The organism is Bacteroides sp. A1C1 (assembly GCF_004328515.1).
Lineage (GTDB): Bacteria > Bacteroidota > Bacteroidia > Bacteroidales > Bacteroidaceae > Bacteroides > Bacteroides uniformis.
This window is the reverse complement of record NZ_CP036491.1, coordinates 865071-1095756: the sequence shown is the minus strand read 5'-3', so window position 1 is coordinate 1095756 and position 230686 is coordinate 865071. Positions and strand designations below refer to the sequence as shown.

Below are 230686 nucleotides of genomic sequence, written 5' to 3'. Positions count from 1 at the left end.
TGAAGGCGCTGGACGAGGTGGAAGGCATTGAGCGTTACCGCATATCCTCCATCGAGCCGAATCTGCTGACAGATGAAATCATAGAATACGTGTCCCGTTCCCGGCATTTCATGCCTCATTTCCATATACCGCTGCAGTCGGGCAGTGACGAGGTGCTGAAGCTGATGCGACGCCGTTACGATACCGCCTTGTTTGCCTCGAAGATAAAGAAGATAAAGGAAGTGATGCCCGATTCCTTTATAGGGGTAGACGTGATTGTGGGTACCCGTGGAGAGACGGAGGAGTATTTCGGGCAGGCTTATGAGTTCATCAAGAGCCTGGACGTGACGCAGCTCCATGTCTTCAGCTATTCGGAGCGTCCCGGCACGCAGGCCTTAAAGATAGACCACGTGGTGGCACCCGAAGAAAAGCACCGCAGGAGCCAGCAGTTGCTGGAGCTTTCGGACGAAAAGACCCGTGCTTTTTATGCGCGCCATATCGGGCAGACGATGCCGGTGTTGCTGGAACGTCCCAAACCCGGACTGCCGATGCACGGCTTCACTCCCAATTATATCCGTGTGGAAGTCCCTCATGATGCTGCCTTGGACAACCAGCTCGTGTCTGTGCGCCTGGGCGATTTCAATGCCGACGGCACCGCACTCTTGGGAGCAATGGAATGAGGAATGCCGCCTTTGCAACAAATAACTCATAACTTATAACTCATAACTGACGAAGTGAAATCAAAAATTGTCTATTGGCTGACTTATGCGGGCATGTGGCTTGTGGCACTTCTGCCTTTCCGGGTGCTTTATGCGTTGTCTGACGGGCTGTACTTCCTGATGCGCCACGTCGTGCATTATCGGAAGAAAGTCGTTCGCCGCAACCTTCGCAATTCCTTTCCGGAGAAGTCGGAAACCGAATTGATGGAGATAGAGCGCAAATTCTATCATTATATCTGCGATTATATGCTGGAAGAGGTGAAGATGCTGCGCATGTCTTTCGAGGAGCTCTGCCGCCGGATGAAGTATGATAATAAGGAAGAATACCTTGCCATGATAGAGAAGCATGGAGGCATTGTACTGCTGATTCCCCATTATGCCAATTTTGAGTGGATTATAGGCATGGGGGCCATCATGCATCCGGGCGACATCCCGGTGCAGGTGTACAAACCGCTAAGCAATAAGTATCTGGACGAGATGTTCAAGCATATCCGCGCCCGGTTCGGAGGATATAATGTGGCGAAACATTCCACGGCACGCGAAGTGATAAAGCTTCGCCGTGAAGGCAGGCGGATAGCCATCGGCCTGATTACGGACCAGTCGCCCAACCGCAGCGAGGCCCATTATTGGACTACTTTCTTGAATCAGGACACCGTGTTCATGGATGGCGCCGAGCGCATTGCCAAGCTGATGGACTTCCCCGTTTTTTATTGTGAATTGGAACGGACATCCAGAGGATATTGCAAAGTGCTTTTCGACTTGGTTACCGAAACTCCCAAGCAGACGGCGGATGGCGAGATAACCGAGTGCTTCGCCCGTCGTCTGGAGCAGACCATCCGGCGTGAACCGGCTTATTGGTTCTGGTCTCATAAACGTTGGAAAAAGAAACGAAAAGAATCTGTGCAACATGGATAAGATTGCTGTTGTCATATTGAATTGGAACGGATGTGATATGCTCCGTTCCTTCCTTCCCTCTGTTGTGCATTTTTCGGAGGCGGATGGTGCTGTGGTGTATGTGGCAGACAATGGCTCTACGGATGCCTCCGTGGCAATGCTCCGTCGTGAGTATCCTTCTGTGCACTTGATTCTGCTGGAAGAGAACCACGGTTTTGCCGACGGATACAATCTGGCATTGAAGCAGGTGGAGGCAGAATATGTAGTGCTGCTCAACTCCGATGTAGAGGTCACCGAGCACTGGCTTGTCCCGTTGGCAGAGTATATGGATGCCCATCTGGAGACGGCCGCTTGCCAGCCGAAGATACGCAGTTGGCGTAACAAGGGGCAGTTTGAATATGCCGGAGCTGCGGGAGGTTTCATCGACCGCTATGGCTATCCCTTCTGCCGCGGCCGTATTATGGGCGTGGTAGAAGAGGACAAGGGGCAATACGACACGGTGATACCCATTTTCTGGGCTACGGGGGCGGCTCTGTTCATCCGTCTGGCGGATTACCGGGAAGCGGGTGGGCTGGACGGACGTTTTTTTGCCCACATGGAGGAGATAGATTTATGTTGGCGGCTTCGTGCCCGTGGCAGACAGTTGGCATGTATACCGCAGAGTGTGGTATTTCATGTGGGAGGGGCCACTTTGAAGAAGGAGAATCCGCGCAAGACCTTCCTCAATTTTCGTAATAACCTTGTCATGCTTTATAAGAATCTGCCGCAGGAGGACTTGGCGTCCGTGATGCGTGTACGTGTGGTGCTCGATTATGTGGCTGCGTTCAGTTTCATGCTGAAAGGCCAGTTTCCCAATGCTTTGGCCGTATTCCGTGCGCGCCGTGCCTACCACTCCTTCCGCGCTTCATTGGCAGCGTCCCGCAAAGAGAATCTGAAAAAAACTACGCTTGCCGTAATACCGGAACGGACAAAAAGCAGTATATTGGCGCAGTTTTATCTGCATGGAAAGAAATTCTTTTCCCAATTGTAGGAACTGTTGCCTTTTATAATTGTTCAATCTATTAAAGGTTTTGAATTATGGAAAAACTAATTAGAAAAATCGGATTAGTGGCACACGACGCCATGAAGAAAGACCTCATCGAGTGGGTACTGTGGAACTCGGAATTGCTGATGGGGCATAAATTCTATTGTACGGGCACCACGGGTACCCTTATCCTCGAAGCCCTCCGGGAGAAACATCCTGATGTGGAGTGGGATTTCACTATCCTTAAATCCGGTCCTTTGGGCGGTGACCAGCAGATGGGCTCGCGCATTGTGGACGGAGAGATTGACTATCTTTTCTTTTTCACCGACCCCATGACCCTTCAGCCGCACGATACGGATGTGAAGGCGTTGACTCGCCTTGCCGGTGTGGAGAACATCGTGTTCTGCTGCAACCGCAGTACGGCAGACCATATCATTTCCAGCCCGTTGTTTGTCGACCCGACGTATGAACGCACTGTTCCCGATTATAGCAACTACACCAAGCGGTTTGCAAATAAGCCGGTGGTGGCCGAAGCGGTGGAATCGGCAAAGAAGCGGAAACGGAAGAAGTAGGCATTTTATTGTGCTTTATAACCTTCACCTTTACAAAGAAGTAGTTGATTGACAGTGCTTTCTGGTGAAAGATGTTTGAACGAAAAACAGATAAGGTGAATGATGCTGAAGCTGATAAATTTAAACCGATTATAAAAGTTGCACATCCCTTGTGTCGGGTATGTGCAACTTTCTTATAGACTTTAGTTTTTGTATCAGAATTGATAGCCTACGCTGAGCTGATAACCATAGTTGCGTAGGTTACATTGTTTCTGTACTTTCTTTATGGATTCGTAGTATTGGAGTGAAACGGTGTATCTGCCTGCTATTACTGCTTTCATGCCTCCCACCGCACCATAATTCCAACGGCGGAAAGCGTCTATGGTAGCTTCATATTCATACGGGATGTCTGCTTCTGTCGGCACGATGTATGAATACCCGTCCATAGGTTTCCAATGATTGGTTTCTCCTGTATAATAAGGGTTCTTTACGTCGCATTTACCTGCATTGAAGTTGATGGAGCCGTAGACACCGATGTAGGGTATCAGGCTGAGGCTTTTGTTGATACGGATGTTGTAGCCTATTTTTATGGGGATGTTCAAGTGGTTCATCTTTATTTCCGTATCGGGGAAGTAAGGCACGCTGGCATTGAACAGCTCCATACTGCTTCGGGTTTGCATCCAGGTAAGTCCCGACATCAACATCCAATGGTGCTTGAACTCATAGTCCACGGTTCCGCCCAGTTGGAAACCGCCTCCCATGCTTCCCACTTGTTCGGTTTTCGATTTATCGTTTTTGTAGTGCGACCAGTTGCCGCCGGCTTCAACGCCGAATTTGACTTGTTGGGCAGAGGCTTGCATACAACAGAAGACTCCTCCTAAGATAAAAGTTATGATTGCTTTCATTGATTATGTAAATCGGTAATTATAGTTGGTTTATAGCACTTACTATCTGTCATTCTGTATAAAGAAGAATGGCAGATAGTGTAAGATAAAATTAAGTATCGATGTCTTTTTTGACTTAGTTTGTTTTTACAATATAAAAGTCTCCCCCATAAGATTCACTATTGTTAAGTTTGGGAAGTTTGAATTTTCCCAGCTTATTTTCATAGAGTGCATACACGTTGTTATATTCTACAGAATCTTTGACATTACTAACAGAGTTGTCAGTCCAAACTCGTAACGTTCCAGAAAGATATTTTCCTCCGGGCTGTAAGCTGCCAACAGTTACATGCTTGTCGCCATCATTATGGTAAGCAAAGTATTGTATGTTATTGGTGTAAAGTTCTTGTCCATAAGGATCTATATATCTATATGCCATAGGACTTGCAGCGACTTGATAATAGATATCTCTATTGTCGTCTCTTTTCCATCCGTACCACATTTTCTTTTGACAGCCTACATGTACATTGATGTATGCTCTGCTGTCAATTTCTATATTTCCGGTTGTTTTCTTTTTACCTACTGTTTCTTTGAAATCAAATCTGTTGGTTGCACCGGCTCTCGTATCAGCAGCAAATACTGCTTTCTCAGAACTACTCATGTCATTGTTTAGTGAAATTTCTTTGACTTCATTGCCTATCACTACTTTTTTGTTTTCATTGATAAGGTAGGTAGAGAGGTTGTCGCCATCGGGAACGTACAGTGTCAAGTCTTCTACATCATATTTGTTCGTAATCAGTTTTTCACTGTACTTTTCTACGTATTGGGCATATCTCTTTCTGAAGTCGGCTTCGCTGGTTGCTACCGCGTCTATTTCATCTAATTCCATGTCTGCTTCGTTGGCAAGTTTCTGCAGAGAGATAAAGTTGTCTACGTATTCCAATCTTTCTTTAGCAGTCATGTGGCTGATTTCTGTTATAGTCGATTGGTAATCGGACTCGGAAATGAATCGTAGTGCAAGTTCTCCTTCTACAGAACTTCTGGTTGTAGTTCCATTGATTGGAATAATTTCCCCTTGGTTGGTGATTTGCACAATTTGAAGGTTTTTAGATTGGGGTACAGAAGGCTCGATTTGTGTGTTGATTTCTTCCTCTTGGCATGAAATATTAGCCAATAGGATGGTTGCAAGAAATAAAATTTTCTTCATGATTAATTGTTTAAAATGTAAATAATATGTTGGTTAATCCTCTTCCTCTAATGTGATTTCTCCCGTGATGTCTACAGCAGGGGAGGTTATTTCTATTGTATAAGGATAATCTTCAGGCGTATAGATATACAATGCTTTACTTTCGTAAATGGAGGTTTGTTGTTCGTTGATTACGATGTTCCCATTTTTATCTGCTACGGTGATGTCGGATTCATGCAATGGAAACTGAAATAGTATTTGCAGACAGTTATCGTTATTGCTTACATCTATAGTATAGTCTATAGGGATGCGTGGAAGCACATTTTTGCGTGTTTCATGTTTCCTCAAAAGGACTGGGCGTTTTCTTGGCTTATTAACTGCTCCACTTATCGGTACAATAAAGAGTACCACTAAAAGAATCATAAATAACTTTGCTTTCATTATTCGTTGTTTTATCGATTTATGGCGGCAAAGTTAGAGGGAAAAACTAAAATGGAAGCATGAAATCAATCACACTTGTTTTTTGTAAGGTGTTGATTTGTAGATGTATTGTGTTTAGAAAAATCACACTTACTTATTCTTTAGCTACATCCGTTCCTTTTTCATGCGGTATTTTCGTTGGGCAAGGACATGTGTGTCGATATTGCCAAAACAAAGGGATATTGTTTGAGAAGAGAACCCAATTTCATCTAAGCAGAGAAACAATAAGTCTTCATCTGTCAATTTGGGATATTGGACTTTTATGCCAGCTATGTAATCAGTATAAATATCCAATACGGTTTCCTTTAGTTTTTTCAGTTCTGCATCTGTCAGTACACTTCGTTCTTTTTTACTTGACACGTTTTGTTTGGAGAGTTTTATTATCTTCTTGTATATGTCGCTTTGTTTGAACAGCCAGTTGCGCAAAGCCAGTTTTTCTTCTTTCAATTTCTTTATTTGGTTTTCCCGCTCTTGTATTTCTTGATTGTTTTTTTCTTTTTCTTGTATTAATGTAGAATGCTCCCTCTGCAATAGAACTACAATGCGGTGACTCTCTTCGATGGTGGTTTCCAAAGAAGTGAGCTTTTCTTGGGCTTGTTTCAGGTTTTGCTCATTGATGAGTTGCAGCCTTTTTCTTTTGTTTATGCGATGTTGATAGAAGAGGGCAATGAGGAAGCAGCAGAATGTGAAACATGCGATCGCTGTCCTTAGTTTTTTTTGTCCTTTAAACTGTTCTTCCTTTACTTTTGTTTGGGAGTCATACTTATGGATAAGTTGCTGTATCTTATTGGATTGCTCGGTGAAATATATTGAGTCAATGATGTCTACAAACTGATATAGTAATTCTGTGGTTGCTTGATAATCCCCTTGCTCTTCTTTTATATAAGATAAGTTTAATAGAGCATTTGCCCGTCCTTTTATATTTGTGCTATCTTCTATTTTTTTGTTTATATAATATATGGCAGAATCTCTTTCTTCTTTATCCAAGAATATATTGCCAATATTGGCGTGATAATCACTTCTATTTTTGTTTCCGGGAAGCCATTGTAAGGACATTCGCGCATAATATAAGGCTGTATCATTCGCTTCTTTACTGGAATATTCTACACTGAGATTAAGGGCTATTGTTGCAATCATGGCAGAATCTTTCGATATTTGGGCGTATTCCAAAGCCTTGCATTGAAGTATAAGTGCAGAGTCTTCTTTTTCTGTTACAGCATAAAAAGAGGCAAGGCTGTTCAATGCTATCGACTTGTCTTTATCCGTGGTGCAACATTTGTAAAGTTCTTGATACGCCTTTCCTGCTTTCTCGTACAGCCGTGCATCAAAGTATTCGTTTCCCAATGAGCTGAATAGATATTTTCTGGTTTCAATATCTTGGGGGAATTTCTTTATGATTTCCAGTCCTTCTAGCAAGAAGCCGATGGCCCGTTCGCTTTGTTCCATTTCCACTTCCAGTCTTCCTTTATAGAGAAGTGCCACGGCTCGTTCGCGCTCGTCATCGTCATAATAATCCAGTGCCACGTCCAGTAGCGAGTCGCAGGGTAGCAGAGGTTTTTCGCATTTGTCTGTGGCTTGTGCCAGCAGCAGGGCGTATCGGGCAGACTCCCGACGTGTAAGTTCGGTGGTTGCGGGCAGTGCCTCCAGCAGTCGCAGAGCACTGTCCGGATTTGCTGTCAGCAATGAGTCGGCGTTGTTCAATAAAGCTTCTGCCCGTCCGTCCGTCCGGTGGCAAGCGGCCGGTAGCAGGAAGAGAGCGACGATGGGGAGTAATGCCAGTCGTTGTATAGCGTTTCTCATTGACTTTTTGTTGATGATGGGGCAAAGGTACGGAATATTGGTATCAATGGTGGTATTCTACGGCAGAAAAGTTGCTGCATGCTCACTGCAGAACTTCTGTATACATTTTGCAGTGCTACTGCATATCTGTTGCAGCGTCACTGCAAAGCTGTTGCAGTACTACTGCAAATATATGTGCAGTGTTACTGCAAACCGTTTGCAGCGCCATTGCAAAAAGCATGCAGTGTCTTTGCAGTGGGAAGTGTCTGTGTATCAATAGTGAATGGGGTGATTCGGCAATCTGTCATTCTCCGCGGCGTTGGCATATTTCCACTCCTGCAGCCTCTATATCCGCGCCCATCGGTGGATTGCGCTTTGCTAGCTTGAGCGTTATCTCTTCTATCTGTGGGAAGTCGCGGAACAATCGGTTTATAATTCGCCCGCATACATGTTCCAATAGTTTGGAAGGAATGTCCATCTCTGCCTTCACAGCTGTATGTACATCGGCATAGCTCACGGTGTCGGCTACGTCGTCCGTTTCTGCCGCACGCCGGATATCAACTTGCAGGCGCAGGCTGACGGTAAACTCATTGCCTACCACGGTTTCTTGTTCGCCCACGCCGTGATGGGCGAAGAAGCGAAGGGTGTCAAGGAAAATATAACTGGTCATTACTTGTAGATTGTTTTCTGCAAACTTACTGATATTTTGTGGTACGGGCAAATCGGTATCTGGTTATTACGATTCAGGTTGCGGATTGTATTCTGTAAAATATAAAAATAGCGCGAAATTGTTTTTTATAGAATACAATTATGTGAGGGTCGGAATAAACTTATCGAATTATTTTAGGCACGGAATTATACGGGTTATCACGGTTGCTTTCAATATTATCCGTGATTGTCCATGTAATCCGTGCCTAAAATAATGCTTTGCTAAGAATCCTTTCTTATCTTCCGGTGCTTTCTATCATGCTCCTTATTTTCTCGTTCAGGCTTTCTGCCTTCATCAGTTGTTCCAGTGTCAGGTGCATGCGCCAGCGCCAGTAGTGCCGCGGGTTGGCAGGAATATTGATACGTTCTTCCTGTACGTTCGGGTTGCGCCATTTGCCGTCCATGGACATCCAGTCTTGCAGGGAGAGGATGCAGAGGATGGAGTTGCTATGGAGGTGATTGCGAACCACTTCTTCGCAGAGCTCCGGCGTGGCCGTTGCCGGTGCGGCACCGTAGTGCCCGAGCATGGTGTTGTAGTAACGCTGCGTCTGTTGGAAGTCTTCTTCCCACCAGCCGCGCAGGGTAGACATGTCGTGCGTGGAGATGGTGCAGACCGAACGGTACGGATACCAGTCAGTGTGGCCGAATTCTTGTTTCGGGTCTTTCGGCATACGTTGTATCTCCAGGGAAAGGATACGCAGGTCGTTCATCACCCATGCCACGCAATCGGGAATCATGCCTAAGTCCTCACCGCATACCAGCATGCGCGTGGACTGTGTCAGTTGCGGTAGTTTCTTCATGGCTTGCTGTCCCCAGAAGTCATTGTGGCGGTGATAGTAGTACTGGTCATACAGCCGGTTGAAGGCAGCCTTTTCCCAATCGTTCAGTGCGCGGTAGATGTAGTCGTGCTGCACGCCGATGCGCGGATGGTATTCGTGCGGATTGTTGCGGTCGGGCACGAACAGCACATCGCTGATAAGGGCGTAAAGCCCGTCACGAATCCAGATGCTGTCATCGTCCGTCTTTCCGGCAAAGTAGGCTTCCACCTTGCGCTGGGTGTCGAACTCGGGACGCATGCGGTAAACCTCCCACGTGTCTGTCGGCTCTATGAAGGTCTGCTTCACATAGTCTGTATGCGGGCCGAAGATTTGTCCGAGGAAGTACTCATGGATATAGGGCTTCAGGAAGAAGTCTTCGCGGAATGCCAGCCCGTAGCTTTCTATCTCCTCGCGCGTCATGGGCAGGGCGGGGACGAATTGTCCCAACAGCCCGTGTACGGCGTGCATCGGTATCTCCCAAATGCGGAAGAAGCCAAGGATGTGGTCTATGCGGTAGGCATCGAAGTATTCTGCCATTTTGTGGAAACGCTTCATCCACCAGGCATAGCCGTCTTTCTCCATGACATCCCAGTTGTAGGTGGGAAAGCCCCAGTTCTGCCCGTTCACGGAGAAATCATCGGGCGGTGCGCCGGCTTGGCCGTTCAAGTTGAAGTAGTGGGCTTCCTTCCAGGCTTCCACACTGTTGCGGCTGATGCCGATGGGGATGTCGCCTTTCAGCACTACGCCGTTGGCGCGCGCATGCTCGGTGGCGGCAAGCAGTTGCAGGTGCAGATTGAACTGGATGTAGTAGTAGATGGCGATATGCGGATAGTCGGCAGAGTCCGGCCGGCACAATGTTTCTATCTCCTTGGCATCGTAGGTGGCATACTTGGGCCACTCGCGGAAATTCGGGGTCTTGTAGGCATCACGCAGGTAGCTGAAGACGGCATATGGCTGCAACCATTCCTTGTTGGCTTCGTAGAAATTACGGAAAGCATCCGAGGCCAGCACCTTTTCCCCTTCCTGCTTGAAGATGAGATGGAAGTATTCCCACTTTGTCTTGTTCACAGCTTCGTAGTCCACGGCGGGCAGGGCATTCAGTTCCTTCTGGCGTTTGTTGAATTCGGCCATCACCTTCTTGTCCTTCAAGCTGCCCAACTGCTTCAGGTCGGTGTACATGGGATGGAAGGCATAGATGGAGATGCTACTGTAAGGGTAGGAGTCTGTCCAGGTATGCGTCATGGTAGTGTCGTTGATGGGCAGAATCTGCACCGCCTTCTGATTGGTGGCAACTGCCCAGTCAATCATGCGCTTCAAGTCGCCGAAATCGCCTACACCGAAGCTTTTCTCGGAGCGTAGGGAGAATACGGGTACGGCTACTCCGGAACCTTTCCATGCAGGAAGATTGAAGTATACATAACGGTCGCCGACAGCCAGCGTTTCGTTGGCGGCTATCTGCGGGTCGGCCATATAGCGGTTGGGATTGTTCTCCCAGGCCACGGCACGGCGCTCTTTCTTGTTGTAAAGGACGAATTTATACTCCAGCGGGAAGCTGATTTTACCGGCATCCACTTCTACCTGCCATTCGGGGAAGTCGATGTCGTTCATAAGGGCAGCTTTGTCCGGGTTCCAGTCACCCAGCGCCTTCTGGTTTCCGCAGAGTGCCAGGCAATGGTCACTGTCTATGCAGGGGGCGTACGCCTTTATCAGCAACCCCTTTTTGTAGCTTTTCGGGGTGGCACTGCGTTCGCGATGCGCCAGCAGGGATTCTGTGAAAGCGGATGTATAAAAATACTGCTGTTCGGGCAGATTCTTCCAACAATCTTCTATGCGGTAAACTTTCTTCGGATTGTCTGCAACGTGCAGGATGCGCGGCAGGCTGTTCCACTCTGTCCGTATGGTTCTGCCATCTCGATAGATGTGGTAACTGTATTCGACGTTTCCATTGCAGGGAATCTGGATATCCACTTCCGCGGTCCAGTGAATGCCGTCTACAGTGTGCAGGGGGGTGGCTTTGTCGGGCTGGTTGTTGCCAAGTTCCGGGATGGAACCCAGGACTTTGACTTCTTCACCCCAGCTGGTGCGATACTCGATATTGAATATTAGTGTCATATTATATTAGATTTAGAAATAGCAATAGCTGCAATGATTATGCAAGTATAGAAATTATTCCTCATAATCATGCAGCTACCGTTATCTAAGTCATTTAAATTCCTATGCAAACGTTTGTGCTTGCCGTGGGATTATCCACAGCGGGAAGCTCCGCACGTCTTGCAGATGAGGCAACCTTCTTGGTAAACCAGTGTTTCGTTGCCGCAGTTGGGGCATTTCTTGCCTTTGGCTTCCGTGCCGTCCTGGATGTATTTCTTCAGGGCGCGTTCCACACCGTTCTTCCAGGTGTTGATGTTTTCGCTGTCCAGTTGCAGTGAACCTACCAGCTTGATGACCTGCTCGATAGGCATGCGGTAGCGCAATACACCGGAAATCAGCTTGGCATAGTTCCAATACTCTTTGTTGAACTTCTCGGACAGACCCTCGATGGTAACTTTGTATCCGCGCTTGTTCTCGAACTGGAAGTCGTAACGCTTGTTTCCGTGCTCATCCACATTCTTGATGATGTGGCCCGACACCACATTCTTCGGCAGGATGATGCCTTCGTCATCGTCCAGCACACCGGTGAATATCTCGTAGGGATGATTGTCCAGCAAGCCGACGAATGCCACCCATTTCTCCTTGTTGTTCTGGAAGCGGACAACGTCTGCATCCAATATTCTGGGACGTGTTTCAACGACCGTAGGCGGTTTGCACGGGGGAAGCTCAGACTTTTTGTCGCTCTTGGTAGAGATGAGTACACCGGAACGCGAACCGTCGCGGTAAACCGTACAGCCCTTGCAGCCGGATTTCCATGCTTCTACATACAGACGGTTCACGAGGTCTTCGTCTACGTTATTCGGCAGGTTGATGGTTACGCTGATAGAGTGATCCACCCATTTTTGGATACGTCCCTGCATCTTGACTTTCATCAGCCAGTCCACGTCGTTGGAGGTTGCTTTATAATAAGGTGATTTCTCTACCAGGGCATCCACTTCTTCCTGCGTGTAGCGTTTGGCGGGGTTGTATCCTTGTGCTTCCATCCAAGTCACGAACTTGGGGTGGAACACGATATATTCTTCAAAGGCATCCCCGGTTTCGTCGATGAAGTCCACATGGACGTTCGTATCGTTGGGATTCACTTTGCGGCGGCGCTTGTACACGGGCAGGAATACGGGCTCGATACCGGAGGTGGTTTGGGTCATCAGGCTGGTGGTTCCGGTCGGGGCGATGGTCAGACAGGCAATGTTGCGGCGTCCGTACTTCTTCATCTCCTCGTACATTTCCGGGTCGGCTTCGCGCAGGCGGTTGATGAACGGATTGTTCTTTTCGCGTTCTGTATCGTATACCTCGAATGCGCCGCGTTCTTTGGCCATTTCTATGGATGAGCGATAGGCGTTGAGTGCCACCGTCTTGTGTACTTTCTCCGAAAACTCGGTTGCTTCTTCAGTACCATAACGCAATCCCAGGGCGGCAAGCATGTCGCCTTCTGCCGTGATGCCTACACCGGTACGGCGGCCTTGGGCGCTTTTCTTGTAAATCTTCTGCCACAAAACGCGTTCTGTATGTTTCACGTCTTCACTTTCGGGGTCGGCATCTATCTTGCTCATGATGCGTTCTATCTTTTCCAGCTCAAGGTCGATGATGTCGTCCATGATGCGTTGGGCCAAAGCTACATGCTTCTTGAATAGCTCAAAGTCAAAGTAGGCGTCCGGCTTGAACGGATTGACCACGTATGAGTAAAGGTTGATGGCGAGCAGACGGCAGGAGTCGTACGGGCACAGTGGAATTTCGCCGCATGGATTGGTGGATACGGTACGGTAGCCCAGGTCTGCATAGCAGTCGGGCACGGATTCCTTTAATATGGTATCCCAGAACAATACACCGGGTTCTGCCGATTTCCATGCATTGTGCACAATCTTTTTCCATAATGCGGATGCGTCAATGTCTTTTTGAAATGCCGGCTCTGTGGCATCAATCGGATATTGCTGTGTATATGGTTTGCCTTCGATGGCGGCCTGCATGAAGTCGTCGGTCAGTTTTACGGAAACGTTGGCTCCGGTCACTTTGCCCTCAGTCATCTTGGCATCGATGAAGGCTTCCGAGTCGGGGTGTTTGATGGATACGCTGAGCATCAGTGCGCCGCGGCGTCCATCTTGAGCCACTTCGCGTGTAGAGTTTGAATAGCGTTCCATGAAGGGGACCAAGCCAGTGGAGGTCAGTGCCGAGTTCTTTACCGGTGAACCTTTCGGACGGATATGGGATAAGTCGTGTCCCACGCCGCCACGGCGTTTCATCAGCTGTACTTGTTCTTCGTCTATCTTGAAGATGGCACCATAAGAATCCGCTTCGCCGTCCACACCGATAACAAAGCAGTTGGACAGAGAGGCTACCTGATAGTTGTTCCCGATTCCGGTCATCGGGCTTCCTTGCGGAACAATGTACTTGAAGTGGTCGAGTAAGCCGAAAAGTTCCTCTGAACTTAATGGATTGGGGTACTTGGCCTCAATGCGGGCTATCTCATTGGCTATTCGCCAATGCATGTCTTCCGGAGACTTTTCGTAAATATTTCCGAAAGAATCTTTGACTGCATATTTGTTTACCCAAACTCTGGCAGCCAACTCGTCGCCTTGGAAGTATTTTAAAGATTCTCCGTAGGCTTCGTCATAAGAATAATTTTTCTTTTCCACAGTGTTGTATCTCTTAGGATTAGTTACAAATAAGTAAAATTGTAGAAGTTGTACTTACTTGTTAACAAACGCATTTGCAAAGCTATGAATGTTTTTCAATTTGGCAAAATTAAAATGAATATTTTTATTAACCGGTGGATAGTTTTCTGTTGATTGGTGTTAATTTGTTGGTTTATAATGTTTTAATGCTTTGAGTAAACGAATAAGTTTTCCAAAATGGAATTTATTAACAACTTGTTGGGCTGAAAGGTTCTCGGTTTAGTCGAACATAAGGTTACTTTTATCTGCTCGTAAAGATAATAATTGTTCATTTCTTGTTGAAAAGATGTATTTTATTCCGGATATATGATGATGAAAAAAGTGTGAACTCTTGAATGAATTTTTCGTGGATTACATTATCTTTGCAAAAAAAGAAAGAATGGAAAGCTTGAAACAAAGGAGAACAATCCGAAAATACCAGCAGAAGGATATTTCTGCTGATTTGTTAAATGATTTGCTTGAAACCTCTTTCCGGGCTTCTACAGTCGGAAACATGCAGGTTTATAGTGTGATTGTGACGCGTGATGCAGAGCGTAAAGCCAAACTGGCGCCTGCACATTTCAATCAGCCGATGGTTCAGACGGCGCCGGTAGTGCTTACTTTCTGCATAGATTTGTGCCGTTTCAGCAAGTGGTGTGAGCAACGTAAGGCTGAGCCGGGATACAACAACTTTGAGTGGTTTGTGACGGGGGCTGTCGATACCTTGCTGGTGGCACAGACTTTTTGCGTGGCTGCCGAGAAGAAGGGGTTGGGCATTTGCTATCTGGGAACTACCACTTACAACCCTCAGATGATTGTCGAAGCGTTGAAGTTACCGGAATTGGTGTTTCCCATCACGACAGTCACAGTGGGATGGCCTGCCGAACAGCCGGAACAAGTGGACCGTTTACCGCTGGAGGCCATTGTACACGAAGAGTTTTATCATGATTATACTCCTCAGGACATTGACCGGTTGTATGCCTATAAAGAATCGCTTCCTGAGAACAAGCAGTTCATCTTGGAGAACAATAAGGAAACGCTGGCGCAGGTTTTTACAGATGTGCGTTATACGAAGAAAGACAGTGAGACAATGTCGGAGAATCTTTGGAAGATAATGAAAAAGCAGGGATTTTGAAAATTAAGGATTAGGGAAGATTAGGGATAAGGGGTTAAGCTAATGCATACTTAGCTGCATTTAATCCTTTATCCTTAATCCCTAATCCTTTATTCTTATCCTTTTTTCAGTGCGGCTTGAATCTCGTCGATTTCCGCACGGAATGATTTGTCTACCTCTTTCAGCTCTTTGATGGTTTTGCATGCATGCAATACAGTGGCATGGTCTTTATGTCCAATTAGCGCACCAATTTTTGCAGTAGAGAACTCTGTATAGTTTTTGGCTAAATACATGGCTATTTGTCGTGCTTGCACCACTTCCCGCTTTCTGGATTTTGTGTGGATGGTGGCTGTTTCCAATCCGAAATGCTTGCATACGGTGTTGATGATTTCATCGACAGTTACTGCTTTGCTTTCACTGTTCACCACCTTGCGTACGATACGTTGCGTCAGTTCCAGGTCTATTTCTTTATTGTATATGGTGGAATGTGCCATAATGGAAATGACGATGCCCTCCAGGTCACGTACACTGTCGCCCACGTTTTCTGCAATATAGTCAATCACTTCTTGGGGGAACTGCAGGCCGTCACGGTGTATTTTGTTGCGCAGAATGTTCTTGCGGAGCTCTACGGTAGGTTTCTCCAGCTCAGCTACCATTCCCCATTTAAAACGTGTGATCAGACGCTCTTCCATGCCTTGTAGCAATACCGGTGCACGGTCGGAGGTAAGGATAAGCTGCTTGCCGTTTTGATGCAGATGGTTGAAGATATGGAAGAATGTATTCTGCGTTTTGGTTACGCCGGCAAATTCCTGAATATCATCAATGATTAGAACATCAATGGTCTGGTAGAAGTTGATGAAGTCGTTAGTCGTATTGTTACGTACGGAATCGGTGTATTGCACTTGGAATAGGTGTGCAGATACATACAATACCCTTTTCTCCGGGTATAGTTCCTTGATTTTGGTTCCGATAGCATTGGCAAGATGGGTTTTGCCTACACCTGATGCTCCGTATAGGAACAGCGGATTGAAGATTGTTTTAGCCGGATTGAGAGCGACAGCTTCTGCAACGCTGCGCGACAGCTTGTTGCTGTAGCCTTCGATGAAGGTTTCAAAGTTGTATTCTGGATTAAGGTGCGGGTCAAGTTCGGGGACGGGAATCTGTGGGATCCTTTTGTCCATCACTTGTTTTTGCGGTATGATGGTACGTTGTGTAGACTCCAGGTCGACGGTTTTCCGCGAACTCTTGTCTACCATTACGTTATACATCAATTTAGTTCCCTCACCAATGACCTTATAGAGAGTCTTGCGCAACAAATCAACAAATTTGTCCTCCAAAAACTCATAGAAGAACTGGCTGGGCACTTGTACGACCAGCGTTTTGTCTTCATATTTTAAAGGTATGATGGGAAGAAACCATGTTTTGTATGTCTGCTCCGGAACATTGTCTCTGATGATTTCAAGACAGCGGTTCCACAGCCCGACATGATCTATTTCACTCATAACGGCTATAAATACATTTATTAATTAAGCATAACTTCTACGATTGCAAAATTGGCAATCTTATTCGAGAAAAACAAATCCTTTTTTTCTTGCGTTTTTAGGGAAAGTAATAAGCTCTTTACTTTCAGCTACTTATCGGTTACTATGAGTATACTCCTTATATAAGGTGTGTTGCATTTATCTAATACTTTGTCATATAGTGGTTTATGTAGCTTTGCGTCTCTTGTTTTCTTTCTGTGCCCAGAGCAGGAAAAAGCCCTTTTTCGCTCCTTGTATAGAGCAAATGAGGGCTTTCCTTTTAATTCCTTTATAGACTTATTATTTAGACAAAATCTATATAACGTCCATCTTTTACTTATCTTTCTTGCCGAATAGGGAGAAATGGACGTATCGTTTCGGATGCGATTTCAAGTCTTCCAATAAACTTGCTGCGTTGGCAGTGGTGGCGTTCAGATTATTATATAGAGAAGGGTCGTTTAGCAAAAGTCCGACGGTATTGTCTTTCTGGTTCAATTTGTCTGTAATCATTTTTACATTGTTCAAAGTTGCGTCTACCTTTTGCATGGCGGCAGCATAATCTATCTCCTTTAAGTTGTTGGAAATGAGTGCAAAGTTGTCTCCAATGGTATTGAGCTTGCCGGTCAGTTGTGGAATATCATCCTTCATTAGAGTTTGCAACTGGCGGCTTGTGACGGCCATACTTGCTGTTAAATCTTGTACGTTATGCAAGGTTGCAGGGATGGCGGGGTCGGCTAGTATGACATTTAAGGATGCGAGAATGGAATCCAGCTTGGGCAGCATCTTCTCTACTTGCGGCATCATGGTGGCAACTTTTTCCATCATTCCGTTGTTCAGCACGCCGGGGATTGTGTCTCCAATCTGGTATTTCTCCCGTGGGTTATTGGCAAGCAGCAGGTTCATCTTTACGCCGCCAAGCATTTCGGCTGCCAGTTCTGCCGTACTTCCTTTGGGAATGCGCAGCTCTGGGTCAACATCTATTTCGGCAACGACTTTGCCCGGTTGGGTATAGTCGTAGTACAAGTCGCGGACAATACCCACGCGGAAGCCGTCGGCAAAGACCGGGCTGGATTTTGTCAGCCCATTGACATTCTGGAATTTCACGTAGAAATAGCTGGAGGGCTTGAACATATTTATCCCTTTCAGGTAGTTGATGCCGTATACCAATATGCAAAGTGCAGCTATGCCTGCTATTCCTATTCTAACTTCTTTTGTAATATACTTCATGATGTATCTTTTGTTATTTATTTCTGTTCTTTTTAAATTCGCTGATGGCTGTGTTGACGTTTATCTTTTCTCCATTCTTGAACGCAATGATGAATGCGTCCTTGAATTTGTCCGTAATGCTACGTTTGCTGCGCAGCACCTTGTTGTAATCGGGTGATGCGCCGTACGTATATTTGTAGATTCCGCCTTCTTTATAATAATCCACGTCTTTCAGTCCTTTCAGTCTTTTGTCATTCTTGGCCAGAGGACGTGAAGAAGTGAGTATCTGTATCTTAAACACGATGCCGCTCTGTTCTGTTTGGGAAACGGCTGCATTTTCTGACCTTTGCGGGCGTTGGGCAGCTTGGTTACTCTCCGCTTGAGGTGCATTTTTCTTTTCCGGTGTCGCTGTAGCTGCGTTGCCTTCTTCTTGAACGGGCTCGGGTACATCCTCCGGAAGAATGGTATTGCTGCTTCCGTTCAACCGGATTTCCTGCTCGCGCTTATAGGTGAGGAAAGCGCGGAAGATACCGTTGGCAAGTGAGGTGGTTCCTGCTTCAGTGTTCAGGTACCGTTCCTCTTCCGGTGTGGAGATGAATCCGAGTTCCACCAGTATGCTTGGCATGGCACTGGCCTTCAATACCAGAAAACCTGCCTGGTGCACGCCCCGATCTGTACGTTTGCAGGTTTGGCGGAAATGCTTTTGTACGAGGGAGGCGAGGTGCACACTCTGTGACATGTATTTGTCTTGCATGAATTCGAAGATGATGTAGGACTCTGCCGAGTTGGGATTGAAGCCGGCATACCGCGTCTTGTAGTCGCTTTCGTAGAGGATAACGGCATTTTCGCGCTTGGCTACTTCCAGATTGGCATCCGATTTTGCCAGACCCAGTGTCCAGGTGGAGGCTCCTTTGGCCGTCCGGTTTTTGGCCAGGGCATTGGTATGTATGGAGATGAACAAATCAGCTTTGGCGTTATTGGCAATTTCAGCGCGCCGGTCCAGGGGGATGAATATGTCCCGGTCCCGCGTATAGATAACTTTTACATCAGGGCAGTTCTTCTTGATTTGTTTGCCAAGTTTGAGTGCTACATTCAGGTTGATATTCTTCTCTTTGGAAATTTTTCCCACTGCACCCGGGTCGTGTCCACCGTGTCCGGGGTCTATAACGACAACAAAGTCTTTCGCTTCAGCGCTGCCACTGCAAAAGGGGGAGATAAGCAGCCCTAAGCATATACTTATATATAATATGTATCGTCTGTATAGTTTCATATAATTGTAGCAAAGACAATGCTTCCTTTTCGCTTGGCAAATGTAGTGGAAATTTATAGAAAACTAATGGATTATGTTCAGTTTTATTGTTCTTCTTCTCATTTTTAGTGTAATTAATGTCTGTGTTTGAGTAATTAGTGGCTCAATGTATTGATAATATGCGTAACTTTGCGGCAGATAATTAAAATAGCAAATCAAGTATGCTGGTTCGTTTTATAAAGAACTGGACGTTGCCTTTGGCAATGCTTGCCGGTACTTTGGGATATTTCTTTTTTGCAGACATTCCTTTTGTGGCGCCTGCCAAACCTTATGTGAATGTGTTAGTGGCTTTCCTGACTCCACTTTTGATTTTTTCCCAACTTCTGCTCACTTTCTGTAAGGTGGAGGTGCATGAACTGAAACCCAAATCGTGGCATGGATGGTTACTGCTGTTCCAGACGGTTTCTTGCTTGATTGTTGCGGTATTGTTGGTGTGTTGCCCTATGGAGGAGGTCTACCGGGAAGTGTTTGAAGGTGCAATGGTCTGTCTCATTTGTCCCACTGCAACCGCTGCGGCTGTCATTACCGGTAAACTGGGTGGAAGCGCATCCAGCCTGACGACCTATACGTTGTTGTCCAATCTTCTGGCGGCTGTGGCTGTTCCTTTGGTTTTCCCGTTGGTGGAGCCTCATGCTGACATTACTTTTTTTGTTGCATTCCTGAAAATTCTGAGTAAAGTCTTTCCATTGCTGCTTTGTCCTTTCTTGCTGGCATGGTTTCTGCGTGCGTTTGTGCCGAAGGTGCATCATTTTCTGTTGGGTTTCCATGATGCAGCCTTCTATTTGTGGGCGGTAGCTCTTGCCATTGTCTCAGGGCAGACGGTACGTTCATTGGTCAATAGTGATGCACCGGTATTTGTTGAACTGCTGATAGCCCTGGCGGGACTGATAACCTGCTGTATACAATTCTATTTAGGAAAGAGAATCGGCGGCCATTATGGTGAGCGCATCAGCGGAGGGCAGGCGCTGGGGCAAAAGAATACGGTGCTTGCCATCTGGATGGCATATACTTATCTTAATCCGTTATCTTCCGTCGGTCCGGGATCGTATGTGCTGTGGCAGAATATAATCAATAGTTATCAGCTGTGGAAGAAAAGGAAAAATGAGACGGAATAACTACTGAGTATTTTACATCTTATTTGCTTTATGAACATAGAGGGTGGTTGCAACAATTATCAGTACAAATGCCATAATGAGGAATATTATCCGGATAAGACGATGTTTTGAAAATAGGTTGGCCATGCAGGCAGAAGCCACGCTGAAACGGGCTATTATAGAATCAATTGTGACGTTTTCGAAAAAGACTGATGCAATACTCCATAGTGCAATAATGGTTAATATTGCATTGGCTGATAAACAAAGAATTTTATCAAGTGGCATTCTAAATACTTTTCTTGTTCTCATATATAGGACTCTATGTTTTAACTCCTTTCATTCTTGCCTTTCGCTGAATCAGCCAAAGGATAGGGCAAAGATAAAAGAGAACTTCCTAACAGAATCAATATTGTCTTGGAATATTGTTAAATGATTGAATTTCTAAACCTATGTTTATTCTTTGCTGTCAAAACTCTGTTTGTGTCTGATGCGGCTCATGTGAATAGGGGTTATTTTCAAGTAAGACGCAATTTCTTTTAGGGGTACCATTTGTAGGATTTCTGGACATTTTTTAAGAAGTTGGAGATAGCGTTCTTCCGATGTAAATCTGAACAAATCCAAGTAACGTGAATACGACTGAAAAAATAATTGTTCGGCTGCAATGCGGGCTATTCGTTGATTTTCTTTGTTCTCTTCAAATTCTTGTAGAAGTAATTCGGAAGAACAGATGTAGATTCTACATGGGGTTATTGCTTGTATATTCAATTCAGATTTTATGTCGTATAAACAATTGGGATAATCAGAGATAAATTCATTGGCAAAAGAAAAACCTACATTATATGTTTTGTTTTCAGTTTGGTTGATGCAGGTATATTTGATTACACCGGATACAATAAACCCGAAGAAAGAACCGACTTCTCCCTCTCGGAGGATAAACTCATTTCTTTTATAATACCGTAGTTCTCCGTTTCTTAAACACAGTTCCCTAAAAAAGTCAGTGTCTATATTGCCCATGTATGAATTAAAATCTGTCATTTACAACACATGTTTTTCGAAAGGTACAAAATTATTGTTTTATTCCTGATTTTCTGTCATTGTTGGTAAGCTGGTCGTGGACTCTCTCATTATAATACTTTAAAAATTTAACTTCACCTACGTTTTTTAAAAGCTTTTGGTTTTCAATGAAGTTTTGTCCGTATTTTAGCCAACGTTTGGTAAATCTTTTGAATTTAGTACATGGGAAATCAGAACATTGGAAACAATGTGTTATTCTTTTTTCCAAGCAACATAAATGGAATGTTTTACATTTTTCACAGCGAGAACCATTCTGTTCTGCTCCTTTGCAGGGACTTTTTTCTCTTGTGTATATGGGACAACCACCACAAAAGACACCACAAGCAGGAATACGTCCGTTATACGATTTCATTCAGCCAGCCTTTTCGCCATCCAAAAATTGGTGAGATAAAGTTGGTTGGCTTTGCGTTTCTGTTCCACTTCTACTATATAGCCTCTTTTCTCAAAGAATGGACGGGCTGTCAGGCTTACTTCTGATGTAATTCGCATGATTCCTCTTGCGGTTGCATACCGTTCTATCTCATTTAGAAGTATGGTAGCAATGCCTTTACCTTGAAAATCTTTATGAACAAACATAGAATGCAAATATCCTTGGTGGGTAATGGATGAAAAGCCGACAATCTGTGACTGTTGATTGGTTGCCACAATAAAATAATGTGTCTTAATCATGTCTTTTATGCGGGAGAGGTCGTTTCCGCACGATGCCCAATCTGCCACTTCTGCTTCTGAATAGTCACGTTTGTTTATATGGAGGACTGTCTCTTGAAACAAACTCATAAGTTCAAGGGCATCAGGCTGTTGGGCAATTCTAATTGTAAAATCTGTATTCATGTTTTTAAGTGCTAAAATGTATGCTTTTAGATGTTCCATGTTCTAACAGAAAGTCTTTCAATGTATTTATTGTGTTTGCAAAGATAATCTTTTCATTTCTAATTTATTGGTTTAGGAAAATCAAGTTGTTGATTCTTTGCTTCGAATATAAAAAGTATGCGAATTTTTATGAAGCATGGGAATCTGCTTTCAATCGCCAGCCAATGGCTGATGAATTTAACCGGGTAGATTTCTTGCCAATTGGTTTCAGACCTGCTTATAAGAACAATTTATAACAAAGTACTCCCAATAAAAGCAAGACTAAAGCACATGCTGCAAGAATCGTCTTTGCCCTGAATAGATGTTCTTTATCTGACAATTCCTTTTCAGTAGTATTTCTTCGGATTTTTTCTATTTCCTCAATGGTTACATCGGCTCTCTCAGGACCTTTCCTTTCTACAAGGTATTTGTAGTGCTCCCGCATCCGTCCTCTGCTCAACTTGCGGAGAGCACGGTTCTCTTTATCCCTTTGTAGCATGTCATTGATGCAGCCTAATGTTCCCATAAGCAGATTTTTATCATGTGTAAGCAAAATGGTTTGCTTGCACGTGTACTAAGATACGGCATTTATGTCGCTTTCGCAAGCGATTTTGTGTTTTTTGATATAAACTGATGTGACGATACGATTTTGATAGTTATGTTAACTCATTGTCTGCCAGAGAGTAATTTTGCCAACCCATTGTCATGCTTTTGGCAAACTTTTGCCATGCCTATGGCAAAGTCTTGCCAATAGGGTGGCAAAATCTTGCCAACTTGTCGGCAAGAAAGACACACACTGTTCCCTATACCTTTATTATAGTGTGATAGCGTGACAAGTGTTTTTCCTTTTTAAAACTTTTGTGTAGAATGATGATGGGCTTCTTTTATTCTGTTTTGCCGGACGGCATCAGCAGTTCTTCTTCATTGTAGCGCGGTCGGTCCTTCACCTCAATGTATATTTTGCCGATGTATTCGCCTACAATCCCCAGCGACACAAGTATCACACCTCCTACCAGCCAGACGGAAATCATCAGTGATGACCATCCGGGGACGGCGTTATGCTGTGTGTAAGAGTGAAGTGTCCATCCGGTGACACACAGTGCCACAAGAATAAAGATGCAGCCTATCCAAAAAATCATACGGACCGGTTTGACGGAAAAGGAAGTGATACCGTCGATGGCAAAATTAAGCATCTTCCGGAAAGGATACTTTGATTCTCCGGCAAAACGCTTGTCACGATTGTAGTACACGCTGTCCGTCTGGTAGCCGATGAGGGGAACCAGCCCCCGAAGAAAAAGGTTGCGCTCGCGGAAGCGGCATAGGTGTTGTATAGCCCGCTGGCTCATCAGGCGGTAGTCGGCATGGTTGTAGACGGATTTTACCCCCATTGCCTTCATCAGCCGATAAAAGACCAAAGCGGTGTTGCGTTTGAAGAAAGTGTCGGTCTTCCGTTCTTTACGTACGCCATAAACGATGTCATTGCCCGCTTTATAGCTGTTTATCATGTCCGGAATCACCTGGATGTCATCTTGCAAGTCTGCATCAATGGAGATGGCTATCTCGCAACGCTCTTTTACTGCATTGAGTCCTGCTAGCAGGGCATTCTGGTGTCCTACGTTTCCTGCCAGGTTCAGTCCGCAGGCATAGGCCGTATTTTGGTGCAGTTCTTTGATGATAGCCCATGTCTGGTCGGTGCTTCCGTCGTTTACATATAATATATAGCTTTCCGGGGAAATTTGCCGGGCTTGTATCAGCCGGTCGAATAATTGGCTCAATCGTTTATGGGTTTCATGCAGCACTGCCTCTTCTTTGTAGCAAGGTACGACAACGGCGAGTATGGGAGAGTTTTCCATCATAGAACAAATCTTTTTGCAATATTCGTAAGAAATCGGGAGAAAAACAAATTATCACTCTTTTCTTTTGAAAACGAAACGTACGAGTAAGAAGTTGACCGGAATGGCGATGGCGAAAACCGGAATGGGGGCCAGAGGTTTGGAGATGCCCATCCAGAGAGAGAGGTTCAGCAACCCCATGTGTAGCAGATAGCTGCATAAGTGTGCCCCTCCAAATCCGAAGGCTTTTCTCCATGAGGGCTTCCGGCCGAAGGTAAAGTAAGCAGTCAGATAGAAATTGGCGATGAAGCTGAGAGCATATCCCAGTGTATAGGCTATGTTTACATTGATAACCCGTTGTAATACAAAATACAATCCGTAGTGCAGAGCTGTCGCAAAGATGCCCACCATTACGAAGCGTACAAATTCCGGTAGTTGTTTCAGCCGCTTCATCTTAACATTAAATATCTACTCTCTGTTGCCATTATCATTGGGGCGGCAAAGTTAGGCATTGTTTCAGAATTATTTGTAATTTTGCTTTGCGAAATTAAGCTGCATCTCAGCAAATTGCAAATAAATTTGCATCTGCTTTCGGTTTGCGCTATCTTTGCGTCCAGAAAACATAAAAAACAAATAAGGTATGTCGGACAGAAAGAAGGCGTTCTGGTTTATTGCGCTGCTGAGTGTGCTTGTGGTTGTTCCCTTTCTGGGAGAAACCATTTTTTATTCCAAGGGGGAACCGCGGGAGGCGATTGTTGCCCTTTCTATGCTGGAAAGTGGAAACTGGATACTTCCGGTGAACTATGGTACTGATATTGCTTATAAACCCCCTTTCTTCTACTGGTCAATAGCCGCCGTCTCTTCCCTTTTTGGAGAGGTGACGGAGTTTTCCGCCCGTTTCCCGTCTGCATTGGCTTTTTTAGCCATGCAGTTGATGTTCTTTGCCTTTGTGGCAAAACGTAAAAACGTTCAAACGGCGTTTCTGGCCTCTATTCTTCTTTTGTCTTCTTTCGAGGTGCATCGGGCGGCTGTCGCTTGTCGGGTCGATATGGTTCAGGTTGCCTTTATCGTTATTTCCCTTTGTCTGCTGTTCCGCTGGGATGAGAAGGGATGCCGCGGAGTGCCCTGGCTTGCGGTGTTGCTGATGGGATGTGCCACGTTGACCAAAGGGCCGGTAGGCTCCATATTCCCTTGCGCGTGTATCGGTGTGTATCAGTTGTTGCGCGGACGTTCTTTCTGGAAAGCGTTTTTCTCGTTGGTAGGTATCGGCTTGCTTTCTTTTGTTCCTTATTTAGCTTGGGTATACGTAGCTTACAGACAAGGTGGACAACCGTTCCTCGATTTGGTTCTGGAGGAGAATACCGGGCGGTTTATGGGCAAAATGTCCTACGAGTCCCATGAAAATCCTATATGGTATAATTTCCTGACTTTGATTTGGGGATGGATTCCCTGGACGTTGGTTCTGGTAATTTCCTTGTTTGGCTTGAAGTGGAAAAACATGCGTTGTCTGCCGGAAGGGGAGACCCTGCTGTTGCGGTTGAAGAAGGGCTGGACTGCTTTCCGCAACCAGTCTCCGGTACAATTGTTCACGTGGCTGGTCATTCTGATAATCTTTGTCTTCTACTGCATCCCCAAGAGTAAGCGGAGCGTTTATCTGCTTCCCATCTATCCGTTTATGGCAGTGCTGATAGCTGAGTATCTGTTGGCTTTGGTACAAAAGGGGGCACGAGTTTTCAGGATTTGTGCAATCATCTTTGCTTCTTTGGGCTTGTTGCTTACGCTTGTTTTTGTCGTAGTTCGTCTCGGCCTGGTTCCCGACAGCGTTTTTGGAAGCGGACGCCATGCCGCTGAGAATGTAGCCTTTATGCATGCGTTGGAGGATGTGGCTTTGTCTGTTCCCAAGTGGCTCCTGGTAGCGCTTCCCGTAGTAGCCGCTGTCTGCACATTACGCATGGTGATAAAGCGTGCGGATAGCCGGTCATTATTATATGGCATAGCAGGATGTATACTCTGCCTTTTCGTATCATTGGATTCGGTTTATCAGCCCACGGTGCTGGCTGTGAAATCAGATAAACATTTGGCTGAAAGGGTCAATACGTATGTTCCGGAAGGTGTGGTCTATTCTTACTCGAAAATGAGTTTCTATGGTGTTAACTTCTATCTGAAAGACCGCATGCGGCACATTGAAAAGGAACGTCCGTCCAGCGGGGAGGGCTATTTGTTGGTTCCCGTAAAGGAGGAGGAGAATATGTTGGGAGAGCTGGAACAGACGTATCATCTGGAAAAGATATTCCGTACAGACAGACGCAGTTGTGATATGCGTAATGAAATCTGTATGTATAAATTCAGGGTGATTGACAATTCATAACCCATAACTTATAACTCATAACTCATAACTTAAAATGAATCCGATAGATATCATTAACAAATATTATCCGGAAGAGAATGAGTTGCGGCATATACTGTTGACGCACAGCCGTTCCGTAGCCGACAAGTCGTTATGGATTGCCGACCGCCATCCGGAACTTTCATTGGATAAGGATTTTCTGTACGAGGCTGCCATGCTGCACGATATAGGCATTTTTCTTACAGATGCGGCAGGTATCCATTGTTTTGGTGACAAGCCTTATATCTGTCACGGTTATTTGGGAGCCGACTTGATGCGTGGCGAAGGATATCCCCGCCATGCTTTGGTTTGTGAACGCCATACGGGTGCCGGACTTTCATTGAAGGAAATCATTGCGCAGGATTTGCCTGTGCCTCATCGTGAAATGGTTCCGGTCAGCTTGGAAGAACAAGTTATCTGTTTTGCCGATAAGTTTTATTCAAAAACTCATTTGGAAAAGGAGAAAAGTGTAAAAAAAGCCCGTAAAAGTTTGGAACGTTATGGTGAAGAAGGGGTACGGCGCTTTGATAATTGGTGCGAACAGTTCTTGTAGCAATCTAAATTTCTTTAAAAAGGGAGATTATCCGTATAAATTATGTACTTTTGCCCCTCCAAGCGTAAACTATTAGTTAATGACGCCATTGAAAGCAAATACATTCATATCATTCATACTACTATTCGTCTTGCTTCTTCTCTCTGGTGGAGCTGCTTCTCAGCATCGTAGAGGGAAGGTTGTACCTCCGGATACCCAACGGACGGATTCATTGCAACGTGGCGACACCTTGCAGGTGGGAGACACTTTACAACATGGGGCGGGATTGCCCAATGACTCGTTGCGACAAGATACGATAGCTCCCCCTCCTCCCAAGAAGGATGCGCTGGATGCTCCCGTCGCTTATGAAGCCAATGACTCCATTGTGTTTACACAGAGTGGTTTTGCTCATCTTTACGGTCAAGGGAAAGTGAGTTATCCAGGAGCTGATTTGGAAGCTGAGATTATTTCTATGGATATGGATAATAGCACGGTTTTTGCTCGTGGTGTAGTCGATTCTGTAGGGACAGCTAAAGGACGTCCGGTTTTTAAAGATGGAGACACCTCTTACGAAACTGACACTATCCGTTATAACTTCAAGAGTAAAAGAGGGCTTATCAGTAATGTTGTTAGCCAGCAGGGTGAAGGGTATGTGACTGGTAACAATGCAAAAAAAGGAAATAATGATGAGCTTTATATGAAAAGTGGGCGTTACACGACTTGTGATCATCATGATCATCCTCACTTTTATATGCAGATGACCTATGCCAAAGTGCGTCCGAAAAAGAATGTAGTGACGGGACCTGCCTATCTGGTTGTAGAGGATGTACCGCTCCCTCTTGCCGTTCCGTTTTTCTTTTTTCCGTTCTCAAGCAGTTACCAGTCTGGTTTTCTGATGCCTACCTATATGGATGACTCTAATCGTGGTTTTGGTCTTACTGACGGTGGATACTATTTTGCCATCAGTGATCAAATGGATTTGAAGCTGAGGGCGGATATCTTTACGAAAGGCTCTTGGGCGCTTAATATGGAGTCGAACTATGTGAAGCGTTATAAATATTCCGGTTTGCTTCAGGCGAGCTATCAGGTGACTAAGACCGGTGACAAAGGCTTGCCCGACTACTCAGTTGCCAAAGACTTCAAAGTGGTGTGGTCTCATCGGCAGGATCCTAAAGCAAATCCTAATTCTACTTTTTCTGCCAGTGTGAACTTTGCTACTAGTAGTTATGAGCGTACCAATATTGACAATATGTACAATTCGCAGGCTATGTCTCAGAATACCAAGACTTCCAGTGTCAGCTATTCGCGCAACTTTCCTGATCAGCATTTGAATATTTCCATGTCAAGTAATATTGCACAAAGTATGAAAGACTCTTCTATTGCTGTGACTTTGCCTGACATGACCATTTCCTTGAGTACTATTTTCCCTTTTAAACGTAAACATGCTGTTGGAGATGAAAGGTGGTATGAGAAGATTTCAGTACGTTATACCGGTCGTCTGAAGAACAGCATCAAGACGAAAGACAATCTGTTGTTCAAAAAGAACTTGATACGCGATTGGGAGAACGGTATGCAGCATGAGATTCCTGTAAGTGCCACGTTTACTTTATTCAAATACTTCAATGTTACACCTTCTGTGAATTATACAGAGCGTTGGTACACCCGCAAGGTGAAGAAGGACTGGGATGATGAGCAAGGCAAGGAGGTAAACGATACGACTTACGGTTTTCACCGTGTGTATGACTACAGTGCCAGTTTGGGTATCAACACTAAACTTTATGGCATGTACAAGCCGCTGTTCATGAAGAAGAAGGAGATACAGATCCGTCATGTCATCACCCCCTCTATCAGTTTCAGCGCTGCGCCCGATTTTACTTCATACCGTTATGGCTATTACGATTCTTATATAAAGGATCAGAATGGTGTCCGTGATACTGTGCAGTATTCTTATTATGCCGGTCAGGTATTCACTCCGCCAAGTGGGGGAAAGCAGGGACTTATCAGTTTCAATATCTCTAACAACCTTGAAATGAAGTTCAAGGATAAGAATGACTCTATCCGCAAGGTGAGCCTGATTGACGATTTGACTATGGGTATCAGTTACAACACAGCTGCCCAGGTGCGTCCTTGGAGTGACTTGACCTTTAATCTTCGTCTGAAGTTGAGTAAGAGTTATACTTTGAGTATGAACTCTACCTTTGCCACTTATGCCTACGAGTTTGACGAGAACGGAAGGGTGGTGCCCGGTAACCGTACAGAATGGTCTTATGGTCGTTTTGGCCGTTGGTCTGGATATGGTACATCCTTCAGTTGGACTGTGAACAATGATTCGTGGAAGAAGATAAGGAACTTCTTCACCGGTCAGAAGGATGATGAGGAGCAGGACCAGGATCAGAATGCTTCGACGGAGGAAGACGGTGATATGGAGGGGGAAGCCACCGAGGGTGGTACTCCGAAGAAGAAGACTGAAAAGGCTGCTGCCGACGCTGACGGTTATCAGGTATTCAAGATGCCTTGGTCCATCAACTTCAGTACCGGTTTCAATATTACGGAAGACACCAGTAAGCCCATTAATCGTAAGAACATGCGCTATCCGTACAAATTCAGCCTGAATTCCCTTAATATAAACGGTAACGTCAAGCTTACCAATAAATGGGCTGTCAGCTTCAATTCCGGTTATGACTTCAATGCGAAGGAGATAACGCAGACCGCTTTTAACATCACACGTGACCTACACTGTTTCAGCATGACGGCTGCCATATCACCTTTCGGACGATGGAAATACTATAACTTTACCATTCGTGCCAATGCAAGTATCCTGCAGGACTTGAAATGGGAACAGAGAAGCCAGACTCAGAGTAATATTCAGTGGTATTGATGTTTACCAAACGATTTCCTTTTCCCCGTGCTCTCTCAGGTAATCATTCGTTTTGCTGAAATGCTTGTTCCCGAAGAAGCCGTTATAGGCGGATAGGGGAGATGGATGTGCCGAGGTAAGTACTAAATGTCGGTTACGGTCGATGAATGCCCCTTTGCGTTGGGCATAGGCTCCCCAAAGAATAAATACAAGATGCTCTTTTTCTTCGGCGAGAATGCGGATGGCCGCATCTGTAAATGTTTCCCAACCGCGGTTTTGGTGAGAACCGGCTTGGTGTGCACGTACGGTGAGGGTAGCATTGAGCAGCAATATGCCTTGCTCTGCCCAGCGTGTCAGATTTCCGGTAGTGGGGGCATCAGTGCCAATGTCATTTTTTATTTCCTTGAAAATATTAAGTAGGGAAGGAGGGAAGGGAACACCATCATTTACGGAGAAGCAAAGTCCGTGTGCTTGTCCCGGACCATGATAGGGGTCTTGACCGATTATCACGACTTTTACTTTGTCAAAAGGGCATAGGTTGAATGCATTGAATATCAGCTTTCCCGGAGGATATATGGCATATTTCCCATATTCGTCCCGTACAAAATCAGTCAATGTACGGAAATAATCTTTCTCAAATTCAGGTTGCAGATGTGCTTTCCAGCTTTCTTCTATTTGAACATTCATAATTGGATCTGTTAGTAGTTTCGGATGCTAAAGTACAAAATAAAAAATAAAGTCCAACCTTTTGAGGGTTGAACTTTATATTATATGACGGGATAAACGTATATCAAATCAGGTGTATATTGTGTTCCTTACACTCTTTGCGCATATCTTCTGGCCAGATACTGGCTTGTATCTCACCGATATGCGCCTTGCGCAGATAGAACATACAGAGACGGGACTGTCCTATACCGCCGCCGATGGAAAGCGGCAGTGTATCATTCATCAAGCGTTTGTGGAAGTAAAGTTCCAGACGTTCCTCTTCGCCTTCCTCTTTGAGCTGGTGAAGCAGGGCTTCCTTGTCTACACGGATACCCATGGAGGAAAGTTCGATGCTGCGTTGCAGGATGTGGTCCCATAGCAAGAGGTCACCGTTCAGTCCGGGGAGGTCGTTCAGTCCTTTGCTGGTATAGTCATCATAGTCCGGAGCACGTCCGTCATGTTTCTTTCCGTCGCTCAGCTTGCATCCGATACCGATGATGAACACCGCACCGTATTTCTTGCAAATGGCATGTTCGCGGCATTTGGGTTCCAAGTCCGGATATAGTTGGCGCAATTCTTCGGCATGAATAAAGTGAAGTTTCTGGGGCAGGCAAGGCTTGATTTGCGGATACATCTCATATACCATATATTCTGTGCGCACCATGGCTGCATAGATACGGGTTACTATCTCCTTGAGGAATTCCACATTGCGGTCTTCGGCAGTAATGACGCGTTCCCAGTCCCACTGGTCTACATAAAGGGAATGCAGATTACCCAGCTCTTCATCGGCACGGATGGCATTCATGTCTGTGTAGATGCCATATCCTGGTTCGATATGATATTCGGCAAGCGTGAGGCGTTTCCATTTGGCGAGGGAGTGTACCACTTCAGCTTTGGCGTCACCCAAATCTTTGATAGGGAAAGTCACGGCACGTTCCACTCCATTGAGGTCGTCATTGATACCCATTCCTTTCAATACGAACAGTGGAGCTGTCACACGTCGCAGGCGCAGTTCGGAAGAGAGGTTTAATTGGAAAAACTCTTTAATTTGTTTAATCCCTAATTCAGTCTGTTTTAGGTCCAATAAAGGTTTGTAACCTTCAGGTGTTATCAGGTAGCTCATAAATCTATTCAGTATAACTTCTGTTAAATTGTTCGGCAAAGATAGGAATAATATTAATACTTGCTTCTATTTTGTGAAAAAAAATAGCAAAATGTTTGTGTAATTGCGGTTGTTCTTCTCAAAGTAATAATAAAAATATTCCTCGGTTTGATATAAAAAGCGTTTGAATGTTAGGAATCTGCTAATTTTTTTATACTTTTGCATCCACATTTGGCTCCGTAGCTTAGTGAATAGAGCGTCAGATTCCGGTTCTGAAGGTCGTGCGTTTGAATCGCACCGGGGTCACAAAGAAAGGAACTCCCTTTGCATGAATACTTTGCAAAGGGAGTCCTTTTTTATACAATACATCCAGAAAAGTCAACCATACGGTTCTCTTTCTTGTTATAATTTCCATAGAGGCAGAGGTATGAAACAAATAATATTTATTTTTGCAATGTTAATGATTGGTCTGTCCTATGCCGGTAAGCCGGAAGGACGGTCAGAAAGGAGAACAGACATGAAACCAATGAAAGAGATTTATCTGGCAGGAGGATGTTTTTGGGGTACCGAACATTTCCTGAAACAAATAGAAGGTGTGGAGGCTACCCAGGTGGGATATGCCAATGGAAATATAGCCAATCCTACCTATCGGCAGGTATGTACCGGCACCACGGACTTTGCCGAAACCGTAAAAGTACAGTATGACGCCGATAAGGTGGACTTGCCTTTCCTTATCGACCTTTATTTCAAAACGATTGACCCTACCAGCCTCAATAAGCAAGGAGGTGATAGAGGTATACAATATCGCACGGGTATCTATTATACGGATACCGCCGACCTGCCCGTTATTCGTGAAACTGTTGACCGGCTGGCTGCCAACTACTCCCGTCCGTTGGTGGTAGAGATAGAGCCTTTGAAGAACTTCTATCCTGCCGAAGATTATCATCAAGACTATCTGGACAAAAATCCGGGTGGATATTGCCACATTAACCCCGCCTTGTTCGACTTGGCGCGTAAAGCGAAGATGAAGAAAGAAGGAGATGGCGAGTATTTAAATCTGGAAAAGTAACGGACAATGGATATACTGTTAATAAGTAATGAAGATACGTGCCGCAGCCGTATCGCGCAGGAACTCCTGCATGCATTTGGCAGGGGAATGAATATCTCTACGGCAGGTATTATGGAGGGGAACTGCGTTCCCGATGCCGTGTGCAATGTGATGGAACAGAATGGTTTCAGCGTGTCTCGCAAGAAACCCTCTGGTGTCGGGGCCTATACGCATCGGTCATGGGACTACGTGATTACCCTGTGTAAAGAAGCCGGAGAAGAACTGAAATTTATCACTCTGGATGCCAAGCAGCAGGCGCATTTTGATTTTGAAGATCCCTTTAAAAATCGTTTTCAAAATGAAAGTGAGCAGGAGCAACAAGTTGCCGCACTCTATGAAATCATGTACCGGCAGCTGTATGAATTTTACCGTAATGAACTGAGCGAGCAGCTGTTGCCTCGTTGTACGTGCGGTGCAAATACCTATTGCCGTTGCGAATAGTGAAATATGTGTTTTTTTTTTGAAGCAATCTCTTGACTCGTACCTAAGGGCAGGACCTATCTTTGCATCATAAACAAAATGCGCATGAGTTTATGAAGAATAAAATGAAGTTTAAAATCGGAGAGTTTTCCAAACTTTGCCAAGTGACCGTTAAGACGCTTCGTCATTATGAAGAGATAGGATTGATGATACCCGTTGAAGTGGATGAGTGGACGGGGTATCGCTATTACGACATCAGCCAGCTCCGGTGTATGAGCCGTATTGTTTACCTCAAGCAATTAGGGTTCAGCCTCGAAGAGATATCCGAGTTGTTTGCCGATGGCAAGGAATTTCCGGATGCTGAATTGTTGAAGGTTAAAATAGAACGTTGCAAAAACGAGATTGAACACTTGATATGGCGGCAGACCGAACTTGCCAAATTGGAAAATTTACTCCATAAACAAGAGAATGTTATGGAAAAAGTGTTTAAGAAATCCCTCCCTTCAAGAATTTTTGCTACCCATCGCCGTAAAATAGACTCTTATCAGGAGCTGTTCAATCTTTGTCCGAATATCATCGGGCCTGAAATGTACCGTTTGGGTTGTGAATGTCCTGCCCCGGAATATTGTTTCACGGTGGAATATAATGAGGAATATGGGGTTGATATTGATATCGAGTTTTTTGAAGCGGTGGCTGAACGCAAGGAAGATTCGGAGCTGATTAAATTCAAGGAACTTCCGGAAGTACCGGTTGCGCTCTGTGTCAACCATTACGGTGCTTATGAGCATATGCCCGAAACTTTCGCCGAGCTTTTTGCGTATGCCGAGGCAAATGGATACGAGGTTATTGACCGTCCCCGGTTTTGCCATATTGACGGCATTTGGAACAAAGAAACGGTGGATGAATGGATGACGGAAATTCAGTTGCCCATCAAACCTTCTTAATCAGCCTTTGATTTCTGCGGAAAGCTTTCAACCGTGAGAATACCTAAAAATAGGGATAGGTAGTCAACTTATTTTCTGCGAACTTTGCAGACTGAAAAAAGAATTGAAATGAGAAGCCTGCATATTCTGTTCATATTGGTAGTTGTCACTTGGCTCGGTTTTCCGCTGAGAGCGCAAGAAGCTATTTCTATCGGGACTCGCCACACTTTGTTTTCGCATGTCTTGAATGAGGTTAGGGAGTATTGGGTGTATGTACCTGCAATCCGCCCTGGTGAAAAAGAGGAAAGTTATCCGGTTCTTTATTTGCTGGACGGTGATTCTTTTTTTCATTCGGTGGTAGGTTTTACTCGCTTGTTTTCCACCTCCAAAGTTTCTTCCTTACCGCCCTGTATCGTTGTGGCTGTCCTGAATACAGACAGGACCAGAGACTTTACGCCAACCTGTTCCGCTGCCCGGCGTGACGGAACTGTCCGTCCGGGCGATAAACCGGAAGGGGGTGGGGCAGGACAATTTTGCCGTTTTCTGACGGAGGAGCTACGCCCCGCAGTAGAACAAGACTTGCCGGTGAATGGACAACACTTGTTGGCCGGACATTCTTATGCCGGGTTGTTCACGCTGCATGTTTTGCTGAATTATCCCGGTGCATTTGATACATACATCGCCATAGACCCCAGTTTATGGTGGGATAAAGGATATTTTCAGAAACAGGTAGAACGGCAGGTAGATAAGGTTGACTTTTCAGGAAAGCAACTGTATGTTGCGTTTGCCACTCAGCCGCGTCCTGATAGGAAGCTGATCCACTTTCCCCTGACAGATGATTTTATAGGGAGTGCAGTTCCTCGTATGGAGAAGCGGCATTTGCGGGTGGTATTAAAAAAATTCCCGGAAGAGACGCATGGAACGGTTGCTCTTCCAGGATTTTATGACGGACTGAAAACGTTGTTCTTCCGTTCTGTGGTTGGAATTTCTCTGCCGAACAAACCTCTCTGAAAAAAACTCTATTTTTCAGTAAGCTGAATGATATGGCCATTGTACTAAGGGGACTACCTATACCATGGTGAGGTCTGCCAAAATCCTGAAAGCGTCATAGCCTGAGTTGCCTTCCGGCAGAAAGCGCCGAGAAGCGCCGTTTCCTTATAAATCAGTATTTTCAGCTCCGGAGAAGGTTGAGTGTCCTTCTCCGGACACACTGATTAAAAAACTGCAAAAGTGCAGCCGGGGCTTCGTTGACTCCGGGCAATTGGAATAGTAGTACAACCACTGTTGTACAATGAGCGCAGCACCATATGCCCTGCTACCGTACGGAAGTGCATAAAAAAACAGTTGCCTGGAGAAACCCTCTCCAAGCAACTCTTTTCAGCTTCTTGATACTTTATAAAAATCTTTCTTGTCATCAATCGTCAATGTCAATCACCCTCATTTTAGAGTCAAATGTAATTTCCCAACGATTAGACAACTTTATCTCATACTCATTGTCATCGTACTCAATCTGAAGAATTCTTGCATCCGGATAATTGGTCTTTACATAGTTACGTATCGCTTCCGGTACAATCTGTGCAGGAACTTCACTTTGTCTGCATCGTACTTCCTTCCATTCTCCCGATTTATCAAATTCTACCTTCTCCCCATTCGTGAACACCACATCATAGCTTTTATAAAACATTCCCGACTCTAATTTAGCCATTGCCACCTTATGGTCTTTAAAGTAAGTCTTGATAAATGTCTGCGCCTTCGCGGGCAACTGGCTCACCTCTATCGGCTTATCATTATCCGCCATTACCATTGTATGCACTGCAAACATACAAACCAACATCATAACTAACTTTTTCATACTTCTCTATTTTTTAATAATTAATACTTTATTTGTTTTTTGTATTGCAAAGATGAGAAGGAAATCTGGAAAGAATTGGGAAAAAACTCTATTTTTGGAAATGAAAAAAAATCTATTTTGAAAATGGGTGTTGTGGCTCTTCACCTATGAATTTTTGTTTGCAATGAATATTATTTAAAGACACAATAGACTATTATGGCTATGAAAATATTAAATCAGTTTATCGATGATTTTGTAGGTGTTTTCCAATATCGGTTTATGGATACCTTTCAATATTTTAAAGAAAGGAAGAAAAGTAAATATTTGGGAGATAGATTTGAGGAATGGGTTGTGAAGAACTCTAATATTAGTAAAGAGGGTTATCCGGACCTTTGTGACAAGAAAATATTTTGGCGGCTTTTAGATTGGAGAGGTGATAAATACGTTGAGGGTTATAGACCTCTGTCTTCATCATCTCCGGATTTGTTGATGGAGTGTGTTACCACTACGAGTACCATTCATGAAGTTGGAGATATTATAGCTGTAGAATGTAAATGGCGAAGTAAGATAGGTTTTTATCTCGATATAAAAGACATTGAAAAGTACGAAAGGTATATGAACTCTAATCTGTTGAACCGTCCGATAAAAAACTTGTTTTATGTTTTTGGCTTTGGATGGTGTGGTGACGGTCCGGAATCTGTTTATGTAGTTCCTGCCAGAGAATTGTACGATTATGATAAAGATACTCGTAGGATAACGTTCCCTATTAAAGAAACCGAGAAGGAGAAAATGAGTAGATTGGAGCGTTTTAAGAAGAAAGACAATAGATGCCTTCTGTACATCAAGTAATGACATTTAGAGCGATACGGCAGAATGTTAGATATTGATTAAACTATAAAAATCAGTAAAGTACTACTGTATACCGATAAAGTATGCAGTAGTACTTTGTTATATAAACTGAATCAACTGTTATTGTTTGGGTCGCCGTCAATCTTTGTGGCGAAGGCTATTACTGGCATCTAATGCGGTTTGCAACCTTTCCCAGTCCTCACAAAGCGCCTGCATGGAAGGAAACAATAAATCAGCTCCGGCATCCAGTAATACCTGCTTGTCCAGTGGACCTGTATTGACTGCTACAGTGAATATGCCTGCTGCTGTTCCGGCTTGTACTCCGATAGGTGCATTTTCTACAACTATAGCTTCATTGGCTTGTACTCCGGCTTTTTCCAGTCCCATCAAATAAGGCTCAGGATGGGGCTTCCCGTATTTCACATCAAAGGCGGTCACCATGTGGTCGCGCTGAAACATACCGGGGAAGTTATGGGCAAGGCGGTTCAGCAGGGAGTGTTGGCCCGAACCGGTGACAAGTACCGGAGTAAGTCCTGCCGCTTTTACCTTTTGCAGTACTTCCCAAGCACCCGGCATACGTTCCGGTTCCGGGTGGGTACTGAATTCGGCACTTTTCTCTGCATAGATGCTTTCTATCATCTCGGGAGTGGCATCCTTGCCATACTGGCGTTGATAAACGATATTGATGGTGGAGGCTCCGGTACGTCCCTCGTGCATGTATGCCTCTTCACGGCTCAAGTGCAGGCCATGGCGTTTCATTACTTTATGCCAGGCATCGGCATGGTAGGGCATGGAGTTGAACAGTACGCCGTCCATGTCAAAAAGAACTGCTTTCAATTGGATGTTGGAATGCCCGTGCTTTTCCAGATAACGGGCGATAGAGTTTTCGAACACTTGGTAGATTGAGGATTAAAAATTAAGAAATGCAGGGTAAATAAATTGAGAGTTGAAAATCGGGAAACGGCTTTTCATTGCGCTTATTGCACAGTCATTTCTCAATTCTCAACTCTCAATTCCTGATTTATCAAAGTCTTGCCTGGATGGCTTTGGACTCTTCTTCGTAGCCCGGCTTGTTCAGCAGTGCAAACATATTCTTCTTGTATGCTTCCACACCCGGTTGGTTGAATGGATTGACTCCCAGAATGTAACCGCTGATGCCGCAAGCTATTTCAAAGAAGTAGAGCAGACCTCCGATGCTTTCTTCATTCAGTGCAGGGATAACGATGCGCATGTTGGGTACGCCGCCGTCAACGTGGGCAAGCTGTGTTCCCAATTCGGCCATCTTGTTCACTTCGTCCACGTGCTTGCCTGCCAGGAAGTTCAGTCCGTCGAGATTCGCTTCGTCCGAAGGTACCTGCAGGGAGTGCTGTGTCTTTTCCACGGAGATGACAGTTTCGTAGATGGTACGTTCGCCTTCCTGAATCCATTGTCCCATGGAGTGCAGGTCGGTGGAGAAATCTACGGCAGCAGGGAAGATACCCTTGTTTTCCTTACCTTCGGATTCACCATAAAGCTGTTTCCACCATTCGCTTACGTAGTGCAGTTTGGGATTGTAGTTTACGAGGATTTCAATCTTCTTGCCGTTCTTGTAGAGCTCGTTACGTGTAGCTGCATAGATGGCAGCGGGATTTTCTGCAAACGGAACATCTTTTCCACAAGCCTTTTCCATGGCAACTGCACCTGCAACCAGTTTCTCAATGTCGAAACCTGCTATTGCGATGGGCAGCAAGCCTACCGGAGTCAATACAGAGAAACGTCCGCCTACGTTATCGGGGATGATAAAGGACTTGTATCCTTCCTTGTCGGCCGTTACGCGGGCAGCGCCTTTCTTGGCATCGGTGATGGCAACGATAACCTTCTTTGCCATATCCTTGCCGCGTTGGTCTTCGCATTGCTTTTTCAGCAGACGGAACGCCAGGGCTGTTTCAGTAGTAGTACCGGATTTGGAGATGTTGATAACACCGAATTTCTTGTCTTTCAAGTATTCGGTAAGCTCATATAGATAATCTTCACCGATATTGTGTCCTGCATACAGAATGACCGGAGCCGTTTTCTTGTCTTGCAACCAGGTGAAGCTGTTTGACAAAGCCTCTATCACCGCACGTGCACCGAGATAACTTCCGCCAATACCGGCAACTACTACTACTTCGCAGTTGTCACGCAACGTCTGTGCGGTAGCCTTTAGGTCAGCCAGGTGCTCTTTAGTGATGGAAGAGGGGAGGTGCAGCCAGCCTAAGAAGTCGTTGCCCTTACCGGTACCATTCTCTAATGCTTCCTGTGCAGCCTTTACTTGGGCTTCATAGGCGAAAACGTTTTCTTTGGAGATGAATCCAAGAGTCTTTTCAATGTTCAAACTAATCATAATATTCTAGGTTTTAAATTCAGTATTTCGTTTTATCTTTTTTCGCGCTTACCGGAATGAATCGGTAAGCAGCTTGATTTCAATCGTCGGCGAGATACGCTCATACAGAATGTTGTATACTGCATCTACAATAGGCATGTTGACATGATAATGCTTGTTGATTTCCTTGATACATTTTGTACCGTAATATCCTTCAGCAATCATTTCCATCTCAATCTGCGCGCTTTTCACGGAGTATCCCTTGCCAATCATCGTGCCGAATGTGCGGTTACGGCTGAAATTGGAATATCCCGTCACCAGCAGGTCACCTAAATAAACGGAATCATTTACGTTTCTGTTCAGTGGATGTACCGTTTGCAGGAATCTGTTCATTTCCTGTATGGCATTGGACATAAGCACAGCCTGAAAGTTGTCGCCATATTTCAGACCGCTGCAAATACCGGCTGCAATGGCATATACATTTTTCAGCACCGAACTGTATTCAATGCCGGCAACGTCATTACTGACAGAGGTCTTGATGAATGAACTGGCCAGTTTGCGGGCAATGGTGCAAGCCTTGTCGGTGTCGGGACAAGCAATGGTCAAGTAAGAAAGGCGTTCCAGAGCCACTTCTTCCGCATGGCAGGGACCTGCCAATACAGCAATATTCTCAGCCGGGACGCCATATTCCTTAGTGAAATATTCCGAGACAATCAAGTTGTCATCGGGTACAATACCTTTGATGGCAGTTATGATGAATTTATCCTTAATCTTAGTCTTCAGTTTCTTCAAGTGAACCTTCAGATAAGGGGAAGGTGTAACGAAGATGAGCGTATCAGATTCTTTCACGACATCATTGATGTTGGAGTTGAAGTTGATACGCTTGGTATCAAACTTGACGCCCGTCAGGTAGGCAGGGTTATGGCCAAGCCGTTTGAAGTCGGCAATACGGTCGTCTCGCCGCATATACCAGTTTATCGACTCCGCTTGGGCCAGTACCATTTTGGCAATGGCAGTTGCCCAACTTCCTCCGCCCATGATGGCTATCTTACCGGGTAGTTTCATATCGAAATTAATAATTAAAAACTAAAAATTAAAAGGGGGTGAAGGAGCGCGCCTTCACCTTCCTCCTATCTTTAATTTTGCCTATTTAATTCTTTAATTTTTAATTCTTAATTCTTCCGACCCAGTCAGCAACTTCGTTTACGGTCGGGTTTGCCAGTTCCAATTTATATTTCTTGTTGATACCGCAAATGTCCATGTGGAGTTTTTGCGGATTCACATCTTTCATGTCACTCACCAGGTTGTAGCCGGCCTTCTGGATTACAGCCACCCAATCTTCGGGGATGCCCAGTTCCGTGTATCGTGCAGGAGCATCTTTGGGGACAACCTTTTCCGGACGCATCTGCGGGAAGAAAAGCACTTCCTGGATGAAGGATTCGCCCGTCATCAACATTGTCAGACGATCGATACCAATACCGATGCCCGATGTGGGAGGCATACCATATTGCAATGCTTTCAGGAAGTCCTGGTCGATGAACATCGCTTCGTCGTCTCCCTTTTCGCTCAAGCGAAGCTGGTCTTTGAAGCGTTCTTCCTGGTCTATCGGGTCGTTCAGCTCGCTGTAAGCGTTGGCAAGTTCCTTGCCGTTCACCATCAGTTCGAAGCGTTCGGTCAGTCCCGGCTTGCTGCGGTGCATCTTGGTCAGCGGGCTCATCTCTACGGGATAGTCGGTGATGAAAGTGGGCTGTATGAAAGTTCCTTCGCAGAATTCTCCGAAGATTTCATCAATCAGCTTACCCTTGCCCATGGTGTCGTCAATCTCCATATTCAGTTCCTTGCACACCTGGCGGATTTCGTCCTCGCTCTTGCCCTCCAGGTCGTATCCGGTCTTTTCCTTGATGGCTTCCAGGATGGGCAGACGGCGGTAGGGAGCTTTGAAACTGATGGCCTTGCCGTCTATTTCGGTTTCTGTGCAGCCATTTACGGCGATACAGATGCGTTCCAGCAATTTCTCCGTAAAGCTCATCATCCAGTTGTAGTCCTTGTACTGCACGTACAGCTCCATACAAGTGAATTCCGGGTTATGGTTCTTGTCCATACCCTCGTTACGGAAGTTCTTGCCTATTTCATATACACCTTCAAATCCGCCCACAATCAGTCGCTTCAAGTAAAGCTCGGTGGCGATACGCAGGTAGAGGTCCATATCCAGAGAGTTATGGTGGGTGATGAACGGACGGGCGCTTGCTCCACCGGGGATGGATTGAAGAATCGGCGTCTCCACTTCCGTGTAGCCGGCTTCATCCAGCACGGCACGCATGGTCTTGATGACGGTGGCGCGCTTCAGGAATTTTTCTTTCACGCCGTCGTTCACGATAAGGTCTACATAACGCTGGCGGTAGCGGAGTTCGGGGTCTTCGAAAGAGTCGTAAGCCACGCCGTCCTTATATTTCACGATAGGCAGGGGCTTGATGCTCTTTGCAAGTACGGTCAGCTTCTTGGCATGGATGCTGATTTCGCCCATCTGAGTACGGAATACGAATCCTTCGATGCCGATGAAGTCGCCTAAATCGAGCAAACGTTTGAACACGGTGTTGTACATCTCCTTGTCCTCGTCCGGGCAGATGTCATCGCGGGTGATATATACCTGGATGCGTCCTTTGGAGTCCTGCAATTCGATGAAAGATGCTTTACCCATGATACGGCGGCTCATGATACGTCCGGCAACGGACACTTGGCGAGGCTCTGCATCGTCGTTGAATTCAGCTTTAATATCGGTAGAGAAAGCATTTGTTACATACTCTGCTGCGGGATAAGGCTCGATGCCCATCGCGCGAAGTTCATTCATGCTGTTGCGACGAATGATTTCTTGTTCACTTAGTTCTAATACGTTCATTTCGCTATATTTCACTCAATTTGGGTACAAAAGTACGAAACATTTTTCAGATAGAGAACCTTTTTCCTTGAAATATAGGGAACGGGGGTGACATTAACCCTCTCCTTCGGCATCCACCCATTCGATGTGCGGGGAGAGGAGGGTGCGTTCCGTCACTTGTCCGCATTGCCCGCGGTAGTATTCGGGGATGAAGCGTATCTGCACCGCAGTGATTTGCGCCGGACTCACTTCTTCTGGGGTGTCTACCCCGGTGCCTTCCGAACGGCAGGTGTAGTAGAACGTCCCGATGCCCTTGAGCTTTACGGAGTGTCCCGAGCTCATCAGCTTGCCCAGCACTTCACCAAGGTTCATTAATACTGCATAGGTATCTCCCGGGGTTACCGTAGACATTTCCGACAATAATCGGGCTATTTCATCCGTTGTATAGGGATGTCCTTTGGTGACGGCTCTTGGGTGCCATTTGTCGTCGCCTTTCTGTTTTACTTTCTTATAGAATGCCATGGGGGCTTGTTGTTATTATGTGTCCGGCTCAACCGGTAGGTCAGGCATGGTTCATACGGTATGAATGTGCCAATCATACGGTATGATTATATCAATCATACGGTATGATTATGGTAATCATATCTTATGATTTATCATTGAATCGCAAAGATAGCATAAATCATCCGCATAGTGTGCAGGTTTAAGGTGTTTTTTCTGCTGTTCTGTTTTAAAAAAAGAGTACCTTTGCACCCGCTAAAAAGAAATAGGTATATAATATGGCAGGACAAAAGACTCCCACGGCGTTGGGAACGGAAAGTATAGGTAAACTCTTGATGCAATATGCCGTTCCGGCAATCATCGCAATGACGGCATCCTCTTTATATAATATGGTAGACAGTATCTTCATCGGTCACGGCGTTGGGACGATGGCTATTTCGGGATTGGCGTTGACTTTCCCGTTGATGAATCTGGCTGCGGCGTTCGGTTCGTTGGTAGGAGTGGGGGCTTCTACACTGATTTCCGTCAAGCTGGGGCAGAAGGATTATGACACGGCACAGTGTGTGCTGGGCAATGTTTTTGTGCTGAACATGGTACTGGGAATTGCCTTTACCATCATTGTCATGCTCTTTCTCGACCCGATTCTCTATTTCTTCGGAGGCAGTGACCAGACGGTGGGCTACGCGAGGGATTATATGCAGATTATCCTTTTGGGAAATGCCGTTACGCACCTCTATCTGGGGCTGAATGCAGTGCTGCGCTCTTCAGGGCATCCACAGAAGGCGATGTACGCCACTATAGCCACGGTGGTTATCAATACCATACTCGACCCGGTGTTTATCTATGGTTTTGGCTGGGGCATACGTGGTGCTGCCGTCGCTACCATTGTGGCGCAAATCATCTCTTTGACGTGGCAGTTCAAGCTTTTCAGCAATAAGGATGAGCTGTTGCATTTCCACCGGGGGATATTCCGTCTGAAACGTAAGATTGTATTCGATTCGCTCGCTATCGGCATGTCTCCTTTCCTGATGAACCTGGCAGCCTGCTTCATCGTTATCATTATCAATCAGGGGTTGAAGAAGTATGGCGGCGACTTGGCTATTGGGGCTTTCGGCATCGTGAATCGTCTGGTTTTCATTGTAGTGATGATTGTGATGGGGCTGAATCAGGGTATGCAGCCTATTGCCGGATATAACTTCGGGGCGAAGCTGTACGGACGGGTGAACAAGGTGCTGAAACTGACGATAATCTATGCCACGGCAGTGACCACTTTCGGCTTTTTGGTCGGTATGCTGGTGCCGGACCTGGTAGTGGGCATCTTTACATCGGATGCGGAACTGACAGAGCTTTCGGTCACGGGACTGCGCATTACGGTAATGTTCTTCCCGATTATCGGTTTCCAGATGGTGACTTCCAACTTTTTCCAGAGCATAGGCATGGCAGGCAAAGCGATATTCCTTTCCCTTACCCGACAGATGCTGATTCTGCTTCCTTGCCTGCTTATCCTGCCGCAGTTCTTCGGAGTGGCAGGAGTGTGGTACAGCATGCCGGTATCCGATTTGCTTGCAAGTTTGATAGCATTGGTGATGTTGGTTTGTCAATTCCGCAAATTCAGAACCTCTCCCTTGTAGGGATAGGTCGGGGAGAGGCTCTGAATTTTTCTTCCTACTTTCTGCAGATATTCCGTAAGAATATTTATATTTGCTATCTGCAAACCAATAGATGAATAAGCGTATGGGCAATAATTTTATAATCAATATAGGCCGTCAACTGGGCAGTGGCGGACGGGAGATAGGCGAGAAACTGGCTGCCCGTCTGGGTATTGACTTTTATGATAAGGAACTGATTAGGTTGGCTTCTGAAGAGAGTGGACTGTGTTGTGAGTTCTTTGAGAAAGCTGATGAGAAAGCTTCACAAGGTATTATTGGAGGGCTCTTCGGCATGCGTTTCCCTTTTGTCAGTGACGGGGCTATTCCGGCCACGAATTGCCTGAGTAATGATGCTCTGTTCAAAGTGCAGAGTGACGTGATACGCAGATTGGCGGAGGAGAAGTCCTGCTTGTTTGTGGGGCGTTGTGCCGATTACATTCTGCGAGAACATCCACGCTGTGCCAATGTCTTCATTTCCTGCTCCAATGAGGAGCGCATCAAGCGTATTTGCCGAATGTATTCCATTTCTGAGCGTGAAGCGGAGGAGATGATGAACAAAGCGGACAAGAAGCGTGCCGAATACTATAACTACTACAGCTACAAAAAATGGGGAGCTGCCGAAACATACCACTTGTGTATCGATTCTTCCGTATTAGGTATTGAGGCTACGGTGGACTTTATAGAAGAGTTCGTCAAGAAGAAGCTAAGACTTTAAGGAATTAAAATTAAAGGCTGCGTAGTTGGGTTAAACCAACATTGCGCAGCCTTTAATTTTAATTCCTTAATTTCCTCCTACATCATTGTCAGCAGTATCATCTGTCCCGCCAGAATTCGCAGGAACATTGTCAATGGATATACCGTGGAGTAACCTACTGCCGGAGCATCATTGCCTGATGTCTGATTGGCGTATGCCAATGCAGGAGGGTCTGTGTTGCTACCTGCTATTAAACCCATCAGGGTGAAGTAGTTCACTTTGCAATAGAAACGGGCTATCATGCCGATTATCAACAAAGGGATGACGGTTATCAGGAATCCATAGCCTACATACAGTAATCCGCTGCCTTCTACTACTGTTTGTACAAAATGCTCACCGGCTTCTATACCTACACTGGCAAGGAAGAGTACAATACCGATTTCACGCAACATCAAGTTAGCGCTCATGGTGGTGTACGTCACAAGATGCATTTTGTGACCAAAACGTCCGATAAGGATTGCCACTACCAGCGGACCACCTGCGAGACCTAACTTAACCGGTGTCGGCATACCCGGGAATGCGATGGGGAGGCTTCCCAGCAGGATTCCTAGGAAGATTCCCACGAAAATAGTAACGATATTCGGAGTGTCCAAACGTTTCAACTGGTTGCCCAATACACCGGCTACACGCTCTACGGCATCTTGCTGGCCAACCACCATTACGCGGTCACCTACTTGAAGTACCAGATTGGGATCAGCAAACAAGTCCATACCTGAGCGGTTGATACGGGTTACATTTACACCGTACATACTGCGGAAGTGGAGGCTTCCCAGCTTCTTACCGTTGATTTCGGACTTAGTGACGAGGATACGACGGGAAACCATTGGGGTGTCCTGCTTTTCCCAGTCTACATGTATTTCTTTTCCGATAAAGGCAGCTACCGCTTCGGCATCTTCTTCGGAGCATACGATGAAGAGCTGGTCTCCTACGTGGAATACCGTTTCATGGTTGGGGATACTGACGTGCCCCTCATGGCGTATGCGTGAACAGACAAACGGACGTCCCAGGAAATCCTTTATCTGGAGCAGGGTCTTTCCGGAAATTGATTCGTTGCGTACTTCGAGGTGAAGCATGTGCGGCTGATGCTTTACATCTGCTTCCTGCGTATTGAGTTCCTGTTCCTCTTTCTTGAGGTTCACCCGGCAGATATAACGGATGGCTATGATGGAACCTATGATACCTACCACACCAAGCGGATAGGCACAGGCATATCCCAATGCGATGGGGTCTCCCGTATAGTTTATTTGGTTCAGGGCTTCTTGTGCGGCACCCAGACCCGGAGTATTGGTTACGGCACCATAGAGAATACCTACTATCATTGGCAAGTCTATCCCTCCGTCAATGAAGTAGATGCTCAATGCTACTGCGATATTCAGCAACACGATACCGACAGCAAGCATGTTCAGCCGCATCCCCCCTTTCTTAAAGGAAGAGAAGAAGGAAGGCCCGACTTGCAGACCGATACAGAATACAAATAAAATCAAACCGAATTCGCGGATGAAATGCAAAATGTGTGTTTCGCCCGTGAAGCCAAAATGCCCCATCAGGATACCCGCAAAGAGGACGAATGTAACCCCCAACGATACCCCGAAAATCTTAATCTTACCCAGCAATACGCCCACAGATATTACGAATGCATACAAACAAACGATGTGAGCGACAGATGAAGGGTCCCATAACAAGCTTTCTAACCAATTCATAGTACCTTTTAATATGTCGTTTTTTAAAATTTCGCGCAAAATTACTTAATAAAAAGGAGGTGACAAAAGCTTTGTGGTACTTTTTGCTATATCAACTTTGCAAAAATAGGGTGTGTTTCCGGTGAATACGCTGAATCCGTATGGATGCGGAGTCATCTGTAAGTGCAATTTTCTCTAAAAAAAGATTTTGTTCTAAGTATTTCCTTATATTTGCAAGTCTCTTGATGACAAAAATGAATAGTATTCATCTATTTTAATTTTAAATAAACTATGGCAGACAGTAAAGAAAAACTCTTCTCCGACTTCTCTCCCGTTTCCACTGAGCAGTGGATGGAGAAAGTTACCGCAGACCTGAAAGGGGCGGATTTCGAGAAGAAACTCGTTTGGAAGACAAACGAAGGATTTAAAGTGAAACCTTTCTACCGTATGGAGGACCTGGAAGGTTTGAAGACGACAGATGCTCTTCCCGGCGAGTTCCCTTATCTCAGAGGTACCAAGAAAGATAACAATGAATGGCTTGTGCGTCAGGAAATCAAAGTGGAATGCCCCAAAGAGGCCAATGCCAAGGCGTTGGATATCTTGAATAAAGGTGTAGATTCACTCTCTTTCCATGTAAAGGCCAAGGAATTGAACGCAGAGTATATTGAAACTTTGTTGAAAGATATCTGCGCAGAATGTGTTGAGTTGAATTTCTCTACCTGCCAAGGGCATGTGGTGGAACTTGCGGAACTTCTTGTCGCTTATTTCCAGAAAAAGGATTATGATTTGACGAAGTTGCAGGGTTCCATCAACTATGACTACTTCAACAAGATGCTGGCCAAAGGTAAAGAAAAAGGTGATATGGTGGCAACAGCCAAGGCACTGCTCGAGGCTACCGCTTCCCTTCCGAAATACCGTGTGTTGAATGTGAATGCGTTGACATTAAACAATGCAGGTTCTTATATTTTCCAGGAGTTGGGTTACGCTTTGGCTTGGGGTAATGAATATATGAATCAGTTGGTTGATGCCGGTCTGCCGGCTGCAATGGTAGCCAAGAAGATTAAGTTTAATTTCGGTATCAGTTCCAACTACTTCCTTGAAATAGCCAAATTCCGCGCTGCACGTATGCTGTGGGCTAATATTGTGGCTTCTTACAGTCCTGAGTGTCTGCGCGACTGCGAAAACAAGGGTAAGGATAACGAGTGTCGCTGTGCAGCCAAGATGAAGATTCATGCGGAAACTTCTTCATTCAACCTGACTTTGTTTGATGCACACGTAAACTTGTTGCGTACGCAGACTGAGGCGATGAGTGCCGCCCTTGCCGGTGTTGACTCAATGACGGTTACTCCGTTCGACAAGACTTATGATGCTCCTAACGAATTCTCTGAGCGTATGGCGCGTAACCAACAATTGCTGTTGAAAGAAGAATCGCACTTCGATAAGGTTATAGACCCGGCTGCAGGTTCTTACTATATCGAGAACTTGACCGTCTCTATTGCCAAGCAGGCTTGGGACCTCTTCCTCGCTGTAGAAGAAGACGGTGGTTTCTATGCTTCCGTGAAAGCCGGAAAAGTGCAGGCTGCCGTAAACGAGAGCAACAAGGCACGTCATGCTGCAGTCGCCAAGCGTAAGGAAGTGTTGCTGGGCACCAACCAGTTCCCCAACTTCAATGAAAAGGCCGGGGATAAGAAACCGGTTGAGGCTACTTGCTGTTGCGGCGGCGGACATACGTGCGAGAAAGATGTTCCGACACTGAACTTTGACCGTGCTGCCAGTGAATTTGAAGCGTTGCGTCTCGAAACAGAGGCTTCCGGCAAACGTCCGAAAGCGTTTATGCTGACTATCGGTAATTTGGCCATGCGCCAAGCACGTGCACAGTACTCTTGCAATTTCTTGGCTTGTGCCGGATATGAAGTTGTAGACAACCTCGGTTTCTCCACCGTAGAAGAAGGTATAGAAGCTGCAATGGCTGCCAAGGCCGACATCGTGGTATTGTGTTCAAGTGATGATGAATATGCAGAATATGCTGTTCCCGCCTTCAAGGCTCTGAATGGCCGTGCCATGTTTATCGTAGCCGGTGCTCCTGCTTGCATGGACGACTTGAAGGCTGCCGGTATCGAGAACTTTATCCATGTCCGTGTCAACGTGCTGGAAACATTAAAGGAATACAACGCTAAACTTTTGAAGTAAGATGAGAAAAGATTTTAAAAACTTAGATATATATGCCGCTTTTCAACCCGTCAATGGTGCTGAGTGGCAAAAGGCTAACGGCATCCATGCTGATTGGAAAACGCCGGAACACATTGAGGTGAAGCCTGTTTATACAAAAGAAGACCTTGAGGGAATGGAACATTTGGGTTATGCTGCCGGACTTCCTCCTTATTTGCGTGGTCCGTACTCTGTAATGTATACATTGCGTCCCTGGACTATCCGTCAGTATGCAGGTTTTTCTACAGCGGAAGAGTCAAATGCCTTTTACCGTCGTAATTTGGCTTCCGGACAGAAAGGTCTGTCCGTAGCTTTCGACTTGGCCACTCACCGTGGCTACGACCCCGACCACGAACGTGTAGTGGGTGACGTAGGTAAGGCAGGTGTGTCTATCTGTTCCTTGGAGAATATGAAGGTGCTGTTCGATGGAATTCCTTTGAACAAGATGTCCGTCTCCATGACCATGAACGGTGCCGTACTTCCTGTTATGGCATTCTACATCAACGCAGGTCTGGAGCAGGGTGCCAAGTTAGAAGAAATGGCTGGTACTATCCAAAATGATATCTTGAAGGAATTCATGGTGCGTAATACCTATATTTATCCGCCTGCATTCTCTATGAAGATTATCTCCGACATCTTTGAATATACTTCCCAAAAGATGCCTAAGTTTAACTCTATCTCCATCTCCGGCTACCACATGCAGGAAGCGGGTGCTACGGCAGACATCGAGTTGGCTTACACCCTGGCAGACGGTTTGGAATATCTGCGTGCCGGAACGGCTGCGGGTATTGACATCGATGCTTTCGCACCGCGTCTCTCTTTCTTCTGGGCCATCGGAACGAACCACTTTATGGAAATTGCCAAAATGCGTGCCGCACGTATGTTGTGGGCAAAGATTGTGAAGCAGTTCAACCCGAAGAATCCGAAGTCGCTGGCTTTGCGTACGCACTCTCAGACTTCCGGCTGGTCGCTGACAGAGCAAGACCCGTTCAACAATGTGGGCCGTACTTGTATTGAGGCGATGGCTGCTGCATTGGGACATACTCAGTCACTGCATACCAATGCTCTTGACGAGGCTATTGCCTTGCCGACGGATTTCTCTGCACGTATTGCACGTAATACGCAGATTTATATTCAGGAAGAAACTTACATTTGCAAGAATGTAGACCCATGGGGTGGCTCTTATTATGTGGAAAGTTTGACCAATGAGTTGGCTCACAAGGCTTGGGAATTGATTCAGGAAGTAGAGAAGCTGGGCGGTATGGCAAAAGCCATCGAAACCGGTATTCCCAAGATGCGTATCGAAGAGGCTGCTGCACGTACACAAGCCCGTATTGATAGCGGTTCACAGACCATTGTCGGCGTGAACAAGTATCGTCTGGAGAAAGAAGCTCCGATTGATATTCTTGAAATCGACAATACGGCTGTCCGTCAGGAACAGATTGAAAACTTGAAGCGTCTGAAGGAAGGACGTAACCAGGCAGAAGTGGACAAGGCTTTGGAGGCTATTACTGAATGTGTGAAGACAGGTAAGGACAACTTGCTGGAACTGGCAGTCGAGGCAGCCCGTGTCCGTGCCACTTTGGGGGAAATCTCTTATGCTTGCGAAAAGATTGTAGGACGTTATAAAGCAGTAATTAGAACTATATCAGGCGTGTATTCATCAGAAAGTAAGAATGACAGCGACTTCCACCGTGCTTGTGAATTAGCTGAGAAGTTTGCGAAGAAAGAGGGACGTCAGCCTCGTATCATGGTAGCAAAGATGGGGCAGGACGGTCACGACCGCGGTGCCAAAGTTGTTGCAACCGGATATGCCGACTGTGGCTTCGATGTGGACATGGGACCCTTGTTCCAAACACCGGCCGAGGCTGCCCGCGAAGCAGTTGAGAACGACGTTCATGTAGTGGGGGTTTCTTCATTGGCTGCCGGACACAAGACATTGGTTCCGCAGATTATCGAAGAACTCAAGAAGTTGGGACGTGAGGACATCGTAGTGATTGCCGGTGGTGTAATCCCCGCACAAGACTATGACTTCCTTTACAAGGCAGGCGTAGCTGCCATCTTCGGCCCCGGTACTCCGGTTGCCAAGGCTGCTTGCCAGATATTGGAAATCTTGTTGGATGAAGAATAATCCGACACGTTAAATGTTAAAAAAGGACGGTGTGCGTTTGCATATCCGTCCTTTTTTCTTAATCTGTGTTATAGAACATACTTTTTTAGTTGGATAATTTGCAGATTTATCAGAAGTACGTATCTTTGCAATGTGTTTTTCATAGTATTAGATTTAAGGTTAACAAAGGTTGGAGTACGGCGGTACTCCTTTTTTTATGTTCATATGTCAGCTTTTGGGGAGAAAAAATTACCAGGTCTATGTTATCGTTCCTTGCTTATCGTTTCGTTCTTGCCCCCTTTTTATTACCTTTGTCCCACTAAATAAAATAGCGAATGATAGTTTGTATTGCCGAAAAGCCCTCTGTGGCGCGTGACATAGCCGATGTATTGGGAGCGAGAGAAAAGAAAGACGGATACATCGAAGGAAATGGATACCAGGTGACCTGGACATTCGGTCATCTTTGTACGCTGAAAGAGCCGCATGAATATACTCCTAATTGGAAGTCATGGAGCTTGGGAAGCCTGCCCATGATACCTCCCCGTTTCGGCATTAAGCTGATTAGTAATCCCACATACGAGCGCCAGTTCCATACGATAGAGAACCTCATGCAACATGCCGATATGATTATAAACTGCGGTGATGCCGGGCAGGAGGGAGAATTGATACAGCGTTGGGTGATGCAGAAGGCCGGGGCACGTTGTCCGGTGAAACGTCTTTGGATATCTTCATTGACAGAGGAAGCTATTCGTGAGGGGTTTGCCAAGCTGCGTGATGCGTCGGATTTCCAGCCTTTGTACGAAGCAGGCTTGTCGCGTGCCATTGGCGACTGGCTGCTCGGGATGAATGCCACCCGCCTCTACACCATGAAGTATGGGCAGAACCGGCAGGTACTTTCTATCGGCCGTGTGCAGACGCCGACACTGGCGTTGATTGTAAACCGTCAGTTGGAAATACAGAATTTTGTTCCCAAGCAATACTGGGAGCTGAAGACCGTCTATCGTGATACCACTTTTTCCGCCATCCTCCGGAAAAGTGAGGAGGAACTGATACTGGAAGCCGGGAAGCAGAAAGAGGCCATAGCTGCTGGGAAGAAACCTAAAAAAGAAGAAGAGAATCGAGGTATCGACCCCATTACCGACCGCGAACGTGGGCTTGCTCTATTGGATCAGATTAAGAATTTTCCTTTTACTGTGACGGATGTCACTAAGAAAGAGGGGAGGGAGGCGCCACTTCGCTTGTTTGACTTGACTTCTTTGCAAGTGGAATGCAACAAGAAGTTTGCCTATTCCGCTGATGAGACACTGAAAATTATCCAGTCTTTGTATGAGAAGAAAGTGGCTACCTATCCACGTGTAGACACTACCTATTTGAGTGATGACATCTATCCCAAATGCCCCGGCATCTTGAAAGGTCTGCGTGATTACGAGACATTTACAGCCCCTTTGACAGGAACTGCATTGTTGAAATCCAAAAAGGTTTTCGATAACTCGAAGGTAACAGACCACCATGCCATTATTCCTACCGGCCAGCATCCGCAGAATCTGACGGATATGGAACGTCGCGTATTCGATTTGATAGCACGCCGTTTCATTGCTGTATTCTATCCTGATTGTAAGTTTGCCACTACCACCGTATTGGGCGAGGTAGAGAGCATAGAGTTCAAGGCCACCGGCAAGCAGATTCTGGAACCGGGTTGGCGTGTTATCTTCGGCACCCCCTCGGTACAATCGCAGGAGGAGAAAGAGGAGAAGGGAGAAGAGGAGAATGTGCTTCCGGCTTTTGTGAAAGGAGAAAGCGGGCCACACGTCCCCGATTTATACGAGAAGTGGACGCAACCGCCCCGGCCTTATACGGAAGCCACCCTGCTGCGTGCTATGGAAACGGCGGGCAAGCTGGTGGATAACGACGAACTGCGTGATGCGCTGAAGGAAAACGGCATCGGTCGTCCGTCTACCCGTGCAGCCATCATCGAGACGCTGTTCAAGCGGAATTATATCCGCAAGGAAAAGAAGAATCTGATAGCCACTCCTACCGGTGTGGAGCTGATACAGATTATTCATGAGGAGCTGTTGAAGTCGGCGGAATTGACCGGTATTTGGGAGAAAAAACTACGTGAGATAGAAAGGCGGACATATAATGCCGGACAATTCTTGGAAGAATTGAAGCAGATGGTATCGGAAATCGTGATGAGTGTACTTTCTGATAACAGCAACCGCCACATCACCATCCAAGCGTCTGCTCCCGAAAAGGGCAGTAAGGCTTCTGCCAAGACAGAGGCTGCCGATAAGCCGAAAAAGGAGCCGAAGAAAAGAGCACCGAGAAAGTCTGCCGCCGCAGGTAAAAAGACGGAACAGGCTTTGGGCGCTGTGGCAGCTTCAAGTGTGGAGGTTCCCGTACAAGCTGACGATTTCGTCGGTCAGTCTTGTCCGCTTTGCGGAAAAGGTACCGTTATCAAGGGGAAAACAGCTTACGGTTGTTCTGAATGGAAATCCGGATGCACATTCCGCAAGCCGTTTGAATAAGGGTAATCACATTAAATAATTCTCTCCGCCATGTATTTCCAGAGGGGAGCAGCCATCAGCGCCTGGCGGATGCTTCCTTGCTGCAGCAATTCCTTGACCTCTTGCAAGGAAAGCAGGTGTACGGTCAGGTTTTCTGTATCTTCCAACTGTTGCTCGGAGATTTTCTCCACGTCCGTAGCCAGGAAACAGTAGGTAATGTTGGTGTGGGTACTTGGATTGGGAGAGATTTGCATGAACTCTTTCCATACTCCGTTTCCATAGCCGGTTTCTTCCAAAAGTTCCCGTTGTGCGGAAACCATCGGAGAGCCGTCCTCTTCTTCGCATACCCCTGCACAGAGCTCATAGGACGTTTCTTGTATGCCATGCCGGTATTGGCGGATAAAGACAAATTGTCCATCACGGGTGATGGCAATGGTATTCACCCAGTTGGGATATTCCAATATATAATAGGAGGGGATGTGGTTGCCGTTGGGTAGCACTACATGGTCCTTACGCACAGTGAGCCACGGGGCCCGATGAAGGTATTCGCTGGATAAGACGGTCCAGGTGTCTTTTGATTTTTCCATAATGGTAGAATTGACTATATTTTAAACAGCATCCCTCCGATATTATCTGCCGTGGCTCCCGTCACCGAGGCGAGGCATCCGGGTGTGTCCGCCATATAGAGGGCACCCAAGAAAGCAAAGATTAGGGCTTCCTTGTACTCTATGATTTGCCGGCTGGGAATCACGATTTCACACGGACACAAGGCGTCGATACGTTCTATGAGGAACTTGTTGAATGCACCTCCACCGGTAATCAGTAGCTTTCCATTGCCATCGGGCAAGGGGTGGGCGGTGATGATGCGTGATATTTGCCAGGCGGCATGCTCGTAAAAGGTACGTAGCATATTCTCCATACTCAAGCCATAACGCTCGAGCATGGGATATACCAGCGTTTCCACCCACTCCCGTCCCAATGATTTCGGTCCGGACTGATGGTAGAAATCCATTCCGTTCAGTTCGTCCAGCAGTTCTTGGCAAATGTTGCCTTGCCGTGCTATCTCGCCGTCACGGTCAAATTCCAATCCTATTTGACGGCAGTAATGGTTGATGACGTAATTCACCGGACTGATGTCAAAAGCGATGCGCCGCCCGTCCTGCTCGAATGAGATGTTGGAGAAGCCGCCGATATTCAAACAGAAGTCGTAGTCAGCAAAAAGCAACCGGTCGCCAATAGGTACGAGTGGAGCGCCCTGCCCACCTAGCATGATGTCCAGCCGCCGGAAATCCGAAACGGTAGGTATATGGGTTTCAGCGGCAATGGCGGCTCCATCACCTATTTGGTACATGATTCTCTTTTGAGGCTCATGGAAGATAGTATGCCCGTGGGAGGCGATAATATCGGGGTGGACTCCAAATTCTTGCATGAACTCGTTGACACGTTCACCGAGAAACTTTCCATAGGAGCTGTGGAAAGTGATGAACCATTGTCTGTGCACCGGTACCCAATATCTGCTTCATGGCGTCGGGGTAGCTATAGCCTTTCGCACAGGCTATGTGGAAAGACCATTTTCCAGCTTGTCGTCGGAAAGTGCAACAACATACGTCCAGTCCGTCAAGAGAGGTGCCGGACATCAGGCCGATGGCTTGAATTTGGAAGTCTTTCATCCTGATTTTCTTGTTTTATTTATAATTGAGGTAGAATTCGACAACGGCTTCTATTCCTTTACGGAAGATGTCCAATGGTATATTCTCATTAGGTGAGTGGATGGCGTTGGATTCGAGCCCGAAGCCCATCAATACGGTTTTGATACCCAGCACTTGCTCGAAGGTGGAAATGATGGGGATACTTCCACCTCGACGCACTGCCAGCGGTTTCTTTCCGAATGCTTTTTCAAAACCTTTTTCGGCGGCTTGATAGGCGGGCAGGCTGATGGGGCATACATATCCTTGTCCGCCGTGCATCGGAGTGACTTTTACCTGCACCGAATCCGGTGCTATGTCTAAGATATAGTCAGCAAACAGTTTGGATATTTTATGGTGGTCCTGGTGGGGAACTAACCGGCAGGATACCTTGGCGTATGCCTTGGATGGGAGCACGGTCTTGGACCCTTCACCCGTATATCCGCCCCAGATGCCGCATACGTCGAAAGATGGACGGCAACTGTTACGTTCCAGCGTACTGTAACCTTTCTCTCCGAAAAGCGCTTTTACATTGATAGCCTTTTTGTATTTCTCTTCGTCGAAAGGAATGCGGGCTATCATGTCGCGCTCAGCTTGGGGAACTTCTTCCACATCGTCATAGAAACTCGGTACGGTGATACGTCCCTCCGCGTCCGTTACTTTGCCGATAATCTGGCAAAGCACGTTGATGGGATTGGCGACGGCACCGCCGAAGTGTCCGCTGTGCAGGTCGCGATTAGGGCCGGTCACTTCTATTTCCCAATAGGCAAGTCCGCGCAATCCAGTGGTCAGTGAAGGCAGGTCGGCGCCAAGCATGCTGGTGTCCGAAACCAGTATGACATCTGCTTTTAGCAGTTCTTTGTGCTCTTGGCAGAAGCTTTCCAGACTGGGCGAGCCGATTTCTTCTTCTCCTTCGAAGATGAATTTCACGTTGGTTTGCAGCAGTCCGTTTCTGACGAGGTATTCAAATGCTTTCACTTGTATGAAAGACTGCCCTTTGTCATCATCAGCACCACGTGCCCAGATATGTCCGTCGCGTATTTCAGGCTCAAAGGGGTCGCTTTTCCAAAGTTCGAGAGGCTCGGCCGGCATCACGTCGTAGTGGGCATATACCAATACGGTCTTGGCGTCCGGGTCTACGATTTTCTGTCCAAAAACAATTGGATTTCCTTTTGAAGGCATTACCAGAGCTTCGTCTGCTCCGGCTTCGAGCAACAGTTGTGCCCAGCGTTTGGCGCAGGCAAGCATATCGTCGTGATACTCGGGTTTGGCACTGATGCTTGGAATACGGATGAGGCTGAACAAGTCTTCCAGCATTTTAGACTCGTTCTCTGTAATATATTTCTTTATTTCCATAGGTGAATATTATAGCTGAGTTGTTCTGTCAATCAGGTAATAATCCAGCAATGTCATTGCTGTCATTGCTTCCACGATGGGTACTGCGCGTGGCAATACGCACGGATCATGGCGTCCGCGGGCTTTCAGGGTGGTGTCTACACCGTCAATGTTCACGGTGTGTTGCTCCATCAGTACGGTTGCCACGGGTTTGAAGGCTACACGGAAATAGATGTCTTGTCCGTTGCTGATTCCACCTTGTATACCGCCCGAATGATTGGTGCGGGTCTCGATACGTCCGTTGTTGTTGTAGAACACGTCATTCTGCTCTGAGCCTTTTTGCTTTAATCCCTTGAAACCGTCTCCATACTCGAATGCTTTTGCTGCATTGATGCTGAGCATGGCTGCTCCGAGTGCCGCATGGAGCTTGCCGAATACGGGTTGTCCCAGTCCGATGGGGCATCCTTTGATGACACAGGTCACCACTCCTCCGATAGTATCTCCTTCTCCCTTTATCTTGAAGATGAGTTCTTCCATTTCTTTCGCCTTCGCCGGGTCGGGGCAGCGGACCGGATTGGTCTCTATCAGGTCGAGGTCGTATGCGGTATAGTTCTCTTCAAGGCGGATAGAGCCTACTTGTGAAGTGTATGCCGTGATGTGTATACCCAACTGCTTTAGTGCCAATTTGGCCAAGGCGCCCGCCACTACACGCGAGATTGTTTCACGGGCCGATGAACGTCCGCCTCCGCGATGGTCTCGGATGCCGTATTTTACCTTATAAGTATAGTCGGCATGTGACGGGCGGTAGACTTCTTTCAGATTATTGTAATCGTCAGAATGCTGGTTTTGGTTCCATACAATGAATCCTATGGGGCAGCCTGTGGATTTTCCTTCGAAGATGCCGGAGAGGAACTCCACTTTGTCACCCTCTTTCCGAGCAGTAGTGATACGTGACTGTCCGGGGCGGCGTCGGTCGAGCTCTGCCTGGACGAAATCCATATCAATGGCTATTCCTGCAGGGAATCCGTCTATCACTCCTCCCACACCCTTACCGTGTGATTCCCCAAAACTGGTAAGACGGAGAATATTTCCAAATGAGTTGAACATATCAAATGCTTTAAAGGTTTATATATGAGGTTAATGTGCCAATACGCTTTATAGGAAATGCTTTTGACTTTATAAAGATAACAACTTTTTTCATAAAACGTTTAAGGAAATAAGATAAAAAATCCTTTCCGTATAAAGTTGCCTGCCTTTACCAGAGTTTGGCTAATGGTTTGTTCTTTATAAAAATGGCTTACTCTTTATGAAATATACATCGGAATTTCACTCGTAATGATGAAAAAAGGAACATCTATTTTTTAGAAAAGACCTTGTACTGTAACCTTAAAAAGTGTTACTTTGCACCTTTAATTTAAAATGGGAAATTAATAGCTCCCTTGGGAAGCTTTTTATTAACTAAACAAGTACTCAAAAAAGTATGAAAAAGAATTTATTTTATTTATTTGCATTGATCTGTTCAATGAGTTTATTCACGGCTTGTAGTGATGATGACGATGAAAATTGGAAGAAAGTGCCTAATCAGATTATTACAGCTGAAAATCTGGAACTGGAAACTAATATTCCAACAAGTTCTGATGCTAGTATGAAATTAGCGATGACCGATGCGCAGAATGGTATTTTGACGTTGAATAAAGTGGTTAGAGGTGCAGATGAAATAGAAATTAATGTGACTGTTGTTGAACAGACAGACGGTACTTTTAAGTTTCAAGGCGAGAAAAGTGTAACGCCTGCTACTAAGGCGGCTTGGGTGCTGCTTAGCTCTACGAATGTGAAAGTTTCGGGTACTATCACATTAGAAGGGAAAGCTGCAGTTACGGTTTCTACGGAGTTTGTAGGAGATATCGTGAAGAAATATCAGTTGTGTGATGCTGTTTATTATGCTGATTCTAAAGATAGAACCAATATTTATGCTCCGGGAAGATTGACTTGGGTATCGCCTTATGGAGAAGGTGGTAATGCAGGGATTGCAGCGGATAATATCTCGACAGTAGGGACAAATGTCCTATCTGCGGCTATGATACAGCTTTTGAAAGATGTGGAGTTCAAAGCTGACGGTTCTATTGTAGCCAGCTATGCAGAAGAAATAAACATTACTATGGATCAGATGATTATGGCCGGTATGGGACAGCTCCCTTCAACGGACGGCATTGTTTGGAAATCTTCTCCTGCAAATCTGGCTTATTGGTATGTGAAGGGTGAGCATATCTATGTTGTGCTGAATATTCCTGCCATTGTAACCGAAGCATTGAAAGATGCTGAGGATTCTCAAGTGACTCCGGAAGCTATTTTGCAGATTATAGAAATGGTGAAGAGCATGAGTGGAGCTGACATCAAGAATCTGTTGGGTCAGTTGTTGGCTGGACTTGAAGATGATAATATGCTGAAAAAGTTAGATATTTCTAAAATTTCCGATAGTGATATTGAAAAACTGATTGGCTATGTAATCGATGGTTTCCCCTTGAACTATAGAACTACCCAATTGGAGATAAAGAACGAGGAAGAGCTCGTAAGAACGGTAAATGATCTCTCTATCTATCTGGATAAGGATTTATTTGATATTTTTATGCCTGCTCTCTATCCGATGTTACCTGATGTAGATATGTTGTTAAAGAACACGAACATTGAATTCTGGGGACAGAGTATACCTTTGTGGAATATGATCCAGATGCTGACAGCCTTGAACTCAATGACTGAAATAGAAGAAATTTGGAATGTTACTACCAGATTCAATTTAGGTATAAGTCTTGGTGACAATTCTTATAAAAAATAAGAAAAGATTTTTCTTTATCTATAAAGAGGGTTCTGTGCTTGGAATCCTCTTTTTTATTTTTTTGTTCGTTTTATTATAGAATAAAATACATTATCTTTGCCTGCATCAAATTTGAATAAATATGACTGAAACGGAAAGACTGCAAATCATTACCCTTGTCAAGAACGAGGTCGTCCCTGCCATTGGTTGTACAGAACCTATAGCTGTAGCATTGTGTGTAGCAAAGGCTGTGGAAGTGTTGAATAAGCGTCCCGAAAAGATAACCGTATTGCTGAGTGCCAATATTCTGAAGAATGCAATGGGAGTGGGTATTCCTGGTACGGGGATGATTGGATTACCGATTGCTGTGGCACTTGGCGCTTTAATAGGCAAGTCGGCATATCAATTGGAGGTTTTGAAAGACAGTACCCCTGATGCAGTGGAGGCAGGAAAGCGTTTCATAGAAGAAAAGCGTATCCATATATCCTTAAAAGACGATATAGAAGAGAAACTTTATATAGAAGTCTGCTGTGAAGCCGATACGGACAAGGCAACCGCCATTATTGCTGGTGGACATACTTGCTTTACTTATATAACGCACAACGGGGACATCCTGCTGGACAAACAAACCGCTTCTTGCTTCGAAGAGGAGGAGGATGTATTGGACTTGACTTTACGCAAAGTGTATGACTTCGCCATGACAACCCCATTAGACGACATCCGTTTTATTCTTGATACGGCACGACTGAACAAGACTGCCGCTGAACGTTCCTTCGAAGGTGAATACGGTCATGGTCTGGGTAAAATCCTACGTGGCACTTACGAACACCGGATTATGGGCGACAGTGTCTTCTCTCATATCCTTTCTTACACTTCGGGAGCATGTGATGCCCGTATGGCAGGAGCTATGATTCCAGTGATGAGTAATTCCGGCAGTGGTAATCAAGGGATATCCGCTACCCTTCCCGTACTAGTCTATGCCGAAGAAAACGGGAAATCAGAAGAAGAATTGATACGTGCCTTGATGTTGAGCCATTTGACAGTAATCTATATCAAGCAGAGTTTGGGACGGTTATCCGCCTTATGCGGTTGTGTGGTTGCTGCCACGGGTTCCAGTTGCGGTATAACCTGGCTAATGGGAGGAACTTATGAACAAGTGGCATATGCTGTGCAGAACATGATTGCCAATCTTACCGGAATGATTTGTGATGGTGCCAAACCCAGTTGTGCCTTGAAAGTAACTACCGGAGTTTCAACCGCAGTGCTTTCAGCCATCATGGCCATGGAAAACCGTTGTGTAACTTCCGTAGAAGGTATTATTGATGAGGATGTGGATCAGAGTATCCGCAATCTGACAAAAATAGGTTCCAAAGGAATGAATGAAACGGATAAGTTGGTATTGGAAATAATGACAAGTAAATAATATAGAAATTAAAGAATTAAAAATTAAAGAATTACCATGCGGCATGCTTAATACAGTGTAACTTGGTTCCTTAATTTCTAATTCTTTAATTTTTAATTCTTTAGTGGCAGCATCCGCCTCCACATTCATGGTCGCCGCATCCATCGCCACAGTCACCACAACCGCAGCTGCCGCAACCGCCACCCATCATACGGGCGACTTCGGCAAGTTCTTCGTTTGTAGCCAGGCGGCTTTCCACTACTTCTCCAGTGAAGTTCAAGTCACAACCTGCGAGCGGATGGTTCATATCCATTACGACGATATCTTCCTTCACTTCTACCACACTTCCGTTGATGCGTTGACCTTCAGAAGTCATCAAGGGGATAACGGCACCTTCTACTACACGATCGCTGTCGAATTTCCCTTCTATCATAAAGATTTCTTTGGGGAGGTCAATAACATGGTCGTCGTCATATTCACCATAAGCTTCTGATGCCGGAATGGTAAAGTCGAATTTATCGCCTATCTGCAAGTCTTTTATCTGGGCTTCAAAGGGTTCGAGTGTCATTCCCAGCCCTGAGATAAACTGAAAAGGATGCTCTACGGGTGCTTCTTCTTCGAAATCTTTTTCTCCGTTTTCGATTGAGTACAGCTTATATGCTACGGTGATGTACTTGTTTTCTACTGTTTCCATTAATTTTCTATCTTTATTTAATTAGTAAATACTGTTTTTTTGAGTATTTGAAGAGACAAAGATACGAATTATTTGTTTCGGGATGTAGAGAGCCTTTGGTAATTTTCAGATTATTAAATGGTTTCAATGATTGGCAATACATTTACATTGGCTGTCCGAATGGTTCTATTTAGAACTGTTAAGTGATAAAATAGGATTTTAGGACGATATTTTCTTACGATTATTCATATTTATCTTATTTTTTTATTCAATTTGTTTGGAGATTATAAAAAAGCCCTTACCTTTGCAGCACATTTGAAACAAAAAAGAAGAATTAAGTTATGAATTTACATACATCTATTAACCTGGCAGTCCTGCATATTATTCGCGTCGTGGTGGTGGCATCAAGAGCGTGAGAAAGGTTATGTATGTATTCGTATGTTAGAAGATAATTTATTAAGCCTTTCTCACTATAGTGGGAGAGGCTTTTTCATTAAAAGGAGATTTGAAAATGAAGCATCAGTTACGCAGCTCGTTCAGCACACAAGGTCGTCGCATGGCGGGAGCCCGTGCATTGTGGACGGCGAATGGTATGAAGAAAGAACAGATGGGTAAGCCCATTATAGCTATAGTCAATTCCTTTACACAATTCGTCCCCGGGCATGTACACCTGCACGAAATAGGCCAGTTTGTAAAGGAAGAGATTGAAAAGCGGGGATGTTTTGCTGCGGAGTTCAATACGATTGCCATTGACGACGGTATCGCTATGGGGCACGACGGAATGCTTTATTCCCTGCCTTCAAGGGATATCATTGCCGATAGTGTGGAGTATATGGTAAATGCCCATAAGGCAGATGCTATGGTTTGTATCAGTAACTGTGACAAGATTACTCCGGGGATGCTGATGGCGGCTATGAGGCTGAATATACCGACTGTGTTTGTTTCAGGCGGTCCGATGGAAGCCGGGGAATGGAACGGACAGCATTTGGATTTGATTGATGCCATGATTAAATCTGCTGATGAAAGTGTGGGCGATAAAGAGGTGGCACAGATTGAGCAACATGCCTGCCCCACTTGCGGATGCTGCTCAGGCATGTTTACCGCTAATTCCATGAATTGCTTGAATGAAGCGATTGGATTGGCACTGCCCGGTAACGGCACGATTGTAGCCACTCACGAAAATCGCAAGAAACTATTTGAGGATGCAGCCAGGTTGATTGTAGAGAATGCCTTTAGATATTATGAAGAAGGGGATGAGAGTGTACTCCCGCGCAGTATTGCTACCCGCGAGGCATTTTTGAATGCCATGACGCTGGATATTGCGATGGGCGGTTCCACTAATACGGTACTTCATTTGTTGGCTGTGGCTCACGAAGCTGGAGCGGATTTTAAGATGGACGACATTGACATGCTCTCCCGCAAGACCCCCTGCTTATGCAAGGTGGCTCCCAATACCCAAAAGTATCATGTACAAGACGTTAACCGTGCCGGTGGCATCATTGCCATCATGGATGAGCTTGCCAAGGGCGGATTGGTCGATACGAATGTCCGCCGTGTGGATGGAATGACGTTGGCAGAGGCAATCGACCGGTATAGTATTACCAGCCCTAATGTATGTAAAGAGGCAATCAAGAAATACTCCAGTGCGGCAGCCGGAAAGTTCAATCTGGTACTCGGCTCACAAAATGCGTCTTATAAGGAACTCGATACGGACCGTGCGACCGGTTGTATCCGTGATTTGGAACATGCATACAGCAAGGATGGCGGTCTGGCGGTTTTGAAAGGAAATATAGCTCAGGACGGTTGCGTTGTTAAGACTGCCGGTGTAGACGAGAGTATCTGGAAATTTACGGGGCCGGCGAAAGTTTTCGACTCACAAGATGCGGCTTGCGATGGTATTTTGGGTGGAAAGGTAGTCAGTGGAGACGTCGTCGTCATTACTCACGAAGGACCGAAAGGTGGACCGGGTATGCAGGAGATGCTTTATCCTACTTCTTATATCAAATCCCGCCATCTGGGTAAGGAGTGTGCATTGATTACTGACGGGCGTTTTAGTGGTGGTACTTCCGGACTGAGTATCGGACATGTTTCTCCCGAAGCGGCTGCCGGTGGTAATATCGGTAAGATTAAGGATGGGGATATTATCGAAATTGATATACCGAACCGTTCTATCAATGTGAAGTTGACGGATGAAGAGCTTGCAGCACGCCCTATGACTCCGGTAACCCGCAACCGTGAAGTCTCCAAAGCATTGAAAGCATATGCCAGTATGGTGAGTTCCGCTGACAAAGGGGCTGTGAGGTTGATTGATTAAAGGCCTCACCCCCGACCCCTCTCCGAAAGAGAGGGGAGGAGGGAATGATACAAATTTCCGAAGTTTTTAATAAAAAGATAAAGTATGGCTGATAATAATAAAAAGAGTAACTTTTCCTCCCTCTCCCAAGGAGAGGGTCGGGGTGAGGCTCTAATAACAGGCGCAGAAGCATTGATGCGCTCTCTGGAGCATCAGGGAGTAAAGACTATTTTCGGTTATCCGGGAGGGAGCATCATGCCGGTATTCGATGCCTTATACGACCACCGGAAGGAATTGAACCATATCCTGGTTCGCCATGAACAAGGAGCCACCCATGCGGCGCAAGGCTTTGCACGTGTGTCGGGCGAGGTTGGCGTTTGTCTGGTTACCAGTGGACCAGGTGCTACCAATACTATCACGGGCATTGCAGATGCCATGATTGACAGTACGCCTATCGTTGTCATTGCCGGCCAGGTAGGGACGAACTTCTTGGGTACGGATGCATTTCAGGAAGTGGACTTGGTAGGCATTACTCAGCCTATCACGAAATGGAGTTACCAGATTCGTCGTGCAGAAGATGTGGCCTGGGCAGTGGCACGTGCTTTCTATGTGGCAAAGAGCGGACGTCCGGGACCGGTCGTGCTGGATTTTGCTAAAAACGCCCAAGTGGAGAAAACAGAATATGCGCCTACTAAGGTGGACTATGTCCGTAGCTATCTTCCCGTTCCCGAAATGGAGCCGGAGGCCATACGGAAGGCTGCTGAATTAATAAATGGTGCGGAACGGCCTTTGGTGCTGGTAGGACAAGGCGTGGAGCTGGGAGAAGCCCAGCAAGAGCTTCGTGCTTTCATTGAGAAAGCCGGAATGCCTGCCGGATGCACTTTATTGGGACTTTCCGCATTACCTACGAACCATCCGTTGAACAAAGGAATGCTTGGTATGCACGGTAACCTGGGGCCCAATATCAATACCAATAAATGTGATGTCCTTATCGCCGTAGGCATGCGCTTTGATGACCGTGTGACGGGTAAATTGGAAACATATGCCAAGCAGGCGAAGATTATCCACTTTGATATTGACCCTGCCGAAATAGATAAGAATGTAAAGACCGATGTTGCTGTCCTGGGAGATTGCAAAGAGACACTGGCTGCCGTTACCCAATTGCTGGAACCCGCCAACCATCAGGAATGGATTGACAGTTTCCGGCAATACGAGGAAGTGGAAGAGGAAAAGGTAATCCGTCCGGAATTACATCCGGCAGGAAAAGCGCTAAGCATGGGTGAGGTGGTGCGTGCTGTGAGTGAGGCTACCCATAACGAGGCGATATTGGTGACTGATGTCGGCCAGAATCAGATGATGTCCGCCCGTTATTTCAAATACAGCAAGGAACGTAGCATTGTTACTTCCGGTGGCCTGGGTACTATGGGCTTCGGCCTTCCGGCAGCTATCGGTGCCACTTTTGGACGTCCGGACCGCACGGTATGCGTATTCATGGGAGACGGCGGCTTGCAGATGAACCTGCAGGAGCTGGGTACCATCATGGAACAAAAGGCTCCGGTGAAGATGATTCTGTTGAACAATAACTTCTTGGGTAATGTTCGTCAATGGCAGGCGATGTTCTTCAATCGTCGCTATTCGTTTACTCCGATGATGAATCCGGATTATATGAAGATTGCTTCGGCATATGATATTCCTGCACGCAGGGTAATGACCCGTGAGGAGTTGGCAAAAGCGATTGAAGAGATGATAGTAACTGACGGACCGTTCCTGCTCGAAGCTTGTGTGGAGGAAGAAGGAAATGTAATGCCGATGACACCTCCGGGGGGGGCGGTCAATCAGATGTTGTTGGAATGCTGAAGTCATGCGAAATTAAAGAATTTACTCTATCTATGGATAAAAAACTATATACAATCATTGTTCATTCGGAAAACTTTGCCGGTTTGCTGAATCAGGTGACGGCTGTGTTTACCCGCCGGCAGATAAACATCGAGAGTTTGAATGTATCGGCCTCCTCCATCAAGGGGGTACATAAATATACCATTACCGCTTGGACGGACAAGGATACCATTGAAAAGGTGACCAAGCAGATTACCAAGAAAATAGATGTGCTGCAAGCCCATTATTTCACGGATGATGAAATCTATCAGCACGAGATTGCCCTTTATAAAATAACGACCCCTACGCTGGAAGAAAAACCGGAGGTGTCCAAAGTAATCCGTAAGTACAATGCCCGTATTGTGGAGGTGAATGCTGTATTTGCCATTGTTGAGAAGAATGGCATGAGTGAGGAAATAACCAATCTTTATGAGGAGTTGCGCCAGTTGGATTGCGTACTTCAGTTCGTCCGTTCGGGTCGCGTAGCCATTACGACCAGCTGCTTTGAGCGTGTCAATGAATATCTGGCGGACCGTGAAGCAAAATATCGTCAAAGTAAACACCAGGAATCATGATGAGCGAGAACAATAAAATAGGTACCTACAAGTTTGTTGCCGAACCGTTTCATGTCGACTTTACCGGACGGCTGACAATGGGAGTATTGGGCAACCATTTGTTGAATTGTGCGGGTTTCCATGCCAGCGACCGCGGTTTTGGCATCGCGACTCTAAACGAGGACAATTATACTTGGGTATTGTCCCGTCTGGCTGTCGAACTGGATGAAATGCCTTATCAGTACGAAGATTTCTCCATTCAGACTTGGGTGGAGAATGTCTATCGCCTTTTTACAGACCGTAATTTCGCTATCATCGATAAGGAGGGCAAGAAGATTGGGTATGCACGTTCCGTTTGGGCGATGATTAGCATGAATACCCGTAAGCCGGCAGATTTGCTGGCTCTTCATAGTGGCAGCATTGTAGATTATGTTTGCGATGAGCCTTGCCCGATAGAAAAACCTTCGCGGATAAAGGTGGCCTCAAAGGAACCGGTTGCTGCTTTGGTAGCCAAATACAGTGATATTGACATTAACGGGCATGTGAACAGCATCCGTTACATCGAGCATATCCTTGATTTGTTCCCGATAGAGATGTATAAGGAGAAGCGCATCCGTCGTTTTGAAATGGCATATGTAGCCGAAAGCTATTATGGGGATGAGTTGACTTTGTTCATGGATGATGCCGGTGAGGGCGTTTACGATGTGGAGGTGAAAAAGAATGGCAGCGAAGTGGTCTGTCGCTCTAAAGTGATATTTACAGAGAAATAAATAAATTTATCAACGTTGGCGTAAGCCACAAATAAAAATTAAAACAAAAAATGGCACAATTGAATTTTGGTGGTGTTATTGAGAATGTAATGACCCGCGAAGAATTTCCTTTGGAAAAAGCACGTGAGATTTTGAAAGATGAAACAATTGCAGTAATCGGTTATGGCGTACAAGGCCCGGGCCAGGCTTGCAACTTGCGTGATAACGGTTTCAATGTGATTGTAGGACAACGTCCGGGCAAGACATACGAAAAGGCTGTGGCTGACGGATGGGTACCGGGTGAGACTTTGTTCGGCATCGAAGAGGCTTGTCAGAAAGGTACTATCGTCATGTGTCTGTTGTCTGACGCAGCTGTAATGTCTGTATGGCCGACTATCAAACCTTACTTGACTCCCGGAAAGGCTCTTTACTTCTCTCATGGTTTTGCTATTACCTGGAACGACCGTACCGGCGTGGTTCCTCCTAAAGATATTGATGTTATTATGGTTGCTCCCAAAGGTTCCGGTACTTCACTTCGTACCATGTTCCTCGAGGGTCGTGGCTTGAACTCATCATATGCCGTCTATCAGGATGCTACGGGTAAAGCTTTTGACAAGACGATTGCACTGGGTATCGGCATCGGTTCGGGATATTTGTTCGAGACAACTTTCATCCGCGAAGCCACTTCCGACTTGACCGGTGAACGCGGTTCATTGATGGGTGCTATCCAGGGATTGCTGTTGGCTCAGTATGAAGTATTGCGCGAAAACGGCCATACTCCTTCTGAAGCATTCAATGAAACAGTGGAAGAGTTGACTCAATCTTTGATGCCATTGTTTGCCAAGAACGGTATGGACTGGATGTATGCCAACTGTTCTACTACGGCACAGCGTGGTGCGCTGGATTGGATGACCCCGTTCCATGATGCCATCAAGCCGGTTGTACAGAAATTGTATGCAAGTGTGAAGTCGGGCAACGAAGCCCAGATTTCTATCGACAGTAACTCCAAACCCGATTATCGTGAGAAGCTGAATGCAGAATTGAAAGCCTTGCGTGAAAGCGAAATGTGGCAGACAGCTGTTACAGTTCGTAAACTTCGTCCGGAAAACAATTAATCAGCTTTATATAAATAGGTGAAATACCCTCTTCGGTGTTACCGGAGGGGGTATTTCTTTATTATTGATTCCCTATATTTTGAATAAACTCCAATAGCTTCCGGTAAAAACCGTGATGTTTCAGCGTCTCTGCCTCTCCCAATATTACCAGCTTCATACGTGCCCGGGTGATGGCTACATTCATTCTCCTTAAATCATTCAGGAATCCTATCTGTCCTTCTTCGTTGGCACGGACAAGGCTAATGAAGATAACATCGCGCTCTTGCCCTTGGAAGCCATCCACCGTATTTACAGTGAACAAGCTGCGATAAGGCTTGAGTGAAGCGTCTGCCTTTATCTTGCTGCGGAGATATTGCACTTGTGCCTTGTAAGGGGAGATGATGCCGATGTCTATTTTTTCTTCCAGAATGCGGTTGCCACCGATACGGTTGATGTAGATTTTCAGTTCTGATAGGAGCAGGTCCGCTTCCGCCTTATTAATGCGCCCGAAAGTCTCTCCCACAAATTCTTCTTTGAAATCCATTTCGGAGGTGTCAATCCAGTGGATGGGGGTATCCCAGTCCAGGATGCCCCGGTAACGCACTTCGGGAGCGGCTTCCAACTCGCTATTATAAAACCATTGGGAAGGAAATTTCATGATTTCCTCGTGCATGCGGTATTGCACTTTCAGCAAAGAGACAACGGCAGGTTTGTTGGACACCACTTTCTCCATCAATGTTCGTTCCAGACCTCCACGGGCGGCTTCGTAGCATTTTATGGTGGGCGGAAGTTGGCAGTGGTCACCCGCCAACACCACGCGGTCTGCCTTTCGGATGGCTATCCAGCAGGCAGCCTCTAAGGCCTGGGCTGCTTCATCAATGAAAAGGGTGCCGAAACGGCGTCCGTTCAGCAGCCGGTGATTGCTGCTTACCAGCGTGGAGGCTATGACATGTGCCCCATCAAAAAGCTCTGAATTGATTTGTATTTCCAATGCGGTGGCGCGGTCGCGCAGGCGGCTCATACGGCTGCGTACTCCTTCGCGTTCGTCATAGCTGCCACGGCGGGCACGGCTGCCCAGTTCACGGAGATTTTTCCGGATGCTCCACAGTTCCGGATAAAGTGGATGGTTCTCGAAACGACGCTCGTAGGTAAAGGAAAGCATCTTGTCGTTGACACGGGTCGGATTGCCGATACGCAGGACATTGACGCCACGGTCCACAAGTTTTTCCGAAATCCAGTCGACGGCGGTATTGCTTTGGGCACATACCAGTACCTGCGGTTCCCGATGCAGGGTTTCGTAGATGGCTTCCACTAAGGTGGTCGTTTTTCCGGTTCCCGGAGGACCATGTACAATGGCCACGTCGCGGGCACACAGCACTTTGTTTACAGCTGTCTCCTGCGTGGAGTTCAGCCAGGGAAACCGTACGGGGTAGAGCTCTCGGAAACCGGCTTTCGAGGTTCCCAGCAATATGTCCCGCAATTCGGCCAGGCGGTTGCCTTTGGAGCGTAACGTATCTTCCAAGGCTTCGAACATGGTCCGATAGGATGTTTCGTCGAAATAAAGTTGCACGCCGAGGTTGTCCGTTTCCTGCACTTCCATAACGGCACCGGCTCCGGGCATTATCGCTACCATCCGTGTCTCGTCGGCATAGCTTACGGTAGCGGTGAAGTTCATATAGGTTATTTTCCCATCGGCAGACTGGCGGAAAAAACATACGGGACGGCCGAACTCAAAATTATGTTCTATATCGGTATTTTCTGTGTGTGTAATTTCTATTACTAATTGATTCAGTGAATTATAGTAACTTCGTCCCGGAGTGGCAGGATACCAGCAAAGTCCCCGTTTCACTTTCCGGGCAACTCCCATGTTTTCGGTTTGGCGTTTGAATTCCTCTTTTTCGTATTCGTATTCCATGCGCAGCAAAAGTTGTTGCTGCTGGAGGTGAATAATAGGACTATTTGAATCTTGTTCCTTCATGGTTGCAAAGGTAATCATTCTTCGCTTCCGACGGAAAAAATGCTTTATTTTGTTAAACTATTCAGCCTTTTTATTTGTTTATGATATTAATTTGTAATCTTTACAATAATGAAAAACTAAAAAATAGTGGTTATGGTATATGATTTAACGATGCTCAAAACGTTTTATGCCGCTTATTCGGAAAAGATAGAACGCGTACGGAACGTACTGCGGCGTCCGATGACTTTAGCGGAGAAAATTTTGTATGCTCATTTGTATGATGGGGATAAAGTGAAGAACTACAGACGGGGAGAAGACTATGTGAATTTCCGTCCCGACCGTGTGGCCATGCAGGATGCAACGGCTCAAATGGCCTTATTGCAATTTATGAATGCAGGCCGTGAGCAGGTTGCCGTGCCTTCCACTGTGCATTGTGACCATTTGATTCAAGCATATAAAGGTGCAAAAGAAGATGTTGCGACTGCTACGAAGACCAACGAGGAGGTCTATAATTTTCTCCGTGATGTTTCTTCCCGCTATGGCATAGGTTTTTGGCAGCCGGGAGCAGGCATTATTCACCAGGTGGTATTGGAGAACTACGCATTTCCGGGTGGAATGATGGTAGGCACGGACTCTCATACGCCCAATGCCGGAGGTTTGGGCATGGTGGCCATTGGTGTGGGTGGTGCCGATGCGGTGGATGTGATGACCGGCATGGAATGGGAACTGAAAATGCCGCGTCTGATAGGCGTACACTTGAAGGGTAAATTGAGTGGCTGGGTAGCTCCCAAAGATGTTATTCTGAAGTTGGCGGGTATTCTTACTGTAAAAGGGGGAACCAATGCCATCATTGAATATTTTGGACCGGGAACCGCTTCATTGTCTGCCACTGGAAAGGCTACCATCTGCAATATGGGGGCAGAGGTGGGGGCGACTACCTCCCTTTTCCCTTACGATGAGCGTATGGGTACCTACTTGAAGGCTACCGGACGTGAAGAAGTGGCAAAAATGGCTGCTTCCGTAGCTGCCGACCTTCGCGCCGACGACGAAGTGCTGGCAAATCCGGAAAAATATTACGACCGCATCATTGAAATAGACCTCTCGCTATTGGAACCGTATATCAACGGGCCCTTTACGCCGGATGCAGCAACACCGATATCGAAATTTGCCGAGGTAGTGATAACCAATAACTATCCCCGCCGGATGGAAGTCGGCCTGATAGGGTCGTGCACCAATTCGTCCTATCAGGATTTGAGCCGCGCAGCCTCCCTTGCCCGGCAGGTAAAGGAAAAGAATTTGAAGGTTGCTTCTCCGCTGATTGTCAACCCCGGTTCGGAGCAGATACGTGCCACTGCTGAACGCGACGGCATGATTGCCGCTTTCGAAGATATTGGCGCAACGATAATGGCGAATGCCTGCGGACCTTGTATTGGCCAGTGGAAGCGCGATACTGATGACCCCGAACGCAAAAATTCCATCGTCACCTCTTTTAACCGTAATTTTGCCAAACGTGCCGATGGAAATCCCAACACTTTTGCTTACGTCGCTTCCCCGGAGATAACGATGGCGCTGACCATTGCCGGTGACCTTTGTTTCGACCCGTTGAGGGATACGCTGGTCAATGCCAAAGGAGAGGTTGTGAAACTGTCCGAACCGGTCGGTGAAGAACTGCCGGCACACGGGTTTATAGGAGGAAAGGAAGGATACATTGCTCCAGGCAAAGGACAGACGGAAATTACGGTCAATCCTCATTCACAGCGCTTGCAACTGCTGACTCCCTTCCCTGCCTGGGATAGCATGGATTTGCTGAATATGCCTTTATTGATTAAAGTGCAGGGGAAATGTACCACCGACCACATTTCCATGGCAGGGCCATGGCTCCGTTTCCGGGGACATCTGGAGAATATTTCGGATAATATGCTGATGGGAGCTGTCAATGCTTTCAATGGAGAGACGAATAGTGTCTGGAATCGCTCTACCAATACCTATGGAACGGTGTCAGGCACGGCGAAATTGTATAAATCCGAAGGCATCCCTTCCATTGTCGTTGCCGAAGAGAATTATGGTGAAGGTTCCAGCCGTGAGCATGCTGCCATGGAACCACGTTTCCTGAATGTACGCGTCATTTTGGCGAAAAGCTTTGCCCGTATCCATGAGACGAATTTAAAGAAACAAGGCATGTTGGCGTTGACCTTTACGGATAAGGCCGATTATGACAAGATTCGGGAACGCGACCTGATTTCTGTCATGGGTTTGAAAGATTTTGCTCCGGGACGCACGTTGAAGGTGGTTCTTCATCACGAGGACGGGAGTAAAGAAAGTTTTGAAGTACAACATACGTATAACGAACAGCAGATAGCCTGGTTCCGGGCCGGTTCTGCACTTAATGCAAGATAGAATATGGAAAAAATTACTGTACCTTTTATTACCGGCGATGGGGTGGGAGCAGAAGTGACCCCATCCATGCAGGCTGTCGTGAATGCCGCTGTCAAGAAATCCTATGGTGACCGGCGTGGCATTGAATGGAAAGAAGTGCTGGCAGGAGAACGTGCCTTCCACGAAACCGGTTCCTGGTTGCCGGACGAAACCATGGAAGCCTTCCGTACCTATAAGGTGGGCATCAAAGGTCCTTTGACAACTCCCGTCGGCGGAGGTATCCGTTCCTTGAACGTAGCCTTGCGTCAGACGCTCGATTTGTATGTCTGCCAACGTCCGGTACGTTGGTATAAGGGCATTGTTTCTCCACTCAAAGAGCCGCAGAAGGTGGATATGTACGTATTCCGTGAGAATACCGAGGATATTTATGCAGGCATCGAATGGGAAGCCGGAACTCCGGAGGCTGAAAAGTTCTATCGTTTTCTCCATGATGACATGGGGGTGACAAAAGTCCGTTTTCCCGAAACCTCCTCGTTTGGCGTGAAGCCCGTTTCAAGAGAAGGAACAGAGCGCTTGGTGCGTGCCGCCTGCCAATACGCCCTTGAGCATCATCTGCCTTCCGTGACGTTGGTACACAAAGGAAACATCATGAAATTTACGGAAGGCGGCTTCAAGAAGTGGGGGTACGAACTGGCAGAACGTGAGTTTGGTAAAGAGCTGGCAGAAGGGCGTCTGGTCATCAAGGACTGCATTGCCGATGCATTCTTGCAGAACACGTTGCTTATCCCTGAAGAATATTCCGTGATTGCCACGTTGAATCTGAACGGCGATTATGTGTCCGACCAACTGGCTGCCATGGTAGGCGGCATCGGCATTGCACCGGGTGCGAATATCAACTATAAAACGGGGCATGCCATTTTTGAGGCTACTCACGGGACGGCTCCGAACATTGCCGGGAAAGACATTGTGAATCCCTGTTCCATCATCCTTTCCGCTGTGATGATGCTTGAATATCTGGGTTGGAAGGAAGCAGCCTCTCTTATAGAGAACGCCTTGGAGCAAAGTTTCACAGAAGCCCGTGCTACTGCCGACTTGGTCCGTTTTATGCCGGGTGGCGTCTCGCTGTCCACTTCGGCTTTCACCCGGGAGATTGTAAGGAGAATAGAAAATGGGAATAACGAATAAAACGAAACGATTATGAAGAAGGAGTATCTGATTTACAAGCTTTCCGAAGATTTGAAGGAAGCTACCCGGATTGAGAATGAACTGTTCAGGAAGTTTGATGTGAAGCGCGGTTTGCGTAATGAGGACGGCACGGGAGTCTTGGTGGGGTTGACCAAAATAGGCAATGTGGTCGGCTATGAACGCATCCCCGGTGGAGGGCTGAAGCCTATTCCCGGCAAATTGTTCTACCGCGGTTATGATGTGGATGACTTGGCACACGCCATCATCAAAGAGAAGCGTTTCGGTTTTGAGGAAATTGCCTACTTGTTGCTTTCCGGTCGCCTGCCCGACAAGGAAGAACTCTCTTCTTTCCGTGAGCTCATCAACGACAACATGCCGCTGGAACAGAAGACCAAGATGAATATCATTGAACTTGAAGGAAACAACATTATGAACATCCTGGCGCGCAGCGTGCTCGAGATGTATCGTTTTGACCCTGATGCAGATGACACTTCCCGCGATAATCTGATGCGGCAGAGCATTGAGCTTATTTCGAAATTCCCGACCATCATTGCGTATGCCTATAACATGCTTCGCCATGCCACCCATGGCCGTTCATTGCATATCCGCCATCCGCAGGAAAACCTTTCCATTGCCGAGAATTTCCTCTATATGCTGAAGAAGGACTACACGGAGCTGGATGCCCGCACACTCGACCTGCTGTTGGTTCTTCAGGCCGAGCACGGTGGTGGTAACAACTCCACTTTTACCGTACGTGTCACTTCTTCTACCGGGACGGATACTTACTCTTCGATAGCGGCAGGTATCGGTTCCTTGAAAGGGCCGCTTCATGGAGGTGCCAATATTCAGGTTGCCGATATGTTCCACCATCTGCAGGAAAACATTCAGGACTGGACGAACGTGGATGAGATTGATACTTACTTCACCCGCATGCTCAACAAGGAAGTCTATAACAAGACCGGTTTGATATATGGTATCGGACATGCCGTCTATACCATTTCCGACCCGCGCGCCATTCTGCTGAAGGAGCTTGCCCGCGACCTTGCCCGCGAAAAAGGGAAAGAACGTGAGTTCGCTTTCCTTGAACTGCTCGAGGAGCGCGCCATTGATGTGTTTGGCCGTGTGAAGAATAATGGAAAGACGGTTTCGAGCAATGTGGATTTCTATTCGGGCTTTGTCTACGAGATGATTGGGCTGCCGCAGGAAATCTTCACGCCTTTGTTTGCCATGGCACGTATTGTCGGTTGGTGTGCACATCGCAATGAAGAATTGAACTTTGAAGGTAAGCGTATTATCCGTCCTGCCTATAAGAATGTTTTGGATGAGGTGGCTTATGTGCCCATTAAGAAACGGTAAGGATTAGACTTGTATCTTTTAAATCGTTCCATCACGGGGGAAAAATCGTTCCACCATGGTGGAACGATTTTTTCTCCATGGTGGAATGAAATTTACTCCATGATGGAACGATTAGATTTTCGTATCTCTACTGCTTAATCTTCTCAGTAAAAAACACTGGTTTTTGCATGAAAAAACAATTATCCGGGGAAAACGATTTGTTTGTTGTGAGTTTTCTTTATCTTTGCTTCGCATAAATAAAGAACTATGAATCAGGAAACTTTTCAGATATTTCTGTGGGTAATGAGTGCTGTGGCATTGGTTGTCTTTATTGCACTCTATTTTGTCAAAGCGGGTTATGGCATGTTCCGTACTGCCTCGTGGGGAATCTCCATCAATAATAAATTGGCGTGGGTGCTTATGGAAGCGCCGGTATTCATCGTCATGTTTGGGTTGTGGGGGAAGAGTGGAGCGGGATTTGCCGTGCCGGTATATTTCTTCTTCCTGCTGTTTCAGTTGCACTATCTTCAGCGGGCCTTTATTTTTCCGTTCCTGCTGAAAGGTAAAAGCCGGATGCCGGTAGCTATTATGGCGATGGGTATCGTCTTCAACCTTTTGAACGGGATGATGCAGGCGGGCGGTTTGTTCTATTTCGCTCCCGAAGGCTTGTATGCCGATGGCTGGGCCTATTTGTTGAAACCTCATGCCTTGTTGGGAGTCATTCTGTTTTTTGCGGGTATGTTCGTCAATTTGCATTCTGACTATGTGATACGTCATCTGCGCAGGCCGGGTGATGCGAAGCATTATCTTCCCGGAAAAGGACTTTACCGATACGTCACTTCTGCCAATTACTTCGGTGAACTGGTGGAATGGACGGGGTTTGCCATACTCACAGCTTCTCCCGCCGCCTGGGTGTTCGTCTGGTGGACGTTTGCCAACCTTGTTCCCCGTGCCGATGCCATTCACCGCCGTTATCGGGAGGAGTTTGGTGATGAGGCGGTAGGAAAGCGCAAACGCATCATTCCATTTCTTTATTAATGGAAAATGGAGAGTTGAAAATGGAAAATGAATAATTCATAACTTATAACTCATAACTCATAACTCATAACGATGGAATCCAAGTTATTCACCCCCGTCACTTTCGGACCGTTGACTTTGCGTAACCGTACCATCCGTTCGGCTGCTTTCGAGAGCATGTGTCCCGGAAACGCTCCGTCGGACATGTTGCTCGACTATCATCGGTCGGTAGCGGCGGGAGGTATAGGTATGACTACTGTTGCTTATGCGGCAGTTACTCAGAGCGGCTTGTCTTTTGACCGCCAGTTGTGGATGCGTCCTGAGATTATCCCCGGACTCCGTAGGCTGACTGATGCCATACATGCGGAGGGGGCTGCGGCAGGCATCCAGTTGGGACACTGTGGCAATATGTCCCATAAGAGTATTTGCGGTTGTATGCCTGTCGGTGCATCTTCCGGTTTCAATCTTTATTCTCCTACTTTTGTGCGCGGACTTCGTGCCGATGAGCTGCCGGAGATGGCGCGCGCTTATGGACGTTCGGTGAATCTGGCACGGGAGGCCGGATTTGATTCTGTAGAGATTCATGCAGGGCATGGCTATCTCATCAGCCAGTTCTTGTCCCCGTCCACCAACCATCGGAAAGACGAGTTCGGAGGCTCGTTGCAGAACCGTATGCGTTTTATGGATATGGTGATGGAAGAAGTGATGAAGGCTGCCGGCAGTGATATGGCTGTGCTGGTGAAGATGAACATGCGCGACGGTTTCCGTGGAGGGATGGAGCTGGACGAGACGATGCAGGTGGCCCGGAGGCTGGAGCAGTCGGGAGCACATGCGCTGGTCTTGAGCGGTGGGTTCGTCAGTAAGGCGCCGATGTATGTCATGCGGGGCGAAATGCCTATCCGCAGCATGACGCATTACATGACCTGCTGGTGGTTGAAATACGGTGTACGCATGGTAGGCAAATGGATGATACCGAGCGTACCGTTTAAGGAAGCCTATTTCCTGGAAGATGCCTTGAAATTCCGTGCCGCCTTGAAGATACCGTTGGTTTATGTGGGTGGCCTGGTTTCCAGGGACAAGATAGATGAGGTGCTGGATGACGGCTTCGAGGCTGTGCAAATGGCACGTGCTCTGCTCAATGAGCCGGGGTTCGTCAACCGCATGCGTGCCGAAGAGAATGCACGTTGCAACTGCCAGCATAGTAATTATTGCATTGCCCGGATGTATTCCATCGAGATGGCATGCCATCAGCATTTGAAGGAGGAGCTTCCACCTTGTCTGAAAAAGGAGATAGAGAAAATCGAAGCGAAAGGCTGATTTTTAGTTTTTAATTTTCAATTTTTAATTATTAAAGTGAATTTAGCTGTTATAACCGGGGCAGACGGTGGCATGGGCATGGAAATTACCCGCGCAGTGGCAACTGCCGGCTATCAGGTCATCATGGCATGCCGTGACCCTCAAACTGCCGAACCCAAGCGGCAACTGCTGATGCGTGAAACCGGTAATCCGCGTATTGAGATTGCTCCCGTTGATTTGGCATCTCTGGCTTCAGTGGCCGCATTTGCAGAGCATCTGTTGAAGCGGGGAGAGCCGTTGGCATTGCTGATGAACAATGCCGGAACTATGGAAACGGAACGCCGCATTACCGAAGACGGACTGGAACGGACGGTGAGTGTCAATTATGTAGGGCCTTACCTGCTGACCCGCAAGCTGCTGCCATTGATGGGAGAGGGGAGCCGTATTGTGAATATGGTATCTTGTACGTATGCCATCGGTCATCTTGACTTTCCGGATTTTTTCCTCCGGGGAAAGAAGGGTGGCTTTTGGCGCATTCCTATATATAGCAACACGAAGCTGGCATTGACTCTGTTCACCATCGACTTGGCCAGTCGTGTCAAGCACAAAGGTATTGTTGTGAATGCGGCTGATCCAGGGATTGTGTCTACCAATATCATTACCATGCATATGTGGTTTGACCCGCTGACAGATATACTTTTCAGGCCTTTCATCCGTACTCCCCGTAAGGGAGCTGCAACGGCTGTCAGCTTATTGCTGGATGAGGATGCCGGTAAACGTACGGGTACATTGAATGCCAGTTGCCGTCCCAAGTCTCTTTCGGAGAAGTATACCCGGCATGTACAGATGGAAGAACTGTGGGAGAGGACGGAAAGTATAGTGAAGAAATGGTTGTAAAAAGACAGAGAAGGCGCATATGGCGCCTTCTCTGTTTATGGGGTATCTGAACTGGCTGTCATCAGATCGACAGTTCTCTCAGTACATTTACAAGGTCTTTCTTGATGGGTTTGTCATTTTTGATGGCTTTCGTGAAAGGAACGTATACCACTTCATCGTGGTCAATGCCTATCATGACATTGCGCTGTCCTTCCATGATGGCGTCGATGGCGGCTGCGCCCAGACGGCTGGCAAGGATACGGTCGTGTGCCGTAGGACTACCACCGCGTTGCAAGTGACCGAGGATGGTTACGCGTACGTCATATTGGGGGTATTCGTTCTTTACACGCTCTGCATAGTGCATGGCACCGCCGGTCAGTTCACTCTCGGCTACCAGTACGATACTGCTGTTCTTGGATTTCCGGAAACCGTTCTTGATGAATTCTTCCAGTTGGTCTACTTCCGTACTGAATTCCGGGATAATGGCTGCTTCTGCTCCGGAGGCGATGGCACCGTTCAGAGCGAGGAAACCGGCATCGCGTCCCATGACTTCTACGAAAAACAAGCGTTCATGGGAAGTGGCTGTATCACGGATTTTGTCCACAGCATCCAGGATCGTGTTCAGCGCGGTGTCGTAGCCGATAGTGGTATCTGTTCCATAAAGGTCATTGTCGATAGTTCCCGGCAGCCCGATACAAGGCACGTCAAACTCTTGTGCAAAGATACGAGCACCGGTCAGCGAACCGTCGCCTCCGATAATCACTAAGGCGTCAATGCCTTCTTTCTTCATGTTGTCGTAAGCAATCTGGCGGCCCTCGGGAGTCGTGAACTCTTTGCAGCGGGCTGTCTTCAGGATTGTACCACCCAGCTGGATGATGTTGCTGACATTTTGGCTTTTGAATTCTTTGATTTCGCCGGTTACCAGACCTTTGTAACCTCTATATATACCTTTAACTGAAAGTCCGTTGTAAATAGCCGAACGTGTCACGGCACGTATGGCTGCGTTCATTCCCGGAGCATCACCTCCTGATGTCAAGATACCAATGCACTTAACTGTTCCCATAACAATCTTTTTGTTTAGTATTAATAATCATGATGAAAAATAGATTTGGACTATTTTTTCATGCCGCAAAGATAAGGAAAAAGCTGAGGCCGTGACTAATAAATTACGTTAATTTGCTGTTTCAAAAGGATGACAAACTGTTATTTAAGTTTTGACTTTATGGCTTCTGAAATTTCTTCCATCAGCCATTTAGGGGTGGAAGTGGCTCCGCAGACACCGATGGAATTGGCACCGGCTAACAGAGAACTATCTATTTCTTCGGCACTGTCTATCAAATGTGAATTGGCATTGACTTTTTTACACTCACTGAACAGCATCTTGCCGTTGGAACTTTTTTTACCGCTAACAAAGAATATTAAATCATGGGAAGCGGCAAATTTTCGGATATTGGGTATCCGGTTTGCTACTTGTCGACAGATAGTGTCGTATGATTCAAAAGTAACTTCCGGTGAGATGTGTCCCTCTATGTATTTTACAATGTTTTGAAATCCGTCCAGAGATTTTGTGGTCTGGGAATAGAGCCGGATGTCTTTGCTGAAATCCAGTTTCCTTGCCTCTTCCTGCTTTTCAATAACGATGGCCTTTCCCGTAGTTTGACCTACCAGTCCCAGTACTTCGGCGTGTCCATTTTTGCCATAGATGACAATTTGTTTGTCTTGGCCGTCTTCCTGGACATACTCTTGCTTTATCTTCTTTTGCAGGCGGAGTACGACCGGGCAGGTTGCGTCAATGATTTCTATATTGTTGCGGCGGGCAATGTCATAAGTTTCGGGGGGTTCTCCATGAGCGCGAAGCAACACCTTGGCGTTGTGGAGGTGGTTGAATTCCTCATGGTTGATGGTAATCAGTCCCATTGCTTTCAGGCGTTCCACTTCACGGCTGTTGTGCACGATATCTCCCAGACAATAAAGGGTTCCTCCTTTCGCCAGTTCCTCTTCTGCCTTGTTTATTGCGGTGACAACTCCGAAACAGAAGCCGGAGCCTTCGTCTATTTCTACTTTTGCCATATCCGGTTCAGTTCTTCTCCTTTATAACCCGTTCGAATTGTTCGGCCAGCCATTCCTTTTGTTGGGAAATGGTCAGGTGGCTGTTGTCCAACAATAAAGCGTCAGAAGCTTTGCGCAGCGGACTTACTTCCCGGTTTTGGTCAATATAGTCCCGTTGTTTCACATTTTCCAGAATTTCGTCAAAGCTGGCTTCTTCCCCTTTGGCCTTCAGTTCATCATAGCGGCGTTGTGCCCGTATTTCGGGGCTGGCAGTTACAAAAATTTTCAGCTCGGCATCCGGGAAAACGGTAGTGCCGATGTCGCGCCCGTCCATAACGATGCCTTTGGCCTTGCCCATCTCTTGTTGCTGTGCCACCATAGCTTCGCGTACGAAATCCAATGCTGCAATGGGACTGACACGTGAAGACACTTCCATGGTACGGATTTTGTTTTCTACATTTATTCCGTTCAGGTAGGTGTCCGGGCGTCCGGTTTCGGGGTTCAGGCGGAAAAAAATATGTATATCCTTTATTAGACTTTTAAGTTTTTCGGTATCTATGCGGTCACCCTGGAAAATACCATTCTCCATACTATATAATGTTACTGCCCGATACATGGCACCGCTATCTATATATATGTAGCCGATTTCGCGGGCGAGGTCTTTGGCCATAGTGCTTTTTCCGCAAGAGGAAAAGCCGTCGATTGCTATTGTTATCTTTCTCATGACTTTTATACTATAGTTATATAGGTATAACACCTGCAAAACAGAAAATTTCAATATTTCATTTAAAATTCTTGCCAAAGATACGGTATTTTTAAAATATCTCGTTACATTTGTGGCACAAAAGCACATGGAGGCTTTTGAAGGATTAAAAAAATGAAAATGGAGCGCCTATTGTGTAAAAAAAAACAGCAGTGCGTGAACATTCTTGGGAAAAGTGCTATATTTGCCCCAAATGAGAAACACTAAAATTATATTATAAATTATGGAAATTAAGAAATCACCTAAGGCAGACTTGGAGAGTAAGAAGTCGACTTGGCTGCTTGTCGGTTATGTGATTGTGCTCGCTTTCATGTTTGTTGCGTTCGAGTGGACAAAGCGTGACATCAAGATTGATACGAGCCAGGCTGTTGCCGACTTAGTATTTGAAGAGGAAATTATTCCTATTACGGAACAACCGGAGCAGGTTACTCCTCCGCCCCCGAAGCTCCTGCAATTGCAGAAACCTTGACTATTGTTGAGGACGATGCTGACGTGGAAGAAACTGCTATCGTATCTTCTGAAGAATTGAACCAGGCTGTGGAAATTAAATATGTTCCCGTAGCAGTGGAAGAAGAAGAACCGGAAGAACAGACTATTTTCGAAGTGGTAGAACAGATGCCTGAATTTCCGAATGGTGGTATGGCTGGTCTGATGCAGTATCTGAGCAAGAACATCAAATATCCTACTATTGCACAGGAAAACGGAACTCAAGGTCGTGTAACTGTACAGTTCGTGGTTAATAAGGATGGTAGTATTGTAGATGCTAAAGTTTTGAGAGGTGTTGATCCGTATTTGGACAAAGAAGCTGTCCGCGTGATTATGGGTATGCCGAAGTGGAAGCCCGGTATGCAGCGTGGTAAACCCGTTCGCGTTAAGTATACTGTACCTGTAATGTTTAGATTGCAGTAATAAAATATCTATAAGTGGGAGAGGCTGCCGGAATGCAGCCTCTTTTCATTATCCGCTATTTCCTAAATTCTGAAAATGTCATGTTTACAGCTTCCGAGCTTTTAGAAAGAATAAATTCTCATATTGCAGAATTGCAGTTTACCCGTACTCCTCAAGGTTTATATGCTCCCATTACCTATGTGCTGTCCATGGGTGGAAAAAGAATCCGTCCGGTATTGATGTTGATGGCCTACAATCTGTATCAGGAGGATATTACCCGTATTTTTAATCCTGCAATGGGTATTGAAGTGTATCATAATTATACTCTTTTGCACGACGACTTGATGGACCGTGCAGACCGTCGCCGTGGCAAGGATACAGTACATAAAGTCTGGGATGACAATGCTGCCATTCTTTCGGGGGATGCAATGCTTGTATTGGCTTATCAGTTTATGGCTCAATGCCCGGTTGAACATTTGAAAGAAGTGATGGATATATTTAGCTTGACCGCACTTGAAATCTGTGAAGGGCAACAGCTGGATATGGAGTTTGAACATCGGAAAGATGTGAAGGCAGAGGAGTATCTGGAAATGATTCGTCTGAAAACTTCGGTATTGTTGGCTGCAAGTCTGAAGATTGGTGCTCTTTTGGGAGGGGCTTCTTCTGAAGATGCGGAGCTGTTGTATGATTTTGGCATGAACTTGGGTGTCGCTTTTCAGTTGAAAGATGACTTCCTGGATGTTTATGGCGATGCTGCCGTCTTTGGAAAGAATATTGGAGGTGACATTCTGTGCAATAAAAAGACCTACATGCTGATAAAGGCTTTTGAACATGCGGATGAAGGCCAGTTGACTTATTTGAATGCTTGGGTGGATGCTGTTTCATTCAATCCGGAGGAGAAGGTTGCTGCGGTGACGGAACTGTATAACCAGATTGGTGTCAAGGAGTTGTGTGAGAAAAAAATGGAAGAGTATTGTGAGCGCGCAATGGAAAGTTTATTGGCGGTGAACGTGGCGGATGAAAAGAAGGAAGAATTGAAGAGCTTGATGGCTAACTTGATGCATCGGGAAGTGTAACTTAAATCCGGGAGAAATGCCTTATAGAAGATTGCCTAATACAGATCAAGCGAGAATACGGGCGCTGAAAGCAGTGGTCGTCAAGGGTGATATATGTAATGTGTATGATTTGGCCGTATCTTTGAAGGTATTGACTGATGCGCGGAATTTTCTTACAAAGTTTGAAGCTGCGCAAGCTTATTATGCCGACTGTTTTGAGCGGCAGGCTCGGGCGGGACGTAAGCATCAGGCTAATGTAAAGACTGCCCGTCTGTATATTTCTCATTTTATCCAGGTGTTGAATTTAGCTGTCATCCGTTCTGAAGTGCGTATTGCTCATAAGGAATATTACGGTTTGGACACAAGCAACAATAATGTGCCTGATTTATCGACAGAGCCTGCTTTGGCAGAGTGGGGGCGTAAAATCGTGGATGGGGAAAACAAGCGTATATCTCAGGGAGGAATTCCCATTTATAACCCTACGATTGCAAAAGTGAGGGTGCATTATGATATTTTCATGGATAGTTATGAGAAACAAAAGAATCTTCAATTTTTAACAGCCCGCAGTTTGGACACCTTGGCTTCGATGCGTGCAGAAGCGGATGAGTTGATTCTGCATATATGGAACCAGGTGGAAAAAAAATTTGAGGAGGTTACTCCTAATGAGAAACGGTTGGATTTATGCCGTGATTATGGAATAATCTATTATTATCGTACTGGTGAAAAACGCAAAGAGTAAGTTGAAGAATGAGATTGATTGATTCACATTCCCATCTTTTTTTAGAAGAGTTTGCAGGGGATTTGCCCCAAGTGATGGCCCGTGCCCGTGAGGCAGGAGTCACGCATATTTTTATGCCCAATATCGATAGTACCACCATAAAGCCTATGCTTCGGGTGTGTCGTGAATATAAGGGGTATTGCTATCCAATGATTGGGTTGCATCCCACGTCTGTGGATGCGGATTATGAAAAGGAGTTGGATATAGTGGCCCGGGAGCTGGCCTCATCGAACGAATTTGTTGCAGTTGGTGAAATTGGTATGGATTTGTATTGGGATAAGACTTTTCTCAGAGAACAGCAAAGGGCGTTGGGCAGGCAGATTGAGTGGGCTTTGGAATACGATTTGCCGGTAGTGCTGCATTGTAGGGAAGCGTTCGACCATATATATAATGTGTTGAAACTTTATCGGCAGACTCCTTTGAAAGGAATTTTCCATAGTTTTACGGGGACCTCGGAAGAGGCCTGCAGGATTATGGAATTTGCGGATTTTATGATAGGAATAAATGGTGTGGTGACTTTCAAGAAATCAACTTTGCCCGAAGTCTTGAAGAATATTCCTTTGGAACGTATCGTGCTGGAAACCGATTCCCCTTATCTGACTCCGGTTCCCAATCGAGGCAAGAGGAACGAAACCGCATATGTTAAGGATACTTTGGTAAAGGTGGCCGGAATCTATGGGAATTCTCCTGAAAAGGTGGCTCAGGTTACTTCTGATAACGCTTTAAAAGTGTTCGGAATGCTCAAATAAGCTCTTTAAGATTTTAAAGTTTATTAATTTTGAGATTTTATTTAATATAAAACGGGGAGAATGAGGCAGAACAACAAAAAAAAGAATACATTTGTAGCTGAAAACGCTTGTGGTTCGCATTTTTTTTGTAATTTGCACCCGATTTCAGAAAAGGCGTCTATTGGAGAGATGCTCGAGTGGTTGAAGAGGCACGCCTGGAAAGCGTGTATACCCCTAAAGGGTATCCGGGGTTCGAATCCCCGTCTCTCCGCAATGTGATAAAATGGAGATAAAACAACAAATTATAATAAATAAATTAATTAATTAATCTTAAAAATTAGACACACAATGAAAAAGTTATTTGCAATTGTTGCTGTGATGGGAGTCTTAACATTTGGCTCAACTCAACTTGCTCAGGCTCAAGATGCTCCTGCAGCTGAACAAACTGAACAAGCAGCTGTAGCACCTGCTGCTGACGCTGCTGCTCCTGCCGCTATGGAAGCTGCAGAAGGTGGTATCCACAAAGAGATTAAAACAAAGTTCATTGAAGGTACTGCATCTTTCATGAGTTTGGTAGCTATCGCATTGGTTATCGGTCTTGCATTCTGTATTGAACGTATCATTTATTTGAGTTTGGCTGAAATCAATACAAAGAAGTTCTTGTCTGCTATCGAAGCTGCTTTGGAAAAAGGTGACGTTGAAGCTGCTAAAGACATCGCACGTAACACAAGAGGTCCTATTGCTTCTATCTACTATCAAGGTCTGATGAGAATTGACCAAGGTATTGACGTAGTAGAAAAGTCTGTAGTATCTTATGGTGGTGTACAAGCTGGTTACTTGGAAAAAGGTTGCTCTTGGATTACACTGTTCATCGCTATGGCTCCGTCTTTGGGATTCTTGGGTACTGTAATCGGTATGGTGCAGGCATTTGATAAGATTCAGCAGGTAGGTGATATCTCTCCGACGGTTGTAGCAGGTGGTATGAAGGTTGCCTTGATCACTACTATCTTCGGTTTGATCGTTGCTTTGATTCTGCAGGTATTCTACAACTATATCTTGTCTAAGATTGAAGCTTTGACAAGTGAAATGGAAGATTCTTCTATCTCACTGTTGGATATGGTTATCAAATATGACTTGAAATACAAAAAATAATTAAGATGGCTAAGTTATCATATAAAGTATCATACTACGTACTGTATGTCATGTTCGCTATCATCTTGGTAGTGTTAGGCTTGTTCTACTTCGGTGGAGATGCTCAGGGCGATGCAGTATTGATGAGTGTTGACGCAGAAATGTGGCAACCGGCTCAGACAGACGCATTGATTTATTTGATGTATGTCTTGTTCTTTATAGCTATTATTGCTACCGTGGTTGGTGTTGTGTTCCAATTTGGATCTGCACTGAAAGATAATCCGGGAGCAGCGTTGAAATCTTTGATCGGTTTGGTTATATTGGTTGCAGTTGTTGTTATTTCTTGGGCTATGGGTAGTGAAGAGCCACTCGTTATTCCGGGTTATAGCGGAACTGAAAATGTTCCTTTCTGGTTGAAGCTTACTGATATGTTCCTCTATTCTATCTATATCTTGTTTGCTGGTACAATCTTGGCAATCATTTTTAGTAGCATTAAGAAGAAATTATCATAACCGATTGAGGTAAATCAATCTAAAGAGTAATTACAATGGCAAAAGGAAAAAGAAAAGTTCCTGATATTAACTCAAGTTCTACAGCGGATATTGCATTCTTGTTGCTGATTTTCTTCTTGATCACGACATCTATGGATACTGACCGTGGTTTGGCAAGACGTTTGCCGCCTCCACCGGAAAAAGACCAGAAGATTGAGGACCAGAAGAAGAAAGAACGTAATGTTCTGCAAGTCTTCTTAAATATGCAGGACCAGTTAATGTGTGGGAATGATTATATTACAGTTGACCAATTGCGTGCGAAAACAAAAGAATTCATTGCCAATCCGTACAATGATGAAACGAAGCCGGAAAAGATTTCAAAGAATGTTGCTTTCTTCGGTACGGTTCAAGTAACGGAAAATCATGTGGTTTCTTTGCGTTGTGACCGCGGTTCTTCCTATAAGGCATATATGGCTGTACAGAATGAGTTGGTAGCAGCTTATAATGAGTTGCGTGATGAATTGGCTCAAGAGAAGTGGCAGAAAAATTATGCTGAGTTGGATCAAGAACAGCAAGATGCAATTCGTGAAATTTATCCTCAGAGAATTTCTGAGGCAGAACCTAAAAAGTACGGAGAAAAGAAGTAATGGGAAAATTTAATAAGACTGGTAAACGTGAGATGCCGGCGTTGAACACTTCTTCTCTGCCTGACCTTATCTTCACCTTGTTGTTCTTTTTCATGATTGTGACAACGATGCGTGAGGTAACATTAAAGGTTGAGTTTAAGGTTCCGCAAGCTACGGAATTGGAGAAACTGGAGAAGAAGTCGTTGGTTACGTTTATCTACGTAGGAAAACCTACTGCCGAATTTCGTAAGAAGTTAGGTAACGAGAGCCGTATCCAGTTGAACGACAGTTATGCTGAAGTTGCTGAAATTCAAGATTATATTATTGGTGAACGTGCCAGTATGAAAGAAGAAGATCAGCCACAGATGACAGTGTCTTTGAAAGTTGACCAAGATACGAAAATGGGTATCGTAACAGATATCAAGGAAGCTCTTCGTCAAGCTTATGCTTTGAAGATTAACTATTCTGCGCAACCGCGTCAGTAAGAGTTGATTTAAGATATAATAAAGGTCGTTTCATTTGTTGAAACGACCTTTATTGTTTTAAGTATATTGGATTTTTAAGATTTCACATTATATACTTCGCAGTAGATGTGTTCCTTTACAGAGTCAAAATCCTTTCCACATTCTATATCTCCATAGGCCATGATGAGCATAGGTAGGTAGTTGTCTCCTGCTTTGTAGGGTGGTTGTTGGTAGGGCTTTTCCCATAAGGAGAATCCTTGCCGTTGATAGAAGTTAATGCGGCGTTTAGCCATTTCTTCTTCGGGTATTTCCACTTCCAAGACGATGGGATGTTTTAAGAGTTGGCACAAATGGTTCAGTACACTCTTTCCATACCCGCCGTTACGCTGTGCGGGGTCAATGGCAAAATGCTCTATATAGTAGAAATGTCCGAAATCCCAGTAAGTGATGAGGCCTACCGGGGTGTTGTTATGGAAGATGATATTGTTATAGAAGTGCGTTTTGGTATCTGTATACTTGCGCAATTCCTCCAGTTCCCGGTACTCCTCTGAAGGGAACGATTGAGTCATTAATTTCTCCATATAGCTGTACAAGTCTGTGTCAGCTGTTGTAATACGTTGAAGTCTGATCATAAGTTCTTTAAGTTTAGTTTGTTCTTATTCTGTATAAAATTCAATGATGCGGCGGATAGCTCGTTGGCAGATAGGACAGAAAGTGGGATATTCATTGGTACGCATGCGGCAATTGTCTGCCGGACGGTAGATGCCTTTGGCAGAATAGCCGGCTCCTTCATATACACCTACGGGATATGTTCCACTTTCAGAAGAGGGAGTAGGAACGGGAGTTCCTTGTGCAAGCATGTCTTCCCACTTGGAGGTGAAATTGATTCTCGTGCTGATATTCTGTTCCCAGGGTTCCACATCTAATGGATAGGTATCTGTCATCACGTCATTGTCATAGAAATATTCATCGGCCAGTCCGCCAAAGCTATGCCCGAACTCATGTACCACAACGGGGCGGAACATTGGATGGTGGGCGGTAGTAAGGGTATAGGAATTATAGATTCCACCGCCGCCATATTCTTCCGTATTGGCAAGGATGATGATGTGTTCATACGGTATTCCAGCCAGCGCATCGTGTATGGATTTGACACGGGAGGTTGTCAGATACCGGTCTGAATAGAATGTGCTGAAATGAGAACTGAATGCTGTCCGTTTCCATTCTCCGAGGCGTGGTACACTTACTCCGCTGTCTTCGGAGGGGCTGGCCACTGCTACAATGTTGAAGTACTTTTTCATGGACCGGAAGGGTTCGTGGGCAAACAGACTTTCGCAGGCAATGGCTGCATCTTTGTAGAATACCGGCATCTCTTCGGGAGTATATCCTTCTGCAAGGATGGCTACGTCGATGCATTTGTCTGTATTGCCGCTTTGCAGCAGATATTTATGTGGTGTGATGTGGGCAGTACCTTTCTGCTGTATTAGGATATCGTCGGGACTGACCGTATGTTTCATGCTTGCCCGTACATTTCTACGCGGGTCAAGGAGTGTTATTTCTATTTCTGCAGGACGAAGGGGATAGGGAAGGAGGAAGGTGTTTTCGAATCCTTTGGTTACTGCTTTGGCTTCATCTGTTTCCAGCCACTCCTGAAAGAGCGAAGAAAAGGATGTTTTGTAGATTACGTTGCCATTGGCAGCATCCCGCATAATGATTTGTCCGTTTCCTTGCAGGGGCAGTTCAGACAAGTGATGCTTCCTTCCTGCCCAAGAGGGGAGACAAGACAGTCCGTCCAGGCATATCTCTTGTTTGGCTGCATTTCCGGTAAAGATATAGTCGATACGTAGGGTCTTATCGGCAAAATAATCGGCAAAGCTTTGGGCATGCAAGGATATTGCTGCCATCAGGCATAATAGGAATAAGGAATACTTTTTCATAACGGTTCATTATTATTGCTACGACAAAGATAATATCTTTAAAGCTCATCTGCAATTTTCCAGTCGTGCGAGATGGAATTTGCGTATACGCTTTGAAATGCCTGATATGCGGTATTATTCTTTTTTTGTAAGAAAAGTTATAAACCGTATTTTTATTGGCGAAAAAATAGCTAACTTTGCATATTGCCGTATAGATATGCAGGAGATATAGTAATTTATTAATCATTAGAATTTGAAATGGGACATCATCAGTTGGATACTTTAGACGAACAGATTTTAAAACTTATAGCCGATAATGCACGCATTCCTTTCCTTGAAGTGGCTAGAGCTTGTAATGTATCGGGAGCAGCCATTCATCAGCGCATTCAAAAGCTGACAAACTTAGGTATATTGAAAGGTTCTGAATATGTGATTGATCCGGAGAAGATAGGATATGAAACATGCGCCTATATCGGTATCTACCTAAAGGATCCTGCTTCCTTCGATGCTGTAACGAGAGCATTGGAAGCTATTCCCGAGATTGTGGAATGCCATTTTACAACGGGCAAGTATGATATGTTCATAAAGCTTTATGCCCGCAACAACCATCATTTGCTGAGCATCATACATGATAAGTTGCAGCCGCTGGGACTGGCGCGTACGGAAACCTTGATTTCTTTTCACGAAGCCATCAAGCGGCAGATGCCTATAACGGTAGAAGAAGAGGAAGATTGATTCTACCGACGGATATAATCGACGAATGCATAAGGGCAGGGATGCTTCTCATCTGCGGGGTGAGACTCCCTGCTTTTTTCTTGCCATACAGTCGGAGCGACTTCGGGAAAGTAGGCGTCCACCTGAGTGGCTTCTGCATCCACTTCGGTCAGGCAGAGGGCATCCGCAAAGGGGAATGCCTGGCGATAAACACTTGCACCGCCGATGATGTAGACGTGTTCGTTGGGTTGGCAACTGTTCAGTGCTTCTTCCAGTGAGGGAAAAACTTCTGCACCGGGACAGAGCAAATCTTTTTGAGTGGACAGAACAACGTTGCGGCGGTTGGGAAGCGCGCCTTTGGGGAGAGATTCAAAGGTCTTTCGGCCCATGATGATGGTATTTCCCGTGGTGAGGGCTTTGAAACGCTTTAAATCATTGGGAAGCCAAAATAGCAATCGGTTCTGATAACCGATACCTCTCTTTCTATCTACTGCGGCGATAATACTAATCATATGTGTGTAAAATTCTTTTCTCTTTCTATCTTTTTATTATAGGATTTATACTGACACTTTCCCTGCAATATGCGGATGCGGGTTATAGTTGATCAGCTCGAAATCCTCGAACTTGAAGTCGAAGATGCTTTTCACATCAGGATTGATTCTCATCTGCGGCAAATCCCGCGGTTCACGAGATAGTTGGAGCTTTACCTGCTCCAAATGGTTCAGATAGATATGGGCGTCTCCTAAGGTATGGATGAAATCCCCGGCTTTCAGTCCGGTGACTTGTGCCATCATCTGCAGGAGCAGGGCATAGGAAGCGATGTTGAAGGGCACTCCTAAAAAAATGTCCGCACTACGCTGGTACAGTTGCAGACTCAGTCGTCCGTTGGCGACATAGAACTGGAAGAAAGCGTGGCAGGGAGGGAGGTTCATGTTGTCCAAATCGCCTACATTCCATGCGCTGACTATAATCCGGCGTGAGTCGGGATTGTGCTTGATGGTTTCTACAGCTTCGCTGATCTGGTCGATGGATCCGCCTTTATAGTTCGGCCAGGAGCGCCATTGATATCCGTAGATATGTCCTAGGTCGCCGTTTTCGTCTGCCCATTCGTTCCAGATACGTACACCGTTGTCCTGGAGATATTTCACATTGGTGTCTCCCTGGAGGAACCATAGCAGTTCGTATATGATTGATTTAAGATGCAGCTTCTTGGTAGTAAGGCAGGGGAAGCCTTCATCCATGTTGAAACGCATTTGGTGGCCGAATACGCTGATGGTGCCGGTACCCGTACGGTCGCTTTTCTCTACGCCTTCGGTCAGTACGCGGTTCAGCAGGTCTAAATATTGTTTCATGATGTAATGCTCTGTTTTTATCCGAACGCAAAGGTAGGGGAATTAATTAAAGATTAATAATTAAAAATTAAAAACTTAGAGGAAGGGGGTCATCAAGTTTCCCACCCAGCCTACGAATTTCTTCCATCCGGAACGCTTTTTCCAGACTTCAGGAGTGAGCAGCGTACTGTTTTGCATGTCTCGTTCGAACATGGCATTCAGTTCATTGGTGGTCTTGGGGTCGAAGATGAAAGCGTTTGTCTCGTAGTCGTAGCGCAGGCTGCGGCTGTTGAGATTGGCGGTACCTACTGTGCAAAAAGTGCTGTCTACCATCATTATCTTGGAATGGTGGAAGCCGCCGTTGAAGAGGTATATCTTGGCTCCTTTCTTCATCAGCTTATGTGCTATATAGAATGAGGCATCCGGTGTAAAGGCTATGTCTGACACGGCAGGTATCATGATTTCCACTTCAGTACCTTTTTTCAGTGCGTTCTTGATTGCCTTGCGGATTGATTTGGTCGGAACGAAATAGGGATTCACGATTCGGATATTCTTCTGTGCGGCTTGTATGGAAGCTGCATAGGCATGGCTGATGGAGCGTGGTGTTTCGCGTGGCGTGCGGTCTACGATGGCTATTTCTTCGGCAATACTGTCGGGCAGTTGCGGAGTGTCCGGAAAATAGGCGGGACCTCCAACGTGTTGTCCCGTCTCCCGGTTCCACATGGTCAGGAAGATGCCTTGCAGATAGCGCACGGCATCTCCTTCAAGATGTATGTGCATATCGTGCCATTTACCGATTTTAGGCAATCCGTTGATGTAGTAGTCGGCGATGTTCATGCCACCGGTATAACCTATCTTTCCGTCAATTACTACTATTTTCCGATGGTCGCGGTGTATGGCGTGGTTTACCCAGGGAAAAGTGATAGGGTCGAACTTGACGATTTCGATGCCTTGGGCATGGATGGATTTCAGATGGTGTTCCTTCAATGGTTGGTTGTTGGACCAGTTACCGAAGGCATCGAACATGGCGCGGACTTCAACCCCTTCCTTGACCTTCTCTGCCAGAAGGCTGAACAAGGCATTGGCTATGGAGTCGTTGCGGAAATTGAAATATTCCAGATGGATATGATGCCGGGCATGGCGGATATTCTCGAAGAGGTCGACGAACTTGTCATGACCGGTCATCAGTAATTTCACTTCATTGTTGTAAGTAACGGGAGCGCCCATTTCCTTCAAGTAATTCATGACGATGGAATCGCTTGTTGTTTGCGCTTCGATATTCCCAATAGAAAAAACGAATAATGTGATGAATAGAATCTTTCTCAAAACTTTCTCCTCTTATTTAGTTTTCTGAGTGGGCAAAGATACAATTTCTTGTTGATATATGTCTGTCCGTTTAAAAAAAAAAATTAGCCCTTACCTTATTGGATAAGATAAGAGCCAAGACTTTGTTGGAGTAGTGCATGTCCTCTTTCTCCGGGCACGGATATGTATTTATGCCATGGATACAATCTTTCGGTAACCGAAATAGAGCAATACTACTCCGGCAATGATTAATGACTTGGGATCAAGCTCTGACGCTCCGCTCCGGATGGCAGAATCAAAGGTCTCGCGCAAGGTGTCTAGTATCAGCTGCACTCCGTCAAGGGCAACGAATAGTACGAGGCACAATGTGAAGCAGAATGCTGCCCATATTTGTGCCAAGTGGTGGCTACGGTCGGGCAAGTGTCGCAGTACGCGGCGGCTGAATCTGTTATCGGCTATTTCCTGCCGGTGTTCGGCAAAGAATGAAGTCAGGAGTTTATCATTATTTTCCATCATAACCATTTTGTTTTAAGTAGGAAGCCATTTTATCTTTCGCCCGCGAGAGGTGGCTTTTTACCGTTCCCGCCGGACATCCGGTGATACCTGCAATCTTTTCGATGCTTTGGTCTTCCATGTAGAAGAGCGTGATGCAGGTGCGTTCCATTTCCTTCAGTGTGGCGAGGGCACGGTAAATGTCTATGTGCTGCCCCACGTCCTGCTGCAGTGTGCTGCATTGAGCATCCACTTGGTACGTATCCAAACCGTCTGTTTCCTTCCGGCTGCGAATATAGTCATAAAAAACATTATAGGCAATACGGTAGAGCCAGGTCGAGAAATTGGATAGATTCTTGAACGAAGCGATGTTTGTATAGGCTTTGATAAACGTATCTTGTGCCAAGTCGTCACTCAACTCGCTGTCGCCGCAGGTCTGGTGCAGGAAGAACCGCCGTACGGACGACTGGTACTTCTTCACCAACCGGTCGAAGGCCTTGGTGTTTTGAAATACCACGACCTGTGCGACTAACGATATGTCATTGAGTTGACTCATTTTTCTTCGTTCTTCTTCTGTTGGCTGTAGAAAATCACCAATTGTCCGAAGCCGGTGAACATGACGAGTAAGCCGATACATCCGAGACCGAATTCTCCGGTAATGGCCCAAAGGAAGATGAACAGGCCGATGCCGACGAATATGTTGTTGATGCCTTTGCTACGGATGTCTGTTGCTGCGGCTTCTTTGAAGAAGTTTTCAGGCAGTTGCTGTCCGCTGGCCAGAGCTTGTTCTGCCAGGCGGTACTTGGCCTTCCGGTTTTTATAGCGGAAGAAGAATACTACGAATATGATGAGTAGCGGCAGTCCGAATACAAAGACGATGGCTGTTACGGCAATCACGGTCTCCGAAGTCTTGCTTCCGAGGTCGAACCCGTTCCAGTCCATACTGCTGTTGTGGTGGGTTCTCCATTTTTCCGGAGCATCGCTACTGCCGGTACCGTTTTCATAAGTCATGATGCTGAGTGTGTCTGTTACGGTTTCTCCATTGATGACAGTGTCCCTCAATTCGATGACTCTTTTCTTGTTCCCCTGACCGTCGTTCTCTGTTACGGTTCTGTTTGCGCCTTGCACCAGTGTGCAGAACATCATGGCGAGCATTAATCCTAAAATGATACGTTTCATAATCTATGGTTTTTTAATTTGTTTCTTTGTTGGTTAGACGTATCGTCACCTTTATAAAGTTGCAAAGAGAAGATATTTTTTTTAGAAAACCGGAAATAAGACGATATTTTTCCGGAAAATGTCTTATTGTCTTTTTCCTGGAATAACAAGAAGTAGGTATTTGCGACTGTAAATAGAGGTAAATATACAAACCGGGTTGTTTCTTATTGTAAATACTGTTATCTTCGCGCATCTGTTTTTATTGGGAAGTCTTGATGAAGTTGAGGAATATAATGAAGTGTTTCCTCCCTCTGCTGTTCATTGCCTATCTGGGAGGAATTACGCTGTTTACCCACTCGCATGTGGTGAATGGTGTTATCATTGTGCATTCCCATCCATTCAAGGGACAGCATGAGCATACAGAGGTGCAGTTGGAAACCATTTTCTATCTTGCCTCTTTCGTCTCCTCTTCCCTTCCGTTGCTTCCGGTTGCCGCGACGGTTTTCCTTGTTTTGTTGTGTGTACTGAGCATTCTTGCCACGGAATGCATCAAGTGTGTAAAGCTTCGTGGAGGTATTTGCCTGCGTGCTCCCCCTTCTTTTTTTCAAATCCGATAGATTAAGGCAATTCCGTTGTGGGATTGCGTCAACCTCATTGATTAACATATTATTTTAGAAGTACATGAAAAAATATATATTTTTTGTGGTGGGAGCAATATGTCTGTTACTCTCATCAACCGTTTATGCCGAAGATTTGAAGAGTACCGATGCCAATATTGTCGGTCATGTAATAGAAAAAAGTACAAGGGAACATTTGCCTTATATGACAGTTTCGCTGAAAGGCACCACCATCGGGACCATGACCGATGCCACCGGTCACTATTTCCTAAAGAATCTGCCTGAAGGTGAGTTCACGTTGTCCGTCAGTGCCGTAGGTTATAAGTCGCAGGAGCGCAAAGTCGTTCTGAAACGTGGTAAGACCTTGGAAGAGAACTTTGAGTTGGAAGAAGACATGGTGGCACTGGACGGGGTGGTAGTTACAGCCAACCGCAACGAGACTGCCCGGCGTTTGGCACCCACTTTGGTCAAAGTGGTTACTCCTAAACTGTTTGAGCAGACAAATTCGCATACTTTGTCGCAAGGACTGGCCTTTCAGCCAGGTGTGCGGGTGGAGACCGATTGCCAGAATTGCGGTTATTCACAAGTGCGCATCAACGGGCTGGATGGGAAATATACCCAAATATTGATAGACTCACGTCCCATCTTTTCCTCTCTAGCTGGTGTGTATGGGTTGGAACAGATTCCCGCCAACATGATAGAACGTGTGGAAGTGGTGCGTGGAGGTGGTTCAGCCTTGTTCGGTTCTTCGGCCATTGCCGGGACGGTGAATATCATTACGAAGGAACCGATTCGCAATTCCGGTTCTTTCTCGCATACCATTTCCAATTTCGACGGTTCCGGCTCGTTCGACAACAACACGACCCTGAATCTTTCCTTGGTTTCTTCGGACAGTAAGATGGGGGCTTATGTGTATGGCCAAAGCAGGCATCGTTCGGCATGGGACTCCAATGGAGACGGTTTCTCCGAATTACCGAAGCTGAAGAACCAGACTGTCGGTCTGAATGCTTACTACCGGACAAGTGCCTATTCCAAGCTGAGCCTTGAATACCATCATATGGAGGAATTCCGCCGTGGTGGAAGTGGCTTCAGCCTTCCCCCTCATATAGCCGAGGATGCCGGATTGAACGGTACCGGGGCGCCCGGACTGGTGGAACAGCTGAAACATTCCATCAACACGGGTGGGCTCAAGTTCACGGCTTTCTCCAAAAAACAGAAACATACGTTCAGTACCTATGCTTCGGCTCAGCACATCGTGCGCAATAGTTATTACAGCGCTTATGGAATGACTACGGACTTTACCGGTGTGCTGGGTGCCCAGTATATTTATCATTTTGACAAGTGTCTGTTTATGCCTGCCGATTTGACCGGAGGCATTGAGTTCAATCACGACAATCTGCATGACAAGGCAACGGACGTACAGAAGTATCGTGATGCTGCTTTGGCCGAAGATCCTACGGCAACGGGTGACCGCTTGCAACAACTGATTGAGAAATATACCCCCGCCCCGTTGAACCAAATGGTGAATATAGCAAGCGCCTATGCCCAGAATGAGTGGAAGAACGAACAGTGGAGTTTCCTGATTGGCGGGCGCGTGGATAAAAACAGCATCATGGACAAGGCTGTTTTCAGTCCCCGTGCCAATATCCGTTATAATCCTACTCAGGATGTGAATATCCGTTTCAGTTATGCTGAGGGATTCCGTGCTCCACAAGCGTTTGATGAAGATCTGCATATCAGTAATGTGGGTGGAGAATTGGTTTCCATTGTCCGCGCCAAAGGATTGAAGGAAGAGCGTTCGCGCAGCTTCAATGCTTCGGTAGACTGGTATCATTACTTCGGAGATTTCCAGGCAAACCTATTGGTGGAAGGCTTCTACACGAAACTTTCCGACCCGTTTGTCCTGACGCCTCCGGTGAAAGACCCGGACGGTAGTGCTTATCTGATACAGACCCGCATCAATGGTTCGGGAGCTAAAGTGTATGGCGGCACATTGGAAGGAAAGGTTGCCTATAAGGATAAGGTTCAGTTGCAGGCAGGGTTGACACTTCAACGAAGTATCTATGACTCTCCCGAAGAATGGAGTGCGGATGAGGAGCACTTGTCGGAGAAAGAACGTTACAGTGACAAGATACTGCGTACTCCCGACGTCTACGGCTACTTTACAGCTACCTATATGCCGGTTAAAGCCTTCTCAATAGCTTTGAACGGCAATTATACCGGGCGGATGTACGTTCCCCATTTGCTTTCGGAGGTGAACGGTGAGGCGGATGTATTGGTAAAGAGTCCGGACTTCTTTGAACTTGGAACAAAGATAGCTTACGACTTTGATTTTCAAGGGTTCTGTTTGCAGCTCAATGCCGGTGTACAGAATATATTCAATTCTTATCAGAAAGATTTTGATAAAGGAGCGAGCCGCGATTCCGGTTATATCTACGGACCGGGTGCACCGCGTTCCTATTTTGCAGGGGTGAAACTCAGTTTTTAAAAAGAGTATTGAACCGTGCTTTTTGTTTAGCCCCGTAGATTGGTGAAACGTATTTTGCACTATCTTTGCTGCCATAAAACAGTTCAAAGCATGAAGCTACCCTCATCTTTCACCGATTATACACGCGCCCTCTTGGGTGTGGAAGAATATGAAAAGCTGGCTGCCGCCCTGGAAGGGGAGCAGCCGGTCAGTATCCGACTGAATGAAGATAAATTACCGGAATCTTCATTCAGTCTTTTTCGTTCCTCTTTGGAGCATGTTCCCTGGTCTGCTGCCGGATACTATCTGGACAAGCGGCTGACATTCACTTTCGACCCGCTGTTTCATGCAGGCTGCTACTATGTGCAGGAGGCTTCGTCCATGTTTGTGGAGCAGGCTTTGAGGCGGTATGTGGGCGAAGGACCGGTGGTGATGCTTGACCTCTGTGCGGCTCCCGGCGGGAAATCCACGCATGCCCGTAGCGTGTTGCCCGCAGGCAGTCTGCTGGTGGCCAATGAGGTAATCCGCAACCGCTCGCAGGTATTGGCGGAGAATCTTACGAAGTGGGGGCATTCCGGTGTGGTGGTCACTAATAATGACCCGGCGGATTTTTCTTCCTTGACGGACTTCTTCGACGTCATATTGACGGATGTCCCCTGCTCTGGCGAGGGGATGTTCCGTAAAGACCCCGTTGCGGTAAGTGAGTGGAGTGGGGAGAATGTGGAAATCTGCTGGCAGCGCCAGCGTCGCATCGTTACGGATATCTGGCCTTGCTTGAAGCCCGGAGGCATTCTCATCTACAGTACTTGTACCTATAATACAAAGGAAAACGAAGAGAACATCCGTTGGATACGGGATGAATTCGGGGCGGAGGTATTGCCATTGGAAATTTCTACTGACTGGAATATTACGGGTAATCTATTGTCGGGAGAGGACTTTCCCGCCTATCGTTTCCTGCCCCATCGGACGAAGGGGGAAGGATTCTTTTTGGCAGTTCTCCGCAAACCGGGCGTGAGCGATGGGAATACCTGGGCCGGGCAGGTGAAATCCCGGGAAAAAGGAAGAAAACCCCAAGGAAAAGGAGCGAAAACTCCGGGTGTTTCCAAAGAACAGCTTTCGGCACTGCATGAGTGGTTTGCGGTTCCGGATAATTACGAATTTATCGTCAATGGCAACAACGTCAGCGCTTTCCCTAAAGCGTATCTCTCCGAACTGTCGGCTTTGCGTTCGTCACTCCGTATCGTGCAGGCTGGGGTAGATGTTGCCGAGTTGAAAGGAAAAGACTGGATGCCTGTTCATGGGCTCGCCATGAGTATAGCACTGAATCCGGATGCCTTTGCCCATGAAGAGATAGGCCGCGAGCAGGCCATCAGTTATCTGCGCAAGGAGGCTGTTGTCCTTTCGGAGACTGCTCCGCGCGGCATTGTCTTGCTCACCTACAAACAGATACCTCTAGGATTTGTCAAGAATATAGGTAACCGTGCCAATAATCTTTATCCCCAGGAATGGCGCATACGCAGCGGATATTTGCCGGAAGGGGTGCTGGAATTGGCAACAATAACCGGGTGAAATCAATCACGTTACTGCAAAGCTGCTGTATATATTTTGCAGTAGCACTGCAGAGCTGTTGCAGTGACACTGCAAATATATATGCAGCGCGACTGCAACACATATGCAGTGGTGCTGCAACACATATGCAGTGCGACTGCAAAAAATATGCAGAACTTTGCAGTATAATAATAGAGTAGGAATGTACTATTTTTTATTGTTTCTTCAATGCAGTATTTTGTTTGTTCAAGCATTTTCTATATATAGATAACTGTTTTAAAACTAATACTATTTGCTTATGCTTAAAAAAACGATTACTGCCTTAAGCCTACTTTGTATCCTTGCAGCCTGCCAGAGTGACGACAACTCTTCACCACAACCCAAGCCCCGCAAAGACATTGCCTTGACCCGTGCCGAGCAGGAGATGACGGATTTAGGAACGGATTTCGCTTTCCGTTTCTTTAATCAGGTTTGTAAAACTGAGGTGGAAAAGCCCAATCTGTTCATCTCTCCTTTGAGCGCTTCGCTCTGTCTGTCTATGATTGCCAATGGAGCGTTGGGAAACACACTATCTGAGATGACAGATGTCCTGGGCTTTTCGGGCTATTCGTTGGAAGAAATGAACAACTATAATAAGAAGCTGGTGGAGGCGTTGCTCGATTTGGACAATACCACACAGTTGGGAATTGCCAATTCCATCTGGATAAAGAAAGGGTTTGGTGTTCATGACGACTTTGTAAGCGTAAACAAAAAGATGTATGACGCGCAAGTGCAGGAGCTGGATTTTGCCTCTCCCAAGGCTCCGGACATTATAAACGGCTGGTGTGCCGGGAAAACGAATAATTGCATCCCCAAAGTCTTGAATGAGATTCCGGAGACGGCGCGTCTTTATCTGTTGAATGCGCTTTATTTCAAGGGGATTTGGAAGAATCAATTCAAAAAATCGGATACGGCAGAAGAGGCTTTTACGAATGCTGACGGAAGCAAATCGACTGTACACATGATGAATCTTCGTGACGAGAGATTCAACTATGCCGAGAATGAGTATTTCTCAATGGCAGAGTTGCCTTACGGCAATGAGGCTTTCAGTATGGTGGTGCTCTTGCCGGCAGAGGGAAAATCGTTGGATGAGTGCCTGCCGCAGCTGAATGACGAGCGTTGGGGGGAATGGAACAGTAGTTTATCAAGCTTTGCCTTGAACCTTAAGTTACCCCGGTTTGAAATGGAATATGATAAAGAACTCATTGACGATATGATGGCAATGGGAATGCAGGAGGCTTTTACTCCATCGGCCGATTTTTCCGGAATGGCGGATGAGGATTTGTTTATCAGTTTGCTGCAACAGTTCACTTATGTGAATGTGAATGAAGAGGGGACGGAAGCTGCGGCTGTAACTGTCGGAGGAATGGACCTGGCCGTTCCCGGACCAAGTACGGTAATTCCGTTCTATGTGGACCGTCCTTTCATCTTCCTGATAAAGGAGAAGAGTACGGGGGTTATTCTGTTTATGGGTAAAGTCACAAAACTATAACTACAATATATTGAAATAGAAAGAGCTGTCTGCCAACCGCAGACAGCTCTTTCTATTTATAACCGGCTCTTGTATATCTGTGCCATTGCCTTCTGATACTGGTTTTCCAGTTGCAGAAGGTTTGTCTTGCTTTGATAGACAACCGATATTTCAACGAAGTATTCAATCATACTGATTTGTCCTCCCATAAGTGCTTGTTTCAGTAAAGAAAGGTCTTGCTGTTGATGGAAGGTGCGCTCGTATTCCTCCATGGAAGCGTGCAGGTTCTTGGCCTCTTCATAGAGTTGCCACAAGGCAGAGCTGGCTTGCAGTGCGGCGTTCTCCTTTTGATAGTCTATGTTGAGCGCTTGTGTCTTGGCTATCTTGACCTTATTGCGGTTTTCGAAAAGCGGGAAAGAGAAGCCTACTACTACGCCGTTCAGCGGATGCCCCGATTCGGTATTTCTACGGTAACCCAGTTCCAGTTTGGGTAGCCAGCCTTGCTTGCTTGCCGAAATCTGTTTCCGGGCAGCAGAACTTTCACCCTGCAAGGATTGCAGGGTGGGGTCTGAAGCCAGCAGTTCGTCGGCTAGCGAGCGGAAGTCGGCCGGCAACGGCACTGCCGGGTACTCTGTCAATCCGAGTGTTTGGGCGTCGGGTGTGGTACCGGGCATGGGACGTCCCGGTGTGAGCGGCTGGTTTCCGTTGAGGACAAGCAGCTCTTTCAGTTTGTTGTTAAGTGCCGTCTGGTTCATGCGGGCTTCCGTGCGTACATTCAGCAACTCCAGATTAATCTTGTTGGTTTCCAGTGCATTGGCATCTCCCGTTTCCAAACGTCGGGTGTACATGGCCGACAGCTCCTCCGCATTCTTTAACCGTTCGTCGAGCAGGGCTTGCTGGCGTTGCAGCATGATGATGTCCAGGCATACTTCCTTCGCTTGCAGCAATATCTGCTGGCGGAAGGCGGTGGCTTGTGCATCCAGTGCATTTGTCTTGAGTCGGTTCATCTTCCCTCGGGTGGCGTAAAGCGTGGGGAAGTCGAAGCTTTGTGAGATGACCATTTCGCCGACTGTTTCGTCACTGTTCTTGGAGTCCCAAAGGTGGGCGTATGACAGTGTAGGGTCGGGGAGGTTGTTGTTTGTCTTGTTCTCCAGTTTTTGTGAGGAAATGAGGTGGGAGTTAGCCTGCAACTCCTTGTTGTTGGCCTCTATCTGCTGGAGCACGGCATCAATGCCGGACGTTTGTGCGCTCATCCCCACAAAAGCGAGGATGGCGGCGCTGAATATGAAAAATCTTTTATTCATTGTCTGACGTTTTAGGTTGTTGGTTACGGTGCATCATCAGATAAACAATCGGAATGATGAAACCGTTCAGGAACGTGGATGTTAAAAGGCCGCCTAAGATAACCTTTGCCATCGGGCTTTGTATCTCGTTGCCCGGCAGGTCGCCACTGAGAGCCAGCGGGATAAGTGCCAGTGCACTGGATAGGGCGGTCATCAGGATTGGATTCAGACGGTCGAGCGAACCGCGGATAACGCTGTCGTAGACGCCATAGCCTTCTTCCTGCTGCAAGTGGTTGTAATGGCTGATGAGCAGCATTCCGTTTCGGGTGGCGATACCGAACAGTGAGATGAAACCGATGATGGCGGGGATACTCACTTCTCCCGTTGTGATGAGCAGGGCGAATACACCGCCTATCAATGCCAGCGGCAGATTGATAAGGATGATGGCGCTCTCCTTCACACTGCGGAATTCATGGTAGAGGAGCAGGAATATCACCACGATGGACATGAACGAAGTAAGTGCCAGAGTGCGGCTTGCTGCCTGCTCGCTTTCGAATTGTCCGCCGTATTCGATGTGGTATCCTTCCGGCAGTTTGATTTGTGCGTCTACCTGGGCTTGTATATCATTGACTACACTTCGCAGGTCGCGGTCGGCCACGTTGGCGGAGATGACGATTTTACGCTTTACATTCTCGCGGCTGATGGTGTTCGGACCCATGGCCGAGCGGATTTCCGCTACATAGTTCAGTGGAATTTTCTGTCCGTCGCCCGTATCAATCATCAAGTTGCGTATTTTTTCCATTTTGTCGCGCAGGTCGTCTTTCACGCGTACGGTTAGGTCGAAGCTCTTTCCCTTTTCGTAAACTTGGGAAACGGCTTCACCGGCCAGACAGACATTGACAAATTCCGAAAATTCGGGCAGTGAAATGCCGTATTTGGCAAGCATTTCCCGTTTGGGCGAAATGACAAGTTGCGGACGCTCAATCTGCTGTTCCACGTTTAGGTCAGCAATACCGGGAATACCCTGGATGGCACTCTTGATTTCATTGCCCAGAGTGAACATGCGGTTCAGATCGTCGCCGAACAGTTTGATGGCGATGTTCGCCTTTGTACCGGATAGCATGGCGTCTATACGGTGGCTGATAGGCTGGCCTATTTCCACGTTTGCCCCTACAATGGTACCCAGTTTTTCGCGGACTTCTGCCACGAGCTCGCTGCGTGAGCGGTCTTTCAACTCAAACGGTGCCTCAATCTCAGAGACGTTTACTCCCAGAGCGTGTTCGTCCAGTTCTGCACGTCCCGTTTTACGGGCCACGGTCTGTATTTCGGGGATGGAGAGCAGCAGCTCCTCGGCACGGTGCCCCATCTTGTCGCTTTCTTCCAGGGAGATACCCGGAAGCGAGGAGATATTGATGGTGAACGAACCTTCATTGAAAGGCGGCAGGAACGAGCGGCCCAGGGTGAAGAAACAGCCGAGTGCCACTACAAATAGTCCGATAATACCTCCAAGTACCCCTTTCTTATGCCCCAATACAAAAGTCAGTGCTGAACCATACCATTGCTTCATCTTGCGTGCTACGGCAGAATCGCTGTTTTCGTTATTTTGTTTTTTCGTTTTCTCTTTTCCCAATAGATAGGAGCAAAGTACCGGCGTTACGGTCAGTGCCACAACGGTTGAAGCCGCCAATGCCACGATGAATGCAATGCCTAGTGGTACCAACATCCTACCTTCCATACCACTAAGGAAGAACAGTGGTACGAAGCTGACAATGATGATCAGCGTTGAATTGAGGATAGGCATACGCACTTCTTTCGAAGCATTGAACACCACTTCCAGAATAGGAAGTCGCTCGCCGGCAGGTTTCAGTCGGTTTTCGTGCAAACGCTTGTAGACATTCTCCACGTCCACGATGGCATCATCCACCAGCGAACCGATGGCGATAGCCATACCTCCCAGGCTCATGGTATTTATCGTAAAGCCCATATAGTGCAGGGCAAGGATGGAGGCAATCAGTGACAACGGCAGTGTCACCAGCGAGATGACTGTGGTACGTACGTTGGCAAGGAACAGGAAAAGCACGATGACAACGAAAATACCTCCCTCCAACAACGACTTCTGAACGTTTCCGATGGAACTTTCGATGAAACGGCTTTGACGGAAGATGTCTGTGGAAACCTTTACGTCCGCCGGTAGATTCTTCTGCAGGTCTTGCAGGGAAGCTTCCAGTTTGTCTGTAAGCTCCAGCGTGCTTGTGGCGGGTTGCTTGGTGACTGTCAGCAGTACGGCATGCTTACCGCGTTCCGAGGCGGTACCCAGTTTAGGAAGTTTGGCTCCGATTTGAACGTCTGCAATATCTTCCAGCAGGATAGGGGCGCCGGAGACTCCGTTGCTCCGCACCACGGCCTTGGCTATCTGGTCTACCTTGTCGGTAGAAAGTACGCCGCGTACGATATATTCATTGCCATATTCATAGAGTACTCCACCATTGGCATTCAGGTTCATTTCGCGGGTGATGTTCATCACTTCGCTCAATGTCACGCCGTAATGGCGCATCCGTTCCGGGTCCAGTTGCACTTGATATTCCTTGATGTCGCCGCCCAGTACGGCTACTTGTGCCACACCGCCCGTAGAGAGCAGGCGGGGACGTATGGTCCAGTCGGCAATGGTACGCAAATCCAGCATAGAGGTCGAATCTGCTGTCAGACCTACAATCAGCATCTCGCCCAAAATGGACGATTGTGGGCCTAGTGTCGGTTTGCCTACGTTGGCCGGTAAGGATTCGTTGACGACTGCCAGTTTCTCACTGACAATCTGCCGGGCAAGATAGATATCTGTATCCCAGTCGAATTCTACCCAGACTACAGAAAAACCGTTCGTTGAGGAAGAGCGTACACGGCGCACACCCGTTGCACCGTTTACAGCCGTTTCTACGGGAAAAGTGACCAGTTGTTCCACTTCCTCTGCTGCCATACCGTTTGCTTCGGTCATGATGACCACGGTCGGCGCATTGAGGTCAGGGAACACATCCACTTCCGTATGCATGGCGGTATAAGTACCGCCAATCAGCAACAGCACCGATGCTACCAGCACCAGGATGCGGTTCTGAAGAGAAAAACCAATTATTTTGTTTAACATCTTTCTATTTACTATTTACAATGTACAATGTACAATTGGGCTGCGCAATGTCAGCCGCACTTGCTGTTTTATCTAATATTTCTTGTTTATCTGACTTTACACTCCCATTCGTCACGTAACCCTTATACTGCATAGCGAAATGGTACTTTGTAAATTGTCAAATTGTACATGAGATTAGTGTTCATGGCTATGTGCCGGAATAGCATTCGTTGCCGATGCCAGCTTCACTTGATAGGCTCCTTGGGTTACGACGCGATCGCCTGCTTTTATGCCGGAAAGGATTTGTACACTCTCGCCATTGTCGGCACCCAGGGTGACAAGCTGTTTTTTGTAGCCCTCTTCATCCAGTTGCAGGTAGACAAAGAAGCTGCCTTGTTCCTCGGTCAGCGCACTGTGAGGAAGAGACAACACGTTCTCCATTGGTGAGGATAATAGGAATACTTCTACAAACGAGCCGGGAATAACGTCTCCCTTATTGTCGAATTCAAAAGTTACGGGTATATAATATCCGTTCTCACCCGAAGCCTTTCCATAAGAAAGCATGCGCCCGCCCAGTTCTTTCAATGTATATACCTTATTATTATAAGGAGTACAGAAGTTGGCGGAACCGATGCTGTTCAGGTAAGGATAGTACTTTTCGGATACATCCGCACGCAGGAAAAGCTTACGGTTCTGGGTGACGCTTACCAACGGCTGGCCGACGCTGACGTAGTCCCCTTCTTTCACCAACAGATTCTTCACATAACCGCTGATGGGAGAAACAACCGCCTGGCCGCTTGCCGAATGGTTCTTTGCGACTGCCTCGTAACTGATACGGGCATTTTCATAAATCTGTTCGGCTTGCGCGAATTCCTTTTCAGATACGATTTTGTTGCCTACGAGTGCTTTCATACGCTCATATTCCTTTTTGGAAACTTCGTAGGCTATCCGGGCTTTCTGCACCGGGTCTCCGTCGGCCATGTTTTTGGATGACAATACCACCAAAGGAGTACCTTTGCTGACGCTCATTCCTTCGATAACTTTTCCCTTGAAGGAAACCACGCCTGCTACTGTAGCTACGGCTACGCTCTCGTCTCCTTGGGCTGCCATCACCTGGCCGCTGGTCTTGATGACTTGATGGAAACTACCCGGTTTAACAGTGCTGACTGCTACGCCGGCAGCTTGTGCCTTTGCCGGTGGCAGGATGATTTCATCGCTTCCTCCGGCATGGTTTTCCTGCTTTTCGTGCTCATGGTTGTGTCCCTCATGTTCGTGGTCATGTCCTTCGTGGTCATGTCCGTCATGATTGTGCTCTTCTGTTTCGTGATTATGTCCTTCGTGGCTGTTTCCGGACTTGCTGTTGCAGGAGCCTAAAAGGAATAATCCCAAGACTCCCATGAAAATAACTTTTTTCATGATGATATTTGTTCTTACTTTTTGATTTTGAATACAAAGTTAGGGCATAGGGCGTGCAACCAAATTGCATTGTTCCTTATGCCGGATAGAAATCTGTCCCGGTGATGTTCCGGTAACAGTTAAGCAAGAAGAGACGGAGGGGCACGAAGTCCCGTAGCACATATGATAAATGTACTATGAAGAGATTCCAAATAGATACACTCCTGCCTGCTTATATCAAACTCGGGTAGGATGAGTAACTTGGAAAAAGGTTCAATGAGTAGGGTGACTGTCCACAAGGCATCCGGATGTGAACACACATCATTGGAAGAGCTGGGCGTCTGTTGTACAAAGTGGGTTGTCATGCATCCCGTGTCGCAACAGCAGTGCTCGTTGCCCGGGCTATGACGGTGTCCGCAGCAATCGGCGGTGATATCATTCTTCATGCATATCATTCCGTCGGCATGATGATGGTGGGGAATGACGGGTATCACCAGCATTATCAAGCTGATGAAAAAAAGAATATAGGTTATGTACTGTTTCTTTTTCATTCCTCTATCTTTGGACGGATGCAAAGATAGAGGTTAAGGACTTAATTACCAAATAGAAAATGCTAAAAAGGTTTGAATAACATATTCAATCCCTCATTCATGCTGGGGTGGGTGAAAATGAAGTCCCGCAGGAAATGGTAACGCTGTCCCGTTTTCATGATTGATGCTACGGTATTGATTACTTCCGGTGCATCGGCACAAAGTAGGGTACAACCCAGAATCCGTCCGGTATGGATGTCTACAATGGCTTTGAGCATACCGTCTATGCTGTGTAGCGTACGGGCACGTGGAATCATGGCAGCAGGGATACGTGCCACATGTATGGAATAACCGTTCTTCATCGCTTCCTCTTCCGTCAGTCCTATATGTGCCAGCGGTGGGTCGGTGAAAATGGCAAAGGGGATTGGATACCGGTCTTTTGTACTCCTTTTTTTGTTTTCAAAGAGTTGGTTACGGATGATACGGAAATCATCGATGGACAAGTAGTCGAACTGTTCGTCTCCTCTTACGTCCCCCAGGGCCCATACGTGTGGGGCTGTAGTCCGTAATTGGTCGTCGACAACGATGGCTCCCCGCTTGTCTGTTTGTATACTCGCTTTTTCCAGATTCAGCTCTGCAGTCATGGGCTTACGGCCAATGGCTACCAGCAAGGCATCTCCTTTCAGGTAGTAGGGAGTGCCGTTTGCACTGTCCGTATAGGTCAGAGTTATTCCTTCGGCTGTGTCGTACACGGATTGGACACGGGCGTTCAACCGGACATTGATACGCTTTCGGTTCAATGCTTCCAGCATGGAGGCGGCAATGTCGCGGTCCACTTTAGGCAGAAAGCGGTTTCCCGCTTCCAGCAGTGTGACGTGGCTTCCAAAGCCTGCATACATAGTGGCAAACTCCAATCCGACAGCACCGCCGCCGATGACGAGCAGGTGTGCGGGCAGTTTGTCCGATTGCAGCAAGGTCTCACTGGTATATACATACTTGCTCTCCTTGAGTCCGTCGATGGCAGGCAGGATAGGGGAGGACCCGGTGTTGATGAATATTTCTTTCCCCTCAAGAATCGTTTCGTCCTTGCCGGAAATTATACGGATTGTATTTTCGGACAAGAAAGAAGCAGTTCCGTCATAGAGGGTTATGTTAGGCTTGTTTTTTACATTTTCATAATTTTTCTCACGCAGGAAGGATACAAGCTTGTCTTTCCGCGCCACGGCAAGTGCATACAGTTTGGACTGGTTCTTATAATCGTCATAGTATCTCCTTTCCGCATATTCCGATTCGTGAATCAGGGCTTTGGTGGGGATACATCCTACATTAACACATGTCCCTCCGTACATCTGGGGGGAGCGTTCCACTATGGCTACTTTCCAGTTCCGTTCGGACAGTTCAGCAGCCAATAACTTCCCGCCTTTGCCGAATCCTATTATGATGGCATCATATTGTTTCATTTTAATATCTCTTAGTTAAGTGTTTAGTAAAATGAAAACAATATGTATCGGCCATTTGTTCGGACGCTGGGTTTAGCGGATGCTTATCGTTCCAGTTCGCGGAGGGAGTCCATTTTCTTCTTTTCAAGGAATTCGTAGATGCCGCTCAAATGCTCTTTCACTTGCTTGTTCCCGAATTCATATACCTTGCTCACCAGTCCGTCCAGGAAGTCACGGTCGTGGCTGACGAGAATCAGGGTGCCGTCAAAATCCAGCAGAGCCTGCTTCAGGATATCTTTGGTTTTCATGTCCAGATGGTTGGTCGGTTCGTCCAGTATCAACAGATTCACCGGTTCGAGCAGGAGCTTTATCATGGCAAGGCGTGTACGCTCTCCACCGGAAAGCACCTTGACCTTCTTCATGGATTCTTCGGGGCCGCCGAACATGAAGGCTCCCAGCAGGTCGCGTATCTTGTTGCGGATTTCCCCTTTGGCAACGTCGTCTATGGTCTGGAACACGGTTAGGTTCTCATCCAGCAGTGAGGCCTGGTTCTGTGCAAAATATCCAATCTGCACGTTATGTCCTATGGTGAGTGTACCTTCATGCTCTATTTCCTTCATAATGCATTTTACCAACGTTGACTTTCCTTCACCATTCTTGCCGACGAAAGCAACCTTGTCTCCCCGTTCTATGGTGAGATTGGCGTTCTTGAAGACCACATGGTCACCGTAACTTTTCCCTACTCCTTCCATGATGACGGGATAATTGCCCGAACGGGGGGAGGGAGGGAATTTGAGGCGCAACGCTGAAGTGTCTTCTTCGTCCACTTCCAGCAGCTCCAGTTTTTCCAGCATCTTTACGCGGCTCTGCACTTGCAGGGTCTTGGAGTAGGTACCTTTGAACCGTTCGATGAATTCCTTGGTTTCGGCAATGAACTTCTGCTGGTCGTCGTAGGCTTTCTGTTGCTGTTCACGGCGTTCCTTGCGGAGTTCCAGGTATTTGGAATAGTTTACTTTATAATCGTATATCCGGCCCATGGTCACTTCGATGGTACGGGTGGTGATGTTGTCCACGAACTTGCGGTCGTGGCTGATGACGATGACAGCCTTTCCGTTGCTGATAAGAAAATCTTCCAGCCATTGTATGGATTCTATGTCCAGATGGTTGGTCGGCTCGTCCAGCAACAGTACGTCGGGCTTCTGCAGCAACAGTTTGGCAAGCTCGATGCGCATGCGCCATCCACCGCTGAAGTCACTGGTCTGGCGGTTGAAGTCTTCGCGTACGAACCCCAGTCCGAGCAGTGCTTTTTCCACATCCTCCTCGTAATTGGTGGAGTCGATGGCATAGAACTTTTCGCTCAAGGCGGAGACGTTCTCGATAAGTTCCATGTAACTGTCGCTTTCGTAGTCGGTACGCGTTTCCAGTTCCTTGTTGAGGCGCTCTATCTCGGCTTCCATTTCATGCAGGTGGGCAAAGGCCTGTGCTGCTTCCTGGAATACGGTACGGCCGTCTTCCGTCATAAGGTGCTGCGGAAGGTAAGCTATGACACTGTCTTTGGGGGCTGAGATTTTTCCACGGGTAGGCTGTCTTACACCTGCCAGGATTTTCAATAATGTACTTTTCCCCGCTCCATTTTTACCCATCAGGGCGATGCGGTCTTTCTCGTTGATAACGAAAGATATATCACTGAATAAAGTTGTGCCGCCAAATTCCACGGCCAGTCCGTCTATAGAAATCATTATATGTTTTTTTAATGAGCTGCAAAGATAGTGCAAATTGAGTGCAGAATTTTCATGCTTGCATGAAAAAGTTATGCCGGGATGCAGCTTATCTTATTTAAAGATAGTGCAAATCTATTATTTTTTATATCTTTGCCCCTATATAAACAAAACGCATAGGTCATGGAAATAGAAAAAGTGTCAGGAGATTACCGTCCGCTTATTCTGGTTGCGGAAGATGATGATAGTAACTTTAAACTGATAAAGGCTATCATCGGCAAGAAATGCGAGATACTATGGGCAAAGAATGGTGAGGAGATTGTAAATTTGTTCGAAGAGAATCGCGACAAGGCGGAAGCTATTCTGATGGATATAAAAATGCCTATTATGAACGGGCTGGATGCTACGGTGATTATTCGCAAGAAGGATAAGGAACTTCCCATCATCATGCAGACCGCTTACGCCTTTACTGCCGACCGCGAAAAAGCCTTGGAGTGTGGAGCCTCGGAAGTGTTGGTAAAACCCATCACTCTGTCTGCTTTGCGTACATGTCTAAGCCGTTATTTACCCAAATTGGTTTGGTAAGGCTTTACTGATAATAAAAAGGGAACCGGACGACTAAGTAATGAATATTATCATCCGGTTCCCTTTTTTTATTCTTGTGCATTGTCTTTTCTCTCTTCCATCTTCTTTTTTACAAATTCGATTTTGAGATTGGCTTCTTCCATATTCTTCTTTATTTCCGTCATGGATGACAGCAGTTGTGCCAGTTCGTAGACGCTGGCAAGGGCCTGGCGATCGGCGGCAGTCATGGTGATGGAATAGGGGCGTTCCCCTTGATAGTTGACTTTGATATTCTTGTCCTTGTTCAGATAAAGGAACCCCATGACGTTTCCGTCTTCTCCCAGTTTGAAGTCTGCCTTTTCAATCTTTTCACCGAGGTCAGTGGTTTCGTAGCTGTCTTTGGCGGCGGGTGTTTCGGCAAAGCTACCATCGGGAGCAGTGACTTTGACGGCCACATGGTGGATATTATGGGCTCCGCAATAAATGGAAGTCATGCTCATGACTCCGTTTTCGTCTACCTGGAAGCGAAGGAAAGAGCGATGCAGATTTTTTTCTATCACTTGGGAAGGATGAAGGTAATTGCCGATATTCTGGTATTCGGCATCTTTTTCAAAAGTGTATTTCCCTTTGATTGCATCGAAATCCTTTTGCTTGGCTTGAAGCATACTGTCCAGATAGACCAGGCTCTTTTCCTGCTCTTTCAGTTCCACTTCCTGCATCAGGCCGATGCCTGCACGGCGAGTTTCAAACGCTTTGGGATAGAGCATCTTGATGCTGTCAATCAGAATCTTCGCTTCATTGTAGTTGCCGAGTTCAAACGCTTCGCGGGCAGCTTGTAGTTTTTCACCGGCCTTCTTCTCCACATCTTCGCAAGAGAAGAGTGTACAGCATAGGCATGCAAGGAGTATTACTTTTTTCATATTTGTTGTTCTTGGAGTTAGAGTCCACAAAAATAGAAATAATATCTTTATCTTTGCAGCATTTTAATGTGCAAATGTGCTAATAGACCATTAACACATTTGCGTATTCATTACATTAGCGCATTATTTATGATAGATTTGACGGCAGAAGAACTGAAGCAATATTTTAGTGATGATATATTCAAGCGGATATCCGAAACGGCTGATGAATTGGGATTGGAATGTTACGTAGTCGGTGGATATGTACGTGATATTTTCCTGCAACGTCCTTCCAAGGATATTGATGTGGTGGTGGTAGGCAGTGGCATTGCCATGGCCGAGGCGCTGGGTAAGCGTCTGGGGCGTGGGGCGCATGTTTCCGTCTTCAAGAATTTCGGTACGGCACAATTGAAGTACTATGGTACGGAAGTTGAGTTTGTGGGTGCAAGAAAAGAATCGTATACACACGATTCCCGCAAGCCTATTGTAGAGGACGGTACATTGGAGGATGACCAGAACCGCCGTGATTTTACCATCAATGCACTGGCTGTTTGCCTGAACCGGGTGCGTTATGGCGAGTTGGTCGACCCCTTTGGCGGTATTGGAGACTTGAAGGAAAAGACCATCCGGACTCCCCTCGACCCTGATATAACTTTCAGTGATGACCCTTTGCGCATGATGCGCTGTGTCCGTTTTGCCACCCAGCTGGGATTCTATATTGACGATGAGACATTCGATTCTCTGGAGCGTAATCGCGAACGCATCTCCATCATCTCCAAAGAACGCATTGCAGACGAACTGAACAAAATCATCTTGTCACCTATTCCGTCTAAGGGATTCATTGAGCTGGACCGCTGTGGTCTGCTGGAACTGATATTCCCGGAACTTGTCAGGCTGCAAGGCGTGGAGACGCGTAATGGACGCGCCCATAAGGACAATTTCTACCATACGCTCGAAGTACTCGACAACATCAGCAAGAAGACCGACAACCTTTGGCTACGCTGGGCAGCTCTTCTGCATGATATAGCCAAGCCTGCCACCAAGCGTTGGGAACCCCGTGCGGGCTGGACGTTCCATAACCATAATTTCATTGGCGAGAAGATGATACCCGATATTTTCCGCAAGATGAAGCTCCCTATGAATGAGAAGATGAAATATGTGCAGAAAATGGTGAGCCTGCACATGCGTCCCATTGTGATAGCGGATGATGTAGTGACCGACTCGGCAGTGCGTCGCCTCTTGTTTGAGGCAGGTGATGATATAGACGACCTGATGACACTGTGCGAAGCCGACATTACTTCCAAGAATATGGAGCGTAAGAAACGTTTCCTTAATAATTTTCAGTTGGTACGCCAGAAGCTGAAGGATTTGGAGGAACGCGACCGTATCCGTAATTTCCAGCCTCCGGTCAGTGGTGAAGAAATCATGAAGACTTTCGGCCTTTCTCCTTGCCAGCAGGTAGGTGCCTTGAAGAGTGCCATTAAGGATGCCATTTTGGACGGCATCATTCCCAATGAATACGAAGCCGCCCGTGCATTTATGTTGCAACGGGCGGAGAAGATGGGGCTTAAGGAGTTATAACTTATAACTCATAACTCTTCTTTTTCTGCCTGGAACTTGCGGCTTACTTTCATCAGGTTGATGGTGTAGGTCACTATGTTTTGGGCTTCTTGTATCATAGTCAGGTATACCATGCTGACTTTGATGCTGCCGCTCTGACTTTGGATGCGTTGCAGCTCTTCTCGTTTCAGGTGAGACAACTGGCCGTTGAGGTCGTTGGCTTTGCGAATCTCTGTTTCCAGTTCATCATAATTGTTCGTTTCCAGCTTGTGGCGGCATACTTGCAACAGATAGCAGATGTCTTCGGCTACGTCTGTAAATTCTCCTTTCTGAATGGCATCCAGCGGATTGAAGTTATTGTCTATGTGCTCCAAGCAAGGTTCGCAAAGACGGCCTACGCTGTACACCAGTTCGCTGGCAAAGTCGTTGCCTTGATAGTAATAGAGTCCTTTTTCCAGTACGGTATTGTTGTCGAGGCGGCACATGGCAAGTGTTCCGGTACGCTTCATCTGCTTGATGAGTTGTTTTTCGAATTTTACTGAGCCCATGGCACGACGCAGTCCGCGTAGATTCTCGTGTAGGAAGGAAGTGACGGTACGTTCAAAATTCTCTTCTGTGAATTCCATAATCTTCACCAGTTCTTCACGGGTATGCTTGCGGAGTAATTCGATGACTTCGCTGTTGTCCGTGCTCTTCATCAACTGTTTTAGGGTCTCGTTGCCTTTTTCTTTCTCTTTGCGCTTCTTGTACATCACTTGGCTACGAATCAGCATGAAGACTGCCAGACCAATCAGTGCCAGGATGGCAACCGTACCGCCGAAATGGATAATTAATGCCACGAAAAAACAGATGGTGAACGCTGCTCCGGCAGTGATGAACCAACCGCCGATAACGCTGAGCACACCCGTAATGCGGAATACCGCCGAATCACGTCCCCAGGCACGGTCGGCAAGCGATGTACCCATGGCTACCATAAAGGTGACATAAGTGGTGGAAAGGGGGAGTTTCAAGGAAGTTCCCAAGGCGATGAGCAGACCAGCCAATACGAGATTGACGGAAGCGCGAACCAAGTCAAAAGCGGCGCCGTCGGCTATGATGGCTTCATCCTTCTGGAAGCGTGTATTCATCCACCGCTTGCTGCTTTCGGGCATTGTTTTGGATATTCCGTTAGCCAGGGTCATGCTGAAGCGTACCAGCGTGCGGGCTATCGGGGTACTTCCGAAGTTCTCTTCACCGTCATCCTGACGGGCAAGGTCCACGGAAGTTTTGATGACGTTGTGGGCTTTCTTGGATGTGCAGAGTGCATAGACCATGATAGCGCCTGCACCGATAAGGAAATACCACGGGGTTTTGGCTGCACCGAGGAGTGAGGACATCAGGAATCCGTCGGGGCCGGCGGCCGTACCATTGGCTGTATAGTCAATAAATGAGGAATATCCTGCGAGGGGAACACCGATAAAGTTCACCAAGTCATTGCCGGCAAAGGCGAGGGCGAGGGCGAAAGTACCCATCAGAACCACTACTTTGAAGACGTTTATCTTGCACCAATGCAGTATCTGCATCAGTATGGTGAAGAATACAAAGAAACCGGTTATCAGCAATGCGGTATTGTCGTGTATCCATTGCTTATTTTCAGGAGTCATGAATGAACTGTCTTTCAGCCCCTTTATCAGCATGAAGTAGATGATGCTGGTGGCAGCTATACCACCGAACAGCGCGATGCTGTATTTCATGTTCTTCTTGTAGTTGAAGGTGAACACGATACGTGCCAGCCACTGTACCAGCATACCGAAGAAGAAGGCAATGGCTACGGATACAAAAATGGCCATGATGACAGACAGCGCCTTGTCTGTATTGATGAGGTCGCCCAGTCCCAATGTATCGCTGTTATAGACCTTGATGAGCGCCAGTGCGAACGTACCTCCCAGCAGCTCGAACACCATGGATACAGTGGTGGAGGTAGGCATTCCCATAGTGTTGAAGACATCTAATAGCACGACGTCCGTCAACATGACGGCAAGCAGAATGCACATGATTTCGGCAAAGTAGAAGTGCTCCGGTTGATAGATGCCGTGTCGTGCAATGTCCATCATGCCATTGCTGAGTGCCGCACCGATGAAGACGCCAATGCCTGCAATGAACAGTATGGTTTTGAAAGATGCTGCCTTTGCTCCGACAGCCGACTGAAGAAAATTGACCGCATCATTACTGACACCTACCACGAGGTCGAAAATCGCGAGTACGAACAGAAAGATGACGATACCCAGATAAATTGTTTCCATAGACATGTATTTTATTTCCGGCTGCAAAGGAAAGAGTTTGGTGTTGCAGGGAAATGTCATACATGTTACAGAAATGTTACAAATGTTTTGGAATAGAATGGTATTGTGTTAAGAGCGATTGCTCTTATTCTCCTAATAATCATTAATGTTAAGCATTTAAGAGTAACAATATAAGTATAATAGAAGAGTGGATGCTTTTGTGTTTCGTATTTGGTTATTTCTATGTTAAGCAGCCAAATTACTAGTTAATTGTTTGCAGATGTCGAGAATTCTTGCGAATATTGCATACAAGTTGTGTGTAGAATTGATTGTAATTAGAACTTTGATATTAAAAATCAAAGATGTATGTAACTTTTTTAATTCATTTATTAAATAAATGAATTCTACCAACGAATATAGAAATATGAAAAACCATTTTTGTTTAAACCTATTCTTCTTACTATATTTGTTTTTTTGTGCTGGATGCAAGCAGCATATCTCAGATAGTGCTGCTAAGGCAAATGAGGCATTGTTTACTCAATTAGATAGTCTGATAGATAATTCTGATAAACTTATTTTGCAGAAAGAGGAGCGAATAGAGGCGTTGAAGCATTCACTAAGACAATCTAAGGCATTTGAGAAACAGTATGAACTTAATCAGGCTATTTATCAAGAATATCGTGTGTATGATGCAGATTCGGCTATGAAGTATACTACACAAAGCCTTGATTTAGCACGACAATATCATGATAAGAATCGTGAGATTGAATCTTTATTAGGTATTGGTTTTGTTTATACGGCTAATGGCTTGCTTAGTCAAGCCTCTGAAGTAATGCATTCACTCTGTTCTTCCAGTATGCCTCGCTACTTACGTTCGCGTTATTATGGTCAGATGCGTACTCTCTGCTCGCGGTTGCAACTCTATTCATTAGGTGATGATGCATTACATGAGCATTATGGTCAACTTTATGCGTTATATTCAGATTCAGTATTGCAGACGGCCACTCCTGACGAACCACGCTACCTTTATAGCCGTGTGTGGAAATATCAAGATGTTCCCGGTGCACAACGTATTGCCATTAGGGATGAGTTGGAAAAGGAAAAACAACGTCTTCTACCTAATAGTCGTAATTATTCTATTTTAGCTTATAACTTGGCTCTACTTTATGAAAAAGAGCACAACCATACCAAGTGGCTGGAAAATATGATTCTCTCAGGTATTGCTGATGTATATGCTGTGAATCGTGATATTGGTTCGTTATATGCATTGGCTTCCTATTTATATGAACAAGGTCAGTTGGACCGAGCCTATCGTTATAGTACTTATTGTTCTGATATCGGTATAACTTTTAAGAGTCGTGTACGACTGCTTCATCAGCAGAAGTTGCAGAGAAGGATACATCAAAGCTACATTGAACGTGATCATATGCAACAGAAGCAGCTAAAGCTATTCCTTTTATTTATTAGTTTTCTCACTATTGTATTGCTGATAGCTCTTTTCTTTTTGAGAAGGCAAACAAGAAGACGTAGGAAAGCTTTGGTTGAGCTACATGTGGCCAATGGTAGATTGAAGAGTCTTAATAGTGAACTGCAAAAGCTCAATTTGGTTCTACGTGACACAAATTATATTAAGGAGGAGTATATTGGTCAGGTATTCAAACTTTGTTCATCCTATATTTGCCGTATGGAGGAGTATCGTAAAAAGTTAAACCGTAAATTAAAGGCTGGGCAACTTGAAGATTTAAAGAAGATGATTAGTTCTACTTCTACCATGAGCGATGAAATGAAGGATTTTTATGAGAAATTTGATTCCATTATTCTACATTTATACCCTGATTTTGTAGAGCACTTCAATAGTTTGCTACGTCCCGAAGAACATATTGAAGTGAAGTCTGGGCGGCTTAATACAGAACTTCGTATTCATGCTTTGATACGAATGGGGGTAACGGATAGTGAGAAGATTGCAGAATTTTTGCACTGTTCACTGCAAACCGTATATAATAATCGTTCTATAACTTTAAATAAATCTTCGCTCAGTAAGGAGGAATTTCTTCGAGCTGTGAAAGAGGTTTGTAAAAAGTAATTTGAAGACTGAGCGTTTCTCTCATTTTTTACCCACATGTATATAGATAATTGCCATTCAATAGCTTAATACTATCGAATGGCAATTATCTATATACATGTTTTTGATTACCGATTTAATTTAAATCACTACTGAAAATCTATTGAGTCTGTCTGTAATTGAAAGATAATCAGCAATATATAACTTTGTGAATTTACCAAATCCTCTACCAGTGAATATAATCGGTTGTTACATTGTCTAATTTTGCTCTCGAGATTTTTTACACACAAGTTCCTATTAACTTAAAAATGTAATTTATGAAAACCAGACAAAAATCGAGAGACGCAAGTGGTATTTTGCTTGTCTGTCTTATGTGGATGCTGTCACTTTCAAGCTCACTTCATGCACAGACATGGAATATTAACGGAAATGTGACAGATGAACAAGGAGAACCGATAATCGGTGCCAATGTAGTGATACAAGGTACGGGTACGGGCACCATTACCGATGTAGAAGGAAACTTTAAACTCGCTTCAGTGACTAAGGGGGCGGTAATGGAGATAAGTTTCATTGGGTATATATCCAAGACATTGCAGGTGAAAGACGCATCATCGTTAAAGATTGTACTGAAAGAAGATAACCAGGCACTGGATGAGGTGGTAGTAGTAGGTTATGGTGTACAGCGCAAAAGTGATCTTACAGGTTCGGTTGCTTCAGTTAACTCGGATGTACTTGAAAGTCGCCCACAAGCTAATTTGATTCAATCTTTGCAAGGAGCAGTTCCAGGATTGAATATTAGTGTGACGGGTAGTAATGCTGAAGGTTCGTCCACTACTACACGTATTCGTGGTAACAACTCCATTACGGCCGATAATAAACCTCTTGTTATTCTTGATGGAATACCTTTTGATGGTCCATGGTCGGAAATCAATCCCAATGATGTAGAGAGTATAGAAGTATTGAAGGATGCCTCTTCAGCAGCCATTTATGGTGCTCGCGGTTCTAACGGTGTAATCCTTATTACTTCTAAGCGCGGTAAGAAAGACAGATTGACGGTATCATACGATACTTATGTTACTATTGACCAGCCTATCAATTTACCTCGTATGATGAATGGCAAAGAATTCTATAAGTATAAATCTGAAGCTTTCAAGGCTACCAATACTACTCCTCCTACAGAAGAGAATCCTGAACCTTGGTTAGATAACTTTACTCCTACTGAATTAGCTATGTATGCTGCCGGTCAGAGTACTGATTGGATGAAGTTGGCAACACAGACCGGTATAAAACAACAGCATAACCTTTCTTTCCGTGGTGGAGCTAACAAAACCAGCTATTTCATTTCATTGAACTATACGGATGTGAAAGGAACTGCGGTAGGCAATGAGTTCAAGCGTTATAATATACGTTTCAATCTTGATCAGGAGTTTAATAGTTGGTTGAAATTTTCTACTACTACACAGTTAGGTCGCTACGATCGTAGTGGTAGCAGTGCTTCTTTTTGGCGGGCTATAAAACAAGTTCCGTTGGGACGTGCTTATAACGAGGATGGTTCACTTACACTTTCTGCTACTGAGGACTCCTCTTCAGCTTTCAGCATTAATCCGTTGGGATCTCTTAATAATAAGACAAAAGATATCCGTGCAAAGGTTATCACTAATAATGTGCTTGAGGTAAAGTTTCCCTTTATTAAAGGGCTGAGCTATAAATTGAATACAGGCTTCACTTACCAAAACAGCTCCTATAAGAATTATCAAGGTTTGGATACCTACGAAGGAGCTAGTGCTAATGGCGTATTGAATACTGATGACTGGCATTCAGAAGAATGGATTTTGGAGAATATTATTTCTTATCAACGTGAATTTGGCAAACATCGTATATTTTTCACAGGATTATATTCTGCTCAAAGCAAGGAATATGAACAGAATACAATGGAAGGTAAGAATTTTCCCAATGATGTGATGTATTATTACCAGATTTCTAAAGCTGCCACAATGTCTGGTAATTCCAATTATTATAAAGAAAATCATATTTCACAAATGGGGCGTTTGAATTATACTTATGATGATCGTTACTTGTTAACTCTTACTGCTCGTCGTGATGGTTACTCCGCTTTTGGTGAAAGTTCTAAATTCGGCGTTTTTCCTTCAGCCGCTATTGGATGGAATATTTCCAATGAATCTTTTTTTAAAGACAAGCCTATAAGTGAAACCATTAGCAATCTGAAATATCGCTTGTCATGGGGTAAAAATGGCAATGAGGCTATCAGTGCTTATAGTACACTACCTAATCTTTCAACTTACAATTATCTGAATGATGATCATACTGCACAGTTTGGTTTCTATCCGTCGAAGTTAGCTTCGCCCGGTTTAGGTTGGGAAACTACTACATCTATTAATACTGGCTTTGATATTGCACTTTGGAATGGACGTATTCAGAGTTCATTTGATATTTATTGGTCTAAAACCAAAGATTTGCTGCTTTCCCGTTCTATTCCTACCATTAATGGTACTGGCTCTATTACTGAGAATCGTGGACAGACCCGTAATCGTGGTTTTGAATTCCAGATAACTTCTAATAACATTACACATAAGAGTTTTCGCTGGAGCACCTCTTTCAACCTCTCACACTATCGTTCGGAGATTGTAGATGTTGGTTTGTATGATGCTAATGGAAAGCCGGTTGATGATGTGGCTTCCAAGTGGTTTATTGGTGAACCTATCAATGTGAACTATGATTATAAAATTATCGGTGTATGGCAGATTGCTGATCCGTCTAACCCGACAGGGCAGCAAGATCCTAACTATCGTAATTCGTATCCTGGATATGTGAAATACCTTGATGTAGATGGTAACGATATTACAACGGCTGATAAGACTATTATAGGGTCGGCTATTCCTAAAGTAAATATGAGTTTGATGAACACTTTTGAGTACAAAAACTTCACTCTGAGTGTGTTCTTAACGGCTCAGTTAGGACAAACCCATCTGAATGCCTTGTATGATACAAGCCATAATTCATATCGCCAGAACCGTTTTTTGGTGGATTTTTGGACTCCAGAGAATCCTACGAATAGCTATCCGAAAAATAGTTTGAATAGTGATGTGAATCCAGAGGGAGCCAGTTTCTATGAAAAGACAGATTTCTTACGTATTTCCGACGTTACATTGGGTTATAATTTCCCACAACAATGGTTGCGTCGTACTTTCATCAAACGGCTCAATCTTTACATGAACATTAAGAATTTGGCTACAATAACTGGCTGGACAGGTATGGATCCGGAATTTCTCAATGATCAATTGGCTGCTCCTCCAGTACGTTCGTTCACTTTTGGACTAAAGTTAGATATTTGATGAGAGTAATATATCATAAAAAGCTAAAATGAAATTGCACATATGAAAAAAATAACATATTTCAATGTCTTAGTGTTTACAGTATTATTGCTCACTATGGGCGGCTGTAATGAGGATAAGTTTCTTAAGGAAGATCCTCGTGATGCACTTTATCCTGAAAATTTACTTGTAGATTACAATGGATTTAAATCGATGATAACGCCTCTTTATGGTCTTATGCGTGCAGAGTATCGCCGTGCTGATGCAATGGGAGGAAGTATTGCGCTCTGTCTGCATTCTGCCTGGGGTGGAGGGGTAGATAATTCATGGGCCAATAATAGTCATGCGGAAATGAAGTTCCTCTACAATCCCAAAGAGATAACTTACACTGATCTTGCTATTTGGAATAATATTTTCCAGTGGGGATATCGTATCATCAACACTGCCAATATGGTTATCTCAAGAGCTGACAATGATGGCATTAACTGGGGAAGTGGTGCTGATGCTGAAAATCGTAAAAATGAGGTGTTGGCCGAAGCTCGCTTCTTCCGTGCTTGGGCTTACCGTCACCTTACCTATTCATTTGGTGCAGTGCCCCTTTCAACACAAGAAATTACAGGATTGAATTATCGTGATGATTGGGACCGTGCTTCCTTGAGTAGTATTCGCGAAGTGATGGCAGAAGATTTCCAGTTTGCAGTCGATAACCTTCCTTTGCGTACTTCTAATAATAGTAAAGTCTCTGGTGCTGTAGCACGTCACTATTTGGGTGAACTTTATTTGGCAGAAGGTAATGCTGAAAAAGCAGTTTCAGTACTGAAACCATTAGTGGAAAGTGGAGAATATTCCCTTATAAATCAACGCTTTGGTAGTAATGCTTCCAATGATGGATGTCCTTTTATTGACGTATTTTATACTCCTATGTATGCTGATGGAAATACGGAGGTGCTACTGGCTTTCATTAACACAGAAGAGGAGAATAGTGCCTATGGTACTGCAAATGTCTATATGACTACAACTTATAAGAACTATTATGCTAATGATGGCGATTGTAAAAAGACAAACCAGCATAATCCGGACTATATCAATAACGGTGGTGAAGGTTCATTTGCACAAGTCTTTTGGCAAGCTAATGGTGGTAAGGGAGCCGGACGTGTAGTTCCTTCCAGAGGAGCACTTCGTTTGTACAATTATAAAGGAATGGGAGAACAAGATGACCGTGTATCTGCCAATGCTATCGTATGGAGTATTAATGATGTAGATGCTGCCGGCAATGTAACCAAGGTATTTGATTTAGGTGGTACTGCACTTATTGATACTACGGTTAATGCAGCCATGCTAACTTCTACTTCCATTAAAAAATATGATTGGCCTACTACTCGTAAATGGGATTATACTCCACCTATTTTGGCTAATGCAGCTAATGATGGACACTATGCGGACATTGTTTATTTACGTTTGGCAGATACATATTTACTTTATGCAGAGGCTCTTTACAAGAGTAATCAAGTAGGTGAGGCCATTAAATGGATAAATAAAGTACGTAATCGTTCCAATGCTGTAAGTATTACTGAAGATGATCTTAGAATCGGTGGTATGGATTTCATTCTTGATGAACGCAGCCGTGAACTGCTTACGGAGGAAGAACGTCGTCATACATTGGTACGTGTTTGCCAAGAAAATGGTGGTGACGAACGTGATACCAATAACTATTTCAAACGTCGCATGCGTGAACTCAATGAGATAGCTGGTATTGCAGGACGTGGTATGGATGAATATGAAACTCCTGTCCTTTTCCCGCTGCCGCAATCATTCATTGATGCCAATACTGGTAATCCTTTGGAAAATAATCCGGGGTATTGATAGATAATAGTCAGATATAAATACCGCATATAAAACGGCTTTGTATATATCGGTGTTTATATCTGATTTAGATTCATATATTCAAAAGAAAACAAAAACTTAATATCTTGATACATCATGTCCGAATTGGCTTTCATTTTTAGTCTTCTTATGGTAGGGATTACAGCGGTAGGTCTTTATCGTAAGCTCAATCCTCAAGGTCTTTTGATGCTTTCCGGTTTATTAATGCTTACAGCTGCTTTTTTCATGCAAGTGCATTCGGTAGTACCTAGTGAAGCTACGGGAATGGTGGTGTTTGATTTGGTAAGGATGATAGAGGAAGTTTTTCTTTCTAATTTGGCGCGTGCAGGGTTTATGATAATGACAATTGGCGGTTATGTAGCTTTCATGAATAACATAAAGGCTACTAATGCATTGGTCTATATTTCCATGAAGCCATTAGGTCTTTTTCGACGTTATCCTTATTTGGCGGCTACTATAGTTATTCCTATTGGACAATTACTTTTTATTACTACTCCTTCAGCTGCCGGATTAGGATTGTTGCTTGTGGCTTCGGTTTATCCTGTTTTAATTAGTTTGGGAGTAAGCCAACTTACAGCATTGTCAGTCATTGCCGCTGCTACTCTATTTGATCAGGGACCGGGGTCGGCAAATACTGCTATGGCTGCCGAATTGATAGGACAATCCAATGTGGAATATTTCATCACTCATCAACTTCCTTTAGTAATTCCTACTTCCTTGGTTGTAATGGTACTCTTCTATTTCAATAACCGTTATTTTGATAAAAAAGATGCAAAGAAACAGCAGGATGGCATATTGCAGGTGTCAAATGTGACTGCAACCTCATTAGTAGAAAAACCGGATGTTCCATTGGCTTTTGCGCTACTCCCGGTATTACCTTTGGCTCTTCTCATTTTCTTTTCACCTTTTGTGGGACTGTTTCAGCCTACTGTAACATTGGGTACCACTACTGCTATGCTTTTTTCTCTGTTCTTATCATTGGTATTTGTGTTGTTTCATACTCGTAGTGTGCGTACTACTTTTAACGTTTTTGCAAGTTTTTGGAAAGGCATGGGAAATGTGTTTACTTCAGTTGTAACATTGATTGTAGCTTCAGAAGTTTTCTCTAAAGGACTGATTGGTTTGGGATTTATTGATTCATTGGTGGGTTATTCCTCTCATATCGGACTTTCGGGATTAGCTATTGCCGCAATCTTTACTCTCATTATTTTTGGAGCTGCCATGCTGATGGGAAGTGGCAATGCAGCCTTTTTTTCATTTGGTCCTTTATTGCCGGGTATAGCCACTCAGCTTGGTTTGCCGGTTTTTTCATTGATACTTCCTTTGCAGTTGGCGGCAAGCATGGGACGTGCCGCATCTCCTATTGCCGGAGTCATTGTTGCCATTGCCGGGGTAGCCGGTGTGTCATCAGTGGAGTTGGCAAGGCGTAATACATTTCCTTTAATAGGAGGAATTGTTTTCTTGATACTTTATCATCTTATCACTTTCTAAAATTAATCGACAGCTATGTTTACATTGATAAAGAATGCAAATTTATATGCTCCTGCCTATCTTGGTAAAACAGACATTTTGCTATGCGGAGAAAAGATTGCGCATATTTCAAAGACAATTGAACTGAATGAATCATTTTGCCATACTATTGACGTGCAAGGTAAAATTGTTACTCCGGGATTTATAGATCAGCATGTACATATTACTGGTGGAGGAGGGCAACAAGGTTATGCCTCATTAGTCCCCGAGGTGACTATGAGCGAACTGGTGGCATGTGGTACTACTACTGTATTGGGTATGCTTGGTACTGATGGATTTGCCAAAGAACTTACTACGCTTTATGCCAAGGCCAAAGCTATTGACGATGACGGATTGTCGGCTTATATGCTGACAAGTTATTACGGATTGCCTACCAAAACATTGATGAATAGTGTGGCTGACGATCTTATCTTCATAGATAAAGTTATTGGCTGTAAGCTGGCGATGAGTGATGACCGTAGTCCGTTTCCGACAGAGCAAGAGATATTACGTATTATACATCAGGTACGTTTAGGGGGATTTACATCTGGTAAAGGAGGAATTCTCCACATTCATTTGGGAGCACTTCCGGAAGGTATTGAGCCCTTACTCAATATTGCTCGTCACTATCCTACACTGATATCTTATCTGTCTCCTACTCATCTGATACGTACTGAAGCTCTTTTTATGCAGGCTGTAGAATTTGGTAAATTAGGTGGAATGATTGATTTTTCGACTGGTGGCTCAAAGTTTGATACTCCCCATCGTTGTGTGATACGTGCATTGCGAGCTGGTGTCCCCCTTGATCGCATTACTTTTTCTAGTGATGGCCATGGTGGCGTACGCAGAGTGAATCCTGAAACTGGAGAAATAACTTATCGTCCTGCTCCTTTGAATTTAAATTTCAAGGAGGTAGTTGCATTAGTCAATGAGGAGGGGGTACCATTGGAACAGGCGATTACATTGATAACATCCAATCCGGCTCGTAATCTGAAATTACGAGCTAAAGGTATTGTGGCACAAGGAGCAGATGCAGACTTGTGTTTTTTGGCGGAAGATTTGCAGCTTACAGATGTCATTGCCCGTGGTAAATTTGTAATGCAAGATGGTACAATAGTAAAGAAGGGAAGGTACGAATTATGAAGAAGCTGATTATATTTTATATTGGATTCCTCTGTATTTGTTTATCTGCAATAGCGAAACAGACTTTGGAAAGGCCAAGAGGTGAACATTTCTTCACTTATAGTCAATACCCTCCTTTTGCCGATCGCCCGGTAGATGTACATTATTATATACCTTCCCAGGGGGATATTAAACAAATGCCTATTGTATTTGTCTTTGAAGGAGGAGACCGCGGCTATCGTTATCTTTTGGACGGTTGGAAAGAAGAAGCGGAGAGAAAGGGTTTTATGCTTTTTATACCTCACTTTGATTTGAAATCTTATCCTTTGGCAGACTATCAGGAGGTGGGGGTGATGAATGCTGCCCATACAGTAGCTAATGCTCCCGAAAAAATTACACCAGTGTTGGTTGATAAACTATTTGAATATGTGCGTCAATTTACGGGAAGCATGCGCAAAGGATATATGATTTATGGTCATTCTGCTGGTGGGCAATTCGTACAGCGTTTCATGCTTTTTCACGATAGTCCTTATGTGGAAAAAGCTATTATAAGTTCTCCCGGTTGGTATACTTTTCCTGATTTGGCCCAGACATATCCTTATGGTACGGCTGGTATCCCCTATATTTCATCTGAACAGATAAAAAAATACTTGTCAAAACCTATCATACTACAGCTGGCTTTGGGAGATACGATACGTGAGTCTTTTCTACGCAAGACTCCTGAAGCTGAACGACAAGGACGAAACCGTATGGAGCGTGGGCGTAGTTTCTGGCTTTATATTCACCAGTTGGCTGCATCCCGTGGTTGGGAATGCCATTGGCGCAAGATAGAAGAGTGCGGCATCGGGCATGAGGCTGTCCCTATGGGGAAACAAGCTGTGCCATTATTGACGACAGATTCTTTACGGGTACTTTTTATAGGTAACAGCTATACTTTTTTTAATCGTTTGCCATGGCAAGTCCAATCGTTAGCATCCTCATGTGGAAAAAAAATATCAGTGCGCCAGGTTGCTAACCCTGGTTGGTACTTGAGACAGCATGCAGCCAATACGCAAACATTAGAGGCGATTCGTGAAGGAGGATGGGATTATATGGTGATGCAGGAACAGAGCAAGGCACCTACTCGTGAAAAGGAATGGGTAAAGAAGAATGTATTCCATCCTGCGGCGCAGTTAGATAGTTTACGCCGTCTTTATGCCCCAAAAGGAAAAAGTGTCTGTTATATGACATGGGGGCGTAATAATGATACTTATGAAGGAATGCAGCAGCAACTTACGGAAAACTATTTGGAAATGGCTGATGTCCTTGATGCTTATTGTGCTCCTGTGGGTGAGGCATGGAGACGTGTACGTAGAGAGTGTCCAAGTTTGCAGTTGTATAATTCTGATGGCAGCCACCCTAGTCCTGCAGGCAGTTATCTGGCGGCTTGTGTCTTTTATGCAATTTTTTTTGGTGAGCCTTTTAGCAGCGATTATTATGCAGGTCTACCGTCTGAAACGGCTCTTTATTTACAGAGGATAGCACAAGAAGTGGTATTAGCTAATCTTGTGTTATGGAATAGAAATCAGTCGAAGCAACCTGCCGGAGTAACTGCAAGTTTCTATCCTGACCCCAAATTTGACCGTGAGACACCTACTCTAAGTAAACCTTACGGTAGCGGATTGGCATCGGTTGATGAGATAAAGGACTATTTACAACAATTGGTTGTACGTTCTCCGGGTTTGGCATATATGGAGAATATTGGTGTTACCAAACAAGGACGTACCATTCCGGTACTTTATTTGGGTACTCCCGACAAGAAGAAGGTAAGGGTATGGATTCAAGCGGCACTGCATGGTAACGAGCCGGCAGGTGCTGAGGCTGTATGCATGCTTGTCCGTTACTTACTTTGTGAAAAAGAAGGACGTGAATTGCTGAATCATATAGCTGTGGCTTTGGTTCCTATAGCCAATGTTGATGGTTATGCCATTCAGCAACGTCGTTCAGCCGATGGTTACGATTTGAATCGCGATCAGAGCAAATTAGAGGATGCTGTCACTTTGCTGTTGAAGCAGTCCTATCAGCAATGGAATCCGGACGTAGCTCTTGATATTCATGAATATACACCTTTACGTCGTGAGTTTAACTTATTACGTGGAGTGCCGACAGCAAATGCTGCTGATGTACTTTTTTTACCTACAGGACATCTTAATGCGCCTTTAGCTTTACGTACGCTGTCTGAAGAACTTTTTCGTCGTGAGGCAGAGGTCGTTTTAAATAGTGCCGGTTATGCTTCCGGTTTCTACTTTACTCCTCGTGTGGCAGATGGTTCCCTTGTTCTTGTAAAAGGTGCCAAAAGTCCGCAGTCCAGTTCTACTTTTCAAGCATTGACGGGGGCTGTATCGCTTTTTGTCGAAATAAGAGGTATTGGATTGGGACCGGAGTGTTTTGCACGTCGTAGTGAGTGCGGTTTCTTGGTGGCACGGCAAACGTTGGTTACTGCTGCGCAACATCGTGCTTCAATTAAACGTAAGATAGAACAAGCCAGGAAGCGCACCTTGAAAGCTACTGAACCGATATATGTTACTTTCACTTCGGATACTGTACGTCATGTAGTCTCTTTTATCGATTATAAGGCCAATGAACTGTTTAAGACTGAACTGCCAACCCTTGATGCCATGCAGGCAACACCTCAATTGATGCGTACTCGCCCTAAGGCTTATCTGCTCGATGCTCCCTGTACAGAAGCAGTATGTAAGCTTCGAGCGTTGGGTGTACACATTGAGCAAGTTACCCGTGTACAAAAAGCAAAAGTTGAGCGTTACAAAGTAACCCGTCTGTATCGTGCAGAGAAGGAATGGGAGGGGATTCATCCGGTAAATGTAGAAACGGATGTCTATGAAGATAATGTAGAACTTCCAATAGGTAGTTGGTTGGTACCTTTGGCACAACCTTTAGGAAATTTGGTTGCCACGTTGCTTGAACCGGAGTCTGTCTGTGGTTTCGTAAACTTCTGTGTTATTCCGGCTGAGGAAGGAAAGGGACTGTTTGTCAGTAGACTTATAAAATAAGAATTGGATATATAAAATTAAATTCGGTAATGACTATGAAACTAAAAAAAACGCTACAGATTATACTTGCTTTATGTTTAGGCCTATGGATGATTTCATGCCAGCAGGAACATATCAAGTTGACCTCTCCAAATGGAAAACTTTCTTTAGAGTTTACACTTGATGAAGAAGGTGCTCCCCGATATTGTTTAAGACATGCGGGGAAGAATATTTTACTTCCTTCACGTCTGGGATTGGTTTTGAAGGATGCGCCAGATCTTTTGACTGGTTTCGTTCTAAAAGAGGTTAAGCATGATTCGCATAATGATGTGTGGCAACCAGTATGGGGGGAAGAGGCTGAAATTGTAAATCATTATAATGAATTGAGGGTATGCCTCAAGGAAGAAACATCGTTGGAGCGAGAACTGAATATTATTTTTCGTCTTTTTGATGATGGGATGGGATTCCGGTATGAGTTCCCGCGCCAGCAACAGCTACAAGAGTTTCTTATTGATGACGAAGTGACTGAATTCGTTTTTCCTGCAGATTATGATGCTTGGAGTATTCCAGTGAAAGGAGTTCGTTTTTACGAGGCCTTATTTGAGAAAAAAACTCTTAGTAAGATGGGATGGGTAAGCACTCCGGTGACGATTGAGACAACAGATAGCCTTTATTTGGCTATTCATGAAGCAAATCTTACAGATTATGCTGCCATGAACTTGAAGCCGGTTGAACAACTTGAAGATAATAAAACGGTTACATTACGTGCGGCTCTTACACCTTGGAGTACAGGTGAGAAAGTACGTGTTACCGATACCCGTGTATCTCCTTGGCGTACAATGATAGTGGCTGAATCTGCCGGTGATTTGCTTCTTTCCCGTCTCATGTTAAATCTTAATGAACCTTGTCGTATAACCGATACTTCCTGGATACAACCTATGCGCTATATTGGAATTTGGTGGACTTATCACATGAAGCATAACACCTGGCATGCCGGTCCCCATCATGGGGCCACAACAGAGAATACAATGCGTCACATCGATTTTGCTGCTGCCAATAACCTGGGAGGTGTACTGGTGGAAGGGTGGAATGAAGACTGGGCTACTTGGAAGTTTAGTTTCACAAAACCTTATACCGATTTTGATATACAACGTATTACTGATTATGGGCGTAGCAAAGGAGTAGCTTTGATAGGACATCATGAAACTGGCGGTAATGTTTCCAATTATGAAAATCAGATGGAAGATGGTTTCAAGTTCTATGAGAAATATGGTGTGCATCAAGTAAAAACGGGTTATGTGGGCGATTTGCTTGATGGGAAAGAATATCATAGCAGTCAGTTTGGTGTACTTCATTATCGCAAGGTAATAGAGGCTGCTGCCCGTCACCGTATCTGTATTGATAATCATGAACCGGTGATTCCTACAGGTTTGCAGCGTACTTTTCCTAATCTGATGACACAAGAGGGAGTACGTGGACAAGAATGGGACGCTTGGGATGTAGATGGTGGAAATCCTCCCTCTCATACCGTAATATTGCCTTTCACTCGTGGGTTGGCAGGCCCGATGGACTTTACACCGGTGACGTTTCGGTTTGTTAACGATGTAATGCCACAGACACGTGTACATACCACACTGGCCAAACAATTGGCGCTGTTTGTGGTGCTCTATTCACCGTTACAAATGGCTTCGGATGAAATAGAGAATTACGAGGCTAATCCGGAACCTTTTAATTTTATAGTATCTTGTCCTACAGATTGGAGCAGAACAGTGGTGCCGGAAGCATGCATTGGCAGTTATGTTACTATTGCCCGTTGTGGTAAAGGAGAGGGATGCTGGTATATAGGCAGCATCACGGGAGATGAGGAACGAACGGCTAATATCAGTCTGTCTTTTCTCGATACAGATAAAAGATATCTGGCTACTATTTATCGTGATGCTCCTGAGGCCGATTATGAGACATGTCCTGCTGCTATACTTATAGAAGAGCGCGAAGTGACTTATAGTGATACCCTCACCATTCGGCAAGCACGTAGTGGAGGAACTGCCGTACGTCTGTGTCCTATAAAAGACAGTTGAGCCGGAGGTGTATTGGGGCAGAGTTGTTTATATTTTCTCTCTCAAGTATTCGTAAAAGCTATATTGCGACCGTACCTTCTCCTTTTGCGGTCGCGACGACTTCCAGCGGTTTCGCAACCGGTCGTCCACAAAGCAGGCTTTCCGTTTGTCCGACAGTTGTATGGATAGCATATCGATGAGTTCTTGCTTCAAGTCCGGGTCCAGAATGGGGGTGACGGCTTCGATACGGCGGTACAAGTTACGCCGCATCCAGTCCGGCGAGCCGAGGAAGAGCTTGGGTGCGCCGCCGTTGCCGAAGTACCACACACGGGCATGTTCCAGAAAGGTATCCACGATGCGTGTCACGCGGATGTTGTGGCTGTACTCCTGCCCGGGGATGAGGCAGCAGATGCCGCGGACAATGAGGTCTATCTCTACACCGGCTTGCGAGGCTTCGTAGAGGCGGTCTATCATGGCAGGGTCTTGCAGGGCATTCATTTTTAGGATAATCCGTCCTTGCTTGCCTTGCCGGGTCAGTTCTATTTCGTGATTGATGAGGCGGTTCAGTTCAGGAATCAGGTTGAAGCGGGCCACAAGCAGGCGGTGGAACACCGGATTTTCCTTTCCCTGCAGAGTACGGAACAAGTTGTGCAGGTCGTTTACAATCACCGGGTTGCAGGTGAATAGTCCGCTGTCCGCATAGAGGGTGGCGGTCTTTTCGTTGAAGTTGCCGGTGCTGATGTAGGCGTAGCTTGTCAGTTTGCGCCCTTCCTTGTCGCGGCGTAGCACGAGGGCTACTTTGGCATGTACCTTTAGTCCTGGTATGCTGAAAATGATGTTGATGCCGGCGGCTTTCATCATCTCGGCGGTGGCGAGGTTGTTTTCTTCGTCGAAGCGGGCTTTCAGTTCCACAAAGACGGTGACTTTCTTTCCGTTCTGTGCGGCGGCTATTAGGGTGTTGATGACGGTGGAGTTCTCTGCCACGCGATACTGGGTCACCATGATTTCACGCACGGTGGGTTCGTGGACGGCTTCATATAGAAAATGGATGAAGTGGTCGAAGGAGTGGTAGGGATAATGCAGCAGCAGGTCCTTCTTCTCCACATAGCGGAAGATGGATTCGCGTTCGTCCAGGCAGGTCAGCTTCATGGGCTGGGGTTTCTTGATGGGACGTACGCTTTGGTTGGGATTGGGCAGATGCCGCAAATCCTCCATGTTGAGGTGCTTGTCTCCCGGCACCAGCTCCCGGCGGTCTATGCGGTAGGCATCTACCAGAAAGTCGAGGAAGTCCTGGGGCATGGCGCGGTCGTATACAAAACGGCACACGGCGCCTATCTTGCGTTTCTTTACCTTCTTCTTCACCTGCTCGATGATTTCGGAGGTATTGGCGGCATCGTCTATCAGAATATCCGCATCGCGTGAAATCTTGATGCAATAACTGCTGTCCACTTCATAACCGGGGAAGATGGTATCCAGATTGGCCTTGATGATGTCTTCAATGAACATCAGATAATAGTCTTTCCCCACCTTGGGCAGCTGGATGAAGCGCGGCACTTTGCTGTACGGCAGTTTCATCACGAAATACTGGATGCGGTTTGGAGAACTGGCGGGAGCTCCTTTCAGATGAAGCCGTACGGCTAGATAGAGACGGTTGTCGCGCAGGAATGAAATCACCTTGTCCTTGCTTACGGGCACCGGGGCCAGATAGGGGAATATCTCTTCGCGGAAGAAGCTGCGCACAAAATCGCGGTGAAACGGTTCTACGTTGCGGCTTTGATAGAATATGATGTGATGTTTCCGCAGGGCGGGCAGTATCTTCTGTTCGTAGATGCGGATACGTTCCTCCAGTTGGCGATTGACTTCTTGGTTGATTTCATCTACCAGTTCGGCGGCAGACTGCATAGTCTCTTCATCGCTTTGCGAGGCTCCGGTGGCTATGGCCTTATGGTCGGCTACGCGTATCTTGTAGAATTCTTCCAGATTGGAAGAGTATATAGAAATAAAGTTGATGCGTTCGTATAGCGGCAATGTCTCGTCTTCCGCTTCCAGCAGTACGCGGTAGTTGAAGGAAAGCCAGCTGATGTCACGTTTGAAATATCTGTTGTCCATGGTGTTAAGGTGTTAATGTGGCATATTAGCACATTACCACATTGTATTCTTCCCAAATATAATTACCTTTGTCTTAATAAACAAAGGAAAGATGACAAAAGTTGGTTTATTATCGGATACGCATGGCTACTGGGATGAAAAGTACCTGCAATATTTTGAGGGCTGTGACGAAATATGGCATGCCGGTGACATCGGTTCGCTGGAAGTGGCACAGAAGCTGGCGGCTTTCCGTCCCTTCCGTGCCGTGTATGGCAATATTGACGGGCAGGAGATACGGCAGCTCTATCCGCAGATTCTCCGTTTCACGGTGGATGGGGCAGAGGTGCTGATGAAGCATATCGGCGGTTATCCCGGCAACTACGACCCTTCCATCAAGGGCAGCATTCTGGTGCGTCCCCCAAAGCTGTTCATCAGCGGGCACTCGCATATACTGAAGGTGAAGTATGACAAGACGTTGGATGTACTCCACATCAATCCGGGCGCTGCGGGCATTCAAGGTTTCCATAAGGTGCGTACGATGGTACGCTTTGCGGTTGATGGGGGAACGTTTAAAGATTTGGAGGTGATAGAACTTGCTGACCGATGATGTAGTTTGTTTATTTTCAATGGATTGTATTTACCGATTGCTTGCGCTATAGTGTAAAAGCCGTTACATGCTAATGTAAAGGTTGTTACGCTATTGGGTAAAGGCCGTTACACTATTTGGTAAAGGTCGTTACACGCTGAGGTAAAGACCGTTTCATCAAGGGGTGACGGCCGTTACGCACTGAAGTAAGCAAAACAATGTACCGGAGTAAGCAAAGCAATGAAGTAAAAAGATGAAACCAAGCCTTCACTTAATCGAATTTTTCCATTATCTTTGTACCCGAATAGCAAGTAGAGCCGTGGGGCATCGTCCTCCTTCTTATTTTATTCTCCATTTTGAAGTATCACCGAAAAAGAACTGAAATATGAAAGGAATTATTCTTGCAGGTGGCAGTGCCACTCGTCTCTATCCGTTGTCCAAGGCTATCTCCAAGCAGATAATGCCCGTCTACGACAAGCCGATGATATACTACCCGCTCTCTACACTGATGTTGGCGGGAATTCGCGAAGTGCTTATTATCTCTACTCCACGTGACTTACCCATGTTCCGCGAGCTGCTGGGAACCGGTGAAGAACTCGGTATGTCCTTTTCCTATAAGATACAAGAGAATCCCAACGGACTGGCACAAGCCTTTGTGCTGGGTGCAGAGTTCTTGGACGGCGGACCGGGCTGCCTTATTCTGGGCGACAACATGTTCTACGGTCAAGGCTTCTCCGCCATGCTGAAGCGTGCCGCTTCCATAGACAAGGGTGCCTGCATCTTTGGTTATTACGTCAAGGACCCCCGTGCCTACGGTGTAGTGGAGTTTGATGCCAACGGCAAAGCCGTCTCGCTGGAAGAAAAGCCTGCCAATCCTAAAAGCAACTATGCCGTCCCCGGACTGTACTTCTACGACTCCACCGTGACAGAGAAAGCCGCCTCCTTGAAGCCCTCTGCTCGCGGCGAATACGAAATTACCGACCTCAACCGTCTCTATCTGGACGAGGGCACGCTGAAAGTGGAGCTCTTCGGCCGTGGCTTTGCCTGGCTCGACACCGGCAATTGCGACAGCCTGCTGGAAGCCAGCAATTTTGTCGCCACCATCCAGAACCGTCAAGGCTTCCGCGTGAGCTGTATCGAAGAGATTGCCTGGCGCAAGGGCTGGATAGATGTAGACCAGCTGTATCGCTTGGGTGAACAGCTTGGCAAGACCGAATATGGCAAATACCTGATGGAACTGGCTGAATCGAAGCGATGAACTCTTTGTTCCCCAAAAAGAGAAGGAGAATAGTTCTCCTATAAAGGCCCGCTGACTTTAATTTTTAATTTATAATTTTTAATTCTCATGAAGACTTATCTCGTAACCGGTGCCGCCGGTTTTATCGGCGCCAACTATATTAAATATATCCTGGCAAAACATAATGATATTAAAGTGGTGATACTGGATGCCTTGACCTACGCAGGCAATCTGGGCACCATTGCCAATGACATTGACGACGAACGTTGCTTTTTTGTAAAAGGTGACATCTGCGACCGCGTGCTTGCCGACGAACTGTTTGCCAAGTATAAATTCGATTACGTAGTGAATTTTGCTGCCGAGAGCCACGTAGACCGTAGCATAGAGAATCCCCAGCTTTTCCTGATGACCAACATCCTGGGTACACAAAACCTGCTCGATGCCGCCCGCCGTGCCTGGGTCACGGGTAAGGACGAGTCCGGTTATCCCACTTGGCGCAAAGGCGTTCGTTACCATCAAGTGTCTACCGACGAAGTTTACGGCTCACTTGGTGCCGAAGGCTACTTCACAGAGCAAACCCCGCTCTGCCCGCACAGCCCTTACAGCGCCAGCAAGACGAGTGCCGATATGGTAGTGATGGCCTATCACGACACCTATAAGATGCCCGTCACTATCACCCGCTGTTCCAACAACTACGGTCCTTATCACTTCCCCGAAAAGCTGATTCCGCTTATCATCAAGAATATTCTCGAAGGCAAGAACCTCCCCGTCTATGGCGACGGCAGTAACGTGCGTGACTGGCTCTACGTGGAAGACCACTGCAAAGCTATCGACCTGGTTGTCCGCGAGGGTGTGGAAGGCGAAGTCTACAACGTAGGCGGTCACAACGAAAAGACCAATCTTGAAATCGTGAAGCTGACTATTGCCACCGTCCGCCGCTTGATGGAGGAAGAACCCCGTTACCGTGCAGTGCTGAAGAAACAAGTAAAAGCCGCCGACGGCACGATTGACATCAGCTGGATAAACGAAGACCTTATCACCTTCGTCAAAGACCGCCTAGGTCACGACCAGCGTTATGCCATCGACCCCACAAAGATTACCAATGCCCTGGGCTGGTATCCGGAGACGAAGTTCGAGGTCGGCATCGTCAAGACCATTGAATGGTACCTGAACAACCAGCCGTGGGTGGAAGAAGTGACCAGCGGTGATTATCAGAAGTATTACGAACAGATGTATGGAGGTAGAGGTTAAGGTTTAGGGATTAGGGTCTAACCGCTAATCCTTAACCTCTAACCTCTCAATTCAGCGCCACCGCTAACAGTAATCCTAAGAACAGCATATTGCGCGACGTCTCGCCCAGTATGCTGTTCAGCTTTTTACCGCTACCTATCTGTATCATTTTGCGCCACGTCAGTGCGTGCATATAGAGATAGACGCAGGGAGCCCAGATAAATTCCAGCGGAGTCAGCTTGCCCGTGTAGACAAACCAGAAGCAGAGCAGCACGGCGGCGATGCCCAGTGCCAGATACATATTCTCACCGAACTTCTTGCCGTAGCGTACCACCAGCGTACACTTGCCGCTCACGGCATCCTGCTCGCGGTCGCGATAGTTGTTCACCATCAGCAAGGTGTCTATGGCGAGGCCACTGACGAGCGACAGCACCACCACATCCATATTCAGCGTATAGGCCTGCACGTAGTAGGTGCCGCATACGGGCACGAAGCCGAAGAACACCAGCACCAGTACGTCGCCCCAGCCCCGATAGGAGAGCAGCGTGGTATAGAGGAAAGCAAACAGTATGCACACCACGCCCAGCACCACCAGTTCCCAGCCTCCGTGGGGCAGCTGCCCCCAGACGGTGAACAGCACTGCCAGCCCTGCCAGGCACGACAATGTCAGTGCGATGCCGATGCCGGTTTTCATGGCTGCCGGCGTAATCCAACCTTCGGCGCAGGCGCGCTGCGGCCCCAGCCGGTCTTCCCGACGGTCGGTCCCTTTCTGGAAGTCGAAGAGGTCGTTGATAAAGTTGGCGGCAATCTGCATGCCGCAGGCAAAGAGGGCGCACAGCAGGGCGGGTGCGGTCTTGAACTGTCCGTCGCTGAAGGCAAGGGCACTGCCCAGCAATACCGGGATGATGGCTCCCGTCAACGTCTTGGGGCGGGCGGCGAGAAACCATGCGTAGGGTGAATTCTGTTTAATCTCGTTCATCGTAGTTCCAATTTAGTTCGGCATCTGCCAGCAAAAATACTGAAAATCCCTATATTTGTACCCACTTATGATGAAGAAGTTAGTCTACATATCCATTCTTTCTCTGCTGCTCTTGTCTTCCTGCCGTTCCAAGCGGATGATTACCGTGTCGTTGCCGCAGCCAGTCATGCAGGCAGACAGCACGCAGCTTGGCGATACTATCGGGTTGCCTGCCCGCCTTTCGCCGATGTTCACCTTTGACCAGTCTGATTTGCGTAATGTCCGCCGCCAGCCGGCGAAGGGCGAGGTAAAGAAACAGCAGATAAAGAAAACGGCACCGGTACAAAAGGTAATTGTGCAGCGAGGTACAAGAATCACATCGAAAACCACCCACGTAGGCTCGGCCTATAAGGGCGTCAGCCGCATTAAGACGTACGACTTCACGCATCGCGACGTGCCTGCCGCCTTCGAGGGCTTCCGCATCGCCTTTGTCTCCGACCTGCACTACAAAAGCCTGCTGAAGGAGGAGGGATTGAAGGACCTGGTTCGCCTGCTCATAGACCAGAAGGCCGACGTGCTGCTGATTGGCGGTGACTTTCACGAAGGCTGCCAGTACGTGCCGCCCGTCATGGCTGCCCTGGCGCAAGTGAAGACGCCGTTGGGCACCTATGCCGTGCTTGGCAACAATGACTACGAGGCTTGCTATGACGACATCGTGCGCGAAATGAGGCATTATGGCATGCATCTGCTGGAGCATAAGGTGGACACCCTGCGGCGTGGCGGTGAGCGGATTCTTGTGGCGGGCGTGCGCAATCCTTTCGACTTGGGCAAGAACGGCACATCGCCCACACTCGGCCTTTCGCCCGACGATTTCGTAATCCTGCTGACGCATACGCCAGACTATGCCGAGGACGTCCCGGTGACAAACTCCGATCTCATCCTGGCCGGACACACGCATGGCGGGCAGGTGACGCTGTTCGGGCTTTATGCACCGATAGTCCCCTCGCACTACGGGCAGCGGTTCCTCTCCGGGCTGAAGTACAACTCAAAGAACATCCCGATGATTGTCACCAACGGCATCGGCACTTCGCAGAAAGCCATCCGCATGTTTGCTCCCGCAGAGGTGGTGATGATTGTGCTGCACCGGCTGACGGACTGATTTATTCTTCGGGCATCAGCACCACTCCCAGTTTCTTCTTGCCATCCATCTTTACCACCATCGGCTGGTGGAAATGTACATGCCGCAGGTACTTCGTCTCGTGTACGGCAGGCTGTGTATTCAGGAATTCCTGGTTGTATACGCCGTCATTCATAAAGGCGTTGATGGTAAAGTATCCCACTCCAAAGGAGGTCAGGTTCTGGAAGAAGTGGGTTCCCTGGCTGGGGTCTACCCGGTAGTTGGTCAGTCCGGCTTCCACTATCACGCGGGCGGCGCTGATGTGCGGCCACTTCACGGGGATGCCGAGCCAGGTGTCACTGCTACCCCAGCGTCCGGGACCTACAAGGACATAGTTGCGGCCTTCGTCCAGGAACTGCTGGTTCAGCTTCTCTATCTCCCAGGCAATCTCCTGGTTGTGGGAGGCACTATAGTCGTCTGTCTTCACATAGATAATGTCATGTATCTCGTTCATGATGCCATGTCCCAATGAGTTGTTGGAACGGAGCAGTACCTGGTCGTCCGGAATGGCGGTAAGGTCTTCATCCAGCATCTCCTTGGTGTCGACTATCGGGCGGATTTGCAGCAGGTAGAAGGTGCCGGTTTTGTCCTTCTCGCGGCTCATGGTGGCGGCAAACTCTATCTCTACGGGACGGCGCATCTCCTGCTCTCCGTATTTCAAAGCCAGTTGCAGGATGCGTGGCAGGGGGAATACGTCGTGTTGCAGGATGTTGGCAAAGGTGATGACTTTGCGTCCACCGGGATAAAGCCCGTCGCGGATAATCTGGTCGTAAGGGTCGTAGGTGGAGGCTATGTAGTTCAGTGCTCCGTCCTTTTCCGCTTCTTTGACGTGCAGTTTCAGCAGGTTGAAGCCGTCGTCGATGGAGAAGTCGTGACCGGCATTGCGCAGGTCGAGGGCATAGAAGCGGGTCTGAGTCTCTTTGAGGGCAATCTCCATTTCGCTGGTTTGCAGCACCTGGTTGGGGTGATAGGGCGAGAAGCGGAGCGTCATGCCACCGTCCACGATGTATTTACCTAAACCGAGCGCCAGATTGACGATACCTTCTTCTGCCTTCTCGTCGCCGATGGGGTAGTAGTTGAGCGAACGTGCCACGCCGGACATGCTGGGGTAGTAGCGGTCACCATACTGGTTGCCCACTACCTCTTGCAGGATGACAGCCATCTTTTCCTGGTCGATAACGTTGCTCGTTGCCTGCATGTATGCCTTCGAGTCGCGGAAGTAGACCGAAGCATATACTCCCTTGATGGCATCGCTCAGCATGCGCAGCATCTCGTACTTGTCGTCCAGATAGGGAATCATGTAGGTGTTGTAGATGCCGGCGAAGGGTTGGTAGTGCGAGTCTTCCAACAACGAGGACGAACGGATGGCAAGCGGCGACTTCACCACGTCGAAGAAGGTGAAGAAGTCCTCCACCAGGCGGTCGGGCAGCTTTGCTTTGAGGAAGTAGCGCAGGATGACGTCATCGTCGGCATCGGACAAGGCTATCTGATACAGATTGTTGGTATCCATAAACTCGTCGAACACATCGGTACAGAGCACGATGGTCTTGGGGATGGCGACACGGGCATTCTCAAACTCTTCGAACTCGGGGTGATGCTTCACCAGGTTGTCGATGAAAGCCAGTCCGCGCCCCTTGCCTCCCAGCGAACCGTCGCCAATACGGGCAAAGTTGGAGTATCGGTCAAAGCGGTCGCGCCTGAAGACTGCCACTACTCCCTGGTTTTTCATCTTGCGGTATTTCACGATAGCCTCGAAGATAATTTTACGGTGGGCATCCACGTCTTGCAAGCTATTCCAGGTGATGGGCCGCAGGAACTCTGCCACGGGAAACATGGCACGCGAGTAGAGCCAGCGGCTGACGTGGTTGCGGCTGATGTGGTAAAGGAATGATTCTGCCGGAACAGCAAAAAGAATGTTCTGCAGCTCTTTGAGATTCTTTACGCGGGCAATCTCTTCCAGCGTGTCCGGGTTGCGGAAGATAAAGTCGCCGAAGCCGAAATTGTCTGATACAATACGGCGCAGGTCCACATCCATCTTTTTGGAATTCTTGTCGATGAAGGCGGCATCGTATTTGGCTGCATACGCTACGTTGTCCGATTCGCTGGACTGTATGATAAGGGGTACAAACGGGTCTTCCTTGCGGATGGCGGCACAGAGCTTGATACCGGCCAGTCCGTCCTTCTCGCCCCGTTCTACGCGGGGGAAGCGTACGTCGGTGATGACACCTAATATATTATTCTTATATTTTTGGTAGATGCCAAAGGCTTCTTCATAGGTACGTGCCAGTACAATTTTGGGACGTCCCCTCATGCGCAGTGTGCGCTGGTGGGCATTCAGTGCTTCAGTAGAGAATTCCTGGCTCTGCTTCAATACGAATTTATACAGATTGGGCAGGATGGAGGAGTAAAAGCGGATGCCGTCTTCCACCAGCAGGATGAGCTGCACACCCACTTCGTTGACGTCGTGCTCCAGGTTCATCTTGTCCTCTATCAGCTTGATGATGGAAACCAGCAAGTCGGTGTTTCCCAGCCAGCAGAACACATACTCAAAGGGACTGAGGTCTTCATTGGCAATACGCTTGGTGATGCCGTGGCTGAAAGGGGTAAGTATCACCATCGGAATCTGTTCATACAGGTTTTTGATGTATCGTGCCACGTCGAAGCTGTCGTTGTCTCCCGTGCCCGGCATGCAGATGATGAGGTCGAAAGAGATGGAGGACAGCTGTGTCAGCGCCTCCTCGCAAGTGGAAACCTGCGTGAAACGGGGAGGGTAGCGCAAGGAGAGCGAAGTGTATTCATTGAATATCTTTTCGTCGATGCGGCCGTCATCTTCCAGCATGAAAGCATCGTAAGGATTGGCTATCAGAAGGACGTTGAAAATGCGCCGTGTCATGAGGTTGGCAAACTGTGTGTCCTTGAAATAGAGCTGGTTTAATTTGAACTTACTGAGCATGGCTTCTCATGATTTGTTGGTTTCGGAAGGCAAAAGTAATAGAAATCGAACCTATTCGGATAGTTTTTCGACCGTTTTTTTTATATTTATGCGTAATATTGCATCCGAAAAACAATATATGACCTATGTCTGCTCCATATCCGTTTCCATATAAATCCGTTGCATGTACATTTTTGCTGTTATGGGTGTTCGTTTTTTTGTTCGCTGACTTGTTTGCCGGTTCATTCCGCACCTTGGGTATCAAGGAGGGATTGGGCAGTCGGCAAGTATTCCAGATAAACAAGGATTCAGCCGGATTTGTCTGGGTGTATACTCATGTCGGGATAGATCGTTATGACGGGAATGAAATCAAGCATTACAAGCTGGACGGAATGGTTGATTCCAGGGACAATATCCAGTCTTCCACTACCATGATGTGTGATAAGGAGGGTATTGTCTGGGTTGCATTGAAGAATGGAAAAATCTATGCATACAACAAACTGACGGACTCTTTCCAATTGCGTGTGGACTTGGCTGATTACCTGCCTTCTCCGGTATTGTATAATATGCTGTTTGATGACGAAAACCGTTTGTGGTTGTGTATGTCGAAGGGGCTTTATTCTTGGGAAGAAAGTGCAGGACTGTCTTTTGCCGGATTGAAGGGGCAATCTGTCCGTTGCATGGTCCAAATGGAAGATGAAGTGTTTTTTGCAGGCACCGACAAGGGTGTCTTCCGGCTGACGAAGGCAGGAGCGGCAGGTTCTTCGTCTTTTGAGACGAGGCCGGTTGACCTGCATACAGAGATGCATGTGGAATCGCTCTATGTCTTCGGAGCGAAGCTGTTCATCGGTACCTTTTCAAACGGCGTATTTGTGCTTGACGGTCCCGAAGGGCAAATACATTCCTTGAATGACCGGATTCCTCATGTACCTATCCGTTCGTTTGCAAGGACAAAGGATAATTTGCTGCTGGTGGGAGCCGACGGTGCAGGTGTTTTTTGCATGGATGTCGCTACTGGAGAACTTTTGAACCATTATATGAATAACGGGGATGATGACAAAAGCTTGAGTGGTAATACGGTATCCGATATTTGTGTGGATGAATCCGGAGTTGTATGGATTGGCACTTCTACGAATGGCATCAGCTATCTGGATCCGGAGATGCCGGATGTCTATAGAATCAGGCACGAACGCAATAATGATAATTCCCTGAAGTCGGACCATGTAAATGTGATGTTTCAGGACTCGGAGGGAGATTATTGGTATGGTACAAACAACGGCGTCAGCCTCTATCAACCTCGGTCACGCAAATGGACCCACTATCTGGACGGTACGGAATATAGTGGCAAAGTGGTATTGGCGCTTGCCGAAGACTCCGGGGGAAACATCTGGGTAGGTGGCTATGGTATCGGTGTCTATTGTATTCATAAACAGACCGGACGGGTACAGAAGAAAGAGAAAAGAAATGCACATCCGGAGAAGGGAATGGCCACCGACTATGTTTATGCCATTTATGCGGAAGGGGATTATGTCTGGTTCGGTGGTATTGAAGGAGAGTTTACCCGTTACGATATACGGACGGATACTTATACATATTACCCGATTGATTGCATAGGTGACATAAAGCCGGGTAAGGGGGGCTCATTACTGATTGCCGGTTGCAGCGGGTTGGCCGTCTTTGATAAGAAGTCGGGAGACACGCAGTGGCATCAGACGTTTGGAGACATCTCTCTGCATTATCCTATCCGTTGCCTGATGCAGTCCTCATCCGGTGATATTTGGCTGGCGACAGACGGGGAAGGCCTTATACGTGTTGGTCCGGATGGGAAAGAGGTGCATGCATATACCGTAGATGACAATCTGGTTTCCAATTCCATCAACAGCCTGCTGGAGGATAACGAAGGGCGTATCTGGTTCAGTACGGAGAAGGAATTGTATTGCTTGGACTGCTCCCGGGATATTATCATCAGTGCCAATGATTTTTTGGATGTCAGCTGGGGATATTACAATCCGAATGCTGCCCTTAAGTTGAAGAATGGATGTCTTGCTTTCGGCACCGCAGAAGGGATTCTTTCCTTTCTCCCGTCTTTGGACTTGGGGACTCATGCCCCCGTTGAGCTGATTCTGACAGACTTTAAACTGCTTTATGAATCGGTCAAAGCGGGAATGAAAGGCTCTCTTTTGCAAACGAATATCAATGATACCCGGAAAATAGATTTGAAGTATAATCAAAACTCCTTCTCTATTTCCTTCTCTGCCATCAACTTTGCAGTCCCGCATCGTATCAGGTATGAGTATAGGCTCGAAAATCACAATGAAGAGTGGGAACACTCCAATTCAGTGCGGAACGTGAGCTATATGAATCTCTCGTCCGGTAAGTATGTATTCCGCTTGCGGGCATTTGATAAATACACCGGGCAGCAGGTGGGAGAAAGAAGTCTGGATATTGTCATTCATAACCCTTACTGGGTTTCGTGGTGGGCGCTGTTCATCTATTTCATTTTGTTGTCTGTCTTTGTCTACATGTTTGTGCAGTATAGGAGGCATAAGGTGAACGAGGGGCGTATAAGGGACAAGATACGTTCCTTTATCAGTATAGCCCATGATATCCGTACACCGGTTACTTTAATAAAGGCTCCGCTGAGCGAGCTCGAAGCGCAGGAAGGACTTCCGGAGCAGGGTAAGAAAACCGTTGCGGTGGCTATGAAGAATGTGGAAAAACTGATGGGAATGATTACTCAACTGCTTGAGTTGCAGAAAACGGAACTGCATGCCGAGGAGTGTCTGAAGGTTTCTCCATACGACATTAAGGCTTATCTGGAGGAAAAAATGGCGGAGTTTCACTTAGCTGCCATGCAGAAGAGCGTCGGGATAGAGTTGGAGGTGGAGCCGGATATGCCCAAGGTTTGGATTGACCGGGAGAAGATGGATCATATCATAGACAATCTGCTCTCCAATGCCTTGAAGTATACAGAGAAGGGAGTCATCCATATACTGGTGAAGACTGCAAGAAAGAAATGGACTATTGAAGTGAAGGATACGGGCATCGGCATTCCGAAAGAGGAGCAGGGCAATATTTTCCACGAATATTATAGAGCCCAGAATGCCATGAACTTTGGGGAAACCGGTTCGGGCATCGGTCTGATGATTACGCGCCGCATTGTGAAACAGCATCACGGCACCATCTCTTTCAGTAGCGTGGAAGGACAGGGAACTACGTTTACGGTAACTTTCCCGCAGAGGATAAAGGCGAACGTGGTGGTGGAAGCGAAGGCAGACGGCCAGGAAGAACCTCAGGCCGCTACTGGGGCTGTGCATGAAGAAACGGAACGTGCCGGGAAGAATGTCCTTCTTCTGGCGGAGGACGATGCGGATATGAGGGAGTATCTGGTGGACAGCTTGTCTTCCGAATATAAGGTAGTTGCCGTGCCCGACGGCGGAAAGGCATTGGAGACGGCAAGGGAAATCAATCCTGATATCATAATCTCGGACATTGTGATGCCGGTACTGGAAGGTGATGAATTGTGCCGGATTCTGAAGTCATCGGTAGATACAAGCCATATACCTATTATATTACTGACCGCACTGAGTGAGAGGGAAAATATCATCTTCGGACTGGAGGCCGGTGCCAATGACTACATCATCAAGCCTTTCGACTTGTCTGTGCTGAAAGTGCGTATCAGGAATATTCTTCAGAATAGGCAGCATTTGCGCGAAACCGTTTTGGCGATGGATGCGCAGCCCGAAGAGACAGACTATACCAGCCAGTTGGACAAGGAGTTCCTGGACAAGGTTATGAAGGTGATTGAGGAGGAGTTGTCCGATTCGGAATTCTCCATCAATGACTTCTGCCGGATGCTGGGCATGAGCCGCACTTCTGTCTACAATAAGATAAAGACGCTGACCGGGCAGGGACCGAATGACTTCATCCGCATTGTCCGTTTGAACAAGGCAAAAGAGCTGCTGGTTTCCCGGAAATATTCGATAGGGGAAGTGGCGAATATGGTCGGATTTTCTGACCCGAAATATTTCAGTACATGCTTCAAAAAGCAGTTTGGTACCAGTCCCAGCAAAATTTAGAGCCATGAAGACTGCTTTTGAACCACCGCTGACAAGTATTAAACCTTTTTTGTCAGAGAATAAACCCTTGTCTCCCTGATAGTGCGTAATATTGTGGACAGTAAACAATATTAAAAAACGCATATAAAAAATGGAAACGTATTTAGGTCTTGATTTAGGAGGCACGAAGTTGCTGATTGGCGAAATGGATAGCCGTGGCAACATTTTGAGGTATAAGAAATATGACTCCGGTTACTTTAATCAGCAGGCTGCGCTGGAAATCATCAAGTCGTCGCTCGATGATTATATCCGTACCGTGGGCTGGTATGACCAGAAACCGGTAGCGATGGGTGTTGGGCTGATAGGGCGTGTAGATCCCAACGAAGGTGTCTGGCTGCAGATTGACCCGAGCAGGACACAGCGGATTGAGTTGGCAAAGGAACTGTCGGATATATATGGCATGCCTTGCCATATAGACAATGATGTGAAGAGCGCTACAAGAGCCGAGCGCGTCTGGGGATTCGGACAAATTTCCAAAAACTTTATATACGTAAATGTAGGTACAGGCATTGCCGTGGGTACGGTGATAAATGGGAGACAAATCCGTGGCAGCCATTTCAATGCCGGCGAAGTGGGACACGTGCGTGTAGGTGTGAACATAGGCATTAAATGCGGTTGTGGACGGATGGACTGTGTGGAGGCGATTGCTGCCGGTATAGGTTTTGACAATTGTGCCCGTCTGCTCCGCAACCAGTATGAGACCGGCCTGCATATTCCGGCTGAAAAAGGGGAACGGGTGATTGTGAGTGAGGTGTTTGCACTTAGTCAGAAAGGTGACCCTCTCTGTACGGTGCTGGTGGAGAATGCAGCTGAGGCGCTTGCCAATCTTATCATGAATCTGGTACGTGTGATTGACCCGGACACGGTGGTGTTGGGTGGAGGCATTGTGGCCGACGGGTATATGCACGAGAAGATTCTGGAGAAACTTCATCCTACGACCATGCGTTTTGTCAGCAACGGGGTTGTCATTACGAAACTGAATCCCGGATTTATCGGGCTTCTGGGGGCCGGTGCGGTGGCGATGAATATGTGATTAGGAATTAATGATTAAGAATATGAAAATAACAATAACAAAGAATGAAAAGGAGTTTGACTGCACGGCTGCATGGCGCATCATCGGGCAGATGTTGAATGAACCGGAGAGTGTGATAGGACTTTCGACGGGACGTACTACCGGCAATCTTCATCGGTTGGTGGGAGAAATCTATACTAAATATCCGTTTAAGGTGGATACCGTTACTTTCTTCGGATTGGATGAGGTAACGAATGTGCCGCGCGAATATGCCGGAGCATGCTACACGATGCTGAAAACGGAGTTGATGGATACATTGGGCATCAAGGAAGAGAATTTTTTGATGCTGCCTACCATTTCTGGTGATTTTGAACAGTCATGCAGGGATTTCCAGCAGGAAATTGCGAACCGTGGCGGTATTGATTTGCTGATTTTAGGGTTGGGTGAGAACGGACACCTGGGATTCAACCAGCCGGAATCTCCCTTTGGCGGTGAAGCATGGGTGACCCGGATGAATGTGGAACTGGAAGAACGCATTCGTAGAGAAACGGGTACTCCTCCCGATAAAGAGTTGGGAGGGGCTACTTTGGGAATAAAGAACATTATGCAGGCACGCCGGATTGTACTGGTTGCCAAAGGGACTAATAAAGCGAATATTGTCAAGCGGATGCTTGAAGGGCCTGTGACAACAGATGTTCCTGCTTCCATCCTTCAGCTTCATCCCAACTGTGAATTTCTGCTGGATGAGGCGGCGGCAAGCATGCTTAACTGCTAAGTCGCCTTGCAGGCGGCTGATAACTAATTATTTGAATTAATAATCAAAATACTATGACACAACAAGAAAAACAAATAAACTATATGGGGCCATTCATCACGATGGTGTTCTTGTTCTTTATTGTAGGTTTCCTTACGACTGCCAATACTCAGTTTCAGGGTCCTCTGAAAGAAACTTTTCTTTCGGAAGTGGGTGGGTTAAAAAATACTTTTGCTACTTTGATTACTTTCTCCTGGTTCCTTGCTTATCCGGTTTGTGGAGGGGTAGGCTCGTCGTGGATTAGCAAATACGGATATAAAGGAACATTGATGCGTGGATTGCTGGTGATGATTGTGGGGCTTGGTTTGTTCTTTGCCTCTTCCTATTTCACAGTACACTTTCCTGAAGCGAATTGGCATGCAGGAAATAATGTTATCCCTGGAGGGTTCTTGATTTTCTTACTGGGTTCTTTCGTGGTAGGGGCTTCGGCCACCATTCTGCAAGTGGTTATAAATCCTTATCTGACGGCTTGCCATGTCAAGGGTACCCAGTCCGTTCAGCGTTTGGCTATAGGTGGTTCCGCCAATTCTGTGGGAACTACGCTTGCTCCTTATTTCGTGACCGGTGTCGTGTTCGGCGGTCTGTCTATGGAGGACATTCAGATTGACCAGCTGATGGTTCCGTTCCTGGCATTGATGGCTGTTATTTCTTTGATTGTATTGTTGTTGATGAAATTGTCTTTGCCCGATATCCAAGGAACCAGGGTAGAGAAGGGAGAAAAGCTGGAAAAAAGTGTATGGTCCTTCCGTCATCTGACATTGGGCGTGGTAGCTATCTTCTTTTATGTAGGAGTGGAAGTCTGTATCGGGGCCAATATCAATCTGTACGCCATCGAGATGGATTATGCTTCTCCGGCACTGATGGCTACGCTCTATTGGGGTGGTATGCTTGTGGGCCGCCTGGTGGGGAGCAGCCTGAGCAGAATTTCTCCCCGCGTGCAGTTGACGGTTACTACGGTATCGGCAGGACTACTCGCCCTACTGGCCATTCTTCTGAATAATCCGTGGCTGCTCACGGCAGTAGGTCTGTTCCATTCCATCATGTGGGGAGCTATCTTTACCTTGTCCGTTGCCCATTTGGGAAAATACACTTCGGTGGCTTCCGGTGTGTTCATGATTGGAGTGGTAGGCGGTGCCATATTGCCCTTGTTGCAAGGAGTGCTTGCCGATGTTCTTGGAGGCTGGAGATGGTCATGGTTCATCGTTCTTTTTGGAGAAGCGTTTATGCTGTATTATGCATTGATAGGTTCACGGGTCCGTCAGACCTGCGATAATTTGTAATTAAAGATAGTACTTATGAAAAAAATTAGAATGATGATGGCTGCCGCTTTGGGCGTATTGGTTTCATGCGGTAGCGTTAAGTCGGGAGAAGAGGTCGTTGCGGCTTCTCGCGATTCAAAGGTTGTGGTTGCTTATGTCACTTCGTGGAGTGAGGTGATGCCCGACCCGCAGTACATGACGCATATCAACTATGCGTTCGGTCATGTAAACGAGAGCTTTAACGGTGTCAAGATTGATAATGAGGAACGTTTGAGACAGATTGTTGATTTGAGGAAACAGAAGCCGGAGCTGAAAGTGCTGCTTTCCATCGGCGGCTGGGGAAGCGGACGTTTCAGTGAGATGGCTGCCAATGATGAATATCGCCGTGCTTTTGCCGCGGACTGTGACCGTGTGGTGAAGGAGTTCGCTTTGGATGGCATTGACATCGATTGGGAATATCCCACCAGCTCTATGGCAAATATATCCTCGTCACCGGACGATACGGAGAATTTTACACTTCTGATGCAGGATATCAGAGCTGCCATCGGCAATGAAAAGGAACTGACACTTGCCACCGTAGCTTCTGCCCGTTACATTGACTTCAAGGCTATCTTGCCTTCCGTCGATTTTGTGAATATCATGGCTTATGACATGGCTTCTGCTCCCAAGCACCATTCGGCGCTTTATCCGTCAGGACATAGCGGTGACATTACTTCGGACGGTGCCGTTACTGCACACTTGAAAGCGGGCGTACCGCCTTCCAAGCTGGTGATGGGTATGCCCTTCTATGGTCGTGGAGGTGACGGTTATCCCAGCTTCCAAGACTATAATAAGGTAGGGAATACGGATACCCAATATACTGAAAAGTGGGATGAGGTGGCTCAAGTGCCTTATCTGGCCGATAAGAATGATACGTTGGTATTTGGTTTTGAGAATCCCCGTTCACTTGCCATCAAGTGTCAGTATATTCTGGATAAAGATTTGCTGGGAGGCATGTATTGGGATTATAGCGGAGACAATGAGCAGGGTGATTTGCGCCGTACGGTAGCAGAAAACCTATTGGGCAAGCCGCACAAGGCGAAGGTACTGGTGTTGACGGAACGTGGCGGACAGCACGGAGGATTTACGGATGCCGGTTTGAGGTGGTTGGCGGCCGAAGGTGTAAAGGGGAATTTCAGTATTACCGAGATAAACAATGCCAGGAACATAACGGAGGCTTACTTGTCGCAGTTCAGCCTGGTTATTCAATTGGATTTCCCGCCTTATACTTGGCCGAAGGAAGCGGAAGATGCGTTCGTCAAGTATATAGAAGAAGGCCGTGGCGGCTGGATAGGTTTCCATCATGCTACTTTGCTGGGCGAGTTTGACGGTTATCCCATGTGGCAATGGTTCTCTGATTTCATGGGTGGTGTACGTTTCAAGAACTACATAGCTCCGCTGGCCAACGGTACGCTGATTGTGGAAGATAAACAGCATCCGGTAATGAAAGATGTTCCGGCCTCTTTCGTGGTGCCCGATGACGAGTGGTATACTTATGACAAGAGCCCGCGCCCCAATGTACATGTACTGGCCAATGTAGACGAATCGAGCTACACGCCTGCATCGGACATCAAGATGGGCGATCATCCGGTGGTTTGGGTCAATGAAAGCAAAAAGGCACGCAATGTTTATTTCCAGATAGGGCATAGCAGCAAATTGTACGAAACGGAAGGGTTTACGACCATGTTCAGAAATGCCATTAACTGGACTTTAGAAAGGTAATACTTTTTATAATCAATGGATTTAGAAGAAAACGGGTACGTACAGAAACGTATCCGTTTTTTTATGGGTTTAAACTTTATCACTTTAAGTTTAAAATAAAACGTTTTTTATGGATGTGTTAGTAAATGAACTCCTTATGAGAAATATTCAACTTCCATTTCTTGTTTAGTACGTAATTTCGCTTATCGAAGTATTGGAATTTGTATCAATACAATATGAATAACTTCCTATTTTATAAACTAATACTATTATCATGAAAAGAAAAAGAGTCCTTTTGCTGCTTTGCATTCTCAGTTGCACTTTGCAGCTCTTCGCACAACAAATTAATGTGCAGGGTGTCGTTTATGACCCTTCCGGAGAAACGGTTCCGGGTGCTAATGTCAGTATGAAAAGTAATCCGGCTGTGGGTACTGTGACGGACATTGATGGGAATTTCAGTCTGAAAGCTTCTGTGGGTGATGTGTTGGTCTTCACTTTTATTGGTTATGAGCCTATTGAGTATAAACTGACTGCTGCAGATACAAATCTGAAAGTCCGTTTTACTGATTCTTCTGAGTTGCTGGACGAGGTAGTTGTAGTAGGCTATGGTGTACAAAAGAAGAGTGTACTTTCGTCTGCTGTGAGCCGTGTTACCAGTGAAGAGTTGGATAAAGGTAATCCTACAAATATTCAGAATGCCTTGAAAGGTAAAGTTTCCGGTGTACAGATTATCTCTAATTCAGGTCAGCCCGGTGCGGAATCAAAGATTCGTATTCGGGGTACCGGTACGGTCAACAACTCCGATCCGCTTTATATAGTAGACGGCATGCCGTCTGAAAGTGGTATCAGTCATTTGAATCCTTCTGATATTGAGTCTATTGAAGTGTTGAAAGACGCAGCTTCCGCCGCTATTTACGGAGCCCGTGGTGCTAATGGTGTTGTACTGATTACTACGAAGAAGGGTACTAAAGGAAAGGCTACTTTGAACTATGAATTTACGTATGGTATTCAGAATCCTTCCAAGAAGGTGGATTTGCTGGGTAGTGCGGATTATCAGATGTTGATGAATGAAATGGCTGCCAATGCAGGTAAGGACCCTTATTTCCCGACTGTTTCCAGCGTCAATACCGACTGGCAAAAGGAACTGCAGAACAAGAATGCTCCTATTATGAACCACAAGGTTTCGTTGAGTGGCGGTACGGACAACTCTACCTATTATGCTTCTTTCGGTTATGTAAAGCAAGAAGGTATTTATGCTAAAGGACATGCTGATTATGAACGCTACAATGTACGCTTGAATTACAATAATGTATTACTGGACACGAAATCACGAAATTGGTTGAATAAGATTAGTTTTGGTGCAATTGCAAGCTATTCCAAGTCAATCCAGACTGGTAATACTATTGGCAATAGTGAAGCAGCAGGCTTGATTACTTCCATGAATATGTTGCCTCCTACCGAGCCGGTTTATCAGACCGACCCTGCTATACTGGAGCAATATGCCGTAACTTATCCAAATCATGTCATTGCTCCCAACGGCCTGGCATACAATATCATCGAGATGCGTGAAATAACCAATCCGCTGGCAGCCATGCAGGTCAGTCATAACCAGAGGACTATGCCTCAGAATTTCGGTGCGAACTTTAACCTTGATGTGGACTTGTTACCGGGTTTGAAGTTCAAGACTACCTATGGTGCGGAATGGGTGTTCAATTCCATTAAGAATGTAACTCCAGTCTACGAGCTGAATGCTACCAGTAAGAATGCCACTTCCAAGGTAGAGGATAAGAAAAGGGAGTCTTCCTATTGGCAGTGGGAAAATGTACTGTCGTATACAAAGTCTTTCGGCCGTCATAATATAGGTGCACTGTTCGGTACAAGTATGTCTTCCTACCATTACTCCAATTTGGAAGCGGAAGATTATAATCTGCTGGTGGTGGATATAGACAAGGGATATATAGACACGGCCACAGCGCCCGAAGAACAGTCCAAAGTATGGGGTGGGGCGGAAGATCACCGCATTGCATCCATATTCGGACGTATCAATTATAATTATGATGAAAAGTATTTGTTCGAAGCGGTAGTGAGACGGGACGGTTCGTCAAACTTCAGTCGCGAGCACCAATATGCTACATTCCCTTCGGTTTCTTTGGGTTGGGTGTTGACTCGTGAGAAGTTCATGGAGAACAGACCTTCCTGGTTGGATTTTGCCAAGATACGTCTAAGCTGGGGACAGAATGGTAACGAACGTATTGGCTCCTTTGCCTATACAAGTATGATGAGTCAGGGTAAGAATGCAGTCATAAATGGAAAGGTATATACGGGCATGCTGCCCAGTGGCTATGCCAATGCCGATTTGAAATGGGAGACCTCCGAACAGACCGACTTGGGTATTGACTTGCGTTTCTTCAACAGTGCATTGACATTCTCTGCCGACTATTTCGTGAAGAAGACGAAGGACATGCTGCTTTCCATGCCGATTCCTCTTTATACCAGTTATGGCAGTATGACGGTCAATTCGGGTACAGTGAAGAACGAAGGTATCGAGTTCGAAGCGTCCTATCGCTTTAAGGTGGGTGAAGTGAATCTGGGTATCAATGGAAATGCTTCTTATGTGAAGAATACCGTAACAGACCAGGGCCCCGACCGTGTCGGTCTCAATAATATCGGCGGTGGTATGGGCGGCCAGGTCAGTTGGAGAGAGAACGGGCGTCCGTACGGCTTCTTCTACGGTTACTTGCATGATGGTATTTTCCAGAATCAGCAGGAGATAGATAGCTATACCTACGTAGATTCTAACGGAAAGACTCAGCTGATACAGCCGAATGCCAAGCCTGGAGATATTCGTTTTAAAGATTTGGATGGTGAAAATGGGTTGAATGGTGATGACCGTACCATGATAGGCAAGCCGAACCCTGACTGGACTTATGGATTCACTCTTTCTGCCGATTGGAAAGGAGTTGATTTCAGTGCATTCTTCCAGGGAAGTATCGGAAACGACATTTATAAACTGTACAGACGTTCCAATGTGACTTTTGGTAACTACGACAAATCTTGGCTGAACCGTTGGCATGGTGAAGGCACTTCCAATTGGGTGCCACGTGTGATAGATGGTGACAACAATAACTATCAGGTTTCAAACTTTTTTGTGGAAGATGGTTCGTATATGCGTTTGAAAGTGTTGCAGATTGGCTATAGTCTGCCCGGACAGATGTTGCAGCGTGTCGGCGTCAAGGGGCTGCGTTTCTTTGTACAGGGCGAAAATCTGTTTACAATTACCAACTACAGCGGTTATGATCCTGAAGTGGGAACACGTGATGGATTTGACGGGGGAACATATCCGCAAGCACGTACTTATACTATCGGTGCGAATATTACATTTTGATTAACCTAAAAATTAGATACAATGAATAAGATATTAAAGGTATTGGCTTTGGGTGCGATGGCTTTGTCGACCACAGCTTGTTCAGATTTTCTGGAAGTGAATCCGAGAACTCAGGTGTCAGAAACCGAATTCTATAAGACGGAAGACGATATGATGAAGGGCTTGTATGCCGTGATGAATGAAATGCAGACCCGTATGCCGGAGGTTTGGTCTTACTCTTCTTTGCTGGGTGATGAGTCCGAAACCGGCGGTGGTATCGGTGAGGGGTCTTACAAGACGAAATGGGATACTTTTACCTATGACGCGACTTCTTGTTTCGGTGCATGGGGATATGGTTCTTGGTGGAATGAGTGGGATTTTGGCTTGTTCAATGGAGTCATTGCTGCCAATCTGTTGATTGACAAATTGGCCGGATGCAACCTCAGTGCAGACTTTGTCAATTCCATTTCTGCCGAAGCGCGCTTTTACCGTGCCATTTTCTATTACCATCTGTTTATGGGGTATGAGCAATTCCCGCTTATCAAACATTATCTGGCAGCCAGTGAAATGTATAGCGTTGCCAAAGGAACCCGTGAAGAAATTTATGAGTTTATGATGGGCGACTTGGATGACGAAGTGACTAAGTATCTGCCCCAGCGCAGTGCTACACAGCAGGGACGCGTTTGCCGGGATGCTGCCAAGCTGCTTCGTGCTAAAATTATTTTGTTCCATCGTGATGAGACTAAATATCAGGTGGCATTGAATGACATGAAAGAAATAATCACCAGTGGAAGATACCAGTTGAACCCTGATTATCAAAGCTTATGGGTGAAAGACGGAGAATGGTGTGCGGAATCTATCTTTGAGGTATGTTATGCCGGCAATAACTCCGGTGAAGGGTTTGGGCTTGCACGTTCTTTGGGCGGTCGTAACATTGTTGACCCGAGAAGTGCCGAGCAGGGTGGATTAGGCGAAGGTTATGGGCAGAACACCATGCCGAGTACTGTTTACAACATGTTTAAGGAAGGTGATACGCGCCGTGAGGGAACAGTCATTGTCTATGCGGACGAGGCTAAAAAAGTGGCAGAAATGGTGGCCAAAGGTGAACTACCGGCAGGAAGTGCTTTCCAAGTCAGTGACCAGCAGGAAAATTACGAGGGTCTGGGGCACTATAAGATTCATCCGAGAAAGGAGACGACGTCTACGGTGAATCCTACGGATAACTATTATAACTCTTGGCGTATTTACCGTTATGCCGATGTTTTGCTGCTGGCTGTGGAGCTTGATGTACGTATCAACGGAACTGCCAGTGCTGATGCGCAAGGTTGGTTCGACCAGGTCAGAGACCGCGCTTTCAAAGACAAAGAGCATCGTATCAACTTGGCGGGAAAGAGCAAGCAGGAGTTGTTGGATATTCTTTTTGAAGAGCGTGGGTATGAGTTTATGGATGAAATGCAGCGTTGGTTTGACATTCTGCGTTTCGATAAAGGAACAGAGATTTTAGGTAATAAAGGTTGGACGGAGAAGTTCAGGTACTTCCCGATTGACCAGTCGGAAATGGATAGAGCTAAAGGTGGCTTGACACAGAACCCTGGCTGGTTATAAGTTTAGATTGGTTTTCTTTCTGAAGAGTCCCCGGTATTTCCTTTTGGAATACTGGGGATTTTTATATGTAGGCAGTGGTGGTATCTCTCACAAAGTTTATTTCGGCAAAACATCTGTCATGCTGTCACGCGAAGAGATTATTCTTTTGATTATAAGTTAATTAAAGTGTGATGGATATCCGTGATAGATAAAAAACATTACAACTATCCATCACGCTTTCCAATTTTTGTAAAAGATGGTATGCATACTTGTTTCGTGGGGCGTTGAAATAGTTATAATCTTAGTTCTCAGCATGAAACTTTTAGTTTCAAGACTAAATATGGAAAGTTTCAACAAGTAAGACTATTGGTTTCAAAGGTTAAAACTCTTGGTTTCGACTATGGGAAACTATCATTCCAACTTGTCGGGACCAACAAGGGTATCTATATAAAACAACCGAAACAGATACCTTTCGAAGGAAAAGGTATCTGTTTCGGCATAAAAGTGTTGTATTTTGGAGAAGATTTGAAGAATACTATCCTATTTTATTCTTTTGATTACTGTTATGGGAGTTGTTTCATTTGAGGAACGGGTCACCGCTTTTGTCTTTGCTCACTACCCAGCGGAAAGCATTAACTAATAGCAGGTTCTGTGTACCGTCGATAAACTCTTCGTCACCATGCCCCATATTCAGGTAAATCATTCTGTAATTCTTGTTGGACCATACGATGGGGAAGTCACCAAAATTCACTACATCCTTGATACCCAGTGGATAGTTCTTGGGAGATAGGGACAAGAGTACCTCTACGTCCTTGTTCTGGCGGGGGCTGGGAGTCCATTGGTACCATTCGCTGGCGGGAGCCACGAATGATGCAGGCAGATTCTTGGTAACAGGATGTTCTTCGTTGTCGACTTCGACCAATACCGGCTGGGGAGGCCAGTTGTTGCAATAGAACACCCCACCACCAAGAAACTTAACGAACCAGGGCCAATGCGTGTTTTTGTCGTTGTAGGCTGCTGCGTGGAAACCTACCCAACCGCCTCCGTTTTCCATGTATTGCTCAAAAGCATCGCGTTCTGCCTTGGTGTTGGGGGATGTGTTAAGCATGATAATGACATTGTATTCTTTCAGTTTCTCGTATGGGTATTTTGAAAAATCGGTAGTAATATCCAGAACAAAGCCGTCACCGTAATTGAGCTTCTTGAAGAAAGTGGTTGCTTGTTCTGCAAATTGTACGTGTGCTTCTTCCGCATGTTGCGTGTAATAAATCAAGGCCTTGAAGCGAGGAGCTTTGGCATAGTTTGCCGGATAACCTTCGGGGACTTGTGCGTACGTCAGCAAGGTGCAAGCCGTAAACAATAAAATAAGCAGATGTTTCATAATTTGTAATTTATAAGTTATTAATTCTCCATTATCTAATATTCCGCAGTCAGAGACAGCCATTTGCCTGCCGAGGTAACCCATACCTCTTTATAACAGGCATTGTTGGTTTGCGGCCAATAGGGGACATCGTCGTTACCCAGGGTACGGATACCGACGGGCATCTCTCCTGTCATTTCTCCCGAAGAGAAGGTATTCAGTTGCGGATAGTTGTGTCCTTCTCCATAAATCAAGGATTGTCCGAAAGGATTCTTGCCTACGGTCCAGTACAACTGTTCCAGACCGATGTTGAGCAGTTCCTTGTCCTTCAGGAAGTTTCCGCAGATGGCGGCGGACTTTCCGTTGGAAAGATGGATGGCGGTATTGCCGTTGAAAATGTTGAACCACACGGGGAAGCGTTTCATGTAGTGCTCTTTGTCCAGTTGTACTCCTCGTTTAATCTGTTCCGTGTACAGTTCCTTGGCATTGGCAGGTGGAAACAGATGGAGGGCGTAGAAGTTGGTGGTATCCTTATATTCCTCTGCATGGTAAACACCGCTTGGAATCATGCCGTAGGGATGGGTATACTTCATCATTCCTTTCAGATACTCTCCATATAGTTGTATGGAATTCACCCATTTAGGATAATCGGGGTGCTCCTTCTGGGTTTCGCAAAGCATCACCATGGCCTGCATATAGACCTGCTCGCGCGACTGGTGTATGTAATGTACGATGGATTTGCGGGATTTGTCCCGGTAGAAGAATCCGCGTGTCCCGTCTTTGTCTTTCAGCGGTTCCGTACGCTGGCAGTCGAGGGTATAGCGGATGTATTCGGCGGCGATGTCCGCATAAGAAGGCTTTCCGGTCAGCTTGTATAATTGGCTTGCCGACCAGGAGATGGTAGCCATGTACTGGCTTTTCGAAGTATTGTAGCTGTGTTCGTAAGGCTGGACGAACTGGTCGAAACCGTCTTTCTTGAATTTCTCCATGGCGAAAGCGAAATCTTCTTCGGCCACGCGCAGAAGATATTCCTGCTGCATCGGGTCGTTGTCCAGCGTCATGGAGGCATACGCCTCATATCCGGCATAGAGGAAATTGTCGAATGCCATGTTCTGCACGCGTACAGAAGATATGTCGTCCAGTGTGTTGAATACACCATCCTGCCAGATTAGCAATCCCATGCTGCTGGCGCGGTAGCCGTCTCCATAGCGGTTCTTTAGCATAAACTCCACTCCCCATTCCGCTTCTTCGCGCAGGCGGGCGGCGAGGGTGGGGTTGGTGTTTCTTTGTTTATTATAGGCTTCGAGCAGGGCGAAAGCCACATCTCCCGTCTGCAGGGTCTGCTGGGACAAGTCGCCCGCATCGTGCCATCCACCGGAGTAGGAGATACTGCGTCCGTCATGCCGGGACATCAGGTCTGCGTGGCAGGAGGCATGCTTGCCGGGAACTGGATGCCCGCAGCGTTGGCAAAAGATGAAATTCAGCACTTTCCATTGTGAATCTTCCCAAAGCCGTTCTCCAATCCGAAAGGTGGGAGTTAGCGATGTTCCGACCTTCAGCTGATACTCTCCGGGATTATTGAAGGAGGTGAAATCAATAAGGCCAAATTCTCCAAGAGTGGTTTTCTCTTTTCGGATGTCTCCTTCGTAAGCCACTTTTCCGTCCGTGGTAAGCAGTTGGAAGCGTTTACCGGCATCTATGGTGAGGTTTGTGTTGATAAGGGCGGTTTTAGGGTGGTTGGCGGCATAGCCGGTTGTCGAGTAGGAGATTTTTCCATCGGCAGGTATCCATCCGCTGACTTTCTCAGGGGCTTTCACCGTTTGCAGTTGTAGATTGTCCAGGTAGTAGATAGCTGAATCTCCTGTTGTCCGGTCTTTGCCTTTGAGGGCTGTGCTGAAGGTGATGGACATCACCTTGTCGCGCTGATACTCGTCTATTTCGAGGAAGCATTGGTTCCACTCCTTATTAATAAGGTTAATGAGGTGTGAACCCGAAGGCTGATTATATCCTTTCTTGGCAGGAGTATCTGCATTGCGAAACGTGAGGTTCATGTTGACAATACGCGCCCCGTCGCAATCGGGGTAGATGGAGAATATAATGCGGTTGTACTTCTCCAGATTGGCGCCGTCCAGATGATAGGTAACACTGTTGTTTCCGTAGGTGGCATAGTCTGGGTCGGAAGGAGAGCCGGTCGCCCTTTTCCCGGTGAATGTGGGGAATTGCAGTTTGATGCTGCCTTTGCCGGAAACGGTCTTTTCCGTACTGAAGGACATGCTTCCTGCACCGGAATGACTCCATCCCTCTGTTCCTGCCGAGCGGGTGAGGGGAGTGCTTTGTAGTACTTCCTTTTTCCAGCCGTTGGCTTCGAAAGAGTTTTCAATATCCAGGGGTAGGGGTTGATGTATCAGTCCGCTTTCGTGGAGCTGCCGTTCCAGTTCGGGGTCTTGGGTCAGGCGGGTTTGCCCGTATGCGGCAATACTGCCGAGAGATAAAAGGTATAAAAATAATAATGTCTTTCTCATGTTGATGTCAACCTTTGGTTTCGGTTGCAATGTTAGCCATTATTAGGCAGAAGGAGGTTTGAAAACTGCCATAAAAGCTTTAAAAACTATCCGAAGTAGAGGAAATATGAATTTCGGTAGATGTATAATCCCTATGATGTACGACTTATAATGCCAAAGAAAATACTAAAATCGTATTTTCATAACAGAAGAAAATTGTAACTTTGCGAAGTTATGTCACAATGTTAACCTATGATGCGTATCTTGATTTTAATAATAATGCTGTTGCCATGTTCGCTTGGTATGTATGCATCTGCAATAGATAGCCTTTTGTCTGTTCTGGATAAGACTATCGTGATGCGTAGACAATACGAGGAAGAAAAAGAACGGTATATCTCTTTGATAAAGGATGAGTTGAATCAAGGGAAGCTTACTGACATGGAACGTTATCTGATACAAAATCGTCTTTTTGCCGAATATAATTCTTATATTAGTGATTCTGCGTTGCATTATATAAATGAAAATATTCTTATTGCCACACGACTAAATAATAGGCAATGGATAAATAGTTCTATATTAAATAAAGTACATATCCTAAATACTTCGGGCCTTTTTGTTGAAGCAATGGAATTGCTGAAATCGCTTCCTCGTAACACGTTGGAGGGTGAAAATATAGTGGACTATTATGTCTGTTTTGAAAATTTATACCTCTATCAGGCAGAGTACACCACAGAGCAGAACTATGTGAACAATAATCTTCGGATGGCAAATTTGTATAGGGATTCTATAATCAGCCTTGTTCCAAAAGATACTTATAGATATGCGGTGGTGCATGCACCCCAACTCATCGATCAAGGGAAAAGTCAAGAAGCTATACGTTTATTAAACGATTTCCTTCCCCGGTTGAAATCTAATACGCGTGAGTATGCAGTAGCTACTTCAATTCTGGCTTTTGCTTATCATGTCGTAGGGAACAAGCAAAAAGAAATGGAAGCACGTATTCGTAGCGCCATTGCCGATATTAGGGCAGTGGTGAAAGAAAATTATTCTTTGTGCGCATTGGCGGAATTACTTTATGGAATGGGCGATTTGGAACGTGCTAATCACTATATCAAGATTAGTATGGAAGATGCTAATTATTATACCACTCGGTTGCGTAGTTCGCAGACTTCCAGGATGCTTCCACTCATAGATCGTGCTTATCAGCAGGAAAAGGAAATACAGCAACAGCGGCAGAGAATGTTTGTTACAGGCATCTGTATCCTTTCTGGTTTCCTTCTATTGACAGTACTCTGTGTGCTATGGCAAATGAAAAAATTGTCTTATGCCCGTAAAGAAGTTGTTGCTGCCAATTCCCAATTGAGTATATTGAATAGTGAATTGAAGAAGCTGAACAAGTCTCAACATGAGGCTAATGAACGATTATTGCATACTAATCAGACTCTTACGGAAGCCAACCACATTAAGGAAGAGTATTTGGGACGTTTCCTCAGTTTAAGTTCCTCCTATATAAGTAAGATGGAAGAATATCGCCGCATGTTGAACAAGCAGGCTGCTGCCGGTAAACTTGAGGAGTTATATCGTACATTGAAGTCCGGCCGTTTCATAAATCAAGAGTTGAAAGAGTTCTATCACAATTTCGATGTATCTTTTCTTAAGATATTCCCTAACTTTGTAGAAGAATTTAATCGTTTGTTGCCAGTTGAAGAACAATTGCATCCTAAAAATGAAGAATTGCTTGTTACCGAACTGCGCATATTTGCACTGATTCGTTTAGGTATTACAGACAGTGCGCGTATTGCAGAATTTTTGCGTTATTCCATAACTACCATCTATACTTATCGTTCCAAGCTAAAAAACAAGTCTCTTTGTAAAGAGGACTTTGAAGAACGAGTGATGAAAATAACTTCTTTTTGATTTTATCCTCCTTTTGAGGCTTTCTTCTGCCTTAAAAAGTTTAGAAATGATTTAGAAATTAGTAGCAATAGCATTTTTGTAATGTGTTGTTTTATAGTTGATTGCCTATTTCGGGACTTTAGATTTTTATCTCAGCCCAAATCGTGCGTTTGTTTTGATAATACATTTGCATCAATCTATTTATTGTTTAACTAATTTCTAATAAGATGAAAAAGAAAAGTCTAAAGAGATGCCTTAAAAAGCGCATGATCCTTTTACTGAGTTTTCTTATGATGACTGGTGTTGTTGTTGCACAACAACTTCAGGTACAAGGAAAGGTGACCGATGCTACGGGTGAAGGTCTTATCGGTGCAAGTGTATTGGTAAAGGGTACAACTTCGGGGGTGATAACTGACATTGACGGTAACTATGTGTTATCGAATGTCAATCCTGATGCAATACTTATTTTTTCTTATGTAGGTTACCAAACGCAGGAACTGAACGTATCCGGTAGAAATAAGATTGATGTTGTCTTGCATGATGACCAGCAGGTGTTGGAAGAAGTTGTAGTAGTGGGTTACGGCTCATTGAGTAAAAAAGAAGTTTCCAGTTCCATTGTACAAGTGGATAAGAAAAATTTTAATTTGGGGGCTATGAATAACCCGATGGAAATGGTATCGGGAAAAGTCGCGGGCTTGAATGTCAATACGCAGGCAGCTGCCAATCCTAACTCCAGTTCTTCATTACAAGTACGTGGTGCAACATCTGTTTCTGCAAGTAATAGTCCTTTGGTTGTCATAGATGGTGTGGCAGGTGGCGATATCCGTAACATCGCTGCACAGGATATTGAATCTATTACGGTATTGAAAGATGCGGGTTCAGCTGCTATTTACGGAACGCGAGGTGCTAATGGTGTGATTTTGGTTACAACGAAACGTGGCTCGGGTGAAGCAGGAAAAACGGTAGTCACATATGACAGTTACATCGCTTTTAATGTAGCCAAGCCCTCTCCGGATATTCTGTCGGCTGATGAATTCCGTCGTTCGAGACGAGGTACAGACTATGGAGCCGACACTGACTGGTATGGATTGATTACTCGTGATGTAGCATACGACACAAACCAATATATATCTATTGATGGTAGCACAAAGAATGGTTTCTATGGTGCTTCCTTCAATTACAAAAGTGCCAATGGACTTGACATCGTGAGTGGTCGTGAAGAATTTGGAGGTCGTTTTTCTATGGAACAGCGTGTACTGGAGAATCGCTTACAATTCAACGGTTCGTTGAGTGCACGTCGTGTAAATGAAACCTGGGGAAATGATGGTTTCTTCGATAGGGCACTCACAATGAATCCTACAATGCCGGTATATAATGCAGACGGTTCGTATTATCAGCCTACTTCTCCTACGGGTGCAACCAATCCGGTTGCGGAGCTTGCTTTGAGAGATAACAACGGCCAGCGTATGTATTTGTTGGGTACGGCTGAGGCTAAACTGAATATTTTGCAGACAGAAAAGCATTTGTTGAATACAACATTAAGTTACTCATTGCATTACAATGACATGAAGCAACAATATTATGCTTCGTCTGCCGGTTCGGAGTCCTATTGGAATGGTTATAAAGGACGTGCGGAAATGAAGTATCAGAAATGGTACACCAATCGATTGGAGTGGTTGGGAAATTATGCACTGAACTTGGGCGACCACAATATTAAGGCTGTAGTGGGCTATACTTATGAGAAGTCTATCTGGGAACAGATTGGTGGTAGTAACAACGACTTCTCTTTTGATAATACGAAATATTGGGATTTGGGCAGTGGCTCTTATCTGAAGGATGGTTTGGCAAGTTTATATAGCGGTCGCTCTGAATCGACACTTATTGGCTTCTTTGGTCGGTTGAATTATAATTGGAAGGATATGCTTTTTGCATCGGCTTCGTTGCGCTATGAAGGCTCTTCCAAATTTGGTGCTAACCAAAAGTGGGGGTACTTCCCAGCAGCTTCTTTGGCTTGGGAAATGATGGAGATGGGCTTTATGAAGAATACCCGGAAAGTGTTGACCAGTTTGAAACCACGTGTTTCTTTCGGTATTACCGGTCGTTCGGATTTTGATGCTTATAAATCACTTTCTACTTACAATACCAATGGTAGTTATCTCTTTGACGGGCGTTGGGTAACGGGTTATGCTCCCTCTAGTAATGCTAATCCGGATTTGGCTTGGGAAAAGAGCGTTGCGATTAATCTGGGTGTTGACTTTGTTCTATGGAATCGTTTACGTGGTTCAGTGGAGTATTTTGACCGTAGTTCTAAAGACTTGCTTTATACGTACACGGCACCTCAACCGCCTTTTGTCTATTCCACTATTTTGGTTAACGTTGGAACAACGAAAAATACCGGTATAGAAGTATCTTTGGATGGTGATATCCTTACTAAAACAGCAGTGAAGTGGACGAGCGGAATCAATTATTCTTATGGAAAGACTCAGTTGACCAAACTTTCTAACGATATTTACAAGGCATCTTATCTCGACCTTTACTTAAAACCGGGAACTGGTTCCAGCGAATATTTCTTCCGTGTGCAGGAAGGGGGAGAGATAGGGCAGTTCTACGGTTATGAATATGCAGGTGTTGACGAAAATGGCAATATGCTTATTTTGAATGATAAAGATGAGCAAATACCTATTTCTCAGGCTGATGCCAAGTATAAACGTTATATTGGCAATGGTGCTCCCAAGCACTTCTTGTCTTGGAGTAACAACCTGACTTGGAAAAACTTTGATTTGAGTGTATTCTTCCGCGGTACATTCGGTTTTGATGTATTCAACATGCGTAAATATGGTATGGGGCTTCAGGGATGTGGTACAGATAATGTTCTTCGCTCTGCGTATCTGGAAGATAAGAATATCCGTACCGGTGGTGGAGTAATATCTTCCTATTTCCTGGAGGATGGTAGCTTCATAAAACTGGAAAATGTAACCTTGGGATATAATTTTACTCCTAAGAACCGTAAGTTACTGGATAATATGCGCATATATCTGTCTGCCAAGAATCTGTTTACCTTGACCGGATACTCAGGTAATGACCCTTCAATTATAGACGTGAATGGTATCCAGCCGGGAGTAGATAGTAATAGTGCTTATCCTACAGCAACTCAATTGAGTTTAGGTGTGACTCTTCGCTTTAAATAAATGAGAAACAAATTATTAAAAATATGAAAGATATGAAATATATAAAATGTCGTTGGTTATTGGCGATGATTATGTCATGTTCACTTTTCTCTTGTACTAATTTGGACGAGGAAGTGTTCGATCGTGTGGATGCCGGAATTTATTATCAAGATGAGACGAGTGTTCAGGGGGCAGTGGCAGCCATCTATTCAAAAGCTGCATATAGTTATTTGGAATACTTCTGGTATTTGCAGGAGTTTTCTGCCGACCAGGTGGCATGGCGCAGTTGGAACGGTGGACTTTGGGGATGGGATGAGGCATTGAAGTTTGCTTTGTCTTCACATACCTGGACGTCAGAATCAACCATTATTCGCCAAACTTGGGAGAATGCGTGGACTACTATTGGGCTTTGCAATACGCTTATTACAGATTTGCAGGCAATCAGCCCCGCATCTATACGCATGACTGAGGATGCTTTGAATAGTTATATTGCCGAAGTACGTACCCTGCGTGCTTGGGCATACTACAATATCTTTGAGATTTGGGGTGGAGCACTTCCCTTGAACATTTCTTCGGGTGCGGAAATCCCTGGTTCTGCAGATACTGATTTTGATAAGGGGTGCAAGATTATCTACGATTTTATCAGTCAGGAATTGGATGAGTCAGTTACAGATCTTATGAAAGAAGATGGTTCTGGAAAGACTCGTAACCGCATGAACCAAGCTGCCAATCGTATGATTAAGATGCGCTTGTTGCTGAATTCTGAGGTGTTTATCAAACAAAACAGTTATAATGAGTGTGCCACTCTTTGCCAAAATATTCTGAATGGCGATTATGGTACTTACAGTATTACCGATGACTATCGTGATATTTATTCGATAAACAATGTAGAATGTCCGGAAGTTGTAATGGCATTGGCGATGGAAGTCGGTCAGGTCAATACCGGTTGGATGCGTAACATGCCTTTCATGCCTTACAATTGTTGGGATTACTTTGGAGGTACATACAGCCAGAGCGGATGGAATTGTGTATGTTTGGCACCTTCATGGGATAATTCTGGAAATGTACAGCCGTATGGTGGTACTGACAATCCTAAGAGCTTTCTTACCGACTACGGTGATAAGTTAGGTGCAGTTTATGAACGTTTCCACGATAAAGATATCCGTAAGCAGAACTATGTGTATAATGAAACAACAGGAAACTATCAAGGCATTTTTTTGAAAGGGGCTATTAAAGCCAACTATGGTAAGGGTGCGGCTTTGAAAGCAGATGCCGACCGTGACGGTCAGGATTTGGTTTATGTGGATCAGGTGGGTACATTCCTTAATTTAGGACGTAATCTGGAGACTGTCATGTCACCTCGCTGGGGTGAAACGAATTCAGGTGTCCGTTTGGTAAGATATCCGGTTTATCCGGAGAGTGCAGGCATTGATTTCCAAAACATCGATGAGGTGGAATTCCGTTTGAGTGAAGTGGTCTATACTCTTGCTGAATGTAAAATGCGTGCAGGTGATACGGAAGGTGCTAAAGAACTGGTATATAGAGTTAAAACACGCTATTTTACAGATAAATCGGCTCTCGAACAGCCCGGTCCTGGTTTTACATCCTTTGATATGGATTGGATGTTGAGTGAATGGGGACTTGAATTCTTGGGAGAGGGGCGTCGTCGTCGTACAGACTTGCGTCGTTTCGATAAGTTTACGCAAGGGCAATGGTGGTTCTTTGGCCGTGCCACGGACGACGGTTTAAGCTATCCGGCTAAACGTGACCGCAAATACGAGTGGTATCCCTTGCCCCAGTCTGCCCTTATGGTAAATCCGGGACTGGTACAGAATCCTAATTATTAATCATCCTATAATAATAGTAACAATGAAAAAATATATATGTAATCCGCTATGGCTTTTGTTGCTTTTTGTAGCTTTCATCAGTAGTTGTGACAAGGAGGAAATTGTGTTTGACCATGAGTTGCCGCAATTTGAACTTCGTAGCGATGCTATCTTGCTGGAGGTGATTATGCCCCAAGGAACTGGTGCCGATGAAATAATTTATATTGCAGGCGATTTCAATGGAGGTCAGGATGCTGCTTCCGGAGACCTTAAGTGGCAGATGGAGAAAGCTGCAAACAATGATGTTAAATGGGGCATATACCTCTATCCGGAAGATTTTGTTAATGGAAAGACACTTGCCGATGGCTTTTATTTCGTTTCTAAGACACAAGGTATAGAGCGTACTTTGCAGAATGGGGATGCTTTACATCAAATTTCGGCTAAGGTAGGTACTCGCACTGATATAACGGTAACCCGCTGGAATGCTTATTTTGAGGAGCCGGAAGACCCAAGTGAAGTGACCCACGACGGTTATGCTGTGTTCGTGATGGACAATACAGGTTGGGATGCACTGACACTTTATGCGTGGGGAAATGATTTGCCGGAACTTTTTGGAGGTTGGCCCGGTATTTCACCTACTGGTAGCGTTGAGATAAAAGGAATTACCTATAAATACTTCGATACAGGTGAAGCAAATAAGGGATTGGTTTACAATTTGATATTTAACGATAATGGAGTAGGTTCACAATTTGATGGACCACAGAACTTTACTCTTGACCGTGACATATATTTGGAAATCACAGAAAGCGGTTGGACGGAAATAGATCCGGATGCAGTGGTCATCCATGATGGTTATACCATTTTTATTGAAGACCAGTCCGGATGGGCAGAAACAACCATATATGCGTGGGGAAATGATATACCGGAACTCTTTGGCAGTTGGCCAGGAATATTACCAACCGGTAGTGTTGAGATAAAAGGTGTCACGTATAATTATTACGATACAGGTGAAGCAAATAAGGGATTGACTTACAATCTGATAATGAATAATAACAATGGAGGCTCACAATTTGACCTCGCAGCAGTGACGCTTGATCGAGATTATTATTTCCGTATTACGGACATAGCTGGTGAGGAGATTGACCCTAACAATCCGGACGGAGACTCTGAACCGGAATCTGAAGCGGCTTTTGTTCCTAATCAGAATAATTTCTTGAAATGAGTTTTGTATAGTAATGAAGATGTTAAATGACCTATTGGTGGAATGAGATTGGGGATAGGATATCTCTTTTCAATCTTGCGGATATATGTCCCAAGGCTTGGTTTTTCTATCCCAAGTCTTGGGATAGAAAAACCAAGCCTTGGGAAGAAGTTATCTCTTAGCTCTTTTGTTTTTTAGTATTGGCTTCCGGGATTTTTAGTATTAAGGCTTAGTATCTTTTCTGCCAATGCCCATTACTGGAGAGTTTGGATGCTCCTTTTGCAGATATCAGTTCCGCCAATGAGTATAAGTATAGATAAAAAGTAGAAATATGAAAAAAGTAATAATTGCGACACTGCTCTTTACGATGCTACATTCTTGTATGGGGTGTAGTGATAGTCAGAGTGACATGGAACCGATTCCCGTCCCACAGGAAGAATACATGGCTTCGGATATGGTGATTTATGAGGCAAATCCCCGCATTTTTGCCGAAGAAAATGCGTTCTCTGCCATCAAAGCAGAGCTTGACCGTATTCAAAGCCTGGGGACTACCGTGCTTTGGCTGATGCCTGTAAATGAGCCGGGAGTACTGAAAAGTGTGAATTCACCTTATTGTATAAAGGATTATAAAAAGCTGAATACACGTTACGGAACAAAAAAAGACTTGAAAGAACTGGTAGATGCTGCCCATGCCAAAGGAATGAAAGTGATTCTTGACTGGGTTGCCAACCATACTTCGTGGGACAATGCTTGGGTGACTGAGCATCCGGATTGGTATACACAGGATGCAAATGGCAATGTGGTACAACCTCAAGAACAGCCTTGGGCGGATGTTGCTGACTTGAATTTTGACAACGAAACCATGCAGCAAGCCATGATTGATGCCATGAAGTATTGGGTAACAGAAATTGGTATTGATGGATACCGTTGTGATTATGCCGAGGGGGTACCAGATGCTTTCTGGAAGAAAGCAATCGCCGAGCTCCGTACACTTGACAATAATTTGCTGATGCTTGCCGAAGGCGGAAAAACGTCTTTAATGAACAATGGTTTCAATCTGCTCTACGGCTGGAACTTCCATAGTAAACTGAAAGACTATTATGCCGGTAAATGCTCACTTACTGACCTTTATGCTATGAATACTTCCGAATTGGAGGGAATGCCGAAGGGTACGTTACGGTTACGCTATTCTACTAATCATGACCAGGCAAGTGAGGCATCACCGATAGAATGTTATGGCGGTGAGCGTGGTGCCATGTCTGCTTTTGTATTAACGACTATGCTCGAGGGGATACCTCTTATTTATAGTTCGCAGGAAGTAGCCTATCCGCGGTCACTTAACTTTTTCAATTACGGAGTTATAGACTTGAAGTCCAATGAAGTCTTTGCGCAAGAGATGGCAGAAATCATCAGAGCCTATAAAGCTACGAGCAGTGTACGTGGTGGTGAACTGGAAGTTTATACTACCGGAGATGTCGCTTCATTTTATCGGGCAGCAGGCAGTCATGGCATGTTGGTCATGGTGAATACCGCCAATGAGTCTGTACAAGTGAAAGTACCTATGGAGCATGCTGGCAAGACCATGACCGATGTGATTGCCGGTGTGGATGTGGAGTTGCCTACAGTAATGACGATGGAGCCTTATCAATATTTTATATATCAACAATAACGGATGTATATGAAACATGTATTATTAACAGTTGTATTTCTGGGAATTGCTTGTGTGGCGATGGCACACGAATTGTTATCTCCCAATGGGAATCTGAAACTCAATGTTGTGCTTGATTCCGAGGGGGGGCCGGTCTATAGCTTATATTACAAAGGAGAGCCGGTTGTAGAACCTTCTGCCTTGGGAATACTTATGGAAGAAGCGGATTTGTCAAATGGCTTCCGGATTCTTGATGCAACAAATTCTACTTTTGATGAAACTTGGATGCCTGTATGGGGAGAGTATGAAAAAGTCCGTAACCATTACAATGAACTTACTGTCACTTTCTCACAACCGGCAAAGCACGACCGTACGATGATTGTACGTTTTCGATTGTTTGACGATGGACTCGGATTCCGTTATGAGTTGCCGGAGCAGAAAACCATGAATTATCTGACGGTAAAAGACGAACTGACGGAATTCAATCTGACCGGTAATCATACACTCTATTGCATTCCCGGTGATTATGATACGAATGAGTTTGCCTATACTACTGCGGCCATTTCCGAAGTGCGCGAAGCTATGGAACGTAATCTACGTAAAAAAGGATATGAAGCTAAAGCGACTTCATTCACAGTACAAACACCCCTTATGATAAAGACTACCGAAGGACTTTATATCAATATTCATGAAGCTGCCTTGGTAGATTATTCTGCCATGTTGCTGAATGTGGATGATAAAGAGTTTAACTTTTCTGCTCATCTTACTCCCGATAAATTAGGAAAGAAAGGATATCTGCAATTACCGTTGCATACCCCGTGGCGTACAATTATGGTTAGTGACGATGCACGTAGCATCCTTGCTTCTCAGTTGATTCTTAATCTGAATGAACCTTGTAAGCTGGAAGATACTTCTTGGATTAAGCCACAGAAATTTATCGGTGTCTGGTGGGAGATGTTTACTGGTGGAGGAGGTACATGGGCATATAGCGACTATTATAAGGCTAAACCCGGCATAACCGACTATTCAAAGTTAACTCCTAATGGACATCATCCGGCCAATACTGAACATGTGAAAGAGTACATAGACTTTGCGGCGGAGAATGGTATTGATGCGGTATTGGTTGAGGGTTGGAATGAAGGTTGGGAAGATTGGGCATCCTATCGTAAGGATCGTCAGTTCCTTTTTGACAAACCTTATCCGGACTTTGATGTTGCGGTACTACATGCCTATGCCAAATCAAAGGGGGTAAAGATTATCATGCATCATGAGACGGCTGCTAATGCTGCCGATTATGAGCGGCAGCTGGATGTAGCCTTTCAATTTATGGTAGATAATGGCTATAATTCTGTAAAGACAGGATATGTGGGCTCAATCATTCCCCGTAGTGAATATCATTCCTCACAATGGATGAACAATCATTATATACATGTGGTGAAGCGTGCTGCTGATTATAAGATTATGGTAGATAGTCACGAGGCTGTTCGTCCCACCGGCTTGTGTCGGACCTGGCCCAACTGGGTAGCGCAAGAATCTGCCCGTGGTGGTGAGTTTGAATCTATGGGGGGCAATGATCCGGATCATACTTGTATCTTGCCGTTTACTCGGTTGAAGGGTGGTCCGATGGATTACACTCCTGGTATTTTCCAGACAAAACTTTCGTATTATAATAGTTCGAAACCTAAAGGTCAGGCGGGTACTACATTGGTAAAACAATTGGCTCTATATGTAACGATGCCCTCTCCGTTACAGATGGCAGCAGACCTGCCGGATAATTATCGCCGTTTTCCCGATGCGTTTCAATTTATTAAGGATGTAGCGGTGGATTGGAGCAATTCTTGGTATTTGGAAGCCGAACCGGGTGATTATATCACAGTGGCTCGTCAAGCCAAAGGAAAACAAGAGTGGTATGTAGGTGCTATTACCGACGAACATCCTCGTACGGCAACTATTCCTTTCTCTTTCTTACCCGAAGGAAGGAAATATATTGTTACCGTTTATGCAGATGGTCGGGATGCAGACTGGAAAGATAATCCGCAGAGCTATGACATCCGTCGTGGCATAGTAACGTCAAAGAGTGTGCTGCGTCAACCTTTGGCAAGTAGTGGAGGGGTGGCTATCAGTGTTCGAGAAGCAACAAAAGAAGAGGTAAAAGGATTGAAGAAATTATGAAGCTTGTCCGTACATAGTAATTATTATGTTGCGGATTTAATACAAGCATTTAAGAATTAAAGTTAGCAATTGGAAAGGCATAGTCCGTGAGGATTGTGTCTTTTTTCGTAAATTATTCGTCATTTCTTATTTTCTTTATTATAATTTTTCTATATTTATGCCGTTATGGCGAATTGTTGACAGAATAGGAAAAGAATAGACCATTTAGGTATGAATAGAGAATGCCGGGGATTTGACATTTTATCATTCTTTAATCAAAATATAACCGTAAAATTTAGCTGTTTTGAAAAGTTTTCTTATATTTGCGGTGTTATTCATTGACATTTTGTTTGAATAGCGTGAAGTCAACAAGGTAATAACCTTTAAAACGTAATATTATGAATATCGAACGTATCATGGCCTCTTTAGAGGCAAAGCACCCCGGCGAGTCTGAGTATCTTCAAGCCGTAAAGGAAGTTCTTCTTTCCATCGAAGATATCTATAACCAACATCCTGAGTTCGAGAAAGCGAAAATTATAGAACGTCTGGTTGAACCTGACCGTATCTTTACTTTCCGTGTAACGTGGGTGGATGATAAGGGTGAAGTTCAGACGAACCTCGGCTATCGTGTGCAGTTCAACAATGCCATTGGCCCGTACAAAGGCGGTATTCGTTTCCATGCTTCCGTAAATCTTTCTATTCTCAAATTCCTGGGATTTGAGCAGACTTTCAAGAATGCTTTGACTACATTGCCTATGGGCGGTGGTAAGGGTGGTTCCGACTTCTCTCCGCGCGGAAAGAGCGATGCTGAAATCATGCGTTTCTGTCAAGCCTTCATGCTGGAATTGTGGCGTCACCTCGGTCCGGATATGGATGTTCCTGCCGGTGATATCGGTGTAGGCGGTCGCGAAGTGGGCTATATGTTCGGTATGTATAAGAAGTTGACTCGCGAATTTACGGGCACATTTACCGGTAAAGGATTGGAATTTGGCGGTTCGCTGATTCGTCCTGAAGCAACAGGATTTGGTGGCTTGTATTTCGTAAACCAAATGTTACAGACAAAAGGCATTGACATCAAGGGCAAGACCGTGGCTATCTCCGGTTTTGGAAATGTGGCTTGGGGTGCTGCTACCAAGGCTACCGAATTGGGTGCCAAGGTGGTTACCATCTCCGGTCCCGACGGTTACATTTACGACCCGAACGGTATCAGTGGCGAAAAGATAGATTATATGCTGGAACTCCGGTCATCGGGCAACGATATCGTAGCACCGTATGCCGACGAATTCCCCGGCTCTACTTTCGTGGCAGGCAAACGCCCGTGGGAAGTGAAAGCGGACATCGCTCTGCCTTGCGCTACCCAGAACGAGCTGAACGGCGAAGATGCACAACACCTCATTGACAACAAGGTGACATGTGTAGGCGAAATCTCCAATATGGGATGTACGCCCGAAGCTATCGACCTTTTCATTGACAACAAGATTATGTATGCACCGGGTAAGGCTGTCAATGCAGGTGGTGTGGCTACCAGCGGACTGGAAATGTCGCAGAACGCCATGCACCTCAGCTGGAGTGCAGCCGAAGTGGATGAAAAACTCCACGCCATCATGCACGGAATTCATGCTCAATGCGTAAAATATGGGACAGAACCTGATGGCTACATCAACTACGTGAAGGGAGCGAATATCGCCGGCTTCATGAAGGTGGCTCATGCCATGATGGGTCAGGGAATTATCTAAGAGAGAAACTTTGTTTAGTTGTATTTGTATTTGTGGTTTGTGCTGCCCTACGCCTGTGAAGGTATCGGGCAGTACTTTTTTTATTCTCAATTAAAAAAGTTGTATCTTTGTATCCGAGAAACCATAAATGACAAAGAGATGTTACTACCTGAATTGAAACTGAGACGTGATAAAATACGCTCTCTCATGGCTCAACAAGAGATTGATGCCGCTCTTATCGCTTGCAATGTAAATTTAATCTATACGTACGGACGTGTCGTCAGCGGTTACTTGTATCTGCCGTTGAATGCTCCCGCTCGTTTATTCATCAAACGTCCCAACAATATTGAAGGGGAACATATTCATCCTATCCGTAAACCGGAACAACTGCCTGACTTACTAAAGGAATGTGGTTTGCCCATACCTGCGAGGTTGATGCTGGAGGGGGATGAGTTGTCTTTTACGGAATATAACCGTTTGGCTGCGTGTTTCCCTGAAACGGAGGTGCTTCCTTGTGGTACGGCACTTATCCGGAAGGCCCGAAGTGTCAAGACTGAAATAGAGATTGAGATGTTCCGCCGTTCCGGCATTGCACATGCTAAAGCTTACGAACAAATACCCTCGGTTTATAGACCAGGAATGACAGACCGCCAGTTATCCATCGAAATAGAGCGCCTGATGCGTTTGGAAGGTTGTCTGGGTATTTTCCGTACCTTCGGACAAAGTATGGAGATTTTTATGGGAAGTCTGCTGGCAGGAGATAATGCTACTGCGCCTGCCCCCTATGATTTTGCTCTGGGAGGCGAGGGACTTGATCCGTCACTGCCTATCAGTGTGAACGGTGCACTGTTGCAGCCCGGCCAGAGCTTTATGGTCGATATGGGGGGTAACTTCTATGGCTATATGGGAGACATGAGCCGTGTATTCTCTATCGGAAAGCTGCCGGAAAAGGCATATGTTGCCCATCAGGTTTGCCTGGACATACAAGAGGCTGTTGTAGAAAAAGCGAAACCGGGTGCTGTTTGTGAGGACCTTTACAATCTCGCTATCGATATTGTCACCAAAGCGGGCTTTGCCGACAACTTTATGGGAGCCACTCAAAAAGCCAAGTTTATCGGTCATGGCATCGGACTGGAAATCAATGAAATGCCGGTGCTGGCTCCACGCATGAAGCAGGAGCTGGAACCGGGCATGGTCTTTGCTTTGGAACCGAAGATTGTTTTGCCAGGCATTGGTCCCGTCGGTATCGAAAACTCTTGGGTTGTAACAGCGGAAGGAGTGGAGAAACTGACGTTGTGTAAGGAAGAGATTGTGGAACTTTGAAAATTGATAATGGATAATGGAAAATTGCCATGCGGTTTCAATAAATACGCTGCACTGTTTGTTTTTCCATTATCCATTTTCCATTATTTCACCCTTCTGTTAAGCTGATTATTCGCTTTCGAAGGTTTGGATTTACCAATCCGTTTTCCGGTTGGCTTGGCCTTGTTGCTTCGTTTGGGCTTTATGCCGGAATGGTTACTCGCCTTCATAATATTCACATAAGTAGTAACGGGCTATAAAGTCCCAATATTGATGCAGTGTTTCTTTTCCTTTCAGGAAGGGAAGTTCCACATCGGGTAGAATTCCTTTGGTCATTCCGTATTTCAGCAGGTCGAACGGACACTCTCCGGGTTGGCAGAACATCTTGTAACCCTCTGCAGCAGCGCGTTTGGCATCGTACATCGGGTTATGTTCTTCACAGAAATAGGCGGCCACGTTGTGGGCTACGAGCATACCTTTGGCGTTGGCATAAATCACGAACTCTTTTTGGTATTCCAGGTCGGGCAATAGTGCGGACCGTTTGTTTTCCCATCCCAAGACATCGACAAAGAAAGTGCAAAGCTCCTTGTAATCGGTGAAGTATAGCAGCGGTTTCCCCTGGCTGTATTCCAGACAGCGGGCGGCATCTTTACTCAGTTTGGTTTCCGGAGTGACTTCCGGCAGCGGAGTAATGGGCATATCCAGTAAATCAAGTCCCATTACCCAAAGGAAGGAAGATTCTCCCTCGCTGATGGGAGCTTCTTCGAAACGTGCATCCATCAGTTCATAGGCGCTTTGGCTTAATGCAAGCAGGTCTTTGTTATAAGGACTGAACAAGGTGTATTCCTTGTCAAAAATACTAAATTGTGATTTCAATGTCCACAGTACGAATGCAATGTCTTCCTGATTTATTTCATCGGGCGTATAATCGTCACCCAGTGGATAGAACGGCAGGTAAGTTCCGTATACTCCTTGAAAGGCTTCGGAGAAAAGTTTCCAGCCTCCGCTTTGGGCAATGGCATCTTGAAAGTACATGCCGAGAGAGATGGCTGCGTCAATTTGGGTACGCAGGTCTTCCTTGTTGAACAAGGGAGAGGTCTTGACGAGGGGCAGGATGCTTGTGGCAAAGTCGAGGTACCATTTGTCCGTTGGCAGTACGTGGGTGCGTTCATTGGCCCCTAACCAATATTGCATGTTGATTGTTGTCATGATTTGTTTGTTTTAGATAAATATTATAGTCTTTTTAATGCCAATTTGATGACTTGTTCCACCGGTGCGCTTGGTTCTTCCTTCAAAATGGCAAGCACTACTTTTTGTGAGGGGGCTTGTGCAAAGCCCAGCATGGTAAGGGCGGCTACGGCTTCTTCTTGTACTTGTGCGTTGGCTGCCGATACCAGTGTACCTATGGTCCCTGCGTTGCCGGCTACAACGCTGCCGGTCTTGATTTTGTCTTTTAAATCCACAATTATCCGTTGGGCTGTTTTCAGCCCGATACCCTTGACTGTTTTCAGTAGAGTGGCGTTTTCCGTGCTGATGACATTTATCAGTTCGGATGGCGAGAGTGCCGAGAGAATCATGCGGGCTGTATTTCCGCCGATGCCTGAAACGGAGATGAGCAGCAGGAATAGTTCGCGTTCCTGCTTGTCGGCGAATCCGTAGAGGACATAGGCGTCTTCACGGATAGCTTCGTATATATATAGTTTGCATTCTTTCTTGCCCTGGATGGCGGCATACGTGTTCAATGAAATATTGACGCCGTATCCCAGTCCGTTGCAGTCTATTATTGCGGTTGCCGGACTTAGTTCGGCAATTCCGCCTCTGATGTATTCTATCATAATTCTTTTACTTGTCGGCCCAAAATGCGCCTTGCGTACATATCATCTGCGAATGTATGAATTATTATTGGACTTTCACTCACTAAAAAAAGAAAAACTGTGTGAAACAGCAGGGAGTTCTGCCGATATAATAAATTAAAATGCTTACTTTTGCGCCGATAAAGTAGAAAACTGATAAATAAATTCATAAAAAGAATGAAAAAAGTAAGAGCAGCCATCGTTGGCTATGGTAATATCGGGCATTATGTGCTCGAAGCCCTGCAAGCAGCTCCCGATTTCGAAATTGCCGGTGTAGTACGCCGTGCCGGAGCTGAAAACTGTCCTGCGGAACTGAGTGCATATCCCGTTGTGAAGAATATCAAGGAACTGAAAGGCGTGGATGTTGCTATCCTTTGTACGCCTACCCGCAAAGTGGAAGAGTATGCAAAGGAGATCCTTGCTTTAGGCATTCATACTGTGGACAGTTTCGATATCCATACGGGTATCACTGCCTTGCGCCGCACACTGGATGCAGAGGCTAAAAAGCATAATACGGTATCCATCATTTCTGCCGGCTGGGACCCGGGTAGTGACTCCATTGTCCGCACCATGCTGGAAGCCATTGCTCCGAAAGGCATTACCTATACTAATTTTGGTCCGGGCATGAGCATGGGACATACCGTGGCTGTAAAGGCCATCGAAGGTGTGAAAGCCGCCCTTTCCATGACTATTCCTACAGGAACCGGCATTCACCGTCGTATGGTGTACATCGAGTTGAAGGATGGCTACGAATTTGACAAGGTGACTGCAGCCATCAAAGCCGACCCGTACTTTGTGAATGACGAAACACATGTAAAATTGGTTCCGAGTGTGGATGCACTGCTCGATATGGGTCATGGGGTAAACCTGACCCGTAAAGGTGTGTCTGGCAAGACGCAGAACCAGCTATTTGAGTTCAACATGCGTATCAACAATCCTGCCCTCACGGCACAAGTGCTGGTATGTGTGGCGCGTGCCGCTATGCGTCAGCAGCCTGGTTGCTATACAATGGTTGAAGTTCCGGTAATAGACCTGCTTCCGGGCGACCGCGAAGAGTGGATCGGCCATTTGGTATAAGACACAAAAAAAACAGATGATGTGTTTGGTTCAAACGCATCGTCTGCTTGCCCCGAATACATCATCTGTTTGATGCAAACGCATCATCCGTTCTACCGCGAATGGATGATGCGTTTTTTTATGTCTTGTTCTTTAAAAGAAATACCTCAGTATATCATTGAAGTTTGCCCAAATCAGCAAACCGAACAAGAGGAACATGCCCACCATCTGCGCACGTTCCATAAACTTGTCGCTGGGCTTGCGGCGTGCAATGATTTCGTAAATGAGGAATAACACGTGTCCGCCGTCCAGTGCAGGGATGGGCAGAATATTCATAAAGGCAAGGATGATGGAGAGGAATGCCGTCATGTACCAGAACTGGTGCCAGTCCCACGTGGCGGGGAAAATACTGCCGATGGTTCCGAAACCTCCGAGTTGCTTGGCTCCTTCCTTGGAGAAGAGATATTTCATCTGGCCTACGTAGCCTTTCAGAGTCTTTACCCCCAAAGATACGCCGGCAGGGAAAGAGGAAAGAAAACTGTATTCCTTGCGGACAACGGGCAGCAGTTTGTCGGTTGCCGTACGTGCTGCTACGCCTATTTCATAGTCGGCATTGGTCATCATGCTCAAGGTGTCTGTCACACCGTTACGGACGTATGTCAAGGTTACCTCATGGGATGCATTGGCTTTCTTGCGCTTCAGCATCTCTTCTTTGAAGTCGTAGTAGGCTATTGACTTTCCATCCAAGTGGGTGATGCTGTCACCTACTTGCAGACCGGCGGAAGCGGCAGGGTATCCTACAATCAGGCTGTCGACTACATAAGGGAAACGGAAACTGGCGAAACGCACGCTGTCTGCCAGCAAGCGGTTCATCATGTCTTCGGGGATGTAGACTGAAGCAGCTTCCCCATCACGCAATACGCTTACCTGGCGAGCATCGACAATACTGGTCAGCAGGTCGCCATCATAGCGTTCGAACGGTACCCCGTCGGCAGATATTAGGATATCGCCGTCGCGGAAGCCTATGGCTTTGGCTGTTTCGTTAAAATCCATACCCAATGGGGCTTTTTGTACTGGTATATATTCGTCGCCCCAAGTAAAAAGTATCATGGAATAGATGAACAATGCGAGCAGGAAGTTGAACAATACACCGCCTACCATAATTAGCAGGCGCTGCCATGCCGGCTTGGCACGGAACTCCCATGGCTGCATGGGTTGCTTCATCTGTTCGGTATCCATAGATTCGTCTATCATACCTGCTATTTTTACATAACCACCTAAGGGTAGCCACCCGATACCATATTCCGTGTCACTGTGTTTGGGCTTGAACTTGAATAATGTGAACCAAGGGTCAAAGAATAAGCAGAACTTTTCTACCCGCGTCTTGAACAGACGCGCAAAAAGGAAGTGCCCCCCCTCATGAACAATAACGAGCAACGAGAGGCTCATAATGAGTTGCAGGGCACGAATCAAGAATGTTTCCATCTAATTATTTGCTGTTTTACGATTTTTATAATTTTCGCAAAGGTACGTTTTCTTATTTAACGTATCAAATGAGTAGATGTTTTTTATAATTCTTTTCATTCCGGTGTATCTATCAAATCAGCTCTTCTGCTATCCGTCGGGCTTCGGCATCCGTAGCCACATAGTCTTCATAGGTGGGCTTCTGTAAGTAGGATACGCGCGACATGGTCTTTTCTATTACTTCACTCATGCCAAGGAACGAAATTTTGTCCTGCAGGAAGGCAGCTACCACCACTTCATTGGCGGCATTGACAATGCAAGGCATATTGCCTGCACGATGTAGCGCTTCGTAGGCCAGGGCGAGGTTACGGAAACGGGTGGTGTCCGGTTGCTCGAACGTCAGTTCCGTGCACAGCTTGAAGTCCAGGCGCGGGAAAGAGGCTTTCAACCGGTCGGGATAGGAGAAGGCATATTGGATGGGCAGGCGCATGTCCGGCATTCCCAGTTGTGCTTTCACGGCACCGTCCTCAAACTGTACCATGGAGTGGATGACGGATTGCGGGTGTACCACGACTTCTATCTGGTCGGGACGTACACCGAACAGCCATTTGGCTTCGATTACCTCGAACCCTTTGTTCATCATGGAAGCAGAGTCTATCGTGATTTTGGCGCCCATGTCCCAGTTGGGGTGTTTCAGTGCTTGCGCTTTGGTGACGGTTGTTAGTTGCTCCATAGTGCAGGTGCGGAACGGACCTCCGGAGGCAGTCAGTATCACTTTTTCTATTTGGTTGCCTATCTCACCGGCCAGGCACTGGAAAACGGCGGAGTGCTCGGAGTCGACGGGTAGGATGGGGACACCGCTGAAGCGTGCCAGGTCATTGATGAGCTCTCCCGCCACCACCAGCGTCTCTTTGTTGGCAAGGGCTATCGGCTTACGGGCTCGGATGGCATTCATGGTGGGCTTCAGCCCTGCATATCCCACCATGGCGGTCAATACCATATCAATGGGATTTTCGGTCACAATCTGGCAGAGGGCATCTGCGCCGGCATATACCTTGATAGGTAGGTCGGCAAGCGCTTCTTTCAGTTGCGTGTATTTCGATTCGTTGGCTATTACCACTGCCTCAGGCTTGAATCTGCGTGCCTGGGCTATGAGTTCCTCTACGCGGTTATTGGCGGTCAATACGTATGCTTCGTACTGGTCGGGATGTTCTTCGATGACCTGCAACGCTTGTGTACCGATGGAACCGGTAGAACCGAGTATGGCAATCTGTTTCATTTACTATTATGCTATTTACAATTTACTATTTGGAGACTAAAATACGATGTAAAGCTCGGGATTTACGGCCCTGCCCTTATGCCACAGCTCGAAGTGAAGGTGGGGACCGGTGGACAGCTCGCCGGTGTTTCCTACCAGTGCGATGGCTTCACCCCCTTTCACCGCATCGCCTTCCCGTTTCAGCAGAGAGCCGCAATGCTTGTAGACTGACACGAAGTCCTGGTTGTGCTGTATTTCTATCAGATAACCCGTCTCGGCAGTGTAGGTACTCAGTATGACGGTACCGTCTAAGGTGGCCAATACGCTTTCGCCCGGATTGGCGGCAATGTCCGTGCCGAAGTGTTTTGTTTCGGCATTGAAGGGAGATGAAATCATGCCGCGTGTGGGGCGGTAGAAAATCAGTCCGTCTATTTCGGGGCGAGCGGTGATGCTCGTCAGGTTGTACTTTTCTGTCTCCTCGTACTGTTTGCGGAATTCGGCTTCCCGTTGTGTACGTTCCATGAGCGAATCTTCGCGCAGGTGGGTCAACGAGTCGATGGAATGTATGGTATCTGCCTTTATCTTGCCCTGGAAGATGTCCTGGATATTCATGATATAGAGGTTCTGTCTGTTCACCAGTTGCTGGAGGGAATCTACGCGCAAGGCATTCTCCACTACCTGGGCACGGATTTCACTGTTCATATATCCCGGCAGGTAGTTGCGCAGCGGGGTGAAGGCTACGATCAGGGAGGCGATGAGAAACAATACGAACAGCACGGAGAGCAATACGGACAGTCCGTTCAGCTTGGATACGCGCAACGTGATGATATCCTCAAGGGTATTCTCGTTCGTAATCGTCAGTCTGTACTTGAACTTGATGTTACTCCAAAATGCTTTTCTTCGTTTCTTTTTCATACCTCTTCTGTTTTGTCCAAAGCTATCAAACCTTCCGGCAGGTCTACGGTGATGACCTTGTGCTTCTGGTCAATGTCTATGATAAACTCTTCTTGTGCCGGCACCAGCAGTTCTTCTCCCTGATAATCTACCACAAACAGTGTGTTGATGGTCGATGTGTCCACGTCCGTCACTTCTCCCAGCGTGCCGTGATGTACTTCCTCCATACGAAAACCGACGAAGAAGTCCCAACTCAGTTCACCTGGTCCTGCCTCTTCTGCATGCTTTACGGGGAAGTAGACCTCAATATTAGTGAACATGCGGGCGCGTTCTGCCGTGTCCACGCCTTCTAGTTTGACAAGGGCGGTGGTGTCGGAGCGGAAACGGTATTCTTCCAAGAAGAAAGGCACCAGTATACCATCCAGCAGGCAGATTAGGTATTCGGCTTCCACCCGGTCGAAGATGTCATCCGTAAAAGTGAACGATAGTTCTCCGTGAATGCCGTGGGGCTTGTTGAATATACCTATCTTATATACTTCTTCTCTCTTTATCATCTTATTCTATTCTTGTTATTCTTGCTCCGAGCGCATTCAGTCGCCCTTCGATGTTCTGATACCCACGGTCTATCTGCTCTATGTTGTGGATGCGGCTGATGCCGTCCGCACTCATGGCAGCTATCAGCAGGGCGATGCCCGCACGGATATCGGGCGAGGTCATGTTGCCGCCACGTAGTTTAAAGCCGTGGTCGTGACCGATGACAACGGCGCGGTGCGGGTCGCAGAGGATAATTTGCGCTCCCATATCTATCAGCTTGTCCACAAAGAACAAACGGCTTTCGAACATTTTCTGATGAATGAGTACACTACCTTTTGCCTGGGTGGCAACCACCAGCAGCACACTGAGCAAGTCTGGTGTCAGTCCGGGCCAGGGTGCGTCGGCAATGGTCATGATGGAGCCGTCGATAAAGGACTCTATCTGGTACGTCTCTTGTGCGGGCACGTAAATGTCGTCTTCCCACTGCTCCATCTTGATGCCGAGTCGACGGAAACTGTCGGGGATAATTCCCAAGTTCTCGTAGGAGACATTCTTGATGGTCAGTTCGCTACGGGTCATGGCTGCCATGCCAATGAAACTGCCCACTTCAATCATGTCGGGGAGGATGGTATGCTCGGTTCCGTGCAGCTCGTCTACTCCTTCGATAGTCAGGAGGTTGGAGGCGATGCCTTCTATCTTAGCTCCCATCCGGTTCAGCATTCTGCAAAGTTGCTGCACGTAGGGTTCGCAGGCGGCGTTGTAGATGGTGGTCTTGCCTTTGGCAAGGACGGCTGCCATTACGATATTGGCAGTTCCCGTAACAGATGCCTCGTCGAGTAGCATATAACTGCCATGCAGTTGTTTGGCTGAGATTTCGTAGATGCCACGCTCCTCATTATAGACAAAGTCGGCTCCTAAATTCTGGATACCGATAAAGTGTGTATCCAGACGGCGGCGTCCTATCTTGTCTCCGCCCGGCTTGGAAATCATGGCCTTGCCGAAACGTGCCACCATCGGCCCCACCAGCATGACGGAACCGCGCAGGCTGGAACATTTTTTCAGGAACGCGTCACTTTCCAGATAGGCGAAATCAATGTTGGCAGCTTGAAAGCTGTAAGTGTCAATGCCTTTTTTAGATACGCTGACTCCCATATCCCGCATCAATTGGATAAGGTTGTTGACGTCCAGTATGTCCGGGATATTGTGCACAGTCACCTCTTCGGCAGTGAGCAATGTGGCGCAGATAATTTGCAACACCTCGTTTTTTGCTCCTTGGGGGTAAATGTCACCGGAAAGTCTGTGTCCTCCTTCGATTACAAATGATGCCATGAAATTAGTGATTAGGGGTTGGTGATTAGTGGTCTGCATGGTGATGCCGCATGGCATTAATCACTAACCACTAATCATTCAATTTTAGTATTTCCGTTTATTGTTCCGGTTGTTGTTCCGGTTATTCTGGTTGTTCACTTTCGGACGGTAGTTCTGGTCAATACGTTCGGCCATGAGACGGACGATACTGTCTGTCATTTGCAGTTTTCCGTCAGAGAGTTCGGTGAGGTCATCTGAAATCTTACGGTCATCGACGGTATCTTTGTTCCATGCCATGTAGTCTTTCTTCATGTGGTTACAAATGAGCGCTATCAAGTTCTGCTTCTCTTCTCCTTCCGGAAATTCGATGGCTTTCTTTATCAGTACTTCCAGTGTACGGCCATAGTGGCGGTAGCGGATTTTGGTACTGGGGTAGGGGATGCTCTCCGGCTTGGTATTCAGATTGTCCTTGCGGATAATTTCGTACGGATAATCTATATCCAATTGGAAGTTGGCCATGATGGCAAGGTGGTCCCATAGCTTATGTTTGAAGTCGGGCACATCGCGCAGATGGGGAAACATGTTTCCCATGATGTTGATGATTGTGTTTGCGCAACGCTGGCGTTCTGCACGGTCTTCGATTGTCAGCGCGTGGTCTACCATATTCTGGATGCTGCGACCATATTCGGGTAGGGGCATCCGTTTTTGTTGAGTGTTATATTGCATCTTTAATTAGTGATTAATGTTCAACGATTAGTGATTAGGGTTTAGCGATTAGTGGTTAGTGATTAATGGGCTACGTAGTGATACCGCATGGTATTCATCCCTAATCCCTAATCGCTAAACCCTAAATAAGTTTCTTTGGCGTGCCGGCTACGAATTCCTTCAAATAGAAGGGTTCGAAATAGGCCACATCCTTGAAATCTTGTTCGGCTATTGCTTTTTCTGCCAACGGGAACATCATGCCGGCAAGCGGGCGGATGCCGTCGATGAAGTGTGCATTGGGATGCGTGATTTTCTCTTTGCATTTGGCTGCACCGTCACCGAAGAAATAGACGGGATGTTGCTCTAAAAATTCCAGGTAGGAGTTTTCGTCCACAATATCGGCTGCAATGTCGCGCACCGATTTCAAGGCACGGTCGTAGATGGCAGCATAGACTTCCATACGGCGGGCGTCAATCATCGGGCAGAGTAATGCGTCGTCGGGTAACTCATCGTGGTAGAGCAATACCGGTACACACTGGACTTTCAGGGTTTCCAGCCCGATAAGTGGCAGGTTACGTCCATAGCAGACACCTTTTGCCATCGACACGCCGATACGCAACCCGGTATACGAACCAGGGCCGCAGCTCACGGCGACTGCATCCAACGGCATGGCATGGCTATCGGCAAAGGATAGCGCCTCGTCCACAAAGATTCCCAATGAAACGGCGTGTGAAGGGCCATTCAGGTCCTCTTTCTTGAAAACGTTCTGTCCATCCTCGCTCACGGCTACGGAGCAGGCAGAAGTGGACGTTTCAATATGCAAGATACATGACATAACTTTTATTCTTGATTTTATTGTGGCAAATTTACGTGATTATTTTCACTAATTAAAATAATCGTGTAATTTTGCGCAAAACTATAACATTATGATACAATCTATGACAGGCTACGGCAAAGCAACCGTCGAACTGCCTGATAAGAAAATCAACGTTGAAATAAAGTCGCTCAATAGTAAGGCAATGGACCTATCTGCCCGCATTGCTCCGCTTTATCGTGAGAAGGAGATGGAAATCCGTAATGAAATATCACGGAAACTGGAGCGCGGAAAGGTGGATTTCAGCCTTTGGATAGAAAAGAAAGAGAGTGCGGAAAGCGCCACTCCCATCAACCAGACATTGGTTGAGGGATATTACAAGCAGATTTGTGCTATATCAGAAAATCTAGGAATACCTGTGCCGGATGCGACGGACTGGTTTGCCACGTTACTCCGTATGCCGGATGTGATGACGAAGAATGATACGCAGGAACTGAGTGAGGAGGAATGGGCTGTGGTCTATTCGGCTGTGGAAAAGGCTGTCGGTGCGCTGGTGGACTTCCGTAAGCAGGAAGGAGCTGCCCTTGAAAAGAAGTTCCGTGAGAAGATCGCCAATATCTCCCATTTGTTGGAGACTATCGCTCCCTACGAGAAAGAGCGTGTGGCCAAAGTGAAGGAGCGTATTACCGATGCACTGGAAAAGACCTTGAGCGTGGATTATGACAAGAACCGTCTGGAGCAGGAACTCATCTACTACATCGAAAAACTGGATGTGAACGAAGAGAAACAGCGTCTTGGCAATCATCTGAAATATTTTATCAATACGCTGGAAACCGGAACCGGACAAGGCAAGAAGTTAGGGTTCATCGCCCAGGAGATGGGACGCGAAATCAATACCTTGGGCAGTAAGTCCAATCATGCGGAGATGCAGAAGATTGTCGTTCAGATGAAAGATGAATTGGAGCAAATCAAGGAACAAGTATTGAACGTCATGTAGTATCAAATAGTAAATCGTCAAATCGTAAATAATTCGATGGCAAAACTTATCATATTTTCAGCCCCTTCGGGCTCCGGCAAGTCAACGATTATCAACTATCTGCTGACTCAAAATCTGAACTTGGCATTTTCCATCTCAGCGACCAGCCGTCCGCCCCGCGGAACGGAGAAAGATGGAGTGGAGTACTTCTTTCTGACTCCTGACGAGTTCCGTCGTCGCATAGCCAATGATGAATTCCTGGAGTATGAAGAGGTATATCAGGACCGTTTTTACGGAACACTGAAGGAGCAGGTGGAAAAGCAATTGGCTGCCGGACAGAATGTAGTGTTCGATGTGGATGTAGTGGGTGGTTGCAATATCAAGAAATTCTATGGTGAGCGTGCTTTGTCTGTTTTCATTCAGCCACCTTCAGTGGAGGAATTGCGCAAACGCTTGGTGGGGCGCGGAACAGATGCTCCCGAAGTGATAGAGAGCCGCGTGGCGAAAGCCGAATACGAACTGGGCTTTGCACCGAAGTTCGATACCGTGATTGTGAACGATGACCTGGAGACAGCCAAAGCGGAAGCATTGAAAGTAATCTCTCAATTCTTGAACGAATGAAACAACGTGGAGGAGTGTACAACCAGTTGGCACCGAGGAGGAAGAACAGCCCGAAGCTGAACAAGGCTTTGTTGATTATTAATAGCGTTTTGTTCGTCTGCTCCCTTGTTGTGGGTGTATTGTATATACAGCATGGCGAGCCTCGTTCCAGTATTTCAATGTTTCTTATCTCTGTAGTGACGATTTTCAATGCTTGGGCTGCCTGGCGTGCGTTGCAAAGACGTCCTTTGTAAGGTTGTATATGAATAAGAATAAATGAATATAGGAATCTTCAGCGGCTCGTTCAACCCGATACACATCGGACATTTGGCCCTCGCCAACTATCTTTGCGAATACGGGGACCTGGACGAAGTGTGGTTTATGGTCACCCCCCACAATCCGCTGAAGGAAGAAAACGAACTGATGGATGACAAGTTACGTTTGAAGCTGGTGCAGCTAGCCACTGAGGGTTATCCCAAATTTCGCGCTTCCGATTTTGAATTCCATCTGCCTCGGCCTTCTTATACAGTTCATACGTTGGATGCGCTGAAACGAACTTATCCTCAACACACTTTCCATCTTGTCATTGGTTCGGACAACTGGAGGCTGTTCCACCGTTGGTACAAGTCGGAACGTATTCTTGCCGAAAATCATCTTCTGGTCTATCCTCGCCCCGGCTATCCGGTAGAGGCCGCCTCTTTACCTCAAAATGTGCGGACAGTTTCTTCTCCGATATTTGAAATCAGCTCCACTTTTATCCGTCGGGCCATGGAGGAGGGGAAAGACGTACGCTACTTCCTGCATCCGGCAGTGTGCGATGAACTCAAACGGATGCAGAATGAATCTTTAAACTGAAATAAATGTCTGTATTTGTACGTGTTTTCATATTTATTTCTTATTTTTGAACGTATCAACCTTGAATGCATGGAAGAGTTTTCTTAATACATAGATATTCCTTAATTTAATAATCCGCTTATGAGAAAAGAACTACTGTTACTGGGAGCATTCGGTATGCTGACGACAGCGACGCTTTGTGCGCAAGAGTTTCATTTGCAACCTACTCCCCAAGAATATATTACGCAAAAAGATTCTGTTGATATTCCCCGACAATACCAGATCCTTTCCGGCAATTCCGTGCAGGACGGACCTGCGTTGCCTTTACTCCGTTCATTGATGCCGGAAGAGGTGCTTGGCGCTTCTTTCCGTGTATATATAGGAGTGAAAGGAGATAAGATTATTAAGAAATACCAACATCGGATTCCACGCAAATCCGAAGGTTATTTCCTGAAAATAGAAAAAGACTGCATCGTCATAGCCGGTGCTGACGAACGGGGAGCGTACTATGGTGTACAGACTCTTGCGCAGTTGCTTGCTTTAGACAAGCTGCCTTTGGCTGAAGTGACGGACTATCCCGATGTTCCCTATCGGGGTGTGGTGGAAGGGTTTTACGGTGCTCCTTGGAGTCAGGAGGCGCGTATACGCCAGCTTGATTTTTATGGTCGGAACAAAATGAATGTCTATATCTATGGACCGAAAGACGATCCTTATCACCGGACTCCCAACTGGCGCAAGCCTTATCCTGCTCGAGAAGGAGAAGAGTTGAAAGTATTGGTGAATAGGGCGAAGGAGAACAATGTTATTTTCTATTGGGCCATTCATCCGGGTCAGGATATTCGCTGGAATGAAGAAGACCGCTCGTTATTGTTGCAGAAGTTCGAAAGCATGTACCAGTTGGGTGTGCGTGGTTTTGCCGTTTTCTTTGATGATATTTCGGGTGAAGGGACAAAGGCGGACAAGCAGGCTGAACTGTTGAACTATATTGATGACCATTTTGTAAAAGTCAAGCGGGATGTTGCGCCGTTAATACTGTGTCCCACGGAGTATAACAAGTCATGGACTGATGTGGAGGGGGGCTATCTCACTACGCTTGGTGATAAGTTGAACGAGGGTATCAAGGTGATGTGGACCGGTGATATGGTAGTTGCTACTATAGATAAGTCTACGCTGGACTTCGTCAATCCGCTGCTGAAACGTAAGGCGTACATTTGGTGGAATTTCCCCGTTTCGGATTATGTACAAGACCATTTGCTGCTAGGGCCGGTTTATGGAAACGGGCTTGATATAAAAGATGATATGTCTGCTTTTGTTTCCAATCCGATGGAACATGCCGAGGCTTCCAAAATCTCTCTGTACAGTGTAGCTGATTATACTTGGAATATGGAGAATTATGATAGTGAAACTTCTTGGAAACATGCAGTCAGAGACCTTATGCCACTTCATGCCGAATATTTGGAAATCTTCGCTGCTCATAATTCCGACCCGGGACAGAATGGACATCGCTTCCGTCGTGAAGAGTCCGTTGCCATTCAGCCTGCTCTCTCTGCCTTGTTGAAAGCCTATCAAGAGAAAAACGAGATAGATGAAGATGCCTATCGGCAGGTAGCTGAGGAATGCCGGAAGATAATCGTTGCCGCTGATGGATTGCTTGCGTCGGGAAATGAGAATCGTCCATTGATAACTGAAATAAGGCCTTGGCTCATTCAGTTCAAACAAGTGGGAGAGTATGGTGCGGAGGTGCTGAACATGATACGCCTGCGCCAGCAGAAGGATGCATTTATAGGTAGCTACGAACACGCCCGCGCCCTGCTGGTGCTGATGGGTGAGACGGATGCCCAATATAAAGCGGGCATAAAGAGCGGCAGCCTGCATCTGATGCCTACTTTCAATGCTTTGTTCGAAGCGGCGACAACGGGCTATAATGCAGCGTTCCATGCCGGGCTTGATACAAAGGCTGTTTATTCTCCCTACACGTTGAAGAGCGACGTGAATCAGTTGGCTTCGCTTCCTATTCAGCAGAAGGGAAAGGTGAATACAATTATTCCGTCCAATGAAGTCATCAACTGGCAGGCAGGCGGTGTGCTGACCATTTCGATGGATTATGCCCGCCAGTTGAGTTCGGTGCTTATCGATTTGGGAGATGCGGAGGTTGCTGATTCGAAGTTTAAACTGGAAGTAACTTCGGATGGCACAAACTGGCAGGCGGTGGATTTGAAGCCGGGATACAGAACGCAGGTGAAGGCATCTCTCAAAGATTTGAGCGTTGCGAAGATGAGGCTGGTGAATGTATCCGACACAGAGCAGAAGGTGTATTTCAAAATGTTCCGTTTTACGGAGAATTGATATGGTTCCTGATTCTTAAAATAGAGTTACGCGCCTGGGACGATGCTCCCCGTTGTTCTTAAGATCGGAATGACAGGGAGCACTTTTTTAGGAAGTTATTCAAGGCATTTGTCCAAGTCGCGGATGATTTGCTCTTTATCCATATTTTGTCCGATGAATACTATCTTCAGCATGCGGTCGCCGTATTGCTCGTCCCAGTCTCTTAGCAATCCCGGTTCTTGGCGCATCAGTTCTATCATGTCTTCTTCGGGGGCGGTGGCATACCATTGTCCGGCTTCAGTTATTTTCTTCTGTATACCTGCTTGTTCAAAGAGGAAGGACATGTCGCGGTTGTGGCTGAAGTAGCAGACACCCTTGGCGCGGATAACGCTGCGGGGCCATTTGGTAGCGACATAGTGGTCGAACTTATGAATGTCGAATGCAGGACGGCGGTAGTAGACAAATGTGCCAATACCGTATTCTTCTACTTCACCTCCTTCGTGATGGTGGTGATGACATTTCTCGTGATGATGTTCGCTTTCATGATGATGTTCATCTTCGTGATGGTGATGATGACCCTCTTCATGATGGTAATGCGCCTCTTTTTCCTCCTCTTCGCTTACTTGTTGCTCTATGCCACGAATCCATCCGGCGGAAGTTGCGGCACGTTCAAAGTTAAAGAGGTGGGTATGGATAATCTTATCCAGGTCTACATCTGCATAATTGCACTCTATAATTTGGGCACCGGGTTGCAAGGTGCGGATAATCTGTTTGATACGTTTTAATTCCTCGGGCTGTACTTCTGCTGCTTTGTTCAGCAGGATAATATTACAGAACTCAATTTGCTGAATGATGAGGTTCTCTATATCTTCCTCATCAATGCCTTTGCGTGTCAAGTTATCTCCGCAAGAAAATTCACTTTGCAGACGTAAGGCGTCCACTACGGTGGTAATGCAGTCTAAGCGGCAAATACCGTATTTAGTATACGCTCCTCCCATATGAGGAATGGAGCAGAGTGTTTGGGCAATAGGTTCCGGTTCACAGATGCCACTCGCCTCAATCACGATGTAGTCGAAGCGTTGCATCTTCATGATTTCGAACATCTGCTCTATCAGGTCTGTCTTCAGCGTACAGCAGATACAACCATTCTGTAGAGCTACCAGACTTTCCTCTTTCTTTCCCACCACGCCACCTTTCTGTATAAGGTCTGCATCAATGTTCACTTCGCCTATGTCATTGACGATAACGGCAAACTTAATGCCACGTTTATTAGAAAGGATGTGATTTACCAACGTCGTTTTGCCACTACCCAGATAACCGGTCAACAGCAGTACGGGGATTTCTGTTGTATTCATAGTCATTTCTGTTATAGATTAAACTTTCTTGTATATTTATCTTTCTGCCTCTATGGTGTAGGTAAAGCTGTCTGCACGATAGTATCCTATATTGTATTCAATGGGAGTTCCATTGATATCATAAACAAATCTTTTCCTTATTAATATAGGGTCGCTGGATTTGATGTCCAGTTTTTCTGCGATATATTCTCCGGCCAACCGTGCGGATACTTCCTCTTTACTGGTTTTTACGATGATGTCATATTTATTTTCAAGTATTCCATAAAGAGGTTGGGTGAAGTCCTCATCACCGGTCAGTGGTATACTCGGATTGAAATAAGAGATGAAGGAGACAAAAGGGTATTCTTTATTACCGCGTACTCTTTCCAATACCATACATTTTGTTCCCTTTTCAGGGTCTATATTGAAAAAGGTACATATTTCTTCGGATGCTTTCTTAAAACTGACATGCAATTCGAAGTTTTTAATTTCGATACCTAGCATTTTCATTTCTTGTGAGAAGCTCAACCAGTTCTTTACTCCTCCTATAATACCTTTTTTTACAGCCTTTGTACCATGCCCTTTTTTTCTGACCAATAATCCCTCGAATACCAGTTTGTTGATTGCTTGGCGAAGTGTATTTCTCGATATGTTTAATTGTTCAGACAATAAAACCTCATTGGGAAGAAGTTTCCCATTTTTGTATTCCTCTGATTCTATAAGTTTTCTCAGCACTTCTTCTGCTTGAATGTGAAGAGGTTTTTCTGAGTTTGGGTCTAATTTCATGGTTATACTTTTTCTGTTATTTTTTTAATATTGCAAAGATAATTCTTTTTTTATCAAAAAAATATGAGAAGATTCTTTTATTTTATTTTTAAAGAGTATATATTTGCACAAAATACCAGTATGTTCATACATATAATAAAATCAAGTATATATAATTATGAGAAAAGTAAATTACGACAAGTTCCCTTCTACAAAGATTTCGGGAACGATTCTTCGGGGATGGAATGATATTCATACCTTACTGATGGAGTGCTTTAAGAGTAGAAAGGTACTGGCTGTTGAACTCTATGCAGGAGTGCGTGAAGATGAAGTTATAAATGAATTGAAATCGCTGTCACCTACCTTACTTATTAATACACGTGACTTAATGAAGCCGGAGAATGAGATTAAGGAAATGACAGAACGTTTTATGACAAAGGATGTTCTTTTTGGTTATGTGACGAACCTATCTCTGAAAGACTACTTTGATGCAGGTAAGCTGGAGGTAGCCCGGAAGCAGGTAGCGGCAAATGATAGAGTGATTGTGGTCGGTTCGGGTGCTGCTATGATAGCTCAGGCAGAAGCAACGCTGGTGTATGTTGATATGGCCCGTTGGGAGATACAACAGCGTTTTCGTGCTCACGAAGTAAAGGCTTTGGGAGTGGATAATCGTGAAGATGCTGTGTCTTTACAATATAAGAGAGGGTATTTTAATGATTGGAGAGTTCTTGATAAGTATAAGGAAGGCTTGTTTGATAAAGCCGATTTCTGGTTGGATACGCACATTGCAAACGATCCGAGAATGATTGATAGGGAGACTTTCTTTAAAGGAATAGAAGAAACAATTAAGACTCCTTTTCGCATAGTGCCTTTCTTTGACCCGGCACCATGGGGCGGACAATGGATGAAAGAAGTGTGTGGATTAAATCCTGAAAAAGAAAATTATGGTTGGTGTTTCGATTGTGTGCCCGAAGAGAATAGTCTTTATTTTGAGGTGAACGGTGTACGTTTTGAATTGCCGTCGGTAGATTTGGTTTTGTTGAAATCTAGAGAGCTTTTAGGTGAACCGGTAGAAGCGCGTTTTGGTAAGGATTTCCCGATTCGTTTCGATTTTCTAGATACGGTAGGTGGTGGAAATTTGAGTGTACAAGTGCATCCTACCACACAGTTTATCCGTGAAAACTTTGGTATGTATTATACTCAGGACGAAAGCTATTATCTGCTGGATGCTAAAGAAGGAGCTTCGGTCTATCTTGGTTTGAAGAATGGTATTAATAAAGATGACATGATTCGTGATTTGCGTGAGGCTCAGAAAGGTGAAATCGTTTTCGATACAGAAAAGTATGTAAATAAACTGCCTGCTAAAAAACATGATCATTATTTGATTCCGGGAGGTACGGTGCATTGCTCAGGTTCGGAGGCACTTGTATTGGAAATCAGCTCAACACCCAATTTGTTTACATTCAAACTCTGGGATTGGCAACGTTTGGGGTTGGATGGCAAACCGCGCCCCATTAATGTGGAAAGAGGTAAAGAAGTAATAGACTGGAAACGTAATACGGAATATGTAAAAGAATATCTGGCAAATCATTTCACTCAGATTGCCGAAGGAGAAGGATGGAGCGAGGAGCGTACTGGATTACACCCGAATGAATTCATTGAAACACGCCGTCACTGGTTCTCCAAATCTGTTACACATCATACGAATAATAGTGTGAATGTACTGAATTTGGTGGAAGGTGAAGAAGTGGTTGTTGAAAGTCCGACAAACGCTTTTAAACCATTTGTGGTACATTATGCTGAAACCTTCATAGTTCCGGCAAGTGTGGGTGAATATACAATAACTCCTTGTGGCAAGTCTGTGGGAAAAGAGTGTGGAACCATCAAGGCTTATGTGAGGTTTTAACCGGAAAATGGTATTAATTAAATCTGATATAATATGTATAGACATGACCAACGTACAGTAATGACCTTGGATGCAGGAGGCACGAATTTCGTTTTTTCAGCTATCCGGGGAAATCAGAATATTGTGGAAACTATTTGTTTGCCAGCGGTTTCGGACAATTTGAATGGATGTCTGACTGTTTTGAAAAAAGGCTTTTCTGCAGTGAAAAGACAATTGGAAAATGAGCCGGTAGCTATCAGTTTTGCATTTCCTGGTCCAGCAGACTATAAGAATGGTGTGATAGGCGATTTACCGAACTTTCCGGTTTTTCGTGGAGGTGTGGCTTTGGGAGCTTTTCTGGAAGAAGAATTTGGTATTCCGGTATATATAAATAACGATGGTAACTTGTTTGCTTACGGTGAAGCGTTGGCCGGAATATTACCTTCCATTAATGAGGAACTTAAGGCTGCCGGTAATCCTAAACGTTATAAAAACTTGTTAGGCATTACGTTGGGAACCGGTTTTGGAGCGGGAGTGGTGATTGATAATTGTTTGCTGGCCGGTGATAACGGCTGTGGTGGTGATGTCTGGATTATGAGGAATAAAAAATATACCGACTTGATAGCCGAAGAAAGTGTCAGTATCCGTGCAGTACGCCGTGTGTACGGAGAACTGAGCGGTGAGGCGGTTGATAATCTGACTCCAAAGGATATATATGACATTGCCGAGGGCATACTCACGGGGAATCGTGAAGCGGCTGTGCGGAGTTTTGATGAATTAGGTGAAATGGCGGGTGCTGCCATTGTCAGTGCACTTCATATTGTAGATGGGATGGTGGTTATAGGAGGAGGAGTTGCCGGTGCAGCTAAATATATTCTGCCAGGTATGATGCGTGAAATGCGTCGTTCCATATCGACTTTCTCCGGACGGGATTTCGATTGTCTGCAGATGGAAGTTTGTAATTTGATGGAGCCGGACGAATATAAGAAGTTTTTAGAAGATACAAGTTCTTGGGTTGAGGTACCTTTTACTGACAAGAAAGTATCCTATGATTGTACTAAACGTATAGGGGTGGCGATTTCAACTTTGGGAGCAAACAAGGCTATTGCACTGGGAGCATATGCTTTTGCTTTACAACAGATAGACAAGAAGATATAAGGGTTAGTTTGCTTTTTAAGTAGATAAGATTGTTTTCACGGATAACAAAAAATAATAAGACTCATTATGAATATGAAAAAAATAATATCTTTTTTTATCGTTGCTTGTTGCGCTATGTGTGCAACTGCTGCAAAAGTGGTATGGCAAATTGGCGTTGCGGATAATTCCGGAACAGAACTGGCTTTGGGCCCTTCTGAGTATAAAAAGTTCCTGGCTCATGATTTTGGTTATGAAGATCGTTACTTTTTAGTGGGGACTTCTGTTGACAAAAATGATTTCCCTTATGTGTTGCCAGGGCCTGATGATACTTGGGGAGGTACATGGAGTACTTCCGGTTGGAGAACTCATGATGCAAATATATTGTTTGGCATTAAAAAATTGCCGAAACATGGCAAATGGAAATTGGTGGTAGACTTGGTGGATGCCAATCCGAGCCGTTCGGTGGTTAAAGTTATGGTGAATTCTGCCGAAAAGAAGTTTGAAATTAAAGGGCATTCGAAAGGAGTACTGGAGGGTAATCTTCAAGATGCCAAGGAACAAATTCTTGAATTTCCAATTTCAGCCGATGATTTGAAAAAAGGTGGAAATATGGTCACTGTTTCTGTTCTTGAAGGGGGCTGGATTGTTTTCGATCAGATACGTTTGGAAGGTGCTGACGAACTTGTTCTGGAAAAGAATAATGAATATGCTTTCTTGCGCAATGTGGCTCCGGCAGAATATGAAATGGATGGAGCAAAAATACAGCCTTTATTGGTTGATGTAGAGCATCTATCCGGTAACCCGAAATTGAGTGTAAAATTAGACGGTATAGATGTTTTTTCTGCGCAGTTGGACACGGCACGTTATGTATTTGAAGTACCTATGCCTGCTGTGAAAAAAAGTAGAAAGAGTGAATATCAAGTGTTTGTAGATGGACAATTGCTGGAAAAGGGTATTATTATACGTTCTCCGCAAAAGATACAGACATTTGCCGACTATGTAGATACCAAAATAGGTACGGCACATTCTCGATGGATGATTGCACCGGGACCTTGGATGCCTTTCAGTATGGTGAAGCTGAGTCCGGACAATCAAAATATGGGCTGGCAGGCCGGTTATCAACCAACTTTTGAAACTTTGGGTTGTTTCAGTCATATCCATGAGTGGACAATGGGCGGATTAGGGTTAATGCCTACTAACGGCAAGTTGTTTACTCAGGTTGGCGATCAGTTCCGTCCAGATGAAGGTTACCGTTCGCGTATTGACAAGAGGACAGAAGAAGCTCCGTTAGGATATTATAAGGTCTTCTTGACCGATACAGAAATCTGGGCGGAGGTGACAGCTACAGAAAGAGCAAGTTTCCAGAAATATACCTTCCCGAAAGATAAAGATGGACGTGTAATGATTGACCTTCATGTGCAAGCTGAATATGATTATAATCTGCTGGATGTAGATATTAAGAAGGTAAGTGATTATAGAATTGAGGGACGCTCTCATCAGATTTCTCCTCGTCCTTATGTGTGGAGTAATGACGCTGATCAGGAATATGTAGTGAACTTCGTAATAGAGTTTGATGCACCGATTAAGAAAGTAGGTGGCTGGAAGAATAAGCAAATATTGGATGGAGGCCATATATTGGGTAAGAACTTGAAAGATGCAGGACTTTATGTCGAATTTGATACGAAAAAGCATCCGGTGGTGCAGGCTCGTGCCGGTATTTCGTTGGTGAGTATTTCAAATGCTTCTGAAAATCTGCAAAAGGAAATCTCTGATAGATTTGGTTGGGATTTTGATGCGGTAGTGCAAAATCAGAAAGATGTATGGAATGGTATTTTCAACCGTCTGGATATAACTACCTATGACCGTCTGGAGAAGGTGCGCTTTTACACTAATATGTATCGTGCACTTTGCCGAAATTTGTGGAGTGATGTGAATGGCGAATGGGTGTCTCCGGACGAAAAGGTACGTAAATTTACAAATCCTGAACATGTAGCTTTAGGATGTGATGCTTTTTGGAACACTTTCTGGAATTTGAATCAGTTCTGGAATTTAGTGACACCCGAATGGAGCTCCAAATGGGTGAACTCTCAGTTGGCATTGTACGATGCAAACGGGTGGTTGGCAAAAGGTCCTGCCGGAATGGAATATATTCCGGTAATGGTGGCCGAACACGAAATTCCACAGATGGTATCTACCTATCAGATGGGTATTCGTGATTATGATGTGGAAAAGGCATTTGAAGCCATGAAAAAAATGCAGACTACTCCAGCTACACATGTTGCAGGTGGTTTTGCCGGTAATCGCGATTTGGTGTCTTATATGAAATATAAATACGTACCTATTGAATTGGGACGTTTTTCTAATACATTGGAGTATTCTTACGATGATTGGACTGTGGGACAGATGGCGAAAGCATTAGGTAAATTCTCGGAATATGCTACATTCAATGATCGCGGATATTGGTGGAAAAATGCTATTAATCCGGAAAATGGATATGCTCACATGCGTGATTCGGTCGGTAACTTTATCCCTGATTTTGATGCATTTCAAACCGGACGTAATCACCACTATGTAGAAGGTAATTCTTGGCAGCTTAGCTATTTTGTGCCTCAGGATGTACCGGCCTTGATTGACATAATGGGAGAAAAATCATTTGTGGATCGTCTGAACTGGGGTTTTGAAGTAAGTGAACCTTGGAGATACAATGCTCCCAATGACCAATATTGGGATTATCCGGTGGTTCAGGGCAACCAGCAGTCCATGCATTTTGCTTTCTTGTTCAATTGGGCCAATAAACCTTGGCTGACACAAAAATGGTCCCGTTCCATTATTGATAGATATTATGGTTGTGGCGTTGCCAATGCCTATTTGGGTGACGAAGATCAGGGCCAGATGAGTGCTTGGTTTGTGATGGCGGCTTTGGGACTGTTTCAGACTGATGGCGGTTGCAGTGTCGAACCTATTTATGAAATTGCCAGTCCATTGTATGAGAAAGTGGTTATTGATTTGGGCAAACGCTATAATCGTGGTGAAACATTTACAATTGAGGCTAAAAATGTATCCAGAAAAAATAAGTACGTTCAGAGTGCCACTCTGAATGGTGAGAAGTTGGAACGTTTCTATTTCCCCGCTGCAGAATTGCTAAAAGGTGGAGAATTGATACTGGAAATGGGTGATAAACCGAATAAGTCATGGGGGATTGCTCCATGCTCGGAAAATAAATAATGTTAGTGTCTACCGTCTTAATAAATTAATATCATGAAACGACTTTGTTTTTTGGTGATATGTATGAGTATCATTATGGGGTGTTCAACAAGTACTTCAAGCACTAAAGCTTTGGTGGACTATGTAGACCCAAACATTGGAACTGCGCATTGTCGTTGGTTCTTTTATACACCGGCTGCTATTCCGTTTGGCATGGCAAAACTGGCTCCTTCTACCGATGCGCATTTGGGAAATCCCGGTGGTTGGCAAGCAGTGGGGTATGATTTTCGTCATACTTCCATCGAAGGCTTTGCCAATTTTCACGAGTTCCAGGTAGGCGGTGTCGTATTTGCACCGACTGTCGGAGAATTGCAGACAGTACCGGGTGAGTTGGAAAATCCGGATGGCGGTTATCGTTCACGTTTCGATAAGAAAGATGAAGTGGCAGCTCCCGGGTACTATTCTGTTTTGTTGAAGGACTATGGAGTAAAGGCTGAATTGACTGCTATGAAACGAGTGGGATTTCATCGTTATACCTATCCCAAAACAGAACAGGCAAACCTTATCTTCGATATAGGTAACAAGCAAGGAGAAAGTGGTGAGGTGAAAGATGCCGAAGTACAATATTTTGAAGATGGCCGGGTGGAAGGTTATGTAATCACTTCCCCCGTATATGTTAATATTTATCAGAAAGGGGCGGATGTACGTATGTATTTCTCGGCTGTTCTTAATAAGAAGCCGGTTCAGGTAGGTACTTTTGTAAAAGATGTGGTTAATCCGGGTAAACATCAGGAAAAAGGACCAGGCGCGGGTCTTTACATGACATTCTCTACAGAAGAACAAGAGGCTGTGGAAGTCAAAGTGGGCCTATCCTATACTTCCATAGAGAATGCTCGTTTCAACCGGGAAACCGAGGCTGCGGATGTTACCTTTGACCAAGCCAAGAAGAATGCAACAGATGTGTGGAATGAATCTCTGAGCAGGATTTATGTGGAAGGAGGGAAGGAAACTGATAAAGTGAAGTTTTACACCGGATTGTTCCATGCGCTTTTGGGACGTGGATTGGCTAGTGATGCAAATGGATATTATCCTAAAAATAATGGAACGGTCGGTCGTATTGCTCTTGATGAAGAAGGTAATCCGGTACATCAGCATTATAATACGGATGCCATTTGGGGTGGTTTCTGGAATCTGACGCAATTATGGTCATTGGCTTATCCCGAATATTATTCTGATTGGATAAAAAGTCAGTTGTTGGTTTATCAGGATACCGGTTGGTTGGGTGATGGAATCGCATGCAGTAAATATGTGTCTGGAGTAGGGACGAATTTTACTAGCTTGGCTATTGCTGCTGCATATAATTGCGGTATTCGTGATTTTGACGTAAAGCAGGGATATGAAGCTGCTTTGAAGAATGAAGTGGAATGGCGTGGAAGACTTGAAGGTGCAGGTAAGATGGATGTACGTCAGTTTGTGGAACGTGGATATTCTCCTTATGAAAAACGGTTTGATATGGTGACTCGTGAGGAAGGATCTGGGTTTGGTGCTTCACATACAATGGAATACAGTTTCAGTAGTTTTGCTGTGTCCCAATTTGCCAAACATTTGGGTAAAGAGGATGACTATAAGTTACTCTCTAATTTGTCGAATGGCTGGAAGAATCTTTATGATCCGGAGACCCGTTTGATTCGTCCCAAGGATACTAAAGGAAATTTTCTGGAAGATTTTAATCCATTGGCTCCTTGGAAGGGATTTCAAGAAGGAAATGCCGTGCAATATACATTTTATGTCCCTCACCAGATAGACGAATTGGTAGATTTGGTAGGGCAAGAAACGTTTAATAATCGTCTGGATAGTATCTTTTTGCTTTCACAGAAAAATATTTTTGGAGGTGGGAAAGAAGTGGATGCGTTTGCCGGATTGAAGACGGTGTATAATCATGGTAATCAGCCTAATTTGCATATTTCTTGGTTGTTTAACTTTTCGGGTAAACCATATCTGTCTCAAAAGTGGGTACGTGCTATTTTGGATGAGTTCTATGGCCTCGAAGGTATACATGGCTATGGTTATGGACAGGATGAGGATCAAGGACAATTGGGGGCTTGGTACGTAATGTCTGCATTGGGCTTATTTGATGTAAAGGGATTGACGGAGATTGATCCGAAATTCCAGATAGGTGCCCCTTTGTTTGACAAAGTCACTGTCCGTTTGAATAAAGATTATTATCCGGGAGAGAAATTTGTAATCGAAGCTAAGAAGCAGGCGGTAGGTGATTGTTATTTGCAGGATATATCTTTGAACAACCGTCCGCAAGATACTGTACAATTGCCCTTTAGTGAGGTCGTAAAAGGAGGAAAATTGGTTTTAGGTTTGGGAGCTTCACCTAATGAGGAATTGACTCACTGAGAAATATGTTATGAAAAATAATCTGTTTTCCACTTCTATGGTTGTACTGCCGATAATATCGGCAGTACAACCTATTTGGGCCCAGAAAGTGTCCAATAAACCGTTGAATATTGTTTGTATTTTTACGGATGACCATGCTTTCCAGACCATAAGTGCTTACGGACATCCTATTTCAAAGTTGGCTCCGACACCTAACATTGATCGTTTGGCTGGGAATGGCATGCTTTTTACGCAATCTTTTGTAGAGAATTCCATTTCAGCTCCAAGCCGGGCGACCCTTTTAACGGGCTTGTATAGTCATCAGCACGGACAGACGAGGTTGGGGTGCTGTTTGAATCCACAGAAACAATGGTTTACTGAGCTGCTACAAAAAAAAGGATATGTAACTTCAGTCTTTGGAAAGTGGCATTTGAATGTTGAGCCGAAGGGGTTTGACCATTATGACATTCTTTTTGATCAGGGTGAATACTATAATCCCAAGTTCCGTCGTCCTGATACAAACGGAGAATATATAAAAGAAAAAGGATATGCTACCACGTTGATAACCGATCATGTCATAGAGTGGTTGGAGAAAAACATCTCCGATGAGAAGCCTTTCTGTGTCCTTGTAAATCACAAGGCACCTCATCGTAATTGGATGCCTGACTTTCCCAATATGCATTTATTTGAGGATGTGGATTTTCCGGAACCTGAAACGCTATTTGATGACTATACGACACGTGGTCCGCAGATGAAAACTCAGGAGCTGACAATTGATCGGCACATGGGATATGCGTTCGATTTTAAGGTGAGAGAATTGAAGAACGAACCTACATTGCAATATATTAGAGACAGTTGGCTGATGGCAATGGCTGAGATGGATAGCGAACAGCGTGCTACATGGGAAGCTATTTATGACAAGAAAAATGAAGAATTCCTGAAAAATCCTCCGGTTGGAAAGGATTTGCTTCGGTGGAAATATCAACGGTATGTAAAAGAGTATTGTCGGACTATCCGTTCGGTAGATGAACAAGTGGGCCGTTTGCTTGATTATTTGGAAGAAAAAGGAGTTCTGGATAATACAGTGATAGTTTATACCTCTGATCAAGGTTTTCTGTTGGGAGAGCATGGACTGTATGACAAGCGCTTTATGTATGAGGAGTCTTTCCGTACACCTCTGATTATTTCGTGCCCTTCTTTAGTCAAGAAACATTCGGTATGCAAAGAGCTGGTGCAGAATATTGATTTGGCACCGACTTTCCTGAGCCTTGCAGGAGTGGAGGTGCCGAAAGAGATGTCTGGGCGCTCTTTATTACCGTTGTTTAAAAATGGAAAGGCGGAAAATTGGCGAAATGAGTTATACTATCATTTTTACGATTATCCGGCAGTGGGTAGTGTACGCAAACATGATGGCATTCGCACTAAACGCTACAAATTGATTCATTGGCATGGAGAGGGTAGTGGGAATGATGAAGCTATTGACTTTTGGGAATTGTATGATTTGAAAAAAGATGTGATGGAGGTCAATAATGTATATGATAACCCGAAGTATGTAAAAGTACGGGAAGCACTGACTGTTCAATTGGAAAAACTGCGTAAAGACGTGGGAGTGACAGAATAGACATTTTATATAAAAATCCATGAAAATGAAAAAACAAAACTCTATAATGACAGCCTTTCCGGTACTTTTCGGTTTCTTTGTGATGGGCTTCTGTGATATTGTCGGTATTTCATCAGACTATGTTCAGCGTAGTTTTAACTGGTCACCTATGATGACCGGGTTTGTACCTTCAATGGTGTTTGTTTGGTTCTTGTTTTTAGGAATTCCGATAGGTAATCGGATGAATAAATGGGGACGTAAGAATACCGTACTTGTTAGTATGGTGATTACAATTGTAGGTATGATTCTGCCATTATTGGCGTATGATGGTGTAACTTGCATGGTGGCTTATGCCTTGTTGGGTATAGGAAATGCTATTTTACAAGTTTCTTTAAATCCGTTGCTTAATAATGTTATAACTAACAAAGCTTTCCTGACAAGTAGTTTGACAGTTGGGCAGGTAATAAAAGCGGCTTCTTCTTTAGTCGGTCCGGAGATTGTATTGCTGGCTGTCCATTATTGGGGGATGGATAAATGGTATTATTGCTTCCCCATTCTTGGCTTCATCACTTTATTGTCGACAGTTTGGCTGATTGCAACCCCTATTGAACGGGAAAGAAATGTTGTGTCGAACAGTGATCTTTCCATGAGGAATACGTTTGCTTTGCTGAAAGACCGGACTATTCTATTACTGTTTTTAGGAATTTTCTTTATTGTAGGCGTGGATGTGGCGACAAACTTTATTAGTTCGAAACTTATGTCTATCCGTTTTGGATGGTCTGATGAGCAAGTAAAATTTGCTCCTCAAGTCTATTTCCTCAGTCGTACGATTGGCGCTTTGTTAGGGGCGTTCTTATTGACCCGTATTGCAGAAATGAGGTACTTTCGTATAAATATTGTAGCTTGTGTTGTTTCGCTGCTAGTTTTAATAGGAGTGGAAAAGGATGTGGTGAATATAGTTTGTATTGGTGCAGTAGGCTTTTTTGCTTCATCAGTTTTCTCTATTATTTATTCAATGGCTTTGCAGGCGTGTCCGGAGAAGGCAAATCAGATTTCCGGTCTAATGATTACAGCTGTTGCCGGGGGGGGAGTGGTAACTCCAGTTGTCGGTTTTGCCATCGGTACTGTAGGTATTATCGGTGGTGTTGTGGTGACGTTGGCCTGCGTATTATATCTAACGTATTGCGCTTTTGGTATAAAAGTAACTTCTTGTGTAAAGTGATTCGTTTTTTGATACTATTAATACATCATCATTTTTATTTTTTAAGCGTCTTCGAAAACGAAGACGCTTTTTTGTGTTGTATGGTTTCTTTGGTATGATGATTTAATGAAAATATAATTTTATGCCTTATAATTAATGTATGAACATTGAAGTGTGTTGTGTAATCATTTTGATAAATACGGGCTTTGCTGGGATGTTATTCTTTGAAATGTTTGTTTTTTAATATTGTAGTTAAAGATGTTTTTAAGAATAATTAGTTAATTATTAGTCGTTTAAGTTTTAATACGTATTCTTTTATAAATAATTTAGTGATAAATTAATTTAAGTTTAGTTTGACTTTTAATTTATTACATCTCATTTTTTTATAAAAAAAACTTTGTTTTACTTTTGCTTTTTGAATTTATTATATATATTTGCTGCATCTATATGTTCATACATATAATGAGGTTTGTTTTTGTTGAGACTACTTTATATGTTTAGCAGTTTTATTAAAAACTAATATTTTGTGGAATGAAAAAAATCATTACCGTTATTTTGTTATTAATGATGTTCATTACCGGATATGCACAACGTATTGTTGTGTATAAACAGTTGGATGAGAGCTTAATTAAAGTATCTGCCAGCAGCGAATTGAATAAAGGAACTATTTGTTCCGTAGTTAATGGAGATGGAATGCAGGGGTGCTATCATGTGGCTAATAACCTGGGACATGGCATGTGGTTGTCTGAAGTTTCTAAAAAGCCAGTTCGTTACAATAAGTCTACTCATGAAGGAGTTGTCTGGTTGTTGTGTGATTTTGGTAAAAGTAGAAAATGTCCTGAAGTAGATTTGATTCAGATATGGAACTATAATCAGAATGAGCATACTCGGCGTGGACTCAATAAGGTATATATAGAGTACTCAGAGGATGGGAATAAATGGCAATTACTAAAGAATGGTGATTTGGAATATTATTTAATTCCTGAATCGGTAGGACGTAATCCTGGATCCGTGGATTTTTCTTTGGATACTAAAGGTATAAAAGCACGTTATATATGCTTTACGGCTGCGTTGGATGGAGAAGGTAATCATTATGATCGTAAGAATCCGGTTGTGATACAGGAAGCTGCTGATATGCATCAGAATGTGGATTACTATGGTTTGAGCGAAATTCGTTTTTATAAAAAAACAGTGGTTTCAGTACAATCATTGGGAAAGCTTGATGATATTTCTTTTGTGGCTGGGCAAGGCTATCTAAAGAGTGCTGAAGGTCCTAAACGAGAATTCTTATTACGTTTTAATACTCCATTGTATGCTGGGGCTACCTTAACGTGTCAATTAGGTGATAAAATATGGAATGCTGAAATAGAGGCTTCAAAGACTGGGGTGGATGAGTACAAAGGATATTTCCCTGCTGGATATATGGAAGAGACCTCTTCTTTGGAGATAAAGGTGAATAGCCGTCAAGGTTGTGTGAAACGTAAATATGAAGTGCCAGGAGCAAGAAAGTGGACTGTTTGCTTTTTTCCGCATTCTCATTTGGATATCGGATATACACATCGCCAGGATGATGTGATGAAACTTCAATGGCGTAATTTGGAACGCGCACTCGATTTAGCTGAGCGTACTAAAGAATATCCGGAAGGTTCACGTTACTGTTGGAATACGGAGGCTACATGGGCAGTTGCTGCATATTTGAAAAAATATGCAGCAACTGAAAAGGCTGAACGTTTGAAGCAGGCCATTCGCGATGGTATTATTAATGTTGATATGTCTTTGGGAAGTATTTTGACTGGGATTAGCCGACAAGAAGAATTGATGCATATTTTTGATGATGCACATTGGATTAGTGATGAAGTGGGAGTAGAGCTGAATACTGCAATGATGAGTGATGTGCCTGGGCAAGCTTGGGGATTGGTCACTGCAATGGCTAAGAATGGAGTGAAATATTATTCACCCGGACCAAATTATGTACCTTTTTATGGGAGGATAGGAAATGACCGTGCTGCTGCTTTACATGTCAGATGGGGTGATAGACCTTTTTATTGGCAATCTCAATCAGGTACTGATAAAGTACTTGTATGGCAGGCAGGGCGCGGTTACTCATGGTTTCATGGCTGGTTGGCTAACCGTATCGGAGTTTGTGGACTTGAGCCAATCTGGGACTATTTAACAGAATTAGAAACTGAGGAGTTTCCATATCAAACTTGTTATTTACGTTATACAGTTCATGGTGATAACGGCCCTCCCGATCAATCAATGTCTGATGTAATCCGTGAGTGGAATGAACGTTATGAGTTTCCTCAATTCCGTATATCAACTGCCCGTGAGTTCTTTATGAAATTCGAAGAACAATATGGCGCTGAATTACCCGTCTTTGCTGGTGACATGACTCCCACTTGGGAAGACGGAGCGGCTTCTACTGCTTGTGAGACAGCAATGAATCGTACTACTGCTGCACGCTTGGCACAGACTGAAACTATTTGGAGTATGCTTCATAAAACAGACGCTTTCCCAGATAAAGCTTTTAAAGAAGCATGGAAAAATGTGATACTGTTTTCTGAGCACACTTGGGGGGCTTCTGCTAGTGGAACTGACCCGCATTCTAAATTTACAAAAGATTTGTGGGAAGGGAAAAAAGCTTATGCTGATAATGCAAGTAATCAGTCTCAAATATTATATAAACAGGCTTTAAGCCCATTGCATGTCGACAAAGGTGGGGATTTTGTACATGTGCTGAATACAAATCTTTGGAATCGTACGGATGTAGTGTTTTTGGATTCAATGGTCAATTTGAATGAAAAAGAATTGATAACCAGGACTGGTGAAAAAGTAGAGACACAGCGTCTGTATGATGGCCGTTGGGCTTTTGTTGCTGAAAATATACCAGCACTTTCTTCTGAGGTATATCAAATCGTCTCGAAGAAAAAGAGTTCAAGACGTTTCGTTTCCATGATTGCAGAGAATAAAATATTAAATAATGGAATTGTACGCGTTGAAATTGATGAGGTGAAAGGTACAATTAGTTCTTTCAAAAGAGTTGGTGACTCTTATGAATATGCTTCGAATAGCGGTTTGAATGATTATTTATATACTGGAAGATATGCTTCTGACCCACAGGGAATCGAACAGATATTAAATATAAGAGTGTTGGATGATGGAGCGGTTGCTGCTACACTGCGTATAGAGTCTAAAGCTCCAGGATGTAATACTTTATGGCGTGATGTGACAGTTTACAAAGGGATAGATAGGGTAGATATTTGTAATACGTTGGATAAGCAGGATATTTTAGATTTTGAAAATGTGCGTTTTGTTTTTCCATTCAATATTCAGCAACCTGAAATTACAATGGATCTTGCCATGAGTGAAATTCATCCTGAGCGTGAGCAACTGGAGGGAGTAAACAAACATTATTATTCATTGCAAAACGGATTGGCTGTGGGAGATTTGGAGCATGCAGTCTGCCTGACCACCGTTGATGCGCCTTTTGTTGAACTGGGTTCGCCCTCAGGGCTTGATTATCGCCTGAATCCCCGTCATGGATATGGCTGGTGGCAGTCTGCCAAGATATCGCCGATTGTCTATTCATGGGTAATGACGAATACATGGAGGACTAATTATAAAGCATCACAAGGAGGCACAGCGAAGTTTCGCTATTCTTTGCAGCCTTGTAATCCGCTTGACCTGAAATTGAAACAGCGAGGAGCTGAACGTGAGATGGAATTGGTGGCTGTAGCCAGTCGTTCTTCTCAGAATATAGAGCAGTTGTTTCGGTTGAAAGGACGCCATCGTATTGCATTATCCAGTATCAAACCTGCTGACGATGGAAAGGGGTATATTGTCTGCCTGCACAATATGGGTAAGCAGAGTGTTTGTTCATCATTTGTTTGGGGTAGTATAAGGCCGCGTGAAGTAAGTGTATGTGATTATCGTCAGAAGGCCTTAAGACCTTTTAATGACGAGATGTTTTGGATGAAGCCTTATGAATATATCATGTTGAAAGTAATAATAGAATAATCATCAAATTGCAATTTTAAATTTAATAAGTATGAAAAAGTTAGTGGTACAGAATCTTTTAAAGGTTTGGTTGTGTGCAATGGTGTCGTTCATGACAGTGACGTTGTATGCACAAGGGAACTCTTTTAAGGTATCGGGTACAGTAAAGGACAACACCGGTGAGCTGGTGATTGGCGCGACTGTCATTGATACCAAGACAAAAAATGGATGTGTGACGGACGTTGATGGAAACTTTTCTTTAGAGGTGACGCCAAATTCGTCGATTAAAGTAAGTTTTATTGGATATAAGTCACAGACGATTGCCATCAAGGCAGAACAGAAGGTTTATAATGTCATCCTTCAAAGTGACAATGTTTTGATTGATGAACTGGTAGTGGTAGGCTATGGAGTGAAAAAGAAACAGACATTGACCGGTGCTGTGTCTGCCGTAAACACGAAGGACATTGTTTCTACAAAAAATGAAAGTTTACAGAATATGCTGACTGGTAAGATTGCCGGTTTACGTGTGGTTCAAAATTCAAGTGAGCCGGGAGCTTTCAATACATCGATGGATATTCGTGGACTGGGGAATCCACTGGTGATAATTGATGGTATTCCTCGCGATAATATGGCACGCGTTGATCCGGAAGATGTTGAGAGTATTTCTGTTTTGAAGGATGCCTCTGCTTCTATCTATGGTGTACGTGCTGCCAATGGCGTAATTCTTATTACCACCAAAAAAGGTGCGCAAGGGAAACCGGAAATTAATTATTCGGGTAGCTTTACTTGGCAAATGCCTTCCAATTTCCCAGATTTGGTTACTTCACAAGAATGGATGACATTGGCTAATGAAAAGGGACGTCATAATGTAGATGGTGGAGGAGCTTCTTATTCTGATGAAGAAATAGCCGCTGCACAGACTACAGATTGGAAATCAGCAGTATTACGTGGTTCTGCGCCTCAGACACAACATTCCATCAATATTTCAGGTGGGACGGAACGTGTAAATTATTATGCGAGTGTTGGCTATCAAGCGCAACAAAGTTTCTTGCAGACAGATGATATGAATTACGATAAATGGACAATGCGTAGTAATCTTTCTGCCAATATTACTAAGAATCTGAAATTGGATGTTAATCTTTCAGGTTTGATGGATGAGCGTAATACACCGCATTATGGTGCTTATGATATTATTCGTGGTCTTTGGTTGATGCAGCCGATGGATCCCATTTATCAGGAGAATGGCGGTTTTACCCAGCCTTCAAACTCTACTTTGATGAATCCGGTGGCGATGATGGATAAGGATGTTGTAGGATATAAAACTTATAAGAGCAAATGGTTTCAGTCAAGTTTTTCATTGAGTTATGATGTACCTTGGGTAGAAGGATTGAAACTAAAGGGGTTATATAGTTACGATTATATAATGAATGATAATAAGGAGTTTGAAAATACTTGGAAATCATATCGAGATAATCAGGTATGGACACGTAATGATCCTCCTAAAGTAGGTCGTACATTCTATTCAAAAGATAATACTTTATGGCAAGTACAAGCTAATTACTCTCGTGAGTTTAATGGGCATAATATTGATGCGATGCTGCTATTTGAGGAATCGACTTATAAGGGGGATAACTTTAATGGTAAAAAGGAACTTTCTATTCCTATAGATCAAGTTTTTGCCGGAAATGCTGATAACCAGCAATTTGGACAGAGTACTGCTGCTTCTGCCTTGTTTGATAATGCCAATCAAGCATTGGTAGGGCGTGTAGCTTACGATTATAAGTCCAAATATCTTATTGAATTTGCTTTCCGTTATGAAGGTTCTTCAAAATTCCCTGCAAATTCACGTTGGGCTATGTTTCCTTCAGTGTCAGGGGGATGGCGTGTCTCTGAAGAAAAGTTTTGGAAAGAATCTTCTTTGAATTTCATTAATAACCTTAAAATACGTGCTTCTTGGGGTAAGATGGGTGACGATGGTGCTTTAGCGTATCAGTTCCTTAATGGTTATACGTATCCGGTAGGTGGGGCAGCATATGCGATGCCGGGTGGTGCCATTTTTGATGGCTCATTTGTCAATGCTTCTGCAACAAAGGGATTGGCTAATCAAAGCATCTCATGGATTGAAGCTAAAACTTTTGATATAGGTTTTGATTTGGAAGCATGGGATGGCCTATTGGGATTGACTGTTGATTATTTCCGACGTGATCGTGATGGATTACTGACCACTCGGGCAGCGAGTCTTCCGGGAGTAGTGGGAGCCGCATTGCCACAAGAGAATCTGAATGGAGATATGACCCGTGGATATGAAATAGAAATAAGCCACCGCAATACCATCAATGAGTTCAGTTATGAGATAAAAGGAAATTTTGCGTATGCCCGTTCAGAAAATAAACATGTGGAAGGTGCGCGGAAAGGTAATTCTTATTTGAATTGGAAACAAAATTCAAACGATCGTTTTACAGATCTTTGGTGGGGATATGGGGCCGGCGAACGTTTTACTTCATGGGATCAAATTTATTACAATTCTATTTATATAGGACGTGGTTCTGTACTCGGTGATTATAACTATGAGGATTGGAACGGTGATGGTTGGATTAATGAATTGGACGAACATCCTTTGACGAACACGGGAGACCGTCCTTTGATAAATTTTGGTTTGACGTTTAATGCAAGTTGGAAAGGTTTTGATGTAAGTCTGTTGTTGCAAGGAGCTGCCAAACGTCATATCTCTTATGATGAGTTGCTTTACAATCCATTGTGGGCTAATACAAATGCTTTGGATCAATTTATGGATCGTTGGCGTCCTGCTGATAGTCATGCAGATCCTTACGATCCGGCAACTAAATGGATTAGCGGTCATTATGCTTACACTGGTTCACTGCCGAACCGGAATTCAGAATTCAATATGCAAAATGCTGCTTATCTGCGTTTGAAAACAATTGAAGTGGGATATAGTCTTCCTAAATCATGGTTGACTAAAATTGGTGTACAAGGGCTGCGTGTTTATTTAAGCGGTTATAACTTGTTTACCATTACCGGATTGAAATATTGTGATCCTGAATTCCCGTCAGGAAATTATGGATATAACTATCCTTTAAATAAAACAGTTACTATTGGAGCAAATCTTAAATTTTAAATGAATATCAACATGAAAATTAAAAAATATATCTTCGCATTTGCATTATGCATGGGGTCATTGACTTCTTGTGTAGATCTGGACATCCCACCAATGAATATTGTTGGTGATAATGATATTTTTGGAAGTACGGCGGGGGTTACAAGCTATATGGCCCGTTTGTATAGTACGTTGCCTGTAGAAGATTTCCGCTATTCGCATGTAAACATGTTCTTTTCGGGAGGTTCTAATTTTGCGCAACCTTCTTGTTTGACTGGTGAAGCTATTAGCCGTGACACGAAGGGGGCAGAAGTTGAAACAGCAAACTATTGGGATGCTGCGTATGCCTTAATACGTGAAACGAACTATTTTATAGAAACACTTCCCAAATATGCTGATTCACATTCTGCTACTGAAATTGAAAGTTTGTTGGGCGAAGCGTATTTCATTCGTGCTTATACTTATTTTGCATTAGTTAAGCGTTATGGTGGTGTGCCTATTGTTAACACAGTAATTGATTATCCGGCTACAGTAAGCATTCCTGAAGCACAATTGTTCCGTGATTCGGAAGAGGCTGTCTGGGATTTTATTTCCAGTGATTTGGACTACGCTATTGCGCATTTGTCTGCAAAGAACCAAAAAGGACGTGCCAATAAATATGCAGCTGCAGCTTTTAAATCGCGTGCTATGCTTTATGCTGGAAGTATTGCCAAATATAATGATGTGAATGAAGTTTATAATGATGCGCGTATTTGCGGAATTCCAGCAAATCGTGCTGCCGATTATTTTAAACAGGCTTATGAAGCATCGAAGATTGTTGATGAAGGAGGTTATGCTCTTTACAAAGGGGACTGGGCAGCTAATAATAAGGATGCACAATATACTAATTTCGTGAATATTTTCTTGAAAGATACGGAAGAGAATATTTTCGTGAAATATTTTGATTATCCGGACTGTGTACATTCATATGATTGTTTTGCACAGCCTACGCAAACCTCTACCGGTGGTAGCAACACAGAAATTTGTCCTACATTGGATTTTGTAGAAATGTTTGAAGGTTTTGAGAAAGATGCCGATGGGCATTTTGCCAACATGAACACGGAAGGTTATTATAAATTGTATGAAACAACAATGGAACCTTTCAAGAATGCCGAACCTCGTTTGCGTGCTACTGTATTGCTGCCGGGTGACGAGTTTAAGGGTGAATCCATTGAAATCCGTCGTGGTATTTGGGTTGGAGAAGGTGATAAAATTTCTCCTCTTCTTCCTTCAGAAGATACCTATGGCTTTTATGATGATTATAGTGCTTACGCTAACGATGCGACGAGCTTGCTGAAATTGGCCAGTCGCGAATCGCAAAATACGGATGCTAATGCAATTCTGTTAAAGGATGGTACAATGATGAAGCGTGCAGGGAAAAGTGGTACAGTGAAGAATCAGGAGATAGGCTGTACGGTTTCCGGTTTCCTTATTCGTAAGTATTTGAATCCTGAACAGAAGAATACAACTTGGAATCAGTCTGTTACAGATTGGATTGACATCCGTTATGCAGAAGTATTGCTCAATCGTGCCGAGGCGGCTATGGAACTTGCAGCTGTGGGTAGTGTTACCGATGATGCCGGTAAGAATTATGTAGAGGAGGCTTTCCGCTGTGTGAATCTCATTCGTGAACGTGCTGGTGCTACGTTGCTTGCTTCTTCTGCAGAAACTTCAATTGATGTAGTGCGTATAGAGCGTCGTAAAGAGCTTGCTTTCGAAAATAAAACTTATTGGGATTTGAAGCGTTGGCGTATTATTGATGATGAACAGTCTACACGCAGATATCGCACTTTGCAGCCATTCTTTGCAGCAGATGCCATGAAGTATTTCATGGATATCAAGGAGCAGGAATATGGATATACTTATACTTATGATACACGTAATTATTATCAGCAGATTCCGACTGGTGAAATCACCAAGAATCCGAATTGTAAACAAAATCCAGGTTATTAATTATAAGAAACGAAACATTCAATTATGAAAAAGTTAACATATATTTTGTTGTCCTTATGCTTATTGGTAAATTTTACCTCTTGCGATGTGGATAATTATGGAGAACCTGAAGAAACTTTCCGTGGTGCTTTTATTGATAAGGAAACTAAAGAACCTTTCCAAACAGCTATTGGTAATACCGGCATTCGTATCCGTATGATGGAGTATAGCTGGAGTGATACTCCGGAACCTTATGATTTTAATTGTATGCAGGATGGTACTTTCCAGAATACCAAAATATTTGCAGGCAATTATGGTATTATTCCTGAAGGTGCTTTTGTACCATTGGATGAAGAGATTATTGATATAAAAGGTACTGTAGAGAAAACTTATGAGATTGAGCCGCTGTTGCGCGTGAAATGGGTAGGCGAACCTCAGGTCAATGCAGATGGTACTGTGGAGGTGAAGGTTATAATTACTCGTGGTACAAATAATCCGGATTACCAACAACCGCTTACCGAAGCTTGGCTATTTGTGAGCGAAACGAGTTATGTCGGAGATTTCAGCTTTAGTCCGCGTTTTTCTACTCAGTTGTTAGGGGCAGCTTTAACCGATGTTTTAGGTAAAGAAATTACTATTAAGACAAAAGGACAATTCCCTGATTATTCGCGTAAATTCTTTTTGCGTGTAGGTGCTCGTACTACAAAAAGTTTTAGCGGTACTAATCGTTATAACTATACGACAATTAAAGAAGTCACAACTATAGCACGTAATTAGTAATAACCTGGATGAGAGTGTATTGGCCCCTTGATAAGCACATTGCTTGGTTTGGGGTTTGTACACTCTCATCTCTTTTATAGATATCAATATGAAACAGTTCTTTTTTATTTTTATGGTAATTACCCTTATGTTACCTCAGTTCGTTTCTGCAAAAAGGGGAAACAATAGTTCACAACTTACTGTTATTTCTTATAATATGCGGTACGGTACGGCAGAGGATGGTGTTAATGCGTGGGAATTCAGAAAGCCAGCTACTATAAAAATGATTAAAAAGCATAAGCCCGATATTTTGGGAGTTCAGGAAGCTTTGGATTTTCAGCTGGCGTTTATTCTTGAAAATTGCACGAACTATGAGGCTGTAGGTGTCGGACGCATTGATGGTAAACATGGCGGAGAGCATGCTTCAATAATGTATAATAAGAGAAAAATAGAATTGTTGGAGTGGGGAAATTTTTGGCTTTCTTCAACTCCTGACATTCCTTCTATAGGATGGGATGCTGCATGTACCCGTACTGCTACATGGGCGCTTTTAAAGGATAAAAAAACAAAGGAGAAGTTTTATTACGTTAATACTCATTTGGACCATGTCGGCAAAGTGGCACGAAAGGAAGGTTTGAAACTCATCTTAGAAAAGATACAAAAGATTAATCTTGATAATTTTCCATTAATTTTGACTGGAGACTTTAATATGGATAACATGGATCCTTCCATACAAGAACTGAATGAAAAAATGACAGATGCTAGAAGCTCTGCTAAAAAAACGGATTCTTTTGGTACTTTCAATGGTTGGGGGACCCGTAGTTCTATTATAGATTATATTTATTATAAAGGGTTTAAAATGTGTACGGAATACATTACAATTCGAGAAAAATATGCGGGAAAATCTTTTATTTCTGATCACTATCCGATTAAGGGGGTACTAAAGTTTTAATTATGTGAAAAATCATGATGTATTCCGGTTTTCTCACGATGTGTTTGCTAATGGAGGGTTGTTAGAATTATGGATGAGTCCGAAACCGAATAAAAAACGGGGGGAAGGACAAGGAAATTCTTAATATGTTAGCTCCTGCTGACTAGGTTACTATTATGAAGAAAGGCGAAGAGGTTTGCAACTCCCTTCGCCTTTCTTCATAATAACTATGGCTTTAGTCCTTACAGAATCCCTTGTGCCATCATAGCCTTTGCCACCTTCATAAATCCGGCCACATTGGCACCCTTCACGTAATTTACATAACCGTCGGCTTCCGTACCATATTGCACGCAAGCTTCGTGAATGTTCTTCATGATGCTCTTCAGTTTCTCGTCCACTTCCTCTGCACTCCAGCTCAACTTGATGGAGTTCTGAGTCATTTCGAGACCAGATACTGATACACCGCCAGCATTGGCTGCCTTACCCGGAGCATACAGAATCTTTGCATCCTGGAATACTTTGATGGCTTCCGGTGTAGAGGGCATGTTGGCGCCTTCGGATACTGCCATTACCCCATTAGCTATCAACTGACGGGCATGGTCGCCATTCAATTCATTCTGAGTGGCAGAAGGCAAAGCGATATCAGCCTTTTCGCCCCAAGGCTTGGCTCCTTCCACATATTTCACACCCGGATATTGTTCAGCATATTCGCGGATACGTCCACGATAGAGGTTTTTCAGCTCCATGATGTAATCCAACTTTTCGCGGTCAATGCCGTCCGGATCGTATACATAACCGTCAGAATCAGACATGGTCAATACCTTGCCACCCAATTCCAATACTTTCTCGGCCGTATATTGAGCTACGTTACCGGAACCGGAAATCAGACAAGTTTTGCCTTTCAGGTCAGTACCCTTAGTCTTCAACATTTCCATCAAGAAGTAGATGTTACCGTAGCCGGTAGCTTCCGGACGAATCAGCGAACCGCCGAACTCACGGCCCTTACCGGTGAAAGTACCCGTAAATTCATGAGCCAGCTTCTTATACATACCGAACATGAAACCTACTTCGCGACCACCTACACCGATATCACCGGCAGGTACGTCTGTTTCAGGACCGATATGACGCCACAACTCCAGCATGAAAGCCTGAACGAAACGCATGACCTCAGCATTCGACTTGCCGCGCGGAGAGAAGTCCGAACCGCCTTTACCGCCACCCATAGGCAGAGTTGTCAATGAGTTTTTAAATGTCTGCTCGAAAGCAAGGAATTTCAGGATGCTCAGGTTTACAGAAGCATGGAAACGAACACCGCCTTTATATGGGCCGATAGCGTTGTTGTGCTGCACACGATAGCCCATGTTGGTTTGTACGTTACCTTTATCGTCTACCCAAGTAACACGGAATTGGTAAACGCGATCGGGGATGCAAAGACGTTCAATCAGATTGGCTTTGTCAAACTCCGGATGCTTGTTATACTCTTCTTCAATCGTAGAAAGAACTTCTTCTACTGCTTGATGATACTCCGGTTCGTTGGGGAACCGTCTTTTCAGGTCTTCTAATACCTTAGCTGCATTCATAATCTATTTCTTTTATTGGTTGCTACTATATGTTACCTAAAACAATTCGATTTTCGGTTTGTTTCCTTTTCCTCTCATTGCGGTTGCAAAAGTACACATAAAAATGAGACGAGCAAACATTTTATAAAGAAAATGCGGTATAAAACAACAATTTTATTGTTTTATACCGCAAAATGGAATAAAAAGATATTATTTATCCTCTTTTTAGAGACTTTATGACGGGAATAAACACTAAAGCCGCCGAAATGGCAAGCGTTAGGATAATTGGACCGTCAATTCGTTCGACAGATATCAAAACAATGTAGCAAAGTGCTGCCCAAAGCAGCACAATGCAAACTATTTGGAATTTTGATAACGGTCGTCTCATTTGGCAGCCTTTTTTTTGTCTACGATAGCATCGATAACTGCTACTGCAGTGATGTTAACGATATCGCGCACGGAGCTCTCAAAATCGGTAAAGTGGATAGGCTTGTTCAATCCCATTTGGATAGGACCAATCAGTTCGGAGTCCGTATCCATCGCCTGCAACAGCTTGTAAGCAGAGTTTGCAGAACTCAAGTTCGGGAAAATCAGTGTGTTTACGTCTTTTCCTTTCAAGCGCGTAAACGGATACTTGGCATCGCGCATTTCGCGGTTCATGGCGAAATTCACCTGCATTTCTCCGTCAATGGCAAGGTCAGGATAGTTTTGTTGCATATAATCCACAGCTTCGTGTACACTTACCGGGCTGCCTTCTTTATCCGCACCGAAGTTGGAGTAACTCAACATGGCCATTACCGGTGTATGATTAAAGAAGCGGACGGTATATTCCGATAGCTTGGCAATATCGATTAGCGTTTCGGCATTGGGATGACGGTTAATCAGCGTATCGGCCAGGAAGTATGTACCTTTTTTGGAGTTCAGGATATGCATGGTGCCGAAATGCTTGTATTCCGGACGGATGCCGATGACTTCCTTGGCAACCTTGATGGTATTGCTGTATTTGGTGTAAAGACCTGTGATGAAAGCGTCTGCTTCACCCGTCTCCACCATCATCATACCGAAGTAGTTACGTTCGAACATTTTGTCGTTGGCTTCTTCGTAAGTGGCTCCTTCGCGGGCACGTTTTTCAGATAGAATGCGGGCATAGCGTTCACGGCGCGGCGCTTCATCCGGATGACGCAGATTTACTATCTCGATACCTTCAAGGCTAAGGTCTAGTTCTTTTGCCAGCTTCTCGATGGCTTCGTCGTTGCCCAATATAATAGGATGGCAGATACCTTCAGCCTTGGCTTCCACAGCAGCTTTCAGCATATTGGGGTGGATACCTTCGGCAAATACCACACGTTGCGGGTTGCGGCGGGCGGTGTCGTAGAGTTGGCGGGTCAGTTTGCTTTCGTAACCCATCAGCTCGCGCAGTTGCAGGCGGTAGGCATCCCAGTCTTCGATGTCTTTGCGGGCTACACCGCTTTCCATGGCAGCTTTGGCCACAGCGCAGGACACTTCGGTAATGAGGCGCGGGTCAACCGGTTTCGGGATGAAGTATTCGGGACCAAAAGTGAAGTTGTTTACGTGGTATGCCTCGTTCACCACATCGGGCACGGGCTGCTTGGCAAGGTTGGCAATGGCGTGTACGGCAGCAATTTTCATTGCTTCGTTGATGGCTTTTGCCTGCGTGTCGAGGGCACCGCGGAAGATGTAGGGGAAACCGATTACATTATTAATCTGGTTAGGATAGTCGGAACGACCGGTAGACATCAGTACGTCCGGACGTGCCGCCATGGCGTCTTCGTAAGAGATTTCCGGAGTAGGGTTGGCAAGGGCAAACACGATGGGATGGTCTGCCATGCTGCGAACCATGTCCTGGGTCAACACATTACCTTTTGACAGTCCGAGGAATACATCGGCGCCTTTGATGGCTTCTGCCAGAGTATGTACATCGCGACGGTCGGTGGCAAAGTAACGTTTCTGCTCGGTCAGATTCTCGCGGTCGCTGGTGATGACTCCCTTACTGTCCAGCATTAGGATATTTTCACGGCGTGCGCCGAGCGCTTCATACAGTTTGGTACATGAGGTGGCGGAAGCCCCGGCACCGTTTACGACGATTTTCACTTCCTCTATCTTCTTGCCTGCCACTTCCAGGGCGTTCAGCAATCCTGCGCTGGAGATGATGGCGGTGCCGTGCTGGTCGTCGTGCATCACGGGGATGTCCAATTCCTCTTTCAGGCGGCGTTCTATTTCGAAACATTCGGGTGCTTTGATGTCTTCCAAGTTGATACCTCCGAATGTTGGGGCAATAGCCTTGACAGCTTCGATGAACTTGTCGGGGTCTTTTTCATTTACTTCGATGTCGAATACGTCGATACCGGCATAAATTTTGAACAACAGACCTTTACCCTCCATGACGGGTTTGCCGCTGAGGGCGCCAATATCGCCCAGGCCGAGCACGGCGGTTCCGTTGGAGATGACAGCTACCAGATTGCCTTTTGCTGTATATTTATATGCATCTTGCGGGTTTTTCTCAATTTCGAGGCACGGTTCTGCAACGCCCGGAGAGTAGGCGAGAGAAAGATCGGTTTGTGTACTGTAAGGCTTGGTGGGTACTACTTCAATCTTACCCGGTTTGCCTTGCGAATGGTAGAGCAAGGCTGCTTCTTTGGTTATTTTAGCCATGGTAGAATAGTTAAATTGGTTATAATTTGGCTGCAAATGTAGGTATAAAAGTTCTAAATTGTAGCTCGCTATCAATAAAATCTATTACTTTTATCAGTTAATTAGCTTAAAATGCTTATTTTTGGCATCAGATTTTAGAAATTACCCCCATTTATTAACTTAACACATGAGTTGCATGAGAATTTTGAAACTTCCTCTGGCAGGATTATTATTTTGTGTAATGGCACTATTTGCTGGATGTAAAACGAGTAATGAACCTAAGGCACCGGTTGCTCTGACCTGGGAAATGGGTGCAAGTGACATCGAATCCGGATATTATGAGAATACCTTTATTCTCAAGAATATCTCTCAAAAACCTCTAAAAAAGAACTGGACGATTTACTATTCACAGCTTCCCCGAGGGGTGAAGCAGGAAGGAACCTCTGAAGTGAAGGTAGAGGTAGTGAACGGTAATTTTTTCAAAATGTATCCGACAGACGAATTTGCTTCGCTGGCTCCCGGTGATTCCATGCGGATCACTTTCCTTTGCACTTACAAGCTGGACCGGAACTCCCATGTACCGGAAGGAACTTATTGGGTGGAGACTGTGGATGGTAAAGAGGGCAGTCCGTTGCCCGTGGCTTTGAAGGCGCTGCCGCTTCCTTCTCCCGAGTCAATGAGCGGCTATCCGGATGCGACTAAGATTTATGAATCCAATCTTCGCTTGGCTGGTGCTCCTGCTTTGGTGCAGTCAGACATTCTTCCGTCTGTAAAGAAAGTGGTAGCCATTGAAGGCGATAATGTCGTATTGGGAGGTAAGGTAGCTTTGGCATTTCCGGAGAACTTTGCCGGTGAAGCCAAGTTGCTGAAAGAGAAACTGACTGGTTTGTATGGTTTGGAAGTTGTCGAAAATGCTTCCGTGAAGATTGTGCTGGAAGAACTGCTTGATAGGAAGGAGGCCGTAAATGATGAATATTATACTATCAATATAGGTGACAACCTGATAAAAATCAGTGCTGCCACTCCTCATGGCATCTTTAATGGTACACAGACACTTTTGTCAATGTTGAAGGATAAGCAGACACCTTATTTGCTGGAGGCAGTCTCCATCCGGGATTATTCGGACTTGGCATATCGTGGACAAATGATAGATATTGCTCGTAATTTCACCGCTCCGGAGAACTTGAAGAAACTGGTGGATATTTTTGCATCTTATAAATTGAATGTCCTGCATTTCCATTTTTGTGATGATGAAGCCTGGCGTTTGGAGATTCCCGGTTTGGAGGAACTGACTGCTGTGGGTAGCCGTCGCGGACATACCACTGACGAAAGCCAGTGCCTCTACCCATGTTATGACGGTGGCTATGACCCTGATGCAAAGACTGTAGGCAATGGATATTATAGCCGCGAGGAATTTATTGATTTGCTGAAGTATGCTGCCGAAAGACATGTCCGCATTGTTCCGGAAATAGAATCTCCGGGGCATGCCCGCGCTGCCATTGTCTCCATGAAGGCACGCTATAACAAATATTTTGAAACTGATCCGGGGAAAGCTACAGAATATATGTTGAGTGAACCGGAAGATACTTCACGTTATGTTTCTGTACAATATTATACGGACAATGTGATGAATGTCGCCTTGCCTTCTACCTACCGTTTTATGGAGAAGGTGATTCAGGAACTTAATGCGATGTATCAGGAAGCTGGTCTTTCACTGTACACAGTGCATTTGGGTGGTGACGAAGTGCCTCGCGGTGTGTGGATGGGCTCCCCGAAATGCCAGGAACTGATGAAGGAAAAAGGCATGACGAAAGCTCATGATTTGTCGGAGTATTTCATTACGCAAATGGCAGATGTGATGCAGAAGAACGGACTGAAATTCAGTGGTTGGCAGGAAGTTGCTTTGGGGCATACCGAAGAGGCTCATCAACAGTTGAGGGGCCAGGCTGCCGGTGTGTATTGCTGGAATACTGTACCGGGCTCTGATGAAGTGGTTTATCAGACAGCCAATAACGGTTACCCGGTCATCCTTTGCAACGTGGGCAATTTCTATATGGATATGGCTTACAATGGTCATCCGGACGAGCGTGGACTCGATTGGGGAGGTTATGTGGATGAGTCTGTCTCTTTCTCTATGCTTCCTTTCAGCATTTATCGTTCGCTGCGTGTGGATATGGCAGGCAATCCCATTGATTTGAATAATGCGGAAAAGGGGAAGACTGCTTTGACAGAGATAGGCAAGAAGCATATTATGGGTGTACAAGGGCAATTGTTCGCCGAAACTATCCGTAGTTTTGATGGCGTGGAATATCTTCTTTTCCCCAAAATATTAGGGCTGGCAGAACGTGGCTGGAATGCCCATCCGGCATGGGAAAATTTATCCGGTATACGGGAGGAGCAGGCTTTCAATCAGGCTTTGGCACTTTATTATGAGAAAATCAGCAAGAGTGAAATGCCTTATTGGGCAAAGAATGGGATTAACTTCCGCTTGCCTCAGCCGGGATTATTGGTAAAAGATGGAAATCTGTATGCTAATGTGGCTATTGATGGTGCTGAAGTACGTTACACAACTGATGGTTCGGAACCTACTGCCCAGTCAACCTTATGGAAAGAACCGGTGAAGTGTGGTTCCCTGGTAGTGAAAGCAAAGACCTTCTACCAAGGCAAGGAAAGTTTGACGATTATATTGAATGTTGAGTAATAGAGAATATTGAAATGAAAAGGGAGTGCATTGTCCGAAAATGCACTCCCTTTTGTTTATTCCTTTAGGCGTTCAGCGCTTGTTCTATATCCGCAATAATATCCTCTGCATTCTCTATACCTACCGAGAAGCGAATCAGGTCGGGGCGTACACCTGCCTCCATCAGTTGCTCGTCTGTCAACTGGCGGTGTGTATGGCTGGCTGGGTGCAGCACACAAGTACGTGCATCGGCCACATGAGTCACGATGGCCGCCAGTTTCAGTGAATCCATAAACTTGATAGACTCTTCCCGTCCGCCCTTCAAGCCAAAGGTGACAACGCCGCAAGAGCCGTTCGGCATGTACTTCTGTGCCTGCTCGTAGTATTTGTCGCCCGGCAGACCACAATAATTCACCCAAGCCACTTTATCGTTCTGGGCAAGATACTCGGCTACCGCTTGTGCATTCTTGCAATGTTGGGGCATACGCAGGTGCAGTGTTTCCAGACCCAGGTTCAGTAGGAATGCGTTTTGTGGAGACTGGATGCTGCCCAGGTCGCGCATCAGTTGGGCTGTAGCCTTGGTGATGTAAGCCATTTTGCCGAAGGCTTTCGTATAAGTCAGTCCGTGGTAAGACTCGTCCGGTGTGCACAGTCCGGGGAATTTGTCGGCGTGTGCATCCCAATCGAAGTTACCGCTGTCTACAATGGCTCCACCTACACTGGTGGCATGTCCGTCCATGTATTTGGTAGTAGAGTGTACTACGATGTCGGCACCCCACTCAAACGGGCGGCAGTTGATGGGAGTAGGGAAGGTGTTGTCCACAATCAAGGGCACGCCGTGGCTGTGGGCAATGCGTGCAAACTTCTCTATATCGAGCACTTCGAGCGTAGGGTTGGAGATGGTTTCGCCGAATAGGGCCTTGGTATTGGGGCGGAAAGCAGCGGAAATTTCTTTCTCGCTGGCATCTGGGTTGACGAAAGTGACGTCGATGCCCAATTTCTTCAAAGTCACTCCGAAGAGGTTGAATGTTCCGCCATAGATGGTAGAGGAGCAAACAAAATGGTCTCCTGCCTGGCAGATATTGAAAATGGCATAGAAGTTGGCTGCTTGTCCGCTGGATGTCAGCATAGCGGCCACACCACCTTCGAGGGCGGCAATCTTGGCGGCTACTGCATCGTTTGTAGGATTCTGCAGGCGGGTATAGAAATAGCCGCTGTCTTCAAGGTCGAACAAGCGTGCCATCTGTTCGCTGGTATCATATTTGAAAGTTGTACTTTGATAGATGGGGAGTACACGGGGCTCGCCCTTTTTAGGAGTCCATCCGGCTTGTACGCACAGCGTCTCCGGCTTGAATTGCTTTGCCATAATGTTATCTGTTTTAAAAGTTTCTTATCTATTATCGCGTAAGTTGTCGCAAAAGTAGGGAAAAAATTATAATTTTGTGCTTAAGTATGGTAAAATGCTATAAATTAGCGGCTGGAAATTTGTAGCGAACCGAATAAATGATGAATAATTGGAATATGAAACGCATATTTTGTTTACTGACCATCCTCTTTTGTACTTTGTTTGCTTTTAATGCTTCGGCTCAGGAAGAGCGGGATAGTCCGAGACGTGGAGAAGGAATCTCTGTTTTCCTGGAACGTAACAAGCGCCCGGGGAGAGCCTATTATAAGGAGTTTTTGGAGCTGAACAAGAAACTTCTTAAAGGGAAGGAGGAATTGCGGCTGGGAGTGAAGTATGTACTGCCCCCATTATCAAAGCCGGTTGGCAATGGGAAGAAGACAATCAATGAACCTTTGTTCGGGAAAGCGCTTGCCAGTGTAAAAGTGACATCTAACCGTTTGCAGGGCGCTTGTTTTTATGTAGTGAGCGGACATGGAGGCCCCGACCCCGGAGCTATCGGCAGAATCGGCAAAGTAGAACTGCATGAAGATGAGTATGCGTATGATGTGGCTTTGCGCCTTGCCCGTAACTTGATGCAAGAGGGGGCGGAAGTCCGTATCATTATCCAGGATGCTAAAGACGGAATCCGTGATGACAAGTACCTTTCCAACAGCAAACGTGAGACGTGCATGGGAGCTCCCATACCCTTGAACCAAGTGGCACGTCTCCGGCAACGTTGCGCCAAAATCAATGAGTTTTACAAGAAGGATCGCAAGAACTATAAATATTGCCGTGCCATTTTCCTTCATGTGGACAGTCGCAGTAAGAGCCATCAGACCGATGTGTTCTTTTACCACTCTAAAAGCAAGCCCGACAGCAAGCGTCTGGCTAAGACCATGAAGAAAACTTTCGAATCGAAATATGACAAGCACCAGCCCAACCGTGGGTTTACCGGAACTGTCAGCGCACGCAATCTTTATGTGTTAGCCAATACTTCTCCCGCTTCCGTATTCGTGGAATTGGGAAATATCCAGAACACTTTTGACCAGCGCCGTTTTGTAATCAGTTCGAACCGCCAGGCCTTGGCCAAGTGGATGATGGAGGGTTTCATCACGGATTATAAAAAGGCGAAATAAGGACAATCAACTCTCACTCTCCTTTTTCTTTTCGTGTACCACCACGACTGTAACGGCCGTTATTATCAGCGCCATGCCGATGGCGCTGGCCGGTGTGAAGCTTTCATTGAATATCAGGCAACCGATAACTACGGCTGTCAGAGGTTCCAAGGCCCCGAAAATGGAAGTCAGTGTAGGCCCTATGTATTTAATGGCTTTTACCAGGGTGATGTTGGATATAGCTGTTGCCGGCAGCGCCAGTCCGAGAATATTCAGCCATGTGTGGGTATCATTGGCCAGCCGGATGCCTCCGGTCAGATATCCTCCTATAATAAAGAACAAGGCTCCCAGCCCCATTACGTAGCATGTCAATGCAGTGGAGGGAATCTGCACGGCACGGCTCTTCCTTACTCCTACGATATATCCTCCATAAAAGAATACGGACAGGCCGGCAGCAATCAGCCCGATGGTCGTGTTTCCTCCTTCAAAGTCTATTTTGCCGGATGACAAAAGTCCAGCTCCGCTTAGTGACACCAACACGGCAAACAGAATGGCGAATGACCTCTTTTCTCCGAAAAAGCCCATCATGGCCAGTGCCACGGCCAGCGGATACATGAAATGAATGGTGGATGCCACTCCGCTGGCTATGTTCTGATAGGCGATGACCAGACTGAAGGAGGTAGCTGCCCGGAGCAGGCTGAGGATGAACACCGTTCCCCAGTCTTTCCTGCTGATGCGGAATGTCTCGCCCAGCATAATGCCGAAAACGACCAAGGTAAGTGAAGCTATTCCCCATCGGTAGGCCAATACTTCGAAAGAGGAGAAGCCCGCAAGGAGTAATGAAATGGTGAAGAAAGGAGCCAGCCCGAAGGTGGCAGAGGAGAGAGCCGCATATATAAACCCTTTTATGGAAACATTTTGCATTTTTTATCTTGATTTTAATGGAGATTTTAAAATTATCTGTTTGCGTCAATTGCTTGATTCGCATTGCGTCGTGCAAAATTAATGAATAAAAACAAGCATACAGACAAGGGAGTGTCCTTTTTTTACAATACAGTATAGATATGGGTATCTAATATAGTATCGACCGGCTTGCCTGATATTTATTCGTTCCATCATGAGGTAAAAATCATTCCACCATGGTAGAACGATTTTTACTCCATGGAGGAACGAATACTTGTTCGCTGTCCGGCTCCTAAACTCTTCCGGGGAGAAAGTCTGATAGCTCCGGCAGAACAGTTTGCCTACTCTACCGGAATATAAATCTCTGTCAACAGTTCCTCCGGCGCCGTATCTGCGGGGTTGTTCAGGTAACGTTCCGCACTGGATTCATCTCGTAAGCTACATTCCATTTCGGGGATATACTTCCCGTAGATGGTATCGTATACGGCCTGCAGATGTTCGTATGGACCTTTGTATAGGAATATGGCATAGCGGCCTGCCGCGAGCTGTTTAAATCCTATGTCTCCTTTGGCCGTTGCAAATGAGGGTAGGACCATACATACATCGGTACGCAGCTTTTCAGCGGGTGTCACTTTGGGGTCATCGTGATAGATACAGTAGGGCATCACTTCTCCCATAGGCAGTTTTTCTTCCTGGATGAACTGGCAAAGGCGCATCCATGCGCTGCAATAGTCGTTCAGTTTATAGTCGCCAAAGAGGCGGATGTAAATCACATTTCGGGCAGGAACTTCTTTGATTTCGTGTTTCAGTTCCAGTTCCGGACGAATAATGGCTGGTTTCATAATTACAAAGTTTTTATTGTTACGGTATTCTAATGGTGAAATGCCGTAGAACTGCTTGAATACTTTCGACAGTGACGAAGGCGAAGAGTAGCCTATACGGTAGGCTATGTCCGCTATCGGCATGTCCGAGTAACGAAGCAACCGGGCAGCGGCTTCGGTACGCGTCCGGACAATGAACGTACCGACGGGTTCACCCAGGAAAGCTTTCATGATGCGGTGGAAGTAGAAGGGAGAGAAATGGGAAATCCTGGCCAAAGATTTCAGGTCAATTTCTTCTCCGAGGTGCAGATTTATATAATCCACTACTGCGTTCACACACTTTTGGTATTCCTCCTGGGTTGTCTTTTTCTGCTGCATGGCTCTATTGGGCTTTTTCATGTTGCAAAAATAGGAGGAAAAGAAATAGGTTACTTGTCCGATGTTGCTATAAATGCAATATCTTTAAATAAGATAAGCTATATCCCGGCACAACTTTTTCGTGCAAGCATGAAAGTTTTGCATTCGATTTGCAATATCTTTGCATTTCAGATGAAAAAACAAATGCTTGCAGATGACCGAGGAGATTAAAAGACAACTTTGGGAGTGGGCGGCGGCCTATCATTGCGCCGGCTTCATTCAGAACGACCCCGTACAGTTTCCACATCGCTATGAACGGAAGCAGGATATTGAAATCAGTGGGCTGCTGACTGCCATCATGAGTTTCGGCAACCGTAAGCAGATATTGAAAAAGGCTGATGAGTTGCATAGGTTGATGGGGGTATCACCTCATCAATACGTGTTGTCCTGCCGATGGAAGAATGACTTCCCTGCTACGGACAGAAGCAGTTTTTACCGAATGCTTTCTTATGCTGACTTTCATTCCTATTTCAGGCGTTTGCATGCTGCCTATTCTGCTTTTGACAGTCTGGAGGATGCCTTATGTACGTATGCCGGTAATCCGATGGAAAGGTTATGTGCATTTTTGGAAGTCTCGGCAAAGAGCCCCCAAAAGAAACTGAACATGTTTTTGCGCTGGATGATAAGGAAAGGTCCGGAAGTGGATTTTGGTATTTGGGAGAGATTTGATTGCAGGGACCTGATTGTGCCTTTGGACACGCATGTCTGCCGTGTGGCCTATGCTTTGGGACTCACCGAGACAGAAACATTTTCTTTGAAGAATGCCCGCCGGATTACTGAAGCTCTGGCAGAGGCCTTTCCGGATGACCCGTGCCTGGGGGACTTTGCTTTGTTTGGAAGCGGAGTCAGCGGAGTATTGTAGCGTGTTACCAGTCAATTTCTTGTATCCCTCTGCTCCGTAAGAAATCGTTGGCTTTACTGAAGTGCCTGCAACCGAAGAATCCGTATTCGGCAGAACGTGGGGACGGATGGACGGTAGTCAGAATCAAGTGTCTGCTGCTATTGATTAAAGCGGCTTTTTCTTTCGCGTACGCTCCCCAAAGCATGAATACAAGATTCTCCCGTTCATCACTCAGTTTCTTGATAACAGCGTCTGTGAAGGTTTCCCATCCCATGTTCCGGTGCGAGCCGGTTTCGTGGGCACGTACTGTGAGGACGGAATTCATAGGAAACACGCCTTGCGCTACCCAACGGTCCAGATTTCCGGAAGTCGGAATGGGCTTTCCCAGGTCCTGATGTATTTCCTTGAATATGTTTGCCAGAGAACCGGGAATGGCTACTCCTTTCGGTACGGAAAAGCAGACTCCATAATACTGACCGGGATTAGGATAAGGGTCTTGTCCGAGTATGACGACTTTCACTTTTTCGAACGGGCAAGAGTTGAAGACATGGAAAATCTGATGGCCGGGAGGTAGCACGTTGGCATGCCCGTACTCACTTTTTACAAATGCTACCAGCTTCTCAAAATAAGGTTTGTCAAACTCCTCTTGCAGGCGTTTTCTCCAGCTTTCTTCTATTTTTACGTTCATAAGAGTCTTGCAGTTACATATGAATGGGAAATGATGTTGCAAACATACAAATAATCCGGATGAGACGGATGCTTTTATGAGTATAAAGAATGTTTTTATTATTGTATGAAACGATAGTTATTTTGAGTAAGTTTATTACTTTTGTGGTGCAATGCCGGACACTAAGCATAGAGTCGCCATTGCTGAGGTTGAACTGATTGGTAAAATAAAGGAATGGAAAATTTTCATCGTATGGATGCTTGTCCGGTACGGGATGTACTGAGCAGGTTGGGAGACAAATGGACAATGCTTGTGCTGGTCACACTGAAAGCGAATGGAACGATGCGCTTTTGCAATATACAGAAAACCATAGGGGATATTTCCCAGCGGATGTTGACGGTTACATTGCGCTCATTGGAGACGGACGGGCTGATTGTCAGGAAAGTCTATGCGGAAGTTCCTCCCCGTGTGGAGTATAACCTTACAGAAACCGGATGTAGCCTGATGCCGCATATTGAATCTTTGGTAGGATGGGCATTGGAGCATATGAATGATATTTTGAATCGGCGCAGTCTGCAGAACTGATGGGTCGATATGCAAAGAGGGTGTGTCGAAACTGGTATTCACCACAGATTACACAGATTTGCACAGATAAGCATCTTTGATTATCAGTAGATTAAGCTCATTCTGTGTTAATCCGTGTAATCTGTGGTGAATTTTGACACACCCCTTCAGAAGTTTCCAAGTGCTTGTTTTATTTCTTAGCATCGGCAAAATTGTGAACCTTGTTTTTCAGATTGTCAGCTTTCTCTGCGGCCTCATGGGCCTCATGGGCCATCTTGTCTGCTACTTTGGTGCCAACGTGCAATGCTTCTTCTTCAGCAGTGTTAATGAACTCCTTGGCTTCGCCACTTGCTTTGTGGATGGCACGGCATATGGCATCTTCCAGCTTTTTAGCTTTCTCCGTACGGGAGAAGTGGTAGGCCAATGCACCGGCAACCGAACCTATTCCCAGTCCGATCCAGAAATTAGAATCTTTACATTTCATAATCAAGTCAGTTTTTAATAGTTAAAGTTAGAATCAATTCTGATGAGACAACATACTTGCCAAAGATTGGTTCATCCGGCGGGAAAGGAATTAATAACAATTTACTTTTGTTGGTGGAGATATTTATTCTGCTTAAATTTGCGATGCACTTAAAATTTATACAAGTATGATTAGATTAAATGTTTTTATTCAGGTAAGTGCGGAGAACCGTGCCGCAGTATTGGAATCTGCCAAAGAACTGGTCGCATATTCCTTGAAGGACAATGGATGCATTGCCTATGATGTGTTTGAGAGCGCCACTCGCAGCGATGTTCTTATGATTTGTGAAACATGGAAAGATGCAGAGTCATTGTCTGCCCATGAAAAAGCGGACCATTTTGTGGCCCTGGTGCCCAAAATCCAGGGGCTGGCCGCCATGAAGCTGGAAAAATTCGAGTTCTAAATCAGTAGTTTGAGGTAGTAAGGGGTTGTGTGATCATGCGTAAATAAGTATATTTGTGCATTCTTAATATACATATTTATGCTGATTACCCTTATTATCCTTGTTCTCTCCGCTGCCTTTTTTGTAGCAGGCAAAGTCCGTTCGGACATTGTGGCGCTTTGTGCGCTGATTGGTTTATTGATATTTCAGATTCTTACTCCTGAAGAGGCCCTTTCCGGCTTCTCCAACTCGGTGGTGATTATGATGGTAGGCTTGTTCGTTGTGGGCGGCGCCATTTTTCAGACCGGGCTGGCTAAAATGATAAGTTCGCGTATTCTAAAGTTGGCAGGCAAAAGCGAGCTGAAACTCTTCTTGCTGGTTATGCTGGTTACTTCTGCCATTGGTGCTTTTGTGAGCAATACGGGAACGGTGGCTTTGATGCTGCCTATCGTGGTGAGTTTGGCACTGAGTGCAGGAATGAATCCCAGCCGTCTATTGATGCCTTTGGCTTTTGCCAGCAGCATGGGTGGTATGATGACACTTATCGGTACGCCTCCTAATTTGGTTATTCAGAATACATTGACGGGAGCGGGCTTTGAACCGCTGTCTTTCTTTTCCTTTTTGCCGGTGGGTATTGTGTGCGTGATAGTGGGAACCCTGGTTTTAATGCCTCTGACCAAATGGTTTCTCTCCAAGAAAGGCAAAAAGAATGACGGAACATTGTCGGGCAAATCATTGAACCAACTGGTGCAGGAGTACGGACTTTCCAGCAATCTGTTCCGTTTGAGGGCTGTCAATGATTCCCGTCTGATAGGAAAAACCATCATAGACCTGGATGTACGCCGCAAGTATGGTCTGAATATCATTGAAGTACGGCGTGTAGACTCTTCCCAACATAGATTCCTGAAAACTATTACCCAGAAATTGGCATCACCCGATACGACTATTTGGGTGGGCGACGTGCTTTATATTACGGGAGAGGTATCGAACGTAAATCGTTTTGCTGAAGACTTTTTAATGGAAATGCTCGACGGGCATACCACTGAAGAAGCCTCTAAAGCCGACAAGTCCCTTGACTTTTATGACATCGGAATTGCCGAAATTGTGTTGATGCCTTCTTCCAATATCGTGAACCGGACGGTGAAGGAAGCAGGGTTCCGTGATAAATTTAATGTAAATGTATTGGGCATCCGTCGTAAGAAGGAATATATATTACGTGAATTGGGACGTGAGCGTATGCATAGTGGCGATGTTTTGCTGGTGCAGGGTGCGTGGCAGGACATCGCACGGATAAGCAGGGAAGATTCCGATTGGGTGGTATTGGGGCAGCCTTTGGCAGAAGCCGCCAAAGTGACGCTGGATTATAAAGCGCCCATAGCTGCCGCTATTATGGTGCTGATGGTTGCCATGATGGTCTTCGACTTTATTCCCGTGGCCCCGGTGACAGCGGTGATGATTGCCGGCTTGCTGATGGTGCTGACGGGATGTTTCAGGAATGTGGAAGCCGCCTATAAAACGATAAACTGGGAAACAATTGTACTCTTTGCAGCCATGCTCCCCATGTCTCTTGCACTCGAAAAGACCGGTGCCTCGGAATATATATCCAACAGTCTTGTAAGTGGGTTGGGCAGTTATGGTCCTATTGTGTTGATGGCAGGTATCTATTTCACCACTTCATTGATGACCATGTTCATCAGCAATACGGTGACGGCAGTGCTGATGGCCCCTATTGCTCTTCAAAGTGCGATTCAGATTGGAGTAAGTCCCGTTCCGTTCTTGTTTGCCGTGACGGTTGCGGCAAGTATGTGTTTCGCTTCTCCATTCTCTACACCGCCCAATGCACTGGTGATGCCGGCAGGACAATATACATTCATGGATTATATAAAAGTGGGGCTCCCGTTGCAGATTATTATGGGAGTGGTGATGGTATTTGTGCTGCCGTTGTTGTTTCCTTTTTAGCAAAGTATATGACCACTTCATTATGCTGTAATATTAGGCGCGGATTACGTGGAGTAACGCGGACTATGCAAATTGGATTCTTGAAATCTGCGTAATCCGCGCCTAAAAAATAGTAAGGTAGTTTTGACACGTTCCTCCTTTTTACTGTTACAGCTTTATACTCTTTTTCTTTCCTGCATAGCTTATTGTCTTTCTGCCTTTCATCGGCCGGTTTCTCGTACCGGAGTCCTGACCGACCAGGACAACCTTGAACTTGCGGCTTTTCAGCATGTTCGGAAAACTGCTTTCCCGCTCTTCTATCGTCAGAGGACGGGCCTTGTCCTCCCAAGATACACTGCGGTTCAAGGTCTGTCTGTCCTGCTGCTTTTCGTTACTCCAGAAGTCCCACCAGTCTGCGCCTTGAGGGAGGTAAACCGGCGCAAAATCCATTACTAAAGGACGCATGAATGTACCGTCATTGTGGAACACATCCTAGGAAGTGCTGTAAACGTAGGGCAGAAGGCGATAGCGCAGATTAATCACCTTCTCCTGGGCATCGAAACACCACTCGCCACGCTTGCCGAAGTTCCAGATTTCACGGGGCAACTCCGTACCGTGCGAACGCATTATCGGGCAGAAAGTGCCGAACTGCATCCAGCGTCCGGCAAAGAAGCCACCTATGTCACTGTTCCAGTTCGGGATGTTCATCAAGCTATAGTTCAGTGCGGCAGGAATCTGTTTCTCCAGCATGTCCCAAGTGGAGGTCACGTCACCACTCCAGGTGTTGCAGCCGTAACGTTGTTGTCCGATAAATCCGGAACGGGTCAGGATGATAACGCGTTTGTCTTTGCTCAAAGCCTTTTGATGCGAGGCTATTCCGCTGTTGTGCATCAGTGAGTAGACATTTTTTACACTCCGGTAAGACCCCAAGTGAGTGGAGAGGTCATAGTCCGATTCTTGTCGGTTGATATGGTCAGTCTCTGTAGAATCGAGCCACCAGTCGTCGTTGCCGATGTAACTGAAAATGCCTTTATTCAGATATTTCCGATAAATGTCCCTTGCTTCGGGATTGTAGACGTCGTAGGGGCGTGTGCCACTTTTGGGTGGCCAAGTGTTGAAGTTGATAATCATCCCTTTGGCATCCAACTCCTTGCGTTGCTCTGTGTGGGTGCCAAAGCCGGGTCATGCCACAATCATCAGCTTGGCATTCAGCTTGTGACCACTACCAGACTTTCTTTGTTGTAGGGTTTGCCTTCGGGAGTTTTGAAACCTGCACAATGGAAGGCGAATAGAATTCCACACGGATGTCCATTCCTTATGTGGTGCATTTCATTCCTTGAGGTGTGCGTTCTGTGTTCTGGGCGGCACACAAGTTTGCAAGCATGGTTGCACAAGTCAGCACGAAGCCGGCTCTTTTCATAAAATTCATTTTCATGGTTCTTTTAAAATTATGCTGCAAAAGTAGTCCTGAATCCTCTTTAGACGGCAACAATCTTGTTGAAACGGAACAACACTCAGGTTGATTTCTGCATTTTTTCCGCATATTCCGAGGGGTGGCAACCGTACATTTCTTTTGTTCCGCTTCATAACGGCTGCACTGCTTTATCAAGTTGCGGATGCGGAGCAAAAGGATTTCTTCTTTGTGTTTCCGTTCCATCTCCTTTCGGGTGCGGTATATGTAGAGGCGGATGCTTGCTGTAATGATGGCATATCATGAACTTTATATTTGCTGGATGGAATTTTTCCATCTTTATTTTCTCCCTTTCCAGATACTGATAATTTTTTTGCCTATTGCCAAAATATTCAGCAGTGATACAGCAAAAAATAATAGGCAACCGATCAATATACATGGAAGCAGTGATCCGCTCTCCAATTGCGGGAAGAGGCTTTGGACTACTTCTATATAGTAACTGCGCACCCATGCCACGCAGCCGATGGCGAGGAGCAGTACCAGTACATTCAGCCCTACTGTCAGTATATAATAAGGTGTGGCTACCTGCGTCGGGCTATATCCTATCAGCAGCAGGTTTTCCAGTTTTACCGTATTCTTTTGGAGAAGCAGGAAGATGCTCAGCATCAGGATGTAGAATGACAGAATGCTGATGAACAATCCTACTCCCATGACGATGGCCGTAATGAGGCGCAGGAAATAAGTTGTCTTCCCGGCATCCAGATTGTTGCCTTCAGTTTCGTAATTCTTTTGCTGGAAATAGTCGGTGATGGCTGTGTCGGTAGGATTCTTTACTTCCACAATCAGCCGGGACGGTTCCGCTTCTTTCTCCGGTGCGAAATTCTTATTGGCCCAGTCCATGAAGGATTGGGGAACGAGAATGGTATTCAGCCGGTTGGAGAATCCTACAATGTTGCCTTTATATTGTTCCACACGTCCGTTACCCCGCATCATCACATCCATTTGTACCAGACTCATCAGGCCTTCGGAGAGTTTCGGCAGACTCCGGCTTTGTGCAAAGCCAAAGTTGTAGAGGTTCAGATAGTTACGTGGAATGATGATGGGAATTACCCGGGCATCTTCGTCAAAATGCCATTTGTCCAGACTGACATCCACATATTCGTCGGGTACAGACTCGAAAAACATCTCTGTTGACAGACGGATACCGGCTTCCTGCATACCGAGTCCGGCAGAAACCTTGAACTGGGAAGGAGTGAACGCGCCTACCCCCTTAGTAAAAGGTTGGGCTTTCAGGTCCTTTATCTCCTCTTTGGAGAAGGTATTGCTTTTCCCGGCAAAGCTGCCCAGAGTACTGATTTTTTTGGTAGCAATGATATACTCCTTCTTCATGAAACTATCCCCTTCCGTAAAAACGGGAAGGACATCACGATAGAATTGTACGCTCAGCAATACAATCATCATGCCGAAGAGATTGGCGAGGAAAAAGCCTGCCAGCTGTCCGACACTGATGTGCTGGCGGAGAAGTTTCCAAACAAGTCGATTCATATTAGCTACATTTATAATTTATAAATTTCGTCATACTCTAGTTCCAGATGCTTACCTATGGAA

General features: G+C 45.5%; 174 protein-coding genes, 2 tRNA genes and 1 pseudogene (2 of these 177 only partly in view). 98 read left to right on the top strand and 79 right to left on the bottom strand.

Translation table 11 applies throughout. The annotated features are described in order from the left end of the window. The 4 genes in view from mtaB to EYA81_RS04730 are tightly spaced (at most 54 nt apart) and all read left to right on the top strand, a layout consistent with a single transcriptional unit that may run on beyond the window. A protein-coding gene (mtaB, locus tag EYA81_RS04745; RefSeq protein ID WP_117599983.1) for a tRNA (N(6)-L-threonylcarbamoyladenosine(37)-C(2))-methylthiotransferase MtaB crosses the window boundary here: on the top strand, window positions 1–659 show its 3' portion. The gene continues 658 nt to the left of window position 1, outside the view; the window shows 659 of its 1317 coding nt (coding positions 659–1317); its start codon lies off the left edge, out of view; its stop codon occupies window positions 657–659. A gap of 54 nt (window positions 660–713) precedes the next feature. After that, window positions 714–1613, top strand: a complete 900-nt coding sequence (locus EYA81_RS04740) for a lysophospholipid acyltransferase family protein (RefSeq protein ID WP_131225409.1) — start codon at window positions 714–716, stop codon at window positions 1611–1613. Further along, window positions 1606–2622, top strand: a complete 1017-nt coding sequence (locus tag EYA81_RS04735; protein WP_131225408.1) for a glycosyltransferase family 2 protein — start codon at window positions 1606–1608, stop codon at window positions 2620–2622. Before EYA81_RS04740 ends, EYA81_RS04735 begins: the two co-directional genes overlap by 8 nt. Window positions 2623–2669: 47 nt before the next feature. Beyond that, entirely contained in the window at window positions 2670–3188 is a 519-nt protein-coding gene (locus tag EYA81_RS04730) for a methylglyoxal synthase (protein ID WP_117599984.1), read from the top strand. Window positions 3189–3382: 194 nt separating this feature from the next. Here EYA81_RS04730 and EYA81_RS04725 read toward each other — a convergent pair whose 3' ends face one another. The 7 genes from EYA81_RS04725 to EYA81_RS04690 all read right to left on the bottom strand — a co-directional run bounded on the left by EYA81_RS04725 (window position 3383) and on the right by EYA81_RS04690 (window position 13800). Continuing rightward, window positions 3383–4072, bottom strand: coding sequence for a porin family protein (locus EYA81_RS04725; RefSeq protein ID WP_131225407.1), 690 nt, complete (start codon window positions 4070–4072; stop codon window positions 3383–3385). A gap of 115 nt (window positions 4073–4187) precedes the next feature. Beyond that, the gene (locus tag EYA81_RS04720) at window positions 4188–5255 is read right to left on the bottom strand and encodes a DUF4848 domain-containing protein (protein ID WP_131225406.1); all 1068 of its coding nucleotides are present in this window, start codon (window positions 5253–5255) and stop codon (window positions 4188–4190) included. Between the two features lie 33 nt (window positions 5256–5288). Beyond that, entirely contained in the window at window positions 5289–5675 is a 387-nt protein-coding gene (locus EYA81_RS04715; RefSeq protein ID WP_131225405.1) for a DUF3244 domain-containing protein, read from the bottom strand. 144 nt (window positions 5676–5819) lie between these two features. Further along, window positions 5820–7514, bottom strand: coding sequence for a hypothetical protein (locus EYA81_RS04710; RefSeq protein ID WP_227201681.1), 1695 nt, complete (start codon window positions 7512–7514; stop codon window positions 5820–5822). A gap of 283 nt (window positions 7515–7797) precedes the next feature. Beyond that, a complete protein-coding gene (folB, locus tag EYA81_RS04700; RefSeq protein WP_009037931.1) occupies window positions 7798–8163 on the bottom strand; it encodes a dihydroneopterin aldolase in 366 nt (121 codons plus the stop codon). A 274-nt stretch (window positions 8164–8437) separates the two neighbouring features. Further along, on the bottom strand, window positions 8438–11131 hold the full coding sequence (locus EYA81_RS04695; protein WP_131225404.1) for a 4-alpha-glucanotransferase: 2694 nt from the start codon (window positions 11129–11131) through the stop codon (window positions 8438–8440). Between the two features lie 131 nt (window positions 11132–11262). Continuing rightward, window positions 11263–13800: an adenosylcobalamin-dependent ribonucleoside-diphosphate reductase gene (locus EYA81_RS04690; RefSeq protein ID WP_131225403.1), complete on the bottom strand. Its 2538-nt coding sequence runs from the start codon at window positions 13798–13800 to the stop codon at window positions 11263–11265. A gap of 418 nt (window positions 13801–14218) precedes the next feature. Here EYA81_RS04690 and EYA81_RS04685 point away from each other — a divergent pair, with 418 nt between their 5' ends. Then, the gene (locus EYA81_RS04685; protein WP_131225402.1) at window positions 14219–14953 is read left to right on the top strand and encodes an NADPH-dependent oxidoreductase; all 735 of its coding nucleotides are present in this window, start codon (window positions 14219–14221) and stop codon (window positions 14951–14953) included. A 95-nt stretch (window positions 14954–15048) separates the two neighbouring features. Here EYA81_RS04685 and dnaA read toward each other — a convergent pair whose 3' ends face one another. The 3 genes from dnaA to EYA81_RS04670 form a co-directional block, all read right to left on the bottom strand. Continuing rightward, window positions 15049–16434, bottom strand: coding sequence for a chromosomal replication initiator protein DnaA (gene dnaA, locus EYA81_RS04680; RefSeq protein WP_117599991.1), 1386 nt, complete (start codon window positions 16432–16434; stop codon window positions 15049–15051). Between the two features lie 351 nt (window positions 16435–16785). Beyond that, window positions 16786–17679: an MlaD family protein gene (locus EYA81_RS04675; RefSeq protein ID WP_005827282.1), complete on the bottom strand. Its 894-nt coding sequence runs from the start codon at window positions 17677–17679 to the stop codon at window positions 16786–16788. A gap of 13 nt (window positions 17680–17692) precedes the next feature. Continuing rightward, window positions 17693–18928: an N-acetylmuramoyl-L-alanine amidase gene (locus EYA81_RS04670; protein WP_005827280.1), complete on the bottom strand. Its 1236-nt coding sequence runs from the start codon at window positions 18926–18928 to the stop codon at window positions 17693–17695. 200 nt (window positions 18929–19128) lie between these two features. Between EYA81_RS04670 and EYA81_RS04665 the strand changes: the two genes are divergently transcribed. After that, window positions 19129–20082, top strand: coding sequence for a transporter (locus tag EYA81_RS04665; RefSeq protein WP_009037935.1), 954 nt, complete (start codon window positions 19129–19131; stop codon window positions 20080–20082). A 12-nt stretch (window positions 20083–20094) separates the two neighbouring features. Here the strand turns inward: EYA81_RS04665 and EYA81_RS04660 are convergent, their stop codons facing one another. The 7 genes from EYA81_RS04660 to EYA81_RS04630 all read right to left on the bottom strand — a co-directional run bounded on the left by EYA81_RS04660 (window position 20095) and on the right by EYA81_RS04630 (window position 24269). After that, window positions 20095–20370, bottom strand: coding sequence for a hypothetical protein (locus tag EYA81_RS04660; RefSeq protein ID WP_226791215.1), 276 nt, complete (start codon window positions 20368–20370; stop codon window positions 20095–20097). A 144-nt stretch (window positions 20371–20514) separates the two neighbouring features. Next, window positions 20515–21096, bottom strand: coding sequence for a Crp/Fnr family transcriptional regulator (locus tag EYA81_RS04655; protein WP_005827269.1), 582 nt, complete (start codon window positions 21094–21096; stop codon window positions 20515–20517). 31 nt (window positions 21097–21127) lie between these two features. Next, window positions 21128–21487 (bottom strand): DUF3795 domain-containing protein, encoded by a 360-nt coding sequence (locus EYA81_RS04650; protein ID WP_057097562.1) that lies wholly within the window; start codon window positions 21485–21487, stop codon window positions 21128–21130. Then, entirely contained in the window at window positions 21484–21966 is a 483-nt protein-coding gene (locus EYA81_RS04645; RefSeq protein ID WP_022401418.1) for a GNAT family N-acetyltransferase, read from the bottom strand. Before EYA81_RS04645 ends, EYA81_RS04650 begins: the two co-directional genes overlap by 4 nt. A 256-nt stretch (window positions 21967–22222) precedes the next feature. Continuing rightward, a complete protein-coding gene (locus EYA81_RS04640) occupies window positions 22223–22510 on the bottom strand; it encodes a hypothetical protein (protein WP_022401420.1) in 288 nt (95 codons plus the stop codon). A gap of 358 nt (window positions 22511–22868) precedes the next feature. Beyond that, window positions 22869–23840 carry a glycosyltransferase family 2 protein gene (locus tag EYA81_RS04635; RefSeq protein WP_022401421.1) on the bottom strand — a complete coding sequence of 324 codons (972 nt, stop codon included), beginning with the start codon at window positions 23838–23840 and terminating at the stop codon, window positions 22869–22871. Between the two features lie 51 nt (window positions 23841–23891). Beyond that, complete coding sequence (locus EYA81_RS04630; protein WP_120027413.1) at window positions 23892–24269, bottom strand: GtrA family protein; 378 nt, start codon at window positions 24267–24269, stop codon at window positions 23892–23894. Between the two features lie 187 nt (window positions 24270–24456). Between EYA81_RS04630 and EYA81_RS04625 the strand changes: the two genes are divergently transcribed. The 3 genes from EYA81_RS04625 (at window position 24457) to EYA81_RS04615 (ending at window position 29612) form a co-directional block, all read left to right on the top strand. After that, entirely contained in the window at window positions 24457–26184 is a 1728-nt protein-coding gene (locus EYA81_RS04625) for a glycosyltransferase family 39 protein (RefSeq protein WP_131225401.1), read from the top strand. Between the two features lie 34 nt (window positions 26185–26218). Next, window positions 26219–26755 carry an HD domain-containing protein gene (locus EYA81_RS04620; RefSeq protein WP_131225400.1) on the top strand — a complete coding sequence of 179 codons (537 nt, stop codon included), beginning with the start codon at window positions 26219–26221 and terminating at the stop codon, window positions 26753–26755. Between the two features lie 79 nt (window positions 26756–26834). Beyond that, a complete protein-coding gene (locus tag EYA81_RS04615; protein ID WP_131225399.1) occupies window positions 26835–29612 on the top strand; it encodes a putative LPS assembly protein LptD in 2778 nt (925 codons plus the stop codon). Window positions 29613–29615: 3 nt separating this feature from the next. Here EYA81_RS04615 and ung (EYA81_RS04610) read toward each other — a convergent pair whose 3' ends face one another. Both ung (EYA81_RS04610) and asnA read right to left on the bottom strand, forming a co-directional pair. Beyond that, window positions 29616–30278 (bottom strand): uracil-DNA glycosylase, encoded by a 663-nt coding sequence (gene ung / locus EYA81_RS04610; RefSeq protein ID WP_117600002.1) that lies wholly within the window; start codon window positions 30276–30278, stop codon window positions 29616–29618. A 103-nt stretch (window positions 30279–30381) separates the two neighbouring features. Next, the gene (gene asnA, locus EYA81_RS04605) at window positions 30382–31419 is read right to left on the bottom strand and encodes an aspartate--ammonia ligase (protein ID WP_117600003.1); all 1038 of its coding nucleotides are present in this window, start codon (window positions 31417–31419) and stop codon (window positions 30382–30384) included. 212 nt (window positions 31420–31631) lie between these two features. On the opposite strand from asnA, the gene EYA81_RS04600 reads away from it, so the two are divergent. From EYA81_RS04600 to EYA81_RS04580, 5 genes are all read left to right on the top strand, one after another. Further along, a tRNA-Arg gene (locus EYA81_RS04600) sits at window positions 31632–31704 on the top strand. 121 nt (window positions 31705–31825) lie between these two features. Continuing rightward, window positions 31826–32467 (top strand): peptide-methionine (S)-S-oxide reductase MsrA, encoded by a 642-nt coding sequence (msrA, locus tag EYA81_RS04595; RefSeq protein ID WP_118273911.1) that lies wholly within the window; start codon window positions 31826–31828, stop codon window positions 32465–32467. A gap of 6 nt (window positions 32468–32473) precedes the next feature. Next, complete coding sequence (locus EYA81_RS04590) at window positions 32474–32947, top strand: hypothetical protein (RefSeq protein ID WP_118273912.1); 474 nt, start codon at window positions 32474–32476, stop codon at window positions 32945–32947. Window positions 32948–33039: 92 nt separating this feature from the next. Further along, window positions 33040–33870 (top strand): MerR family transcriptional regulator, encoded by an 831-nt coding sequence (locus tag EYA81_RS04585; RefSeq protein WP_118273913.1) that lies wholly within the window; start codon window positions 33040–33042, stop codon window positions 33868–33870. A gap of 108 nt (window positions 33871–33978) precedes the next feature. Continuing rightward, the gene (locus EYA81_RS04580; protein WP_119961168.1) at window positions 33979–34860 is read left to right on the top strand and encodes an alpha/beta hydrolase; all 882 of its coding nucleotides are present in this window, start codon (window positions 33979–33981) and stop codon (window positions 34858–34860) included. A gap of 403 nt (window positions 34861–35263) precedes the next feature. On the opposite strand, the gene EYA81_RS04575 is transcribed toward EYA81_RS04580, so the two are convergent. Further along, a complete protein-coding gene (locus EYA81_RS04575) occupies window positions 35264–35701 on the bottom strand; it encodes a PepSY-like domain-containing protein (RefSeq protein ID WP_005833165.1) in 438 nt (145 codons plus the stop codon). A gap of 201 nt (window positions 35702–35902) precedes the next feature. Between EYA81_RS04575 and EYA81_RS04570 the strand changes: the two genes are divergently transcribed. Next, window positions 35903–36529 (top strand): hypothetical protein, encoded by a 627-nt coding sequence (locus EYA81_RS04570; protein ID WP_117964232.1) that lies wholly within the window; start codon window positions 35903–35905, stop codon window positions 36527–36529. A gap of 138 nt (window positions 36530–36667) precedes the next feature. Here EYA81_RS04570 and EYA81_RS04565 read toward each other — a convergent pair whose 3' ends face one another. The 5 genes from EYA81_RS04565 to EYA81_RS04545 all read right to left on the bottom strand — a co-directional run bounded on the left by EYA81_RS04565 (window position 36668) and on the right by EYA81_RS04545 (window position 42267). Beyond that, window positions 36668–37423 (bottom strand): HAD family hydrolase, encoded by a 756-nt coding sequence (locus tag EYA81_RS04565; RefSeq protein WP_117964099.1) that lies wholly within the window; start codon window positions 37421–37423, stop codon window positions 36668–36670. Between the two features lie 130 nt (window positions 37424–37553). Next, a complete protein-coding gene (locus EYA81_RS04560) occupies window positions 37554–38891 on the bottom strand; it encodes a glucose-6-phosphate isomerase (protein WP_117600007.1) in 1338 nt (445 codons plus the stop codon). Between the two features lie 48 nt (window positions 38892–38939). Next, entirely contained in the window at window positions 38940–39935 is a 996-nt protein-coding gene (locus EYA81_RS04555) for an NAD(P)H-dependent glycerol-3-phosphate dehydrogenase (RefSeq protein ID WP_044467854.1), read from the bottom strand. A 100-nt stretch (window positions 39936–40035) separates the two neighbouring features. Then, on the bottom strand, window positions 40036–41766 hold the full coding sequence (gene lysS, locus EYA81_RS04550) for a lysine--tRNA ligase (protein ID WP_117974281.1): 1731 nt from the start codon (window positions 41764–41766) through the stop codon (window positions 40036–40038). 93 nt (window positions 41767–41859) lie between these two features. Then, window positions 41860–42267, bottom strand: a complete 408-nt coding sequence (locus EYA81_RS04545; RefSeq protein ID WP_117600009.1) for an HU family DNA-binding protein — start codon at window positions 42265–42267, stop codon at window positions 41860–41862. 257 nt (window positions 42268–42524) lie between these two features. On the opposite strand from EYA81_RS04545, the gene EYA81_RS04540 reads away from it, so the two are divergent. Next, complete coding sequence (locus EYA81_RS04540; protein ID WP_044467852.1) at window positions 42525–43877, top strand: MATE family efflux transporter; 1353 nt, start codon at window positions 42525–42527, stop codon at window positions 43875–43877. Window positions 43878–43980: 103 nt separating this feature from the next. Then, entirely contained in the window at window positions 43981–44610 is a 630-nt protein-coding gene (locus EYA81_RS04535; RefSeq protein WP_044467857.1) for an AAA family ATPase, read from the top strand. Window positions 44611–44687: 77 nt separating this feature from the next. Here EYA81_RS04535 and EYA81_RS04530 read toward each other — a convergent pair whose 3' ends face one another. Continuing rightward, the gene (locus EYA81_RS04530) at window positions 44688–46349 is read right to left on the bottom strand and encodes a putative transporter (RefSeq protein WP_044467851.1); all 1662 of its coding nucleotides are present in this window, start codon (window positions 46347–46349) and stop codon (window positions 44688–44690) included. A gap of 270 nt (window positions 46350–46619) precedes the next feature. Between EYA81_RS04530 and mutA the strand changes: the two genes are divergently transcribed. The 3 genes from mutA (at window position 46620) to EYA81_RS04510 (ending at window position 53171) form a co-directional block, all read left to right on the top strand. Then, on the top strand, window positions 46620–48518 hold the full coding sequence (gene mutA, locus EYA81_RS04525; protein ID WP_044467850.1) for a methylmalonyl-CoA mutase small subunit: 1899 nt from the start codon (window positions 46620–46622) through the stop codon (window positions 48516–48518). A gap of 1 nt (window position 48519) precedes the next feature. Beyond that, on the top strand, window positions 48520–50667 hold the full coding sequence (scpA, locus tag EYA81_RS04520; protein WP_117964100.1) for a methylmalonyl-CoA mutase: 2148 nt from the start codon (window positions 48520–48522) through the stop codon (window positions 50665–50667). Window positions 50668–50981: 314 nt separating this feature from the next. Continuing rightward, window positions 50982–53171 carry a DNA topoisomerase 3 gene (locus EYA81_RS04510; protein WP_117964101.1) on the top strand — a complete coding sequence of 730 codons (2190 nt, stop codon included), beginning with the start codon at window positions 50982–50984 and terminating at the stop codon, window positions 53169–53171. A gap of 11 nt (window positions 53172–53182) precedes the next feature. Here the strand turns inward: EYA81_RS04510 and EYA81_RS04505 are convergent, their stop codons facing one another. From EYA81_RS04505 to aroC, 5 genes are read right to left on the bottom strand one after another with little or no spacing between them, the layout of a single operon-like run. After that, the gene (locus EYA81_RS04505) at window positions 53183–53737 is read right to left on the bottom strand and encodes an NUDIX hydrolase (RefSeq protein ID WP_005827192.1); all 555 of its coding nucleotides are present in this window, start codon (window positions 53735–53737) and stop codon (window positions 53183–53185) included. Between the two features lie 14 nt (window positions 53738–53751). Beyond that, on the bottom strand, window positions 53752–54651 hold the full coding sequence (locus EYA81_RS04500; RefSeq protein ID WP_254888236.1) for an anhydro-N-acetylmuramic acid kinase: 900 nt from the start codon (window positions 54649–54651) through the stop codon (window positions 53752–53754). Continuing rightward, window positions 54596–54820 (bottom strand): anhydro-N-acetylmuramic acid kinase, encoded by a 225-nt coding sequence (locus tag EYA81_RS19790; RefSeq protein ID WP_254888237.1) that lies wholly within the window; start codon window positions 54818–54820, stop codon window positions 54596–54598. The genes EYA81_RS04500 and EYA81_RS19790 overlap by 56 nt, the downstream gene beginning before the upstream one ends. 15 nt (window positions 54821–54835) lie before the next feature. Then, window positions 54836–56191, bottom strand: a complete 1356-nt coding sequence (locus EYA81_RS04495; protein ID WP_117964103.1) for a dipeptidase — start codon at window positions 56189–56191, stop codon at window positions 54836–54838. A gap of 9 nt (window positions 56192–56200) precedes the next feature. Then, complete coding sequence (gene aroC, locus EYA81_RS04490; protein WP_117600015.1) at window positions 56201–57277, bottom strand: chorismate synthase; 1077 nt, start codon at window positions 57275–57277, stop codon at window positions 56201–56203. Between the two features lie 373 nt (window positions 57278–57650). Here aroC and EYA81_RS04485 point away from each other — a divergent pair, with 373 nt between their 5' ends. Then, window positions 57651–59003, top strand: coding sequence for a DUF4925 domain-containing protein (locus tag EYA81_RS04485; protein WP_117964104.1), 1353 nt, complete (start codon window positions 57651–57653; stop codon window positions 59001–59003). 121 nt (window positions 59004–59124) lie between these two features. Beyond that, entirely contained in the window at window positions 59125–60405 is a 1281-nt protein-coding gene (locus EYA81_RS04480; RefSeq protein WP_117964105.1) for a serine dehydratase subunit alpha family protein, read from the top strand. Between the two features lie 100 nt (window positions 60406–60505). Here EYA81_RS04480 and EYA81_RS04475 read toward each other — a convergent pair whose 3' ends face one another. Beyond that, window positions 60506–61078 (bottom strand): peptidylprolyl isomerase, encoded by a 573-nt coding sequence (locus EYA81_RS04475; protein WP_117600018.1) that lies wholly within the window; start codon window positions 61076–61078, stop codon window positions 60506–60508. 490 nt (window positions 61079–61568) lie between these two features. On the opposite strand from EYA81_RS04475, the gene ilvD reads away from it, so the two are divergent. The 5 genes from ilvD to ilvC all read left to right on the top strand — a co-directional run bounded on the left by ilvD (window position 61569) and on the right by ilvC (window position 67643). Beyond that, a complete protein-coding gene (gene ilvD, locus EYA81_RS04470; RefSeq protein ID WP_057281611.1) occupies window positions 61569–63371 on the top strand; it encodes a dihydroxy-acid dehydratase in 1803 nt (600 codons plus the stop codon). Window positions 63372–63455: 84 nt separating this feature from the next. Then, window positions 63456–65207 (top strand): biosynthetic-type acetolactate synthase large subunit, encoded by a 1752-nt coding sequence (gene ilvB / locus EYA81_RS04465; protein ID WP_131225398.1) that lies wholly within the window; start codon window positions 63456–63458, stop codon window positions 65205–65207. A 32-nt stretch (window positions 65208–65239) separates the two neighbouring features. Next, entirely contained in the window at window positions 65240–65800 is a 561-nt protein-coding gene (gene ilvN, locus EYA81_RS04460) for an acetolactate synthase small subunit (protein WP_005833135.1), read from the top strand. Then, complete coding sequence (locus tag EYA81_RS04455) at window positions 65800–66549, top strand: acyl-[acyl-carrier-protein] thioesterase (protein WP_034523242.1); 750 nt, start codon at window positions 65800–65802, stop codon at window positions 66547–66549. Before ilvN ends, EYA81_RS04455 begins: the two co-directional genes overlap by 1 nt. Window positions 66550–66599: 50 nt before the next feature. Next, a complete protein-coding gene (ilvC, locus tag EYA81_RS04450; protein ID WP_005833131.1) occupies window positions 66600–67643 on the top strand; it encodes a ketol-acid reductoisomerase in 1044 nt (347 codons plus the stop codon). A gap of 61 nt (window positions 67644–67704) precedes the next feature. Here ilvC and EYA81_RS04445 read toward each other — a convergent pair whose 3' ends face one another. Beyond that, on the bottom strand, window positions 67705–69600 hold the full coding sequence (locus EYA81_RS04445) for an AAA domain-containing protein (RefSeq protein ID WP_131225397.1): 1896 nt from the start codon (window positions 69598–69600) through the stop codon (window positions 67705–67707). A 132-nt stretch (window positions 69601–69732) separates the two neighbouring features. Here EYA81_RS04445 and EYA81_RS04440 point away from each other — a divergent pair, with 132 nt between their 5' ends. The 6 genes from EYA81_RS04440 (at window position 69733) to EYA81_RS04415 (ending at window position 77685) form a co-directional block, all read left to right on the top strand. After that, window positions 69733–71976 (top strand): aconitate hydratase, encoded by a 2244-nt coding sequence (locus tag EYA81_RS04440; protein ID WP_131225396.1) that lies wholly within the window; start codon window positions 69733–69735, stop codon window positions 71974–71976. Between the two features lie 3 nt (window positions 71977–71979). Next, the gene (gene icd, locus EYA81_RS04435; RefSeq protein WP_131225395.1) at window positions 71980–73140 is read left to right on the top strand and encodes an NADP-dependent isocitrate dehydrogenase; all 1161 of its coding nucleotides are present in this window, start codon (window positions 71980–71982) and stop codon (window positions 73138–73140) included. Window positions 73141–73152: 12 nt separating this feature from the next. Further along, entirely contained in the window at window positions 73153–74496 is a 1344-nt protein-coding gene (locus EYA81_RS04430; RefSeq protein WP_131225394.1) for a citrate/2-methylcitrate synthase, read from the top strand. A 246-nt stretch (window positions 74497–74742) separates the two neighbouring features. Then, window positions 74743–75513, top strand: a complete 771-nt coding sequence (locus EYA81_RS04425; RefSeq protein ID WP_131225393.1) for a DUF1295 domain-containing protein — start codon at window positions 74743–74745, stop codon at window positions 75511–75513. 72 nt (window positions 75514–75585) lie between these two features. Further along, window positions 75586–76809, top strand: a complete 1224-nt coding sequence (locus EYA81_RS04420) for an NADH:flavin oxidoreductase (RefSeq protein WP_131225392.1) — start codon at window positions 75586–75588, stop codon at window positions 76807–76809. A gap of 36 nt (window positions 76810–76845) precedes the next feature. Next, window positions 76846–77685 carry an SDR family oxidoreductase gene (locus EYA81_RS04415; RefSeq protein ID WP_117964109.1) on the top strand — a complete coding sequence of 280 codons (840 nt, stop codon included), beginning with the start codon at window positions 76846–76848 and terminating at the stop codon, window positions 77683–77685. A 61-nt stretch (window positions 77686–77746) separates the two neighbouring features. Here the strand turns inward: EYA81_RS04415 and pfkA are convergent, their stop codons facing one another. The 3 genes from pfkA to cmk form a co-directional block, all read right to left on the bottom strand. Further along, complete coding sequence (pfkA, locus tag EYA81_RS04410) at window positions 77747–78727, bottom strand: 6-phosphofructokinase (RefSeq protein ID WP_005827137.1); 981 nt, start codon at window positions 78725–78727, stop codon at window positions 77747–77749. Window positions 78728–78867: 140 nt separating this feature from the next. Beyond that, window positions 78868–79734, bottom strand: a complete 867-nt coding sequence (locus EYA81_RS04405; protein ID WP_117964110.1) for a 4-hydroxy-3-methylbut-2-enyl diphosphate reductase — start codon at window positions 79732–79734, stop codon at window positions 78868–78870. Window positions 79735–79741: 7 nt separating this feature from the next. Further along, window positions 79742–80437: a (d)CMP kinase gene (gene cmk, locus EYA81_RS04400; RefSeq protein WP_131225391.1), complete on the bottom strand. Its 696-nt coding sequence runs from the start codon at window positions 80435–80437 to the stop codon at window positions 79742–79744. Between the two features lie 262 nt (window positions 80438–80699). On the opposite strand from cmk, the pseudogene EYA81_RS04395 reads away from it, so the two are divergent. The 9 genes and pseudogenes from EYA81_RS04395 to EYA81_RS04355 all read left to right on the top strand — a co-directional run bounded on the left by EYA81_RS04395 (window position 80700) and on the right by EYA81_RS04355 (window position 86658). Then, a pseudogene (locus EYA81_RS04395) lies at window positions 80700–81385 on the top strand (energy transducer TonB). Between the two features lie 80 nt (window positions 81386–81465). Continuing rightward, window positions 81466–82440, top strand: a complete 975-nt coding sequence (locus EYA81_RS04390; protein ID WP_117600078.1) for a polyprenyl synthetase family protein — start codon at window positions 81466–81468, stop codon at window positions 82438–82440. A 16-nt stretch (window positions 82441–82456) separates the two neighbouring features. Further along, a complete protein-coding gene (locus EYA81_RS04385) occupies window positions 82457–83158 on the top strand; it encodes a hypothetical protein (protein WP_131225390.1) in 702 nt (233 codons plus the stop codon). Window positions 83159–83166: 8 nt separating this feature from the next. Further along, complete coding sequence (locus EYA81_RS04380; RefSeq protein WP_117600032.1) at window positions 83167–83946, top strand: TatD family hydrolase; 780 nt, start codon at window positions 83167–83169, stop codon at window positions 83944–83946. A 162-nt stretch (window positions 83947–84108) separates the two neighbouring features. Beyond that, a tRNA-Ser gene (locus EYA81_RS04375) sits at window positions 84109–84196 on the top strand. 77 nt (window positions 84197–84273) lie between these two features. Beyond that, entirely contained in the window at window positions 84274–85077 is an 804-nt protein-coding gene (locus EYA81_RS04370; protein WP_117964113.1) for a MotA/TolQ/ExbB proton channel family protein, read from the top strand. 5 nt (window positions 85078–85082) lie between these two features. Then, a complete protein-coding gene (locus tag EYA81_RS04365) occupies window positions 85083–85568 on the top strand; it encodes a hypothetical protein (RefSeq protein WP_117600034.1) in 486 nt (161 codons plus the stop codon). A 35-nt stretch (window positions 85569–85603) separates the two neighbouring features. After that, window positions 85604–86194 (top strand): biopolymer transporter ExbD, encoded by a 591-nt coding sequence (locus EYA81_RS04360; RefSeq protein WP_117600035.1) that lies wholly within the window; start codon window positions 85604–85606, stop codon window positions 86192–86194. Beyond that, complete coding sequence (locus tag EYA81_RS04355) at window positions 86194–86658, top strand: biopolymer transporter ExbD (protein WP_025833345.1); 465 nt, start codon at window positions 86194–86196, stop codon at window positions 86656–86658. Before EYA81_RS04360 ends, EYA81_RS04355 begins: the two co-directional genes overlap by 1 nt. 74 nt (window positions 86659–86732) lie before the next feature. Here the strand turns inward: EYA81_RS04355 and EYA81_RS04350 are convergent, their stop codons facing one another. Further along, the gene (locus tag EYA81_RS04350; protein WP_117600036.1) at window positions 86733–87269 is read right to left on the bottom strand and encodes a GNAT family N-acetyltransferase; all 537 of its coding nucleotides are present in this window, start codon (window positions 87267–87269) and stop codon (window positions 86733–86735) included. Window positions 87270–87293: 24 nt separating this feature from the next. Beyond that, window positions 87294–88571 (bottom strand): IgA Peptidase M64, encoded by a 1278-nt coding sequence (locus EYA81_RS04345; protein WP_117964115.1) that lies wholly within the window; start codon window positions 88569–88571, stop codon window positions 87294–87296. Window positions 88572–88808: 237 nt separating this feature from the next. Between EYA81_RS04345 and EYA81_RS04335 the strand changes: the two genes are divergently transcribed. Then, window positions 88809–89285: an Lrp/AsnC family transcriptional regulator gene (locus tag EYA81_RS04335; protein ID WP_005827104.1), complete on the top strand. Its 477-nt coding sequence runs from the start codon at window positions 88809–88811 to the stop codon at window positions 89283–89285. Window positions 89286–89287: 2 nt separating this feature from the next. On the opposite strand, the gene EYA81_RS04330 is transcribed toward EYA81_RS04335, so the two are convergent. The 6 genes from EYA81_RS04330 to EYA81_RS04305 form a co-directional block, all read right to left on the bottom strand. Continuing rightward, window positions 89288–89776, bottom strand: coding sequence for a dihydrofolate reductase (locus tag EYA81_RS04330; protein WP_117964116.1), 489 nt, complete (start codon window positions 89774–89776; stop codon window positions 89288–89290). A gap of 45 nt (window positions 89777–89821) precedes the next feature. Next, complete coding sequence (locus tag EYA81_RS04325; RefSeq protein ID WP_117964117.1) at window positions 89822–90616, bottom strand: thymidylate synthase; 795 nt, start codon at window positions 90614–90616, stop codon at window positions 89822–89824. 75 nt (window positions 90617–90691) lie between these two features. Next, window positions 90692–91873: a cardiolipin synthase gene (cls, locus tag EYA81_RS04320; RefSeq protein WP_255425205.1), complete on the bottom strand. Its 1182-nt coding sequence runs from the start codon at window positions 91871–91873 to the stop codon at window positions 90692–90694. Between the two features lie 216 nt (window positions 91874–92089). Next, entirely contained in the window at window positions 92090–92416 is a 327-nt protein-coding gene (locus EYA81_RS04315; RefSeq protein WP_131225389.1) for a DUF5056 domain-containing protein, read from the bottom strand. After that, entirely contained in the window at window positions 92403–92948 is a 546-nt protein-coding gene (locus EYA81_RS04310; protein WP_117964120.1) for an RNA polymerase sigma factor, read from the bottom strand. Before EYA81_RS04310 ends, EYA81_RS04315 begins: the two co-directional genes overlap by 14 nt. After that, window positions 92945–93571 carry a DUF6249 domain-containing protein gene (locus EYA81_RS04305; RefSeq protein ID WP_117600042.1) on the bottom strand — a complete coding sequence of 209 codons (627 nt, stop codon included), beginning with the start codon at window positions 93569–93571 and terminating at the stop codon, window positions 92945–92947. The genes EYA81_RS04310 and EYA81_RS04305 overlap by 4 nt, the downstream gene beginning before the upstream one ends. A gap of 254 nt (window positions 93572–93825) precedes the next feature. Between EYA81_RS04305 and EYA81_RS04295 the strand changes: the two genes are divergently transcribed. The 4 genes from EYA81_RS04295 (at window position 93826) to EYA81_RS04280 (ending at window position 99713) form a co-directional block, all read left to right on the top strand. After that, on the top strand, window positions 93826–94167 hold the full coding sequence (locus EYA81_RS04295) for a hypothetical protein (RefSeq protein WP_117991071.1): 342 nt from the start codon (window positions 93826–93828) through the stop codon (window positions 94165–94167). 64 nt (window positions 94168–94231) lie between these two features. Then, a complete protein-coding gene (locus EYA81_RS04290; protein ID WP_131225388.1) occupies window positions 94232–96655 on the top strand; it encodes a TonB-dependent receptor in 2424 nt (807 codons plus the stop codon). A 90-nt stretch (window positions 96656–96745) separates the two neighbouring features. Continuing rightward, window positions 96746–98203, top strand: coding sequence for an rRNA cytosine-C5-methyltransferase (locus tag EYA81_RS04285; protein ID WP_131225387.1), 1458 nt, complete (start codon window positions 96746–96748; stop codon window positions 98201–98203). Between the two features lie 277 nt (window positions 98204–98480). Then, window positions 98481–99713, top strand: coding sequence for a serpin family protein (locus EYA81_RS04280; RefSeq protein ID WP_117600046.1), 1233 nt, complete (start codon window positions 98481–98483; stop codon window positions 99711–99713). Window positions 99714–99769: 56 nt separating this feature from the next. On the opposite strand, the gene EYA81_RS04275 is transcribed toward EYA81_RS04280, so the two are convergent. The 6 genes from EYA81_RS04275 to EYA81_RS04250 form a co-directional block, all read right to left on the bottom strand. Beyond that, complete coding sequence (locus EYA81_RS04275; protein WP_117878674.1) at window positions 99770–100996, bottom strand: TolC family protein; 1227 nt, start codon at window positions 100994–100996, stop codon at window positions 99770–99772. Beyond that, complete coding sequence (locus EYA81_RS04270) at window positions 100989–104111, bottom strand: efflux RND transporter permease subunit (RefSeq protein WP_131225386.1); 3123 nt, start codon at window positions 104109–104111, stop codon at window positions 100989–100991. Before EYA81_RS04270 ends, EYA81_RS04275 begins: the two co-directional genes overlap by 8 nt. A gap of 174 nt (window positions 104112–104285) precedes the next feature. Continuing rightward, the gene (locus tag EYA81_RS04265; RefSeq protein WP_117600049.1) at window positions 104286–105506 is read right to left on the bottom strand and encodes an efflux RND transporter periplasmic adaptor subunit; all 1221 of its coding nucleotides are present in this window, start codon (window positions 105504–105506) and stop codon (window positions 104286–104288) included. A 119-nt stretch (window positions 105507–105625) separates the two neighbouring features. Further along, complete coding sequence (locus EYA81_RS04260) at window positions 105626–106036, bottom strand: DUF6769 family protein (RefSeq protein WP_117600050.1); 411 nt, start codon at window positions 106034–106036, stop codon at window positions 105626–105628. 62 nt (window positions 106037–106098) lie between these two features. After that, on the bottom strand, window positions 106099–107475 hold the full coding sequence (locus tag EYA81_RS04255; RefSeq protein WP_117600051.1) for an FAD-dependent oxidoreductase: 1377 nt from the start codon (window positions 107473–107475) through the stop codon (window positions 106099–106101). Between the two features lie 83 nt (window positions 107476–107558). Next, a complete protein-coding gene (locus tag EYA81_RS04250; RefSeq protein WP_005827062.1) occupies window positions 107559–109193 on the bottom strand; it encodes an ABC-F family ATP-binding cassette domain-containing protein in 1635 nt (544 codons plus the stop codon). Window positions 109194–109355: 162 nt separating this feature from the next. Here EYA81_RS04250 and EYA81_RS04245 point away from each other — a divergent pair, with 162 nt between their 5' ends. Then, window positions 109356–109757 carry a response regulator gene (locus tag EYA81_RS04245; protein ID WP_044468311.1) on the top strand — a complete coding sequence of 134 codons (402 nt, stop codon included), beginning with the start codon at window positions 109356–109358 and terminating at the stop codon, window positions 109755–109757. 68 nt (window positions 109758–109825) lie between these two features. Here EYA81_RS04245 and EYA81_RS04240 read toward each other — a convergent pair whose 3' ends face one another. Then, window positions 109826–110656, bottom strand: coding sequence for a hypothetical protein (locus EYA81_RS04240; protein ID WP_005827058.1), 831 nt, complete (start codon window positions 110654–110656; stop codon window positions 109826–109828). Between the two features lie 129 nt (window positions 110657–110785). Here EYA81_RS04240 and EYA81_RS04235 point away from each other — a divergent pair, with 129 nt between their 5' ends. Beyond that, window positions 110786–112216: a CCA tRNA nucleotidyltransferase gene (locus tag EYA81_RS04235; protein WP_008664002.1), complete on the top strand. Its 1431-nt coding sequence runs from the start codon at window positions 110786–110788 to the stop codon at window positions 112214–112216. Between the two features lie 8 nt (window positions 112217–112224). Here the strand turns inward: EYA81_RS04235 and EYA81_RS04230 are convergent, their stop codons facing one another. Beyond that, window positions 112225–114477, bottom strand: a complete 2253-nt coding sequence (locus tag EYA81_RS04230) for an inorganic phosphate transporter (protein ID WP_117600080.1) — start codon at window positions 114475–114477, stop codon at window positions 112225–112227. A gap of 376 nt (window positions 114478–114853) precedes the next feature. Between EYA81_RS04230 and EYA81_RS04225 the strand changes: the two genes are divergently transcribed. From EYA81_RS04225 to EYA81_RS04195, 7 genes are all read left to right on the top strand, one after another. Then, window positions 114854–116539: a DUF6377 domain-containing protein gene (locus tag EYA81_RS04225; RefSeq protein WP_022401141.1), complete on the top strand. Its 1686-nt coding sequence runs from the start codon at window positions 114854–114856 to the stop codon at window positions 116537–116539. A gap of 296 nt (window positions 116540–116835) precedes the next feature. Next, a complete protein-coding gene (locus tag EYA81_RS04220) occupies window positions 116836–119871 on the top strand; it encodes a TonB-dependent receptor (protein WP_117600054.1) in 3036 nt (1011 codons plus the stop codon). Between the two features lie 42 nt (window positions 119872–119913). Beyond that, window positions 119914–121713, top strand: a complete 1800-nt coding sequence (locus tag EYA81_RS04215) for a RagB/SusD family nutrient uptake outer membrane protein (RefSeq protein WP_022401142.1) — start codon at window positions 119914–119916, stop codon at window positions 121711–121713. Window positions 121714–121830: 117 nt separating this feature from the next. Continuing rightward, window positions 121831–123225: a C4-dicarboxylate transporter DcuC gene (gene dcuC / locus EYA81_RS04210; protein WP_022401143.1), complete on the top strand. Its 1395-nt coding sequence runs from the start codon at window positions 121831–121833 to the stop codon at window positions 123223–123225. A gap of 15 nt (window positions 123226–123240) precedes the next feature. After that, complete coding sequence (gene iadA / locus EYA81_RS04205; RefSeq protein ID WP_009037984.1) at window positions 123241–124386, top strand: beta-aspartyl-peptidase; 1146 nt, start codon at window positions 123241–123243, stop codon at window positions 124384–124386. Continuing rightward, window positions 124383–127415 (top strand): M14 family zinc carboxypeptidase, encoded by a 3033-nt coding sequence (locus EYA81_RS04200; RefSeq protein ID WP_022401144.1) that lies wholly within the window; start codon window positions 124383–124385, stop codon window positions 127413–127415. The genes iadA and EYA81_RS04200 overlap by 4 nt, the downstream gene beginning before the upstream one ends. Window positions 127416–127444: 29 nt before the next feature. Further along, window positions 127445–129472, top strand: coding sequence for a glycoside hydrolase family 97 protein (locus EYA81_RS04195; protein ID WP_131225385.1), 2028 nt, complete (start codon window positions 127445–127447; stop codon window positions 129470–129472). Window positions 129473–129499: 27 nt separating this feature from the next. On the opposite strand, the gene EYA81_RS04190 is transcribed toward EYA81_RS04195, so the two are convergent. Then, entirely contained in the window at window positions 129500–131560 is a 2061-nt protein-coding gene (locus EYA81_RS04190) for an RNA degradosome polyphosphate kinase (RefSeq protein ID WP_057281636.1), read from the bottom strand. 91 nt (window positions 131561–131651) lie between these two features. On the opposite strand from EYA81_RS04190, the gene EYA81_RS04185 reads away from it, so the two are divergent. The 3 genes from EYA81_RS04185 to rfbB all read left to right on the top strand — a co-directional run bounded on the left by EYA81_RS04185 (window position 131652) and on the right by rfbB (window position 134613). Further along, the gene (locus EYA81_RS04185; RefSeq protein ID WP_005827049.1) at window positions 131652–132146 is read left to right on the top strand and encodes a metallophosphoesterase; all 495 of its coding nucleotides are present in this window, start codon (window positions 131652–131654) and stop codon (window positions 132144–132146) included. A gap of 364 nt (window positions 132147–132510) precedes the next feature. After that, window positions 132511–133383 carry a glucose-1-phosphate thymidylyltransferase RfbA gene (gene rfbA, locus EYA81_RS04180; RefSeq protein WP_005827046.1) on the top strand — a complete coding sequence of 291 codons (873 nt, stop codon included), beginning with the start codon at window positions 132511–132513 and terminating at the stop codon, window positions 133381–133383. 87 nt (window positions 133384–133470) lie between these two features. Beyond that, window positions 133471–134613: a dTDP-glucose 4,6-dehydratase gene (rfbB, locus tag EYA81_RS04175; RefSeq protein WP_005827045.1), complete on the top strand. Its 1143-nt coding sequence runs from the start codon at window positions 133471–133473 to the stop codon at window positions 134611–134613. A 46-nt stretch (window positions 134614–134659) separates the two neighbouring features. Here rfbB and menA read toward each other — a convergent pair whose 3' ends face one another. Next, window positions 134660–135571 carry a 1,4-dihydroxy-2-naphthoate octaprenyltransferase gene (gene menA, locus EYA81_RS04170; protein ID WP_005827044.1) on the bottom strand — a complete coding sequence of 304 codons (912 nt, stop codon included), beginning with the start codon at window positions 135569–135571 and terminating at the stop codon, window positions 134660–134662. Window positions 135572–135641: 70 nt separating this feature from the next. Between menA and EYA81_RS04165 the strand changes: the two genes are divergently transcribed. Then, window positions 135642–136709 (top strand): metallophosphoesterase, encoded by a 1068-nt coding sequence (locus EYA81_RS04165; RefSeq protein WP_034523237.1) that lies wholly within the window; start codon window positions 135642–135644, stop codon window positions 136707–136709. A 1-nt stretch (window position 136710) separates the two neighbouring features. On the opposite strand, the gene EYA81_RS04160 is transcribed toward EYA81_RS04165, so the two are convergent. Next, entirely contained in the window at window positions 136711–139680 is a 2970-nt protein-coding gene (locus EYA81_RS04160; protein WP_117703648.1) for a PEP/pyruvate-binding domain-containing protein, read from the bottom strand. Between the two features lie 125 nt (window positions 139681–139805). Between EYA81_RS04160 and EYA81_RS04155 the strand changes: the two genes are divergently transcribed. From EYA81_RS04155 to EYA81_RS04125, 7 genes are all read left to right on the top strand, one after another. Beyond that, window positions 139806–143738, top strand: a complete 3933-nt coding sequence (locus EYA81_RS04155) for a two-component regulator propeller domain-containing protein (protein WP_117703649.1) — start codon at window positions 139806–139808, stop codon at window positions 143736–143738. 130 nt (window positions 143739–143868) lie between these two features. Further along, window positions 143869–144810 carry an ROK family protein gene (locus EYA81_RS04150; protein WP_005833057.1) on the top strand — a complete coding sequence of 314 codons (942 nt, stop codon included), beginning with the start codon at window positions 143869–143871 and terminating at the stop codon, window positions 144808–144810. Between the two features lie 22 nt (window positions 144811–144832). Further along, on the top strand, window positions 144833–145564 hold the full coding sequence (locus tag EYA81_RS04145) for a 6-phosphogluconolactonase (RefSeq protein ID WP_117703667.1): 732 nt from the start codon (window positions 144833–144835) through the stop codon (window positions 145562–145564). 53 nt (window positions 145565–145617) lie between these two features. Beyond that, the gene (locus EYA81_RS04140) at window positions 145618–146883 is read left to right on the top strand and encodes an MFS transporter (protein ID WP_117703650.1); all 1266 of its coding nucleotides are present in this window, start codon (window positions 145618–145620) and stop codon (window positions 146881–146883) included. Window positions 146884–146898: 15 nt separating this feature from the next. Next, window positions 146899–148623: a glycosyl hydrolase family 18 protein gene (locus tag EYA81_RS04135; RefSeq protein WP_034529528.1), complete on the top strand. Its 1725-nt coding sequence runs from the start codon at window positions 146899–146901 to the stop codon at window positions 148621–148623. Between the two features lie 253 nt (window positions 148624–148876). Beyond that, window positions 148877–151987 (top strand): TonB-dependent receptor, encoded by a 3111-nt coding sequence (locus tag EYA81_RS04130; protein WP_117703651.1) that lies wholly within the window; start codon window positions 148877–148879, stop codon window positions 151985–151987. Between the two features lie 21 nt (window positions 151988–152008). Then, entirely contained in the window at window positions 152009–153571 is a 1563-nt protein-coding gene (locus tag EYA81_RS04125) for a RagB/SusD family nutrient uptake outer membrane protein (protein WP_098031944.1), read from the top strand. A 556-nt stretch (window positions 153572–154127) separates the two neighbouring features. On the opposite strand, the gene EYA81_RS04120 is transcribed toward EYA81_RS04125, so the two are convergent. After that, window positions 154128–154931 carry a ThuA domain-containing protein gene (locus tag EYA81_RS04120; protein WP_117703652.1) on the bottom strand — a complete coding sequence of 268 codons (804 nt, stop codon included), beginning with the start codon at window positions 154929–154931 and terminating at the stop codon, window positions 154128–154130. Between the two features lie 35 nt (window positions 154932–154966). After that, entirely contained in the window at window positions 154967–157432 is a 2466-nt protein-coding gene (locus tag EYA81_RS04115; RefSeq protein WP_117703653.1) for a glycoside hydrolase family 9 protein, read from the bottom strand. Window positions 157433–157663: 231 nt separating this feature from the next. On the opposite strand from EYA81_RS04115, the gene EYA81_RS04110 reads away from it, so the two are divergent. From EYA81_RS04110 to EYA81_RS04075, 8 genes are all read left to right on the top strand, one after another. Next, the gene (locus tag EYA81_RS04110; protein ID WP_131225384.1) at window positions 157664–159328 is read left to right on the top strand and encodes a DUF6377 domain-containing protein; all 1665 of its coding nucleotides are present in this window, start codon (window positions 157664–157666) and stop codon (window positions 159326–159328) included. Window positions 159329–159534: 206 nt separating this feature from the next. Next, window positions 159535–162495: a SusC/RagA family TonB-linked outer membrane protein gene (locus tag EYA81_RS04105; RefSeq protein ID WP_131225383.1), complete on the top strand. Its 2961-nt coding sequence runs from the start codon at window positions 159535–159537 to the stop codon at window positions 162493–162495. 32 nt (window positions 162496–162527) lie between these two features. Continuing rightward, window positions 162528–164321: a RagB/SusD family nutrient uptake outer membrane protein gene (locus EYA81_RS04100; protein ID WP_119992891.1), complete on the top strand. Its 1794-nt coding sequence runs from the start codon at window positions 162528–162530 to the stop codon at window positions 164319–164321. Between the two features lie 22 nt (window positions 164322–164343). Next, entirely contained in the window at window positions 164344–165522 is a 1179-nt protein-coding gene (locus EYA81_RS04095; RefSeq protein ID WP_131225382.1) for a hypothetical protein, read from the top strand. A 310-nt stretch (window positions 165523–165832) separates the two neighbouring features. Then, window positions 165833–167170: an alpha-amylase family glycosyl hydrolase gene (locus EYA81_RS04090; protein WP_008665154.1), complete on the top strand. Its 1338-nt coding sequence runs from the start codon at window positions 165833–165835 to the stop codon at window positions 167168–167170. Window positions 167171–167173: 3 nt separating this feature from the next. Next, window positions 167174–169321: a glycoside hydrolase family 97 protein gene (locus tag EYA81_RS04085; RefSeq protein WP_016272962.1), complete on the top strand. Its 2148-nt coding sequence runs from the start codon at window positions 167174–167176 to the stop codon at window positions 169319–169321. Between the two features lie 377 nt (window positions 169322–169698). Beyond that, window positions 169699–171036, top strand: coding sequence for an NADP-specific glutamate dehydrogenase (gdhA, locus tag EYA81_RS04080; protein ID WP_005827003.1), 1338 nt, complete (start codon window positions 169699–169701; stop codon window positions 171034–171036). Window positions 171037–171174: 138 nt separating this feature from the next. Then, a complete protein-coding gene (locus EYA81_RS04075) occupies window positions 171175–172338 on the top strand; it encodes a Xaa-Pro peptidase family protein (RefSeq protein WP_005827001.1) in 1164 nt (387 codons plus the stop codon). Between the two features lie 195 nt (window positions 172339–172533). Here EYA81_RS04075 and EYA81_RS04070 read toward each other — a convergent pair whose 3' ends face one another. Further along, a complete protein-coding gene (locus tag EYA81_RS04070) occupies window positions 172534–173526 on the bottom strand; it encodes a DUF3843 family protein (RefSeq protein ID WP_005833024.1) in 993 nt (330 codons plus the stop codon). 23 nt (window positions 173527–173549) lie between these two features. Next, window positions 173550–174152 (bottom strand): Holliday junction branch migration protein RuvA, encoded by a 603-nt coding sequence (gene ruvA / locus EYA81_RS04065; protein WP_005833022.1) that lies wholly within the window; start codon window positions 174150–174152, stop codon window positions 173550–173552. Between the two features lie 195 nt (window positions 174153–174347). Between ruvA and EYA81_RS04055 the strand changes: the two genes are divergently transcribed. Next, window positions 174348–175247, top strand: coding sequence for a diaminopimelate dehydrogenase (locus EYA81_RS04055; protein ID WP_005826990.1), 900 nt, complete (start codon window positions 174348–174350; stop codon window positions 175245–175247). 132 nt (window positions 175248–175379) lie between these two features. On the opposite strand, the gene rseP is transcribed toward EYA81_RS04055, so the two are convergent. The 7 genes from rseP to tsaB all read right to left on the bottom strand — a co-directional run bounded on the left by rseP (window position 175380) and on the right by tsaB (window position 182224). Continuing rightward, entirely contained in the window at window positions 175380–176711 is a 1332-nt protein-coding gene (rseP, locus tag EYA81_RS04050) for an RIP metalloprotease RseP (RefSeq protein ID WP_005826988.1), read from the bottom strand. Between the two features lie 112 nt (window positions 176712–176823). Further along, window positions 176824–177969 (bottom strand): 1-deoxy-D-xylulose-5-phosphate reductoisomerase, encoded by a 1146-nt coding sequence (locus tag EYA81_RS04045; protein WP_005826984.1) that lies wholly within the window; start codon window positions 177967–177969, stop codon window positions 176824–176826. A 36-nt stretch (window positions 177970–178005) separates the two neighbouring features. Then, window positions 178006–178863, bottom strand: a complete 858-nt coding sequence (locus EYA81_RS04040) for a M23 family metallopeptidase (RefSeq protein WP_005826982.1) — start codon at window positions 178861–178863, stop codon at window positions 178006–178008. Beyond that, window positions 178860–179396 carry a ribosome maturation factor RimM gene (gene rimM / locus EYA81_RS04035; protein ID WP_005833021.1) on the bottom strand — a complete coding sequence of 179 codons (537 nt, stop codon included), beginning with the start codon at window positions 179394–179396 and terminating at the stop codon, window positions 178860–178862. The genes EYA81_RS04040 and rimM overlap by 4 nt, the downstream gene beginning before the upstream one ends. A 1-nt stretch (window position 179397) precedes the next feature. After that, on the bottom strand, window positions 179398–180705 hold the full coding sequence (gene murA / locus EYA81_RS04030) for a UDP-N-acetylglucosamine 1-carboxyvinyltransferase (protein ID WP_005833020.1): 1308 nt from the start codon (window positions 180703–180705) through the stop codon (window positions 179398–179400). A gap of 84 nt (window positions 180706–180789) precedes the next feature. After that, window positions 180790–181410, bottom strand: coding sequence for a DUF4290 domain-containing protein (locus EYA81_RS04025; RefSeq protein ID WP_005826977.1), 621 nt, complete (start codon window positions 181408–181410; stop codon window positions 180790–180792). 121 nt (window positions 181411–181531) lie between these two features. Continuing rightward, window positions 181532–182224, bottom strand: a complete 693-nt coding sequence (gene tsaB, locus EYA81_RS04020; RefSeq protein WP_005833019.1) for a tRNA (adenosine(37)-N6)-threonylcarbamoyltransferase complex dimerization subunit type 1 TsaB — start codon at window positions 182222–182224, stop codon at window positions 181532–181534. A 91-nt stretch (window positions 182225–182315) separates the two neighbouring features. Between tsaB and EYA81_RS04015 the strand changes: the two genes are divergently transcribed. The 5 genes from EYA81_RS04015 (at window position 182316) to EYA81_RS03995 (ending at window position 186959) form a co-directional block, all read left to right on the top strand. Then, window positions 182316–183200: a YicC/YloC family endoribonuclease gene (locus tag EYA81_RS04015; RefSeq protein ID WP_005826974.1), complete on the top strand. Its 885-nt coding sequence runs from the start codon at window positions 182316–182318 to the stop codon at window positions 183198–183200. Window positions 183201–183236: 36 nt separating this feature from the next. Then, window positions 183237–183800: a guanylate kinase gene (gmk, locus tag EYA81_RS04010; protein ID WP_005826973.1), complete on the top strand. Its 564-nt coding sequence runs from the start codon at window positions 183237–183239 to the stop codon at window positions 183798–183800. Then, a complete protein-coding gene (locus EYA81_RS04005) occupies window positions 183797–184033 on the top strand; it encodes a hypothetical protein (RefSeq protein ID WP_005833018.1) in 237 nt (78 codons plus the stop codon). Before gmk ends, EYA81_RS04005 begins: the two co-directional genes overlap by 4 nt. A 22-nt stretch (window positions 184034–184055) precedes the next feature. Next, a complete protein-coding gene (nadD, locus tag EYA81_RS04000; RefSeq protein WP_005833017.1) occupies window positions 184056–184634 on the top strand; it encodes a nicotinate (nicotinamide) nucleotide adenylyltransferase in 579 nt (192 codons plus the stop codon). A gap of 120 nt (window positions 184635–184754) precedes the next feature. Next, complete coding sequence (locus tag EYA81_RS03995; protein ID WP_131225381.1) at window positions 184755–186959, top strand: beta-N-acetylglucosaminidase; 2205 nt, start codon at window positions 184755–184757, stop codon at window positions 186957–186959. Window positions 186960–187054: 95 nt separating this feature from the next. Here EYA81_RS03995 and EYA81_RS03990 read toward each other — a convergent pair whose 3' ends face one another. Further along, window positions 187055–188293: a GTP-binding protein gene (locus EYA81_RS03990; protein ID WP_131225380.1), complete on the bottom strand. Its 1239-nt coding sequence runs from the start codon at window positions 188291–188293 to the stop codon at window positions 187055–187057. Between the two features lie 36 nt (window positions 188294–188329). Continuing rightward, the gene (locus EYA81_RS03985; protein ID WP_117600498.1) at window positions 188330–189058 is read right to left on the bottom strand and encodes a GntR family transcriptional regulator; all 729 of its coding nucleotides are present in this window, start codon (window positions 189056–189058) and stop codon (window positions 188330–188332) included. A 157-nt stretch (window positions 189059–189215) separates the two neighbouring features. On the opposite strand from EYA81_RS03985, the gene EYA81_RS03980 reads away from it, so the two are divergent. The 11 genes from EYA81_RS03980 to EYA81_RS03930 all read left to right on the top strand — a co-directional run bounded on the left by EYA81_RS03980 (window position 189216) and on the right by EYA81_RS03930 (window position 211242). Further along, window positions 189216–190943 (top strand): class I mannose-6-phosphate isomerase, encoded by a 1728-nt coding sequence (locus tag EYA81_RS03980; protein WP_131225379.1) that lies wholly within the window; start codon window positions 189216–189218, stop codon window positions 190941–190943. Window positions 190944–190976: 33 nt separating this feature from the next. Beyond that, window positions 190977–192080 (top strand): ROK family protein, encoded by a 1104-nt coding sequence (locus tag EYA81_RS03975; RefSeq protein ID WP_117600496.1) that lies wholly within the window; start codon window positions 190977–190979, stop codon window positions 192078–192080. Between the two features lie 72 nt (window positions 192081–192152). Beyond that, window positions 192153–195284, top strand: coding sequence for a GH92 family glycosyl hydrolase (locus tag EYA81_RS03970; protein WP_229135056.1), 3132 nt, complete (start codon window positions 192153–192155; stop codon window positions 195282–195284). Window positions 195285–195317: 33 nt separating this feature from the next. Further along, window positions 195318–197669, top strand: a complete 2352-nt coding sequence (locus EYA81_RS03965; RefSeq protein WP_117600494.1) for a GH92 family glycosyl hydrolase — start codon at window positions 195318–195320, stop codon at window positions 197667–197669. 10 nt (window positions 197670–197679) lie between these two features. After that, window positions 197680–199269 (top strand): sulfatase, encoded by a 1590-nt coding sequence (locus EYA81_RS03960; RefSeq protein ID WP_117600493.1) that lies wholly within the window; start codon window positions 197680–197682, stop codon window positions 199267–199269. Between the two features lie 25 nt (window positions 199270–199294). Next, window positions 199295–200470: a sugar MFS transporter gene (locus EYA81_RS03955; protein WP_117600523.1), complete on the top strand. Its 1176-nt coding sequence runs from the start codon at window positions 199295–199297 to the stop codon at window positions 200468–200470. Between the two features lie 510 nt (window positions 200471–200980). After that, the gene (locus tag EYA81_RS03950) at window positions 200981–204466 is read left to right on the top strand and encodes a glycoside hydrolase family 38 C-terminal domain-containing protein (RefSeq protein WP_117600492.1); all 3486 of its coding nucleotides are present in this window, start codon (window positions 200981–200983) and stop codon (window positions 204464–204466) included. 31 nt (window positions 204467–204497) lie between these two features. Continuing rightward, the gene (locus EYA81_RS03945) at window positions 204498–207581 is read left to right on the top strand and encodes a TonB-dependent receptor (RefSeq protein WP_117600491.1); all 3084 of its coding nucleotides are present in this window, start codon (window positions 204498–204500) and stop codon (window positions 207579–207581) included. 12 nt (window positions 207582–207593) lie between these two features. Beyond that, window positions 207594–209552 (top strand): RagB/SusD family nutrient uptake outer membrane protein, encoded by a 1959-nt coding sequence (locus EYA81_RS03940; protein ID WP_226791211.1) that lies wholly within the window; start codon window positions 207594–207596, stop codon window positions 209550–209552. A 24-nt stretch (window positions 209553–209576) separates the two neighbouring features. Beyond that, entirely contained in the window at window positions 209577–210308 is a 732-nt protein-coding gene (locus EYA81_RS03935) for a DUF3823 domain-containing protein (protein ID WP_117600489.1), read from the top strand. A gap of 91 nt (window positions 210309–210399) precedes the next feature. Then, the gene (locus EYA81_RS03930) at window positions 210400–211242 is read left to right on the top strand and encodes an endonuclease/exonuclease/phosphatase family protein (protein WP_117600488.1); all 843 of its coding nucleotides are present in this window, start codon (window positions 210400–210402) and stop codon (window positions 211240–211242) included. 221 nt (window positions 211243–211463) lie between these two features. Here EYA81_RS03930 and EYA81_RS03925 read toward each other — a convergent pair whose 3' ends face one another. Both EYA81_RS03925 and EYA81_RS03910 read right to left on the bottom strand, forming a co-directional pair. Beyond that, window positions 211464–212801: an NADP-specific glutamate dehydrogenase gene (locus EYA81_RS03925; protein ID WP_009038033.1), complete on the bottom strand. Its 1338-nt coding sequence runs from the start codon at window positions 212799–212801 to the stop codon at window positions 211464–211466. A gap of 363 nt (window positions 212802–213164) precedes the next feature. Next, window positions 213165–215453: an NADP-dependent malic enzyme gene (locus tag EYA81_RS03910; RefSeq protein ID WP_005826960.1), complete on the bottom strand. Its 2289-nt coding sequence runs from the start codon at window positions 215451–215453 to the stop codon at window positions 213165–213167. Window positions 215454–215628: 175 nt separating this feature from the next. On the opposite strand from EYA81_RS03910, the gene EYA81_RS03905 reads away from it, so the two are divergent. Beyond that, the gene (locus EYA81_RS03905; RefSeq protein WP_117600487.1) at window positions 215629–218133 is read left to right on the top strand and encodes a family 20 glycosylhydrolase; all 2505 of its coding nucleotides are present in this window, start codon (window positions 215629–215631) and stop codon (window positions 218131–218133) included. A 64-nt stretch (window positions 218134–218197) separates the two neighbouring features. On the opposite strand, the gene EYA81_RS03900 is transcribed toward EYA81_RS03905, so the two are convergent. Beyond that, window positions 218198–219478, bottom strand: coding sequence for an O-acetylhomoserine aminocarboxypropyltransferase/cysteine synthase family protein (locus tag EYA81_RS03900; protein ID WP_009038038.1), 1281 nt, complete (start codon window positions 219476–219478; stop codon window positions 218198–218200). Between the two features lie 137 nt (window positions 219479–219615). Here EYA81_RS03900 and EYA81_RS03895 point away from each other — a divergent pair, with 137 nt between their 5' ends. Next, window positions 219616–220632: an N-acetylmuramoyl-L-alanine amidase gene (locus EYA81_RS03895; protein WP_117600486.1), complete on the top strand. Its 1017-nt coding sequence runs from the start codon at window positions 219616–219618 to the stop codon at window positions 220630–220632. 6 nt (window positions 220633–220638) lie between these two features. Here the strand turns inward: EYA81_RS03895 and EYA81_RS03890 are convergent, their stop codons facing one another. Both EYA81_RS03890 and EYA81_RS03885 read right to left on the bottom strand, forming a co-directional pair. Next, the gene (locus EYA81_RS03890; protein WP_057281645.1) at window positions 220639–221535 is read right to left on the bottom strand and encodes a DMT family transporter; all 897 of its coding nucleotides are present in this window, start codon (window positions 221533–221535) and stop codon (window positions 220639–220641) included. 320 nt (window positions 221536–221855) lie between these two features. After that, entirely contained in the window at window positions 221856–222713 is an 858-nt protein-coding gene (locus tag EYA81_RS03885) for a GyrI-like domain-containing protein (RefSeq protein WP_034529538.1), read from the bottom strand. Between the two features lie 193 nt (window positions 222714–222906). Between EYA81_RS03885 and EYA81_RS03875 the strand changes: the two genes are divergently transcribed. Continuing rightward, a complete protein-coding gene (locus EYA81_RS03875; protein ID WP_022401173.1) occupies window positions 222907–223614 on the top strand; it encodes a TIGR02757 family protein in 708 nt (235 codons plus the stop codon). A gap of 4 nt (window positions 223615–223618) precedes the next feature. On the opposite strand, the gene ung (EYA81_RS03870) is transcribed toward EYA81_RS03875, so the two are convergent. Next, window positions 223619–224281, bottom strand: coding sequence for a uracil-DNA glycosylase (ung, locus tag EYA81_RS03870; protein ID WP_044467915.1), 663 nt, complete (start codon window positions 224279–224281; stop codon window positions 223619–223621). A gap of 213 nt (window positions 224282–224494) precedes the next feature. On the opposite strand from ung (EYA81_RS03870), the gene EYA81_RS03865 reads away from it, so the two are divergent. Further along, window positions 224495–224845 (top strand): helix-turn-helix domain-containing protein, encoded by a 351-nt coding sequence (locus EYA81_RS03865; RefSeq protein WP_117600485.1) that lies wholly within the window; start codon window positions 224495–224497, stop codon window positions 224843–224845. A gap of 169 nt (window positions 224846–225014) precedes the next feature. Here EYA81_RS03865 and EYA81_RS03860 read toward each other — a convergent pair whose 3' ends face one another. Then, entirely contained in the window at window positions 225015–225308 is a 294-nt protein-coding gene (locus EYA81_RS03860; RefSeq protein ID WP_035449063.1) for a YtxH domain-containing protein, read from the bottom strand. A gap of 166 nt (window positions 225309–225474) precedes the next feature. On the opposite strand from EYA81_RS03860, the gene EYA81_RS03855 reads away from it, so the two are divergent. Next, complete coding sequence (locus EYA81_RS03855) at window positions 225475–225750, top strand: putative quinol monooxygenase (RefSeq protein ID WP_005826936.1); 276 nt, start codon at window positions 225475–225477, stop codon at window positions 225748–225750. Window positions 225751–225828: 78 nt separating this feature from the next. Further along, the gene (locus tag EYA81_RS03850) at window positions 225829–227688 is read left to right on the top strand and encodes an SLC13 family permease (protein ID WP_119961339.1); all 1860 of its coding nucleotides are present in this window, start codon (window positions 225829–225831) and stop codon (window positions 227686–227688) included. A gap of 147 nt (window positions 227689–227835) precedes the next feature. Here EYA81_RS03850 and EYA81_RS19450 read toward each other — a convergent pair whose 3' ends face one another. The 4 genes from EYA81_RS19450 to EYA81_RS03835 form a co-directional block, all read right to left on the bottom strand. After that, window positions 227836–228132 carry a DUF5110 domain-containing protein gene (locus EYA81_RS19450; protein ID WP_227186291.1) on the bottom strand — a complete coding sequence of 99 codons (297 nt, stop codon included), beginning with the start codon at window positions 228130–228132 and terminating at the stop codon, window positions 227836–227838. A gap of 27 nt (window positions 228133–228159) precedes the next feature. Next, window positions 228160–228798, bottom strand: coding sequence for a TIM-barrel domain-containing protein (locus EYA81_RS19445; RefSeq protein ID WP_237918559.1), 639 nt, complete (start codon window positions 228796–228798; stop codon window positions 228160–228162). A 619-nt stretch (window positions 228799–229417) separates the two neighbouring features. Then, complete coding sequence (locus tag EYA81_RS03840) at window positions 229418–230623, bottom strand: ABC transporter permease (protein WP_117964159.1); 1206 nt, start codon at window positions 230621–230623, stop codon at window positions 229418–229420. An 11-nt stretch (window positions 230624–230634) separates the two neighbouring features. Continuing rightward, window positions 230635–230686, bottom strand: the end of a protein-coding gene (locus EYA81_RS03835) for an ATP-binding cassette domain-containing protein (protein ID WP_119961338.1). Its footprint extends 593 nt past the window's final position; 52 of the gene's 645 nt are visible here — the last part of the coding sequence; its start codon lies beyond the right edge, outside the window; the stop codon is at window positions 230635–230637.

Coding starts and splice junctions, on each gene's coding strand:
- EYA81_RS04090 (WP_008665154.1), top strand. CDS start 165,833: ATGAAAAAAGTAATAATTGCGACACTGCTCTTTACGATGCTACATTCT.
- icd (WP_131225395.1), top strand. CDS start 71,980: ATGGAAAAAATTACTGTACCTTTTATTACCGGCGATGGGGTGGGAGCA.
- ilvN (WP_005833135.1), top strand. CDS start 65,240: ATGGATAAAAAACTATATACAATCATTGTTCATTCGGAAAACTTTGCC.
- EYA81_RS04695 (WP_131225404.1), bottom strand. CDS start 11,131: ATGACACTAATATTCAATATCGAGTATCGCACCAGCTGGGGTGAAGAA.
- EYA81_RS04640 (WP_022401420.1), bottom strand. CDS start 22,510: ATGGGAACATTAGGCTGCATCAATGACATGCTACAAAGGGATAAAGAG.
- EYA81_RS04195 (WP_131225385.1), top strand. CDS start 127,445: ATGACTATGAAACTAAAAAAAACGCTACAGATTATACTTGCTTTATGT.
- EYA81_RS03930 (WP_117600488.1), top strand. CDS start 210,400: ATGAAACAGTTCTTTTTTATTTTTATGGTAATTACCCTTATGTTACCT.
- EYA81_RS04255 (WP_117600051.1), bottom strand. CDS start 107,475: ATGAAACAATATGATGCCATCATAATAGGATTCGGCAAAGGCGGGAAG.
- EYA81_RS04025 (WP_005826977.1), bottom strand. CDS start 181,410: ATGCAATATAACACTCAACAAAAACGGATGCCCCTACCCGAATATGGT.
- EYA81_RS04615 (WP_131225399.1), top strand. CDS start 26,835: ATGACGCCATTGAAAGCAAATACATTCATATCATTCATACTACTATTC.
- EYA81_RS03975 (WP_117600496.1), top strand. CDS start 190,977: ATGTATAGACATGACCAACGTACAGTAATGACCTTGGATGCAGGAGGC.
- folB (WP_009037931.1), bottom strand. CDS start 8,163: ATGACCAGTTATATTTTCCTTGACACCCTTCGCTTCTTCGCCCATCAC.
- EYA81_RS04650 (WP_057097562.1), bottom strand. CDS start 21,487: ATGAAATCGTATAACGGACGTATTCCTGCTTGTGGTGTCTTTTGTGGT.
- rimM (WP_005833021.1), bottom strand. CDS start 179,396: ATGATAAAGAGAGAAGAAGTATATAAGATAGGTATATTCAACAAGCCC.
- EYA81_RS04250 (WP_005827062.1), bottom strand. CDS start 109,193: ATGATTTCTATAGACGGACTGGCCGTGGAATTTGGCGGCACAACTTTA.
- nadD (WP_005833017.1), top strand. CDS start 184,056: ATGAATATAGGAATCTTCAGCGGCTCGTTCAACCCGATACACATCGGA.
- EYA81_RS03955 (WP_117600523.1), top strand. CDS start 199,295: ATGAAAAAACAAAACTCTATAATGACAGCCTTTCCGGTACTTTTCGGT.
- ung (WP_044467915.1), bottom strand. CDS start 224,281: ATGAACGTAAAAATAGAAGAAAGCTGGAGAAAACGCCTGCAAGAGGAG.
- tsaB (WP_005833019.1), bottom strand. CDS start 182,224: ATGTCATGTATCTTGCATATTGAAACGTCCACTTCTGCCTGCTCCGTA.
- EYA81_RS04360 (WP_117600035.1), top strand. CDS start 85,604: ATGGCAAAAGGAAAAAGAAAAGTTCCTGATATTAACTCAAGTTCTACA.
- EYA81_RS04160 (WP_117703648.1), bottom strand. CDS start 139,680: ATGCTCAGTAAGTTCAAATTAAACCAGCTCTATTTCAAGGACACACAG.
- EYA81_RS04275 (WP_117878674.1), bottom strand. CDS start 100,996: ATGAATAAAAGATTTTTCATATTCAGCGCCGCCATCCTCGCTTTTGTG.
- EYA81_RS04110 (WP_131225384.1), top strand. CDS start 157,664: ATGATGCGTATCTTGATTTTAATAATAATGCTGTTGCCATGTTCGCTT.
- ilvB (WP_131225398.1), top strand. CDS start 63,456: ATGGCTGATAATAATAAAAAGAGTAACTTTTCCTCCCTCTCCCAAGGA.
- EYA81_RS04345 (WP_117964115.1), bottom strand. CDS start 88,571: ATGAAAAAGTATTCCTTATTCCTATTATGCCTGATGGCAGCAATATCC.
- EYA81_RS03850 (WP_119961339.1), top strand. CDS start 225,829: ATGCTGATTACCCTTATTATCCTTGTTCTCTCCGCTGCCTTTTTTGTA.
- EYA81_RS04530 (WP_044467851.1), bottom strand. CDS start 46,349: ATGAATTGGTTAGAAAGCTTGTTATGGGACCCTTCATCTGTCGCTCAC.
- EYA81_RS04355 (WP_025833345.1), top strand. CDS start 86,194: ATGGGAAAATTTAATAAGACTGGTAAACGTGAGATGCCGGCGTTGAAC.
- EYA81_RS04495 (WP_117964103.1), bottom strand. CDS start 56,191: ATGGAAATAAAGAAATATATTACAGAGAACGAGTCTAAAATGCTGGAA.
- EYA81_RS04545 (WP_117600009.1), bottom strand. CDS start 42,267: ATGGCATTCTATAAGAAAGTAAAACAGAAAGGCGACGACAAATGGCAC.
- EYA81_RS04140 (WP_117703650.1), top strand. CDS start 145,618: ATGACACAACAAGAAAAACAAATAAACTATATGGGGCCATTCATCACG.
- EYA81_RS03985 (WP_117600498.1), bottom strand. CDS start 189,058: ATGAAATTAGACCCAAACTCAGAAAAACCTCTTCACATTCAAGCAGAA.
- ilvC (WP_005833131.1), top strand. CDS start 66,600: ATGGCACAATTGAATTTTGGTGGTGTTATTGAGAATGTAATGACCCGC.
- EYA81_RS03970 (WP_229135056.1), top strand. CDS start 192,153: ATGAAAAAAATAATATCTTTTTTTATCGTTGCTTGTTGCGCTATGTGT.
- EYA81_RS04735 (WP_131225408.1), top strand. CDS start 1,606: ATGGATAAGATTGCTGTTGTCATATTGAATTGGAACGGATGTGATATG.
- cmk (WP_131225391.1), bottom strand. CDS start 80,437: ATGAGAAAGATAACAATAGCAATCGACGGCTTTTCCTCTTGCGGAAAA.
- EYA81_RS04390 (WP_117600078.1), top strand. CDS start 81,466: ATGTTTACAGCTTCCGAGCTTTTAGAAAGAATAAATTCTCATATTGCA.
- EYA81_RS03950 (WP_117600492.1), top strand. CDS start 200,981: ATGAAAAAAATCATTACCGTTATTTTGTTATTAATGATGTTCATTACC.
- EYA81_RS04270 (WP_131225386.1), bottom strand. CDS start 104,111: ATGTTAAACAAAATAATTGGTTTTTCTCTTCAGAACCGCATCCTGGTG.
- EYA81_RS03995 (WP_131225381.1), top strand. CDS start 184,755: ATGAGAAAAGAACTACTGTTACTGGGAGCATTCGGTATGCTGACGACA.
- EYA81_RS04510 (WP_117964101.1), top strand. CDS start 50,982: ATGATAGTTTGTATTGCCGAAAAGCCCTCTGTGGCGCGTGACATAGCC.
- EYA81_RS04485 (WP_117964104.1), top strand. CDS start 57,651: ATGAAAAAGAATTTATTTTATTTATTTGCATTGATCTGTTCAATGAGT.
- menA (WP_005827044.1), bottom strand. CDS start 135,571: ATGAACGAGATTAAACAGAATTCACCCTACGCATGGTTTCTCGCCGCC.
- EYA81_RS04380 (WP_117600032.1), top strand. CDS start 83,167: ATGAGATTGATTGATTCACATTCCCATCTTTTTTTAGAAGAGTTTGCA.
- murA (WP_005833020.1), bottom strand. CDS start 180,705: ATGGCATCATTTGTAATCGAAGGAGGACACAGACTTTCCGGTGACATT.
- EYA81_RS04630 (WP_120027413.1), bottom strand. CDS start 24,269: ATGAAGCGGCTGAAACAACTACCGGAATTTGTACGCTTCGTAATGGTG.
- EYA81_RS03885 (WP_034529538.1), bottom strand. CDS start 222,713: ATGCAGCAGAAAAAGACAACCCAGGAGGAATACCAAAAGTGTGTGAAC.
- EYA81_RS03840 (WP_117964159.1), bottom strand. CDS start 230,623: ATGAATCGACTTGTTTGGAAACTTCTCCGCCAGCACATCAGTGTCGGA.
- EYA81_RS04230 (WP_117600080.1), bottom strand. CDS start 114,477: ATGGAAACAATTTATCTGGGTATCGTCATCTTTCTGTTCGTACTCGCG.
- EYA81_RS04325 (WP_117964117.1), bottom strand. CDS start 90,616: ATGAAACAATATTTAGACCTGCTGAACCGCGTACTGACCGAAGGCGTA.
- EYA81_RS04440 (WP_131225396.1), top strand. CDS start 69,733: ATGGTATATGATTTAACGATGCTCAAAACGTTTTATGCCGCTTATTCG.
- EYA81_RS04125 (WP_098031944.1), top strand. CDS start 152,009: ATGAATAAGATATTAAAGGTATTGGCTTTGGGTGCGATGGCTTTGTCG.
- EYA81_RS04685 (WP_131225402.1), top strand. CDS start 14,219: ATGGAAAGCTTGAAACAAAGGAGAACAATCCGAAAATACCAGCAGAAG.
- EYA81_RS04040 (WP_005826982.1), bottom strand. CDS start 178,863: ATGAAAAAGAAACGAAGAAAAGCATTTTGGAGTAACATCAAGTTCAAG.
- gmk (WP_005826973.1), top strand. CDS start 183,237: ATGGCAAAACTTATCATATTTTCAGCCCCTTCGGGCTCCGGCAAGTCA.
- EYA81_RS04190 (WP_057281636.1), bottom strand. CDS start 131,560: ATGGACAACAGATATTTCAAACGTGACATCAGCTGGCTTTCCTTCAAC.
- EYA81_RS04100 (WP_119992891.1), top strand. CDS start 162,528: ATGAAATATATAAAATGTCGTTGGTTATTGGCGATGATTATGTCATGT.
- EYA81_RS04580 (WP_119961168.1), top strand. CDS start 33,979: ATGAGAAGCCTGCATATTCTGTTCATATTGGTAGTTGTCACTTGGCTC.
- EYA81_RS04725 (WP_131225407.1), bottom strand. CDS start 4,072: ATGAAAGCAATCATAACTTTTATCTTAGGAGGAGTCTTCTGTTGTATG.
- EYA81_RS04620 (WP_131225400.1), top strand. CDS start 26,219: ATGAATCCGATAGATATCATTAACAAATATTATCCGGAAGAGAATGAG.
- EYA81_RS19790 (WP_254888237.1), bottom strand. CDS start 54,820: ATGAAAGACTTCCAAATTCAAGCCATCGGCCTGATGTCCGGCACCTCT.
- EYA81_RS03925 (WP_009038033.1), bottom strand. CDS start 212,801: ATGAATGCAGCTAAGGTATTAGAAGACCTGAAAAGACGGTTCCCCAAC.
- EYA81_RS04635 (WP_022401421.1), bottom strand. CDS start 23,840: ATGATGGAAAACTCTCCCATACTCGCCGTTGTCGTACCTTGCTACAAA.
- EYA81_RS04455 (WP_034523242.1), top strand. CDS start 65,800: ATGAGCGAGAACAATAAAATAGGTACCTACAAGTTTGTTGCCGAACCG.
- EYA81_RS04115 (WP_117703653.1), bottom strand. CDS start 157,432: ATGAGAAAGACATTATTATTTTTATACCTTTTATCTCTCGGCAGTATT.
- EYA81_RS04280 (WP_117600046.1), top strand. CDS start 98,481: ATGCTTAAAAAAACGATTACTGCCTTAAGCCTACTTTGTATCCTTGCA.
- msrA (WP_118273911.1), top strand. CDS start 31,826: ATGAAACAAATAATATTTATTTTTGCAATGTTAATGATTGGTCTGTCC.
- EYA81_RS03945 (WP_117600491.1), top strand. CDS start 204,498: ATGAAAAAGTTAGTGGTACAGAATCTTTTAAAGGTTTGGTTGTGTGCA.
- ilvD (WP_057281611.1), top strand. CDS start 61,569: ATGAAGCATCAGTTACGCAGCTCGTTCAGCACACAAGGTCGTCGCATG.
- EYA81_RS04135 (WP_034529528.1), top strand. CDS start 146,899: ATGAAAAAAATTAGAATGATGATGGCTGCCGCTTTGGGCGTATTGGTT.
- EYA81_RS04370 (WP_117964113.1), top strand. CDS start 84,274: ATGAAAAAGTTATTTGCAATTGTTGCTGTGATGGGAGTCTTAACATTT.
- EYA81_RS04150 (WP_005833057.1), top strand. CDS start 143,869: ATGGAAACGTATTTAGGTCTTGATTTAGGAGGCACGAAGTTGCTGATT.
- EYA81_RS04310 (WP_117964120.1), bottom strand. CDS start 92,948: ATGAGTCAACTCAATGACATATCGTTAGTCGCACAGGTCGTGGTATTT.
- EYA81_RS03900 (WP_009038038.1), bottom strand. CDS start 219,478: ATGGCAAAGCAATTCAAGCCGGAGACGCTGTGCGTACAAGCCGGATGG.
- EYA81_RS04540 (WP_044467852.1), top strand. CDS start 42,525: ATGGCAGGACAAAAGACTCCCACGGCGTTGGGAACGGAAAGTATAGGT.
- EYA81_RS03940 (WP_226791211.1), top strand. CDS start 207,594: ATGAAAATTAAAAAATATATCTTCGCATTTGCATTATGCATGGGGTCA.
- EYA81_RS04235 (WP_008664002.1), top strand. CDS start 110,786: ATGATAGATTTGACGGCAGAAGAACTGAAGCAATATTTTAGTGATGAT.
- EYA81_RS19450 (WP_227186291.1), bottom strand. CDS start 228,132: ATGCGTCCTTTAGTAATGGATTTTGCGCCGGTTTACCTCCCTCAAGGC.
- EYA81_RS04240 (WP_005827058.1), bottom strand. CDS start 110,656: ATGAAAAAAGTAATACTCCTTGCATGCCTATGCTGTACACTCTTCTCT.
- EYA81_RS04305 (WP_117600042.1), bottom strand. CDS start 93,571: ATGAAACGTATCATTTTAGGATTAATGCTCGCCATGATGTTCTGCACA.
- EYA81_RS03875 (WP_022401173.1), top strand. CDS start 222,907: ATGACCGAGGAGATTAAAAGACAACTTTGGGAGTGGGCGGCGGCCTAT.
- ung (WP_117600002.1), bottom strand. CDS start 30,278: ATGAATGTTCAAATAGAAGAAAGCTGGAAAGCACATCTGCAACCTGAA.
- EYA81_RS04290 (WP_131225388.1), top strand. CDS start 94,232: ATGAAAAAATATATATTTTTTGTGGTGGGAGCAATATGTCTGTTACTC.
- EYA81_RS04070 (WP_005833024.1), bottom strand. CDS start 173,526: ATGACAACAATCAACATGCAATATTGGTTAGGGGCCAATGAACGCACC.
- EYA81_RS04005 (WP_005833018.1), top strand. CDS start 183,797: ATGAAACAACGTGGAGGAGTGTACAACCAGTTGGCACCGAGGAGGAAG.
- rfbA (WP_005827046.1), top strand. CDS start 132,511: ATGAAAGGAATTATTCTTGCAGGTGGCAGTGCCACTCGTCTCTATCCG.
- EYA81_RS04130 (WP_117703651.1), top strand. CDS start 148,877: ATGAAAAGAAAAAGAGTCCTTTTGCTGCTTTGCATTCTCAGTTGCACT.
- EYA81_RS03935 (WP_117600489.1), top strand. CDS start 209,577: ATGAAAAAGTTAACATATATTTTGTTGTCCTTATGCTTATTGGTAAAT.
- EYA81_RS04720 (WP_131225406.1), bottom strand. CDS start 5,255: ATGAAGAAAATTTTATTTCTTGCAACCATCCTATTGGCTAATATTTCA.
- EYA81_RS04645 (WP_022401418.1), bottom strand. CDS start 21,966: ATGAATACAGATTTTACAATTAGAATTGCCCAACAGCCTGATGCCCTT.
- EYA81_RS03855 (WP_005826936.1), top strand. CDS start 225,475: ATGATTAGATTAAATGTTTTTATTCAGGTAAGTGCGGAGAACCGTGCC.
- EYA81_RS04260 (WP_117600050.1), bottom strand. CDS start 106,036: ATGAAAAAGAAACAGTACATAACCTATATTCTTTTTTTCATCAGCTTG.
- EYA81_RS04075 (WP_005827001.1), top strand. CDS start 171,175: ATGTTACTACCTGAATTGAAACTGAGACGTGATAAAATACGCTCTCTC.
- dcuC (WP_022401143.1), top strand. CDS start 121,831: ATGTCCGAATTGGCTTTCATTTTTAGTCTTCTTATGGTAGGGATTACA.
- EYA81_RS04670 (WP_005827280.1), bottom strand. CDS start 18,928: ATGAAACTATACAGACGATACATATTATATATAAGTATATGCTTAGGG.
- EYA81_RS04225 (WP_022401141.1), top strand. CDS start 114,854: ATGAATTCTACCAACGAATATAGAAATATGAAAAACCATTTTTGTTTA.
- mutA (WP_044467850.1), top strand. CDS start 46,620: ATGGCAGACAGTAAAGAAAAACTCTTCTCCGACTTCTCTCCCGTTTCC.
- EYA81_RS03990 (WP_131225380.1), bottom strand. CDS start 188,293: ATGAATACAACAGAAATCCCCGTACTGCTGTTGACCGGTTATCTGGGT.
- EYA81_RS03965 (WP_117600494.1), top strand. CDS start 195,318: ATGAAACGACTTTGTTTTTTGGTGATATGTATGAGTATCATTATGGGG.
- EYA81_RS04585 (WP_118273913.1), top strand. CDS start 33,040: ATGAAGAATAAAATGAAGTTTAAAATCGGAGAGTTTTCCAAACTTTGC.
- lysS (WP_117974281.1), bottom strand. CDS start 41,766: ATGAACGTATTAGAACTAAGTGAACAAGAAATCATTCGTCGCAACAGC.
- EYA81_RS04335 (WP_005827104.1), top strand. CDS start 88,809: ATGGGACATCATCAGTTGGATACTTTAGACGAACAGATTTTAAAACTT.
- EYA81_RS04055 (WP_005826990.1), top strand. CDS start 174,348: ATGAAAAAAGTAAGAGCAGCCATCGTTGGCTATGGTAATATCGGGCAT.
- EYA81_RS03960 (WP_117600493.1), top strand. CDS start 197,680: ATGAAAAATAATCTGTTTTCCACTTCTATGGTTGTACTGCCGATAATA.
- EYA81_RS04535 (WP_044467857.1), top strand. CDS start 43,981: ATGGGCAATAATTTTATAATCAATATAGGCCGTCAACTGGGCAGTGGC.
- EYA81_RS04295 (WP_117991071.1), top strand. CDS start 93,826: ATGAAGTTGAGGAATATAATGAAGTGTTTCCTCCCTCTGCTGTTCATT.
- EYA81_RS04385 (WP_131225390.1), top strand. CDS start 82,457: ATGCCTTATAGAAGATTGCCTAATACAGATCAAGCGAGAATACGGGCG.
- EYA81_RS03910 (WP_005826960.1), bottom strand. CDS start 215,453: ATGGCTAAAATAACCAAAGAAGCAGCCTTGCTCTACCATTCGCAAGGC.
- EYA81_RS04285 (WP_131225387.1), top strand. CDS start 96,746: ATGAAGCTACCCTCATCTTTCACCGATTATACACGCGCCCTCTTGGGT.
- EYA81_RS04575 (WP_005833165.1), bottom strand. CDS start 35,701: ATGAAAAAGTTAGTTATGATGTTGGTTTGTATGTTTGCAGTGCATACA.
- EYA81_RS04245 (WP_044468311.1), top strand. CDS start 109,356: ATGGAAATAGAAAAAGTGTCAGGAGATTACCGTCCGCTTATTCTGGTT.
- gdhA (WP_005827003.1), top strand. CDS start 169,699: ATGAATATCGAACGTATCATGGCCTCTTTAGAGGCAAAGCACCCCGGC.
- EYA81_RS04570 (WP_117964232.1), top strand. CDS start 35,903: ATGAAAATATTAAATCAGTTTATCGATGATTTTGTAGGTGTTTTCCAA.
- EYA81_RS04430 (WP_131225394.1), top strand. CDS start 73,153: ATGAAGAAGGAGTATCTGATTTACAAGCTTTCCGAAGATTTGAAGGAA.
- EYA81_RS04480 (WP_117964105.1), top strand. CDS start 59,125: ATGACTGAAACGGAAAGACTGCAAATCATTACCCTTGTCAAGAACGAG.
- EYA81_RS04475 (WP_117600018.1), bottom strand. CDS start 61,078: ATGGAAACAGTAGAAAACAAGTACATCACCGTAGCATATAAGCTGTAC.
- EYA81_RS04085 (WP_016272962.1), top strand. CDS start 167,174: ATGTATATGAAACATGTATTATTAACAGTTGTATTTCTGGGAATTGCT.
- aroC (WP_117600015.1), bottom strand. CDS start 57,277: ATGTTCAACTCATTTGGAAATATTCTCCGTCTTACCAGTTTTGGGGAA.
- EYA81_RS04660 (WP_226791215.1), bottom strand. CDS start 20,370: ATGAGAACAAGAAAAGTATTTAGAATGCCACTTGATAAAATTCTTTGT.
- EYA81_RS03980 (WP_131225379.1), top strand. CDS start 189,216: ATGAGAAAAGTAAATTACGACAAGTTCCCTTCTACAAAGATTTCGGGA.
- EYA81_RS19445 (WP_237918559.1), bottom strand. CDS start 228,798: ATGATTATCAACTTCAACACTTGGCCACCCAAAAGTGGCACACGCCCC.
- EYA81_RS04220 (WP_117600054.1), top strand. CDS start 116,836: ATGAAAACCAGACAAAAATCGAGAGACGCAAGTGGTATTTTGCTTGTC.
- EYA81_RS03860 (WP_035449063.1), bottom strand. CDS start 225,308: ATGAAATGTAAAGATTCTAATTTCTGGATCGGACTGGGAATAGGTTCG.
- EYA81_RS04675 (WP_005827282.1), bottom strand. CDS start 17,679: ATGAAGTATATTACAAAAGAAGTTAGAATAGGAATAGCAGGCATAGCT.
- EYA81_RS04185 (WP_005827049.1), top strand. CDS start 131,652: ATGACAAAAGTTGGTTTATTATCGGATACGCATGGCTACTGGGATGAA.
- EYA81_RS04120 (WP_117703652.1), bottom strand. CDS start 154,931: ATGAAACATCTGCTTATTTTATTGTTTACGGCTTGCACCTTGCTGACG.
- EYA81_RS04015 (WP_005826974.1), top strand. CDS start 182,316: ATGATACAATCTATGACAGGCTACGGCAAAGCAACCGTCGAACTGCCT.
- EYA81_RS04265 (WP_117600049.1), bottom strand. CDS start 105,506: ATGAAAAAAGTTATTTTCATGGGAGTCTTGGGATTATTCCTTTTAGGC.
- EYA81_RS04315 (WP_131225389.1), bottom strand. CDS start 92,416: ATGATGGAAAATAATGATAAACTCCTGACTTCATTCTTTGCCGAACAC.
- EYA81_RS04145 (WP_117703667.1), top strand. CDS start 144,833: ATGAAAATAACAATAACAAAGAATGAAAAGGAGTTTGACTGCACGGCT.
- EYA81_RS04425 (WP_131225393.1), top strand. CDS start 74,743: ATGAATCAGGAAACTTTTCAGATATTTCTGTGGGTAATGAGTGCTGTG.
- EYA81_RS04330 (WP_117964116.1), bottom strand. CDS start 89,776: ATGATTAGTATTATCGCCGCAGTAGATAGAAAGAGAGGTATCGGTTAT.
- pfkA (WP_005827137.1), bottom strand. CDS start 78,727: ATGGGAACAGTTAAGTGCATTGGTATCTTGACATCAGGAGGTGATGCT.
- EYA81_RS04625 (WP_131225401.1), top strand. CDS start 24,457: ATGTCGGACAGAAAGAAGGCGTTCTGGTTTATTGCGCTGCTGAGTGTG.
- EYA81_RS04365 (WP_117600034.1), top strand. CDS start 85,083: ATGGCTAAGTTATCATATAAAGTATCATACTACGTACTGTATGTCATG.
- scpA (WP_117964100.1), top strand. CDS start 48,520: ATGAGAAAAGATTTTAAAAACTTAGATATATATGCCGCTTTTCAACCC.
- EYA81_RS04445 (WP_131225397.1), bottom strand. CDS start 69,600: ATGAAGGAACAAGATTCAAATAGTCCTATTATTCACCTCCAGCAGCAA.
- EYA81_RS04665 (WP_009037935.1), top strand. CDS start 19,129: ATGCTGGTTCGTTTTATAAAGAACTGGACGTTGCCTTTGGCAATGCTT.
- rfbB (WP_005827045.1), top strand. CDS start 133,471: ATGAAGACTTATCTCGTAACCGGTGCCGCCGGTTTTATCGGCGCCAAC.
- EYA81_RS04590 (WP_118273912.1), top strand. CDS start 32,474: ATGGATATACTGTTAATAAGTAATGAAGATACGTGCCGCAGCCGTATC.
- EYA81_RS04405 (WP_117964110.1), bottom strand. CDS start 79,734: ATGGCAAAAGTAGAAATAGACGAAGGCTCCGGCTTCTGTTTCGGAGTT.
- asnA (WP_117600003.1), bottom strand. CDS start 31,419: ATGAGCTACCTGATAACACCTGAAGGTTACAAACCTTTATTGGACCTA.
- EYA81_RS03895 (WP_117600486.1), top strand. CDS start 219,616: ATGATGAATAATTGGAATATGAAACGCATATTTTGTTTACTGACCATC.
- EYA81_RS04200 (WP_022401144.1), top strand. CDS start 124,383: ATGAAGAAGCTGATTATATTTTATATTGGATTCCTCTGTATTTGTTTA.
- EYA81_RS03905 (WP_117600487.1), top strand. CDS start 215,629: ATGAGAATTTTGAAACTTCCTCTGGCAGGATTATTATTTTGTGTAATG.
- EYA81_RS04555 (WP_044467854.1), bottom strand. CDS start 39,935: ATGAAACTACCCGGTAAGATAGCCATCATGGGCGGAGGAAGTTGGGCA.
- EYA81_RS04165 (WP_034523237.1), top strand. CDS start 135,642: ATGAAGAAGTTAGTCTACATATCCATTCTTTCTCTGCTGCTCTTGTCT.
- EYA81_RS04105 (WP_131225383.1), top strand. CDS start 159,535: ATGAAAAAGAAAAGTCTAAAGAGATGCCTTAAAAAGCGCATGATCCTT.
- EYA81_RS04420 (WP_131225392.1), top strand. CDS start 75,586: ATGGAATCCAAGTTATTCACCCCCGTCACTTTCGGACCGTTGACTTTG.
- ruvA (WP_005833022.1), bottom strand. CDS start 174,152: ATGATAGAATACATCAGAGGCGGAATTGCCGAACTAAGTCCGGCAACC.
- EYA81_RS04155 (WP_117703649.1), top strand. CDS start 139,806: ATGTCTGCTCCATATCCGTTTCCATATAAATCCGTTGCATGTACATTT.
- EYA81_RS04560 (WP_117600007.1), bottom strand. CDS start 38,891: ATGATTAGTTTGAACATTGAAAAGACTCTTGGATTCATCTCCAAAGAA.
- EYA81_RS04045 (WP_005826984.1), bottom strand. CDS start 177,969: ATGAAACAGATTGCCATACTCGGTTCTACCGGTTCCATCGGTACACAA.
- EYA81_RS04715 (WP_131225405.1), bottom strand. CDS start 5,675: ATGAAAGCAAAGTTATTTATGATTCTTTTAGTGGTACTCTTTATTGTA.
- EYA81_RS04215 (WP_022401142.1), top strand. CDS start 119,914: ATGAAAAAAATAACATATTTCAATGTCTTAGTGTTTACAGTATTATTG.
- EYA81_RS04730 (WP_117599984.1), top strand. CDS start 2,670: ATGGAAAAACTAATTAGAAAAATCGGATTAGTGGCACACGACGCCATG.
- EYA81_RS03865 (WP_117600485.1), top strand. CDS start 224,495: ATGGAAAATTTTCATCGTATGGATGCTTGTCCGGTACGGGATGTACTG.
- EYA81_RS04350 (WP_117600036.1), bottom strand. CDS start 87,269: ATGATCAGACTTCAACGTATTACAACAGCTGACACAGACTTGTACAGC.
- EYA81_RS03890 (WP_057281645.1), bottom strand. CDS start 221,535: ATGCAAAATGTTTCCATAAAAGGGTTTATATATGCGGCTCTCTCCTCT.
- EYA81_RS04505 (WP_005827192.1), bottom strand. CDS start 53,737: ATGGAAAAATCAAAAGACACCTGGACCGTCTTATCCAGCGAATACCTT.
- EYA81_RS04095 (WP_131225382.1), top strand. CDS start 164,344: ATGAAAAAATATATATGTAATCCGCTATGGCTTTTGTTGCTTTTTGTA.
- dnaA (WP_117599991.1), bottom strand. CDS start 16,434: ATGAGTGAAATAGATCATGTCGGGCTGTGGAACCGCTGTCTTGAAATC.
- iadA (WP_009037984.1), top strand. CDS start 123,241: ATGTTTACATTGATAAAGAATGCAAATTTATATGCTCCTGCCTATCTT.
- EYA81_RS04655 (WP_005827269.1), bottom strand. CDS start 21,096: ATGACAGATTTTAATTCATACATGGGCAATATAGACACTGACTTTTTT.
- rseP (WP_005826988.1), bottom strand. CDS start 176,711: ATGGAAACATTCTTGATTCGTGCCCTGCAACTCATTATGAGCCTCTCG.
- EYA81_RS04710 (WP_227201681.1), bottom strand. CDS start 7,514: ATGAGAAACGCTATACAACGACTGGCATTACTCCCCATCGTCGCTCTC.